Source organism: Pleurocapsa sp. PCC 7319 (assembly GCF_000332195.1).
GTDB lineage: Bacteria > Cyanobacteriota > Cyanobacteriia > Cyanobacteriales > Xenococcaceae > Waterburya.
The window spans coordinates 1,875,554-2,106,239 of the sequence record NZ_KB235922.1 but is presented as its reverse complement, the minus strand read 5'-3'; the positions used below and the strand labels follow the sequence as shown (position 1 = coordinate 2,106,239).

Sequence of the window (230,686 nt, the reverse complement as noted above, 5' to 3'; positions counted from 1 at the left end):
ATGGCAAAGTTTCGTTCAATCATCGATTGCAGAGATAAAGCTTGAACAACTTTAATTGCCCCAATTGCTTCGGCTGCTGTAGCTGCCATCACCCCTTCCCGTTGCCGTTGTTTTTTGGCAACCTGATGAATACGTTTACTCATGATGGTGGTGGTCATTAAAAACAAGGGAAAGATAATCACCGCAATTAAGGCTAACTGCAAATTTAGCCACATCATTACTGCCAACATCCCTGCCATAGTTAAGTTATTAATGAGCAAAGGTAACGCAGCTACGACAGTTACTTCTCTGAGTCTTTCAATATCGTAGGTGACGCGAGTGATTAAATCACCTGTTTTGGCTTTGTGATGGAAAGAAAGAGAAAGGCTTTGAATATGAGAGTACAAATTAGCTCGAACTTCACTCATTACTCTAGTTGCAGCTACTGCCATTCCTGCCGTACTGACATAAGCCATTGTGCCTCGTAACAGAGCAGTGACAATTAAAGCCAGAACCAAAAAAGTTAATAAGGTAATGACATTAAAGTTGTCTAAAAAAGGAACTTGTAAAGATTCAACTTGGAATTCTTTAAAGATAATTTCATCAAAAATAAATTTGAGCGGCCAAGGTTCGAGGATACGAAACCCCGTTTCTAGCAATAATGCAATGAAAGAAACAGTGATTAATCCTCCTTGTTGGCTAATCTGCGGAGAAAAATGCTTAAGTACACGCCTAACACTTGATAATTGTTGTTTGAGATCCTGAAGACGCTTTTTCTTCTTCATTATTAATTATTAATTATTAGTTCTTCTTTACCGAGGCGATTGAACTGTGTCGAGGCTGCGCTATTAATAGAAGCAACGCATAAAGCGCGATCAGTAATATGATGATTCAATTTCCTTTCGGCTGAGATCAATAATTTTTCCAGCCAGGTATAATAGCCACCAATAGAGACTTGACGCACTACAGGACGTAAGAAAGCCTGATGGCGGCGTTGTCCAAGACGCTTATAACGTTTTTTGAAATATTTATCCTGCTGGGGTAAATCCCACTTTTGACTGAAATGTTCTAAACTTGCAACTTCCCAAGCATCGCTCCAACGCAACATAAAATAGGTAAGATCTGACCATTCAAACCCAGAATCGGGTACATAGGTAACGACTGAATCTGGTTCACAATAAATTTTTCCTCCTGCAGCAGTAACAGACATGGAAAAATCAATATGTTCTCTGGTACTAAGTAATTTTTCATCTAGTACGCCGATTTGATTGAAAATATCAGTACGGACTAACACACCGTGGAACTCGGCAAATTCACATCGTCGCTGTTGGAGTTGATCTTTAACTTCGGCGACGAGACGATTAACAAAATAGTGTTTTTCGTGAACTTTGCGCTTCATTTTGTTATTTTTGACTTCCAACACTATTCGCGCTTCTCCCCCTGCCAAATGAATTTTGGAATGTAATTTTTGACCGATACAAACCAAGGGAGCAACTACGTCTGCGTCCCTTTCTTCGGCACATTTAATTAATTTTTTGAGCCAACCTGGTGAGACGTGAATATCATTGTCAAGAAAAACTAAATATTTTGTTTTAACATGCTTAAGACCAATATTTCTAGCTTGATTAGGAGAAAGATATTGCTCTGTTCTAATTAGCTTGAATTGATTTTCTACTGCTTTTTGCTCTAAATATTGTTTAATTTTTTCTGGGGAATTACCATCAATATATACTAGAGAAAATGGATGATCAGTACATTGATAAATACTTTCTAAGGATTCGCGACTATAGCTAAAACGTTCTCTGGGAACTACTACTAGAGTTACATCTACTTGATTCATGATTTCGATCTCCTTTGATTATTTATTACTCAATTTATCGTGTATTGAAGTCGTAATTAGAGTATTAAATTCATATTTAATCTTTGTTTTGAATTTAACAACCAATTCTTTATTATCAAATACTCTTTTATTTTGTCTTTTAACATCTGTTTGTTTAGCAATCTTCTCTGGAAATCTAAGTTACGATTTAGCCAGAGGTAAACGGACTTTTTTCTTTTTAAGATCCGCCTTACTTGTGAACCACTTAACTTAATTTGTGTTTTCTTCTCTAGATGTATAGCTAATTTTTGAGCTGACCACCTCTCAAATTTGTATCCTAATTCTTGTGGCTTTTCTTTGATTGTCTTTAACAATATTTCTATATATTCTTCTGTAGCTTTCTGGTGATTACCTTGCATTCTTTTATCTTTAAGACTCTCTAAATTATCAGGATCTCCATGTATACACCAGTAAGAGACTTTGTTTTTTGAGCAACCAATAAATTCAGCTATTTCTTGCTGTGTTTTACCATCATTTAGTAATAATAAGATTAAAATTCTTTCTCTAATATCTCCATTTTCTTCTCTTTTTAAAGATTTTTGCAGTTTTTTTTGTTGTTCTGATGTTAGGTAATCTTTGGCTGGCATTCTTTCTCGAACTTACTTATTTATTATTAGACTTATTATCATATTTAAGCTTTTAGGCTACTAAGCTTATTTTCTATTACTTTTAGACTGTGACTACTGCTCTTTGAAGCTGACTTTTACTTAACAAAACATTATGATAAATTTCATCCCAGTTAGCTTGTTCAACACTAGGATTTAATTCTTGAATGACTTTTTGTTTTGCTGATTTACCAAAAGTTTGTCTGAGCAAAGGCTGAGCAATTAATTTAGCGATCGCAGCTTGTAATTCTTGACTGCTATAGGGGTTAACCAATAGACCATTGATGCCATCTTCAATAATTTCTCCAATAGCATCAACGTTAGTTCCCACTATGGCTTTTTTAGCTAACATAGCCTCTAGTAAAGCATTAGGACATCCATCGTTAAGAGAAGGAAGGGCAAAGATATCCATGTGTGGTAAATAAGCTAGAGCTTCTTGGCGGCTAATTTTTCCGGTAATTATAATTTTGTCTTCTAAGCCACTATTTGCTAATTCTCTTAACCAATATTGTCTTTCTTTAGCCACAAAATCGCCGACAAATAAAAGAGTAAATTCGGCTTCTAATTTCTGACAAGCATCTAACAAGTATTCAATTCCTTTTTTGTCACGGAAATTACCTACTGTACCAATAACTGTACCTTGTAATTGATTTACTAATGATGGAGTAGGTAAATTGTCAAAATCTACAGGTGCGATCGAATTAAGAAAAGCAGACGACTTATAGGTAACAGCAGGAGTGAATAATCTAGCACGTTGCATCAAATCTTGACTGACGAAAGTAGTCCAAGATGAATTCTCCAAAATCCAAGCAATTTGCTTTTGTTGCTGACAATCAAAAATATGTTTGTGCAAATCTGCACCACGAACACTATTAATTACTGGCAGATTATTTTCTTTAGCTAACATAGTGGTTAAAAAACCAGTTTCGTTAATAAAAAAGGCGTGTAGCACGTCAAATTGATATTTTTTATGAAGAGCGGTTAACTGCCCATAAATATCCATTAAATAATCTTGATCGCGGGCTACAGTAGAACGAATAGCCGGTTGAAGACGATGAACAATAATACCATCTTGTTCGCTAGTCCGACAATAGGAACGTTGGAACTCTCCGGCGACTGCTAATTTTCTTTCTTTACGAAAAACTGCACGGAAAACTGCTATGTGAACTCGATAACCCAAGTCTTTTAATAATAGAGCAATACGTTTAGCAGACACACCTACACCACCAATATCGGGAGGGAATTCTTGGGCAGTTAAGCAAATTGTTTTAGTATTTTTCATTTTGATAAATTATTAATTATTAATCGATTTAAACTGTTACTAATGATTTACTACTTATCTGAGATAAATAGCTTGCAGTATTCTTGGCACCATCTAAATTCAAATTTAATTGAGCTGGTTTGTGCTGTAAATAATCAATAATATCTTGAGTAAACTTTTCTGGTTCTAAATCTTGATTTTGAATCATTTTCACCCGACCAAGACTAGCTAATTTTTTAACACGAGTTTCTTGTTCTTGATCTTTATTACCTTGAAATGCCATCATCATTGCTTTAACACCAGTACTTAATATATTCATCGTGGTATTGTAACCAGACATACTAATAGACAAATCAGCTTGCTGCATATAATTAAGTAAATTAGAACTATATAATTCCACAGAAATATTATCTTGATTATTAGTTTCTTTAAGCAGTCTTTGGAATAAGCTTAGTGGACAAAAAGGTCCAGTAAAGATCTTGATATCATGAGGAATACTCTCCTTTAATAAAGGTGCAGTTTGGGCAACACATTTTAATAAGCCATGTCCAAATCTACCTCCACCAACGCTCACTAAGATCAATGGTTTATCAGGAAAAAATTCTTTGTCTAAGACATTATTTTGTGATACTGGTTGAGATACATAACCCGTATAATACACAGGGCATTTAAGGGTATTAATTTTAGAAAAACTTTGCTCTAATTTTATAAAATTGGGATCGCCATGAACTAATACTAGATCAAAATATTGGTCTATTAAATTACATACTCTTAATTCATGCTCTTGTTGGTTTTGCTTAGTAACCAAAATATCTCTAACACTAGAAACAACTATAGTTTTTCTCGCTTTGGCTTTTTGTAGTAAAGGAATTAGCTCAAAATCAAAACGTTTTCTACCAAAAGGAAATAATTCAACAATTAAAATATCTGGCTTAAAGCGATCGCAGACACTTAATAATATTTCTTTTCTGGTAGTTTTTACCTGTTCTAAAGTTAAATCATTATCTACAGACTGGAGTTTATCAAACTCTGTATCAGTTTTTAATGCAGGGATATTAACAACTTCAATTTCTGGCGGAAACTCAAATTCTTCGATAATCTGACCACCATTAATAAAACAAACTTGAAAATAGGGGATTAATCCTCTTGCTACTTCAATACTACGAACTAGATGCCCCATGCCAAGGCTGTGTTGGCAGTAAAACATGACTTTTTTCATGAACTTCTCCTGTTATATAAACACTACTTAAGCCGTCTGAATTGCAAGATATTGAGAGCGGTTAATATTTAAAGAATGGAATAAAAGTATTGCTAAGTAATTAGTCAGGGTGGGAAGTCCTCCAAAGTTAAGATTAGTAATTGATCTGGCGTGAGGAACTTGATCTAAACTATTAAAGAGAGTTGTGATTAGCAAATTGGGTTCCAGTTCTTCGGGATGAATCATCTGGATTAATCCCGCTTTTGCCAGGCTCTGAGCACGAATCAACTGTTCTTGTCCTGGTTTAATCCGGGGAACTACAATCGCACGCTTTCCTTTTTGTAACACTTCCGTAATTGTGTTGTATCCACACATACAAATGACTGCATCTGCGGTGTTGACATAACTCATCAAATCATCTGTAAATTCTAAAACCGTAACGTGTGAATATTTTTCCGCTTGCTGATGAATCTTGTATTGCTGTTCAGGGGACATTTCAGCACCACAAAAAATCAAACTACGAATTTTTTCATTCTGGTATCGTTCTCTATTTTGTGCCAATCCAGTCAGATAGTTATTAATCAGGAAATAGCCATCTTCTCCACCACCGGGTGTAACTAAAACTAGTTTTTCATCAGGTTTAATACCCAATTCTTGACGAATGGTACGGCGATTTTTTAAGCCAGATTCCTTGCGCAGATAACCACAAAAACGTACTTTAGCTGTAATAGCTGAACCAAATTGATACTCACGACTAAGATCGAATATTTCTGGCATTCCGACGACAAAAACGCGATTATAGATTGACTCTACTTTTTCGTAATAACCTTCTTGCTGCCATTGTTGAATCGTGTTTTGTGGAGTATCTAGAATATCACGCAGCAATAAAACAAACTTTGTTGCTGGTAAATTGCTTTTGAGATAATTAATTGTCGAATCTAATTCTCCCTGAATACCTGATGGTTTCTTATCTACTAAAACTAGATCTGGTTGATAGTTCTTGGCAGTTGCTAAGATAATTTCTGAACGTAGCTTTAGAGTAGAATTAACATCTGTATTGAGATATTTAGCTGCTATTTCCCCTGATGTACTTCGATTAATACAGGGAAGTTTAATATAGTCCAATCCCTTTGGCAAACGAAAGCTTTGCAGCATTGGTGAGCCTGATACTAGTAAAATTGATACATTAGGGATTGATTTGAGTAAATACTGGCAAATAGCCAACATTCTACGAATATTTCCCAGACCATAAGAGTCGTGAGAATAAACCATTATTTTTTTGTATTCGCCTATCGTAATAGATGAATTAAAAACGTGAGCCATAATAGTTACGCTCTTACTGGTAGTGTGTGAGTTTGATGTCCGCAAGAAAAAACGATTGATGTCCTCAATTACTGGGGATGTTTTTCATTATTAATAGCTTTGCAATTCTCAATGAAGCGTTTGTGAAACTTGTATGAGAAGAATCTCATTAAGGCATCAATAAAATGAGACATGGACAGTTAAAATACCGATTTGTCAAATCTCAAAAGTTAGGAAAAAAAAGTGACCCAATTTGTAGAGAAAAGGGCAGGGTAAATTCATCTAATTTGGTATAAAATGTACTTGACAAAAATCCTCTGATCAAAGCTCCATTTCATGAAAGTAATTTATTCAATAAACTCTTTTAACAAGCGATCGCTTTTTGAATCGAGTGATTGGCTTCACCACTGCGCAGAGCACAATCGCCGTCAAGTAAGTTAAACAGCAGCCAAGATATACCAGATTGAAACAGAGAATAGAAAAAAGAAATTAGGGAGAATCTACTTTTACCAAGGTAAAATTTCACCATTAGAATGCCAAAAAGTTCCCGTATTTTCTAGATTTAATTCGTCAATCCGAGCTAGAAGTCCTTTAACTGATTGTTCTGGTGTAATGCCAGAGTCAGTAAAACCAGTCATACGAGTCTTTACTAACCCTGGATGGAGGATAGCAACAGCAATCTCTTTTGATCTCAAGTCATGAGCTAAAGATTTCCCCGCCATTGACAAAGCCACCTTTGACATTCGATAACCATAAGAGCCGCCACTCGTATTATCATCAATTGAACCCATACGGCTAGTCATCATGATAATTTTTGAGCCTTTTTTTAAATTGGGCAGCAAAGCTTGAGTAAGTCGTAGTGGACCGAGGGCGTTAACTTCAAATTGTCTGCGGATGCTATTAAAATCTAGACTTTCAAGACTAACCCGTTCGACAATACCAGCGTTGTTAATCAAAACGTCAATTAATTGACCATCAAGTCTTTTGACTAAGTGAGCAATCGATTCAGGGGAGGTAATATCTACATCCGTTTCTATCGAAATGCCTAAATTTTCTAATTCGTCTGAAGCCGAGCGACAAACAGCTATCACATTGTTTCCTCTCTCGGTAAGTTGACGACAATATTCTAAGCCAATACCTCGATTTGCCCCTGTTACTAAATAAGTATCCATTTTACTTTTCTAACTTCGACTCTGATAAAAATCAAACGACTCAATTGTCTTTCAACTCTTTTAACTTATCTCATACTGAGTTAGCTAAAGTTAAATCTACTTTAACTAATAGTGATAGCCAGTTAGAGCTGATTGCCAAAGAAGGTTTGGTACAGCGATCGCGATAGCCATTTAGATCAATTATTGGAATATACTCACAACTAAAAGTTTTACCATCGTTCTGGGTTTAAAGCCTCTTTCTTCTAGGAAGACTTCTTTTAGTAATTAGTAATTAGTAATTAGTAGTCAATTTGAACTAAAAACTAAAAACTAAAAACTAAAAACTAAAAACCAGAATCACCGACTCTTTAGGGCGGTGAGGAGTCAACTCTAAACCCCAAGATGAAATCGCCTCAATGCTTTTGCTTTGCCATAAAGAAAGAAGATGTCGATTTTTCCGACACGGGCGATGTAGACTAGCTTGAGTTTACTCTCTATCCTTCTCTGCTGCCTAGAGAAATTAGAGAGTAGTAGTAGCTCGTCCAACTATTGCCATTTATAACTTATAGCCAATCTGACGCAGCAAATTTTGACGTGCATCAATATCTTCTTGTTGTTCTACTCCCCGGGGTGAATATACTCCGAGCGGGTGAATAGTGGACTTTTTTGAGATGGGCTGAGGTGGGATAATGCGGCAGTATTCAACTGAAGAAGAGTGGCGAGATATGATCCAGATTGAGTTCAGCGAAGAAGAAATTCAACAGCTAAATTACGAACGCTATCATCATCCCCATCCCCGAGTACAAAAGAAGATGGAAGTGCTCTACCTGAAAAGTCGGAGGCTATCCCATCAAGAGATTCGTCGCTTATGCCAAATTAGTAAAACGACCTTAGTTAGCTATGTTCGACAGTATCAGCAAGGAGGAATAGAGCAACTGAAGCAATTGAACTACAAAGGGAAGCCCAGTCAGCTCAATGAGCAGGTCAAAACTATTGAGGTCTACTTCCAGGAGCATCCGCCGCGAAAGGTGGCTGAAGCCCAGGCCAAAATCGAAGAACTCACGGGAATCAAGCGCAATCCCACACAAATTAGGGCTTTTCTCTACCGTATCGGCATGGGCTGTCGAAAGGTGGGCTTTGTCCCTGGCAAAGGGTCAGACCCCGACAAGATTGAAGAGCAAGAAAACTTCCGTCAGCAAAAGCTGGAACCATTACTAGAAGAGGCCAAAGCAGGAAAGAAAGCCGTTTTCTTTGTTGATGCCGCTCACTTTGTCCATCGAGCCTATTTAGGATTCATCTGGTGTTTTACCCGCATATTTATGCGCTCCCCTTCGGGTCGCAAGCGCTTCAATGTCTTGGGAGCGATTAATGCCGTCACTAAAGAAGTGGTGAGCGTCACCAATGAGACCTATATCAATGCCGAAACAGTGTGCGAATTGTTGGTGCATTTGTCTGAGCTAGATTTGGACATTCCGATCACCCTCGTCCTGGATAATGCCCGCTATCAAAAGTGTCGCTTTGTCAAGGATGTAGCTGGCTTTTTGGGGATTGAGCTGTTGTACTTACCCTCCTACTCTCCCCATCTGAACTTAATTGAGAGATTATGGCGCTTTGTGCGCCATGAGTGCTTGTACTCCAAGTACTACGAAGATTTTGCTTCTTTCAAAAGCGCCATTGCCGACTGCATTGAGAACGCCAACACAGAACATCAGGAGAAATTGGAGAGCCTACTGAGTTGGAATTTTCAGTCCTTCAAAAAAGTCCAGATCTCAACCGTCTAGAGTATAACCATCTATCACCCCCAGAATACCTCGACCTTGTTGAGTTTCGGCGATGATTACTTCTACGGGGTTGGCTGTAGCACAATAAATGTTGCAGACTTCTGGGCATTGCTTAATAGCATTGAGAAAATTAATCGGATAAGCATCTTGGAGCAAGATGATAAAACTATGCCCCGCTCCCAGTGCCTGAGCATTAGCGATCGCCTGTTCTTGAAGACTGGAGTCATTGCCAACTGCACGAATTAAACATTCTCCTGAAGCTTCGCAGAAAGCAATTCCAAACTTCACCTGAGAGGATGTTCCTACCATAATTTCATAGAGATCTTCTACGGTTTTGATAAAGTGAGTCTGACCGAGAATTAAATTAGCTCCTTCAGAAATATCTATTGATATCGATTTTAATTCCACAAACTTATTACCTTATTTAATAAACAGTTAAATCTTCTAATTTGTACTTGCGGTTAACTACCAGTTAAGTAGGTGGGTGAAATTAAATAGAAAACGGTTTTTGCCGGGGTTAGGGGTTAGGGGATGGGTGATAGGGAAAAAATTAACTACCTGGGTTTTATAAATTATTATGTCTACCTACTTATTAGCTAACCGCAAAGTGGTTTTAACTTTGAACAAAGGTTACTTCTAGTGCGTCGCATCAACCGGTTCTTGTAGTTCGCGATGACGACCAAGAGTACGTTTGTGCTTTAGCCAACCATCTATTGACCAAAGATCCCAAGGGTGCAAGAGAAATAGAGCAATAAACCCTGCTAATACTGGTATACCAGCTAAAAACAGATGATTGCTAGATGCTCCCGAAGCCAAACCCCAAGGATCTAATAACTGTTGCCAGGTAGAAATAAAAGTTACTGCATTAATACCTAAAGCAATACCATAGACAATCGGACACAAAAATCCGACAATGAGAGCGATCGCTAAGATAGTTTGCAAAATCGCTAGAATAGTCACTACTGCCCCAGAGATAGGTATTTTATAAAAGCTAGACCAAATCTGCTCAGTAGTTTGAGGAAGAATAAAATTTTTGATGAGTTTTGCTCTGAAAAACTCTCAACTAACTACTAATTGAACTGATAGTAATCGGTTCACCACCAGCTAAAATTAATGGAAAGTGATGAGCATTGGGAGAATGCATAGCTTGGATGCCCAAGTTAGCTCGATTTAATAAATCTGCATGGCTATAGATGACTCGACCTTGACTATCCAAAATTGATTGATTGAAGTTAAAGCCATTGAGGTTAAATGCCATCGTACTTACCCCTACTGCTGCACACCAAATACCAATAGTGGGTAAGGCTACTAAGAAAAAATGAAAAGCTCGATGGTTGCTACTAGCAAACCAAGGAATAAGTAACCGACCCAAAAATCCATAGTGTCCTGCCAAATAGTTGTACGTAACCTCTTTCTGACCAAACTTGTAACCTTTATCGGCAGATTCAGTTTCAGTAGTTTCTCGAATCAAAGTTGAAGTTACTAAAGAGCCATGTAAAGCAGCTAATAATGCACCACCAAATACTCCAGTCACTCCTAACATATGAAACGGATTCATCAAAATATTATGGTCAGCCTGAAACGCCAACATGAAATGAAAAGTTCCAGCAATTCCTAAAGGTAAGCCTTCGGAAAAGCTTCCCTGACCAATAGGATAAACCAACAGTACCGCAGTTGCTGCTGCCACTGGAGCCGAAAAAGCGGTAGCAATCCAAGGACGTAAACCTTCACGATAGCTGAGTTCCCACTGTCTTCCCAGGTAGCACCAGATAGCAATCAGAAAATGAAAGACAATTAGCTGATAACAGCCACCGTTGTAAAGCCATTCATCTAGAGAACTAGCTTCCCAAATCGGATAGAAGTGCAGTCCGATCGCCGCCGAAGTAGGCACAATAGCGGCAGTAATTATATTGTTACCTCCCAGCAAAGAACCAATTACAGGTTCGCGAATTCCATCAACATCAACAGCAGGTGCAGCGATGAAAGCCAAGATAAAACAAATGGTGGCAACTAAAAGCGTGGGAATCATTAACACGCCAAACCAACCAATATAAATGCGGTTCTTAGTGCTGGTAATCCACTGACAAAAGTTCTCCCAAATATCAAGAAAATCTAGTTCCGAACGTCGTCTAACAAAAGCATTCATGATTTTTTTCCTCCGTATTAATTTTGCTCAAATACGGCTATGTTTGCGGTTAACTTTGAAGAAACATCATTTAACAGATAACTACTAGAAATTTACTAACTATCTTCTAAATTGACTTTGACCACTTTATTCTTTAAATGGTTGCCATTTACTAAGTGTCATTGTGACCTCCATTATGTAATTGTTTGATTCTTTTGAAGCTCCTAGCCTGATTATGAAAAAATATTTTGAGGATGCCGTGAAGATTTGTAGTACGTGAGGTTCAAACAAAAATCAAGCTCAACAGCAATTATCATTTTGTCTGTAACGAGAATTGCTGGGGTTAGATAAGATCAGAAGAGAATTTCTAATGTATGCGGTAAACCGTATTTTACTTGGATTTTTGACTGCTTTACAATAGGAAATATAAATCCAAAAATTAATATAATTTAGTTTTAGGCTGTTTAATAATCAAGTTTAAAAGTTTGAGGAAGTTAAGTAAGCATTATGGGATTTTTTGATTCTCAAGTAGTCCAAGAAGAAGCCAAAAAACTATTTGAAGACTATCAGTCTTTGATGCAATTGGGTGGCGAATACGGTAAATTTGATCGCGAAGGCAAGAAAATGTTCATCGAAAAGATGGAAGAGCTAATGGAACGCTATCGTATTTTTATGAAGCGTTTTGAGCTTTCCGAAGACTTCATGGCACAAATGACCGTACAACAGCTGAAAACCCAATTAAACCAATTTGGTATGACCCCTCAGCAGATGTTTGACCAGATGGAAGTAACTCTTAAAAGAATGAAAGCTGAAATTCAACCCTAAGTCAACAAGTTGAGATTGAGTAAATGGCTGGTTGTTATTCACTCTTTATCTCTCTAGTTAGGGACGAGTAAAATTAGAAGCTGCGGGAAAATATTTAACAGGCTCGTCTTCTAGTGCCTTGAGCATGAAAGAACGCCAAACAGGAGCAGCAAAATCACCTCCTGTGATTCCTTTACCCATACTTTGATAGTTATCATTACCGACCCAGACAGCCGTAGCTAATTGAGGTACATAGCCAACAAACCAAACATCTCGCTCTGAAGAAGTGGTTCCAGTTTTTCCTGCTGCAGGGCGACCTATATTAGCGTTTTTGCCAGTCCCTCCAGGTTGTAGCACCCCTTTTAACATCGTAGTCAAACTTGCAGTTGCCCAAGGATCTAGTACTCGTTTGGGTTCAGGAGTATTATCTAGCAAAATATTACCTTTGCTATCAGTAACTTGCAAAATAACCGTCGTATCAGATTGCCAACCGTTATTAGCAAAAGTAGCAAAAGCTCCCGCCATTTCTAAAGGGGTAACTCCGATCGAACCCAAAGGCAAAGAAATTACTGGTTGCATCGGACTCTCAATTCCCAGCTGACGACAGATTTCAATTACTTTCTCTAACCCTACTGCTTTTCCTAATTTAACAGCAGGAATATTGCGAGATTGAATTAAAGAGGTTGAAAGAGACATGATACCCGCAAAATCTTGTTTTCCACCGTAGTTTTGAGGGCGATAAATACCCCCAGGAATAGGGTAGCTGACTGGAGCATCATTAATAGTAGTGCCGGGAGTATATTTACCACTTGCCAAAGCAGCATAGTAAACAAAAGGTTTGAAAGAAGAACCTGGCTGTCTGCGAGATTGAACTGCACGATTAAATTGGCTAGATTTGAAGTCAACTCCTCCCACTAATGCTTTAACAAAATGAGTGCGAGGATCTACTGCGGCTAAAGCAATCTGATCTGCTCTTAACCCCCAGCGCTGAAGAATTTGGTGGTTCTCTTTCACAGATTCTTCTGCCATTTTTTGGAAGTTCATATCAATCGTTGTTTGGACTCTAATACCACCTTGAAGAACCTTATCTTTCCCAAATCGCTCTTCTAGTTCCTTGGTTACAGCTTCAGTAATAAAAGGTGACTTACTCCTGCGCCAAGCTGTTGGTTTGCCCACCATCAAAGGAGCTTTTCGAGCAGCTTCTTCCTCTTCTGGGGTGATCCAGTTTAAAGTACGCATTCTTGCCAAGACTGCTGCCTGTCTCTTTTTCGTATTTGCATAGTTCAAAAAAGGACTATACTGCTCTGGAGCTTGAATTAAACCAGCTAGCACTGCAGCTTCCGCTAAGTTAAGCTCGGAAGCACTCTTATTAAAGTAGCTTTCAGCAGCGGTTTGAATTCCGTAATTATTATGACCCCAATAAATATTATTGAGGTACATTTCTAGAATTTCGTTTTTAGAAAAAACCTGCTCTACTCGAATAGCCAAGATGGCTTCAGCCAACTTACGACTAAAGGTACGCTCACGAGTTAAAAATAGGTTTTTGACCAACTGCATAGTTAAAGTGGAAGCACCCTCAGATACTCCCCCTTTTTGATAGTTAACTAACGCTGCACGACCAATACTGTAAGGATTTAGACCATTATGACGATAAAAACTACTATCTTCGACTGCCACTACTGCTAATTTTAGTTCCGGGGCAATTTGATCTAAAGAAGCACTTTCTCGGTTAGCTTCACCGTGTAACCTGGTGAGAATTTTGCCATTAATATCATAGACATAGCTAGTTTCAGCAGGGACATAACTACGTAACACCCTAACATCAGGAAGGTTGCGAAAACTAAATGCTAAACCAACTAAACCTCCAGCAGCTACGGCACTAGTAATCATTGTAATGCCCAATACAGTTCCCCCTGCGGCTTTTGCTACCCCTGATAAAAATGACTTGGCGATCGCCTGAGTATTTTGAGGCTTAGGTTTCTGTAACATAATTTCAGAAGACACGGTGATTTAATTTCCTCCAGAGAGCATTACAACCAGTTGTTTGAATAGTAGGCTATCGTAATTGAACAGAATGCCAAGTAAGATTAAATAATAACGGTAGACTAGAACTAAATGTAAGTTTAGATTTTCAATGTTGCAGAGTTTAATTCCTATATAAGCTATCTCAACGCATTTCCTAATACTTTTTGTACGATTTAAATAGATCGACAATTGTAGCAATCTCTGACAGTTAAGTAACTACCAAAAAAATCCTCGGCTGACCAACCGAGGAACTAATAATTCAGGAGAAATCAATATTGACCAACTACAGGCTGCTTCTACTAAGACGGACTCAGCAAATGTCTAACACAAGTACAGCTAAATCTATATAATTTACATACTGTGAAGACAGCAGCTAACTAGTTTACATAAGAGACCAATTTTGTCTGCAGTCAAACTGACAATAAACAAACTTGGTCAAAAGAAATAAGCTAGTGTGTCTAAAACTTTAGACTGCTGGCATTATTAATTTATGTAAATTAATGTAACAAAGAAGTTATATATTTACAAGGTACAATCACATCTCACCGCGTAAGACACTCTTATAGGTAAACTACTACTACTAAATAAACTTATTTCTTTGGCAGCCGATGATTATTGCAATAACTGCTTTGAAGGGAGGAGTGGGTAAGACCACAACGGCGGTTCACTTAGCTGCTTATTTTCAAACCCTAGCACCAACATTACTAATTGACGCGGACAAAAATCGTTCTGCTTTGGTTTGGTCTAGAGAAGATAAGTTGCCCTTTTATGTGGCATCTCAAGCTGGTGCACCGGGTTTGATTAAGAAGTTTACTCACATTATTATTGATACTCAAGCTAGACCTGAACCTGAGGAATTAGAGGACTTGGCTGCTGGTAGTGATATGTTGATCTTGCCCACAACTCCTAATCACCTGGATTTAGACACCACTGTCAAGGCAGTAGAGTTGTTAAAAAACCTCGACGCCAACTATAAAGTACTGTTAACTAAGGTAGACTCTCGCACTAAAAATGGTAGAGAAGCTAAAAAGTTTCTGGAAGAAGCACAGCTTCCCATGTTTAAAGATGAAATTCCTCTTTTAGTAGCTTTTCAGCGATCGCCGAGTCGCGGGGTAATTGTCAAAGATTTCCCTGACCGCCGAGCCTATATTGGCTGGAATAAATATAAGGCTGTAGGAAAAGAGATTATGTCTTCATAGATAGCTATCAGCTATCAGCCCTTCGGGTACTCTTCGAGAAGGCTCTGCCAACGACACTTTCTTTAACGAGGAGAACCCTCGCAACGAAGTGTCTCACTATCAGCTATCAGCCATAAGTTTTTGAGTTACGGTCTTTTAGGTAAATCAGAACTCCGAATTCCGAATTCCAAATTCCGAACTCGCGCTAATTGCTTTTTTTACGGGCGATCGCAGCATAAAAGGGATCGCCTCCTGCCAGTCCTAGCATTTGCAGCACACCTGGCAAGGGTGATTGATGTACTACTACTTCTGGCTGACTAAAACCATCTACTGACTGAAAATATTTCCGAACCAAATTTACTCTGTCGGTATCTGTACCATCTCGCCAAGCCGCGATCGCCTTTTGATAAAACATGCGATTAGAAAAGCTAATAATTACTACACCATCAGGTTTCAGCACACGATAAATTTCTGACAAAACTGCTTCAGGATACTGTAAATACTGTATGGAAACGGTAACTAAAACAGCATCAAAATCAGCGTCCTCTAAAGGTAATTTAGGGTTGTGATTGAGATTTTGCAGAAAATAATGGTCTAACTGAGGATTTTTGGCTAACTCCTCCTCATTCATACCGTGACCCTCGACATGAGCAAACTGTATGTCATCAGGTAAATGAGATACCCAACTACTCATTAAATCCAAAATACGGGTGTTGGGCTTTAGTTGTTCTCGATAAAGATTAGTTAGGCGATCGATAAACCCTGAGTCAACATGAGTCACAAAACGAGGGTAGTCGTAAAAATCTAAATCGTTAGTATCGTCTAGTTTAGTTCTTTGCTCGGGACGCAGCATAAAAGTGAGATTTTTAATTCTTTATTACTTGATTTTGTTTTTTGGATCTTAGTAAACATTTGATAACGATTACAAGATCGGCGATTACGATCCAATTCGGATTGAGGGTTTTATTAAAGTAGTACGTCTCAAAAAAGATAGATTTTTTTTCTGAACTCGTAACTCGGTCAAAAGATTAAATAAAATTAAATCTCACACGCAAAAAAAATTATTGCTACAGAATTATTAATATAGTTCACATAAGTTCATAAGCTCATGATTGCTAATTCAATTTTGCTTAAATATCGGGATAAGTAGCAATGACTAAATCATTCTCAGACTCTAAAAATTTTTTTCTCGTAGCTATTGGTGCTTCAGCAGGGGGAGTACAAGCTTTAGAGTCATTTTTTGGCAACTTGCCTGACCATCCCAATGCTGCATTCATAGTTGTACAGCATCTTTCTCCCGATTTCAAAAGTATGATGACGGAGATCCTCCAGCGCAAAACGGTTATGCCTGTGCACTCGATTGAGGATGGGATGGAGATTGAACCAAGTCATGTTTATGTTCTACCTCCTAAAAAACATTTAGTAGTTAATGAGCATCGTTTATGTTTACTAAAGTCTCCCGATTCTTTTGATTATCCGATAGACAAATTTTTTCGCTCTTTAGTGGAAGGATGGGGAGAAAAAAAGATTGCCATCTTGCTGTCGGGAACGGGCAATGATGGTACAGAAGGAATACAGGCAATTGGCCGAGTTGGTGGTATTGGACTGGTACAGTCTCCAGAAACTGCTCAGTTTAATAGTATGCCCAGTAGTGCCATTCCGTCTGGTTTAGTAGATGAAATTCTCTCGCCTCAAGAATTAGCCCAAACTGTATTCGAGTTAATCCGCTTTTCCGATAATTTTCCCGACTCTTCATCAGAAGAAGCTGTACTAATTGACCCCGAACAGCTACAGACTATTTTAAATGTCTTAGCAGAACGGGAAGAAATCGACTTTTCTCACTATAAAATCAGTACCTTATCCCGTCGCATCCATCATCGCTGTGCCCTTACTCACTGTGAAAATCTCAAAGAATATATTAAGTTACTTGAAGATTCTGAGGAAGAGCAAAAATTACTACGTCGGGATTTATTAATCGGCGTAACTCAGTTTTTTCGCGATAAACCCGCCTGGGAATTTCTGGAATCTAAGGTTTTACCAGAAATCATTGAGCGATTACAACCTCATCAACAGATGAGAGTTTGGGTTTCAGCTTGTGCCAGCGGAGAAGAAGCCTATTCGATGGCAATGTTAGTAGATGAAGCAATTTCTCAGGCAAATAAAGAGATTCAGGTGAAAATTTTTGCCACCGATCTTGATACCAATGCTTTAGAAATAACTGCCAAAGGTATCTATCCTGAAAGTATCAGTAATAATATTGATCCTGAACGTTTAGAAAAATATTTTACTTTTACTGGAGAGCATTTTCAGGTCAAACGTTTTTTAAGAGAAATGTTAATTGTTGCTCCCCACGACTTAACCAAGAATGCGGGCTTTTCGAAAATGAACTTGGTGAGTTGCCGTAACGTGCTGATTTATATGCAGCCACAGCTTCAACAACAGGTTTTGCGGTTACTCCATTTTGCTCTCGCACCTCAAGGAATTTTGTTTTTGGGGGGGTCGGAAACTTTAGGAGATTTATCTGAAGAATTTTCGGTGGTACACACCAAATGGAAAATGTTTCGTAAGCGACGAGATATTACCCTCTCAATTGGACAAATTGCCAGGCAAACAATGGTAACCAAGTTACCAGGTTTAACTAGAGGTAAATCCAAAAGTAATCAGCAGTTAGATCGTCTGTTGCAGGAAGTATTCAAGTATTGTTTGAACGAGCGACAGTTGACTTGCTTATTGGTAGATCGAGATAATCTACTAATACGAGTTTTTTATAATGCAGCACAGTTATTGGAGTTTCCCGTAGGGGAGGCGATGCTAGACGTAATCGAAATCGTTAATCCAGAATTAAAACTGCCTTTATCTACTGCTCTTCATCGTGCCAGACGCGATCGCCAGCCTGTTTTATATACAGGAATTAAAATAAATCGTCAGGGAGAAGAATTAAACGTTACTCTGCGAGTCGGTTCAGAAGGCGATAATATTTCCTTGGGAGATTATATAATTGTGGTTCTAGAAGTTGAAGCACCCACTATTGTATCTCCTGTAGCAATGCGATTCGATCTGGATGAAGAAGCTGCACAGCAGATTACAGAATTAGAATACGAACTACAACAGACTCGTGAGAACTTGCAGGTAACGATTGAAGAACTAGAAACTACGAACGAAGAACAGCAGGCAACTAATGAAGAATTGCTGGCTTCCAATGAGGAATTACAAAGCATTAACGAAGAGCTACAGTCAGTTAATGAAGAGTTATATACAGTTAATGCCGAACATCAGTCTAAAATTGCCGAGTTAACTCAATTAAACAACGATATCGATAACCTACTTCGCAGTACTGATATTGGTGTTGTGTTTTTGGATTCCCACCTCAATATTCGTAAGTTTACTCCTGCCGCTACAGAGGTAATCAATATCAAGCCCAAGGATATGGGTCGTCCTTTAACTGATATTACTAACAATTTAGAATTGCATGATCTGCCTGATATTTTAAAGCAGGTAATTAATCGCGAACAACCCTTAGAGTTAGAAGTTAGTATCGCCAAAACAGGGGTACAGTTATTGATGCGAGCCAATCTTTATCTACGAGAAGATGGCAAAAGTGATGGGGTAGTGGTTACTTTTGTCAAAATTGAAGAACTCAAACGAACCCAAGTAAAACTCAGAGGCGCAAATTCCTTATTAGAAAATCTTTACAGTACTAGTCCTGCTGGTTTGAGTTTACATGACTCAGACTTAAAATATCTGCGGATCAATCAAGCCTTAGCCGATATCAATGGTTTGTCAGTAGCAGAACATATTGGTAAAACCGCCAGTGAAGTTATTCCCAATTTAGCAGATTCAATTGAGCCAGTTTTACGTCAAGTTATTGAAACAGAACGACCTGTTTGCAATGTAGAAATGAGTGGTAGCACTAATGCTAACCCAGACGTAATTCGCTACTGGACTGCCAGCTTTTATCCTGTAGATCTACTCAATGGGAATCGAGGTGTTGGTTCTGTAGTGATGGAAATTAGCGATCGCATTGAAGCAGAAGTAAATCTACGAGAAAGTGAAACTAAGCTACTCGAAGCTCAAAAGCTAGCCAACATTGGTAATTGGGAAATAAATATCCCCACTGAACAATTTAAGGTGGGTTCAGCTAGGGCTATTTGGTCGGCACAACTATATCGAATTTACGGTTTAGAGCCCCAGCAACCAGTTCCGACCTTTGACGAACTGATTCAACTTCATCCGACCGAAGACCAGAAGCTAATTAGAGATGCTTTTCAACAGTTAATCAATTACTCAATTCCTTTTAACCTAGATCTTCGCTGTGATTCTCCTGATGGTAAAGTTCGCTATCTTAACAGCATCGGTCGAGCTGCTTGTGACAGCAAAGAAAAGGTAATGAAGCTTTACGGTACAGTGATGGACATTACTGAACGCAAGCAAATTGAGGCAGAGCTGATGCGTCAAAATCGAGCCTTGGAAGAAGCGATCGCTGTTGCTCAAGCTGCTGACTCAGCTAATCAAGCTAAAAGCGATTTTCTGGCGAATATGAGTCACGAAATTCGTACTCCCATGAATGCAATTTTAGCGGTTGGTCAACTACTCGATTTAACTGAACTGAATGCCGAACAGCGTGGCTTGTTAAAAACTTTGAAATCAAACGGCACTAGGCTATTAACTCTGATTGATGACATTCTCGATCTGTCTAAAATTGAAGCTAGAGAGCTAAAACTAGATTTTGAGCCGTTTGACATGGCAAAAATGGCGCAAAATCTGCTTCAATCCTTTATGCCTCAAACTCAAGCCAAAGGATTGGAGTTAAGTTTAACTATTTCTGAAGAGCTACCACCATATTTTATCGGTGATGATTTTCGATTGAGGCAGGTTTTAAATAATTTAGTCGGTAATGCCCTCAAATTTACTGACCAAGGGCAAATTAAAATAGCGATCGCCCCTGAATCAAATATATTGGCCGATCTTTTGATCGTTCGTTTCACAATAGAAGATACGGGAATCGGTATACCCCAAAAACAGCAGGAAAAACTTTTTCGAGCCTTTACTCAAGCTGATAGTTCTACTACGCGCCAGTATGGAGGTACTGGTTTGGGATTGACTATTAGTCGTCGGATTGTGGAATTGATGGGAGGCGAACTTAAGGTTGAAAGTATCGTCGGTCAAGGCTCAACCTTTTGGTTTACTTTACCCTTAAAGGTAACTGATATCGCCAGAGACATTAGCCAGTCAGAAACTAGTCCCAATCTTCCCCTGAAAACTTCAACTGATTCTTCTCGAGCTAAACGCTTGTTAATTGTGGACGATAATCTCGATAATCGAGATTTGCTATTTATGATGTTGCAACCTCTAGGTTACGAATTAGACCGCGTGAATAATGGTCAAGAAGCATTGGAATCTTTAGCCAGCTGTGAATACGATCTGATTTTAATGGATTGCCAGATGCCTATATTAGACGGGTATCAGGCAACTCAGATCATCCGCCAGAGAGAAGCAAAACAGCGACATACGATAATTATCGGACTAACTGGAAATGCCATGACAGGCGATCGTCAAAAATGTCTAGATGCGGGAATGGATGATTATATTAGTAAACCTATAGATCTGAATAATTTGACCAATGTCATTAAGCAATGGCTCAAAAGGTGACTTTTTTATAGGTTAATTCCAAAATTATGATGCCTTAAGCTCATCCCACGAATAAATATGTCATGTTGCTCAAATTATTTGTTATCTTAAGTACATATATCTGTACTTAATTATATGTTGGCTCAACAAACAAACTATACCAATCTACGCCAAAATTTAGCTTCAATACTCGATCAAGCGATCGCTGAACGCAGTGTTATTGTTGTTACCCGACAAGGTAAAGAGGATGTGGCAATTTTAGCTGCCGATGAATTATCTAACATTCTAGAAACCTTACATCTTTTTAAATCTCCTGCTAATGCTCAAAAGCTGATAGCCGCTATGGAAAGGGCAGACGCGATCGAGAATGAACCCGATTTAAAATCACAAAGCCTAGCTGAACTTTGTCAGGAGTTTGGTATTGAGCGATAGGAGCGTTATTTTTGATTCTCAATTTCGGGATGATTTACGTTGGTGGGCAAAAAAAGATCGTAAAATTTGTGACCGTATTTTAGACTTGCTTGAGGCGACAATAGCAAACCCTACCACAGGAATTGGTAAACCCGAGAAATTAAAATACTTACCTGGAGATCGTTGGTCAAGGAGAATTACTCAAGAACATCGACTTGTATATCAAATAGGTAATGGTAAGTTAATTTTTCTTCAATGTCGTTATCATTACTGATTGCTGATCACTGATAGCCAACGGACAAACAGTGTAGCATTTGAAACTTGCCTCGATTGCCAAATCATCGAAAATTGCCAAGTCGTGAAATGAATCTTTGCTCGTGGCTTTTTACCTTACTATAAATTTAAGGTGAGCATTGCTCACCTTAATACCTTACTTAAAATTAATTAAAAGGTTTTGAGAAACTCGATTAAGGCTCGTTTATCTTCATCGGATAAATCTGATCCAAATTCATGTCCGTGATCTTCAATAAAATCAGGGGCTTGATTGTATTTCAACAGTAATGGAGTCAGTACATCATCAGGAACAAACCCAACCAGAGAACTTAAAACTCTCCCTCCCAACTCAGAGTTTAATTTCCGTTGCAGAGTTCTTGGTGTCTCGCGAGGATCTAAGTTAGCCAGAAGTTTAATCGGTGTTCCTTTAGGTACATCAGCCTGGAGTGAGCCTAATGCTAGATGGGTATCTCGGTCAGTTCGATTAATAATGCGATCGCGTTTTTCGGGCCATAACAGTTTTTCAATGGCATCATTAAATGCTTCCATCCGTCCTGCCACGGAAGGGTCAGCATTATATTTACCCAATAAGTTGTTATGTAGCAAAGGTGCACTAGACCAAACACTAATCAGAGAAGGAGTACGATAATAGCCCGTTCCTCCTGCGGGAACATCTAATTCTAGGGGTTTATCTTCATCGAAAGGATTTTCTAGAGTTAGCTTGCCAGGGGATGGTAATTCTTTATAGGTTTTGGAGGAGAATTGCTCCCATACATGACCTTTGGTGGCGTTAGTTGCTAATGCCCGAGCCGCATTAGTACCAATTTCCGTTACTGGTTTACGTTGATCATCTGATAAGAAGTTATGTTTCAGAAAATCAGAACTGAGGACAGATTCTCGATACCATTCTTTAGCCTGTTCGGGGTCAGCAGCAATTTCTGCTGGTGGCTGTTTGCTGGAGTGACACTTAGCACAAGTATCGGCAAATATTTTCTTACCTTGGGTTAGTACCTCTCGATCTTTAGTTAAATAAGCTTTCCCTCCTGGGGCATCTGCTAGATACATGGGCTTGATCGTGGTCAAAAATTCCTCAGCATCTGCCATACGAGCTTCTGTTTTGGGCCAAAATTCACAATCTTTTTCAGCAGTAGCAATATCAAAAGGCTTTTGAGCTTTTCTGCCTAATAAGGGATCGTGAAGAGTCAACCAATAATCAGAACAAGAACCGATATTAATATAAACTCGCTCAGAAGCTAAAGGAATACCAACTGAATCTGCACCATCTTTGAGAATGTGCGGTACTTTTTCTTTCGTGCCATCATTCATGACCTCTTCATATCTGGGACGATCAGCCAAGTTAAAGATGGCATTGATCGCATTGGGATTATCAATATGATCAGTGGCAATGCGAGATGTATCAGAAGTACCAGGGGGCTGACTATTAATTATTTGTTTACGAAAGTCTTCATCGGGGATAGTACTACCAAATAATTGTCCTTCCCTCAGATACTGATTACCCAGTGCCCCGACAATGTTTTCCCATTTAGGGTTTTCGGTGTCTTTGGGCGGTTTGAGAGGATCATAGGCAATATGACAGACTCCACAGGAGATACCAACGCGATAGGGAGGTTCAATTTGAGCTTTACTGTCTCCTAGTGCGTAATATTGGGCTACATCCCACTCTTCAGGGTCGAAATTAGGATTGGGAAACTTACGCGCACCCATAACACCAATGGAATTTGGGTCTTGAGTGCAATTATCTAGCCACAAACCATATTCGTCTGGCTTGGTGGCTGCCTTACAACCAGGATCGTTAATGATGCCAATTTCTTTAAAACGTTCATTGCGCTGGTAGTGAGGCGATGGATCCACTGTGTCGCTATCAGGGCGAGCATCTAACAAACTTAAAAAGTCGGCTTCTCCGTGAGTACTTTTGGCTAAGTTACGGAAATATTTCTCATTGCCAGCAGTCCAAAAATACCAAGTTTGTAACCCGCGTCGTTCTGCCTCAGTTAGCTTGCCATAAGATTTTTCGGGCAGGTAACCAAGATAATCTCGATCATATTCAGACTGTTCTGGTTGAGACTTTTCTGGATAACTTGGGCTAGTATTTTTTGCGGGTTGAGTGGCGACTTCTGGCGTGGACTTAGGTGTAGCAATCTCGACTGCGTTTCCATTAGCTTCCGCTTCGGCAATTAGTTCTCTTAAACGCTCGACAGACGTGGCTTGATATTCATAGGGAGAACAACCTTGCACCAATATTGCGATCGCCAGCACGCAGACTATTATGCCTATATGCAGCTTTTTCATGTACTTCTCCTAAAGACAATATAAGATTTTTAGGTTCTGATAAAAGTTTTTTCTCTAGAAAATCAATTTCAAGTTTTATCTTAGTTTTATTAAGAAAAATCACACTTTTTTGTAGTTAATCAATCTTTACTCAAAATTTAACTTCTTTATTGATTGATCTTAAAAAACCAAGTAAATCAAAAATTAACTAAACTCAAAGTAGCTCTGGTTTTCATAGATTAAACCTGACTTTCAGAGGTTTTTTAGTAAAAATGGCAAAACCACGATCAAGCTACTTTTTTAGTACATAGTTTCTAGCTTTTTACAAAGAAAAATTACAAAAAATTGATTTTAAATAAGACAAAATCTTGAATTGATAGTAATAAGTATAAGCTTAAATTAAATATTTAAAACAAAATTTTAATATCACCAAATAATCACCGTACTGAAGCTTGTTAGTCCCCTTAGTTCGATGAGTATCAAAGGAAAAAAAAATGATCTTTCAACCATTGAAATTTCGACACCTGACAGTTAAAAATCGTATTTTTCGCTCTAGTGTTACTGGACGTTGGGATAATTACGACGGTTCTGGAACTCAAGCTCGGATCAATTGGGAGAATAAGTTTGCCAAAGGAGGAGTTGGAGCAATTGTTTCCTCCTATGTACCTATTTCGATTGAAGGTCGCATTACCCCTAATGTTGTCACCATAGATTGTGATGCCAGAATTCCTTTTTGGCAGACTGTGGGGGAAGCAGTGCATCGATATAATTGCAAATATATCCTTCAGCTTAGTCATTCTGGTCGTCAGAGGGATATCGAAGGAATTGAAAATACCTTAACTCGATCGCATGGTATCGATCCCAAGCCAGCTCCTAGTTCGACGGATGAAGCCGATCAAATTAACGGTCTACCCGCGATCAAAATGCCAACCTGGAAAGTCAAAGATATAGTTCAAGACTTTGCCAAAGCAGCAGACAGAGCCAAAGAAGCTGGTCTTGATGGGGTTGAACTCCATAGCTCTCATGGATACTTAATTAATCAATTTCTTAGTTCGGCAATCAATCGACGAACAGATCAATATGGAGGCGAGCTTAAAAATCGCTATCGATTTTTGCAGGAAATTGTCAAAGAAATCCGTAAAGTCGTAGGAGAAGACTTTCATCTTCAAGCCAAAATTAGCGTAAGAGAATTCAACAATATTATTCCTCCCTGGCAAAAGTCGGGTAATACTTTTGAGGAGGCAATCCAAATTTGTCAGTGGTTAGAAGAAGATGGAGTTGATGCTCTGCACATTTCTCGTGGTAGTACTTTTCCGCACCCTCTATTACCCTCTGGACCTTTTCCTTTGAGAATGCTGCGTTATACCTACGATACGATGACATCAAGTGGGGGCAAAGCCAGCTTTCGTAACTTAATTCTGTTTCGCTATCGATTACTCCAGCCAATTTTCCAATTACTTTGGCGACGATTACCGAAAAAAATCGGCGATCGCTATCAACAGCCAGTCAAAGGTTCCGAGATTCAGGATGAATGGCTAGATGACTTTTTCAAAGAACACGTATCTACAGCAGAATTTCAACAACTAATAGAAAAACATCAAGGTACAGTTCTCAGGGATGCTCAAGAAATCAAGCAGAATTTAAAAGAAATTCCCATCATTACCACTGGAGGATTTCAACAGGCATCGTACATCAATAAAGCGATCGCCGAAGGCTATACAGATGCTGTAAGTATGGCTCGCACCTTAGTTGCCAATAACGATCTGGTCAACCAATTCCACGCAGGAAGGGATATTGCCCAAAAGCCTTGTACCTATTGTAATGAATGCTTGGGAGCATATTTAGAGCTACCTTTAGGCTGCTACAACTTAGAACGTTTTTATCAGCGATCGATTCAAAACCTAACTGCTGAAGAGCAAGATAAAGCAATGCAGGAAGCAGCAAAAGCGAGAACCAAGGAGGTGATGACAGTATTCGATCCTCCTCCTAAGCCATATGTTCCGCCGATGTAGTTGGAGTTCGGAATTCGGAATTCGGAATTCGGAGTTCGGAGTTCGGAGTTAGTAATTGGTAGTTTTGGGAGATGAGCAGTGACTACAGAAAGTCAGGAATCTAATTTAACAACAAATCAGGAATCTAATTTTAAGCAAATATGGTGGAAAATTTTCGGGATTATTGTGGCTATTTTGGTCGCGATCGTAATCTACTTAGTTTCACCATTATTGTTTGGTAACGGTACAACTAAGTATGCAGATATTAACGACCATTACAAATATGGTTCGATTGGGGGAGAAGCTGCTAATGGTATTCCCTATTGGGTTTGGAAGGCACTACCAGTTGTTTTTACAGATAAATTGCCTGGAGAGGGGTACACTTCACTAGGCTTTATTCAAGAACCAGAACATGACCTTCCTATTGGTTTTTCTCAAGCTAAAATAGGCTTTGATCGCGTGGCACAAAACTGTGCAACTTGTCATGCAGGTTCACTTAGAGATACTCCAGATAGTGAACCGCAGATTATTACCGCTATGCCTTCTAATACCGTTAATTTAGAGGGATATATCCGTTTTCTTTCAAATGTGGCGATCGATGAGCGGTTTACTGCGGATAAAATGATGCCGGCGATCGAGGCTATGGGTGCAAATCTGAATCCTCTGGAAAAGTTGATTTATCGCTATTTTGCTATTCCTCAAACCAGAGATGCTCTAATTACTCAAAGAAGTAAATTTGCTTTTTTAGATCGACAGTCAGCCTATGGTCCTGGGCGAGTGGATACTTTTAGCTCGTATAAAACCCGTCAGTTTAATACCCCTGCTGACGAGATACCCCAAGAAGAACTGAATGGTATTGCAGATTTTCCTAGCGTCTGGCAACAAAAACCTCGTGAGGGAATGCAATTGCACTGGGATGGAAATAATACCTCTGTCAACGAACGAAACAATAGTGCTGCTTTAGCCTTAGTCACCCCGACTACGATTGATTTTGGTGCCATTCATCGAGTTGCGGATTGGCTTTGGGAACTACCCGCACCAACCTATCCCTATGCAATTAATCCAGAATTAGCTGCTGCTGGAAAAAAAATCTATGCTAATAACTGTGCTAGCTGTCATGCTTTTGATGGTTCCAAGGTCGGCACAGTAATACCTATTACAGAAATCGGTACAGATCCAGGTCGTCTTGACTCCTATACAGAAGAACTAGCCCAGAACCAAAAAACGCTATTTGCGGGAATTAGTTATCAAGGAGTAGACCAGCAGTTTAAGCACTTCCAAAAAACAAATGGCTATGCCAATATGCCTCTTGATGGCGTATGGTTGCGCGCACCATACTTACACAATGGTTCAGTGCCAACCTTAAGAGACTTATTAGAACCTCCAGCCAAGCGACCCAAGGCATTCTATCGTGGTTATGACGTATTTGATCGCGACAACGTTGGTTTCGTTTCCAATATCCCCGAGGAAAATGGCAAACAGTACTTCAAGTTAGATACCACCCTACCAGGTAATAGTAATAGCGGTCATTTGTATGGTACTGACTTACCAGCTAAAGATAAAGATGCTCTGGTGGAATACATGAAGCAACTTTGACAATTAGCTATTAGCTATTAGCCATTAGCTTTTAGCTTTTAATCAAAACAAATTACAACTACAAAAATAAATCATGAATACGTATGCTGTTTGGTTTAAGCGCATTGTTTGGTTTGGTATTTTGGCTAATTTTACTTTTGCGATTTTAGCTTTTGTAATTCCCAATCAATTAGTTACTTGGTTACAATTAGGTTCTCTCGATTCTTCTGTTTGGTTATTTAATTACTCAGTTCTGTTAGTTTTTCTCAGTTGCTTCTACATACCTGCTGCAGATGAGCCTGAGGATTATATAGTCAATTCCTGGCTATTAGTTGCTGCTCGCATAATTCCTGCCACAACCTTCTTTGTTGGTGTATTGACTGCCTTTATGCCTAAGGGGTTCATAACTCTGGGAATCGGAGATTTCAGCATTGGTATTATCGAGATAATTCTTTTGATTCTGACACTCAAGAAATCAACAAGTCTCCAACAAGAAGATCAAAACTTAGCAACTACAATCCCTAAACCACTCGATCTACTAAATATGTCTCAAGCGGAAATAGATGAACTTTACAAACAGGGTTCAGTAGGGGAAATCCCTAACGGCAAGAGTAAAGGTATCGCTATTATTGCTGCGGGGACTATCTTAGCAAAAATATTGGCACTGCTGAGTAAGTTGTTTTTTTGGGAGGGAAAATATTTTGTTCGCGAAGAAAAGTTCTTTCTCAATATACTTCCTCCTTTTGAAATCAGAGCTTTCAAAGGCGAGATCTATAAAGGCAATGGTCGGTTCTGCGAAGGGGAAGCCATTATCTTAGATTATTCTCAAACTTCTCTCATTTTTAAAAAAGTTAAGGAAGAAATGCGAGAAATTGCTCCTGGCTTTTATCTTGCCCAGGTTTATATAGGAGACAAGCGAGTATCAAACTTCACTCTAGAGTTTTAAACAAACTGAGAAAAATGTTTAAAGCTTATACTTTCAAAACTTGGTTTCATGAAAAATAATTTCTTTTTGTGGCTGGCGATCGTAATAGTAGTTGTCACTGGATGGCTTTTAGTTCCCAATAACTTGTGGCAATATGCCTTTTTCCTGCGTATACCTCTGCTTATGGGTATACTGCTTATCGCTCTCCCTGCGATCGCTGAGTTTCTCTTCCCAGCAATGCTCAAGAATCTTTTTGTTCTGCGTGGTATCTGGCAAATTGCTTTTACAATTTTGGGGGCAATTATTGCAGGAATGTCTGTAATTTTCGTTTCGGCAATCATTATTGATAATGCAGAAGCTCGTTTTTCTGTTCTCTCACTAATAACAATTTCTCCGTCATGGTACTACGGATTGGCGATCGCTTTAGCTTTACCTACTGTTCTGGCTATTACTGATTTATCAAAAGAAGAAATTGGCAATAAAAGATGGCCAGGATTGTTTTTGGGGGTTTCATTGAGTGGTATCTTTTTATTCATCTTCAAGCTAACAAGACACTATCTCTCGATCGACAATGCTTCTAATCCAGTTTTAGTCAAGCTATTATCTGGACTAAATAACTTTTTAGTGAAAGTCATTTCCTTACTGGCGAATCACTCTACCGCAGGTTATATCGATCCTGTAACTGGTAATTTAACTACTGCTAATTTTAATGCTTTGGTTTTCTTTGTCGTTCTTCTGGGCATATATGTGGTCATTTTTGTCCTTTATAGACCAAAATCAGTCCCTTCAAAACAAAAAAATGAAGTAGCTGCACTCTTATACGTAATGTTGTTAATTTCCATAGCAACATTGTTTTTAGGAAATCTCACCTTTTTTTTCGATTACTCGCGGGTTTCTGTTTTCTTGTTTTGGTTAGTAATTGCTGGATTGATGTATTGGCTAATCAATGTCGATCACTTTTTCCATATTGAAAAAGTTAAAGAAAATCCCCAACAATTAGAACGAGCAAAAGACTTTAATAATATAATCCAACAACGTTTGGACAAACAAACTTTAGTTATCGTTTGTGCTAGTGGTGGTGGAATTCAGGCTGCTGGATGGACAACTCAAGTTTTAACTGGTTTACAGGCGAAAGATCTTTTAGGAATATCATTCCCGAAAGCAATTAACTTAATTAGTTCTGTTTCTGGTGGCTCAGTAGGAAGTATGTATTATCTTGATCGCTTTACGGATAAAGGGTTTCCACCAGATGACCAATTAAAACCTATCTTCGATGGTGCGACGGCAGATAGTTTAGATGCTGTAGGTTGGGGTTTAGCCTATCCTGACTTGTGGCGCATTATTGCCTTACCCATTCTCGCTCCTAGATTACTTGATCGAGGTACTGCTTTAGAAACAGACTGGCAAGGTGAAATGAAAGAACCCAATACAACTTTAGCCAATTGGCGGCAAAAAATCATTGAAGGCAAACTTCCTATCCCTGTATTTAATTCAACTTTAGTTGAAAATGGTTTTCGTTTGCTGATTACTCCCATGGATTTTGGTGAGTCTAGGAAGAAAAAATTCTTTGATTTTCATAGTCTTTATCCTGGCTACGATATTAATGTTGCTACTGCTGCCAGGCTTTCTGCGACCTTTCCCTATGTATCTCCCATTTGCCGAGATAGTGAAAATATTCAAAAAAATTATCATATAGCTGATGGTGGTTATTTCGACAATTCTGGTTTTGTGACAGCATTAGAATGGCTTCTAGATTTGTTTAAAAAAGACTCCCAAGAAAACAAAATCAAAAGAGTTCTAATATTGCAAATTAATGCTTTTCCCAAAAGTTCTCCGACAACTCGAGCTGAAGATAGCCAAGAAGCTGAAAACAACCAAAAAGCTCAAAAGAATCAAGGCTTATTTCTGGCAACCCTCGGTCCATTATTAACCCTATTCAAAGTGCGAGATCCCATTCTCAATGCTCGTAACTGTACTGAAGTAGACCTTTTGGAACAATGGCAAGAGGTAAGCCAAGCTTGCCAAGAACAAGAAATAGATATTCGATACTTTCCTATTTACTTTCCTTCTAAAGAAGAATTTCCTCCAGAAGTAGCTGACAAATTTTATAACGAACAAGGTGAATATCGACCACCTCTTTCTTGGAAGTTAACCCAAAAAGAAAAAGATGCCATTAAACATGGATGGAAGGCAATTAAAAACAAAGAACAAATCGAAAAAATTAAAATCCTTTGGAGGGATAAATGGAATATGTAATTAATTTTGTCTGAGTACTCAGCTAACAACTAACGACTAACAACTAACAACTAACTATGGCTACTGACTACATCTTATTTGTCCACGGTGTAAATACTCGCGATGAAAGAGAAACACCAAAATTTGCCGAAAGCCTAATTAAAGGTTTAAATCAAGAATTAGGTCAAGATAGAACAAGTAATATTGTTTACATCCCACTGTACTGGGGAGATGCCAATCTTAATGCAGAGAATAGGCTACGGAAACAATTACAAGCATCTCCTCTTTGGAAAGATATGTGGTTTAGAGATTTCCGGGAACAACAACTACTTCAATTTGCTGGCGATGCTGCTCTCTACATTAGTCGTCACCTTGGCTATAAAGTTGTAAAAAGACTAAAAGAAGATGCGATCGCCCGAATTCAAGATCCTCAACCTGGAGACTGTCTTCACTTAGTTACTCATAGTTGGGGAACAGTGATTCTTTTTGACGTGCTGTTTGCCGGTCGCTGGAACAATCCTGATGCACCAGGACACAAAGATGTAATGGCAATTCGTGACGCTATCTTTGGTTTGGCTGGAAACGATAAAAATCCTTTGCAAGGTATGCCTTTAGCGAGTCTGCATACTATGGGTTCGCCTGTGGCAATTTTTAGCTTAACTAACGTCAGTTCAGATGCTGATGATAGTGAAGAATTAGCCTCTACTGTTCCCAGTACTCACGACATTACTCCAAGATTAAAAGAGTTGCTGAAAAGTCTCTATGAAAGGCGAGGTCAGAAAAAACTACCTTGGAGAAATTATATCCATCCCGGAGATCCGATCGCCTATCCCCTCGATGAATTAATGAGTAGCTTAGTCGATCAAGATGAACAATATATAGACTTTGAAGATTTATTGAGTCACGACCGTAAACTATTAGATATTATCTCCATACCTTTGAGACAAACCGTTGTCGCTTTATTACAAGGGGGGAAAGCTCATGGTAGTTATTGGGAAAGCGATCGAGTAGTCAAAGAAATTGCTAGTTTCTTTAAGCCAGCAGTAGCAAGAGAGGTCGTGTCTAGCAAATGACCCCTAGATATACTCGAATTTATAATGGCTTGTTGTCTGTCGCGATCGCCAAGGGTACCCGAAGAGTAATCGCCAAGCATACACCCATTCGAGTGCAAGCCCGAAGGGTAATCGCCCGGTGCCAGCTGATATTGATCGTTGGATTAGTATTATTTGCTCCTCTAGAAGTTAAGGCACAAGAAAGCATTCAGCTTCAGGTTTATCCCAAGACTCTGAAAATAGCTGGAACTAGACAACAAAAAATTGAGCGAACTCTGACCATCACTGCCAATAAACCACTAAATCCTCAAGATTTACAGATTAGCTTTCGGGATTTATATCGAACAGATGAATTGGAAATTTTTCCGGTCATTGCTCAAAAAGCAAAGCAAAATATTGCTCAAAATTCCCAATTTGAGTATCAACTTCCTCTGGAATTCGATTTACAGCAAAGCTCTAGTATGGGAGAGTTTTCGGGAGAAATTGTACTACGGTATCAACCGCAGGGAGAGAATATTCCTCAAGAAATTTTACTGCCCATAACTACCAAAATCAAAAGTAACTGGTGGTTGCCCTTATTATGCATTGTACTGGGAACGGGAATTGGAACAGGATTGTCCTGGTATCGCTCTCAAGGCAGACCAAGGGATGAAATCTTGGTACGAGTCGGACGACTTCGCATCTGGATGCAAAAAGATCCTCAATTTGACCAGTCTAGAGGATTTAAAAACCAAATTGAATATCAGTTGAATAATGTTCGATCTGCCGTCCAAGAAGAACGTTGGCAAGACGCTGAATCGGCATTAACTTCTGCTAAAATTATTTGGCAAAAATGGAATAAAGGCAAAACTCTGTTACTACCGCAATTAGAGTACGCAACTGAACTCGAACAGAAAGTTGCTGACATTAATCCGCATCAACCTTTTAAACAGCAAATAAGCTATAAAATTGCTAAAGAAGTAGAAAATGCTCCTGACTTAGATGATATTGATCAGTTAAGAATAAATTTGAATCAAATTGCCTCACAAATCAATACTTATCATCAACTGCAAACCCAATTGGAACAAGTTGAAAATTTATGGCAGGAGTTAGCTCAGGTACTTCCTGATGAGGCTGATGAATGGCAACCTCAAATTGATAGCTGGAAACAACAATTTGCTAATTTAACCCTAGATGACGATATGGGAAATCTAGCGGCAGAGCTTAAAAATATGGCTCAAGAAATCAATGAAGCCATACCGAGAGGCAGAGGAGTGGCATCTGAAAAGAGTTTGGCAATGACTACTGAGCAACCAGTTATTGGGGATGCGCCGACTGGAATCAGTTTCAATATCCAGAAGAGTTTACAGAAAGCCAATCTAAATTTAAAAATATTTGCTTGGTCAAGTTACGCGATCGCCCTCTTGTTGTTAGTGGGAGCTGGCTTTAGTGAATTGTATATCGATAATGAAACTTTTGGCGATCGCCCTTTTAGAGATTATTTTTCGCTCTTAGCTTGGGGATTTGGTGCGGAAGCTAGTCGAGAGGCGATCGCCAAAGCGATCGAGGGTTGGGGTTTGGCAGGATTAGATAAGGAATAATAATTAGGATCCAAACATTACAAAATTTCAATAAAATTGAGTTTTATGCACCATTAAAAGCAATAATCACTATATTCAAGATTCAAATGGGAAAAATAAACATTTAAATCATCTCATCTTGATTTTTGATAATCTTGCTACTGTTATTGAATAGATAGCAATTATTCTAAATGGACAATAACAACTCAGAAACATTATCTGACATCAGGGTTATGCTCCTTGGGGATTCGATAACCCAAGCAAATACTGAACATGATAGCTATCGCCGCCCTCTATGGCAAAAATTAAACGAAGCAGGTTTTAACAATATCGATTTTGTTGGTAGCTTACAAGAAAATCAAGGCGGCTCCAACCCAAATCCCGATTTTGATCTAGATCATGAAGGTCATTGGGGTTGGAGAACTGACGAGATCTTAAATCAGCTAGATGGTTGGGTCGCCTCAGCTCAACCTGATGTAGCTTTTATTCATCTGGGAACTAATGACATTCTCCAGGGTCAATCAGCAGATAGTACGATCGATGAATTAGGAGAAGTTATTGATGTTTTTAGAGCCAATAATCCTAACATAGTTATTTTTCTCGCACAAATTATTCCAGCCAGAAGAAATGATGATGAGCGGGAAAAATTAAACCAACAGATTTCTATTTTGGCAGCAGAAAAAAGCCAAGTTGATTCACCTATTGTTGTTGTAGATCAATCTTCTGGATTTAACCTGCGCGATGATACATATGATTCTGTACACCCTAATAGCAGGGGCGAAAATAAATTTGCTGATCAATGGCTAGCGAGCTTTGATGAGATATTTGGTAGTACTTCTTCAACTACTACTGCCTCTGATTCCCTAGACAGTGAGGGGACTGCTACTGATGAAAACGCTCAGATGGGTTCTACTGTATTTCGCTTTGTCGATCCCATATCAGGTGTACCTCTTTACACTGCCGATCCCTTAGAATATGAATCACTGCTAAACGAACCAACTAATTACAATTTTGAGGGTGCATCTCACATTTCAGTAGACCCGTTAACAGGAGGAGAAGAAGTATTTCGTTTTCGTAATCAAGATACTGGAACATATTTTTATACCATTTCTCCAACAGAAAAAGATTTCGTACGCGATAATATAGATCGCTATGTTTTTGAAGATAGTCAATTCAATGCCTATCAAACTGAAGTAGAGGGAACAATTCCCATCTATCGTTTCTATAATCCAACTCTCGGCACACACTATTTTACTGAAAATATAGACGAGAGGGTTTTTGTCGACAATAATCCCTCATACGATTTTGAAGGCATTGCCTATTATGCTTATCCTGTATAGGTTTACTGAGTTTTTGGTTTGGGTATTTGTTGCAGAGGCTAGTCGAGAGGCGATCGCTTTGGCGATCGAGGGTTGGGGTTTGGCAGGACTGGATAAAGAATAATCACTTGAATCAGGTTAAAATACTTCTGTATTGCTTCAAATAATATTCTCTTAGATGAAAATTCTTTTTCTATCCTCAAATCCTCTGTCAACCAGTCAGTTGAGTTTAGAGGAAGAAGCAGAAGAAATAGAAGAAGGATTAAAAAGATCTAAATTAGCGGACAAGTTTAAATTTATCCAACGGTGGGCAGTACGTCCCAGAGATTTACGTCGGGCTTTACTAGAAGAAAATCCAGACATTGTTCACTTTTCGGGACATGGAAAAGGAAGTGCCGGTCTAGTTTTGGTCGATAAGGCAGGACAACCTAAACCAGCAACAGGAGAAGCATTAGTCGGTTTATTCATACAATTCCCCTGTATCAAGTGTGTGTTGCTCAATGCTTGTTATACAGAAGTTCAAGCTCAAGCCATTGTGCAACATGTTGATTATGTAATTGGCATGAAGAATACTATTTTAGATGATGCGGCGATCTCCTTTACTACTGGTTTTTATGATGGGTTGGGATATGGCAGAAATATTGAGGATGCCTTTGAATTAGGTTGTAACGCTATTTTGTGGGAACTTTCGAGTTTTTCTAATAAGACTCGCCAAATGATTCCAGTTGACTTTACCAATACTGAGAACAAATCAACTTTACCAGAGAACCTGAAACCAATTTTGCTGAAAAAATTAGTCAATTTTAATCCGCATATTTCGTTCTCTAACGAAGTGAAGATGGCAAATTCCCCTCAAACATCAAGCAAAAATTATATTCAACTATATCGCGATCGCATACAGAACTATCTATCAGGCAGAATCACCAAAGAAGCGGAAGTTTTTAGCGAAGATTTAGGTAAAGGTGTCACCTTAGAAATGGTTTCTATTCCTGGGGGAGAGTTTCTGATGGGAACAGATGATGAGGAAATAGCAAGACTCTGCAAAATTCATGATATAGAATGGTTTCACTGTGAAAGACCACAACACAAGGTTAATATTCCTAGTTTCTTAATGGGACGATACCCCGTCACTCAAAGCCAATGGCAAGTTGTTGCCAGTATGAATAAAGTATCGCGGGATTTAGAACCAAAACCTTCTCACTTTCAAGATGACAATTTACCTGTGGAAAAAGTGTGTTGGAATGATGCAGTGGAATTTTGCGCTCGTTTATCCAATAGAACTGGTCTAGATTATCGTTTACCTAGTGAAGCAGAGTGGGAATACACTTGTCGCGCCGGAACTAATACCCCGTTTTATTTTGGGGCAACAATCACAACGAACTTGGCGAATTATCGAGGAAGCGATTGGGATTATGGGGATAAAGTTTATTCAGGGAATTTTGCTAAGGAACCTAAAGGAGAATATCGAAAAGAAACCACAGAAGTAGGAATATTTCCACCGAATGCTTTTGGTCTATACGATATGCATGGGAATCTCTGGGAATGGTGTGCTGATGATTGGCACAAAAATTATGATGGCGCACCTCACGACGGCAGTGCTTGGTCATTAAAAACTAGTAACCATAAAATAATACGCGGTGGTTCATGGCTCAACGAGCCTCATGTCTGCCGTTCAGCGGTTCGCTTCAGCTTTCCCCGCGACCTCCGTAGCAACAATATCGGTTTTCGTATTGCATGCGTTGCTCTTAGAGCAACATAGTCTTTTACCCTGTTGCACTCTGCACTTCTTTTCTATTTAGCGGGCGATTGGGTTCCGCCCACTGCAGTCTTGCGATTGAGCGAAGCTCACCGCCATAGGCGATCGCTCTCCTGTTGTTAGTTGGAGCTGGCTTTAGTGAATAGTATATCGAGAATGAAACTTTTGGCGATCGCCCTTTTAGAGATTATTTTTCTCTCCTAGCTTGGGGATTTGGCGCAGAAGCTAGTCGAGATGCGATCGCCAAAGCGATCGCAGGTTGGGGTTTGGCAGGATTAGACAAGGAATAAATGTGAGTTCGGAGTTCGGAGTTTAGAATTCGGAGTTCGGAGTTCAGAGAAGATTCAACCTTACAGAATTTATTGATGTTCAAGTTATAGTAGTGACCGAAGTATAATCACTCAAATCGAGTTAGAATATTTCTGTATCTCTTCAGATAACCTTCTCCTAGATGAAGATTCTCTTTCTGGCATCCAATCCCCAGTCAACCAGTCGCTTAAATTTAGGGAAAGAAGCGAGAGAAATAAAAGAAGGATTAAAAAGATCGAGATTAGCCGATAAGTTTGAATTTGTTCAAAGGTGGGCAGTGCGTCCCCAAGATTTGCGCCGTGCTTTACTAGAAGAAAATCCAGATATTGTTCATTTTTCTGGACATGGAGAAGGAGATACAGGTTTAGTATTAGAAAATGAAGTGGGCGAAGCAAAACCAGCTACAGGAGAAGCTCTAGCTGATTTATTCTCTCTATTTCCTAGTATCAAATGTGTTTTATTAAACGCTTGTTATGCAGAAATACAAGCTAAATCGATTGTGAGACACATCGATTACGTCATTGGGATGAGGCATACAGTATTAGATGATTTAGCAATTTTTTTTGCAACTGGTTTTTACGATGGTTTGGGCTACGGTAGAACTATTGATGATGCCTTTAAATTCGGTCGTAGCGCTATTTTGTTCGAGTTGTCCAGTACTTCCGATCCAAATCGCAAGATGATCCCTGTTGATTTTGAAAAGGTTGAATCTCAAGCAACTTTATCAGAACATCTCAAGCCAATTTTACTCAAAAAGACCATAAATGTTCCTCAAAATATCACTCTAACCAATAATCAACCTATTCACAATAAGACCATTACAACAAACACAAATTCTATTCAAGAATATCAAGAACGAATCAAAGAGTATTTAGCAGACCGCAATTTAACACCTATTGCCAAGTTTCAATTAGCCACATTTGCTAAGGAGCAAGGAATATCAGAATCAGAAGCCAATAATATTTTGGAAGCAGAATTAGGGAAAATCGAGCAAGCAAAAAAAGATTATCAAACTGTATTACGACAAACTATTGAACAGGGATATTACCCCTTTAATGAGCAACTTGAGCAGCAACTAAAAGATTTGCAGACAAGCCTTAAATTAAGTGATTTAGAAGTAGAGGAAATTTCTAAAGCTATTCTGGAACAAGCAGAAATCCAAATCCGAACTAAAACAATTACCTTCGAGGTTACTACAGTTGATGATAGAGGAATAGAAAACAGCAGAATTAAGAAAGAAGCAGATGTTTTTAGGGAAGATTTAGGTAATGGCGTCACCTTGGAAATGGTTTCTATATCTGGGGGAGAGTTTCTGATGGGAACAGATGACGAGGAAATAGCTAGACTGTGTAAAAAATATAATTGGGAAGGCTATAAGAGGGAAAGACCTCGACACAAGGCTAATATCCCAAGTCTCCTGATGGGAAGATATCCCGTCACTCAAGCTCAATGGCGAGTTGTTGCTGAGATGGATAAAGTATTGCGAGATTTAGAATCAAACCCATCTCACTTTAAAGATGACAATTTACCTGTAGAACAAGTGTCTTGGGATGATGCAGTAGAATTTTGCGCTCGTTTATCCAATGAAACTGATCGAGATTATCGTTTACCTAGTGAAGCAGAGTGGGAATATGCTTGTCGCGCAGGAACGGATACGCCGTTTTATTTTGGCGCAACTATCACTACAGACTTAGCGAATTATCGAGGAACCGATTGGGAGTATAAGGGCAAAGTTTATCCAGGGAATTTTGCCAATGAGCCAAAAGGAAAATTTCGAGGAAAAACTACTTCGATACAAAGTTTTCCACCCAATGCTTTTGGTTTGTATGATATGCATGGTAATGTTTGGGAATGGTGTGCTGATGATTGGAACGAAAATTATAATGGCGTACCTCAGGATGGTGCTGCATGGTTGTCATGCAGTGGTACAAAAGTAATACGCGGTGGTTCATGGTCCTTCTATCCTGGCCTCTGCCGTTGTGCGTACCGCAACTACACTACGCGCGATAACCGTGACGACAATATCGGTTTCCGTGTTGTGTGTGTCGTCCCCAGGACTACATAGCCCTTTGCTCTCTTTCACTCTTGCCCTATGCACTTTTTTCTTTTTCCTTTTAAGCGAGCGAAGCGAGCTTTTTTTATTTTTTTGATCAAAGTAACCAAACTACGTCTTATGCGAATCAAACCCATCATTTCAAGTAAAAATTAACTAGCAAAATAGATATCTTGACTGAACTTCAGTTACGAAGGGGCTTGGGGAAGCCGTCACTTCCCCAACAGGGGGTCTCCTAAAGGATACCGCTTCGCATATGGGGGAAAGTTCCCCCAGTAGAAAAGTTTGGTTTTTAAGGATTATTATGATTCGGTTATGCTCTAAAAGATAAAATCCGTCTTAAGGACTAAAGTCATAAAATAAAAAAGGGGCGACAAATAGCTTTTATTATTATTGCTGCGGTTGTGAGGTGGTTTGCTAGAAGTGGTAAATTTTAACTGATTATGCAAAATGGCGATCGCCTGAAAATAGCTCAAACCACATTTTAATGAAAATTTGCCTAAGTTTGGAGTCTTTAAATTTGAATTGCCATGTCATGAAAAGTGGCAAATGAATAATGACCATATGTCTATACTTTTGGATACTTCTGTTAGGTGATTAGCTTGTAGATGAAGAGAAAGTCAATTAAATATCTTTTGTAATTGATTTCATACTAACAATTTCAATGTAGCAAATTTCTCTTATCATCTTAAATTCATCTTGGTTATGTTGAATTTTGTAGGGTAGATAAAATTTATATTCCACATGGAATCTAGAACTATTTTCATATAATTCTTTTTCTGGAAGCTCAAAATTTTCAACTGAATTAGCATCAAGAGTTATATCGATAGTTCCTTTATAATCAATAATATTTTTTAAATATAATAAGCTGATTAATTGCTTATAAGAAAACATTCCTAGATCGTAACTTAATAACCACAGATGATTTTGTTTGATAGATATTTTTTTATAAGTTACATCCTTAAAGATCTTTTTAAAACTATATTCTTTAGAATGATTTTTTGCTTTAAAATCTGATTCAAATTTGGCAAGCAGGTCAAGAAAAATATTCATTAGGGCGATCGCCTATTATGCTCTGGAAACAAAACCAAGGGTAGCAGAGTCTAAGCTAGCTTTTTGTTTTCTCTATGGCAATACTTCCCTAAAAATCGAATCTAACTTTTAAGACTGTGCGTGAGTGTTGTCTTAGCTAATTCTCTGTTTTGATTATTGCATTGGATTCGTTTCAAAATAGGCGATTGAACTACTTTCGGGCTAAGCGATTGGGCTCTGTCCAGGCTACGCAATCGCATCTATCTTTTCAGAAGGAACTTGTTGCAATTGTTTTTCCTGTGCTTGGAATTCTGCTAACTGGGCTTCAATTTCATCTCGCACAATTTGGCGATATTCTAAAAAATGTTCGTTGTGAGCGCACATAGTTAGGTAATGTTCCCAAACCCCAGGATTATGGCGCAAAATACCAAATAGATGATGCCAAAACTGCCAACGAGTACTACGTTTAAAACCCTGTCGCCAGATGACGATGCCTAAAGCTCTGATATCTACCCAATTGGGCATTGTAAAGGAGGATTCATGCTTGGGAACGCCCAATTTAAGGAAACAACGATATACACGATCTAAATACCTTTTGGGTTCATATAGTGTCCAAAATGCTTCGATGTATTCCTGAGCAATGTCTTCAATGGGACGAGTGGGAATAAAGTTCATCAAGGTAGTTTGATTGATATCTTTTCTGGTGCTGTCTCGTAAACGATTTTCTTTTTCCAAACGTTCCCACAAAGCAGTTAAGGGTAGAGCTTGCAACATCCCGAACATCGCTGTGGGGATAGCTGCTTCCTCTACAAAATCAATAATTCTCTGACCTGCACCTTTTTTCTCACCGTCAAAGCCAATGATAAATCCTGCCATAGGACGTAATCCTGCCTGAATCATTTTATCTACAGTATCGGCTAGAGAACTACGGGTATTTTGGAACTTTTTAGTTAGTTGCAAACTAGATTCGTCTGGGGTTTCGATGCCTAAAAAGACGGCGTTAAAATTACACTGCACCATTAATTCCATTAGTTCGGGATCGGCAGCTAAATCTACAGAAGCCTCAGTATTAAAATCAAAGGGATATTGATGTTCTTCTTGCCAAGTTTTTAATTCTTTCAGCAGCAATTTAACGTTGCGTTTATTGCCGATAAAGTTATCATCCACCATAAAGATTGATCTTCGCCAACCCAATTCATAAAGATAATCTAATTCTTGGAGAAGTTGTAATGGTTTTTTGGTGCGAGGTTTACGACCATAAAGGACAATAATATCGCAGAATTCACACTGAAAAGGACATCCCCGAGAAAATTGAACCGACATAGAATCATAGGCATCCAATTCTAATAAATCGTAGCGAGGGATAGGTGTTATAGTGACATCAGGCTTTTCTGTAGTACGAAAAATACCACTAGTTTTTCCTTGCGCGATCGCTTCAACAAACATCGGAAGGGTAATTTCGCCTTCATCTAAGATTAAAAAGTCTGCTCCCGCACCCTTTGGTTCATCTGGTAAAGAAGTAGAATAAGGACCACCCACGGCAACTAATTTATTCCGTCTTTTTGCTTCTTTGATTTGCTCTAATAAATCTTGTTTTTGCACAATCATGGCAGAAAAGATCACTAATTCTGCCCACCCCCATTCTGCTTCGGTAACGTCCCTAATGTTGCGGTCAACCAGTTTAAATTCCCAATCTTGAGGTAAGATTGCCGCCACAGTAAGCATCCCCAAAGGTGGTAGTAGTACTTTGCGGTCAACTAGTTCTAGAATTTTGTCATAAGACCAAAAGGTTTGAGGAAAGACTGGATAAATTAGTAAAGCTCGCATTGTATCTATAAACCCTCACACACCAAGTAATATCATTTCAGTTTTTAGGTAAGACAGATTATTTGTAGGGGCGAACGGCGGTTCGCCCTTACGACAATATTGTGTATCTCAAGTATTTTCCAAATTGACATAACATATTCAACTTGTATGAGGGTAACGCAATATTAGCTGGTTAGGAAAAATTTTCACCTGATGTGAATTGGCTTCTTTCTCATAATAAGTTCTGAGATCCCCTCATCCTTTAGGAGAGGTTGGGGTAAAGCTTCCTACCTTCAGGCGGGAGCGAGGTTACTTCCACTTAAGAATAGTTATTGATAGAAGTTTATGAGAAATTGTTCGACGGAATCTGGATCTAGTAATTGAGAAATTAGATGTCCTTGTCCACGATCGCATCCTAGATCTTTGAGTAAATTTAGCTGATAATTATTTTCTATTCCTGTAGCTGTAACCACCATATTCAGTTGATGGGCGATGGTAATAATCTGCTTAAGTAAAAGGGTAGCAGATGTTTCCAGTTCTAAATTTGGGGTTTTTTGACCAATATGAGCAAATAAAGAACGGTCTATTTTTAGTTCATCAAAAGGAAAGCGATGCAGACAGGTTAAGGAAGAATAACCAATCCCGAAATTATCTAAACTGAGTTTAACCTGACGTTTTTTTAACTCTTGTAAAATCTTGAGGGCAATTGTGGAATTCTCGATAATTGCCAATTCAGGAATATCAAATTTAAGGTGTTTTCCCTGTATTTTTGTTTTACGTAAGATTAAATCAACTTTAGAGATCAAGCCAGAATGAAAAAATTGTTTAGTCGATAAGTTGATACAAATACCCAAATTCTGTTGATTTTTATTACTTTGTTGCCAGTATTTAATATGTTTGCAAGCTTGTTTTAAAACTAAGTTGCCGATGGAATTCATCAATCCCATCTCTTCTGCTTCCATAATAAAATCATGTGGCGAAATCATGCCTTTTTGGGGATGATACCAACGAACTAAAGCTTCTAATTCAATTACATTATGCTTTCTTAAAGATGTAATGGGTAAATAATAATTAATAAATTCTTGACGTTTAATTGCTTGTATTAATGCGATTTCATGATTAGCAAACTCTCTATCTTCTTGGAGTTGAATATACATTTCTGGCTTAAATACCTGATAGCGATCGCCTTCAAGTTCTAGAGCTTGCTGCATAGCAATCTCGGCATCATTAAATAAACGATCTATATCTTGATAATCTTGATTACCGATCACTATACCAATATTGGCATTAATTAATATTTGGCGTCGTTTAATGTCAAAAGGTTTAGTTAGTTTATGTTGAATTTTCTCCACTATGACGATCGCATCATTTTCATCTTGAATCCGATCCAAAAAAATGGCAAACTCTTCACCTTCTAACCGACTCAATAAAGCTGATTCAGGCAAACAAGAATCTAGGGCATGAGCTATTGCCATTAATAGCTGATTACTATCAATATGACTCAGGGTACGTTTAATCTGCTTAAAGCGATCACATTCGAGTAGAATAACTGCAAAAAAATAATCAGGATGTTTTTCGCTAGTTTTTAAAGCTTGTTTGAGCCTACTACTAAAAGAATTGCGATTGGCAAAACCAGTTATAGGATCATTGAGAGCCATCTTTAACAATCTATCTTGAGCTTGTTGACGGCGATTGATTTCTTGTTGCAGGTGCTGATTACTCTCTTCTAATTCAGCGGTACGCTCTTTAACCTTTTGTTCTAGTTGGCTATTAAGTTCAATAATCTTACTCTTGCTAGACTGAATCGCCATTTGATTGGCAACTCTAACCACAACCTCTTTAATTTCAAAGGGTTTATTGATGTAGTCTACTCCCCCAACTTGAAAGGCTTTCTTCTTATCAGCAAAATCATCTAAAGCGCTAATGAATATAACTGGAATATCCTTAGTTTGATCTGCTGATTTAAGTTGTGTACATACCTGATAGCCATCGAGATCGGGCATCTGAATATCTAATAAAATTAGTTCAGCCCAACCAGATTGCGCAATTTTGATTGCTTCCACACCATTATCAACACAAATAGTCTGATAACCCCGTTTTTGAAGAATAGCAGCCAGCAAATCCAAATTATCTGGGGTATCATCAACGATAAGAATATTAGTAAGAGAATTTTGAGCTTGAGTTGTATTCAAGAAACCGAGCCAGGAATTAGTACTACATAGAGTTAGAGTTCCCTGAAATAACTCGAAGCTATCATCTTAAGGGAGAATTTTAATCGATGCCCAAAAGCGATCGCAAAATAGAACTAACTGATTGTTGTGCTTTGACTAAAGGCTGTTGCTGGTTTAAAAATACACGGGCACAGTTACGTCCAGGCATTCCTGAAATTGATCCTCCTGGATGAGTTCCTGCCCCTGTAAGATAAAGGTTTTTGATTGGTGTGGTGTAGTTAGCTATTTCAGGTAAAGGACGTAAAAAGATCATTTGATCTAAGGTCATATCCAGATGATAGTAGTTACCTTTATAGGAACCTAATCTCTCTCCTAATTCGGCAGGGCTTTCTACTCGGCGAGCAATAATTGAATCTTTAATATTAGGTGCATAGTCAGCTAGCTTATTAATTACGTTATCGGCAACCTGGTTTTTGAGTTCGTCTGTCCATCCCGTACCGTGTAGTCCTGTTCCTTCTTTCCCGGCGATTTGGTAGGGGGCAAAAAATTCAATCCAAAGGGTATGTTTTCCTTCTGGAGCCAGAGTAGGATCTAAAATCGAAGGAATATCAAGATACATTGAGGGATTAGCATCAGGAATTTGCCCCATAGTTGCTAAAGCATGAGCTTGTTCTACATGAGCCATAGAATCAGCAATTAATACTGTACCAATTAGATGCTCGTTATCATCGCGATCGTAAGCTGTAAAACGGGGTGCTTCCGATAAAGCACAGTCTATTTTGAGAATAGTTTCATTATTATTAGTAAGGCGACGATCAACTTTTTCTCTTAAGTTGGGATTAACCACATCAGGAGCAATTAACTGCAAAAACAACCTCCGCACATCAATATTAGAAATGACTGCTCGACTAGCCCGATATTCTTGACCCCCCGCAACTTTAACCCCAACGGCACGATTATCGTCCACTATTACTTCCTGAACCATTTGTTCGGTAAGAATCTTGCCCCCTTTGGCTGTGACAAGTTTGACCAAGGCTTGAGTTAATGCCCCTGTACCACCTTGGGGACGAGCCATTCCTGGATGATGACGCATCGCTAACATCATTAACCCTGCTGTAATACCTTTCTGGGAAGGGGGAGCACCAATTTCTGCAGCTAATCTCGCTAAGGGAGCTTTAACTAACTCAGTATCAAAGTATTCATGGAGTAAATCTTCGGGCGCGGTAATCATGGTACGAATAAAGTTCAACGCCTTGTCTTTAGAACCTGCGATCGCTAGAACGTCAGCTATATTTTTACCTTTGTAACCTTGAGCAATGCCTAAAATAGATTGGGGTGGTGCATTAAAAAAAGGTGCGATCGCACTCATTAATTTTGACCAATAATTAATAAATTCTCCGTATTTAGCAGCATCTCTTTTACTGTAGCGGGCGATCGAGGCTTGAGTTTTGGCTAAAGATTGATGAGCTAAAAAGTACTTGCCATCGGGATGGGGGCAAAATGTATGGGGGTCACAGGTAAGATATTTTAAACCGTACCGCTGAAGCTGTAGTTCTTCGATAATTGGACCAAGAAAGATAAATTCATGGTCAATGGCACAGAGATTAAACTTAAAGCCAGGCGCGCTTTCTGGTAGTGCTTCTTCTGTAGTGGCAGCACCACCAGGAACAGCTCGTTTTTCTAATAATAAGACGCTATAGCCAGCATTGAGCAAGTAGGCGGCACAAACAAGTCCGTTATGACCCGCACCAATAACGATCGCATCATATGCTTCCATTAAATTTATAATTCCTTGTTCTAACAATTGCGTAAGATTAGTCTAAGTTGAAAATAGCCTAATAAACTATAAATACTAAAAATAGTGAACCTATGGCATGAATGGGCAACGAAAATCTTCCTCCTTTTACCTCTCATTTAGGTGGTTAAAGATCGTTTAATCAGCACCTATTGTATTACCTTTGATAGTAATTAACTCTCGTTATATTTTGGTTCTTTTGTTATACTGGCTAATGCTTCCAATTATTAAATAACTTTTACTATATGAATTCTGTTGTTCAGATACTTGAACCTGAAGGGATTTTAGACGGAACTAAAACTGCTAAGTTTCAACGTCAAATAGAGCAACATATAGAAAGCGGCGTAAACTTTATTTTAGTTGATTTCAGCAATGTCACTTTTATGGACAGTTCTGGTCTAGGAGCTTTGGTTAAAGCCTTGAAAACAATGAACGCTGCTGGCGTTAAGCTGTTCTTATGTTCGATTAATGAGCAAATTAAAATGTTGTTTGAGCTGACTAGTATGGATAGCTACTTTTCTATCTGTGAGAACCGCGAAGAATTTACTAAGCATTTACAACAACAGTAAGTTCTTCAGATTCCTTCGAGTATAGCTGACCTACTTCCAATGTATCAAGAAAAATCTATTTGTAAGATGGATAAATCATCTTCAAATTGAAAATTGGGATGCCAGGTTCTTATGTACTGCAACAAACGCTTCAAATCTCGTTTTGGTGTAGTTTGATACTTATGAAGTAAATTAATTAATCGATCTAATCCCCAGTGACTACTAGCTTTTTGCTCAATATCATAAAGTCCATCACTGAACAAATATAAGCTAGAATTGGCTACGATTTGACAAGAAGCATTGACATATTTGATGTCAGGAAACATCCCCACTGGTACTCCTGGAGTTTTAAGACGTTGCTCTGAGCCCTTCTTTGTTGGCGGCAACAAAATCGCTGGAGGATGCCCTGCACTTGAATAAGTTAGGCTGCGACTAAATCGATCATAAACACCATACCAAATAGTAAAATACTTATCATTGCGATCGCTCATTTGGAAAGCTTGGTTTAACCCGCTTAAAACTGAATCTGGTTGATAGTAATCTACATTACTCAAACCTCGTGATCTCAGTAAATTAACCACAGCTAAAGATGGTAAAGAAGCTCTTAAACCATGTCCAGAAACATCTAATAAATAAAAGACAATATGGCGATCGTCTAACCAAAAATAATCAAAACTATCTCCTCCTAATTGTCGTGAAGGAATAAAGCAAACATCAATACTAAGAGAAGGATGTTGTAGCGGTTCAGGCAAAATAGTACTTACATACTCTGCTGCCTCAGCCAATTCTGCTTCTAGTAATTGTTTTTGAGTTTGCAGATCTCTACTTAACTGATGCAGTCTCAACCCAGCCCTAACTCTAGCTTTAAGCTCATTCATTTCAATAGGCTTACACAAAAAATCGTCTGCTCCAGCATCTAAACCTTTAACTCGATCTTCTATCGAATCTAAAGAAGTCAATAAAATAAAAAAAGTAGTCGATAATTCAGCAGTAGATTTGATTTGACGACATACTTCTAAGCCATTTTTACGAGGCATAATCCAATCACAAATAATCAATGCTGGGCAAATGGTCTTTGCTTTAATTAAACCTTCCTCTCCATCACTTGCCAAAGTAATATCATAGCCCTGCAGACTTAGAGTTCTCTCTAAAAGCAGTTGAGTTGTGGAGTCATCGTCAATAATCAGAATTTGAGCCATAGTAAAATCGTAGTTTTCCTGTCTTATGACCGAAGTTTATGGCAATTACTGCCTAATAACGACTGAATAATCTCTGAGCAAAAAGCCACTTAGCATTGTTAAACTGAGGATATTAATTCCAATTAATCATATCTTTGAGGATACTAAAAAAAAAGGGAAAACATAAGTCGGATGAAAATTACACTACCATGACGTAATCCAAAAATTAAGCAGACAATCATCATAAAACACATACTGTAGCAATATTTTTGCCTGTTTTTTTCATTGAAGTGAAGTACAAGTTGAAAGTACTACGAACAATTAGCATTGAAGTCTTAAGTGATTTGAAGGCATTAGACCGAGTATTGAGTCAATTTAATCAAATTTATCTTGATTTTATACCCGATCGCGATTGGCTACAGTGTAGGTTGACTTTAGCCGTAGGTTTTACCAATGCAGGCAAACACGCTTATCAGAATTTGCCTATCAATATACCAATTAGAATTGAAGCCTTACCAAGAAAGACAGATCTGGAAATTCAAATTTGGGACTATGGCTTTGCTTTCGCTCTACATAGCTTGATTGCCAAAAGTTTTCAAAAATATAATATTTGGCTCGGCAGCGGTTGGGAAATTACGATCTGAAATAAAATCTCAGCTTATCTGGACTGTTAGCATATCGAACAACCAAACTGCTTGGTAATATTAAACGATTTTCTGAATTACGAATCTAAAACTTTTCGCTAACTCTAATCAATAAATCAAAGATCAAGTCTTCAAATCGAGTTAATACTAATCTTTGACAATAGTGTCTTCAATAAACCCAGGATCATCTACAATGGCAGTTTCTTTATAAGATTTATCATTAGTGAAAATAGGATTATATTCTGCTTTTTCTTCATTGCAGTAATTTAAGAACTGGCTATTATCTGTACTATAAGCAATGTAACTATAAGAAATTTTGATATTGTTGCCAATATGAACAGTATCGCCAGAAGTTAAGCGGTGTAGAGATTTTTTTTTGCCATTAACAATAATACCATTACGGCTTCTCTTTCTTTTTCCTTTGCCATCAATAATCCAGTAAGAATAATCACTTTTAAGTCGATCATCCGTATATCTCATCCAAGCTACAGTGGCATGATGTCTAGAAGCAAGGGGATCGTTCAGGATAAGATCGTTATTTGGATGACGACCCATGGAAAATACATTGACATTAAGAGAGACTGCTCGCCGTGATTCAGGAGACTCGACAATTAAGACATGTCTACCTTTTGCTAAATCTGCTTTATTTAACTCGACTAAGGTTAGTTTGGATTTTTTATCAGCCATCTGGTTGAATTATATTTTTATATCTGAATATTGATATTCGAGTCTAGCAATATAAAATATTTGTGATAGTTTTTATTGCTTCGTCAAAAATACAAAAAAATGTTTAAAAAAAACGTGTTTAATTGATATTACATCTGTCTGCTAAAATTGACATTTATTCTTGGCAATGATTCTATCTATCTTCTACATTTTAATCTAAAATAATCGATCAGCAATGATATTCAATGTTTCAAAAAGAATCTAATTTTGATCCTTAATGACATCAGTAACACTAAACAACTATAAGATATTAAGTAAAATCAGTCAGAAATTAAAGATTCGCAATGCACTCTGAATCCTGCCTCTTGTAAAGATGCTATAGTTTGACTCTGATTTTGTACCCAGAACTTTTGTCCAAAGCGAATAAATTGTCTTTGTTTGCCAGTACCAATCGCCGCAATAACAGGAATTTTGAATTTATTTGTTTCTGCAGTTTGCTTCTCTAAAATTTGTTTAAGATAACTGCTTTTTGCTCGATCTAAAGCTTGCTCGGGCGTAATTTCCAACATAATCATTTTTACTTGTTCAATCGCTTCAGCATCATCAATAATTAACTGATATTTATCATTTCGCTGCTGGGCTTTCCCCCAAACGATTAGTTGTTTACCTTCTACCAATAGTGACTCCAACTCATTGTAGGTACTGGGAAATATAGTTCCTTCCGCTTCACCTGTAATGTCTTCCATCTGGACAAAAGCCATGGGATCACCTTTTTTGGTGATGATTTTCCTGACAGAGTTGAGCATGACCACGGCACTTACTTTTTGCTTAGCTTTTTGTTCCGACAATTCAGAGAGATTAATTGGGGATAGGATTTGTGCTGCTTGGTGAACCGCTTTGAGAGGATGATCGCTGATGTAAAAGCCAATATATTCTTTTTCTAAATGAAGCTTTTCTTGAAGAGGAAAATCTTCTACGGTGGGGGTGCTGGGTGCCTGCTCAAAGGTATCTTGGGTTTGGCTATCATCTTGACCACTGTTCATCATGTCAAACAGATTTAGTTGTCCGCTAGCTTTTTCTTTATTGCGTTTTTGCGCCCAAGAAATTACGACATCAATATCATTAATTAGCTGCCTGCGGTTGGCTTGAACTCGATCAAAGGCACCACAATAAATTAGTGTTTCCAATGCTCGACGGTTGACGGTACGTAGTTCTACCCGTTCACAAAAATCCGCTAGAGATTTAAATTTGCCATCTGCCTTTCTGGCTTGCAGTATATTTTCGATCGCCCCCTGTCCTAAATTTTTGACTGCCGATAAGCCAAACAGAATATTGTTATTGTCTAAGGGTGTAAACTCTTCTTCTGAGCAGTTGATATCAGGTGGTTGAATAGTAATGCCCATTTTTTGGGCGTTTTCCCGATATTTATCGACTTTATCCTGAGTGCCACTACTAGCTGTCAGTAAAGCTGACATATATTCTACGGGATAGTTAGCCTTAAGATAAGCAGTCTGATAAGTCACGTAGGCATAGGCAGTAGAATGGGACTTGTTAAAACAATTAGATGCTACCATTCCATTAGCCAAGAGAAAATTATGATCTTTAGCTACGCCGATGTCATAAACCGATTGTTTACCTAGCGATTGTCGACTAATAATTTTGACCATGACAAGAGCAAAGAATGTTAATTAACTAAGTTACAAGTTATGACTCAATATCTATCTATAGGGACGGGCAGCAGCTAAAATAGCTAAAATCATAGTATCTTTAAACACATCTATTGATATTAGGATTACGCCTATCGATACTATATACGGTAAATATAAAGGATTAAAATCCAGTCAGATCAAGCAGCTAAAAAAACTTTATCATCAAAAGTTGCCTGGGGATATTGTCGTTACACCTGAGTTTGCCCAACGATTAGCTGCTATTAGCACTGAGATCAATCAACCAGTCTGTACTTATATTAATCGACGCGGACAAGTAATTCGAGTAGGAGTAGGTAATGCTCGTCAGACCCAAATTCCGCCACTAGAATTGCCTCGTTACGGTGCTAAACGTCTCTCGGGAATTCGTTGTATTGCTACCAAGCTTAAAGCCGAACCCCCCAAGGAATCGAGCCTAACTGCTATGGTCTGTCAAAGACTGGATGCCTTAGCCCTATTGACTCTAACAGGTACAGGTAAATTAAAACGGGGTGGGGGAGCAACAGGCTATATTCACAATACTTATCTGGCTCATTTATTACCTCAGTTTGAAGCCAATTCTGAAAACCAAGAATATTGGTCAGTATCGGAACCGATTAGTCTCGATGTACTTAGTGAACAGGATTTTTTGGATCTGGTAGAAGGTCTCGAAGCTGAGTTTGAGCGAGAATATGTGGCTCAACAGGTAGATATTAGCCACGATCGCGTTATTTTAGTCGGTTTATGGGTTGAGCAGACCTCCGAACAGGAATTTGAAGATGGTTTAAATGAATTGATGGGGTTAGTAAACACCGCCGGAGGAGAAGTATTACAAACTATCCGCCAAAAGCGATCGCGTCCTCATCCTCAAACTCTTGTGGGAGAGGGAAAAGTTCAAGAAATCGCTCTAAGGGTACAAACAGTTGGAGCAAATTTAGTGGCGTTTGATCGTTCTCTTTCCCCAGCCCAAATACGTAACCTCGAAAGTCAGTTTGGGGTACGAGTCGTCGATCGCACGGAAATTATTCTCGATATCTTCGCCCAGCGCGCTCAATCTCGTGCCGGTAAGCTCCAAGTAGAACTAGCACAATTAGAATATATGTTGCCTCGTTTGGTGGGCAGAGGACAAGCAATGTCTCGTCTGGGGGGTGGTATTGGTACCAGAGGACCAGGTGAAACCAAGCTAGAGACAGAAAGAAGAAGTATTCAGAAGCGAATTGCTCGTTTACAGAGAGACGTGACTCAATTACAGGCACATCGCTCGCGAATGCGTCATCAACGTCAGAAAAAAGATGTTCCCAATGTAGCGATCGTCGGTTATACTAATGCTGGCAAATCAACTCTCATCAATGCTTTAACTAATTCTGAAGTATATGTAGCCAACCAGCTATTTGCTACTCTTGACCCCACAACTCGCCGATTATCAATTCCTCATGCTGATACCAGTGAACCAACTAATATTCTATTGACGGATACAGTAGGTTTTATTCAACAACTACCTCCTCCTCTGGTTGATGCCTTTAGAGCAACCTTGGAAGAAGTGACTGAGGCTGACGCTTTAATTCACGTCGTCGACTTATCCCATCCTGCTTGGGAACATCAAATCCGTTCGGTAATGGAAATTCTCGGTGAAATGCCCATTGCCCCAGGTCCTATATTATTGGTTTTCAACAAATTAGATCGGGTAGATAGCGAAACACTAGCCCAAGCAAAAGAAGAATTTCCTCTGGCTTTATTTATATCTGCCAGCGATCGCCTAGGACTAGAAACTTTACGCCAAAAGTTATCTTTATTGGTTGACTATGCGGGATTAGGTGATTGACTTCAAACCGCTTCGCGGTCAGCTATTAGCTATTAGCTATCAGCTATCAGCCTTTTAATCAACACTTCAATACTATTGAAAATTTGTGAAAATCTGTTCTATAAAACGCAAAAATGATCATTGTCTAGAGTTCTTCAATCTCGACAGTTCTCTTGAGGGGAACTGACATTGGTTGAGTATCAGCTTGAGGTAATTCTACTAGTTCTTTCTCTTTCTGTTTCACTTCTTTGGGTAGCAGAACAGGTAAAGGTTCTTGCTCATCCATCCAGTAACTTGCCACTGGCAGAGTATGTTCCAAATCTTCCAGCAGTCTGGGAATTATCATGACAGCGTGTAGTTCACCAATACGCTCCGCCTCTTGCATTCCTGCTTCAATCGCGATCGCTACATTAGCAATTGAACCTCGGATTATAGCTGTACATAAGCCATCGCCAATTTTTTCGTAAGAAGATAACTGCACATCGGCTGATTTTAACATGGCATCAGCACCACCAACCATAGCGGGAAAACCTCTAGTCTCTAATAAACCAATGGAGCGGTTGCTCAAGCGACTATAACCCCGTCTCTTTTGAGTTAATTCAACCAAATGACTACCAATCGGGAAAATAGCTTCTAAATTAGGCATAGGACGAGCAATTACTAGCTTAGAAGCCAACTGACCAAATTTCTCGGCAGTTTTCGCTCCTTCTTCCACGGCTAATCTAACATCGGCAATATTACCTCTAACCACAGCAGTGCAGTAACCACTACCTATTTTTTCGTAACCTACCATCGTTACTTCTGATGACTTTAACATCATGTCTGCCGTACCAACAATTGCCGGAAAACTGGTAGTAGATACTAAACCTAGCGCACTATCTTTGAAAGGGTGTTCACTATTGTAGCTTGAGGGGCTACTGTTGTAGCTCGGTTGTCTACTTACTTTACTTATTGGTGTCCTTCTTGGTTCTAAATTAGACATTAAGTACTTTTTTCCTTTACATGCGCCACTATAAGCAATATTTATTTTTCTATATTTAGTGTAGTCAGAAAAATGAATTATAGCGTCACTTATAGTTTAGCTGATTGTAATGGAGACAAATAAGAAACACACAATTGAATATATGATTTCTAACATTAACCAAAGTTATAATTGGCGATCGCTGTTGTTAATCCCTCTAAAGTATATTCCTTCGCTTCTAAATCGAATCTACCCAGTAATTCGTGACAAGTTTTTGATGTTTGTGGTCCAATAGAAGCAAGGCAAATATTTTCTAACAGAGATTGCACAGCCTCAGCAGATGATAATTGCTGTTGCAATAATTGGTAAAAGTTCCTGACTGTTTTAGAACTAGCAAAAGTTACCACGTCAATTTGCCGTTGTTGCAATGCCTTCCACGCAGTCTGTTCTATCTGTTCGGGACATTTAGATTGGTATGCTGCCACTTCAATCACTTCGCCCCCTTTACTGGTCAATTCTCTAACTAATACTTCTCGACCACCAGTTTCCACCCGGGGAAAGAGAATTTTTTTCGCAGTCAGCTCTTCGGGGAAATTAGCTGCTAGAGAATCCGCTACATAGTTTGGGGGAATGAAATCAGGATTGAGCTGTCTTTTTTGTAATACTGCGGCGGTTTTACGACCTACAACTGCGATTTTAACTCCTCCCAAAATACGGGCATCATAACCTAAATTTTCTAGACGCTCAAAAAAGTAATTCACACCATTAGCAGAAGTCAAAATCAACCATTGAAATTGAGCTATATTGGCGATCGCCTGATCTAACTCGTGCCAACTGGAAGGAGGGGTTATAGCTAAAGCGGGCATCTCTACTACCTTTGCTCCTTGTTGCTGTAGCAGCTTAGTAAATTTACTCGATTGCGACTCAGCACGAGTAACAAGAATTGTTTTGTTTGCAAGAGGGTGGAGAGAGGGGATGACTTTCTGGGCATCCTGATTACTAAGTTTCACGACTTCACCAATAACAATTACTGCGGGAGAAAGAGATACTCCTCGGGTTGTTTCTACTATATCGGTTAAAGTACCCTGAAAAACTTGTTGTTGTGATCGTCCACAGTTACGAATGATGGCAATTGGTTCTAGCCGCGATCGCCCATTGTCAATTAAAGACTGAATTATTGAGGGGAGAGAACGTCCACCCATAAGAATTACTAAAGTATCAATCTTTGCCAAGGCAGACCAGTTTAATTGTTCGGGCTGATGTCCACTAATGACTACAAAATAGCGACTTAACTCTTTATCAGTTAGGGGGATTCCAGCTAGTAAGGGCGCAGCTAATACAGAAGAAATACCTGGGACGATTTCATAGCTACAATTTGCTGTTTGTAGTGCTGCTATTTCCTCATTGGCACGTCCAAAAATGAAAGGATCGCCACTTTTTAACCTGACCACCTGTTTACCTTGGAGACAGTAAGCCACCAATAATTGATTGATTTTCTCTTGGGGAGTGCTAACTTGTCCCCCACGTTTACCGACACACAGTCGAAGACAGTTTTCAGAAGTTAAACTGAGCAACGCCTCGTCTACCAGGGCATCATAAATGAGAATTTCGGCTGTACTAATTAATTCTTGACCTCTGAAAGTTAAATAATCTTGGTTGCCTACTCCAGCACCAACTAAATAAACTTTTCCTTGCTCTGTCATACTCATTAAGTTCTTTCCAGTTGCTCAATGCTTTAATTAAGGATAGAACCAAGAACAAGAAATCAAAAATTAATAGCTAATAGCTAATAGCTTAGAACTATATTCCATTAAAAAATGTATTGACGTAAGCATTAATAATTGCGTCGCCGAAAAATAGACTCAAAGCACCACCTAAGGCTAAACAAGGACCAAAAGGCATTGGTTGTTTTTTGCCAATTATGCCCAGGGCGATCGCACTACCGCCAATAATTGAGCCAATGCCGCAGGCGATAAAGCTGGAGACTAAAACATATTTCCAGCCAATCCAAGCCCCAATAGTTGCCATAAGTTTGCCGTCACCATCTCCCATGGCTTGTTGTCCTAATGCAATTGAACCTACGAGCGCAATAATTTCTAATAACCAAATTCCTAAAACTGCACCACTAACACCAAACATTAATTGATTAGCGACTCCTGGTCCCTGGGCAATTTGCCAACCCACAAATCCTTGAAAAACTAGCCCTAAAACTAACCCCGACTTAGTTAAGGGAGCAGGCAAAGTCATAGTATCCAAATCAATTAGAGAAAGAGATAATAACCAGGAGAAAAAAACGCAATAACCGATAGTTTGGATTGAGTAACCAAATCGCCAGAAAACTGTCATGAAGATGCTTCCTGTAACTGCTTCGACGACCGGATAACGACTAGATATTTTAACTTGGCACCATCGGCAACGCCCTTTAAGCCACAACCAGCCAAACACTGGAACGTTCTCAGTTATACCTAATCTGTGGAGACAATTAGGACATCGGGAGGGAGGATAAATTAAAGATATATTTGCAGGTATGCGATAGACAACAACATTTAAGAAACTACCAATGCAGGCGCCGAAGGTAAATGCAGTAAAGAGGGTGATCGCCTTAGCCAGCGTTTCCATAATTTAGTGTTTGTTTAAATTAATATATTTCCGCTTCAATTTGTTTAATCGAAATAAAATACTCTCTGGGCAACAGTATGGGTTTGGCTCTGAAGGCTAATTGTCCTCGATGATTATCTCGATTAATAACTACTCCCATTGGTTGAATATCTGCTCTCATATTTAAACTACAGTAATTGCGGTAAATGTTTCTGGCTGCTTTGATTAATGTTGGATCAAAAAACATCATATCGGTATCTTTGGCTCTAGCTTTAGCTTTAGCTGAATTGTTGTTGCGTGTAGACGAGGTAGAATTCACAGAGTAACCCCAATTTAAGACAACTCTAAAGTAACTCAATTTTTGTCAGATACAAGATCGAAAAAATAAATTTTTATTACAGATATTGGTAATTGTTAATTTGTTTAAGCTAGCAGTTTATTTTTCAGCCTTAACTTAATACTTGATTATGAACAGTTGGGATTTTCAGCCACCTCCAGAATCAACATTGGGCGATCGCCAAGTTGCTTTAGAATCAACTCATCTTCAGCATCAACGAATTGCCTTATTGGTTACAGGTAGTATCGCCGCCATGAAGGCTCCGCTAATTGCCCGGACATTGCGTCGTCAGGGGGCAGATGTGGTGGCGTTCGTATCACAGGAAGCTTTAAGGTACACCACAATTGATGCTTTGGAGTGGAGTACTACAAATCCAGTAATTACTAAATTAACGGCGGCAGCAGAACATCTCAGCGACGATAATCCGTTTTCAGCTTATTTAGTTGCTCCTGCCACCTATAACACTATTAATAAGATAAGTAATGGCATAGCAGATGGAGTAGTCACTGCTGCTTTAGGTTCGGCTATTGGCAGAATGGAACAGGGAAAAACTCAAATTTTGCTGGCTCCTACCATGCACGGTAGCCTTCACAATTCCATTTTGACTGAATCTCTTCAAAAGTTACATCAGATGGGAGTTGGGATTATTCCGCCACAGATTGCTAATGGTAAAAACAATTTGCCCGCAGAAAAGGCGATCGCTTGTGCCGTCTGTCGCGCCGTAAGTTCATCTTCTCTGAAAAACATCCCTATTTTGGTGACAGGAGGTCCGACTCCCGTTCCAATAGATAATATCCGTCGTCTCACCAATCGTTTTACGGGTAAATTAGGCACTTGCATTGCCGAAGAATTATATCTTCGGGGAGCAAACGTAAAATTAATTCTGGGACAAGGAAGTTATTTGCCCCCTAGTTATCTTCCTCAGCAAATTGTGACAACCTATGATGAGTATCTTACGGAGGTAATGAAAGAATTACAGCAGCAACGATATCGTGTTGGTATTTTTTCGGCTGCCGTTGCTGACTATCAACCCGAGCAAGTATTTCCAGGTAAAATTCCCAGCGGAGGAGCTATACAAACAATCAATTTAGTTGCTACTCAAAAAGTAATTGCCTTAGTAAAAGCAAAATTCCCTGAGCTAGGAATGATTACGTTTAAATATCAAGAAAATATTAGCCACGAAGAATTAATCGCCATTGCCCAGCAACGATTACGACAAGGTTATCAAATGGTTGTAGCAAATCGAGGGGAAGAACAAGTAGAATTAGGAGCGCAAGTTGCCTATTTAGTAACTCAAGATCGTGAACTACAAAAAGTAATCGGCAAAGATCAAATTGCTAAGGCGATCGTCGACTATTTAGAGACAACAACCAGATCAATTGAATTTGATTGTTGAACAAAATTACGTTTGGCGATCTAAAATGCAGTTGACTATGGCATGTTTAATTTAATTATGCTTAACTAGAGCTGCTTTTTTCAGAGATTAAGATTTAGCACTATACTAAAGCAAAATATTCATTGCAATAATTTTTAGGGTAAAGATGTCAATAAACAATGACTTTTGAGAACAAAAGTGGACGAATCGAAAATTTTGCCTTACAAAACAGAGAGAACAGCGATGACAACCACCTATCTATCTTGCTATCTTGCATTGAGGTAATTATCTGGAAACGATGGGGGCAAAATGATTACCTACATAAATTCTCTGCCTTATTTTTGCCAATTTACCAAAGCTTATGATTGTCTCGGAACTGTGTGTTTATCCTCTTAAATCCTGTCAGGGAATTGCAACAAAACAAGCCGAAGTCGGAATTCAAGGTTTTCTTAAAGATCGTTACCTGATGCTAGTTTCTGGTAAGGGTAAATTTTTAACTCAAAGACAGTATCCTCAATTAGCCAAAGTAAAAGTAGAAATTGTTGAACAGAATATTATCCTTCGGCTTCAAGATGAAAGCCTTCCTCCTTTGACTTTTACTCCTACCTTAAGTGGAGCCATCAGAGAAGTAGAGCTTTGGCGAGACCGTCTCATAGCAATCGATCAGGGAGATGAAGTAGCACAGTGGTTTCATCAGCTCTTAGATATGGACAATGGCAAGTTCTGCCGTTTGGTAAGACAATCTCCCCAGCACGTTCGCCTATTAGACAAAAAATATTCTCTCGATCGTGAGCATTCAGTTAATTTCGCCGATAATTATCCAGTAATGCTTACTGCTACTGCCTCCTTAGAAGAATTAAATCATAGGATTGTCGAAATTCACCAACAACAGAAGCAAGCAATACCGATGAATCGCTTTCGCCCAAATATTGTCATTGAAACAACAGAACCTTTTATTGAAGACAAATGGAGCATAATTCAAATTGGCGATATTCAATTCACAGTAGTAAAACCCTGTAGTCGTTGCATTATTACTACCATTGACCAACAAGACGGTGCCAAAAATCAATTAAAAGAACCCCTAAATACACTGGGAACCTTTAGACAGTTAAGTGAACAAGGGGTTATGTTTGGAGTAAATATGGTTCCTCACGATAAAGGAATAATTCGCTTAGGCGATCGCCTCCAGGTGATTAAAACCAGATACTAATAGATGCTCAAAGAGTTAAACGTTCTCCGGTTCTTCTATTTCTTCTCCAGGTTCAGAAGATTCTACGTTAGCCACTGCAGCAACAGCTCGTTTTTTGAGTTTTAGACTTAGGTAACGAATTACATCTTCACTTAAACGCATCATCCTTTCCAGGGGAGCAATCTGAGTTCCATCAGCCTGGTAATTCATTTGCACGTAGATACCATCTTGATATCTACCAACTGGATAAGCTAGTCTCCTTTTTCCTCTAACTTGAATTTCAATCTGATCTGCACCGTGCTCACTGAGGTAGTTTTTATACTTGTTAATTGAATCTCCAACCTGATCTTCAGACGAATCAGGACGAAGAATATACATCATTTCGTAACTATTGCTCATAATTAATACTTTCCTTGTGGACAAGACGGCTTTCTATGAAAGACCAGATTTATTAGTAGCACTTGCCATAATCTGGTGATTTATATAGAAAGCAAGGACTTATAATCTTACTATTATTAGAGGCTCAATTGCCAGTATTTTAATTCTTGAAGTATGCAGATTAACTTAAAATTGAGCTATCTCAAAGCAGACGGACAGCTGAAATATTGGAGGTAATCTCCGACATTGCGTTTTCCACTGTTACCATTGTTAAACTTTTAGTTTAATCTTGTCCGATAATCAATTTTTGAGCATGATTTTGTTATGGCACAACGCTATGTCCGCATAAAAACCGATCGTGAACAAATTTATTATGGTGTACTCCAGCCCAATCGCAGTGTGGCCATTTACGATGCTCCACCTTGGTTAGGAGGGCAAGCAACAGATATGGAACAAGAGTTAGATACTTATCAACTACTAGCTCCCTGCGTACCTTCTAAAATAGTAGCGGTAGGCAAAAACTATCTCAAACACGCTGCCGAAATGGGAACACCAGTTCCCCAAGAACCTTTATTATTTCTTAAACCCCCGACGACTATTATTGCCAATGGTCAAGACATTTACTATCCTCTCCAGTCTCGACGAGTTGATTATGAAGGCGAATTGGCTTTGGTAATTGGCGATCGCTGCCATAATGTGAGTCCTGAACAAGCAGCCAAAAGCATTTGGGGTTATACAATTGCTAACGATGTTACAGCCAGAGATCTACAAAAAAAAGATGGACAGTGGACAAGAGCCAAAGGATTTGATACTTTTTGTCCTTTAGGACCTTGGATTGTCCGCGAATTAAGTGTTGAAGCCAAGATTCAGACTTTCCTCAATGACAGCGATCTTCCTTGTCAATCTGCTTCGATTGACAATATGGTGTTTGGTCCTGATATCTTAGTTTCTTATATTTCTCAGGTGATGACCCTAACTCCAGGAGACATTATTTTGACCGGAACTCCCGAGGGAATAGGAGCAATGAAACAGGGAGATTCTATTCGAGTAGAAATTGAAGGCATTGGCTGTTTATCAAATCAAGTTGCTATGACCAGCGATCAAATCTTCTAATCGATGATTTTCTCACTTATAGCTGTTTTCAATTGGATAGACTCCGCTGATAATTAATTAGTTTGTAGCTATCAGCTATCCTAAATTTTAGGTTTAGTCTACTCATGTAAAAAGCGCAGTAATATCTGGATTATCTGGGTAATTGACTGTAAACAACATCAGAAATCGAAGGAATTTCGGGATAGCGACCTAGAATACATTGCACCATACAAAAAATGCTAGCCGCAGTAGCTACAACAAAAACCGCACTGCCGATTATAGCCAGTGCGCCTAAAGTGCCGAAAACAATCTGAATTAAAGATATGGCAATGCCAAATAAGATAGATTGCAAGGTGTTAAAGCGAATGAAATAGGCAATTTTTTCATTTCTTACCACTGCTAAAAATAGAATAAAGAAAATTACTAAACTACCAAACCCTAATGGAATGATGGTGTTGAAAATACCGTAAATTAAACTTATGGGAAGTAATAGCAATTGTAACAGTTGGAATAAAGGCAGTAGAGCCGGAATCTGAAGTAAACCTCCTCCTAAAGCCATTGCATCATAGATAGCAAAGAGATAGACGGCTGCTCCGAAAAAGCGGTCTTTAAAATCTGTTGAACCACGCCATACCATATGAATTATCCCCTCAATTTAGAAGTACAATTTTGCAGCATCATAAACCAATAGGATAGCGTAGTTGCCTATTACTTTTAGTTCAATCGGTGTGACCATTTAATAAATGGGTTTACCATATGCGGAGCGGTGAAGCAGTTCGTTGGCGGGGTTCCTCCGCTTAAAGAAACTGCTGAACCCTTTAGGGTATCCTTTAGGACAAGGGCACAATGTAAAGCCCCGTCATTTATGACGACTGGGGAAAGGGTAAAGGTTAAAAGGTTAAGGGGGAAAGGATTAATTTTTTTCCCTTTTCCCTTTTCTCTTTAACCTACGAATCATCGTCCATTTATCATGGTGAGGAGTCAACAATTAATCAACTTGGGTGACATTAAATCCCATCTGGCACTTATAAACAGTTGCTTGCCTGGAGTTGGATTTCTGTAAAGCTTTGCCACAGCCCAGCTGATCTCCACGCCATCTAGGCAAGCCGCTATGATCTGCCATCAAACAATTTTGGCATACTTGTTTTGCTGACAAGATTTGTTCATCTGCAATCATAATTACCATTATGATGATCCTCCAGTGGCTATATTTCAATTCTAGTTTTTTCCTAGCTATTATTCCAATTTTTGCTATATAGCTTAACAGTTAAAATTACCAATTTTTAGTTGTCTTTTTAACCAAATAATAGATAATCAGCACAGTTTAATTATTTGGTATTTTAGTACTACTGAACAACGAGGGTAAGATAATGACGTTTAGTCAAAGTCCAAGAAAACGAATAGACAGATCGCTAATTTTAATTTGGCAATTACAAAGAAACAAAAACCAAATAAAATTGCATTTGTGATCTCCAAATGCTGCAAAATACAATAATTAAATTTAACTTGTTTTAATAACTTTTATTTTATTTCAAGGAATTATCAATTATGGGTTGCAATTTTGATTGCAAACAGTCAAGATATTCTGTTGTTTGATGTGCTTAGATCTAGACAACTATCTTCTAGATAATATTTTCAGTATTGACTGAATTAGATAGCATAGATAATACTCATTCACACCATTACAGAATCAGATTGTGACTCAAACTAATTTAGATTTTCTCGCTCAGACAGATTCAGAAATTTCTGAAATCATCGGTTTGGAATTGAAACGCCAAAGATCCCACTTGGAATTAATCGCCAGTGAAAACTTCACCTCTCCTGCTGTATTGGCTGCACAGGGTTCAGTCTTAACTAATAAGTATGCCGAAGGCTTGCCCGGTAAACGCTACTATGGAGGTTGCGAATTTATTGATCGGGCTGAACAGCTAGCGATCAATCGTGCCAAGGAACTCTTTGGTGCAGCTATGGCAAACGTTCAACCCCATTCTGGCGCACAGGCTAACTTTGCTGTATTTCTGACGTTACTAAACCCCGGTGACACCATTATGGGGATGGATTTATCCCATGGTGGGCATCTAACCCATGGCTCACCAGTCAATGTATCAGGTAAGTGGTTTAAAGTAGTTCAATATGGTGTCAATCAAGAGACAGAACAGCTGGACTTTGACCAGATTAGAGAACTAGCTCTTAAGGAACGTCCTAAACTTATTATTTGTGGTTATTCTGCCTATCCTCGTACAATTGATTTTATTAAATTTAGAGCGATCGCCGATGAAATTGGGGCTTATTTACTAGCGGATATTGCTCATATTGCTGGTTTAGTAGCAACTGGTCATCATCCTAATCCTGTCCCCCACTGTGATGTTGTAACTACTACCACCCACAAAACTCTTCGAGGTCCCAGAGGTGGACTAATTTTGACTCGCGATTCTGAACTAGGCAAAAAACTGAATAAAGCCGTATTCCCTGGTACCCAAGGTGGTCCTTTAGAACACGTCATTGCAGCTAAAGCAGTAGCTTTTGGCGAAGCCCTCAAACCAGAATTTAAAGAATATTCGGCTCAGGTAATTGCCAATGCTCAGGCAATGGCAGAAGGATTTAAAAACAGAGAGTTTAAGCTAGTATCTGATGGTACTGATAACCACTTAATCTTGGTTGACTTGCGTAGTATTAGCATGACTGGTAAAAAGGCAGATGCATTAGTTAGCCAAATCCAGATCACAGCCAATAAAAATACTGTTCCCTTCGATCCCGAATCTCCCTTTGTTACTAGCGGTCTACGTTTGGGTTCTCCCGCTATGACTACTAGAGGTATGGGAACGACAGAATTCCAAGAGATTGCTAATATTATTGCTGACAAACTACTTAACCCAGAAGATGAGACTATTCAAAAGGATTGTTTACGTCGGGTAGCAGCTTTATGCGATCGCTTCCCTCTTTATCCCTATTTACAAATTCCAGTACCAGCCAAAATCTAAGGTCAAATTAATAGCAAATTCTAGTCATCAACTATGACTAAATTTGTGCCAGACAAAGCTTATATTCTTACTAGCAGTTCGAGAACTCTTAAACTCAGATGCCTGTTGAACTATATCATCTGATCGCCTTTCTAACTTCTGTGACCTTTGTGCTGTGGACGATACCAGATGTCAAGACTCTTGGTCTCAAGTTAGGTATAGTTGATCGACCAAATGCCAGAAAGATACACAAAAACCCTGTTGTTCGTGTTGGCGGGGTGTCAATTTTTGCAGGAACAATTGCTGCCCTAGCCACTATTTGGCTAATAGGTGGATTTTCTAGCTTAGCGCCCCACAAAGTAACAGAACTCTGGGTGGTTATCATTGGCAGCATATTCTATTTTGGGATTGGTTTTGCTGATGACATATTTAATCTCACTCCTCTCTCACGATTACTAATGCAGATTGTGGTGGCAACTGGCTGTTGGTATATGGGAGTTCGCATAGATTTTATTTCTTTTCCCGTTTATTCCCTAATCAAAATTTATTGGCTTAGTTTACCCATTACCGTGATTTGGTTAGTAGGCATGGCTAATGCTATCAATTGGATGGATGGAGTTGATGGTTTAGCGGCTGGAGTATCCGGTATTGCTGCCTTTGTCATGTTGGTAGTAACTTTATTCATGGATCAACCTGCCGCGGCTTTAGTAGCTGCGGCTTTAGCAGGAGGTGCGTTAGGTTTTCTGCGCTATAACTTTAATCCTGCTCAAATTTTTATGGGGGATGGAGGAGCTTATTTTATGGGCTTCACCTTGGCAGCGGTAGGGATCATTGGCTTAGTTAAAACTACTGCAATTACAGCCGTTTTACTGCCCTATTTAATTTTGGCGGTCCCAATTATAGATATGTCGACAGTTATTTTCTCTCGTATCAGTAAGGGGAAATCTCCCTTCATTGCCGATAAAAGCCATCTACATCACTGGCTACTCAAGTCTGGCATCTCTCAACGTCAAACCGTTTTGTTTATTTATACCTTAACTTTCTGGGTTGGCAGCTTAGCTTTGGGTTTTTCCAATATTCCCAGTGGTTGGGGCTATGCGATCGGAGCAACTATGATTTTAGTTTGGCAAGTTTGGCAAGTCTGGCGAGATAGTCGAAATCGTAAGTAATTTAAAGATCAACTGTCAACAATGAGTAATTAACATTAGACAAAACTTAGAAAATTAATGAGTGCAGAGATTATTTGTATCGGTACAGAATTGCTCTTGGGAGATATTTTAAATACAAACTGCCAGTATTTAGCCCAAGAGCTAGCAAAATTAGGTATTCCCCATTACTATCAAACGGTTGTTGGGGATAATTTATCTCGTATTCACCAAGTTTTGCAGACAGCAATATCAAGATCTTCAATTTTAATTTTTACAGGTGGTTTAGGACCTACCCCCGATGATTTAACTACAGAAGCGATCGCCAGTTTTTTTAGTGTTTCTCTGATAGAAGATCCGGCAATTATCGAAGATATTAGTCGAAAATTTGCTTCTGTGGGACGAAAGATGACTCCCAGTAATCGTAAACAAGCACTTGTGCCTCAAGGGGCAATCACCCTACCTAATCCAACTGGAACCGCCCCAGGTATCATTTGGCAACCGCAAGACGGTATCTCAATTATGACTTTTCCTGGGGTTCCCTCAGAAATGCATCGAATGTGGCAAGAAACTGCTGTTCCCTTTTTGAAACAAGAGGGTTGGGGTAAAAATATCATTTATAGTGAAATGATGCGTTTTCGGGGTATTGGTGAGTCTGCTTTAGCTGAAAAAGTAGCTCATCTATTTGATTCAGATAATCCTACAGTTGCTCCCTACGCTGGTAAAGGAGAAGTTCGTCTTCGGGTTGCAGCAAAAGCTGCTTCAAAAACTCAAGCAGAGTCTCTAATTAAGCCTGTCACAACAGAAATTAAAAATATTGCGGGACTTAATTATTTTGGTAGCAATGATGATACCTTGGCTTCTGTAGTTGGAAAGTTACTACAAGATGCACAACAAACTTTAAGCGTAGCTGAATCCTGTACGGGGGGAGGTTTGGGCGCTATGCTAACAGAAATTCCTGGTAGTTCCAGCTATTTTTTAGGAGGAATAATTGCCTATGCCAACCAAGTTAAAACGGGGCAATTGAATGTTAATGAACCAGATCTAATGCAACACGGTGCAGTAAGTGAGATTATTGCCAAACAAATGGCATTGGGAGTAAAAAGGCTTATGCAGACTGACTGGGGTATTAGCATTACTGGAATAGCTGGTCCTACTGGAGATACGGAAAATAAACCCGTAGGCTTAGTTTACATTGGGTTGGCTACTCCTAATAATCAAACTATTATTAAAGAATATCGTTTTGGTAAAGGTCGGGGACGTAGTTTAATCCGTCATTTAAGTTCTTGTTCTGCACTCGATCTTCTACGCAGAAGCCTAATCAAGAAGGTAGAGCAAGAGTATTTTTGAGCAACCAGGATCGAAATTTAAAGATATCTTTGTCATGGTGAACTAGTATAATCAGTTATAACTAATTTGCATTGTCATCACTGTGTATCGTAAATGTAAGGGAATTCAGCTCCACTCTCAACTGTGAAGGGAAAAATACTAGCCTCTCGTTATAAAATTATTGATTATATTGCCAGTGGAGGATTTGGCAGAACTTACCTTGCGGAAGATATCCAACTACCAAGTAAAGTTAAATGTGTCGTTAAACAGCTTTATCCCAGTATCGAAGATCCAAAATTTTTGGCTGTAGCTCGACGGTTATTTAAGACAGAAGCCTCAACATTACATAATCTGGGGAATCACGACCAAATTCCTAAACTGTTAGCCTACTTTGAAGAAGAAGAGAAGTTTTATCTGGTACAACAATACATTGAGGGACAAACTCTAGGAAAAGAACTGAATCCGAGTCATGTTTGGTCTGAAGCTCAGATTATTGAATTATTGAACGATAGTCTGAATATTCTTAAATATATTCATGCTAAGGGAGTGATTCATCGCGATATTAAACCGGATAATCTGATTCGTCGTAACTCCGATCACAAACTTGTGTTGGTAGATTTTGGCACTGTAAAAAACGTGCTTAACGGGCAAACCAATATCGGTCAATTGACAGTGCCAGTAGGTACACAAGGCTATATGCCTACCGAACAAGCCAGGGGCAAACCCCGTCCTACCAGTGACTTATATGCTTTAGGTATAATTTGCATACAGGCATTAACAGGAGTTGAACCTCTAGATTTGGAAGAGGATGATGAAGGGGAGCTAATCTGGGAATCTTTAGCGGATATTAGTCCCCAATTGGCTGAAATCTTGACGAAAATAACTCGCTATCACTTTAAAGATCGTTACCAGTCTGCTGAAGAAGTATTGCAAGCTTTAACTCCCTTGTTAGACAAAACCATTAGTAAGTCTGATTCTGCGTCAGCTAATGAGCCTTCTTCCTCAAGTTCGACTGAATTTCATAATCTAACACCAGTTTCTGCTTCACCAACTATTGACAATGGACTACCACCCACATCGGTTATCGATGGTGGCACTTCACATTACATAATTGGGCAAACTTCGAACTTCCCCGCTCCCCAAAATTCTCAGGCTGTAGCCTCCAAAATTCGTCCTTTTCCCGATGCTAATTACGAAAATATTTCTGAACCTGCGCAACCTGCAGGAAAATCCAAGAACAGAAAAATTTTGGGGGTGGCGATCGCTTGTGGAGTAGCAATCATGGGTGGCATGTATTTATTTATTCGACAACCCATAACCGACAATCAACCAAATACCCCTGACTCCCCAAATGAACTACCTAGTTCTCCCACAGAAAGAATAAATCAGGGAGAAGGATTTAGAAAAGATCTTTAAGCTACCAGAAATTTTTAATTCTTAATTTCTAGAGATTCAATTATCTTTTCAGCTCTGGGTAAGAACTTATTAAACCTATCAGGTTCAGCAGTATAAATGATGCTATATATTTGATCATAATTTACTGTCCAAACCTCATGCCTCTTAACATCTATATTTTTATCTTTTCCCTGATAAATTACGTATTTCGCTTCACTACGTCCTAAGTTTGTTGGTCTGGGTGGTGCCAGAATAAAGTTAGATAAACTTTCTATTTGGGCTACTGCCTGGTTTGTATACTGAGTTAAAGATAAAGGTCTTGATGAATTTTTCATGACTACAGTTACTCTTTCTCGAAATCTATCTGAACTACTTTCATGAGGGGAAATAAAACTAACACTGGTATTCAAAAAATTGCTTTGATCTACTCTTGACCATCCTTGAGGATAGTCAACTTTAATAAATTTATTTTCGTAAGTAATAAATTTACCGAGTCGTGAATTACTAAGCAGTAAAAATAACGGAATAGCAATTAATACAAGTATTCCTGAACCAGATAAATATTTAATTAAATTTGAATTTTTGGAAAATTGAATTGGACTAAATGATGTTTCTTGTACCTGGATATCAGATACTGCTGATAATGTTGGCTGTTTGGTCGGTATTGCAGAAACAGAAATCTGAAGAAGATTCATTTTATTCAGATCTTCTAAAACGGAAATAGCAGATTGATAGCGTTGTTGCCATTTTTGCTTGACCATTCTCTCAATTACATCTAAAAAATGGGGATGATAATCAAGATGAAGTTGAAGGTGATCGCGCCACATTAAATCTAAGTTGATATTTCTTAGTAAGATGCGGGGATGCACTCCAGTTAAAGCCTGAATTGCAACCATTCCCAAAGCATAGATATCACTACAAAATTCTGGTCTACCATGTAATTGTTCATCGGGAGTATAACCTGGACTCAAGATACCCACAGTAAGAACAAGCTCTCCTTGAACACCAATATTTTGGGGATTTATTTTCTCTTTAACAGCACCAAAATCAATCACAAAAAATCGATTATCAAAACGATTTCTGATTAAATTAGAAGGTTTTATATCTCGATGGATATATCCTGCTTGATGAATAAATTTGAGAACTTCTAAAGTATCAGTTAATAACTTTATTGTTTGAGATTGATCAAAATATTTAACTTCAGCTAATTCTTGATCTAAGTTTTGACCTTCGATAAATTCTTGAATTAGAAAAAAATTATTATCTTCTTCAAAGAAGTCAATAATGTTAGGAATTTGAGAATGCTTACCTAACTTTTGTAAACTGGCAGCCTCTTGTCTAAACAAGCGCATTCCTGTAACTAACTGAGCTTCATTAGTATAGCTAGGTGAAAAATGCTTGACAACATACGTACCACCAATGGCAGTAGTTGTATCTTTAGCTAAATAGATAGTGCCAAAACCACCGCTACCAAGGTTTTTTTGAAGATCGTAGCGTTCTCTAAGCTTCTTGCCGACAAGGTTTTCAGACATCAAACCGACTTATCAAGAATTTAAATTTAAATGTCTGTCATTTTAATATTATTTTCTAACCTTCTCCGCAAAATACTATTAAGTCTTAAGTTGCTGATTTTGATTCTAACTAGCTCAAGATAAATAGAAATTATTTTGCAGTAGGTCTAATGACCTAGGTTATAACAGAGATGATCAATACGACCTTACATTAAATTATGGGAATTAAATAATAATGAATGATAATTACTCAATAGTTATTCAGTGGTCTGAAAAAGATGAATGTTTTGTTGCTAGTCTTCCAGAGTGGGGAAATTGTAATACCCAGGGAACGTCTTATGAACAGGCATTAGAAAACGCCCAGAAAGTTTTGGCATCATTGGTTGAATCATCTGTATCTCAAGGAGAATCTTTACCAGAACCTAATACTTTTACAATATCTTCACTAGTTACTTAGAGTAATTACAACTCTTTTTGGTTAAATAGGCGATTAGGGTTTTGCTAATCGCTTTTTAACTAAATAACTCTCTTGAATTTCACGAGTATACGAATAATAACTATTTTAGACTTTAGGATCAACTACCTTTTTTGCTACTTTTGGAATTCCAAAAGTTACAGAATTGTGGTGGGTTGAATAGATACTAATAGATACTAAATATTAACTTCATTTTCAGCTTTAACTCATTTATCAATCATATATTATTTTTGAGAAAAAAAACGTTTAAACATCAAGATTAGTCTACTGTACAAAGCTAATAGCTAAATGGTGATGGCGACTACTTCAAAATTAGTTTTGATGAAAAATATGGTGCAATTATAAATGACTACTAATAAAATCAAAACCCAAACTATTAAACCACAATTAGCTACTTTATTTTTGTTGGGAATTGTCTTGCTTGGAGGATTAATTGTTCTCTCTTGGGCAATTGGTTTCAGAGTAATTGAAGATATTTTTGCTTACTTAAATCTGCTGCAGGAACAGCCCCCTATGTGGGTAGAAGCACCAATGGTTATGAGTAGGTTTTTACTATTGCCATCAATTGTAATATTTATTTTAGTATTGGCAATTACCAAAGTTTCTCCTAAACCGCGAGCTTGGTCAAGATTTGTAGTTGTAGCAATTTTATTAATTTTAACTGTTCATTATATTCAATGGCGATCGCTTTCTACTTTGAATCTTAGTAATCCTTTAGATGGAACATTTAGTATTACTCTATTTGTTCTGGAAATGTTTGTTCTCTTTAGCAATAGTCTTCAGTTATTTCTAATGCTAAAAGTTAAAAATCGACAGCGAGAAGTAGATATCTTATCAACATCAGTACTTGACGGCACTTTTCAACCACAAGTAGATATTTTCATTCCTACTTATGATGAGCCAGAATTTATTTTACGTCGGACTGTTATTGGTTGTCAGGCAATTAACTATGAACCAAAAACAGTTTATCTACTTGACGATACGAGAAGACCTCAGATTGCTCAGTTAGCAGCTGAATTAGGTTGTAAATATCTGACTCGTCCTAATAATGATCATGCTAAGGCAGGTAATATTAATCATGCTATTCTTTTAACTGACGGTGAATTCATTGCTATTTTTGATGCTGACTTTATCCCCACTCAAAATTTTCTCCAACGTACTTTAGGCTTTTTCCAAGATGAAAATCTGGCTTTAGTCCAAACTCCCCAAAGTTTTTACAATACTGATCCTATTGCTCGAAATCTTGGTTTAGAGGATATTTTAACTCCCGAAGAAGAAGTATTTTATCGTCAACTACAGCCAATTAAAGATGGGGCAGGAAGTGTAGTTTGTTCTGGTACTTCATTTGTCGTGCGTCGCCAAGCCCTAGAATCTATTGGCGGTTTTGTGACCGATTCTTTAAGCGAAGATTACTTTACAGGAATACGTTTATCTGCCCAAGGTTATCGTCTTGCCTATATTGATGAAAAACTTAGTGCTGGTTTGGCAGCAGAGAATATTGCTGCTCATGCAACTCAGAGATTACGGTGGGCGAGGGGAACTTTACAAGCTTTTTTTATTAAATCTAATCCTTTAACTATTCCTGGTTTAAATCCCTTGCAAAGACTAGCTCATTTAGAAGGTCTGCTACATTGGTTTACCAGTATCGCTAGTGTATTTTTCCTCTTAATGCCTTTAGCTTATGCTTTTTTAAATATCATTCCGATTCGAGCCACTACTGATGAATTTCTCTTTTTCTTTTTACCTTATTATGTGACTCAGCTAACAGTCTTTTCTTGGCTTAATTATCGATCGCGCTCGGCTATTTTATCTGGAATCTATGGTTTGGTCTTGGCTTTTCCTCTGGCAGCAACGGTAATTCAAGTTATGCTTAATCCTTTTTCTACTGGGTTTAAGGTTACGCCCAAAGGTACCAAAAGCGATCGCTTTTCTTTTAATTGGAAATTAGCTTTTCCTTTACTAATTCTCTTTGTATTTACTGCCATTAGTTTATGGTCAAATTTATGTGCTTGTGCCTTAGCTGCAATGCACGACTCCCCTGAAATGGCTGAAAAAATGAGAGGGTTAAACTTAGGTTGGATTTGGAGTACTTATAATTTAGTATCTATTGGGGCGGCATTGCTCATTTTACTAGACGTTCCCAAGCCGGATCTTAATGAATGGTTTAATTTACGACGACTAGTTAAATTAGAGTTGAAACTAGTAAATGGCGAACCCAAAACCTTTTGGGGGGTAACTACTCGTATTTCGCAAACGGGAGCAGATATATCTTTAACCCAAACAGGAATAGACAAATTAATTCCAGGTGAAACTATACCGGTAAACATATCAATTTTAGAAGAGAATATTACTCTGTCAGGGGAAATTACTGCTGCGGAAATCAGTGAGGATTTCCATAATGTTCGGGTGAGTTTTACAACTCTAAATTTAGAACAAGAAAGAAAACTGGTTGCTCTTTTATTTTGCCGTCCTGGACAATGGAAAAGAAAAAATACTCCAGGAGAGTTGCATTCTCTTTGGTTACTATTCAAAATCCTGTTAAGACCTAAGGTATTATTTGAACGCAATCCTAAAATCAACGCCATTAATGTGGCTCAAATCTCTTTGTCGCTCTAAGCTTGAATGCAAACGCCAAAATTTAACTGGTAAAGCTACCTATAGCATGGACAATCAATTGTCTAAAAATTGGTTGCTGATAATTTGTATTTACCTTACCTATTTTTATGAATCAAGCTGTTGCAGAATATCTCAAGTTAGCACAAGAAAAGATAAATCAAAATAAATGGCAAGAAGCTCAAGTAAATTTTCAGAAAGCAATTCAAATACAACCTAATCGTTGGGATCTTTATTTTAATTTAGGAGCAGTTTTTCTAAAGCAGCAACAATATCAGGAAGCAGCAAAATACTTTCAGCAGGCTATTCTGATAAAACCAGAGCATGATAAATCTTATAATAATTTAGGTACAGCATTATTAAAATTAGAACAAACTGATAATGCGGTTAAAGCTTTTTCTCAAGCAGTAGCTCTTAATCAGCAGGAGCCACAGTTTTATTACAATTTGGGCGAGGCGTTAGTTCAACAAGGTTTAATTGATCGAGCTCTTATCTGTTTTCGGCAGGCAGTTAAATTAGACCCTCAAGATCATCAATTACAATTCCGTTTAGGTAAGTCTTTCAGAAATCAAGGTTTAAATCAAGAAGCAATCACTTGTTTTTGTCGAGCGATTGAACTTAATCCTACTTACTCTCCAGCTTATATATCTCTGAGATATGTAGATCTCAAATTAGAATTATGTAATCGCTTAATTAGTTTCTATCGACAAATATTAGTTAAGCATCCTAATTTATCTGATGCCTTGACTAATTTAGCTGAAGTTTTAACCTATCAAGGTAATTTGGCAGAAGCGATCTCCATCTCTCGTCGAGCAATTTATATTAAAACTGTTAACAATCACCCCGATCTTGCTCAAGCTAATTGGTCAGTTAAGAAAAAACAAGCCCCAGATTTTATAATTATTGGTGCCGGGAAATGTGGGACTACTTCTTTATATAACTATCTAGGCTATCATCCCCAAGTATTATTACCTAATAAAAAAGAGCTACGTTTTTTTGATAAAAACTTTGCTTACGGCTATGAATGGTATTTAGCTCAATTTCCTGCCATTAGCGATCGCCGCGATCTCATAACAGGAGAAGCTTCACCTAGCTATTTCTTTTTGCCTCACGTTGCGCAAAGAATTCGAGATTTTGCTCCAGATATTAAATTAATTGTGATGCTTCGCAATCCTGTAGAGCGATCTATCTCTGACTATTATCAAAATAAAAAAACAGGGCGTAATCACCAGTCATTACTGGAAGTAATCAAGAGAGAAACAGAAAGATTTAAGCAGAAAACTGAATTAGAATTGTCTTACCACGGAGGTCCTTTATTACAGAGCCTTTATTACTATAAATTAAAACGTTGGCTGAAGATATTTCCCAAAGAGCAGTTATTGATTATCAAAAGTGAGAATTTCTTCAATAATACAGCTCAATCAATGCAGCAAGTATTTGAGTTTTTGAATTTATCTAATATAGCCATAGATAATTATCAAACATATAATATTGGGTCATATTCTCAAGTTGGAGAAGATATTCAAGAGCAATTAAGTAACTTTTTTGAGCCCCACAATAAGCGATTAGAAGAGTATTTGGAAATAATTTTTAATTGGTAGCTTAAGGCAGCATTGATAATTAATTGCTTAATACACTACTTTTTCCGAACTTTTTTGACTAGATAGAAAAGTCGGGGATTTTTTGATGTTCATATACGAGCTACATATTTTCTGGGAAAACTTCTTAAATTCTTTAAATAATTTAGATTAACTCCTGCGTATAATTACATAATGATACTTTGACTCAAATAAGTATCCTGTACTTAAAGTGGGAAGTATGCGTCTTATTATGAAAAGCTCTCAAGATGATAAAAACATTATATTATTTTTGCTATTTAAAAATAGCATTGTACAGTTTATTGCAGGAATATTATCCTTATTAGTAATTATTAAATTATCAACTACTATCAGTTTTTCTCCCATCAAGCTATTATTTAAATCTTTTGGATATGGATTTTTTTGCTATTTGACAACACCTTTTATGATTTATTGGTTATCTTATGTGAGTCAAGGACAAGCTACTGATAGAAAGCTAATAATTACTGTTGCTTTGATGGGATTGTATAGCTATTGCATTTGGGATGCTTACTTCTTCTTTAGAGAAGCCTTCTCATCTTGGGTATCGGTAAATACTTAAGTATTTTTAACACCTGTGAGGGGAAAGTCCCACGCTATAGTGCCAAGGATGTCCCTAAAGGGATACCGCTTCGCATATAGCACTTAGCGTTGGGACGGAGCTTATAAACGCCTGGGAAACCACAGGCGACAGCCCCTCATGAAAGCGAACTGAGCGGCGCAGTGGGGCAGGTTTACCATTGCTAAGAGATAGTGGTAGAATAGTCAGATGATTCTCAACTATCGCTATCGCATCTATCCTGATAATGAACAAGTTGAGCTACTCGATGAGTGGCTGGAAACTTGCCGTGTCAGCTATAACTATGCTCTCAGAGAACTAAAAGATTGGATAGCCAGTCGAAAATGTTCTCTCGATAGGTGTAGTTTAGAATCAGAATATATGATGGCTGCGGATTATCCGTTCCCTAGCTACCACCAACAGCAAAACAACTTACCAAAAGCCAAGAAGAAATTTTCACGACTCCAAGCTGTACCGTCACAAGTATTGCAAACCAATATTAGACGATTGCATGATAGTTGGGATTCATTCCAAGCTAGAGGTTATGGCTTCCCACGCTTTAAGAAGTATGGACAAATGAAGTCAATGTTGTTTCCTCAGTTCAAAACCAACCCAGTGAGTGATTGGCAAATTCAACTACCTAAATTAGGAAAAGTACAAATCAACCTACATAGACCAATCCCTGAAGGTTTTGTTATCAAGCAAGTCAGAGTACTGAAAAAGGCAATAGGTTGGTTTGCAGTGGTAGCGATAGAATCAGATATTGAGCTTCCTAGTCCCGTACCTCATGGTCACGCAATCGGTGTTGATGTCGGCTTGTTGTCCTACGTGGCAACAAGCGATGGATATATAGAGAAGCGACCCAAGTTTTTCAAGACAGCCTATCGTCGGCTGAAAGTGCTACAAAAGCGTCTGTCAAGAAAAAAGAAACGAGGGAAAAACTATGAAAAAGCTCAACTAAAAGTAGCTAAACAACATAACTATATAGCATTCAGGCGATCTGACTATCAGTTCCAACTTGCCCATAAACTGTGTGATATGGCAGATACAATCTACGTTGAAGATTGTGACTTTCGTATTATGGCGAAAGGGATGTTAGGTAAGCATACGATAGACGCTGGTTGGGGAAAATTGCGAGACATATTAGAATATGTAGCCCAGAAACGAGATGTCTTTGTCGGTCGGGTTGATCATCGTGGCACTAGCCAGGTTTGCCCTAATTGTCGCTCTGAAGTCAGAAAGGATCTAAGGGTTCGACTAAGTGAGTGTCATGAATGTAATTATGTTGTCAACAGGGATATTGCCTCTGGTCAGGAAATCTGTAACCGAGGTAGAGAAACGTATCGGGGGACTCCCGAAAAGCAAGAAATTGGCTCTCAAGTCGTACTGTCGGGCAACTTGGTTGTAGATAAGTGGCGCAACCTATCTTTGGATAGTAGGGGAGCAAGATCCATTAGCGATAATGGAAGCCCACACTGTAATAATTTTAGAGCGAAAGCGATAAAATAATTCAGTGTTGGGAGGATGTCACTGGAGGGAACTGGGCTATCCAAATACTGTTTACTTACTAGACTTGGAAGCCGTGATAAAATTACAGTCAACTAAAACTTTAGCTCAAGCTGTAAATTTGGTAAGACATGGCAGAGGAAACAAATAAGGAACAAGAGAAAGCAAAACCAGCAGCACAAAAGGCTCCTGCTAAACCTGCTGCCAAGGCGGCAAAAGCTAAGAAACCTCCGAAATTAGAAGATAAGCCCTTCAGTGAATTTATTCAAGAGCATTATCTTCCTGCACTCAAGGAGGCAATGGCTAAGGAAGGGATTGAAGACGTAGAGTTGTCATTTGTAGAACAGGGAGTGCCAATTAAGGGAGCAAATCCTAACGAGCCTTGCTGGCAGGTGGTTGGAAAATGGCAGGGTGGAACTCGTCAATTTAATCTTTATTTCCCTGATGAAAGCATTAAGGGTCAGAAAGCTTTTTCCTATGCCACCTATGGTAATAGTCCCAGCACCATCGAATCTTTTATGATTGATGAGAGGAGAGTTACACTAGAATTGATAGTTATGTATACGGTGCAGCGTCTCAACGCCCAGAAGTGGTTAACTAGAAACTAAGCATTAGCAAACTTTAATAGATTTGATTTCCAGAGACGATATTTACTTTGTATCGTCTCTATTACTTTGTGCTGCTGACAGGTAAAATCTCAGTCTATTATTAATATTGGCAAACGTATTTATATTGAAAGTAAATTTATGGTGTAATTGGCATAAACCCATAAATTTAGTGTGAATTAATATGCTGGTGCACATTTTACTATTCAATGCGGGAACTGATAATGAGGGAATTCATACAGTCCAAATTGGTGAACGCAACACTATCTTAATGTTCCAAGCAAAAGATGATGCATTGCGTTATGCAGGTTTATTAGAAGCTCAAGATTTTCCTGAAGCAACAGTAGAAGCAATTGATTCAGAAGAAGTGGAGCAATTTTGCCGTCAGGCTGATTACGAATGGAAAATAGTTGAGTCCGGACAACTAGAAATCCCTCCCGAAAAAAATGTCGAAGAACTTGACTGGGAGCAAGAGTCAGAAAAATCTGTTTCTGAATCTGAAGATGTAGAGGCCGAATCGATGCCTAATGAAGAGCTTGATCGTATTCGTCGTCAGTTAGAAGGACTGTTATAAGTTACAAGAACAAGTAATCAGTAATCAATCATGGCAATGGATAATTTACAGTCCAGAGGACATCTGTTAACGGAACAGATTAATCCCCAGAGTAAGGATCTAGATAGTTTATCTACACTAGAAATAGTCGATTTATTTAATCAAGAAGACACCAAAACTATAGAGGCGATCGCTAAGGCTCGTATACCTCTAGCTCAGACTATAGACGCTGTTGCGGCTGCCCTCAAACAAAATGGGAGACTATTTTATGTTGGTGCTGGCACTAGTGGAAGATTAGGTGTTTTGGATGCAGCGGAATGTCCTCCCACCTTTTGTACGGCTCCAGAATTAGTCCAAGGAATTTTAGCAGGTGGTACAGCCGCTCTGATCAAAAGTTCCGAAGCTTTAGAAGATCTTGCCCCAGATGGTCAACAGGCGATCGCTGACAACCAAATAACCAATTTAGACGTAGTAATTGGGATTACTGCAGGGGGAACAACTCCCTTTGTTCATGGAGCATTACAAGAGGCTAAAGCTAGAGGAGCAACAACTGTCGCTATGAGTTGTGTCAGTGCTGAGCAAGTTCCCATTGATGCTGATATTGATATTCGTCTTCTGGTAGGTCCAGAGATTCTCGCTGGTTCAACTAGACTCAAAGCAGGTACTGCGACCAAAATGGCACTAAATATTATTTCGACTGGAGCAATGGTACGTTATGGCAAAGTGTATGGCAATCGGATGATCGATGTGGCAGTGACGAATGATAAATTGCACGATCGCGCTCTACGTATTATTGAAGACTTAACTGAACTGAATCGTCAAGAAGCCGGAGTTTTACTGGAAAAAAGTGCTAAAAAAGTTAAATTGGCTCTCCTGATGCACTGGACAGGTTTAGATGCCACTTCAGGCGCAGCTCTCTTAGATCAACATCAAGGAGATTTACGCTCGGTGCTGTCAGAGCAGTAAATACCTAGGTGGGTGGAAACAATTACGCACACACCTTATTTCTTATTTGCTTTCTCCTTCTTCAATGAGAAATTCCGAGATAATAAAATAATAAACAAAATAATTTAAACACTGTTTTTGAAGGTCAATTTAATTTACTCTACTAATAAATACTTAAATAACTAATGTTGAATGGATCAGAATCTATTGTCACTTTTATCATTGTTGCTGCTGCGATCGCCATCCTAACTTTAGGTTATAACAGAGCAAAAGGTTATGGTCGGTTAGGAATTCTCGCTTGGTTACAGTCAATTGTACTGATGAGTCCCTGGCTGTTATTCTTTGGTCTCTTTGCGGTGGGAATATATCTCAATTTAGTAGGCATATTATTTTTATTAATAGCTTCCATTGCCGTTTATATCTGGTTAGGCAGACAGCTTAGAGCGGCAGGACAAGAAGCTATATTGCAGCAAAAAGCGGCAGAAAGAATTGAAAAAGAAGCAGAAACTACGGAAGAGCCAGCTCAACCTCCAACCACTTCAGAATTGGACAATAATCCATCACAGGAAATATTACCGATTCCTGATGAGGATTTGGCGCAATTAAAAGCAATATTTGGCATTGATACCTTTTTTGCTACCGAAACCATACCCTATCAAGATGGAGCAATTTTTAAAGGTAATCTCCGAGGAGAACCAGATATAGCCCACTCCAAAATGAATCAAAAGCTAGAAGGAATTTTCCAAGATAAATATCGTTTATTTCTGGTAGAAAGTCCCGAAGAAAAGCCAGTAGTTGTAATTTTACCCAAGACAAATGACCCGGATACTACTACTCTGGCTCAGAAAAACTTAGCTTTAGTTTTGTTCGTGGGCACAATTCTTACTAGCCTTGAAGCAGCCAGCTTATTACAGGGTTTTGATTTATTTAGTGACTTTGGACGTTATAGTGAGGCTATTCCTCTGAGTCTCGGACTTTGGGCTGTATTAATAGCCCATGAAATTGGTCATCGAGTTGTAGCTAATCGTTACAATATTCGTCTCAGTATTCCCTTCTTTTTACCCACCTGGCAAATTGGCTCTTTTGGGGCAATTACTCGTTTTGAATCTTTGTTACCCAATCGTACAGCTTTATTTGATATTTCTTTTGCAGGACCAGCTACTGCTGGAATTATCTCTTTAGTACTACTGGTCTCTGGTTTGACTTTATCTCACCCCGGCAGTTTGTTTCAATTGCCCACCGAATTTTTTAGAGGCTCAATCTTAGTTGGTACTTTGGCTAAGGTCATTTTAGGTTCGTCTTTAGAAGCGGCGGTAGTCGATATTAATCCTTTGGTGGTAGTTGGATGGTTGGGCTTAGTAATTACGGCATTAAACCTTTTACCTGCAGGCAAATTAGATGGAGGCAGAATTGTTCATGGAATTTACGGTCGTAAAACTGCTCGACGTACTACTGTAGCTACTCTAATTATCTTAGGGTTGATTGCCTTATTTAATCCTAGTAATCCTATTCCACTGTATTGGGCGGTGTTAATTTTATTTCTGCAACGAGATTTAGAACGTCCTGTAAAAAATGAATTAACTGAACCTGATGATACTCGAGCGGCTTGGGGATTGCTGGCACTGTTTTTGATGTTGGCAACTTTGATTCCTCTTAGCTCTGGTTTAGCCAGTCGGATTGGTTTGGGCGGATAATTCGCTGGCATATCTATTCATATTCACTGATGAATAGATCCGCTAGGTTTAGAGAATTAAGTCTTAAGTTGAAAAGTAAAGTGTCGAACTTAAAAACTATTTTGGGCAGTGGAACTTTATTAATAGTTGTTGCGGGAGCCGGATATTATTATTGGCACTTGGAAAGTTCTCTTAATCAAGCACTAGATACTGATTACTACGAAACAGATCGGGCTCAATTCTCTTTACTCTATCGCCATTCTACTCATGGGGTTGAGATGAAATATCCTTCTAGTTGGGAACTTAATCAACCAAATCAAGATTGGGGAACCATAGCTAAATTTACGCCCCAAAAAAGTGAGTCCTTATTGGTTGTTCCAAAATTAACCATTAAGGTTGAGAAGTCTCCTCAATCCAAATCCTTAGATGAATATACGACTAATACTGTTTATTTAATTACCCAATTACCTCAAGCTAAAATTCTTGATTCTCGTCCGATTCAGTTTGACCACAAACCAGCTCATAAAGTAATTTACTTTGCTAGAAACCCAGATAATAATGAGGAATTAAAAAATCTGCAAATTTGGATATTCAATGGCGATCGCATCTATACCTTAACTTTTCAAGCGAGTATAGATCAGTATGATAATTATGCTGAATCTGTAGAAAATGAAATGTTTCCTTCTGTGAAGATTACTTCAGAGCAATAATTATACGCCTAAGGTAAATTAACCTGAATTCGAGATAAGCTGAAACACTTCTGGTGCAGTTGAGCGAAAAACCATGATTTACGTTAAATCATAACGAAGTTGGCGGAAAAATGAGCCCAAAAAGCTTAGAGCTTATGGCTTACAGCTTAGAATTTACTTATCTATAGTCAATTATCACTGCTTATTGCTATCTGATTGTAACAAGGATAGGATATTAGAGAAGCAACTTGCAAGTTGGGGATCAATTCTTGTTTTTGGGGATCAATACTCTGAAAAGCCTGAGGACAATCTCTTATTAATTAGTTTAAACATAATTAGAGGAACTCTGACATAATCTCATGGACACCATAAGCTGGCAAGAGATAGCAGTACGTCTATTATTTGCTTTTATTCTCGGCAGTGCCATTGCGATCGAAAAAAGATGGTATCTCACCAGAAAATTCATTAAATCTAACACTCAAATAGCAGTGGGAGCAGCTTTGTTTGCTATACTCGCCAGCTTGAACTCAGAAACTATATTTTCCTCTCAGTTGATTATTGGCATCAGTATTGTTAGTGCAGGTATTGTTTGGCAAAAACAAACTGATCCTCAAAGTATTAATCAAGTATTCAAATTATGGTGTGCAGGAGCGGTAGGTTCTCTAGTAGGTTTCGGTTATTTTCTCCCTGCTTATTGTGGTGGGCTAGCGTTAGTTTTCGCTAATTTGCTGTTTGAAACAGCCGAAAAAGAATTTATCCCCAACATAGAAGAAGACATAACAAAAGAAGAAATAAGCAAAAAAAACAATGATGCAGCAGCATCTAGCATAACGACCAAGCCCAAAATAGAGGTAATTGAACAATCAATACCAACTACTTACAATGAAGTTCGGTATTATTGCCAAGTAATTTGCCCCGCAGAAAAAGAAATTGAGGTATTGGCTATGTTAGTTCAATTACTCAAAGAAGAGAAATTAATCCCCACTGGTATCAGTAGTAAAAAGTTTGCCAATAATAACAAAATTTTTCCCGAAGTTGAAATTGAGGTTAATCTAGTCTCTGATAATAACAACACCGGTTCAATCAAAATACAACAAGTATTGGCTATTCTAAAGGCAAAAGTAGAAATAAGTGCGGCTAGTTGGGTATCTTCTCCCCTGGAGTCAAACTATAGAAATGGTCGTTCCTGATTTTAAGATCACTTAAATAACATGGAAAATCCCAATATTTACTAGTAAAATTAGAAACTGAGCTATACAAACTTGGCTAAGATGATGAGCGACTTTCAGGTACAATTCGATGAGCGACTAGCTCAAAGGCAAAATTCAATTCAAAATGTTCTGTACATAACATTGGGCTTGAATTTGCTGGTATTGGAAACAAAATTTAGCCTAGGTTTGGCAATGGGTTCTCTCAGCTTGTTGGCTGATGCCCTGCACTCACTTTCAGACAGTGCTAGCAATGTTTTGGGTTTAATTGCGATGCGTCTTGCCAACCCGAAACCAGATTGGGATCATCCCTACGGACATTCTAAGTTTGAGTCTTTGGGTGCATTGGGTGTTGCCGGCTTCTTGATTGTAGCTGGAACTGAAATCTTTGGTTCAGCTTTAAAACGTCTTTTTGTTCCCTTGGATCCAGAATCTCTGACAGTAAGCAATCTTAATTTAATGATGATGATTGGCGTGTTGATCATTAATATTATCGTTGCTTTGTACGAAGCTAAAAGAGGTAAAGATCTTGATAGTAGGCTATTGCAAGCTGATGCTAAACACACCTTGAGCGATGTTTGGATTACAGTTGTTCTCTTAATTGGGATGTTAGGAGTTCGTTTAGGTTTGCTATGGCTAGATGTTGTTTTAGCTTTTATGGTGGCAGGTTTGATATTCTGGAGTGCCTGGGAAGTAATCAGTGAAAATATTCCCTTTTTAAGCGATCGCGTCGCCATTCCCGCCAAGGAAATCATGGACATTGTGATGGATGTTTATGGGGTGCTTAACTGTCATTCCATCACGTCCAGAGGAGTTGTTGGTCAAGAAATATTTATTGAGATGCATCTCGTTGTTGCTCCGCGAGAAATTAAGGCAGCCTACGAAATTGTGGAAAAAGTCGAACATAAACTTCAGGAGAAGTACGGTTCGGTTCACGCTACTATTCAGCTAGAGCCATATGAAAATATCCAGCTCTTAGAATCTCATCTCAAGCAACCATTATAGGAAATTACTACTCAAACCAACTAAATTTAATTAACTAGCAAGGCAGATATCTTGACTGAACTTTAGTTACGAAGACGAGCGACCCCCTAAAGGGTTCAACAGTTCCTTCAAGCGGGACAAAGGCCAAGCGTATGGCCGCATCGTACCCCGCCAACGGACTGTCTCACAGCGCCACCGTCAGGCGTTTACCCAGGAGCGTTATCTGGGCAAGGGAATGCGCGAGGAGGGTCTGGGGGAAAGTTCCCCCAGAGACAAATATAGTTTTGAAGGATCAATTACCAACAAAGTACAGCGATGTTCAGATTTATTAATTACACCTAGTCTATTTGTTCATATTCCTCATCCCTCGTTTTATACTGCTTGAGGCTGTGGTTGAGGTTGGGGTTGGAATTGGAACAGAGAATAAACGACATTACGACGAATATCAATCATCATTTCCAAGAACATTTCATAACCCTCTTGCTTGTATTCGATTAACGGATCTTTCTGTCCATAACCCCGTAAACCTATTGACTCTCGCAGAGCATCCATCGCCTGTAAATGTTCGCGCCAGAGGGTATCAATTTGTTGCAGAATAAAGAACCTTTCTGCCTGACGCATCAACCCAGGCTGCATACTGTCGATTTGATTTTCCTTGATATCGTAAGCTTTACGGACTTCTTCGCAGAGGAAGTTTTTCATCTCATTGACAGTCATGTCTTCGAGATGAACAGGTTCAACGTCTTCTAGGAGATAGATAAATTCCTTCGCTTTATCCACCATCTTGTCTAGCTTCCACTCTTCAGGGGGTAATTCAGGGTTGACATAGGCATCAACAATCTCTCCCATAGTTTTTTCGGCATATTGAATTACCTGCTCTTTGAGGTCTAAACCCTCTAATACCCGACGACGTTCAGCATAGATAGCACGACGTTGGTTATTCATTACCTCGTCATATTCAAAGACTTGTTTACGAGTATCGTAGTAGAAAGTTTCCACTTTCTTTTGCGCCCCTTCCAGGGAGTTGGTGAGCATTTTCGACTCAATGGGCATATCGTCTTCAACCCGCATCATATTCATTAATTTTTCCACGCGATCGCCACCAAAGATTCGCAAAAGATTATCTTGTAAGCTGAGGAAAAATCTAGTCGATCCAGGGTCGCCCTGTCTACCTGCCCGACCTCGCAATTGATTATCTACCCGACGGGATTCGTGCCGTTCTGTACCAATAACGTGCAGTCCACCGTTAGCAATCACTTCTTCATGTTCAGCGTCCGTGAATTTATCGTACTCTTTACGAATTACTTTGTAAACTTCGCGCAATTTTTGTAGAACAGGATCGTCTACTGGCGCATTTTCGGCTGCCACGGCAATTTTTTCCTCGGCTTCTAGTTCAGGTAAACTTTGTTCTCCGTATTGCTGTACGGCAAATTTAACCGTTTCCTTGAGCATATTTTCTGCTTCAGACGATAGTTCTGTGGGAAAGATTTGAGGAGATGCTTTCCAGGTTTTAACTTTCTTGCCACTGCCATCGGGAGCAAAACCTTTAGCAGAGTTTTTGCTCATGTCAATTCCTGGGACATTTGCCATGAGACTATCATCCTCGGGGGCTACTATTTTAGGCATCAAATATTCACGCACTTTTAAACGTGCCATATAATCGGCATTACCACCCAAGATAATATCTGTTCCTCGCCCTGCCATGTTAGTGGCGATGGTGACAGCAGTTTTTCGACCAGCTTGAGCTACAATTTCTGATTCCCGTTCCACATTTTCGGGTTTAGCATTGAGTAGGTTATGTTCAATGCCTTTTTGCTGCAACAGTTGAGAGATTAACTCAGATTTTTCTACACTAGTTGTACCAACCAAAACAGGACGACCTTTTTCGTGCATATTAGAGCAATCTTCTGCTACAGCCTGCCATTTACCAATTTCCTTTTTATAAACCACATCAGAAAGATCGGCTCGTCTGGAAGGTAAATTAGTGGGAATAATGGTGACTTGCAGGTTATAAACCTTTTCAAATTCAGTTTCTTCAGTCTTAGCCGTACCAGTCATCCCGGCTAAGGTAGGATAAAGCAAAAAGAAGTTTTGATAGGTAATACTAGCCAAAGTTTGAGTCTCTTTTTGAATCGGCACTTCTTCTTTAGCTTCAATTGCCTGATGCAAGCCATCACTCCAGCGCCTTCCTGCCAGAACCCTACCCGTAAACTCATCGACGATTACAATCTCGTCATTACGTACCATATAGTTCACATCTTTGGTAAAGAGTTCTTTGGCTTTAATTGCGTTGGAGATATAGTGTGCCCAAGGATTTTCCGGATCGTATAAATCGCTTACTCCTAAAAGTTCTTCGGCACGAGCAAAGCCTTCATCAGTCATTAAAATATTGCGAGCTTTTTCATCTACTTCATAGTCGCCGATACCTTCATCACCGCTAACTTCTTCATCGTAGTCTTCATCTTGCCTTATTAACTGAGCGGCTATCTGTGCTGCCTGAAGATATTTCTCCGTAGGACGCTCTACCTGCCCGGAAATGATAAGGGGAGTCCTCGCTTCGTCAATTAATACCGAATCTACTTCATCAATTACGCAGTAGTTAAAAGGACGCTGCACTACTTCTTCCATAGACACAGCCATATTATCCCTTAAAAAATCAAAACCCAACTCACTGTTAGTGGTGTAAGTAATATCACAGGCATAATTTTTCTTTCTTTCAGCAGGACTCATCCCCGATTGGATTAGTCCTACAGTCAAACCCAAGAAACGATGGACTTGTCCCATCCACTCGGCATCTCTTCTTGCCAAATAGTCATTTACCGTGACAACGTGAACTCCTTTACCTGTCAAACCATTAAGATATGCTGGAAGAGTACACACCAGGGTTTTACCTTCACCCGTTTTCATCTCGGCGATTTGTCCTTTGTGTAGAACTATGCCTCCAAGCAACTGCACGTCGTAGTGACGCATCCCCAAAACACGAATAGCAGCTTCTCTAACTACAGCAAAAGCTTCAGGCAAAAGATCCTCAAGAATTTCTTTGATTTCTTCATCATTTCTCGCCTTAGCAATCTGCTCTCGAAATTCTAGCGTCTTGGCTTTTAAATCATCATCAGATAAGTCCTTGATCTCCTCTTCAATGAGGTTGATTTCTGCCACCAAGGGCTGGAATTTCTTTAGTTTGCGTGCATTAGGATCGCCCAGCAGTCTCTTTAGCATAGTAATTTTTATGATTTATCAGTATTTTATCTATTTAATAATTGTTCTCTAAGTTTTGATTGCCCAGTTAGAAAACTATCTTTAATAACTTGTAATAATTCTACCATTTGCTTAGTTAGTCGTAGTTTAGAGATATTTATTGATATTCTTAATTTGCTACTTTAACTTTTTCTTTTGCCTCTCTACGTCTGGGAACTTCATAGGAATAAAAATCATAAGCCAACTTGGTATTGGGAAAAATTGCTCGTGCTTCTCGTTTTAAATCATCTAACTGAATCGGATTGCCAAAGGCATAACGTGGGCTAAAGTGAGTCAAGATTAATTTTTTTACACCTGCTAGCAAAGCTACTTGTGCTGCCATCGTACTAGTGGAGTGCATTTTTTCAAACGCCATTTCTGCATCTTGGTGGGCAAAAGTTGCTTCATGAATCAAAACATCAGCATCCTGGGCTAATTCTACCGCAGCATCACAAAATACTGTATCAGTACAGTAAACTACTTTACGTCCTATTTCTGGCTTACCGCAAAGATCCTTACCGCTGATCTTACGACCATCATCTAGAGTAACTACTAAACCTTGTTTGAGTTGACCGTAAATAGGACCTGGGCGAATTCCCAAGGCTTTTGCTTTGTCTAGATTAAACATCCCAGGACGATTTTTCTCGACAATGCGATAGCCGTGAGCAGGTACACGGTGTTTTAGCAGCTGACAGCTAACACTAAATTCATTGTCTTCATAGACTAATCCTGGTTTAACTGTATGAATATTTAACCGAGAACCAAAATTGATATAGGAGTATTTGGCTGTAGTCTGGAGATACTCTTTTAAACCTTCAGGACCGTAGATATCGATTGGTTGACCACTACCAGCTAAACCACAGCTAGCTATTAACCCCATTAAGCCAAAAGTATGGTCGCCGTGCATATGGGTAACAAAAATGCGCCGAATTTGAGAACTTTTAATGTCGCTTCGCTGTAGTTGATGCTGTGTTCCCTCACCGCAATCCAATAGCCACACTTCAGCGCGTTGGGGAAGTCGGAGAGCTACACTAGATACATTACGCGATCGCGTTGGAACTCCAGAACTGGTACCTAAAAAAGTTATTTCCACAGGGCTTTATCGTCAATTTAATCTCAGTCTACGATCATAGCAACTTAGATGCATATCTAGCAGTTTTAAATAGCTCTAAGCTTTAAGCTCTAAGCTCTAAGTTATCAGCTTTGGATCAATATCTTTTTGACTCCTCACCGCCCTAAAGAGTCGGTGATTCTGGTTTTTAGTTTTTAGTTTTTAGTTTTTAGTTTTTAGTTCAAATTGACTACTAATTACTAATTACTAATTACTAAAAGAAGTCTTCCTAGAAGAAAGAGGCTTTAAACCCAGAACGATGGTAATAGTTGACAACGGATGTCTGAGGGCTAAGTTACGTGAGTTAGACAAAACTAAAAACTCAGAAATTCATCGGTTTTTAGATGTCTTAATCTCTGATTATCTCTTGGAAAAAATCATAACTCCGAACTCCGAATTCCGAACTCCGAATTCACTTTAATCCTAGTTTTTTACGCAATTCTGTCGCGCCCATGAATAATAATGGCGTAACAACTAAACCAGTAATTATAAAGTGTAAGGGAAAGTGAAAATAGAAATACCAAAGAAGCAACACTCCATAGGTTGAATCCATATGATCAATGAAATAAAAAATTTTGCTGCTTTCATCTCCAGGGGGAATATCTAAGCGACGTTTGACAAAGGAATTTGGTAATTCTGAGAGGTTAAAAATAAGTCCTACTAATAAGCCAAATTCTAAAAGATTAAAATTAGAAAATAAAATTACATCTTGAGATAATCTCGGCAGCAATTTTTCAAGCAACTGTAATAGGAAAACGCTGGCGACCATAGCTAAGGGTAAGCTAACTAATCCACGCCACTTTTTATTCGCTCCAAACCATTGAGTTTGAATGGGAATATTTAATAATTGAAAAACACTAGTTTTCCATAAAAAAGCTTCAATTACACCAGCTAAAAATAAACCTATTGCTAGCCAAAGTAAATTTAAAGTATCTGGGATAAAAAACTGTATCCAATCCATCAGTAGCTCAAAATATTAGTGATTATCGATCAAAGATTTACGAAATATAATCTTATCTTCTCCCGCTTGATAAAATTCGCGAATTCGCGCTTCCTCTTCATAACCGCATTTACGATAAAACTTGCGAGTATCCTCAAAACTGGCTAACCCAGAAGTTTCTACTAGCAAAACTCGCTCTCCTCGCTTTGCTAAAACCTCCTCAATATAATTCATCATGGCAGTGCCAACACCTTGTCCTTGGTAGTCAGGATGGACAGCAATCAAATATAAATTCCAAGTTCCCTCGGTCATTTTCTCTGGGGCGTAGTAGGCGATCGCCACAGGCTTCTCATTTTCGTAAGTCAACCAAAACTCATTGATATCTTCCTTATGAAAATAGCCCGCTATCATCTCATCCAGCATATCTGGAGGAAACAAGTCATTAGCTTTAATTACTGTTTTTAAAGCGGGTAGATCATTTTGCCTGACAGGTCGAATATTTGTCTCTTTTTGCATAGTCATTTTTCAGGTTTTAATTCAGCAATTATGTATAAAGCCGCTCTAACTAACAATTAATCTAATCGCCAAATTAATCACTAAAAAACTGTCCCGCCAAATCAGTAATATCAGTATCAGGGATTTCTGACTGTTGCCAGTGTGCCACTGTATTTAAACTGCCATCGAGGAACATACTCTGACAGGCGCGACGTTGGATTTTTCCGCTAGAAGTTTTGGGGATGCTACCAGTTTTAAGTAGCGCTACAGCAAAGACATTGGCAAGGTTTTGTTCACCAACAGCAAGACGAATTGCGCCAATCACTTCTTCAGCGTTAAGATTGCGGAGGTCAGTACGATTAATCTCGTGAGCAATTACAAGTTGTTCTTCTCCATTCACTTCTATACTGAAGGCAGCACCATGATTGGGACGTAAGGCAGGATGACAACTTTCGACAGTTTCTTCAATGTGTTGGGGATAATGATTACGTCCCCAGAGAATCATCATATCTTTGATGCGCCCCGTAATATAAAGTTCTCCATCTTTAATAAAGCCTAGATCCCCCGTGCGAAGATAAGTTTGGTCAGGATTATTAGCTAAAGTAGCTTGAAAAGTGTTTTTAGTCTGTTCATCCCTTTGCCAATAGCCTAGAGCAATACCTTTACCTACTGTCCAAATTTCCCCAACGCCATCGCAAAGAGTTTTAGTTTCTGGATCGACAATAATAATTTCGTCTCCCAACCAAGAATAGCCACAACTAACCACAGCTTTAGCGTTGGGATGGTCTGGAGTTACGCTGACAACTTGATCTTCAGTCAAGGCTGTTTTATCTATATGGGTAATGATAGGTTGTTTTCGGGCATTTCCTCCTGTAATAAATAATGTCGCCTCAGCCATGCCATAGCAGGGATAAAAAGCTTCTTTTCTAAACCCGCAGGGCTGATATAGTTCTACAAATTTGGCTAAAGTTTCTGCCCGTACTGGTTCAGCACCAGCAAAAGCTACCTCCCAATTGCTTAAATCCAGACTAGCTCTTTGTTCATCAGTAACTTTTTGACACAGCAAATCGTAGGCAAAGTTAGGTCCACCACTAGTGGTAATTTGGTAACGAGACATTGCTTGTAACCAAAGAAAAGGCTTTTGTGCTAGGGCGATCGGGGACATTAAAACTGCGGGTAAACCTGTATACAAAGGCTGCATGACCCCACCAACTAGCCCCATATCATGAAACATTGGCAACCACATCAAAATTTTCGTCCGATCGTGGTGTCCAAAAGATTGATAAATTACTTCTGAGTTGTGTAGTACATTGCCATGGGTTATCATCACTCCTTTGGGCTGTCCTGTAGAACCAGAAGTGTATTGTAAATAGGCTAAAGTATTACTCGTAATATTTGGCTGTTGCCACTTGGCAGCTAAATCTAGATCAACTCGATCACTGGCAATCCAAGGTAATGCTTTCAGTTTTAGAGCCATACTTGGGTTGGCAATAAACTGTCCCTTGACCCGATCCGCAAATTCTTGAGTGGTTAATGCGATCGCTGCTTGACAATCGATAATCCGATCTTGATATTGATTGAGAGATTTAATATGTTGTCGAGGGTAGTCGGTGACGGCAATAACTCCAGCATAAAGACAACCTAAAAAGCTAGCAATAAATTCTAATCCGGCAGTGTAGGGATAAACCAATAAAGCACGATCGCCTGGTTTGACTTTGGTTAATAGTTGAACCGCGATCGCCCGTGCCTGTAGATCCAATTCTTGATAAGTACAGCTACCCGATTCATTTTCGCCGTCGGCTAGAAAAGTATAGGCAGTTTGGTTTGGTTGGTTTACCGATCTCTTAAGTAGAACATTTACTATGGTGGAATTATTTACCATTCGTTTACCATTCTTTAAACAATGACTGTAAGATTTCCCTATAATGTAGTCCAATAATGGAGGTAAGGTTAAATCGTGGGGAGTATAAAAATTGCAATAGTAGGTGTGGGGAACTGTGCCAGTTCTCTCATACAGGGAATTGAATATTATAAAGGCAAACAAGCATCAGAGGCGATCGGCTTAATGCATTGGGATATTGGAGGCTATAAACCCTACGATCTTCAGATAGTTGCCGCTTTTGATATTGACCAACGTAAGGTAGGAAAAGATGTTGCTGAGGCAATTTTCGCTCCTCCCAACTGTACTAAGGTTTTTTGCGACCATGTCCCCCAGACAGGGGTTCAGGTAGAGATGGGAGCCGTACTAGACGGAGTGGCACCACATATGAATGGTGCTGATGCCAAATATACCTTTATTATCAGCGATCGCCCAGAACAATCGAAGACTGATATTGTCAGTAGTCTCCAGAAATCAGGTGCAGAAGTTCTGGTTAACTATCTTCCTGTAGGCTCCCAAGAAGCAGTAGAGTTTTATGCTGAGTGCGCTTTGGATGCGGGAGTAGCTTTTGTCAACTGCATCCCCGTATTTATCGCTAGCCAGCCTCTCTGGGCAGATAAATTTAAACATCATCAGATTCCGATTATCGGCGATGACATCAAGTCTCAGTTTGGAGCAACTATTAGTCACCGTACCTTAGTCGATCTTTGTAAAAAGCGCGGTGTTAAGGTTGAGAGAACCTACCAATTGAATACTGGTGGTAATACTGATTTTCGTAATATGCTTGACCGTTCTCGCTTAGATTCTAAAAAAGAATCAAAAACCGAAGCGGTACAAGGAGTTATTGCTAAACGCTTAGAAGACGAAGATATACATGTTGGACCAAGTGATTATGTCCCTTGGCAAAAAGATAATAAAGTTGCTTTTATACGTATTGAAGGTAAATTATTTGGCGATGTACCGATGAATTTAGAAATGAGACTCTCGGTAGAAGATTCTCCAAATTCAGCAGGAGTCGTAATTGATGCTATTCGTTGTTGCAAGTTGGGCTTAGATCGTGGTATCGGTGGTGTTCTGACCGCTCCTTCAGCTTACTTTATGAAGCACCCACCTCAACAGTTTACCGATGATGAAGCTTATCAAATGACCGAAGCATTTATTAGCGAATAATCCCAATAGGTTTTTGAATTTTGTTTGACGTTGGTGATTTTAATCAATCGTCAATTTTAGTAGAGAAGTTAGAATTCATTTTATTGATGAATCTAACTTCTTTTTGTTTTATATATTATTGATTAATTACAAGTAGCTATACTCAATCAATAGGCTTCTTATATGATTTAAGTTTTTGGCTAAGACACATCATTCATCCTTTTTAGCTATCAGCTATCAGTTTTTAAGTAGGTGAGTGTAATTAAATATAAAATGCCTACGGAAGAGAACAGGGAACAGCGCGAAGTTGCGGTGGCGGGGTTCCCCCGCTTGTCCCAAAGGGATACCGCAAGCATAAGCAAACTTCGTAAGAAGGGAACAGGGAACAGGGAACAGCTTAATAGTATGGTTTTATAAATTATTCTGCCTACCTACTTAAATATCTAACATCAAAGTTGATCGTAGTTATTTGTCTCAACTAAAAAGTAAAACGATATTAAACATATGATTGTTAACCAGTTTACCAACTGAGCACATAATTGTTAACTAGTTTACCAAAAGTTGAAAATGAGAAGGAAAACGATTAGAATTCATGTTATTAATGAATCTAACTTTTTTTGTTTTATACATCATTGATTATTTATAAGTAGCCATACAAAATTAATAGTCTGATTAAACATCTAATTGTCAACTAGATCACGAAATAAACAGATAATTGTTAACTAGTTTACCAAGAGTTAAAAATGTAAGGTAAAAAGAATTATTCTTTTATTCAGGTAATAATTTTCTTGACTTGATTATTAATTATTAATAGCTTGACTTTTAATCAATCACGCTTAAAAGCAGAAATTAACTAATGGATGTAGTTGATTTTTTAAATGTATCAATTCACAATATTACTATCCATGAATTATTAACAGACTTGAATTACAATGGTGGTTTTGTTGTTACGCCAAACGTCGATCACTTAGTTCAAATACAGAGCGATCGCGAATTATTAAAGGCTTATTATTACTCCAATTATCGAGTTTGTGACAGCAAAATTTTGCAATATATTTCTTTTCTTTTAGGAAATCCGATTAAAGAGAAGATTTCGGGTTCAGATTTGTTTCCTGCCTTTTATGAATACAACAAATATAACGAAGATATTCGAATCTTTCTCTTAGGTGCTAAAGAAGGCGTTGCTCAACAGGCATTAGTTAATATTAATCAGAAAGTGGGACGAGATATTATTGTGGGTGCTTATTCCCCTTCATTTGGGTTTGAACAGAATGAACCAGAATGCCAAGCAATTGTTGAGCGCATTAACCATTCTGAAGCGACAGTCTTGGCCGTAGGAGTTGGCGCACCTAAACAAGAAAAATGGATTGCAAAGTATCGGCAACGATTACACAAGATAAAAATTTTTTTAGCTATTGGTGCCACAATTGACTTTGAAGCGGGAACCACGAAACGAGCGCCCAAGATAATGAGCGAAATTGGTTTGGAGTGGCTATATCGACTTTTTACCGAACCCAATCGACTCTGGAAAAGATATTTAGTTGATAGCCTACCTTTGTTATGGCTAGTAAGCAAACAGAAAATCAATCAATATAGATTTCCTCATCATTTGCAAACAGAATATTTACCTTTAGGGGAAATTTTACAACAGGCAGGTTTACTTTCGCCTCAAGACATCAGACAAGCATTAAAAATTCAAGAGAAAGATAATAATTATCGATTTGGTGAAATTTTAATCAATCAAGGACGACTAAAGCCTGAAACAGTGAATTTCTTTGTAAATTATTTACCTCAGTTAGTTTATCAAGCTAATAAGCTGCGGCTGGGAGATTATTTAAATAGTGCTGGTTTACTTAACCTTGAACAAATATCAGAAACTATACAACAACAATCTCTGACTAAGCGTAAATTTGGTGAAATTGTTATACAGAAAGGTTGGGTTAATCCCAAAACTGTTAATTGGTTTGTTAATTTACAAAATGATTAAATTTAACTGCACTTCAATAGTATGGCTATAATATTAGATATTTTAAGTAACAGCTAGCTAAAATTTTGGCAAACTAGCTAGCTGCAGATTAGTTTCATCTCACTTTCAAACTATTAAACTTTTAAGGGACTAAAAGTTTAATAGTTTTTTTCATTGGCAAAATAAGCCCAAGTTCCAATACTGACAGCTAATAGATAGCCGAGTATAAGAACCGTAATCAAAGCGATCGCATCAGGTGATAAAGTCATAGTTAAACCTCCTTATGAACTTACATTCACAACCTAACAACTATGTCAACAATCATCAACAAATATTAATGATCCCTGCGGATTGTTACAAATAGCAATAGAAAATTCAGATTTGGTATCCAGTAAATCTTCCAGCCAAATATGCTACTAATGCCTTAATTACTTGTTTCTGTCTAGGTAATTGGGTAGAGAAAATATAGGTGATTATGAAAAAATAAAACCTAGTTGGGAAAATTATGAGAAAAAAATAAAGCTTTGACGGTTAGCTTTTGACTGACAAACAATAAATATGTCTTAATGTAGACTACAACAACATAAATCTGTATTCAAACTTAAAAATCGTCTTAAGTTATCAAATCCAGACAAGGCGACTACTGTTAATGGGGGCAAGAAACTATACAATTAATCGCTAGCAGTATAAGTTAGGCACAAGACAGAGTAATATGCCCCGTCGCGACGATCTCCGCAAAATCTTACTTCTTGGTTCGGGTCCCATTGTGATTGGACAAGCCTGTGAATTTGACTATTCTGGAACACAGGCTTGTAAAGCTTTACGAGAAGAAGGATATGAAGTTGTTTTGGTCAATTCCAATCCCGCTTCGATTATGACCGATCCTGAAATGGCAAATCGCACCTATATTGAACCCTTAACTCCTGAAATGGTTGAGAAGGTAATTATTCAGGAACAGCCCGACGCTTTGTTACCCACTATGGGGGGGCAAACTGCTTTAAATGTGGCAGTGTCTTTAGCTAAAAGTGGAGTATTGGCTAAATATGGCGTAGAACTGATTGGAGCAAAGTTACCCGCTATAGAAAAAGCGGAAGATCGTCTGCTATTCAAAGAGGCGATGGAGAAAATTGGAATTCCCATGTGTCCTTCGGGTATTGCAAATAACATAGAAGAAGCGAAAAAAATTGCTCTAGAAATTGGCAGTTATCCCTTAATTATTCGTCCTGCATTTACGCTGGGAGGAACAGGGGGAGGGATTGCCTACAATCAAGAAGAATATGAGCAGATTTCGGCAGCAGGTCTAGATGCTTCTCCTGTTAGTCAAATTCTAGTTGATAAATCTCTTTTGGGTTGGAAAGAATACGAACTAGAAGTTATGCGAGATCTAGCAGATAATGTCGTGATTATCTGTTCCATTGAAAATATTGATCCGATGGGGGTTCATACAGGAGACTCGATTACAGTTGCTCCTGCCCAAACTCTAACCGATAAAGAATATCAGCGTTTACGGGATTATTCTCTGGCAATTATCCGTGAGATTGGGGTCGAAACAGGGGGATCGAATATTCAGTTTGCTGTAAATCCGATTAATGGCGAAGTGATTGTGATTGAGATGAATCCTCGGGTCTCTCGTTCTTCGGCACTAGCTTCTAAAGCCACAGGTTTTCCCATTGCCAAGTTTGCTGCCAAATTAGCAGTGGGCTATACCCTAGATGAAATTCCTAACGACATTACCCAAAAGACCCCTGCTTCTTTTGAGCCCACGATTGATTACGTTGTGACCAAAATTCCCCGTTTTGCCTTTGAAAAATTTCCTGGTACCCAACCAATACTCACCACACAGATGAAGTCTGTTGGCGAAGCGATGGCAATTGGCAGAACTTTTAACGAATCTTTCCAGAAAGCTCTGAGATCTCTTGAGACTGGTCGCTATGGTTTTGGTTGCGATCGCCAGGAAACTTTGCCTTCGATCCCTCATGTACGTTCTAGTCTAAGGACTCCCAATCCTGAAAGGGTTTTCAGTATTTATCAAGGGTTAAAGCTAGGGATGACTCCAGAGGAAATCCATGAGCTAACGGCAATTGATATGTGGTTTTTAGATAAAATGCAAGAGCTACTGCTGACTGAGAAGTTTCTTAAAGGTACTGCCCTCAATAAAATTTCATCGTCACAGATGCGCTACGTTAAGCAACAGGGATATAGCGATCGCCAAATTGCCTTTGCCACCAGAACCACTGAAGACGAAGTAAGGGCTTATCGTCAAGAATTAGGTATTTTACCTGTCTATAAATTAGTAGATACTTGTGCAGCGGAATTTGAAGCCTTTACTCCCTATTACTACTCCACCTACGAAGCAGGAGAGTCCGAAATTACTCCTTCAGATAAACCTAAAGTGATGATTTTGGGAGGGGGTCCCAATCGTATTGGGCAAGGAATTGAATTTGACTATTGTTGCTGTCATGCTGCCTATGCTCTGTCTGATGCAGGATACGAAACGATTATGGTTAACTCTAATCCCGAAACTGTTTCTACGGATTACGATACCAGCGATCGCCTGTACTTTGAACCTCTGACGAAAGAAGATGTGCTTAATATCATTGAAGCGGAAAACCCCGCAGGGATTATCGTCCAGTTTGGCGGACAAACTCCTCTTAAATTAGCTGTGCCTCTGCAAACTTATTTAGAAGATGGGGAGAAAAGTAAATCTCCAGTTACTAAAATTTGGGGGACATCACCCGATTCTATTGATGCAGCAGAAGATCGGGAAAGATTTGAGCAAATACTACGAGAATTAGATATTAGACAGCCACCTAACGGTATTGCCCGTAGCTATGAAGAATCCCTAAAAATTGCCAATCGTATTTCCTATCCTGTAGTAGTACGTCCTTCTTATGTTTTAGGGGGACGAGCCATGGAAATCGTCTATTCTGATGCCGATTTAAAACACTATATGACCTATGCAGTTCAGGTAGAACCAGATCATCCCATTTTGATTGATAAATTTCTCGAAAATGCGATCGAAGTGGATGTAGATGCTTTATGCGATCGAGGTGGCAAGGTAGTCATTGGCGGCATTATGGAACATATTGAACAGGCGGGAATACATTCAGGAGATTCTGCTTGTTCTATTCCCTATAATTCTCTACCAGAATCAGCGATCGCTACAATCCGAGACTGGACGCAAAAACTAGCTAAAGCCCTCAAGGTAGTGGGATTAATGAATATTCAGTATGCTGTTCAGGGAGAACAGGTATTTATCATTGAAGCTAATCCTCGTGCGTCTCGAACCGTTCCCTATGTATCTAAAGCGACTGGAGTTCCCTTAGCTAAAGTAGCGTCTTTAGTCATGTCTGGTGAAAGCTTAGAGTCTCAAGGAGTAACTAGCGAAACTATTCCCAAACATATTGCGGTAAAAGAGGCGGTCTTACCCTTTAATAAATTCACCAACACGGACACGCTCTTAGGACCAGAAATGCGTTCTACAGGCGAAGTAATGGGAATTGATAACGATTTCGGGAAAGCCTTTGCTAAAGCTGAAATTGGTGCAGGGGTAAATTTAGCCTTGTCAGGTACAGTGTTTGTCTCGATGAATGAACGAGATAAGCAAGCAATCGTACCTGTAGTGCAAGACTTTATTGATTTAGGCTTCAAAATAATTGCTACTGCGGGAACGCAAAAAGCCTTACAAGCTAATGGCATTCAAGATGTAGATCTAATACTCAAACTCCATGAAGGTCGACCTCATGTAGTAGACTCTATCAAAAACAATGAAATTCAATTAATTATCAATACTCCCACTGGAGAAGAATCCCAAACAGATGCTCAATTAATTCGACGGATGGCACTAGATTATAAACTGCCGATTATTACGACGATCGCTGGAGCCAAAGCTACCGTAGCAGCAATTCGTTCATTGCAATCTGAACCTTTAGAAGTTAAAGCACTGCAAGAATATCTTCAATGATTTAATTAGAGTTCGGCGTTCGTAGGGGCGAAGGGCAGTTCGCCCGACTAGAGTTTGGACTAATCTTTTTGGAGCAGTTTCTTTTGTCCATATTCCCAAAGAATAGGAGTCAATACTACCGCAATTACTAGTAGCAAGGCACCTACTCCAACTTGAGCAACCCAACTAACAATTTGCTCTAAAGCAACAACTTTACCCAAGAAATAAGACAGGCTAACAATCGTAGTTGCCCAGACAGCTGCTCCACCAAAATTACATAGTAAAAACTGCTTATAGGGCATTCGGGTAATGCCAGCCAGAGGACCTGCAAAAATTCTTAAGATAGTAATAAAACGACCAAAAAACACTGCTTTGACCGCGTTCTCACTGTAGCGGTCTTTAGCCTGTTCTAACTGTTGCTCTTGAATCCGAAAAATCCGTCCAATTCTTACTAAAAGCTGCCAGCCTCCAGTTCTACCAATCCAGTAACCAAAACTATCGCCTAAAACGGCACCAGCGATCGCTGTAGCCAAAACTAGTCCGTAGTTTAATTCACCACTACCTGCTAAAAAACCACCAACTATCACAATGGTTTCTCCAGGTAAGGGAATCCCGGTATTTTCCAAGGCAATTCCTACGAAGACCGCCCAGTAACCGTAGAGGCGAGCGACTTCTTGCAAAGTATCTAAAGTAAACAGCTCAAGTGACATTCAATGGCTTAACAAACATTAATGTTCTCTCTTATCTTGACGTGAATTGGGCAGAGGTGTCAATTATTACACTAAAGATAAATCTGTAGTTATTGTATTAAGTTGGAACAGCTTCACCAGGGCGTAGTTTTGACCATCTACCCATTTCCTCGACAAAACTTTGACAGCCAACTACATCCCATTCCATTTCAATAGTCTCGCCTTGGGTGCGGATATTGACGTTAATTGTGGGTTCAACTGGTTCAAAAGTTGGATTTTCAGTTAAATGAGGTTGTTGATGCTGGGTTTCCACTGCATTGTATGTTTCGCAACGATCGACATAACTACAGTTAATGCAAATACACATAGTTTTTCTCGCTAGGCTTCATGCTTTAATTGTTAATCTAGCTTAGACGGCAACCTGATTGAAAAATTAATTTATATAAATTTAAATGGCTGTTGAAGAAATAAAATCATATTTGGCTGCTGTAGATTTTCCCTGCGATGTAAATAATTTGCCAACCTCAGCTTATTTAGTCGGTGGCTCGGTGCGCGATGCTTTATTGCAACGTTACAAAATTCCTGTAGATTTAGATTTTGTTTTACCCGAAAAAGCCATTGCAACAGCTCAAAAAATGGCTAAGCTCTATCAAGCTGGGTTTGTAATTTTAGATCGGGAGCGGGAGATTGCTAGGGTCGTTTTTCCCCAGGGAACTCTAGACCTGGCTCTCCAAGAAGGGGGAAGCCTGGAAACAGATCTTCAAAGAAGAGACTTTACAATCAATGCGATCGCCTATAATATCCAATCACAACAACTTGTAGATCCTTTGGGAGGATTAGCCGATCTCAAGCAGGGGATCTTACGCATGGTTTCTGCAGCCAACTTGGAAGAAGATCCTTTAAGATTACTCAGAGCATTTAGACAGGCAGCTCAACTAAATTTCACGATTGAAGATCAGACCAGAAAAGCCATTAGCGATCGCGCGTTTTTATTAAAAACAATTGCTGCTGAGAGAGTTCAAGCAGAGTTAAATTATATTTTTGCTGCACCGCAAAGTAATAAATGGCTAGTGGAAGCAATTGAGTGTGGTTTATTACAGTTTTGGCTGCCCCATATTAATCAAGAGAAAATTGAGCAGTTAGAAGCAGTAGAAGATGCTCTGGAATTTTGTCTCAATTCGGGTTTGAAACTGGCAAATTTATCCATCTTAGCCAAGTTAGCAACCTTAGTCGCTTCAGAACCTACTTTGGCAGAAACCGAGTTAACTCAACTCAAATACTCTCGCGCTCAAATTAAAGCAGTAACCAAAACAGTCAAACATCTACCGCAATTGCAAGCCATGAATAACATGATGAGTTTGCGATCGCAATATTTTTGGTTCTTAGAAGTTAAAGACGTTTTTCCATTATTAATCGTTAGAGCGATCGCAACAGGAGTAGCAGAAGATATTTTCAATCCCTTGATTGAACGTTATCTTGACCCTACAGATCAAGTTGCCCATCCTCAGCCTTTGGTTACAGGTCACGACTTAATTCATAAATTAAACCTAAAGCCATCTCCAGTGATTGGCACATTGCTCACCGAAATTCAAATTGCTCAGATCGAATCAAAGATCTCCACACCACAACAAGCAATAGACTTTGCTGTCTTTATACTTGAATCAAGATAATTATTGATTTCTTGACCAAATTATTTTGATCCCTTATTGGCTAAATTGCAGTTATAGTTGCCCTGGAAAAATCCCTTAGATTTACCAGTCAATTTCGTCTTGAACAAAAAATAAGTTGTACCAGCGTCACCTTGTGTATAAACTGCAAAAACAACTGTTTTACTAAAAATATCAACTGATCTAACATATCCGTCACTTCAGCCTGTAGATTTTGGCTGATAGCTATCTGTAAAACAGTTTAACTATTAATCGTTATTTTTCCAGAACATAGCATTTGCTCTGATTCAATAACTAATTGTTCAATAGCGACATCTGTTCCCAATTCAATTTCTAATTGTTCTCCTAATTCAGAACTAACTGATTCACTAGTAATTTTAAGAGGAGATAAATCAAGAGTATGGTCATTAGTCAACCCTATTCCTGTGGATAAATTGATTTCTCTGACTTTACCCGTTGTATCTTGATATGTTCCCCTTAGATTTAAAGTTTCAGAAGCGATCGCAATACTGTGCCACTCAATTACTGAATCAACTATTTTTTCCGTTCTAGCGTCTGTTAGCTGTGCAGCTAAAATAATTTGCCAAAGATCACTTAGTCCACTTTGAAGTAAAGGAGAATCCAAAGAAGCTTGTAAATCCGCCGCATCCAATCCTAATTTAATGTCTACAATAATAGGCTCTAAGAGTTTGAACGGTTTCTTTTTTAGTACTTCGGGTAAATTAAAATTAATATTAATACCGTGAATTTCAATTTGGCGTAAGAAAAGTCCTTGATAGACTGCACGATTACAACATAAAAGCACTTGAGGGATATAGCCCTGAAGAATTTGACGATTTTTGCCCACAATTTTTACTTGCAAATCTTCTGCTTTTGTTACCTGCGATCGCAAATAAAATTTGATTGCGGTTGATAGTAACTTATTAATCACCAGATATATTACAAATTACGCTGATGGAATATTGAGTTAGGAATAGATAACAATTTTCTCTGGTCGACTGATACTTTATCATTTTTTTTGGGCAGAATATGAATAAGCTAATAACTTTGGGAGATTTGCTAAGTCTTTTATGTAAGATTAGTATTTACATTGCTGGTAGGAAAATCTCTCGATGACGGAAAGAGTCCAAAAAGTTTTATCTCAATGGGGTATTGCTTCTCGACGAAAAGCGGAAAAAATGATTTTAGCAGGAAGAGTTCTGATTAACGGTCAAACAGCTAGTTTGGGAGACAAAGTCGATTTACGTGTAGATGTTCTGCATATAGATGATAAAGAAATTAAAGCATCTAATCGTCCTCAATCTATCTATTTACTGTTAAACAAGCCTCCAGAGGTGGTTTCTACCTGTTCCGATCCCCAAAATCGCTCTACTGTAATCGATCTATTACCTAAAAACCTCAGACAAGGAACAGGAATTCATCCTGTGGGTAGACTTGATTTTTCTTCTAGTGGTGCTTTAATTTTGACAAATGATGGTGACTTAACTCTTGGCTTAACTCATCCCCGTTACCATTTACCCAAAACATATTTGGTGGAATTAGATCGTCCACCATCTAAAAAAGATTTGACTGTGTGGCGCCAAGGAGTCATGTTAGACCAAAGAAAAACTTTACCTGCCAAAATTAGAAGAGTTCAGACTAATAAATCTACTAAATCTACGACGATAGAAATAGTTTTGACTGAAGGTAGAAATCGGCAAATACGTCGTGTGGCCCAAAGGCTGGGTTATCAAGTTCTGAAGCTGCATCGTACAGCAATTGGTTCGATAACTTTAAATTCTATGAACAAGTTGGAACTTCCCCAGGGCAACTATAGACATTTGGAGCAAAAGGAAATTAACTTTCTCAAAAACTCTTTTAATCTAAAACCCTTTAAATTAGCTGCACAACCTGGGGACGCAGTTTATGAATAATAAAAATTTAAATTCTGCTCAACAACAACAGCTCGTAGAAATAGGTCTTAAACTAAATCAGGTTCGTACTGCTAAAAATATTTCTCTGGATACAGTATCAGCTAATACCCGGATTACTAAACGTCTACTAAAAGCCATAGAATCGGGAAATAGCGAGGAATTACCAGAACCATTTTATATTCGAGCATTAGTAGCAAAATTTGCTCAAGAGATTGGTGCAACAGGAATCGAATTTATTTTCCAATCTTCTAAAGATACTGAAGCGACAGAAAAAACTACAAAATCCCACACTGAACGCCGATATTGGCTTAATTTTCAATTAAGATCGCTTCATCTTTACTTGCTATATATTTTGCTAATAGTTGTTTCAGTCAAGATCATTACCTCTCTAGTAGAATCTCCCGTAATTATCAATCAAGTACCCGAGGAAAATCCCACTGCTAATTCTGAGGTACAGGAATCTGAAGCTACTGCGCAAATAAAACAGCCAGAATCGGCTCCCCAATTTGTTTCTCAATCCAATAATTCTGAGTCAGTAATAGTAGGAATTAATTTACAAGAGCGTTGCTGGTTAAAAGTTATGGTTGACGGGAAACTGGCTTTTGAGGGGACTCTCCCCAAAGGTACTCAGCGTCAATGGACAGGTGAAAAACAGGTGACAATTCGGGCAGGAAACGCAGGAGGGGTAGTAATCAGTTTTAATAATGAACAGCAAAAGATTTTAGGCGCACCAGGCGAAGTTGAAGAAATTACCTATACGGTCAATTAGCTCTAAGCTCTAAGCTCTAAGCTAAAAAAATTGGGTATTTTTTATAAGTTGAGATACTACGCTGTTGGTCAATCGGTTTTTAGCTCTCAGCTTTCAGCTATCAGCCATCGAATTTTAGGGAATGTTTTCTAGGTTTGACTGGATGACAAATATTAAATTGCCCACTTAGTAGTGGAGTATTGCTGTATAACTGATTATCATTTACTTATTCTTGGGGAAAATAGGTAGGTAAAATAATTATGAATACAGCATCTCAAGCGATTACTTTTGACTATATTACTCTTGAGTCACTACCTGAAGTGTGGCAGATCGCTGCCGATAAGTTTGGTGATACCATTGCTTTAAAAGATCCCCACGCTAAACCAGAAGTAGTAATTACTTATCAAGATTTATTGACTCAAATTCAACAATTTGCTGCTGGATTACAAATTTTAGGGATCAAGCCCCAAGATAAAGTTGCTCTGTTTGCCGATAATAGTCCTCGTTGGTTTATTGCCGATCAAGGAATTATGACTGCTGGAGGGGTAGATGTGGTACGTTCTTCGGGAGCTGAGCAGCAAGAACTAGCCTACATTTTGGAGCATAGCGATAGTACCAGTCTTGTAGTTGAAAATTTAAAAACTTTAGCTAAATTAGATCCTCAATTAGCAGATTTGCCCATTCAACTGATTGTTCTCTTGAGTGATGAAGTACCTGCTGAAGAACAGTCTATTAAAACTATTAATTTTCCACAATTGATGGAATTAGGTGCTAATAATTCATTGCAGCCAGTTCAGCAGTATAAAGATACCCTGGCAACATTACTTTATACTTCTGGGACTACGGGGCGACCAAAAGGAGTGATGTTAAGTCATGGTAATCTCTTACATCAAGTAAATTACGTTAAAACTGTCTTTCAACCTGAGCCGGGGGATGTTTTACTTTCGATTCTCCCTAGTTGGCATTCCTACGAACGAGCTGCGGAATATTTTTTCTTAGCCCACGGTGGTACTCAAATTTATACTAATATTCGTTTTTTTAAACAGGATTTGAAAGAATTCCGACCTACTTACATGGTTGGTGTGCCTCGCCTCTGGGAATCTCTTTATGATGGAGTGCAAAAGCTGTTGGGTGAACAATCTGAGTCCCAACAAAAGTTAGTGAAGTTGTTTCTCAAGCAGTCAGAACGCTACATCATGGCAAAACGGATTGCTAATGATACTAGCCTAGAACATTTTGATGCTTCTTCGATACAGCGATCGCTAGCCGACTTAAAAGCAGGAAGTCTTTATCCTCTCCATGCCCTAGCAGATAAATTGGTATATCGTAAAATTCGTGAGGGAGTAGGCAATATCAAGGCAGTTTGCAGTGGCGGTGGTTCTCTAGCTAAGTATCTCGATGATTTTTATGAAACCATCGGCGTTGACGTCTTTGTTGGCTATGGACTAACTGAAACTTCACCCATCACTAATGCTCGCACACCTAAGCACAATATTCGAGGTTCGGCAGGTCAACCTTTACCAGAAACCGAAATTAAAATTGTCGATCCCCAAACCCGCCAAGAACTTCCCCAGGGACAACGAGGATTAGTCTTAATCCGAGGTACTCAGGTGATGCAGGGCTACTATAAAAATCCTGAAGCTACAGCCAAGGCAATTGATCCCGAAGGTTGGTTTGATAGTGGGGACTTGGGTTTTGTTACGCCTGAAAATGATTTAGTGCTGACAGGACGAGCTAAAGATACGATTGTGTTAACCAATGGGGAAAATATTGAACCTCAGCCCATTGAAGATGCTTGTGTCCGAAGTATATATATTGACCAAATGATGTTGGTAGGGCAAGATCAGCGATCTCTTGGGGCATTAATTGTTCCTAACTTAGAAACCTTGCAACTGTGGATTACAGAGCAAAATCTCGATCTTAAGCTACCCAGTCAAGATAGCTCTCCCGAAGAAATCGCCCAGAGTAGTCTTAATCATAAAGCGATTGCCGATTTATATCGTGATGAGTTAAATCGTGAAGTGAAAAACCGTCCTGGCTACCGTGCAGATGACCGTATTACTAACTTTCGTCTGATCCCGCAACCCTTCTCCCAGGCTAATGGTATGATGACCCAAACTTTCAAAATTAAGCGTCCGATAGTTAGAGAAAAGTATCAAAATCTAATTAAGGAAATGTTCGCTGACTGAAAGCTGGAGACTATTTAATTTTTTAAAGTCAAATATTTTTCTTCCAAAATCAGTTTTTTAAGCTAAAACTAAAAAGATTAAAAATTCAGGAAGTAATCTAGTCTGACTAGAAATAGCTTGTAATTTTTAAGCTGCAATTAGACCCTAGAATTAATGAAGGAGCCGAGATCATGGATTACTCAAACGCTAGCTTGCTTTTAAAACGTCCAGTAACTGTTAAGGCCATTGTTACGGCTCAATGGAAAGAAGAAGTGTCTCAACAACTTCAAAAACAGGTTGCTCAGATCGATAAGCAAATGCAGCAGCTAGAAATGCAAGGAAAAAGAACCATTGAAGAGATTACTAAACAGGCAAAAGACCCCGCTGGCCCACAGGTAAAAAAACAAACTGAAAATATCCAAGGGCAGGTAAGTCAAAAAAAAGCCGAAATGCTGGAAAAGAAAAATCAATTGTTACAGCAGCTGCAACAAATACAGTTATTAGAGCTAAATAATGAAGTTATTCAAGCTCAAATGGAAAGCTTCTTTCGATTGGAAAAAGGAGATAACTTAGTCAAAAAACTAAATGTAGAAGTTGTTTTGCGAGATGGAGTAGTCGAGGAAATTCGTGGGGAACTTTAGATTTAGCAGCAAAACGTTACTTTCCTCAATAAATATACAAGTGCAGACTGTAAAAAACTTAAACCTTTCTAAATACTATTGTTTTCAGGAAACGATAACCTGAAAAATAGCAAAGAAAGTTGGTATGGATTGAGGAAACAAATTGAATACTAAAGCGATCGCCCAACCCCCTGCCAGAGTTATTTGTTTGGGGGAGGTGTTGTTTGATTGTCTCGCTAATGAATTGGGAAAGTCTGCATCGGAAATTACATCTTGGACTCCCTATCCAGGAGGAGCACCTGCCAATGTTGCCTGTGCTTTAGTTAAGCTAGGAACTTCCTCGGCGTTTATTGGCTGTGTAGGCAAAGATGTTCGAGGTCATGAACTAGTTCAACTACTACAATCTGTCGGAGTCAATATTGCTGGCATACAATACAATAGCCAAGTTCCCACCAGGCAAGTATATGTCACCCGGAGCATCAGCGGAGATCGCACTTTCGCCGGTTTTGGCGATAAGAGAGCAGATCAATTTGCAGATGCTTATCTTCAAGCTCAACATCTACCTCCAGAATTATTTTTAGAAGCCGAGTATTTAGTTTTGGGAACTCTAGAGCTAGCCTATCCTCAAAGTAGAGCAGCCGTTTTTCGAGCTCTAGAGCTAGCTGACGAATATCATCTGAAGATAGTTCTGGATGTCAACTGGCGACCGATGTTTTGGCGCAATGAGGAGGAAGTCTTACCACTAATTAATCAGCTGTGGCAGTATGTAGATTTTCTCAAGTTAGCAGAGGAAGAAGCCCAGTGGCTGTTTGATACTACCGATGCAGGAGCAATTTCTTACCGTCTTGGTTCTGTTGAGGGAGTTATTGTCAGTAACGGTGATGCTCAAGTTAGCTACTGTCTGAGCGATAATGAAGGCACAGTTGAGCCGATGAAAGTGTCGGTAAAAGATACTACTGGTGCGGGGGATGCTTTTTTAGCTGGCTTGATTCACCAATTATGTCAGCATAGTACGCAAAAGCTGCAAGATCCTCAATTGGCTCAGGAGATTATTCGATATGCCTGTGCAGTCGGGGGACTAACTACTACTAAACCTGGTGCGATCGCTGCTCAACCTAGTTCTGCCGAAGTTGCATCTTTCCTACAACAAAATTTGTGTTAGAAAATCATCAAAATATTAAGAGAGTCAGAGACTTGCCGTGTTTCGTCCTGACTCTCTAATTTTGTTCTCTCCTCACACGCTAGCAATTCTAATCAAGGTATTTGGGTTTGTCAATTTTTGTTGACTAGTTGACTAATTATGATGTATAGCTAAGAGTTTTATAATTCTGCCGGTGCGGCAATATTCAATTTCTCAACTAGTATTCTCTGTAGCCAATATTGAGCTAAGGCAATTAACCCTAAACGGGCGATCGCTTTTTGTGGCATGGTACGTTTAATATCTCCTAAAAAGCGACATTCAGCCTCGAAAATAGTCATCGTTTCGCTTAAATTAAGAGCCAACTTATACCAGTTTGTTATTTCACCGGCAAAAGAGTCGGTGACTATCAGTAACTGACGTAACAAGTCATATTCTGCTGCATGAGTTAGCCATAAATTTTCTGCTTTATCTAACCAAGATATTGATTTGGGTTGCTCTAAATGCCAAACTACTTTGTGAAAATCATCATTTTGGAGAGTGATTAATTTTTCTCTGGCTCCCAAACACAATAAAGAACAATACCGAGCATGGATATACTGCAGAGGAAAATAATTTGGGGCGTTTTTGGGTAGTTTATTATCCATCGTCCAAGTTGCGGTACCACTGTAATCTTTTGCTGACAATGTTTCCAGTAAGCTCGGTAATTTCTCTAACCATTTAGCTATAGCAGTGGACTCCAAATAGAAATTGATCCAACCAGGTTCAGCTATCTCAATCAGCAATTGGAGATTAGATTCTGAAGTAGTATGATTCTCATTTAAAGCCAACAAACTTACCAAATTTTTAGCAATTATTTGTGATGATAAGGAAGAGTATCGAGTTAAAAAAAAAGCAATAGAACAACTATATATAATTGGTGCCAATTGTAATTTAGATAAAACTGGGTGACTCTTGTTTTTCGATGACAATTTCCTCCGAGAAGAATGTAAAAGAATGATTTTGCGCTCAAGGATAGTATAAATAAACTCAAGATCGAGATTGAGATTTTTTTGTTGTCGATATACATCAACAGATTGGAGTAAATCTCTTTTTAATAAATTCTTGATAGAAATAGTTGATTTTTCTTCAGTAAATCGAAGTTTAAAAAACTTATCGAAAAAAGTATTTTTTGATACATTGTTATCCATGTAAAATCAAATATGCATCGGTATCCTATTTTGCCTCTAAAATATGCAATTTTCTGATAACTCGTCCGAGGCATCTCGCTCTGGTTTGACCTGGCAAAATATTATTGACTGGGCACAAACACATTATCGCGATCGCATTTTTCGCAAAGACGAACAAATTCCCGCTCGTCCACAATTAATCTACCTCGTTAATCAGGGGTTAGTCCGTTTGGTTGGAGAAGCTCAAAATCACCCTGAAACCAAATTAATATCGGAACCAGATTCCCCCGAACAAATTGAAGAAGCTTTTTTGGGCTTCGTTGATGCTGGTAAACCATTTGAAATTGTGTCTCAGTCCTCTTTTGGTCTTCAAGCTTATGCCCATCTAGATCACACTCATGTAGTTTGGCTTTATTGGAATGACTTAGAGGATTGGCCTGATTTTCGCCTGGAAATCTATGAGGCTTTTCGCTATCAACATCAACGGAAGCTTCTGTGGCTTAGTGCTTTGGGTCAAAGAAGAACTATAGACCGCCTGACAAGTTTTTTGAGCTTACTGATTGAAGAGTTCGGCGACAGCGACAAGCAGGGTTACTGCTTACCTTACACCCTCACACATGCTCAAATCGGTAGTGCGATCGGCTCAACTAGAGTTACAGTAACCAGATTAATGGGTAAATTACGTCGTCAGGGGGTTATCTCGATTAAGGAAGACAATTCCATCTGCATTCAAGATATTCATCTGCTCAAGAATAATCAAAAGCTATGATTTTTCCCGAAACTTTATTTTTCTCAAAAATTCATTTTTGTCCTCAAAACTTATTAAAAAGCCCAATCATTATTAGAATATTAGACAGAAATAGCAAATTAATTGAGTCGAGATGTAAAAAATATCTTAAGATTGACAAGTAAGAAGTTTAACTTTCTTAAAAACTTACTATTTGACAAGACTATAAATCAAGGAGAATATATATGGCGCTCGTACCCATGCGTCTGCTTTTAGAGCACGCTGCCGAAAATGATTATGGTATCCCAGCATACAACGTTAACAATATGGAGCAAATTATCTCCATTATGGAAGCTGCTAATGAGGCAGATAGCCCCGTGATTCTTCAGGCTTCTCGCGGCGCACGTAAATATGCAGGAGAAAATTTTCTACGCCACCTAGTTTTAGCAGCAGCAGAAAGCTATCCTCATATTCCGATTGCTATGCACCAAGACCATGGTAATAGTCCTGCAACGTGCTATTCTGCCATACGCAATGGTTTTACTAGCGTTATGATGGATGGTTCTTTAGAAGCAGATGCCAAAACCCCTGCTAGTTTTGAATATAACGTTAATGTAACAGCTGAAGTAGTTAAAGTAGCTCATTCTGTTGGAGCTAGTGTTGAAGGTGAACTTGGTTGTTTAGGTTCTCTAGAGACTGGACAAGGTGAAGCAGAAGATGGGCATGGTTTTGAAGGTACGTTAAGTAAAGACCAACTACTAACCGATCCCGATGAAGCAGTCGAATTTGTAGAACGTACTCAAGTTGATGCTTTAGCAGTAGCTATTGGTACTAGCCACGGCGCTTATAAATTTACTCGCAAGCCTACAGGTGAAATTTTAGCCATCAGCAGAATTGAAGAGATTCACCGTCGTTTACCCAATGTTCACTTGGTAATGCACGGCTCTTCCTCTGTGCCTCAAGAATGGATTGATATCATTAATGCGAACGGTGGTAAAATTCCTGAAACTTATGGTGTACCAGTAGAAGAAATCCAAAAAGGTATCAAGAGTGGTGTTCGTAAAGTCAACATCGATACTGACAATCGCTTGGCAATCACTGCTGCTATTCGTGAGGCAGCGGCTAAAGATCCTTCTAACTTTGACCCCCGCCATTTCTTGAAGCCTTCTATCGCATACATGAAAACTGTATGTCTTAGACGCTATGAAGCTTTTGGTACTGCTGGCAATGCTGGTAAAATCAAGCAGGTTTCCTTGGATGATTTCGCTGCTAAATATGCTAAAGGTGAATTGTCTACTAGCTCGAAGAAAGCAGTTTCTGTCTAAAACCTTGAGCAGTTGATAATTTAAATATAATCTCAGATTAATAATCTCAGATTAAATGAGTGGTTGCTATAAACTACTCGTTTTTTTTAGGCTACCGAAATAGACTAAATTAATACCAAATTGAATAGCTTTGACTACACATTGATCGTAAGGGCGCATTGCCATGCGCCCCTACACAAACGATCTGTTGTCTTTTAAATTTAAAACGGTATAACTTCTCAAAACCTTCACGACTCCGAACTCCAGTTGTGAAGGTTTTTAGTTTATAGCAATACGAACTTTTATTAGGACACTCATTACTCGTTACTCATTACTTACGAGCAATCAAATAAACTTGTCTTAACGTAACTTTGTACGGCTATAGTAGCGATCGCTAAGTTGTTAGTTTCACTCTTTTCAGTTAACAGAAGATTTAATTCTAACTCCAGTTGATTTTTACAGTTAATAATACTGAAGACATCTGAATAATATAAAGCTATAAAATAATTAATTATTTTTTCTTCTCTAATCTAATATGGCAACTCCTGGTTAGAGGATTTAAACCCTAAACCCTGTACAAGTTATCTAATTGGTAATGGGCAACAGGGTTTTAATATTTTTACACGATTAATAATCTGTACCTCTAATCAAAAAGAACTCTTTCAAATGTTGCTTATAAAAAAATAATTTTATTGCCTTTAAATAGATAAATAAAGCTTCAGGATGAATATATTTGACGATTATAAAATCAGCGAAAAATTTTATGATGATTCTCACTATCATATTTATCGAGCAACTCGACAGTCAGATAGAATTGATGTACTACTCAAAACTATCCCTCCACAGCTTTCAAATTTAAAATCAGTAACTTGGTTGAAAAATGAGTACCAAATACTGCAAAACTTGAATTTAACAGGAATTATCAAACCTTATAGACTGCAAAAATACAACAACAGTTTGGCTCTGATTTTAGAAGACTTTGCTGGAGAATTTCTAGATCAGTTTCTGGAACTCAAAAAACCTTTACAGAGTGATTTTTTAACTATTGCCATTCAATTAGTAACAATTATCCAAGAGCTACATCAAAATCAGATAATTCACAAAAATCTCCAACCTTCTAGTATCCTGATTAATCCAGAAACTCTAGAAGTAAAAATTACTAATTTCGATATTGCCACTAATGTTGTCAAAGAAAATCCCAACTCTCAGCAATTAGAAGCTACAAACATTGCTTACATTTCTCCAGAGCAAACTGGGCGCATGAATCTCCCTCTGGACTACCGCACTGACTTATATTCCTTAGGGGTTATTTTCTATCAAATACTGACTGGGAAACTCCCTTGTCAGGCTGAAGATTCATTACAGTTAATGCACTGTCATCTTGCTCAAACACCAGATTCTCCTCATCAACTAAATCCAGACATAGACGAAACTATCTCATCTATCGTAATGAAACTCCTGGCGAAAAATCCCGAGGATAGATATCAGAGTGCCAACGGAATTAAAGCCGATTTAGAAATCTGTCAAATTCAGTATCAGCATCATGGCAAAATTAAACCATTTGACCTAGGAACAATAGACCGACGCAGCCAATTTGTAATTCCTCAGAAACTTTATGGTCGTTCATCTGCAATAGATACTCTCGTCTCATCCTTAGACAGAGTTTATTCTGGGGCAACAGAAATAATTTTGGTCAGTGGTAGTTCAGGGATGGGTAAGACTTCGGTGATTTGTGAAGTCACCAAACCAATCGTTAAACAGAAAGATTTTTTCCTTACTGGCAAGTTTGAGCAATTAAAAAGAAATATACCTTATGAAGCAATAATTCAGGCATTTCGGAGTTTAATCCGACAGTTATTAACTGAAAATACAGACAATATCAAAGTCTGGCAAGAAAAAATACTATCCGTAGTTGGCAAAAATGGCAAGGTGATTACGGATATAATACCTGAACTAGAGCTAATTATTGGTTCTCAACCAGATGTAATTAAATTACCCACCAAAGAAAATCAAAATCGCTTTAATACCGTATTTGAAAAGTTTGTTAGAATTTTCGCCCAGCAAGAACATCCTCTGGTTATGTTTCTGGACGATTTACAGTGGGCAGATTCAGCTTCTCTAAAACTAATTGAGCTTCTATTAAGCAATTCAAATAGCCAATATCTGCTCATAATTGGAGCATATCGGGATGATGAAGTTAACTCTACTCATCCCTTGATACAAACTATTGAGAAGATACAGCAAAATACTCGTATTAGTAATATTGCCCTGCAACCTCTGACTTGTGATGATATTAACCAGTTACTTGTAGATACTTTACATTGCCAACCAGAACAATCTTGCCCTTTGGCTGAGTTGCTTTTTGATCGCACCCGTGGCAATCCTTTTTTTCTGAATCAATTGCTGCAAACTCTCCACGCCGAAAAACTTTTAACTTTTAATTTTAGTAGTTGGAGTTGGCAATGGCAGCTTGAGGAAATTCAGTCTACTCCAATTAGTAATTTTAATGTACTGGAATTAGTCGTTAGAAATATCGAAAAACTGCCTCAAGCATCTCAAGAGGTATTAAAATTTGCTGCTTGCATTGGCAATCAATTTGATTTAGCAATTTTAGCGATCGCCTCTGGCGGTGGGCGGAGCGCAATCGCCCGAAACCACAGTCAAGCTGAAATAAATCAAGAATTGGCAAATCTCCTTCAAGCTGGAATTATTCTGCAAGTTCAAAAGCAACCAAACCCAACTTATAAATTTTTACACGATCGCGTTCAACAAGCTGCTTATTCACTACTTAACGAAGCAGAAAAAAAACGTATTCATCTTCAAATTGGTCAATTTTTGCTTGAGCAGACTAGTCCAACAGAGATCGAGGAAAAAATCTTTAATCTCGTGAATCATCTTAATATCGGGAGGGATTTAATCACCGAAGATTCGTTTACCAATCGTCTGGGAAAATTAAACTTACTTGCCGGAAAAAAAGCCAAGACTGCAAATGCCTATGAATTAGCAGCTAATTATTTGGATACTGCATTAGAATTACTTTCTCCATCTAGTTGGGAAGATAATTACGATTTAACGTTAAAAGTCTATTTACAAGCCTTAGAAGTGCAATATATGCAAACTAATTTTGAGCGTGCTGAACAGTTAGGAAATACTATTCTGATTCAAGCTAGATCGGTACTAGAAAAAGTCAGAGTTCATAAAATAAGGATTCATGCCTATATTGCTCAAAACCAGATGCAATTGGCTGTAGATACAGGGTGGCAAGTTCTGAGTCTACTAAAAATACCTCTACCAGATGATCCCAAACAAGCTCAAGATCTTCAAGCTCTCCTTAATTTTGAAAGCGATTACTCTCCGCGTACACTTCCTGAACGCATTGAATCCTTCAAAAATCTTCCTGAAATGGCTGATGACTATAGTAAGGCAGCGTTGGAAATCTTGGCGACTATTATTCCTCCTATTTATATTGTCAAGCCTCAATTGTTTCCCTTAGCAGCCTTAACAATGGTCGACCTTTGTCTACATTATGGCAACTCTCGACTCTCTCCTGTTGCCTATGCTCTTTATGGTTTGCTGTTATGTGCTAAGGGAAATATTGATGCTGGATATCAATTGGGCAAACTAGCCCTAAAGCTTCAAGAACAATTTGATGTTAGAGAAATTAAACCTAAAGTAGATTTTATTTTTAACAATATGATTCGCCATTGGCGAGAACCAGCGATTTCTACTTTAGACCCTTTTTTAAAGGGAATTCAAGAGGGAATAGAAGTAGGTGATGTCGAGCACGCTTGCTTTCATGCTACAAATTACTGTGCCTATCTTTTTTTTGCGGGAGAGCCTTTGCCCTCAGCTGATAAAAAATCCTTCAACCAAATCAGTATAATCCAAAATTTTAAACAGGATTTTCAGTTTAATTATGCTCGAATTTGGCGACAACTCAATCTCAATTTGCAAGGACTAGCGGAAGACAAGTTGCTATTAATTGGCGAAAGTTTTAATGAATCAAAAATGCTACCCTTGTGGCTAGAAGCTAATGATGCTATGTCACTGTTTGCTTTCTATCTCGCTAAAATGATTCTCTACTATTTCCTTAAGGATTTTCCACAGGCAATTGAACATGGTCGTAAAGGAAAACAATACTTAGAAGCCGCAGTAGGGAGAATGGGCTTTTCTGTATATCATTTTTATTGTTCTTTAGCTATGTTGGCAATACATCGTGATAAATTAAGCATTGAATTAACCGATTTGCAAGAAATAATATCTTATCAACAACTAATTCGCCAATGGGCTGTCCATGCTCCAGAGAATAATCTACACAAATACGAGCTAATAGCAGCCGAGATGGCTAGAGTCTTAGGTAAAAATGAGCAAGCAATCGAGCATTATGATAAGGCAATTACAGAAGCAGGCAAGTCAGGATATACTCACGAAGCTGCATTAGCAGAAGAATTAGCAGGAGAGTTTTATTTATCACAAGGTAAAACTAAAATAGCTGGGTATTATTTGACTGATGCCTATTATGGATATTGGCGTTGGGGAGCTCTAACTAAAGTAAGAGATTTGGAAGCAAAATATTCTGAATTATTAACTCGTATTCCCATAACGGATTACATCTCCGCAGCGCACTGGCTGGGAAAAACGGATCAAGACAGTTGGAGGTCGCCTCCAATCGAAGCTTTGGAGATGCTCTCTCTCTCGACATTGCCTCCTCCCCTGGAGAAAACCTCCAAAGACAATTCTTCGGCTTCTTCTGATTCGGTTCAAATCGATAGCCAGTCAGAAAGTCTGGCAACATTAGATTTATTTTCAGTAATTAAAGCCTCTCAGGCTATTTCTTCAGAAATCATTTTGGATAATTTGCTATCTAAAATGATGGAAATAGTTATGGAAAATGCGGGAGCGCAGAAAAGTATCTTATTTTTACAACAGAATTCATCCTGGATTGTAGCTGCTGCGGCAACGATGATTCCAGAAAAAAATGTCGATCTTCCTTATATTCCTGTAGCAGAATATCTAGACTTGCCACACACTATCTTTAACTATATTCAAAGTAGCCGCAGCACAGTTATTTTAGATCGGGCTAGCAAAGAAGGAATGTTTACTAATGATCCTTATATCATCGAATATCAACCAGAATCTATTCTAGGTTGCCCCATGATTTATAAAAATCAATTGCAGGGAATGATTTATCTAGAAAATAAGCTAATTAGTGGGGCTTTTACACCTGAGAAATTAGAAGTATTAAAAGTTTTACTGTCTCAAGTTTCAATTTCCATTGAGAATGCTCGTCTGTATAAAAATCTGGAAGACCATGCCTCGGTGAAAAAATCTTTAAAACAAAAAGAAATTTTACTCAAGGAAATACATCATCGAGTCAAAAATAATTTATTTGTAGTTTCTAGTCTTTTAGAATTTCAAAGTAGCTATGTTGAAGATCCAGAAATAATAAAACTACTGGAAAACTGTCAAAGCCGGATTACATCAATGGCATTAGTACACCAACATCTTTATGGTACTACTTCACTAGATAGAATAAATTTCGCTCAATACGTGAATTCCTTACTCGACAATCTTACTTATTCCCAAGGATGTAAAGAAAGAAACATTAATTTTGTGGTTGATATCGAGGATATGGAGCTAAACATTGAAACTGCCAACCCTTGTGGTTTGATTATAAATGAATTAGTTTCTAATGCCCTGGAACATGGGTTTTGCGATCGCGATAGTGGTAATATTTGGTTGAGTTTAAAACAAAATCTAGAAGGACAGAAAGTACTTACAATCCAGGATGATGGTGTGGGCTTTGCAGATGATAAAGATCTATATAATAGTGACTCTTTAGGACTAGAATTAGTTTGTACTCTAGTCGAACAACTTGAAGGTGAAATTAAACTTGATAAGACTAACGGTACTAAAATTGAAATTTTCTTTGATGAGTTAGATTATAAGAGTAGAATTTAAGGATCAAAACGACACATTGGTAAGAGTTGGAAGATACCCAACCCTTACTAGAAGACTGCTTACACTGTTTCTAGTATCTGTTCCCGATCTAGCTTTAGATCTAACGATTGCGATACTTGATCATCTTGAGCATAACTTAAAAGCTTATAAGCCCATTGAGTAAATAGTTCAAATACTTTTTCAACCAAATCAATACTTTTTTGTCGAGTTTCTGCCGAAAGATGTATATTTTCAATAAACGTTCTCACTTCATCGGAGCGAGTATTATGATTTTTCTCAGAATCATGATGATCACTACCAAAATACTGGTATTCTTGGTTGGTAATCAATTGCAATTCGTCAGTAATTTGTTCAGTAAAAGATAAAAAAGTATCAGCAGCAGCTTCCATTGCTTCCATAATTATTAACTTTTCTATGGCTTCGGATTGAACAATATATTTGTAAAGTTCATGAGTTAGAAATCGTGAAGCTTTAGTTTCTTCACTCCACAAAAATCTCAAAGAATCATTCAACTGTAAGGAATAATTAAAACCTAACTTCTCTAGATCTTCTAAAAACCATTGCCAATGAAAATCATCTTCATAAGTATGCTGATTTAATATTGTTTGAATTTTGTCGTTAGTCGGCTCCTGACGCAGAACATATTTACATAAATCGGAAAAACTCATGATAAACGGTGCAGCGTAGGGAGCAAAAGCCAATCTTTTTGCAGGATGTATACTTTTATCTTGCAAAAATTCAAACAAAGGTAACTGAGAATATATTTGTTGTTTTTCTTCGATTAGAGCCAAGATATCTTTCATTACTGTTAATTATTGGTATAAAGAGCTAAGTAAAAAGGAGACAAGTGGTTGATTTTGTTGTCTCAAGCTAATGTAATTTACATTACATTAGCTTGAGGTTAAAGTTTCAGGTATATTTAGTATTGGTTACAGAGCAAAAAAACAGTTGAATTAAGTAAAAATACTTGGTAACTACATTATCTTCTTTGAAAAAAAAAATAAGTGTTTTAACTTACATTTAAGCATAAAGAATTTCTTAAATAAGTAATAATACTGAAATTACTAATTTCAGTATATTTCTTTCTAAACAGCTATATAGTTCAACTAGGAGAAATTGGAATTCAGTTTGATTGCAGTGCGATCGCTCATGGATGATAGTTGAAGAGCGTGCGTTTGCAGTAACTTCAAATAACGAGTATTTTGACTGTTCTCAGAATCGCCGTCCAAAGCGTAGCAGGGTAGGGCAGTGAGTATGTCAAAATAAAGGATTGCAGCAATTATAGAAGAAATGGCAATGAGCGACTTTGATTACGATTTAATTATTATTGGTGCGGGTGTTGGTGGACATGGTGCAGCATTACACGCGGTTAAAAACGGTCTGAAAACGGCAATTATTGAAGCTGGAGATATGGGGGGAACTTGCGTTAATCGTGGCTGTATTCCCTCTAAAGCTTTATTGGCTGCTTCAGGTAGAGTAAGAGAGTTTAGTGATGCTCATCATTTACAAGACATGGGTATTCAACTAGGAGGAGTCCAATTTGATCGTATTGCGATCGCTGACCATGCAACTAATCTAGTAAATAAAATTCAAGGAGATTTAACCAACAGTCTCAAACGTCTTAAAGTAGATATTATTCGTGGCTGGGGTGAACTTGCTGGAACCCAAAAAGTTAAAGTCAGCAGTGATGATGGGGAAAAAACTATTACTGCCAAAGAGATCATGCTTTGTCCTGGTTCTGTTCCCTTTGTCCCCAGAGGCATAGAAATTGATGGCAAAACTGTTTTTACTAGCGATGATGCGGTTAAGTTAGAATCTCTCCCTGATTGGATCGCGATTATTGGTAGTGGTTACATTGGCTTAGAGTTTTCTGATGTCTATACTGCCTTGGGTTGCGAAGTAACTATGATCGAAGCCTTAGATACTTTGATGCCTGGCTTCGATCCCGACATTGCTAAAATCGCTAAAAAAGTTTTACTCGATAAACGTGATATTGAAACTTATAAGGGTGTCTTCGCTACAAAAATTACTCCTGGCTCCCCTGTAACGATTGAACTAACTGATGCCAAGACTAAAGAAGTGGTGGAAGTTTTAGAAGTAGATGCCTGTTTAGTAGCCACAGGACGTATTCCCGCTACCAAAAAACTTGGTCTAGAAACCTTAGCCATTGAACTAGATCGACGAGGTTTCATTCCTGTCAACGATAAGATGCAAGTATTGCGCGACGGTAAACCCGTGCCTCATCTCTGGGCAGTGGGAGATGCTACTGGTAAAATGATGCTGGCTCATGCTGCTTCTGGACAAGGTGTGGTAGCTGTCGAAAATATGTGTGGACAAGACAAGGAAGTCAATTATCGTTCTATTCCCGCTGCTGCTTTCACCCATCCCGAAATTAGCTATGTTGGTTTAACTGAAGCTCAAGCTAAGGAATTAGGCGAACAAGAAGGGTTTAAAGTATCTGCAGTTAAATCTTTTTATAAAGGTAATTCTAAAGCATTAGCAGAAGGTGAAACTGAAGGTATTGCTAAGGTAATTTATCGTCAGGATACGGGAGAATTATTGGGAGTACATATTATTGGTATCCATGCCTCCGATTTAATTCAAGAGGCGGCTAATGCGATCGCCAAAAAAGAATCTGTACAAAACCTCTCTTTTAATATCCATACTCATCCAACTCTGTCGGAAGTTCTCGACGAAGCCTATAAACGCGCTCAGGTAGTAGGTGTTTAATTAATTCAGGGAAGCGATCGCGAAGCCTGGACGGAGTCCAATCGCCCTGAGGGCGGTGAACTGAAGCCCTATCGAGCGATCGCCTCTGTTATTTCAAATATTTGAGATTAAAGTATCTGCGTAGAAATTATCCCCAACAACTTGAGATTAAAATTGTTAACCTGATTTAAAGCCTGGGTAAATAAAGATTTTTTAGTTTTGTTAATCGCTGCTGTCATTAAAATCCCATCTGTATGGGTAGCCAGAAAAACACTATCCATACTTTCCAAAATAGGTGATGTATTATAAATGATTAAATCAAATGATTGCCGAAATTCTTCAATTAGTTGTTGCATTTGATTTGATGATAATAGTTTTGAAGAATCTGCGGGTATTTGCCCAGAAGCCAAAATAAAAAGATTGTCTCTATGAGAAGAGGGCTGAATAACTTGGTTCAAATCAGTTTGATTAGTTAATAGCTCGCTCAATCCTACTTTATTAGCTGAGTAAGACTTAACTTGAAGTTGGGGATGAGAAAAAGTGGCATCTACCAATAGTACTTTTTGACCTGTAGCTGCTGCGGTATCAGCCAGATTCCAAGCAATTGTCGGTTGCTCATCATCCTCTATAGCAGAAGAAAGGACTAATGAACGTATCGGTGGTTCAGTAAAGCGAAACCGAAGATTAGTATAAAGGGTTCTGAAAGACTCAAAAATAGATTCAGGATTATGGTTACTATCTTCATACTTAACTAGGAGTCCAGAGTTGGTAGCGTTAGGCAACCGTTCGGGTGAATCATTCCAGGTAATATTGCCCAATAATGGTAGCTTCGTGGTTTCTTCAATATCTTCGGCAGTATAGAAAACATTGTGAGATTTTTCTAAAAATGCAGTTGCAACTATTCCCGCCAGTAAACCGCCTATTAGGGCGGCTAATAACTTTTTCTCTGAATTCATGGGAATTGGCTGAGGATTCCCTTTCTCATCCATCTTCAGTTGAGGTTTAGACACTATCTCCCAAGGAACCTGGCTTTGGGCTAATTCCACACTCAAAGTATCTTTCTGAGTCAGAAGTTGTTGAAGAGTTCGATTAGCGATTTCTAACTCTTGCTGAAGCTGGGTATATTGGCGAGCTATTTGGGGAATCTTCCTTGCTTCCCACTCAAACTCATTGATAGTCCTAGATAAAGAATTATTCTGCACCTCCAACTGCTTAATTTGATTGATTGTCTCAACTAGTTCCTGAGTCATTTTCGAGAGAATTGAATTTTGCGAGTTCAACAAAAGAGGAATACTACCTCCAGTTGGAGAACTCCCTAGCAAAATTCGCCTTCTTTCTTGAGCTAACAAGTCTAGTAAATTCTGACGTTTTACCTCTAGTCTTTGGATATTAGGGCTATTAACTTGATAAAGTACCGAATTAATGGCAATTTCACTTTCTACATTTTTATATTTTTCCAGTAGCGATTTATAGTTAGGATCTTCACTCAAAGTCGTGATGGCAATTGCTTCATCTGGGTTGACTTTTAATTGCCGTTGTAAGCTTTCTTTCAGGGTTTTGAGTTTATTCAGTTGGTTTTGAGTTTCAAATTTCTGTGTTTTGAGTTTACGAATTTGTTCTAATAAATTATTTCCCTTAGATTGAGGATCGATTAACTGATTTTGTTCCTGTAAATTTTGTAGATTTGCCTGTAATCTATTTACTCGATTGTATAAATCAGGCAATTGTTGTTCAATAAATTCAACTCCCTGACCAATACGAGTTTTCCGCTCCTCAAGGGAGTAACTTAAATATTTTTTAGCAGTTTCTTCTAAAATTAACTGTACTAGTTCTGGATCTGAATTTTGATAATTAACTTGAATAATTTTCGTTTGCTCAATCGGACTGGAACCGAGACGTTCAATTGCTAATTTATCTTTGAGTTTTTCCAAACTAAGTTTTGGATACTGAGTTTGAATTTCCTGAACAATAGAAGACAACATTCCTGGACTCTTGAGAAGAGCAATAATCGTCGAATAGTCCATTTCTAATTGTCTTAAATCTACTTGTTGACTAGAACCAGTTAGGGTACTAGGTGCAGTAAGTATACCTTCTGAACTTACAGGTTCGACCAACAGTTGAAAATTACCAGTATAGGTAGGTAGGCGATTACTGTACCAAGCTATGGCTGTAGCTAATGCTGTAATACCAGCAATTGGCACTACATTTCGCTTAATAGTTCTCAAGATAGAAATAATATTCAACTCTTGTTGAGCAGGAAGGAGTAAATTTTGTTCGGAATCGATTAGTGACTTTTGCATTTTCGATTTTTAGATTTTCTCTATATAATTTTCAAGATATTTAAAAATAGTTACCAGTTGATAAATTAAGTGTTCTTTGATTAGTACAAAAGACAAAGATCGAGATTTAATTATCAAAATGAATTAATACTATATTTTTTATAAGGCTTTTTTGATAAGCAATGTATAACAGATTTTTTATAAAAAAATCACAAAATGTTATTTATTTTAAACATATATTAGCTATGTAAAAAAGAGAGATAATTAGCTAGATTATTTTTCGAGCGCAATAGTTTTTCCACCTTTTCTCTATCGTAATTTTGAGATGTAATAATCTTATTGAGCTGATGATTTTCAGTAAAATCTTTTAATTCTTCAAGTTGAGGTGGAAAATATTTTTTCTTAACCGATTGCATATAATTCGTCTCCTTAAGCTATTTTAAAATTAAATTTTTAATATCATAAAAAACAGAAATATTTACAAATAAACTAAATGTTATTTTAAGTAGGCAATTCTCGTTAAATGATTTTGTATTTATTAGATAAATCAAGCAATAGACTCGTTACTAATTTCAATTAATTCCTTTTTAGCTAGCTGCTCTAAAATTGTTAATAGATCGCGCAAACATACTTCAGGAGTGACCGAGTATTCTTGGATAATAGTGTCACGAATATCTGTGATCGATTGCGGCTCTTGAATCAGCCTCCAGATAAATGTTCCTATTTCGTTCAAACTAAAATATGAACCAGATTGGGTGTGAAAAATAATTGCACCACTGGCAATTTCAGCGGAGATCTGTTCTGGGGCTGCTGATACTTGGGATGATAGAGAGAATATTGGCTCGGCAATTTCATCTCTTTCAGTTTTTACCCATTGCTGCTGACGGTTAAAAATAAAGGCTAGATATACTGGCAGTTGTTTTCTAAACAGATACCAAGGTATGGTGAGCAAGGTTTTAAGTGGTGCATCATTACGAGCAAACTTGATCCAAGCTCCGATAAGAGAAATAAATAAGAGAACTCCTGATATTGTCGATAAAATAGGAATTCTCCATTCTCCCTGCAGGATTCCTATCACTAGTCCTCCAGTCATGGCTATAAGCCAGATCATTACTAGTAAAGATAAAGGTAAGACAAATAAATCTAAAGCGATCGCCAGTAAATCCCAACGTCTTTGAACAACCGACTGTTTAAGCAATCTGGGGCATTGAGAAAAAATAGTTTTTAAATGCCCATGGGTCCATCTTTTTTTCTGACTATGAGCGGATTGCTCTTTTTGAGGCAAAATTCCCCTGACTTGAGCCTGGGGACAAAATCTTGGGGGTTTTCCTGCAAGAGCCAAGTCTATACTCAATTGCATATCTTCGACAAGGTTGCTACTATCTAAAGACACTTGAGAAATTACTGACCAGGGAAAAGCCATGCCTGTACCTGTTAATAAACAGGGCAAGTTAAGCTGGTATAAGCCTTGAGGACGAACTAAATTTTTAATTTTAAATGCCAGTGCAGAGAGCAAATTATGAGGATTTGATGTAGCTGGTTGCTCCATTAAATAAACAGCTTGAACTGGTTGCTTGGTTCTCATTACTTCCAAAGCAATTTGATCGATCGCATCTGGTTGAACAATACAGTCAGCATCAACGATTGCCACTATTTGCGGAGGATTTAACTGAATATAACGAAGACCATAATCCAAGGCATAACCTTTACCAAGATTTAGAGAATCGTTTCTTTCGATTACAGTTACCCCTAACTTTCGAGATAACTCTGCTGTTTTATCATTACAATTATCCGCAATTACTATTAACCGATCTTGATGAGTCAATTGTGGCAGCAATGCTTTCAAAGTTCTGACAATCACTGTTTCTTCATTATGAGCAGGCACCAAGATCGCCATCCTCGGTCTAATTAACTTATTTTGCTCTTTCAACTCATTATTATTAGGTAATAACGCCAAAAAACATTCAGTAAAAAGAATAATAATTTGACTTAGAGTAAAAATTGACATCAAAAAGATAACATCTCTAAAAATTGTTACCAATACATCTATAAACATTTTGGTCCTTGGTTCACTATCTTGCTAATTGAAGAAAACTTAATTTATATCCAATAAGTTATTCTCGTTGAATATAAATCGAATAAGTAATAACAAATAAACATAGTACTTTTGCTTATAATCGTACTCTAAAGCTTAAGTATAACCACGTCAATATCTGATATTTGCCCTTAATAATATCTTTAAATTATTTATTCTTAGATTGATGAAATATTTATATTTACATTCTGGTTGTTGTATTTTTAAGTGTTATAACTAAGTTAGATAATAAATAATATGTCTCTATTTTTTATAAAAAATATTTAATTTGAGACCAAAAAAAGTACTTTTATAAAGTGGTTTGTCTTTTTGTTCTTCTATAGTATTTATTCTCTTTCTTGAAGAATAAAATTTGAAATACAAAGCTTACTTTTATGAAAGATATTTATTTTTTACAATAAAAAAAAGTGTATTTAAATCGATCAAGAACTTTTTTAATTGGCTTGCTTTTGAAATAAGAGTACAGCCTATAATTCACATGATCAATTAATTTTGTAGTGTTTGAAAACCATGCGAACGACACGATGAATTTGAATAATAATCAAGAAAAATATTATGAAAATTGCTTATTTAATTAGTCAATACCCTAAGGTAAGTCATAGTTTTATCAGGCGAGAGATTGCCGCATTAGAAGCAGAAGGAATTCAAGTAGTTCGATATGCAATTCGTTCTTGTGCTGCCGAATTAGTTGATGAAGCGGATAAACGTGAACTGGAGAAAACTAGATTTATTTTAGAAGCTGGTGTAATTAACTTATTAGTTAATTTAATTCTAGTTGCCATTACTAGACCCATACGTTTTCTGGCTACTTTGTGGTTAACGATGAAGATTGGTTGGGGGCAAGATCGAGGTTTATTAATTCACCTGGCTTATCTAGCAGAAGCCTGTGTTTTATTGGGTTGGGTCAAAGCTTCAGCCATATCTCATATTCATGCTCACTTTGCTTTTAATCCCACGACAGTAGCGATGCTATGTCATGAATTAGGGGGTCCTACCTATAGTTTTACCGTTCATGGACCGGAAGAGATTGATCGGGCAATTATTTTATCTCTTGCAGAAAAAATTAAACGGGCAACTTTCGTCGCCGCAATTAGTTCATATTGTAAAAGTCAGCTTTACCGTTGGTGCGATCGCGCCTACTGGTCAAAAATTCATGTGGTTCATTGTGGTTTAGATGAACTGTTTTTAAAACACCAGCTCACTCCCATACCAGATAATTCCCAGTTAGTTTGTGTGGGGAGATTAAATGAGCAGAAAGGTCAGTTGATTTTATTAGAAGCAGCTAGTCAACTAGCTCGGGAAGGACTGGAGTTTAAGCTAACTTTCGTAGGAGATGGAGACTTTCGACCTCAAGTTGAACATGCCATAGCGGAGCTTGAATTAGAAAATCAGGTTGAAATCACTGGCTGGGTTACTAATTCTCAAGTTAGCCAATATATTCTCAATTCACGAGCAATGGTCTTAGCTAGTTTTGCCGAGGGATTACCAGTAGTCATGATGGAAGCCTTGGCTTTAGGTCGTCCAGTTATTGGTACTTATATAGCCGGCATTCCCGAATTAATCGAACACGAAAGTTGTGGATGGTTAGTATCAGCAGGTTCTGTAGAAGATTTAGCCTCGACGATGAGAACTGTTTTACGCCTGCCAGTCAATGAGCTAGAGCATATGAGTCAGCAGGGACGAGAGAAAATTATCCAGCAGCACAATATTTCTGTGGAAGCTAAAAAATTAATTGCTCTGTTTAGAGAATCGAAAAGTAAGACTAGTTCACAAATAGTAAATCTAGACAATAGGTTACTCAAAGAAGTTCACCCCAGCACTATTCAGTAATTTGTAACTGACAGTTAATAATCGCAAACTGAGCAGATCATAAACGGGTGAACGAAAAAAGGTGTGGGAGTTAAATAATAGAGACGCTTTGAGTAACGAGTAAAAAGTAACGAGTAACGACAATTAAAATTTTGGCTACCGTAAATTTCGCTCACCTATCATAAACATTCAATTTTTTTCGACCAAATATTTATGTCATCAGGTACTCTCAAAAAGAAAGCTATTCACGGAACGATTTGGACCATTGTTGGTCATGGAGCAAGTCAAAGTATACGATTGGGCGGTAATCTGATTTTAACTCGTCTGTTAGTACCTGAGCTTTTTGGGCTGATGGCTTTAGTTCATGTATTTATCACTGGCCTAGAATTGTTTTCAGATATCGGCATTGAACCCAGTATTGTTCGCCATCAGCGTGGAGACGATCCTGTTTTTCTGAATACTGCTTGGACAATACAAGTAATACGTGGTTTCGGCATTTGGCTGTGTTGTATTTTAATTGCTTTTCCAGTTGCTCAATTTTATGAAGACCCAAGACTTTTATGGCTGATTCCATTAGTTGGTTTTACTTCTGTTATTTGGGGCTTTACTTCTACCAGTCTGGCTAGCTTTAGCCGCCATATGGAAATTGGCAAGTTAACCCTGTTTGAGATGGGAACGCAGATTATCTCTTTAACAGTTATGCTGGTTTGGGCTTGGCTTAGTCCGACGATCTGGGCTTTAATAGGCGGCACTTTTGTGTCAGCCTTGAGCCAATTATTCTGGAGTCATCGCTTAAATTCAGGAAAACCCAATCGTTTTGCCTGGAATAAAGAGATTATCAGCGAAATAGCTACCTTTGGTAGATGGATATTTTTGTCCACTGCCATGACATTTTTAGCTTCACAAGCAGATCGACTGATTTTAGGGAAGCTTTTCTCCTTTAGTATGCTGGGGGTTTATTCCGTAGCGTTTACCTTTGCCAGTTTACCAGAGCAAGTGATTCAAAATGTTAGTAATAATGTCATCTTTCCAGTCATTGCTCAATACGCAGATTTACCACGTAAAAGTCTGAGAGCCAAAATTATCAAAAAACGAAAGTTTATTCTCATTGGGCAAGCCCTCTTCTTGACTCTCTTAGTTACCTTTGGAGATTTGCTAATTATTCAACTCTACGATGAGCGGTTTATTCAAGCTGCTTGGATGTTACCCATATTGGCGTTAGGACTTTGGCCTGTAATGTTATCCGTAACCATTGATCGAGCATTACTAGTGATTGGCAATCCCAGTTATTTGGCTTTTGGACATATTGTTAAATTCACATATATGTTAATCGGATTACCTTTAGCTTTCTCTCAAATTGGGGTTTTGGGAACGTTGATTGTCATCGCTTTAAACGATCTTCCTTTTTATGCAGTGGTTTCTTATGGTCTTTGGCGAGAAAAGCTGACAGTAATTTTACAGGATCTTCAGGCAACCCTATTACTGATTGGGTTACTAACTTTATTTTTAACAGGACGTTATTGGTTGGGCTTTGGATTACCGATTGACGGAATTTTATAACAACTTTAATCAACGCTAAAAACTAGCAACATTCATCAGAAAACCTCACCAATTTGATCTCTAGCTATGACACCTCAAGCACAACTTGTTACGATCGCCTGGACACCATTTGTAATCTATCTATTTCATCGTTTTTCCTCACAAAAAGCGGTGGTTATCAGCTTTATTGGGGGAGCGCTATTTTTGCCACAGTTGGTAGAATTTCCTCTACCCTTAATTCCCGACTATACGACTTTATCTGCTGCTTGCTACAGTGTTTTGTTAGCTACTTGCCTATGCGATCGACAACGCCTTCGACTGTATAAATTTGGCTGGTTAGATCTGCCAATGATAGTTTGGTGCCTTTGTCCTTTTGCTTCATCAATTACTAATGGTCTAGGTATTTACGACGGTTTATCGGCATCTTTAGGAACTTTAGTTATCTACGGAGTACCTTATTTTCTAGGTCGAATATATCTCAATAACCTTACTGGAATGCGCCAATTAGTAATTGGTATTTTTCTTGGTGGATTAATATATGTTCCTTTGTGTCTGCTCGAAGTTGCCATTAGCCCCCAACTGCACAACATAATTTATGGCTATCACGGTATTGAAGAGTTTACTCAATCAATTCGTTATGGCGGCTTTAGACCCAATGTCTTTATGGAACATGGTTTGAGTGTGGGGATGTGGATGATGGCTGCAACGTTAATTGGTATTTGGTTATGGCAAGCCAATATCATCAAGAAAACTGGCGGCTTCAATTATGTCTTTCATATAGCCTGGTGTGTACTAGTTTTGCTGATTACATTTTTGTTAGTCAAATCCACTGGTGCATATTTATATCTTTTATTGGGAGTAGTTATTTTGTTTGTTGCCAAGTGGTTCCGAACAGCTATACCTCTGTTAGTTTTGATAGTGATGATATCCTCCTATATATTTTTGGGAGCAACTGGGGCTTTAACTGGAGAGCGATCGGATCGAGTTGTCTCTATTGCTGGAAATATAGTGGGACCAAATAGAGCGCAGTCACTAGAGTTTAGATTAGATAATGAAGAGGTATTGGGAGAAAAGGCTCGCCAAAAAATGATATTTGGTTGGGGAGGATGGGATCGTAACCGTGTTTTTGAGTTTAACTACCAAGGAGAATTAAAAGATACTACTATTACAGATAGCTTGTGGATTCTCGCTTTTGGAATCAATGGTAGTGTAGGTCTGATTGCCATATTTAGCTCCTCATTATTACCTGCATTGAGTTTCTTTTGGTTGGGTTATCCAGCCAGTTCTTGGTTTAATCCTAAAGTTGCACCAGCAGCAATGCTAGCAACGATTACAACTTTATATATGCTTGACTGCACATTAAATAATCAGTTTAATCCAGTCTTTACCCTCGCATCTGGAGGAATAGCGGGATTAGTGTTAAGCAGGCAGAACTTTAATAGTTTAAGGGAAGTTGATCGTCTTTCTCCAACTTTGATTAGGGGTTATTCCGATTCAACATAATCATACTGAATTGATGTTTTATTGTTCTTAAAACAGATATACCTCTCCAGTTATCAAGCTTTCCTGAATTCCCGTGAGATGAAGAATTGATGAAACACAAAGATATGTTACTCGTTTTGCCTGTGCCTTTTCGAGTCCAAGGAAATAAACTATTTTTTGAATCCCAAGCTTGTAATGGCTTAGAGCAATGGGCCAATAATTTCGAGTCAGTTATTGTAGCTGCACCAGTCATTCCTGAGTCATTAGCGGCACAAGATGCAACGACGACTTGGCGAAATACATCTTCACTAGCTACTCCTAATCGATTTGAACTGCTTCCATTGCCTTGGGCTTACTCACCATTAAAATTTATTTCCTGCTACATTTCAGTGCGTGCTTCTCTAGCAGAGTTAATTTCTCGTTGTCGCTATCTTCAATTTGCAATTGGGGGCTTGTTTGGTGACTGGGCAGCGGTTGCAGCGCTGGAAGCTCATAAACAGTGCCGAGCCTATGCCATCCATACCGATCGTGTCGAACATGAAGTCATACTGAACCTAACCAGGAGGGCAAAACTACAAACACGAATTAAGACTGGGGTCATGGCGGCTTTAATGGCTAGATACCACAAGTGGATTATTCAAAATTGCTCTCTTGGTCTTTGGCATGGAGATGATTGTTTTTCTGCATATAGTCCTTTTTGCCAAAATAACTATCTAATTCACGACATCCATACCAAGGAATCCGACTGTATAAGCGATATAGAACTTGCTGAAAAAATCCAGTCTGTTACTAGCGGTCAGAAAATCCGCATCTGTTATGTAGGACGGATAGATCCAATGAAAGCTCCTCTGGACTGGGTTAGAGCAATAGGAAAAGCTAGGGATTTAGAAGCAGACTTCCACGCTACTTGGATTGGTTCAGGGATTTTGTTAGCACAAATGAAGGTAATGATTGCCAATTTAAATCTCAATTCTTATATTGAGCTGCTTGGATTTGAACAATACCGGGATAAGTTGCTTAAAAGAATAAAGGAATCTCATCTTATGCTCTTTTCTCACGTCACTCCAGAATCTCCACGCTGTTTAATCGAAGCTCTAGTTTGTGGAACACCTATTATTGGCTACCGAAGTAAATATGCTGAAGAGCTTATTCAAGACTTTGGTGGTGGTATGTTAGTGCCTACTAAAGACTGGAGGCAATTGGGAGAACTTATCGCTAGCTTGTCAAAAGATCGACTACGCTTATCTCAACTAATTAAGGAAGCTAGCAAAAACGGGAACAGATTTAATGATGAAACAGTTTTCCGTCAGCGAAGTAAATTGATTAAAGAACACCTACCTTAATTTTGAATTGTGAAAATTTTAGTCTCTAAAAAATAATTAGGATTCAATAATTTACTTATTTTACATGGTAATACCTTGATGTCTTATACAATGAAGCAGAATGATGCCAACTCTTTAATAATTGTTATTGTTAACTATCGGACACCTGAGCTAACTATCGATTGCTTGCGCTCCCTAGTAGATGAAGTGCGATCGCTAGCAGGTACAAGTGTCGTCGTTACCGACAATGCTTCTGGAGACGTCTCAGTTGCCAGAATTCAAGCTGCGATTGAAACTGAGGGATGGAACAACTGGGCATCAGTAATGCCGCTACAACATAACGGTGGCTTCGCCTTTGGTAATAATGCTGCGATCCGTTCAGTATTAAAGTCAAATAATCCTCCCTCATACTTTTTATTGCTCAATCCAGACACGATCGTTCGCCCTAATGCGATCGATATATTAGTAGACTTTATGAATCGACATCCACAGGTGGGAATTGCTGGCAGTCGTTTAGAAGATCCTGATGGTACGCCCCAGAGGTCAGCTTTTCGTTTTCCTAGCTTGCTAAGTGAGCTGGATTCTGGTTTGCATCTCGGCATAGTTACTAAGTTACTGTCAAAATGGGTAGTTGCACCGCCAGTACCCAAAGATAAATGTCAAACTAATTGGGTTGCGGGAGCTAGCATGATTATCCGTCGTGAAGTGTTTGAGCAGATAGGCTTAATGGATGAAGGTTATTTCATGTACTCTGAAGAAATGGACTTTTGCTTACAAGCAAAGAGAGCTGGCTGGAGCTGTTGGTATGTACCTCAAAGTCGAGTTGTTCATTTGGTTGGACAAAGTTCAGGTCTCAATAATACAAAATGTCCTTCTAAACGTTTGCCACAGTATTTGTTTGATTCAAGGCGGCGATATTTTCTCAAAAACTATGGTTGGCTATATACTGCTCTGGCCGATCACACTTGGGCTTCTAGTTATGTATTGTGGCAGTTACGTCGAGTAATTCAAAGAAAGCCATATGAAGATCCACCGAAGTTATTAATTGACTTTCTTCGCAATAGTTTTTTCATCAGAGGAGGTAAATTTAATCCTCCTAAAACCTCGTAATCTTATTGAGACGTGTGAAAAAGATTCAATGTCATCAAGAAATTGTCAAAAAAACTTGAACCAAGGATAGGGAGTTTTCCCAATTACAATGCTTCTTTACCTGTGTGTTCATCCTTTCCTTTTTAGGACTACCTAGTATTTGAACCTTGTACGGGTCAAGCTAGAGCGATCGCTAACCTGTTTCCTAACATTAGTCACAAGTTAAGGAAATTAGAAAAAAGTCAAGAGCAATTAGAAATTGTGTGAAACTCAAGATTAGCAGTCATTTGAGCGATTCAGTTGTTTAAATTTACCTCTTGAGCGTATTTCTTTAAAAATGACTTAACTTTTATATTCGATCAGATTGATTTTTCGCCCTAGTCTTCTATAGAGATGATACTTAATCTGACCTTGCACTTGAGGAAATTTACTTATTACACAAAAAGTAGCGTATGCAATAGAATCCTTTAGATTATATTTTCGTTGTTTCAGCGAGCAATAAATTTTGTATGTCATTAGTAAATAGCCAAATAGCAGCAAAAAACTCCAACCTTTGCTGGGTAAGATTGTTCCCAAGGTCAATATAGGTAAGATTAACCCCCAAAACCAGATACTTTTGCTTTCTTTAATCCAGTGTCGTTCTGGACTGCTACCATATAACCAAGAACCTTCAGCGTAGGCATAGCCAGCTCTTACAGATCTTTGCCACCATTGTCTAAACTTAGTTATGTTTGCATCATGTAAAGTCATCTCTGCATCTATGCGCAGGATTTTCCATCCTTGTTGACGCAATCGCACACATAATTCTGGTTCTTCTCCAGCTATCAAGGTAGGATTAAAGCCTTGTACTTGTTGAAAAGCTGTTACGCGAATCATGGAATCACCACCACAGGCTTTAACTTCTCCTGTAGGAGTATTCCATTCAATGTCGCATAATAAATTATAAATAGATTTTTCCGGAAACCTCTCCCGACGACGACCACAGACAACAGCAAGGTTTGATTGTGCGGCAAATTTTGCTTGGGCAGTTACTAACCATTTGGCTACTACTTCGCAATCTCCATCTACAAACTGAACTAGTTCGAGCTGTGGCTCTTTTTGCATTAGAGTAGAAAATCCGATATTCCTAGCACGAGCTGCTGTAAAAGGTTGGGACATATCAAGCTCAACTACATCTATTCCTAAAGACTGAGCTGTCTTTACACTGTTGTCTGTCGAACCAGAATCAACATAAACAATATTGGCTACTTTTCCCACAACGGAACGCAGACATTGGCGAAGTAATTCTCCTTCGTTTCGTCCAATGACAACTAATCCCAGCTGTTTAATGATTTTTGGCTCACTTTCCAATTCCAGCTTTGCTTTCATAAAATTGTTGTTCTAGTTAATTACCCTATACAAAATGGAAGATTATAAAAGCTATACATTTATGTTGCCCTGAAATCATATCAAACCAATCATTTACAATCACATTTACAATCAGTAGAGAGCAAAATTATTATCAGCGATCAGCTTCGCTGGTGCGTGGAGCACAATCGCGATCCTGAGGAAAACCAAGTTTTCTTTAATAACAAGTATGATGCAAATATTTTGGGGCTAATTCAGAGATTATTTTCAGGATTTTTACTGCTAATAACTCTAGCAGGTACACCAACTGCCGTTGCTCCTGCTGGCACGTCACATAAAACTACAGCATTAGCACCAACATTAGCACCATTACCAATCGTGACATTGCCAAAAATTTTTGCTCCCGCACCGATATTGATTTTCGTACCCAATTGTGGTGCATCATCTGAACGATCTAGGTGACGATTTCCTAAAGTTACTCCTTGACGGATAATACTATCGTCGCCAATCGAACAGTTACCATGAATAACAATGCCACTCTGATGTTCAAAGATCACACGGCGACCAAGCTTGACTGTATATGGCAATTCAATTCCATAGACATTGCGAACTCTGCGATATAAAGCCCGATAGAGCATACTAAATAGGGCTCGCAGCAGTTTAGGTTTAATCATCATTCTCCATACTCCGAAACGATGAATGGCGACAGCTTGAAAACCTGGCTTAGTCCAATCACGTCCGTGAGCAATCCAGTCTTCTTTGATTTGTTGCCAAAGTCCTAAGCTAACAAGATCTGCTTCATCGTAGCTTGTGGTTATTTCTAGTTTAACGATCATAATAAGCTAATAATATATTTATATTTATTAAAATTGCGATATTTGAGCTGAAGAGGGTAATAATGCACCATCATCCTTCATAGTAGAGAGCAATAAGGGTGAGAATTGAGTAAGATCGACATTGGTAGAAATTAGGGAAACTTGACTATGGTTAGGTCGAATGTTAGTTAGTTTCCAGCGAAAAGTATGAAGTACATCCCATGTAGCTTCTGGCTGCTGTACATCGTAATTTTTGACCCCAACTAAATTGGTAATAAATTCAATCGATTCTCCAGGTTGAAGACGGTAATCTGCTGGAGCATCGACAAAAACTAGCTCAAATTGTCCTAAATTATTAGGGTTTTGAAAATGATGACGTTGCTTGCAGCGATCGCAATCAACCAGATCCCAATAAAAGGGAAGATCATCTGCCGGATCGTAGTGATATCCACCCCTGGGAGGATCGTTGTAAGGTGTAGATAATTGCTGTCCTGCTTGATTAGTAATGCCGTAGGGGTCTTTTTCCACATAGCTCACCCAATTAAAATGATCGTAACCTAAACTAGACGCTAGCTGATTTAAGTCAATATTTTCACCTTGACTATTTTTGGGAGCAAACTGAGTGACTATCCTGGAGCCTAGAACTCGATGAGTGATAGCTTGAGCAAAAGCAAAATTCTGATTAACCTCAGACAATTTAGCCTGATTGATTTTTAGATTATCATTAGTTTCACTCTTTACAAGAGTGGTTTTTGTTGATAAACAGAATAAAACACTAATAACAAAAGTACTGAAAATTCTATTTTTAAAATTCATTTATAATCGATGCCAGAAATATATTACGTACATCCATGTTATTGCGTGATTTTACCTAAGTCATATTGCTGACAGCAAATTAACTAAATCTTGATATAAATAAGATTTGAATAGATATTTCCTTCACAAAAGTGATCAAATAGGTAATACCAACTGCTAAGAGCTTTGATCTGAATTTACGCAGAAAAACTTGAGCTAAATGAAACTGAAATCAATGAATTTACGTAAAATCGGACGATTGCTCCAAGAAACATTTAATGAGTGGCAAAAGGACAAGGCATCTCGTATCGCTGCTGCTTTAGCCTATTACACAGTCTTTTCTATTTCACCTTTACTAGTAATTGCGATCGCGATTGCGGGGAAATTTTTTGGACAAGAAGCGGCTCAAGAAGAAATTACCCAACAGTTAACTGCCTTAGTCGGAGAAGATGGGGTCAAACCAATTCTGCTGGCACTCAACAATATTAGCCAGCCTAAAATCAGAGGAATTGCTTCTTTAATTAGTATTGGAGTGCTGTTTATTGGGGCTTCAGGAATGTTTGCTCAACTGCAAGATGCTTTGAATACTGTCTGGAACGTTAAACCTCATCCAGGACAGGGAATTAAGCCATTTATTCGCAAACGTATATCTTCGTTTTTAATGGTACTGGTGATCGGATTTTTGGTAGTACTATCTTTAATTTTGAGTACAGTTGTCTCTGCTGTGAGTAAATACCAATTAGACTTTTTGCCAGGTTCAACACTTTTGTGGGAAAACTTAGATTTTATTTTGTCTTTGAGTCTGATGACTTTTGTTTTTGGTTTGATGTTTAAATATGTTCCAGATGTCAAAATTGCCTGGAAAGATGTCTTAGTAGGCTCAATAATTACAGCCTTATTATTTCTATTTGGTAAATTCCTATTAGGTCTTTATCTCAGTACAGGAAGTTTGGGTTCAGCTTATGGTGCAGCAGGCTCTTTGATTGTGTTTCTTGCCTGGGTATACTATTCAGCTCAAATTATTTTGTTAGGTGCGGAATTCACCCAAGTCTATACTCGGATGTATGGCTCAAAAATGCGACCAAGTAGACATTCTCGATTCGATTAAGTGTTTTTTGTGCAATTGCTGTTTCAAACTTGCATTGATGCTTGAATAGCGATCTCCCAATCTTCTTGAGTATGAATTACCAATACTTGTACTGAGGAATTTTTAGCCGCAATATTATCATCTACGGAGAAAGTATTATTTTTAGCTAAATCTAATTGCAATCCTAGATAAGTCAAACCAGCACAGGTTTTTTCGCGAACAATACTGGAATTTTCCCCTACTCCAGCCGTAAAAACCAAGACATCTAAACCATTAAGACTCGCAACCATGGCACCAATAGCATTTCTGAGACGATGAAGATAAATATTAAAAGCCAGTTGTGCTTGTTGATTACCACTGGCGATCGCCTTTAAAATGGCTCTGAGATCCGCAGAGATACCAGAAACTCCTTTAAAACCTGATTCTTGATTAAGTATTTGGCTTACTTTCTCTACATCCAAGTCATATTTTTGCATCAGATAAAGAGGAATTTGAGGATCGATTGAGCCGCAGCGAGTTCCCATCATTAAACCTTCTAAGGGTGTAAAACCCATAGTTGTAGCAATACAGATTCCATCTTTAATGGCAGCCAAAGAACAACCATTACCTAAGTGACAAGAAACAATTTTGAGGGATTTTAGGGGTTTTTGTAAAACTTGGGCAGTACGCTTGGCACAATATTGGTGACTAATACCGTGAAACCCATAACGCTGAACCCCTTGTTCATAGTATTCATAGGGTAAAGGATATACTTTTGCCTGTGGGGGAATTGTGGTATGAAAAGCCGTATCAAAAACTGCAACTTGGGGTACTTGGGGTAAGATTTCTTCGATAGTATTTATTCCCGCTAAATGGGCAGGGTTATGGTTAGGAGCGAGGGGAATTAGATCAGCGATCGCTTGCTTGACTTCAGGGGTAATTACAGTAGCTTGATTATATTTTGCTCCACCATGTACTACTCGATGACCAACCACATCGATCTGCTCAAGACTTTCTAATACCTTAGTTTCTTCTGTAATTAAAGTATTCAAGAGAACTTTTAAAGCAGTCTCCCTTTGTTTAACTTCTATTTGCTGTTTAATATCATTGCTTTTTACAGTCAGAATTCCCCCCTCTTGAGTCACTGTCCAATCTAGATGAGCCTCCCATAAAGGTTCTGGGGGAGTATCTGGAATGAAATCGTCTAAAATGTAAAGGCAGCTTTTCTGACTACTAGAACCAGCATTAAGTACTAAGACGATCATGATGATTATTATAGATTAGATAATCTTTACCTCTTAGATTAAACAATCTCGGTAAAGCCTAAGTTAAATATTATTTATTTGGCGATGACCTACTAATTTGCCAATTTTGAAATTATGGATGCTAAAAAGTTCGGAATTCAGAAAAAGACGATAATACTTATTGAAAATAAATTCTTGTCATTTTACATTTATGGCACGCTAAATTGATCTACTACTAGCTGGTAAAGACCATATTTGATTCGCACCATCAGTTACAACATAAGGACCAGAAATCATTGCTGAAGAACATTGAGAAATCTGAACATCAAAAATTTCATCAATGCCTTCTTGAAATTCCAAACAACTAATTATCTGTCGTGTCTGTAAGTCTACGATATAAATTCCACATTTTAATTCTTTAAAGCGATCGCAGATCGGTAAATTGCCAAAAATAGCTGTTTCTCGAATCTTGGATAAACCAACAAAAGCATACTGACCCAACAATGCTAGTCCACGAGTGTAGCCAGGTAAGGAGACAATTTTTTCCTGTTTGCCAGAAGCTAGATTTACTGTTGCAATTTCCCCATATCCCGAATTGAGTACCCACAAAAGATTTTGAAACACTCTAGGAGAATGGGGCATCGATAAACCGTCAGTAATTAGTTTGCTACTAGGAACTTCCAAAATACAACCGCCACTAGCTTTATTGTCTCGCCAACCTCCAGGACTATCAGTTTGACCCAAGACAGTAACGTATTTCGGCATTCCATTAACCATCGCTAAACCGTTAAGATGACAACGATCTTCTGGGGCGATCGCGCTAATAAAAGATGGTCGCCATTGCGGTAAAAAGTTATAGTTATTAGACAAAGTACAAAGACAGGAAAACCGCGTATTAACCATCCATAATTCTTGACTCCCCCAAGCTAAATCGTGAATTGAAATATCTCCCGTATATTGCGCGCCTCTAGTCAAAAAACAAGCATCATAACTACCAGGTGGTTCAATTTGAGGAGCTAAATTCGAGTCATTTTTCAGAAAATAAATCCAGTCTTTGCCCCCCACTGCCATTTGAGTAAGACTGATTGCCATACCCATCGCTCGCTCAAAGTTATGGAAACTAATATTGAGAGAAGTGTTTTTAACCGTTACGACTCCCAGTTTACCTGCTTGATATGTCGAGAAAAACAAGGAAATATTGAGGCGATTGAGAATGTTAACCAAATTATTACTGTACTCATAACGGACTTCCCGTATCCCCTCTTGTTGGGCATTAGTATCAGCTTTAGTTGCAGGTTGAATCATCATTCAAAAATTAAATCTATTGAAAGTTTAAAGACTGAAGTTGATTTAAAGCTACTCAAATTTTTAGAGGCCCAAAAAGTCATGAACCGTGAGGTCTTCAGTATTCAAACCATTCAGAGTTGCTAATAGTTCATCACCTGTTTGAATTGTATTTCCAGAAAAAGTCAGATCGTTAAATTCCAGATCTCCAGCTAAACCAAGGCGATCGCGTCCCAACTCAAAATCAACAATAGTATCTTCTCCATCACCAGGGCTAACAACAAAGATATCTTTTCCAGCCCCGCCAGTTAAAATATCATCGCCAGTACCACCAACTAGCTTATCTTTGCCATTGCCGCCAAGGAGAGTATCATTACCAGCACTACCATCAAGGGTATCTTGACCCTTTAAGCCTTCAATTTCGTCTGCACCATTCGTCCCCACAAGATTATCAGGGCGATTAGTACCACTAATAACAGTAGGTGAATCATCAACGGTTAACTTAAACAGCTCATCACCATTTTCACCATCATTCGCACTAAAAAATAATTCATCATCAGTAATGGTTAAATTGCTGGGATAAGAACTATAAGCATAACTGTTATCACTACTACCAGGGCGGATATCAGCAACTAATTGAGTCCCTTCGGTGGTGCCATCGCTGACCCAGAGTTCGTTACCATTTTCACCATCATTGGCCGTGAAATATAGCTTACCGTTGAACTCGGCAAAGCTACTAGCATAGGAGCCATAAGCATTGCCGTAACTACTACTACCTGGACGAATGTCGACCAGCAGTTGAGTGCCCTCGGTGGTGCCATCGCTGACCCAGAGTTCGTTACCATTTTCACCATCATCAGCTGTGAAATATAGCTGGCCGTTGAACTCTGTCAAATTATCAGGAGAAGAACTATAGTTATAACCGTAATCATTACTACCAGGGCGAATGTCGACCAGCAGTTGGGTCCCCTCGGTAGTGCCATCGCTGACCCAGAGTTCATTACCATGTTCACCATCATGGGCCGTGAAATATAGCTGGCCGTTGAACTCTGTCAAATTATCAGGAGAAGAACTATAGTTATAACCGTAATCACTACTACCTGGACGAATGTCGACCAGCAGTTGAGTGCCCTCGGTAGTGCCATCGCTGACCCAGAGTTCGTTACCATGTTCACCATCATCAGCTGTGAAATATAACTGCTCGTTGAACTCTGTCAAGTTACGGGCATAGGAACCATAATTATAACCGTAATCACTACTACCAGGATTAATATCGACCAGCAGTTGAGTGCCCTCAGAGGTGCCATCGCTAACCCAAAGTTCATTGCCATTGTCACCATCATTGGCCGTAAAATACAGCTGCTCGTTAAACTCTGTTAAGTTACGGGCATAGGAACCATAATTATAACCGTAATCACTACTACCAGGATTAATGTCGACCAGCAATTGAGTGCCCTCAGAGGTGCCATCGCTGACCCAGAGTTCTCTACCGTTTTCGCCATCATTAGCCGTGAAATATAGCTGATCGTTGAACTCCGTCAAATCATCGGGGACAGAACCATAATTATAACCGTAATCACTACTACCTGGACGAATGTCGACCAGCAATTGAGTGCCCTCAGAGGTGCCATCACTGACCCAGAGTTCTCTACCATTTTCACCATCATCAGCCGTGAAATATAACTGCTCGTTGAACTCAATAAAATCACTGGCATAGGAACCGTAGATATAACCATAATCACTACTACCTGGACGAATGTCGACCAGTAATTGAGTGCCCTCAGAGGTGCCATCACTGACCCAGAGCTCGTTGCCATTGTCACCATCATTGGCGGTGAAATATAGCTGGCCGTTGAACTCCGTCAAATTATTAGGAGAAGAACTATAAATATAGCTGTTATTACTGCTACCAGGGCGGATATCAGTAACTAATTGAGTGCCCTCGGTGGTGCCATCGCTGACCCAGAGTTCGTTGCCATTGTCACCATCATTAGCCGTGAAATATAATTTATCGTTGAACTCAATAAAATTACTGGCATAGGAACTATAAGCATAGCCGTAATTACTAGTTCCAGGATTAATGTCGACCAGCAATTGAGTGCCCTCGGTGGAGCCATCGGTTACCCAGAGTTCATTGCCATTGTCACCATCATTAGCCGTGAAATATAATTTATCGTTGAACTCAATAAAATTACTGGCATAGGAACTACTGCTACCAGGGCGGATATCAGTAACTAATTGAGTTTCTTCGGTGGAGCCATCGGTTACCCAGAGTTCATTGCCATTGTCACCATCATTAGCCGTGAAATATAGCTGATCGTTGAACTCGATAAAGTTACTGGCATAGGAACTATAAGCGTCACCGTAATCACTACTACCAGGATTGATATCAACCAGCAATTGAGTTCCTTCGGTGGAGCCATCGGTTACCCAGAGTTCATTACCATTTTCGCCATTATTGGCCGTGAAATATAATTTATCGTTGAACTCGGCAAAATTACTGGCATAGGAACCATAAGCATAATCATAATTACTACTACCAGGGTGAATATCGGCAACCAATTGAGTTCCCTCGGTGGTACCATCGCTGACCCAAAGTTCATCACCATTGTCACCATCATTGGCGGTAAAATATAGCTTGTCATTGAACTCGGTCAAGTAACTGATAAAGGAACTATAAGCATCACCGTAATCACTAGTTCCAGGGCGAATATCGGCAACTAATTGGGTACCACTAGTTGTACCGTCGGTTACCCAGAGTTCATTGCCATTTTCGCCGTCATTGGCAGTAAAATATAGCTTGTCATTGAACTCAGTGAAGCTACTCGGAAAAGAACCATAATAACCGTAGTTGCTAGTCCCAGTACGAATATCGACTAATAATTGAGTTCCCTCGGTGGTACCATCACTGACCCATAACTCAAAACCATTTTCGCCATCATTGGCGGTGAAATATAATTTATCGCTGAACTCAGTAAAATTACTGATATAAGAGCCATAAGCATTGCCGTAATCACTACTACCAGGGTGAATATCGGCAACCAATTGAGTTCCCTCGGTGGTACCATCGCTGACCCAAAGTTCATCACCATTGTCACCATCATTGGCGGTGAAATATAGCTGATCGTTGAACTCAGTTAGATTAGAGGGAGAAGAACTATAGACATAACCGTAATTATTAGCACCAGGACGAATATCTTTAACTAATACAACTTGACTTAAATTGTTTTCCATCAGCTTTAATTTGATTGCTAGCAATCAATTAATAAATTGTTGTTAATCTAATAATTCACACCAAATAAGGTCGTTTGTATTGTTTGTTTGAAAAACAACAACCTACACTCATTTAAACCGCTCAAAATCACTCTAATAAAATTTTACTATGCTACGGTATGTTCAATAGCAGAAATTAATGCTCTAACCAAGACAGGTAGAGTTTGTCTGATGCCTAGCTAAGTTAAGCATTATTTATTTTGCGATGACCTACTAGAAGAAGTTGTAATCGATGGAAAAGTAAATCCCATCTTCTTGAAGAGAATCACCCTCATTGTCGATATTTACTATAGGAATCCCCCAATCTAAACGAGCATTAAAATTAGTTCCCGTAGCGAAATTCAAGCCTACTCCTAAGGAAGGAAGAGTCGTATTGGCAATCTCAACCTCATCATTGTTCCAGACTGTGCCAATATCAATGAAAGGGGCAATTTGGACTAAGCCATCAATTTTTCTCAATCTGAGAATCGGGATTCGTAACTCTGCCGAGGCAAATAGTCCATTATCTCCCAAACTCAAATCCTGACGATAACCTCTAGCACTACTAACTCCGCCAATCCGGAACTGTTCTAAAGAGACTAAACTTCCACCTGATAATTGAGCATCTCCCCGTAAAAGCAATAAAAGATCTTCATCTAGCTCTCTTACCCATTGGCTTTGTCCTCGCCAAGCAAAAAAAGTACTGTCAGGCTGATCATCATTGATGGTTGCATTGAGAGCATCCACCCCAATACTGAATTGAGAACGAAATGCTAATACCTGTTTATCATTTCGATTAACAAATTCTTGAAATAACCTGATGGCACTAATTCTAGTTTCTCCATTTTCATCGGCACCACGAGATAAAGGAAATGTGTCATCAAGAAGAAAAGATTCGCTATCAGTATGGGAGAGACTCAAGCCGATAGAAAATTCTTGATTTGGTTTGAGTATTAGAGGCTGACGAAAACTTAACTCATAATAGCGTGATTTAGATTCAATATCGAGAGGGGTAAAGGGTTCTTCGATCACATCATTATCATTACTACTGTAAGCTGCTTTAATCGTGCCATTTTTGGTGTTTACAGGCAGAGCATAGGCAAAATCAAAACTATTGCTGCCTTCGGTATTGGTATAGTTAAAGCTAAATTGATCTCCAAACCCGAATAAATTACCGTGATTTAAACCGACAGAACGCTGATTACTGCCGACGCTAGGCGATCTATTGTTATTAAGACTAGTGGAAATATTAAAAACATCTGCCTCTTTAATTTCAATATCGAGTAAGCTTGTTCCAGGACGAATACCTGCCGATAATTCTGCCGAAATATTATCAATTAGAGGATTAAGCCGTAATAACTGTAGAGCAGACAATAAAGAGTCAACATTCAAGGGCTTTCCCGCAGCAGCCTCAAGACGAGAGGAGATATATTTTGGGGAGAGATGTTTGGTTCCTGAGACGTTAATTTCTTCTAATTGACCTTCCAAAACGGCGATCTTGACTGTACCATCATCAAGTTCCTGGGGAGGTATATATGCACCAGAATTGACATATCCTCGATCGGTGTAAAGTTTAGTGATCACACTTTTAACTTGAAATAGCTCTGGTAAAGTTAGAGGACGATTACGATAAGGTTTAATTTTTGCAACTAGCTCTTCTCTACTAAAAACACTACTGCCAACCACCTCAAAATTTTTAACCACAATTTCTTCAGGAATATCATCAGAGTTTTGAGCAATAATTGAGTCCTGATGAGCCGGAGTACTCAAAGATTTTTGCTGGTTATTGCCTCGTTCTTGAGTTTTTGTTTTAGGTATGGGTAGAGATTTAGTTAACAGCTCTGAGTAATGATGGGAACTATCTTTATGTTCAGCTGTTTTGATTAAACCTACTTCCTCAGCATTTAACGGCTGTACCCCTGTGAATACTAATGCTAAAGCTAGCCAAGAAATTGAGGGGGAAGATAGATATCTATGTATATCAACCTTTAAATCAACTTTGCTGAGTTGATTTAATTCTAACTGTTGCCAAAAAATATTTGGAGTCAACATACTCTATAACTATGCTTAGTGAGAGGCACACTTATAGAAAGCCCAAAAATGTTAAATGAATAACATTACTAGCAATAGTATTAATTATACTAAATATAATAATGTTTTTAATAATTTATTATTATCTTTCTACATCTGTAGGTGATTTAGAGCTACTAAACCCACCTCAAATTTTTAGAGGATTAAAAAGTCAGATCGTCAAATTCCAGATCTCCCGCTAAACCAAGGCGATCGCGTCCCAAATCAAAATCAACAATAGTATCTTCTCCGTCACCAGGGCTAACAATGAGGAGTATTAGTGGTCTGTCAACTTTTAGTTGATGGGTTGAAGTTGACACTGAGATGGGGAGACACGGAGAAATAATTTACCTATCATTAATCGATTATGAACCAATCTGTAGAGAGCGATCGCCAATGCTGAAGATTACTTACTCTGGAGCGTGTAAAAATAACTGATTGTCAAAATTATCTTTGATTTAATGAATATAGTTGGGTTTAACTGAGCTATTGGCAGTAAGAATGAGCTTGTAAAGAAAAAAAGCAAAAAAAAGACTTGACTTTTCTACTGAGAAAAATCGAGCCGTCAATAAATCTAAACTTAAATCAATTTGTTTAGTTTGTTTTAGAGCTAGTTGTTTACACGACCTAGCCACCACCGGAACGTCTTCCACCACCAGAAAGCTGCTGCTGCTCTTTTGCAGTTAAAGGAACAAAAAGAGGGTTGTTTTGGGTTTGTTTTTTGTCTTTTTTATTCATAATACTTACTTCCTCTAATATCTTAATTAAGCTTGACTATACGTAAGTATATACAAAGATTAGAGATTGCACCTACGTATTTTTGCTGAATTTACAAAATCTACATATTTTTTCGGCTCTTATTACTTAGGAGATAGCGAAAACTACGTAGAAGGCTGCATCATACTTGTATATTGCAAGTTTCTTATTAGTTTGGGGAACAATAGGCTTAATCCAGTTTTTAGAGACAATTTCACCAAAATGAATTCCTCACTAGCTAGCAATAATAAGTATTTCTTTTGCTTTACTTCCATCTTCTTCATAGCTTCATATTTGTTGTATGGTGAAGCTTTAGGGCAAATAGTTCCCGACAATACTTTGCCCCAAAACTCGATAGTTACAACTAATGAAGGCATTATGGAGATTACGGGGGGAACTAGCGTTGGCAGCAATTTATTTCATAGCTTTAGTGAATTCTCTTTAACTACTGGAAATACAGCGTTTTTTGATAATGCCATCAATATACAAAATATTCTCAGTAGAATTACGGGAGGGGGCATTTCTAATATTGATGGCTTAATTAAAGCTAATGGGACAGCAAATTTATTTTTGATTAATCCCAGTGGGATTGTTTTTGGGGAAAATGCGACCTTAGATCTAGGTGGATCTTTTATTGCTGGTACGGCAAATAGTATTAAGTTCACTGATGGAAGTGAGTTTAGTGCGATCAATCCTCAAGCTCCTCCTCTACTAACAGTTAATATCCCTATAGGTTTGCAATATGGTACTAATAGTGGCGATGTTACTGTCAAAGGCTCTGGTCACAACGCTTTTTTTGACTTTGATACTTTTACAGTAGATCGATTTGAACGCAACTCTGGGTTAGAGGTCGCACCAAATCAAACTCTGGGTTTAGCTGGCAAAAATATTTTGCTAGAAGGGGGGAATTTAACAGCACCAGAGGGCAATCTTGAATTAATTAGTATAGGTGAGGCAGGAACAGTTGAGCTTATTCCTGGCGACCTAGGATGGAATTTTGCCTATAGTGAATTAGGTGGCAACATTGATTTAACTAATTCCGCTTCTATTAATGTTAGTGGAAAAGGTAGTGGCAATATTCAAATTCAAGCTAGTGTGGTAAACCTAACTGATGGCTCAGCAATTTTCGCCGAAACTGAGGGCAATACCCCAGGTAGTTTAACTCATATTACTGCCAATGACGTCAATATAATTGGTACAGACCCGGACATCAATCTTCCAAGTTCAATATGGAGTAATGTCCTTTTCGATGCTACAGAGGATGGGGGCGATGTTCTAATTGAAGCTGGTAGTTTGTTACTGAAAGGCGGAGGACAAGTTAATGTCAATACTTTTGGACTGGGAAATGCTGGTCAGATGAACATTCGTGCTCAGGATATCAAGGTAATAGGTGAATCCGAATACGGCGACTTTTTTAGTGGTTTATTCGCTCAACCAGATATCTTTCTTACTGGCAAAGGAGGAAATATATTAATTGAAGCAGATAGCTTGCTAATTGCTGATGGAGCACAAGTTAACGCTACTACCTTTGGCGAGGGAAATGCAGGAAGTGTAATCATTAAGGCGAAAGAAATTGAATTAACTGGTACTTCAGAATTAGGTATCAGTGGATTGTTCACTTCTTCTGAGGCCGAAGGGAAAGGGGGAGATTTAACTATCGAGACCAATTCCTTAAAAATTCTTGATGGCGCACAAATATTTGTCGGTACTCGTGGTTCTGGTAATGCAGGTAACTTAAGAATTACAGCAGATCAGATTGAACTGTCTGGTGGAGATGAATTAGGGGCAAGCGGTATTTATGGCAGTGCCCTTCTCGGTACAGGAGCAGGGGGCAACCTTAACCTAGATATTAATAAGTTATCCATTCAAGATGGTGCAACCATTAGCGTTAGTAACTTTTTTAGTCGGGGAGATGGCGAACCAGGGCAGGGATCAGCGGGGAGTATCAATATCAAGGCAAATTCTCTTGAAATGAGCAGTACAAACTCTGAATTTCCTAGCAGTATTACTGCTTCCACTAACGATGGTGGTGGTGGCAACATTAATTTAAACATCGCCGGAGACATTGCTTTAAATAATAATAGCGAGATTATTGCCGATACCAGAGGTAATGCTGATGGGGGCAATATCAATATCACAGGCGATCAATTCAACCTCAATAATCAGAGTCAAGTTTCTGTTGATAGCGATGGCGCAGGGCAAGCGGGAAATATTGAGATTAGGGTCGATAGCCTTAATGCCAATCAAGGAAAAATCTCTGCTAATTCAACTCAAACAGGTGGAGGCGATATTACTTTGATTGCTAATTCTACTCTTCTGGACAACGATAGCGAACTCAGTACCAGCGTCTTTAATGGTAATGGCGGGGGTGGCGATGTGACAATTGATAGCAAATTTATTATCGTCAGAGATGACAGTGCAATTCGAGCTAACGCTATTCAAGGAGATGGCGGAAACATTAACATCGATACTGAGGTAATCTTGCAGTCTTTGGATAGTGAAATTACTGCTAGTTCGGAATTTGGCTTGGATGGTGTAGTGGAAATAAATAGCCCCGATACCGATAATCAAATTGGCTTGCTGGAATTACCTGAAAAGATTGTCGATCCTACTTCCCTCATTGCAGGACAGTGTTTAGGAAAGAGTAATGATACTTTTGCTGCAACAGGTAAGGGAGGATTAGCCGATAACCCCAGTCAAAGCCTGCGGGGAGAGTCGGTATGGGAAGATTTACGTAATTTTGCTAATGCCCCATCCCTAGCTAGAGAATCGGATGTTACGGCAAATGATAAGATTATTGAAGCTAAAGCCTGGAATATTAATAATAAAGGCAATGTAGAATTATTGAGCTATATCCCTCAATCCAATAATCGAGATTACGGGGAATTATTTAATCAGTGTCGAAGTTAGCTGACAATTCCGAAGGAAATATTAAATATCATCTTCATCCAGAGTATTTGCCTTCTTCTTTACCTAGCGATTTCCTCCCACCTATCAGTAGATGGCTAATTTTAGGTGGTTTATTTCTTGCTACCACTGTTGGCATAGTAATAGGTCTTGCTGCTACAACACCTTACCGAGCAATGGTCAAAGCTCCCAGTAGAATACGTCCTGTGGGAGAAATACGCATCGCTCAGTCAGCAATATCAGGCAAAGTTAAAAACATCCAAGTCACCAGCAATCAGATAGTAAAACAAGGAGAGATCATTGCTTCTCTGGACAATTCGGAGCTATTGATTCAAATAAAGCAGTTAAAAGGCAGTATTGATCGAGAAACTACCCAATTAGCCAGAATTAATGAGCAGATTAAGTCAGTAGAGCAAAAAGTTATTGCTGAAAAAGAGCAACTAAATCACCAAAAAGCAGAAATTACGAATAATCTCCACCACAACCGACAAGAATTAGAACAAATAGAAACTAAACTAAAAGATACTATTATTCGCAGTCCCATAGCAGGAACCATTCAAGAACTCCATCTTCGTAACGATAATCAAGTGGTGCAGGCAGGAGACATACTTGCTCACATAGCTCCGAGTAATACGTCCCTAAAAATAAAAGCTTGGGTTGCTCCTGAGGATATTAGCAAGCTAAAAGTGGGACAACAAGCTTTGACGAAAGTTTCTGCTTGTCCCCATCCCGATTATGGTGTTTTATCTGGAACTGTCAGTAGCGTTTCTCCAGATTCCATGAAGACTAAAGATGGAGTCAATAATAGCCATAATTTCAGTTATGAAGTGACCATCAAACCCAGTAATTTAGTTCTGAATTCGGCAACCAAGCAGTGTCAGATTCAGACAGGTATGGAAGGTAGAACAGAAATTATTACTCATGAAGAAACTGTCCTCACTTTTATGCTTCGCAAAGCCAGGATACTTACCGACTTATAATTCCGATAAGGCGATCGCTTTGTTGATTGTTATTGTTTTGATTACAGTCACTTTAGATCATTTTAGTTTTTAGGTAAGATGTCTTGTTGTTAGGGGCGAACAGCCGTTCGCCCTTACGAGAATTATCTGAACTATTTGGAATAATTTAGACTGTGTTAAGGATTTAAAAATTCCTGATGTTCTCCAGTAATCTTCCTCAGTTCTTCTGGAGTACCATCCAGTTCTAACTTTCCTTGCTCTAGCAACACAATCCAATCCGATTTGATAATTACGCGGGGACGATGGGAAATGATGATGGTAGTTTTTCCTTGTCGAAATTCTAAAATTTGCCTTAATACTTGAGCCTCTGTCATGGGATCTAGAGCAGAAGTAGATTCATCGAGAATCAGTACCGGAGGATCGTTCGCGATCGCTCTGGCTAGGGCTAATCTTTGTTTTTGCCCTCCAGAAATGTTCGCTCCAAACTCACCTAAGATCGAGTCGTATTTATTGGGCATTTGACTAATGAATTCGTCTGCCCCAGCAATACAACAAGCTTGAACGATCTGCTCAAAACTGACAAAAGGAACACTCCAACGAAAATTATCGACTATGCTACGACTCCAGAAATAAGCTTCTTGGGGAACCAATACCACCTGGGTTCGCAGACATTCTAAATCGAGGTCTTGCTGGTTATAGTTTCCATAGCGAATATTACCAGAATTAAAATTGTATAATCTGGCAATTAATTTAACTAAAGTACTCTTACCACAACCCGATCGCCCAATAATGGAAGTAACTTTACCACCAGGGATAGTAAGAAAAAAATCACTGAATAGATTGTCATTACCAGGATGATAAAAATTGAGGTTGGAGCAAATAATATCCTCATCTCCTGGAAGATCTACCCAGTGCTTACGCAGATTATCTTTGGTTTCTGGACTTGCATTAATTACCTCAGTCAATCGCTCGGCAGCAGTTTTAACCCTGGTAAACTCCTCCACCCAACTGACTACATAGATAATTAATATAATTAAATTACGGTTTAAACTATGAAACGCCACTAATTGACCAACACTCAATTTTGATGCAATCACTAGAGTACCGCCATACCAAAGCACTGCCACAGTTCCTAAATTGGCAAATAAACGGGAAGAGACGAGATTAATAATGCCAATTTGAATAGTACCAAAATTCAAACTAGAGAAGCGTACAAAACGATTTTGTAATTCTTCCCAAGCTTGAGGTGCCGCGTTGATCGCCTTGAAAGTCAATGCACCTTTGAAAGATTCTAATAACAGTCCTTGGTTTTCGGCATCAGTAACAATTAGAGAGCGGGTTTTTTGTCGCAGAATTGGCAAAAAAAGAATTGTCGAGATGGACATACAAAGTGCGATCGCCAGCACAACTATGGTGAGTCGACTACTATAAAGCAGCATTAACCCTAGAGACACAATTCCAGTAAAAAATAAAACAGGCAGCTCCAGTAATACTTGTGCCAAAAGTTGATTTAGATGCCGAATATCTCGCAGACGGCTAATTACTTCGTTACTGCGATGAGTTTCATAGTAATCCAATGGTAAACGCAAAATTTGACGACCAAATTCTAGGGCGATACCCAACTCCAAACGTTGACCAAAATGAGCAATCAGATTAGCCTGAACAAATTCCAAACCACTGGCAATTAGATTCATAACTGCTATGGCGATCGCCACTCTGACTAAAAGTTGATTATCTCCCCTAACCAAGACATCGTCAGTGAGAATTTGCATCAAAATTGGTGTCGCCAAAAATAGCAATCCTACTACCAAATTCAGCGATAATGCTTCTAGCAAAATCCAACGGTAGGGGCGTAATCTTGTAAAAAACTGCCACAATCCCTCTACTCGATCATCAGGTTGCTTAAAAAAGTCTTCCTGAGGCTCTAGTAACAGCATTACGCCATTACTCCAATCTTCTTTTAATTCAGTCAGAGTTAAATAACGAACACCTACTGCGGGATCTGCTACTACATATTTTTTGCCCTTTTGACCGTGTAAAATTACCCAATGATAGCCTTTCCAATGAATAATAGCTGGTAAAGGGGCTTGATCGAGTTGTTCTAATAATTCATCCGTAGCACGAACGGGATAGGCATTAAACTGAATTGCTTCTGCACCCCTTCGCAAGCCGAACATAGTTGTGCCTAACTGCCCAGTTCCCACTACCTGTCGCATATGACTGAGGCTAAAATTACGACCGTAGTGTTTGGCAATAGTGGCAAGACAAGCAGCCCCACAATCTTCTTCATTGTGTTGCAGCACGCATTTATAGGACATAGATTATCTAAAATATCGGCAGCTTTATCAACCTCATAATGAGCAACAAAGGGCATTTTGACAAGATGATTTTTTAACTTAAATTTTGGGAATAATAAATGTAATTCTGATTACGCTGGTTTCCTGATGCTCTTGGAGCCAAACTAATTTCTGTTGTCGCTCGAGGTTTCATTAATAATCTGAATACTATGTTGACTAACGTGAGAATTAAGAGAACATTTCAGTCGATTAGTCCGTATCTCTGCGGTTTATTACTTCCCCTCAGTGCGATTGGACTCCGTCCAGGCTTCGCGATCGCTTCTACGCCAATATTGATTGAGCCAACTTTAGCTTCAGCAGAAATTATAAAAGCAACGCAATCTGAAGGAAATTTACTTGTGCAAGGTCGCCTGGCATATCAAGCTGGAAGGTACACTGAAGCAAAAACCTTATGGCAAGAAGTATATAAAGAATCTCAAGCTCAAGAAAATAATCTCGCTCAAGCTCAAACTCTAAATTATCTGGCTTTAACAAGTCATAAGTTAGGAGAATGGCAGGTAGCAGAGAAATATCTTGCTCAAAGCTTGGAAATACTTCAAGAGCATGAATCAGATCCTGATAGCTTAAAGATCAAAGCTCAAACTCTCAATACCCTTGGCAGAATAAAGTTAGGGATGGGTCAACCGGAAGCAGCTTTGGCAAGTTGGCAACAGGCAACTAAGATTTATCAACAGGCTGGAGATGAAGTAGGTGCCTTTGGAGTTGAAATTAATCAAGCCCAAGCATGGCAGAGTTTAGGACTGTATCGTCGTGCTCAAAAATCACTGCAGCAAATTGCCAACAAATTCGACCAACTATCCGATCCGACTTTAAAGATTACAGGCTTGCGTAGTTTGGGAATTGCCTTACAAGTTACTGGAGATTTGCAAGCTGCTCAAGAGATCTTAAATCAAAGTTTACTTCTTTCCCAAAAGCTAAATCTATCGGAAGAAAGCAGTACAACTCTCTTTAGTTTGGGTAATACGGCTCTTGCTTTAGCAAATCCAACTCAGGCAACTACTTTTTATCAACAGGCTGCCTCTACTACTTCTCAACCTCTACTGAAGACTGAAGCTCAATTAAATCAATTAGGCTTATTAATCTCCACTGAGCAATGGCAACCGGCTAGTAATTTGCTGTCAGAAATTCAAACTAATCTGGTTGCTCTTTCTCCTACTTCTAGCCGAAGATTAATCTATGCTCGTGTTAATTTAGCCAAACATATAATTGAGCTAGCTAATCATACCACCGACAATAAATATTTGGCTCAAACTAAAGAGCTATTAAAAACCTCAATTGAGCAAGCACGTCAACTTGAAGATCCCCAAGCAGAATCCTATGCAGTGGGGATGCTAGGACATCTCTACGAAGAACAGCAGCAACTATCTTTAGGACGCAAATATACTCAACAAGCTGTTCAAGTTGCCCAGGTGATTAACAATTCCGATCTTACTTATCAGTGGCAATGGCAATTAGGACGATTACTCAAGAACCAAGGAAATCAACCAGGAGCGATCGCATCTTATACGGAAGCTGTAAACGCTTTAGAATCTCTGCGGGGTGATTTGGTTGTTACTAATACAGATGTACAGTTTTCTTTCCGCGAAAGTATTGAACCTGTTTATCGTGAGTTAGTTAGTCTATTACTAAGCCCAGAAAATAATCAACCAGTAAGTCAAGATAATTTATTGCAAGCCAGAAATACCATTGAATCTTTGCAACTGGCAGAACTGAATAACTTTTTTCGCGAGGCTTGTCTCGATGCGACCCCTAAGGCTATCGAGGAAATAGATCGCCAGGCTGCGGTAGTTTATCCGATTATTTTACGCGATCGCTTAGAAGTAATCATCAGTTTGCCTGATAAGTCCCTCCGCCATTATTCCCAAGCTATTCCTCAAGCAGAATTAGATCCTGTAATTGATGAACTACGTCAAACTCTACAGATTAGGAGTCGCCGTCAATTTTTCGCCCCAGCCCAAAAACTCTACAGTCTTTTAATTCGTCCTGCTTTATCAGAACTGGCACAATATAACATCAAAACCTTAGTATTTGTTCCTGATGGTGCTTTCCGCAACATTCCCTTTGCTACTCTTCATGATGGCGAACAATACTTGATTGAACAATATAATGTAGCACTGACTCCTGGTTTACAATTACTGGCTCCTCAACCCCTAGAAGAAGTGGAATTAAAGACTTTAGCAGCAGGTATTACTCAACAGCGACGAGGCTTTGCTTCCTTAGAGTATGTCAATCAAGAACTAATAGATATTCAAAATCAAACTGATAGCGTTGTCTTGCGAGACGATCAATTCACTAAAAAGAGTTTAGAAGCAAAAATTCAAACCGCCCAATATCCTATTGTACATATTGCTACCCATGGTCAATTTAGCTCCAATTTAGAAGATACTTTCCTGCTCACCTGGGATAGCGAGATTAATATTGGCGAATTAGAGGAGCTATTAGACAGTAGTGACTCCAATAATAGACAACAGGCGATCGAATTGTTGATTCTTAGTGCATGCGAAACTGCTAGGGGTGATAATCGTGCTGCTTTAGGATTGGCAGGTATGTCGGTTCGAGCGGGAGCGAGAACTACTTTGGCTACACTCTGGGCTGTATACGACGAATCTACCGCGTTGACTATGAATAATTTTTATCAGAATATTACCCAAACTCAGGATAAAAGAAATAAAGCAGAAGCATTACGTCAAGCTCAAATAAACTTAATCAACTCTCCTCAGTTTCGCCATCCCTACTATTGGTCTCCTTTTGTGATGCTAGGCAATTGGCTCTAGTATTTTGTCAATTAAAAATTGACGGGTAAAGGGAAAGGGGAAAAGGTTAAAGGATAGCTTTTAACTGTAAAAATATATCTATTATTAATTAACTTGAGTTCGACGAAGCGAAAAAAGCTTAAATATTTCGCAACTTTCTAATTTCTAGATCTCTAAAGTCCTGATTTTTTCGTCAAGAAAAACATAACTCCTAACTCCGAATTCCGAATTTCGAACTCACGTTAATTAGTTGACGCAGCACTAGATTGATTATTTCTCTCTCCTTGGAATTTACGCCTAAAAAATCTGTAGGGGCGAATGACCATTCGCCCCTACTATAATCATGTATTCTGACAAGAACTCTCAAAATTAGATTAACTTGCTCTAATTTTGAACCAGCTCACTTTCGATAAAAGGTTCAGAAGCCAGATCTGCCAGACCAACTGACTGCAACAATTCAGACCATTTGTCTTGAATCATAGGCTGTTCTTCATTAGAATTATGACCTTCAGCTAACACAGATACAGCGTCATACCAGAAGCCATGTTGATTATAGAGTTCAGCTTTTTCTAACGTGTCAGCAGAATCTAGTTCCTGTTTAGCATTCATATCAATAGCTTCCTGGCGCATCCAACCCTCAACTACAATATCGCGCGATCGCTGTTGAGGATTGCAAATCATGGATAAATACCAATGATAATTTTGCTCTGTTTCTAATTGTTGGGAATAAATGTCGGCAGGAACTTCAACACTCATGATTCCTTGACCTTCGGTAGTCAAAAAGGCTTCATATAGTAGCTCATCTTGTTCATTACGAAGTACAAATTCCAGAGTTTTCTGGTTGCTGACTGGTGGTACGTAAAAGAATAGTTTAGGTGAAGTAGAAGCATTGAAGCCTAAAGTCTTTTCGGGAATTAGAGCAACTAAACTGTCATTCTCCGCATCTGCTACACAGCTATTGCCATTTCTGCTTCCACCGTCTCGACGATGAGTGGGCAAACCATAATTAGGATTAGCTGCTTGACTTTCTTCTGTTGGTTTTTCGGCTGTAGCAGGATGAGCTAAACCTAAAAGCATACAGTTAAGAGCAATTAATGTGCCATAAAAACCAGTTCTTTTTGCCGATATAGATTTAATATTTTTCATAGCTTTATAGGTTATAAAATATTGAATAGTGTGTATTAAAAATGTATATAAATATCTTAGTTTAATCAAACAAGAAATGTCCATATATTTGTATATAAATTACAATTAGCTTAATACTTTATTTTGTCAAAAACACAAGTTTTGACTTCAAAATTATTACTTTTATACTAGTATTAGTACTTAGCTGATATTTTGTTTTTCTGTTATCATTCATTTGATTCTTAGAGATAGTACTGTCTAATGACACTTAAACTAATTAGAATAGTTGCTAAAATTTTAAATTCGAAAACAAGTAAAAAAAGTATCAGTACATATACTTTATCCTTGGTATTACTAACTATTTTTATTACATCTATTGTCATTACTGTTAGACGGTTTGGTGGTCTGCAATTTTTGGAGTTAATTGCTTATGATTGGATGGTTAATTTGCACAGTCAAGAGGAAAAAGATCCGAGATTACTAGTAGTAGAAATTACGGATAAAGATATCGAACAGCAAAATAGTTGGCCTATTACTGATGAAACAACTGCTCTGTTACTAGAAAAATTACAACAGCATCAGCCTAAAGTAATTGGTTTTGATCTTTATCGGGAAGTTCCTTATCCTCCCGGTACAGAAACTCTAAGACAAGAACTACAAAAAGATAATGTAGTTGTGATCCAATTGTTGGGAGATGGAGAGAATAGTGTCTCTGCACCTCCGGGAGTATCTCAAGAACAGATCGGTTTCAACGACATAGTTTTAGATATTGATGATGTGTTGCGCCGCAATCTAATGTACGTCAAGTTTGGTGAAGGAAAAGATCAAGAACTATATTCCTTTTCTCTGAGGTTAAGTTTGAAGTATTTGGAAGATCGTAATCTTCAATTTCAAGTAAATGATAATTCTCTGCAAATTGGAGAAGTAGTTTTTCCCGATCTTCAGGCAAATTCTGGCGGTTATCAAATAGAGACTTCTGAGACTGCTGGTTGGCAGATTTTGGTTAACTATCGCTCTCCTAATATTGCCCAAAGGGTAACTCTTACAGAAGTTTTAACAGGACAAGTCGCTCCCAACTTAATTAAAGACAAAATTGTTTTAATTGGCACTAGTGCACCAAGTATAAAGGATATATTACCCACTCCTTATCGAGGCTCCCAAACATTTATGCCCGGGGTAGTAGCTCAGGCTCAGATGGTCAGTCAAATTTTAAATGTGACTTTAGATGGCGCTCGATTATTCTGGTTTTGGCCTGAGTTGATTGAAGGTTTTTGGATTTGGAGTTGGTCATTATGGGGAGCGGCGATCGCCTGGAGATTGAGAGAGCCACTCTTAATTGTGACTGCGGGAATAGCTAGCATTGTAGGTCTAGGAGTAATTTGCTTTGCTACTTTCTCTTTCGGGGGCTGGATTCCATCTATCCCTGCTGCACTCACCCTTGCTGTTACAATGGCTAGTGTTTTGGGTTATAAATCTCTCTATAATCTCTTTTACGATTCTTTGACTGGGCTACCTAACCGTACCTTGTTCGCAAAACAACTTAAAGAATTAAAACAAAGAAATCGCTCTAAGTCTCGCGGTTTGATCGCTATTCTCTGTCTAGATTTAGATCGATTTAAGTTAATTAATGATGGTTTGGGATATCAAGCTGGCGATCGCATCTTAATAGCTACGGCTCAACGTTTACAAGCACATCTAGACTCCAAAGCGATTCTTGCCAGAGTCGGGGCAGATGAATTTGCGATCGCCTTTAAAACCACGGAAAATACCGCAGAAGCAATTATAGTAGCCGAAAAATTAGAGCGGGAATTAAAGATCCCTTTTAAGCTCAGGGAACAAGACGTTTTCACTTCTGCCAGTATTGGTTTGGCTCTTAACCGGGTAGGAGAAGATTTTCAACCAGAAGAACTATTACACTCTTCCCAAACGGCTATGTTTAAGGCTAAGGCATCGGGAAAAAGCCGACATGAAGTATTTGCTACTAAGATGCATGAACAGGCATTTAAACGGCTGCAATTAGAGGCAGATTTAAATCAAGCCATTATCAATCAAGAATTTGAACTCTATTATCAGCCAATCATTTCATTTACCACCGGAATGTTATCTGGTTTTGAGGCCTTGGTACGTTGGCAATCTCCTACTAGAGGATTTATCTCCCCTGGTGCTTTTATTCCCGTTGCGGAAGAAACAGGCTTGATTGTCCCGATGGGAAAATGGATTTTAGAAACTGCATGTGGTCAGATGCAGGAGTGGAAAACAGAATTCCCTCAAGCAGAATCAGTAATGATGAGTGTTAATCTCTCTAGCAGACAGTTTACTCAACCTGATTTGGTAGCACAAATTCAAGAGGCTTTGAACACTACAGGATTAGATCCAAGCAATTTGAAGTTAGAGATTACCGAAAGCATGGTAATGAACGATGTAGAAAGTACAATTGTTCTGCTAAATCAGTTAAAAGAATTAAATATCAAAATTAGCCTAGACGATTTTGGCACCGGATTTTCTTCTTTTAGCTATTTACATCGATTTCCGACTGATACTCTGAAAATAGACCGTTCTTTTGTAGTTAATATGAGTCAAGGAGTTAAAACTCGAGAGATTGTCAGCACCATAGTCATCTTGGCCCATAAGCTAGGTATGGATGTGATTGCGGAAGGGATTGAAACAGAATCTGAAAAAGAAATTTTACAAGGCTTTAACTGTGAATACGGTCAGGGTTATTTCTTTGCCAAACCTTTACCCAAAGAAGATGCTACTAAGTTGTTTGCTGAAAATACCAAGTGGTCAGCATGAGTTCGGAGTTGGGAATTCGGAGTTAGAAGTTAGGAATTAACTCCGAGTGCCACTTGTAAAACTTGTTTTGATGCATTGACTAGAGATTACGGTATATTGTTGATCTCTGAATACTGAACAGCTATCTTGTAAACGATTAATAACAGGTATTTTTCCTGCTTTTAAATCTAGAATTGCTTTTTGGGTTACTTGTTGATGATCGATAAGCCACCTATTTTGTTCTAAGTATTCGGGAGTAAAACTAGATTGTTCAATTAGCCAATAATCGACACCATAACGGTCTATTAGATCTTGAACAATTTTCAAATCTGTAGAGTATTGAGCCTCAATCAGATCGATGACGCGCTTCCTAAAAGCTTGATAGTAACCCCAATGATAAGGGATGGCATATTCTCTACTAACTAGAATAGAGCGTTGGGTAAAGCTGGGTAGAGAATCTGCTTCTGCTGTTAAAGAAGCAATTAAGGTATTTTTAGGTTGTTGTTGAAAAAATTTGTATAGTTCGGGATGTGTGCCAACTTGATACCCAGTATGAATAAAATTCTTGAGACTAGCTGGATAGCCAACTAATATAATTATGGCTAAGCAAGTAATCATTAGAGAAATTGCTGATTTAAATCGATAAAAACTTTGGCTGTTTTTTGCCCAACTTAACAAAGCCTCTATGATTAAAACTAGAGCGATACTTGCTGCAAGAATAATGATTATTTTTAGAGAATGCTGAGTATAGCGACTGGGGAGATGTAGCTTAAATAACAATGCATGAGCAATAAAAAAAAGTGTGAATGAAACTAATAGTAAATTTGCTAAATAAGTAATTTTAGGATTTACTTTTTGGCTGAGTGGAAATTGCCTGGGAAATTTTAATAACAACGGTAACAATAAACCCCCATAAGCCAAAGGCGGTATCAGTGCCGAAGGTAATTTTACTCCACTCCTACTAGCATTAAACCAAAACTCCCAAGGATCGTGATCGTAAAAAAAACTTACTCTTCCTCCCGCTGTAAATTCTGGTAAATTTCTAGCTTGTTCGAGGGTAATGGTGGGACCATATTCAGAGATTGCCACTACATAGGGCAGGAGTGCTATAAAAGCTACCACCAAACCAATGCAACTCAATAAATATATATTTTTGTTAACTTGAAGACGAAGAAAATATCCTTGAATACGCCACAGTTGCAGAAATAAAACTCCTGCACTAATTAATACTAAAGAAGGATAAAACCAAGATAAAAGCAGAATAGTTAAACAAACTCCTACCAGCGATCGCCGTAACCAATAATAGAGAAAAGCCAAAAAAATCGGATAGATAAACGCTTTAGCTGTTCCCGATATCAAACCATCCTGCATCCAAAGATTTTGATTCAACATTAGAGCCGCAATAAATCCAGCAAAGGGAATTGGTAAAAGTTCTAGAGTGACTGCAAAACAATAGCCCGTCATCACTAAACTAATGATCCCTGGTAAAATCCTGTTAAATACCAAGGGATCAAGACCGAAACTGGCAAAAATACGGTATAAATTCTTATATCCCCAGGGAGCGATCGACTGAAAGTAGTTGGCGATAAGATCGTCAGGAAATAGTTCTGAATCCATAAAACGGCTCATCCAAAAGACGTGCTGTCTAGCATCATCTTGAATGATATATTCGCCACTAAAAGCTTTTTGCAGTGCCAAAAAACTATAAATCACTGCAAAAATCAAACTCAGACCTAACCAAAAAAACGATTGACTTTGCCACATTCCTGTGGGCGATTGCACGAAGCGCAGCGGCAGGATCGATTGTGCTTCGTCCAGACTCCGCGATTGAGCTCCGCCCACCGCCAAAGGCGATTGGACTCCGTCCAGGCTCCGCAATCGCTGGTTATCAATCTTAGATTCAACAGTAAAGAGAAAGTTGTATATTTTCGTGAGCAGCATTCTGGGATGAATAGAATCAATAATGTCAAAATTGAAGCTCCGTACCTTGCTTCTTTCGTCGCTGAAAGTGCGGATTCATGTATCATCCCAACTTGTCTAGTCAAAAACACCAATGGTGAAAACACGACTCCGACAGAGGATAATATCGAAAATAATAACTTCTTTCAGCTTTAATTTTGGCAATCGATTACTATAGAGCTGTTTTATCTTTAATTAACCAATAAGTAGATCCACTTTATTAAATACGGAATGGTTAAGATCGGGGTTAGGTGATAGGGGTTAGGGATTAGGGAGAATCATTTTCAATTTTTTTACTGTTCTATTAAACGTTTTATTAGGTGGAGCTACTTAGCTATTAGCTCTTGTTAGAGAAGAGATACAAAATTTTTCGAACTCCAAACTTCGAACTCCGAACTCCGAACTCCGAACTTCGAACTCCGAACTCCGAACTCCAAACTTCGAATTCCGAACTCCGAACTAATCTTAACTAACTTACATCCTAACCAGTACGAGAAATCCTATAACCTTTACCCTCACAAAAGGAACAAGTTTCAGTGCGTTGTATCTCCCCCGCACAGTCTCTAATCTCTATATAGCCTTTACCCTCGCACTGATAACAAGATTTATGTTTAACTTTTTTCTCTGACTTATTTCCTGACATATTGAAAATTACTCATTACTCATTACTCATTACTTATTACCCATACCCATGTTCAGCTAAAAAAGACAAACTAATAGCTTCTGGTTGCGAGTTTGTTGGTAAACGATGAGCAATTAGCTGATCGACATACTTGCCTAAGATATCGCTTTCCAGATTAACCAAATGTCCTGCTTGAAGGTAACTAAGATTAGTTTCAGCATAGGTATGAGGAATTACAGCAGCAGTAAACCAACTACCATCAGCAGCGCAATCAGCAATGGTCAGACTAATACCGTTAACGGCAATACTCCCCTTAGATACTAAATATCGACCAACTCGATGCCACTGTTCGGACATTCCGGTTGGTATGCCAAAACGAATCTCCCAGGATGTAGCAGTAGAAATCGATTCCAGCAAACAGCCAACACCATCTATATGTCCTGTCACAAAGTGTCCCCCAATTTTACTTCCCATACGCAGTGAAGTTTCCAAGTTGACGTATTTAGCAGCGCGATCGCGGTCGCCCAAAGTTGTTTTCTCAAGAGTTTCAGGGGAAGCAGTAGCTACAAAACCTCTCTCTAAAATCGCTTCTACGGTTAAACATACTCCATCTACGGCAACGCTATCACCAATAGCCAAATCTGACATTACTACCGCAGACTGTTCTCTTATTAATGAAATTTGAAAGGAATTTTGAGTATAAGCCTCAATAGATCCTAAAGATTGTACTAAACCTGTAAACATTATTGTATTTTTGAAGGCTTAATAATTTAACTATTATTTTTTTCTGAATAGTAAAGGCAACAGTAAAAAAACTGAGGCATACTGTGATTAACAGTAACATTTAGAACAACTCCATTTTAGTTTTTCTGCCTAAACATGGTTGAAAGATATTCAAAACATATTTTAATTTAAGATAGATATATATAGATCTTAAAATTTATTGTTATCTATCGCTCTTTACTCCTGCCAATCTTATTTACTTCAGAGGCCAAACCCATGATTGAAATGAAAGTTGCAGGCATTGTCTTAAATGCAGCTAGTCGTAGTCCGATGATTTTACTCAAGGATAGTTCAGAACGTAGGGCGTTACCAATTTTTATTGGACAAGACCAAGCTGAAGCGATTATTAAAGCTCTGGAAGGACATCGTCCCTCGCGACCTCTGACTCATGACTTAATTGCCAATATTTTTGACGACTGCAATATTAAACTAGAGCGAATTATTATTCATGCTCTAACCAATGATATTTTCTATGCAGTGCTTTGTATTAATCATAAAGGAGTTAAGAAGGAAATCGATTGTCGTCCCAGTGATGCCGTGGCGATCGCTTTGCGTACCGACAGTCCTATTTGGGTACTAGAAGAAGTTGTTGCTGATGCTTCAATTCCTGTGGACACTGATGCTGATGATGCTGAAAGAAAAGCATTTAGAGAGTTTGTTTCTCGCCTAAGCCCTGAACAGCTAATTAAGAAAAGCGGCTATAAAGAGCAACATTAAGACAATTCCCAATAATTGAGTATCAGGGACAAATGCTTGGTAATTTTTGAGGTTATGAAATACTGATTTAAGTATCTAGTATCTAATTCTATAAACAGTAGTAATGCGCCAGCGACGATTTGGTAAAACCGATCTTAATTTATCAGTATTTTCCCTGGGGACAATGCGTTGCTTGGCTTCTCCCCAAACCAACCGCCAAACAATTGAGCAGGCGATCGCTTTGGGGATTAATCATCTGGAAACTGCCAGAGGATATGGTCAGAGTGAAAATTATTTGGGACAAGCATTACAAGACTTAGCCATACCTCGGCAGCAAATTCATCTCACTACAAAATTATCTCCCACTCCTGATCCGCAGCAAATGAGCCAGTGGATCGACCAGTCTCTAAGCAGACTGCAAGTAGAATACATTGACTGTTTGGCACTTCATGGCATTAATACCTGGGAACATTTAAATTGGGTTACAAATCCTGATGGTTGTTTATCGGCAATACAAACTGCGATTAAACAAGGGAAAATCAAACATTTAGGTTTTTCGACTCATGGTAGCCTCGATTTGATTTTGGCAGCAATTAAGACAGATTTATTTGAATTTGTTAACCTACATTATTATTATTTTTTTCAGCGCAACCATCCCGCGATCGCTCTAGCACAAGAGAAAGACTTAGGAATATTTATTATTTCTCCTGCTGATAAGGGAGGTAGATTATATACTCCTCCAGCAAAGCTAGTAGAACTGAGTTTTCCCTTTACCCCCTTAGAATTAAACTATCGTTTTTTATTAAGCGATCGCCGTATTACTACTCTCAGTATTGGTGCCGCAAATCCTGATGAATTAACTACTCCGCTCCAAGTAGCTGATGCTGATTACCCCCTCACCACATCGGAAAAAGAGGTCTGTAAACGGCTTAAACAGCATTTAGAGACTAGTTTGACTACGGATCTCTGTTCCCAGTGCTATCGGTGTCTGCCCTGTCCTGAATCAATTAATATCCCTGAAATCCTAAGACTACGTAACTTGACTGTGGCTTACGAAATGCAGGATTATGGTCAATACCGTTATGGAATGTTGGAAAACGCGGGACATTGGTTTCCAGGGAAAAAAGGTAATCGTTGTACTGACTGTGGTGATTGTTTGCCACGCTGTCCAGAACAATTAAATATCCCAACTTTGCTTAGAGATACTCATCAACGCTTAAAGGGTAAAAAACGCCGACGCTTGTGGTCAGAATGATCGGCTTGTCCAAAATTAAAGGCTGAGGTTGCGCGCTAGTATCTTTAGGAGCAAGTAATGGGTAATGAGTAATGAGTTTTTCAGAAGCGTGTGATACTTACCTTATTTACAGGAATGAACCTCATTAGCTAAAAGCTAAAAGCTATTAAGCGTATTATTCTATTTTTAATTAACCCATATTACTTCTGGGATATGTTATTTTTTGAAATTTGGCTTATCAGGCAAAGGAATATCTTTCAATTCTGAGGGCTTGCGATCGGGAAGTGGAATATTTTGTAACCGATCCCGTAATGATGGCAATGGTTCAGGTTCGGGACTGGGTTGCGGTGCCGGTTGTGGTGCCGGTTGTGGTGTAGGTGCTGGAGCAGCAGCTGGTTCCGGTGGGGGCTCAGGCTTGGGTTCGGGCTTGGGTTCGGGCTTGGGTTCCGATTCTGGCGGGGGCTCAGGTTTGGGTTCGGGTTTGGGTTTAGGTTGCGGTGCCGGTGTCGGTTGAGGTTTCTGCTCTGATTCGGTTGTCTGATTTTTTTGCTCTCTTCTGATAGAGGGAAGAGTTAAAGAAGGACATATTTCCGCATCATATTCATAGTTAACTAATACCTGATAAGGTTTGGGCTTTCCAGTATCATTATCTAAAACACTCTGACTAATTTCTTGACTAGCTTGCTCGTTAAAAATTGGATATTTTGCGCCCTTAATCAAATCTAAGGCAACAACTTGACCTTCAGCATCAACTACAACTCCGTAGACGCTAGTACCTTCAAGTCTTCTAATACAAGCATCTCGTGGATAAGTGCCTTGAACTTCGATTCTCTTGGGTTCTATCTCTTGGACTTTAGTTAGCCATGCAATGTAATTTTTCCTTGCATCTTCGTCAGTAGTACCAGCTTGCGTTTTTTTAAGACTTTGGCTAAGGTTACTGAGTCCCTTGGCTGAATCGGCAGCTTTTTTAGCAGCAATTTCCTCTGGCTTAGGCTTAACTTGAGGTTTTGTTTGAGGTTTTTTACCTGGCTTTTGTTCAGGTTTACCCGCTGTTTGTGTGTTTTTTTTGGGTTGCTGAGGTTTTGCGGTTTCTGAGGTTGGTTTATTAGTATCTGGGGGTGGGAACTCAGATGGATCGACTTTGAAATCCAGAGGATTAATTTCAGGCGGTTGAGGTAATTGTGATAAATCACCAATCGGAGGCAAAGTAATATCAGTTACCGGCGGTAAAGGAGGAAGATTAAAGTTTGGCGGAGGTGGAATAGCAACGGGAGGTAAATTAGATGGATCTCCTAAGCCTGGAATTAATGAACGGGGTATGGCAAATGGTGAGGCTGGCTGGCTATTATCAACTGGCGGCAGATCGCTAATATTAGGTACATTAGGATTTTCTATTTGGGGATATAAGTCGGGTAAACGCGACTGCTGCTCGGGACTCAATTCAATTACGGAAACTTCTCTTTGTCCCGAATCATTATTAAAATTTAAAGTTGGTAAACCAAATTTAAGCACCAGCAAATGTAAAGCGACCGACAGCAATAAGGATAATTTTGCTGGGTTAATCAGCTTGCCAGATTGATAATTTAATTCTGATTCGTAAGACATAACCAGCAACAATAAGAATAAAATTTAGTTTACAAAGCGATACTCAAAAATAAGATAATTACATACTAGATTATTTAGATTATGCGCAATTAGTCAGTATGACAATCTCTGAATGTACTAAATAATTAGTAACTATGACTTTTAGGTCTTATACTTAATAGCTAAACCAATTACTACCGAATACCTTTAGCCGATATTCTTTGTAGTATATATTTTACTTAGTTTCTGATTTGGACAGGCATCACTAAATAGGTCATATTTAATCCAGCAAGAGGAGTAAATATAACTGGTTGATTCCATTCATTGAGCTGCATTTTAATTTCTGTTGCCGAAAGTGCCTTCAGTCCATCCATCAGATATTTAATATTAAAGGCAATTTCGATATCCTCTCCCATGATTTCTGCAGGTAAAGATTGTTTGGCATTGCCTACATCTTGAGCATCCGCTGAGATGATTAATTCTCCTTTATCATTATCGAGACTAAACTTAACCAAATTATTTTTTTGCGCCAATACTGCTACTAATTCCAGACTAGCTAAAAGTCTTTTGCGATCTACGATCATCTCACGGGTAAAATTTTGAGGAATTAATTGTCCATAGGCAGGATAATCTCCTGGTATTTTGGCACTAGTTAACAGGCGATCGCCCAGGGTAAATGTCATTACTAATTCATCAAAATTTACCTTGACTAGATCCGTTGGCTGAGCATCACTGACAATTCTTTCTAATTCCCGTAAGGCCTTGGCAGGTATAGTTACTGCGAAATTGGGCAAGTGAATTTTTGAGTCTGTAGATTCGGGATTAAGGTCTGCTGCTACAACTGCTAGGCGGTGACTATCAGTAGCCGCAAACTCTAAAATATCTCCTAAATTATCTTTCCCCAGACTTTGGGCTTTGAGATGAACTCCTGTGAGAATCTGTTTCGATAATTCTGCTGAAGCTGCAAATAGACAGCCTCCTAACCCTTCGTTTAAAGCAGAAATTGGTAATTCTAAAGTTTGTTCTGCTTCAATTTTAGGTAATTCGGGGAATTCTGCTGGGTCGATACCTGTTAACTTAAATTCGCCAGATAAGGAACTAATGGTAGCGATAAAACTGTCTGATTCATCCTCAGGGACATCCAAAGTAATATCACTCTCTGGTAGACGAGTTACAATTTCGTTAAATAGTTTGGCAGGTAAAGTAATACTACCACCTTCGGTAACTTCAACGTTCATGCTAGTTTTGATACCTAAACTACCATCAAAAGCAGTTAAACTAACTTTCTGAGTGGTTTCTGTTGCTTCAATCAAAACGTTTCCCAATACCGGTGGTTCGGGACGAGAGGGAACAGCACGACTAACAAGAGAAAGGTTATTTTTAAGCTCGTTTTGACTGCAAACAATTTTCATCTCTGAATCAGATCAACAGATAATTTTCCCAATAATTGTACTGTTAAAAGCTATTAGCTGTTCGCTTTTAGCTATCAGCTTTAAATTAGGCTGGTTAAACTACGAACTACGAACTACGAACTACGAACTAACTAATATCTGTGGAAAACTTGTGGAAAACTTACAATTTTTCTCGTTAACCTGTGGAAAAAGCTAGGTTTGAGATTTTTGTCGACTCACAAAATTAATGCGATCGCTCAACAAAGAAATAGTTTGATTAAGTTGACGATCTTTTCTGAGCCGTTTGGCGATTTTCTCACAACTATACATGACTGTTGTATGGTCTTTGCCACCAAATTTTTCACCGATACGAGGTAAACTCAGGTCGGTATGTTGTCGCATCAAATACATAGCAATCTGTCTGGCATTGCTAATTTCTCGGCGACGAGAACTGCTAATTAAGTCTTCGGCAGAGACTTTTAAAATTTCTACAGCCACATCAATTATGGTTTCGGGGGAAGCGGTAATTTGTTCTACCTTGGGATTTAGAACTGCCGCAATATTTTCAACTGTCATTGATAAGCCAGAAAGAGAGATATAGGCGAGTGCTCTAATTAATGCTCCTTCTAACTCTCTAATGTTGGAAGTATACTGGCTAGCAATGTATTCAACTGCTTCTCTGGGAAGACGAACATTTTCATATTCGGCTTTTTTTTGGAGGATTGCCATCCGAGTTTCTAAGTCTGGTACTTGAACATCCGCTATCAACCCCATTGAAAAACGAGAACTCAGACGTTCTTGTAACTTCGGAATTTGATTGGGGGGGCGATCGCTTGCTAAGACGACTTGCTTTCCTGCCTCATGAAGAGTGTTAAAGGTGTGGAAAAACTCTTCTTGAGTATATTCTTTGCCCTCAATAAATTGAATGTCGTCTACCAATAAAATATCGGCGGAACGGTAGTGTTCACGAAAAGTTTGAATACTATCATTACGAATTGCGGCAATTAAATCGTTAGTAAATTGTTCTGTAGAAACATAAAAAACCCTAGCATCGGCATTAATTGCCAAATGATAATGTCCAATAGCCTGCATTAAATGAGTTTTCCCCAATCCTACGCCGCCACAGAGAAATAAAGGGTTAAAATCTCTCCCAGGAGACTCGGCAACAGCAAGAGAGGCAGCATGGACCATACGATTGGTGGGACCAACGACAAAACTATAAAAAGTATATTTAGGGTTTAATTTAGTCGGTTTGAGCTGGTTTTTAGTAGCAGTTGAGTATTGATGTTCGTCGGGTAAAGAAATAGCTGGTGCGGAAAAAAAAGCAGGCTTCTCTCCCTGTAGGGATTTAAGACGAATTTCCAGAGATTTACCAGTAATGTCCCTCACCAAATCACTGATAATATTTACGTAGTACTTTTGCAGGTGATTCATTACAAAGGCATTCGGCAACAGAATAGTCAAATGATCTGAAGTCAAATTCTCAACAGTGGCATGTTGTATCCAAGTCTCATAAGTAGGGCGACTTAGTTGTTCTTTGAGGCGATCTAATACTTGTTCCCATAACTGTTCCGAAGAAATTGCCACTCTAGTTACTTACCGATGATTGGTGATTAGAAGATCTTATCAGTTGAATTGTATTACGATCGAGAAAGTAAGTTACACGCTGCATTTTCTAGCCAGTGAACATGAAAAAACAGCCCACAATTGCTCAAATAGGAAGTTCGATCCTAAGAAGCAAAGCTCAACCCGTAAAGAATATTATAGACAGAAATATCTCGGAGTTAATTGATTCCTTAATTACTACAGCGATCGCCAATCAGGGAGTAGGAATTGCTGCTCCCCAAATCTCTCAATCCTATCGGCTTTTTATTGTAGCGTCCCATCCTAGCGATCGCTATCCCCAGGCACCAACCATGAAACCCACGGCGATGATTAACCCCAAAATTTTAAGTCATGGCGAAGCAATAGTTAAAGACTGGGAAGGATGTTTGAGTGTGCCTGGAATTCGAGGTTTAGTACCCAGATATCGCCAAATTGAAGTAGAATACACTACTCAATCAGGAGAAGTTAAACAGAAAGTATTGACTGATTTTATTGCCCGTATTTTTCAACATGAATTAGATCATCTTAATGGCATCTTATTTATAGATCAGATCAAAAATAAAGCAGATTTATACACAGAAGCAGAATATCGCCAAATTATTAATAGTGGAACATAATCTCGATCAAGTCATTGGAATTGATTTGGGGGGAACCGCCATCAAAATGGGACGGTTTCTCAAAAATGGCTCATGTTTAGAAACAGTTTCTTTAGCCACTCCTCAACCGGCGAATCCTCAACCAGTCATAGATGCGATCGCCCAGGGAGTAAAGCAGCTTAATCATGACCATACCTGCGGTGCGATCGGTTTTGGTGTCCCAGGACCAACAGATACTTCTAGACGCATTGCCAAAAAATCCATTAACTTACCAGGATGGGATGATGTGCCTGTTGCCGATTGGTTAGAAGCTCAAACTGGTCTGCCGACTATACTGGAAAATGATGCTAACTGTGCTGCAATCGGCGAAGCTTGGCTAGGGGCAGGGAGAAGGTTTCGTAATTTTATCTTGTTAACTTTAGGGACTGGGGTTGGAGGAGCGATTTTTCTTGATGGTAAATTGTTTACCGGTCATTGTGGGGCAGCAGGAGAACTAGGTTTAATTACGCTCAATCCTAATGGCCTTCCCTGTCGTAGTGGTAATCAGGGTTCATTAGAACAACATACTTCCATTGGTTCAATTCGTCGTCTTACGGGTAATGAACCAGCAGAAATGGGCAAGTTAGCCCAAGCAGGAGATCCAGCGGCTTTAGAATTTTGGCAGAGTTACGGCAAGTTATTGGGGGCAGGGTTAACCAGTCTAATTTATGTCCTGACCCCTGAAGCTGTAATAGTCGGTGGTGGCATTAGTGCTAGTTCCAAGTTTTTTTTACCTGCTACCCTGAAGGAAATTGAAAAACGGGTATTATCCACTTCCCGACCAGGTCTACAATTGCTAACTGCTGAATTAGGTAATACAGCCGGAATGTTGGGAGCAGCAAAGTTGGTTTGGAACCAGATTGAAGAAAACTCTTTACATTAAACAAATCAGCTCATCTGAATTAACTGTCCCAAGAATTAATATTGCGAAAATTAGCAGCGTTTTTAGCCATGTTGTTCTGACTAAAAGAATGCTCAGAGCCTTCTAGATTTACCTGCTTAACCGTGCCACGAATAATTTGGCGTACTTTAGTCTGATGTTGAGTTATGTAAGTTTGCTTGAGTTGATTATATTCTTTAGCATTAGTGGCATAGAGTGCCGGTACATATTCGTTATTTAAAACTAAAGCGCAGACATCGGAAAGATTAATGCGATCGCTATTGGAGTCATAGTCATTCTTGATATGACTATAGGAATCTTTAATTACTTCCTGTTCGACAAGATTAGTCAAACTAAGATTGGCTAATACGTCAAAAATATCGCTTTTTTCTCCCTTGGGTCGTCCCTTACCCTCAATTTCTCGCCAGGATTGAGCCAGTATTTTTCTCATCGAAGCATTCTCAGCAATTACCTCATCTTGGACTAAGGTACGAGGAATATTGAGTTGTAGTACTTGCTCGATCGCCCTGGGCAGTAAATTTTCTTGAATATTACTTTGATAGTGCTTACGGTATTCTGCCTTTTGTTTGTTATATCCCCGTGAAGTGGTGGCATAAAGGCTCGGAACCTGCTGATGATTTAATAATAAGGCACAGACCAATGCTGGTTCAAGATTTGCCTTTTTTTGGGCATATTTGATATCGATGGTAAAAATCACCTCTTGGAGAACTTCGATTTCGGTAACATTAAGCAGTTGAATTGAATTTAACAACTCAATTGATAATTGTTCACGACGATTTCTCCCTTCCACAAACTTGCCCATAGCTAGCCTCAAGTAACTAAATCGATTTTAGCCTCGATTTTTGGGATGCACTAGTAGTCTGCCAATTTTGAAATGATGGATGATAAAAAAGTTCGGAGTTTGGAATTCGGAGTTCGGAGTTCGGAATTCGGAGTTCGGAGTTTGGAATTCGGAGTTCGGAATTCGGAGTTCGGAGTTCGGAATTCGGAGTTCGGAGTTCGGAGTTCGGAATTCAGAGTTCGGAGTTTGGAGTTATAGGTTATAGGTTAATTCAATGTTGGTTAACTTACTTCGAGTTAGAAAAGGGCGTACATTCTCCACCTAAGCCATCAACGATCGTACAGGTATTGCTAACCATCATATCGATATAGCTATCAGTTTCACCTAGCCCATCAACATACAGTTTTTTTTCTGATAATTTTATATTGGCACCGCGAGCTACATTCTTCATAATGCGATCGCTAGCAGTTGATTCGACAAAAATTGTGGGTACACCTATTTCTCTGATTTCTGTGACTAATTCAGTTACTTCAGAGGCAGTGGGGGAGGCTTCAGAACTTATACCTTGCAAAGTAAGATAGTCATTTAAATAGTAAGCTTGGACATAATAATTTAGAGAGTTATGGGCAGTCACTAAAATTCTTTGTCCTTCAGGAATGGTGGCAATTTGTTCGTCAATCCAAGCATCAAGCTGCCAAAGTTGGTCAGTAAATGCTGTACTCCTTTGAAGATAAGACTCTGCTTCAAAAGGATTTACTTGTAATAGTATTGATTGAATTAGTTCCACCATGGCAACTGTATTTTCTATGTTATGCCAAACATGGGGATCTGGTTCTAATTCTCGTTTGTCACCTCTGGAGGGCTGAGCTTCTGGAGTTACTTCAGCAGAATGTTCTGAATGTTCTCCCTCTGAATGTTCTCCCTCTGAATGTTCTCCCTCTAAATGTTCTCCCTCTGAATGTTCTCCCTCTGAATGTTCTCCCTCTGAATGTTCTCCCTCTGAATGTTCTCCCTCTGAATGTTCTCCCTCTGAATGTTCTCCCTCTGAATGTTCTCCCTCTGAATGTTCTCCCTCTAAATGTTCTCCCTCTGAATGTTCTCCCTCTGAATGTTCTGGATGGTCGTGTTCTGCCAAAATAGGTTCAGTGACTGCCTGTTCGTAGATGGCTATTTTGGATGCAGGAGTTTCTGTGGCTTCGATTAACTGAATTAGTTTTGGTTCTAACTGATACCCACCATAGAGAATTAGTTGTGCTTCATCCAGTGCCTTGCGCTGAGAAGGGGTAGGACGGAAGGTATGGGGATCTTGGCTGGCATCAATTAAGCAAGTTAAATCTACAGTATCTTGGGCTAGAGTTGTCATTAAATCGCAGATGATGTTGTGAGATGCTACTATTCTTGCTTTTTCTTGAGCATGAGTCAGGTTGCCATTAGTTTTAAGACTACAACCACTCAAGCTTACTAAGATACCGAAAATAGTCAGACTAAAAATACCTGTTACCCCAGACCTCTCAAACATAAGTAAACTTTTTAATTGAATAAATATTATGAAGCATTATGATAATGATTCCAATTATTATAATGTAGAATGATAACAAGTCTCATTCCCAATTATTAATGCTTGAAGTTTGTCAGCTCAATATTAATTATCGCCACACTTCGGCAGTTAAAGAAGTTTCATTTTCTCTACATCCGGGACAGGTCACAGCTTTATTAGGACCGAATGGTGCCGGAAAAAGTACCTTGATCAAAGCTATTTTAGGTTTAGTTCCCATAGCTCAGGGAACAGTTACCTGGGAAGCCAAGCCGATCAAACAACAGTTAAAAAGAGTGGCTTATGTACCTCAGCGATCGCAAATTGATTGGGATTATCCCATAACTGTTGCCAAAGTTGTGATGATGGGAAGAACTGCGGCTACAGGATGGTTGCGCTCGCCTAGCAAGCAATCTCGATTAATAGTGCAAGATGCTCTGAAAAGGGTGGGAATGTGGCAATATCGCCAGCGTCAAATCCGAGAATTATCGGGCGGACAACAACAAAGGGTTTTTCTCGCCAGAGCGATCGCTCAATCAGCAGATTTGTTGTTATTTGACGAACCGTTTAATAATGTAGATCGACAAACAGAAGCAATTATTTTTGATATTTTCGCCGAACTCAAAGCGCAACACAAAACTTTATTGGTAATCAGTCACGATCTGAGTGAAACTCTCGAAAATTATGACCAACTATTGTTATTAAATAAGCAGTTGATAGCTGCGGGTTCTAAAACCGAAGTCTTAACTAACGAAAATATTAACCAGGCATACGATAGATATTCTACAATTAGTTTCCAACCATTAAGCAGTAGCTATCAACGCCCCAATGTTAAATTGGTTAGCTGAACCTTTAGAATTTGAATTCATGCGCCAGGCGATCGCCATTGGCTTTTCTTTAGGAATTCTCAGTGCAGTAGTTGGTAGCTATTTAATTCTGCAACAGATGGGCATGATGAGTGGTGTAATTTCTCATGCTGTGTTGCCTGGGATTGCGATCGCTTTTTTCTTAGAAATAAATTTAGCAATTGGTGCCTTTATTGCCGGGTTGATGAGTGCTTTGGTGGTAATGGGTATTCAACGGCGATCGCGAATTAAAGTTGATGCAGCAATGGCATTAACTTTAACGAGTTTTTTGGCATTAGGAGTAATTTTAATTACTTCTTTGGAAACTAATCAGATTCAACTGGATGAGATTCTTTTCGGTGATATTTTAGGGGTAACTAGTAGCGATGTTTGGCGGACAGTAATTATCACCAGCATCATTCTTTTATTAACCAAACTTTTTTACAAAGAACTAGAATTTTATACTTTCGATCCTCTGGGAGCAAAAGCCTGTGGTTTACCAGTAAATTTGCTTTATTTAGGTTTAATTTGTGCCATTACCTTAACCATAGTTGCTAGTATGCAAACTGTAGGGGTATTGCTAGTGATGTCATTATTAGTCGGTCCCGCTATTACAGCTTATTTACTGGTTAAAGAACTCTACCAAATGATGATCCTCGGCTCAATTATTGGTGCAGTTTCTAGCATTATCGGAATGTATGGTAGTTACTATTTTGATTTACCATCGGGAGCAGCAATTGTAATGGTAATTTTTGTTTTATTTCTGTTAGCATTTATATTTAGTCCAAGTCAAGGCATCATGACTGAACCAGAATTAAAAACTAAATTTCAGAGGTGGTTCAAGTTAATTCTGAAACAAATTTCATCTAGAGGGAAATAATAAAAAAGTTGTAAGGATTTATCGTTCATCTCTAGTGATTAAGCCACAATGAAAAATGAATAATCGAAAACTGGTGCTAGAACGCAATGAACGAACGTTGCATGATTCCCGTAATCAAAACCCTTAAGGATTATCAAGCTTATCGCATTAGTCCTGAAGATAATAACCGCCTAGCGATCATCTTCGATCCTAGTAATGCTAACGATTCACTAACCGTTTGTGTAGAAATTTTTGATGTTGGTAGTGCAACTCCTCCCCATCGCCATAACTTCGCAGTAGAAATGTTTTTTATCCTCAAGGGTGAAGGTATGGCAATATGTGATGGCAAAGAGGTGCCTTTACGTAGTGGTGACAGTGTATTGATGCCTAAAACAGGAACTCATTATCTCAAAAATACTGGCTCTGAGCGTTTATATGCATTATGTATTATGGTTCCCAATGAAGACTTTTCTGAGTTAATTCGCAGCGGTATACCGGCAACTTTAGATGAAACGGATATGAGAGTTTTGTCTCGTATAGATTCCCTAGCTCATATTAATTAGAATCGATTATTTGTTGATATTTAATTATTTGTTGATATTTAATTTTGCCACTTAAGCGAGCAAAATATACTTCTTAAGTCAGAAAATTATGAGCAAAATTTGGCTAATTTTCTTAAAAATACCTTTAGATTTTGTGCTGTTGATAGCTAGTCAATAACTCTACAATAGGTGAGTATCTTCTCATGATCTTAAAGGACACTAATAGTGATCGCAACTGCACCTCGAAATAATCTCGAAATATCAACTAATGGCTTACCCAACATCTGCGGTTGGGAATCAGAAATCGCGACCATAGTTAATCATAACCAACCAGTATTTTTACCCCAAAGTAATCTAGAGCTTAATCAAATTAGTGCTGGGTTTGCTTGCGCCCTCCATATGCACCAACCTACGATCCCCGCAGGAGCAAATGGAGAACCGATCTGCAACTTACAACATATGTTGGAAAATCCCCATGATGGGGATAATCACAATGCAGAAGTATTTGCCTGGTGCTATAGTCGCATGGGCGACTGGATTCCTGAATTAGTTGCCAATGGTTGCAATCCTCGCATCATGCTGGATTATTCTGGTAATCTGCTCTGGGGTTTTCAGCAGATGGGGCGTAACGATATTCTGGATAACTTGAAAAAAATCACTTGCGAACCTCAGTATCAGCCCTATGTAGAATGGTTGGGTACGATGTGGAGTCATGCAGTTGTTCCCTCAACACCGATTCCCGATATCAAGTTACAGATTCAAGCATGGCAACATTACTTTGCCGCCATCTTTGGTTTTGAGGCTCTTAAAAGGGTCAAAGGGTTTTCTCCCCCAGAAATGCACCTTCCCAACAATCCTGACACTCTGTATGAATATATTAAAGCTCTTAAAGAATGTGGTTATACTTGGCTACTAGTGCAGGAACACTCAGTTGAAAGGTTAGACGGTTCAGGGTTACACCACGATGACAAATATTTACCGAATCGTCTCGTTGCTCATAACTCCAAAGGAGAGACGATTAGTATTACTGCCCTAATTAAAACTCAAGGTTCAGATACTAAATTAGTGGCTCAGATGCAGCCCTATCACGAAGCAAAAGGCAGAGGCAAACAACAAATTGGAGATGTTTCTGTACCTAGTTGTGTTAGTCAAATTGCCGATGGCGAAAATGGCGGGGTGATGATGAATGAATTCGCTCGCGATTATCAACCTGTGTGGCATGAACTCAAAGATAACAATAATATTGTTGGCTTTAATGGCACTGAATATATCGAATTAATTGAAGCTACGGGAGTAAAACCCGAAGATTATCCTACTTGCCAAGCAGTGGGACAACACAAAATCTGGCAACAAGTCGATCCTAGCTCTGCTACTCCTGAGAAAGTAGCTCAAGCGATCGCCCATTTACAGGAGACAGATCATCAGTTTCACATGGATGGGGCATCATGGACAGACGATCTTAGTTGGGTAAAAGGTTACGAAAATGTTCTGGAACCCATGAATCAATTAAGTGCCATGTTCCACCAAAAATTCGATTCTTTAGTAGCTAAAGATGCTTCAGTAACAAAAACTAAGGAGTATCAGGAAGCTCTGCTATATGTATTGCTAGTTGAAACCAGTTGTTTCCGCTATTGGGGACAAGGTACCTGGACAGACTATGCACGGGAGTTATTTCGTAGAGGGGAAGCTTTACTGAAATAGTCTTAGTAAATGGATAAGGAAAGCTTGATTTAACCTCTTGGTATTAAAAGCTGTAATGCTCTTCGAACATATTCCGACCAAGATTCGGTTGTCGGTTGAAAGATTGTGGCATAGAGCATTATGCCACTCATAGCATCGAAGACTAAACCAGGATCTAAATCTGGTTCAACTTCATTTCTGGTGATAGCTCGCTCAATTACTACTGCAAAAGCTTTGCGTCGGGGTTGCAAATAGTTGGTCCAATAGATTTGGGCAAACTGAGAGTTACTTGCGGCACTGCTAATGATCATTGCTACAGCCTGTCTTCCTAAGGGACTAAGAGTAATTTGAGCGGCATTTTTAATTAGCTCATCAATATCACTGCTCAGATTCCCAGTATCAGGAATGATCACATCTTGACGGATACTTTCGATCGCATCGGCTACCAATTCTGCTTTACTTTTATAGCGTCGGTAAATCGTAGTTTTGCCTACTTTAGCCCGAGCTGCAATTGCTTCAATACTCATGGCGGCAAAACCCACTTCTCCTAGAAGTTCTAAAGTAGCTTTTAACATCGCTTGATGAGATTGAGCGCTACGAGGTCTTCCTGGCGTTTTTTTCTGAGGATTTTTCATAGTGTTATTATAAAGTTACGAAACAGTAGCGTATCGTAATCAATATTATGAGTCTTCGTCCCCGTCCTAATTATGTAAATAAATATAGTACTCAAACTTTACAACAGGGGCTAGAAGAGTATTATGCTGTTAATCCCAGAATTACCGATCCCAGAAAATTATCTCCAGAGTTTGCCCAAATCTTACTCGCTCACGATGTCTCTCATGTAATTTTGGGCTGTGACACCAATATGTATGACGAAATTAAATTATTACCGTTAAGCTTTGGGACAAGCGATTTTAAGTTGAGGGACTATATACGTACTAATCGAGATCCGCAAATTAAGCCAGCGATCAACATTATGTATGATGATTTAATTAAGCAACATGGTGTAGTGGGGCTTTATAGTTCTATATTATTTGTTTTACCGCGACTAATACCAGAATTAGTGATAATTTGGTTTAAAAACCGTGGCAGAAACAAATATTATCCTTTTCTTAACTACTATTCTTTGCTCGATCGCTCTCTTCTAGAAATACGTCAAGAATTCGACTTGCTGCCATTAATAAAATCTTGAGTTCAGAATCAATAATTTATCTTGAAAGACATTTAACTTTTCCATCTTGAATGTTGATAACTCGCTGACAAAAGTTAGCAACTTGGCGATCGTGAGTAACTATGACCACAGTTTTCCCACTACGATGTAGAGAATCAAAAACATCCATAATCTCTTGACTAGTTCGTGAATCTAAAGCACCAGTCGGTTCATCTGCCAAGAGAAGTAGGGGATGGTTAACGATCGCACGGGCAATTGCCACTCGTTGTTGTTGACCACCTGATAACTGATTGGGATACTTGTGTAACTGCAATTCCAAACCTACGTTTTGTAAAGCAATTGCTGCCCGATTAAAGCGTTTGATGTAGGGAATGCCAGCATATGCCATGGGCAGCATGACATTTTCTAAGGCAGTCATTTCGGGTAAGAGGTAAAACTGCTGGAAGACAAAACCAATTTGATGATTACGAATGAATGCTAACTGGTTATCGCTCAGTCCAGCAACTGCTTGACCGTTTAAGTAGTATTTGCCAGCACTGGGACGATCTAAACAACCAATAATATTCATTAAAGTAGACTTGCCAGAGCCAGAAGTTCCCATAATGGCACAGCTTTCTCCAGTAGAAATCTTTAAATCGATCGCTCGCAGTATCCTGGTAATCGTTCCACCAAACTGATAGTATTTCTCGATTTGCTGGAGATCGATAATGACCGAATTAGAGTTCATTGAATTTAACTCCTCAAAGCAATAATAGGATCTAGCTGTGCTGCATTACGGGCGGGAACAACGCCAAAAATTAGACCTATTGCCCCAGAAACAGTCATGGCGACAACAATCGCCTGAGAGCTAACAATTGCTTCCAAGGGAGAGAGAGCCGCTATAATCACTGTTCCTCCTACACCTAAGCCAATACCAATGAAACCGCCAATAGTAGCCAAAATAATTGCTTCAATAGTAAATTGAATTAAAATATCGTTACCAGTTGCACCCAAGGCTTTACGCAAGCCAATTTCTTGAGTGCGTTCCACTACCGAAACCAACATAATATTCATAATGCCGATGCCGCCGACTACTAGGGAGATACCTGCGGTTGCACCTAAGACGAGAACTAAAATATTTGTCACTCGATCGGCAGTTGCCATTAAATCTTGTTGACTACGGACGCTAAAATCATCTTCACCTTTAAGGATGTTGTGGCGTAATCGCAATAGATTAGTAATTTGATATTGTGCTGCACTAGAGTTGTCGGGATTTTTGGCTGCTACGGCAATAGACTGGAGAGTAGGACTAGATTGATTACTTTCTTGTCCTGAGATCTGGTTTGCCATCACGGTAATGGGAATAAATATCACCTCATCTTGATTTTGTCCTAGAGAGGCTCCTTTTTCTTCCATCACTCCAATCACTCTAAAACTGAGATTGCGAATCCGAATTTTTTGCTCCAAGGGATTTTGGGTACCAAATAGAGTTTGGGCAGTATCACTGCCTAATACAGCTACGCGATCGCCTGTTTTGACATCTAAGAAATTGAAAAACTCTCCCCTAGCAACTTGAGCATCTCTTACGCTGGGATATTCTGGGGTAGTGCCAGTAATATTTACCTGAGTTTCTCGATCATAATAAGTAACTAGTGTACGTTCACTTTTTTCTGGGGCTACTTCTGTTACTGCAGGAACTTCCAGAGCGATCGCTTCAGCATCAGCTAACACTAGACTATTTGCCTGTACTACTCCAGCTTGAGGTCCTCTTTGTTCCACACCGGGAAAGACAAATAAAACATTGGTACCTAATGACTCAAATTGCTGAGTAATATATTTTTGTCCCCCTTGTCCCACTGCAACCATAGCAATTACTGAAGCATTGCCAATAATCACCCCCAGCATAGTCAGACCGCTTCGCAGCTTATTAGCACTGAGGGTTTTACTTGCCATCTTGATGTTTTCTAAGAAATTTGTACTCATATATTAAGGAGGCTTGATGTGGATTGATAATGCTAAATACTGAACTATTTAGTAGGTAATTTATTCTTTAAAACTATATTTATCTCTGGGGGAACTTTCCCCCAGACCCCCTGTTGGGGAAGTGACGGCTTCCCCAAACCCCTTCGTAACTAAAGTTCGGTTAAGATATATGCTTTGCTAGCTAATTCTTATTTAAGTTGACGAGTTTAAATCTCTTGTTGCTGATTAACGTTAGTTCGACCAACGACATTTAAATTGAAATTCTAAAAAACATCCTCAAACTTTGATGTCAATAGGAACGGAAAATATAGCCTGTTGCCTTCTTACGAAGTTTACTTATGCTTGCGGTATCCCTTTGGGACAACGGGGTTTCCCCTTTCACTATTCCCTACTTCTTACAAATTAATTTTGTCCTCATCGAATTCACGTTGTTTAATATATTGCAACTGAGCGGGCGTAAGTACCTGTTGAATTTGCCTTTGAGCTAATTGAAGAGCAATTCTCAGTTTATTCTGTTGTTTACTTGTCAGAGAAAGAGTATTTAAAGCAGGATGTAAAGTTAAACCACGAGCGAGTGAAGTTCTAAATTGTTGTAATTGTCTTACTGTCAATATTTCATGAATTTTGTGGGTAAATTTTCGATTGATTTGGACAATACTTTTTTGTTGGCTTTCATTTAAAGCTAATTTACCTGGCAGGGAAGGTATGGAATGATCGACCCTAGGAGGAGCAGGACTCTGTCTTGATACAGTGGCAATAGTTGGCTGAACAATATAACCTGATGAAGCAATATGGGCTGTAACAAAAGTAGTGCCAAAAACTAACGCTATTAACGAAACTAATTTCAGCTGCATAGATACTTTCATAATTCTCAATATTGTCAATTTTTTCTGGGATCTTTTTGTGGAGGAGAATCAATAAAAACGCGATCGCCTGATGCTAAACCCTGAATAATTTGTGTTTGACCATCTTGACTAAAGCCAATCCTGACAGGTTTAAATTTTGCCTTTCCGCGATCGCTAGCTACCATAACGCCGATTTCTCCTTGGTTAGTGGTAATGGCTACGGTGGGGATAGTTAGGGCATCTGGGATTGTCTTGCCAAGAAATACGGCATCCACATTCATGCCCGAACGCAATTCTGATTGTCCTGTGATTAGTTCTACCTTGACTTCAAAGGAAGTAACGTTATTTTCAACGATCGCTTCGGGAGCAATTTGTTTGACTCTTCCTTGAAAAGTCTGATGGGGATAAGCATCGGCGACAATTTCTACGGTTTGATTAGGCTCGATGTTGGCAATTCTGGCTTCAGAGACATTGACCTCGACTTCTAATTCTGAGGTAATGGATAAGATAGAGCTGGATGTTGCCGAGGAAGTAGAAGAAGCGGAGACATCGGGAGTCACAATTGAACCCACTACCGCATATTTTTGACTAACAATACCGTCAAAAGGAGCGCGAATATTAGTATCTTCTAGTTTTGTTGCAATTAAAGTCACTTTAGCTTGGGCTGCGGTTACTTTAGCCTTAAATTGCTCGATATCCTCTAAACGAGAACCATTTTCTAATTCTCGTAATTGTTCTTCTGCTTCGACCAACTTAGCGCGGGCTGTTTGATCTTCACTAAGATACTCATCTAAAGTTAATTGCGCGATCGCACCTTCTTCAGTCAGAAAGCGATATTTCTCTAATCTTTTCGCACTCAGATCGGCTTGTGCCTGGGCGGATATTACCTGTGATTCGGCTCTGGCGATCGCTTCTTGACGACTACCATTAAGAGTTCTGGTATATTCTGCCTTTGCTTGGGCTAACTCTGCTTGCGTTTGGGCTAGTTCAGCTTTTAGGTTAGCTGAATCCATCTGAGCTAAAAGTTGCCCAGCTGTAACTGCGTCTCCTTGCTCTACATATAGTGCAGCCAATCTACCAGTAGTTTTGGGACTAATATTAACCGAGGAAATTGGCTCAATACTACCACTCGCCTCAATACTGATGTTCAGGGCTTTAGTTTGTACTGGTACGGTTAAAGATTTAATATCTGGCTGCACATCTTTACTACGACGAGAAGCAAAATAGATACCCGCGCCTAAAATAATTAAGATCATTAGGATAGGTATCTTGACCCAAGAGCGTTTTTTTTGAGTTGTGACAATCACGTCATTGGTGGGTTGATTGAGCAGAAAAGACGAATCTTGCTCGTCTCTAGTCACAGAGCTATCTTTTGATGGCTCGAAAATACTATTCATTTGAAATTTTGCAAAGAGTTCTGGTTAGTTAGTCCAAATTTGTAGTTGATTGAGAACTAAATCATCCTGGCTATTTTCACAAGCACCTTCCAAAGAATCTTTCCGTTCGGACATCGCCCCTCGATCTGGTGTAAAGATGAAATCTCCCTTTGTCTCAGCAGACCAGCCGCTATACCAAACCAGACTCATCATTTTTTCCATTCTGCCCAGATCTAAAAATTCTGCACAAGTTAACTGCGACATATCTATGGCTTTGTCTTCATCTCCAGCAATTACCGTCACGGGAGATAAAATGGAAAGGGTTGCGGTTAAAGCGATCGCTGTTCTGAAAGGCGATAATTTAAGTTGCATAAAAACTCTTGTAGCTAAAATGAAGAATAGTTTTATGCTAAGTAGTTCTTGCTCTAATAACTACGATCAAATGTACAGAAATCAATTGGACTTTAGTACATATCACAAAAGCCCAAAAATAGAACCATCGTACATATAATATATTTAATCTTTCGTATTACATTAAGAATATCAATAACGTAATACTTCTTGTTTGGTTATGATGTCATTTTATATTGGTATACCAATATAAATGGTATTGACTACAAATATATCGTAGGGGCATACTGCTGTTTGCCCCTACAAAAGATTATCTGCCAAGTCTTTAATTAAAATTGGTATTACTCTTTTTGATTATCGATAAATTTAATAATGAAATTTACCAATCGACTCAAAGCCCATCCTCTTCGTTTGTTGCTTTATTTAGAGTGGATTTTATTTATTATTAGTATCATGGGGCAATTTCGTCCTTCAAATATACCTTTGCCTCCTATAAAATTACCGCCTCTTTTTCCGGAAATTAATCCTGATGTTTCTCCTGTATCAATTTTGTTGGCGATCGCTTTTTTGATTCTTGGTTTATGGCAACCTAATGGTAAAAATTGGGTAAATATTGTTTACACAGGCTTGGGATTTACCTTTATTGGTTTAATTGAGATTACTGACGAAAACAATATTCGTCTTTTGTTACCTTTGCTGCTAATAATGGTAATTAGAGGCTGCCTAAGCTTTAAATTGCCTGGTTCTATTATTGTGGCAGGTGTCTCTGTTTCTTGGTTTTTAGTCTCCCTTTACCTGGCAGTCAAAGATAGTTTTAGTCGCCTAAATATTGAACAAGTTCCAGCAATTATCACTCCGGGATTAAAACCTGAAATTATCTATCAACTTTATTCAAATGAAGAACAATTAAGAGCTTTAATTATTAATATGGCAATGAGTATAACTATGTTATTTTGCCTAATTACGGTGTTTGTTTTTCTCTTGGTAAATGCATTAATGTCTGAATACCGTTCTCGCCAAGAATTAGGCTTGGTTAACCAACAATTAAGAGAATATGCTTTATTAATTGAAGATCGAGCTATGTTACAAGAGCGTAACCGAATTGCCCGGGAAATTCATGATTCCTTAGGACATTCTCTAACCGCTCAAAATATACAGTTAGCTAATGCCATATTATATCTGCGTTCTAATCTTGAGCGTGCTGAGATATTTTTAGCAGAATCTAAAAAACTTAGTTCTCATGCTCTCAGAGAAGTTCGACATTCTGTGGCTACTCTACGCTCCGATCCTCTACAGGGCAAATTGCTCAATGTGGCGATCGCGGAATTAGTTGAAGATTTAAGATATCGCACCGAGATTATTTTCCATTATCAGAGTGATATTACCTATCAACTTCCACAAGAGGTCATTACTACAGTTTATCGCATCGTCCAAGAAGCTTTAACTAATATGATTAAGCATTCTCAGGCAACAGAGGTCACTATATCATTACAACTAATAGCTAATTATTTGAAAGTAGAAGTACAAGATAACGGTGAAGGATTTGATCCTCAAGAAAATACCACTGGATTTGGCATTCAAGGGATGAGAGAAAGAGCGACTGCTTTGGGCGGAAAATTTAACTTATTCAGTCTACCAGAAAGAGGATGTCGAGTTACGGCGAAAATTCCTTTAATTGGTCAATTTTGAGTCTATTTTTTAGTTTCTGATTATGATTCGTATTTTACTAGTAGACGACCAAACCATTATTCGTCAAGGATTAAGAAGCTTACTAGAATCTCAACCAGACTTTCAGATAGTGGGTGAAGCAGAAAATGGCAAAAAAGCGATCGCTCTGGTAGAAGAACTGGATGACACCTCACAACAACCAGATTTGATTTTGATGGATGTGCGGATGCCTGTGATGGATGGTGTAGCGGCAATTAAAAAGCTAGCCCATCAGTTTAGTTACATCTCTGTTTTAGTTTTAAGCACTTTTGACGACGATGAATATATTACTAAAGCGATGGAATTTGGAGCCAAAGGCTATTTACTCAAGGATACACCGATAGAAGAAATAGCTGCCGCCATCCGCGCTGCTATTAAAGGATATACTCAACTGGGTCCTGGTTTATTCCAAAAATTTTTAACTCAATCAAATCAGCCCAATCCTCCCCAGAAATTACCCGCAGTGTTACAGACACTTAGCCCGAGAGAAAAAGAAGTATTATCCTTAATTGCTCAAGGGGCAAATAATAAAGAAATCGCTCAAGAATTATATATTTCAGAAAGAACAGTAAAAGCGCACATCACAAGTATTCTCAGTCAATTAAATTTACGCGATCGCACTCAAGCTGCAATCCTAGCTACTCAATACGGATTTCTCTACTACGTCTGATGTGAATTGGTATAAAGTTGCGTTGGGTTAAACTAACGCTAACCCAACCTGTGAATAATCTACCAATTTTTAATTGTCAACTATTTTTTGGTCCCTGTTAGACAATCATGAGTTCTGAGAGTGGCAGCAGCAGCATAATTTCTTTCTGCGGAAGTATCAGGGTTGAAAGCATTTCCTGTTTCTTGATCTGGTGAAGCCACTTTACAATATGCCGACATGGTTTGAATAGTTGCAGCTCCCCAGTGATTAGCAGTATCAGAAAAACTAGTCGGTTCTAAGTTGGTAGTTAATTCAGCAGGTTTACCTTGTCTGATATTGGCAAATTTAGCCATATTTTGCAGTACGGCAATTAACTCTGCTCTGGTAACGGGATCTCCTGGTTTGAAAGAACCATCGGGGTAGCCTTTGACAATTTCACTTTCTTTTGCCCATTGAATTTTAGAAGCACTCCATCGAGAAGAATCTACATCGGGATAAGGCTGGGTAGGAACTGATGTTGGAGGTTCGAGATTGACACTATCGATAGTTTCTAAAGCTCCATAAACCATAGAAACCAATTGTTCTCTGGTTAAAGAGTCGGTGGGACGGAAAGTTTTGTCTTTAAAACCAGCAATAAATCCTAGTGCTACAGCCTGCTCAATTTCATCTTTATAGATATCGCGGGCAGTATCAGTAAAGCTAGTCGCTTTAGGAGGAGTAGGCACAGTATCCCCTGCAGCAGCGATCGCCTGAGAATCGCCACTAAAGTAGAAGTGACCCAAAACTTTTCCATCAACAGTTTTCTTGGTAAACTTCCAACCAGGATTTAAAAAGATTTTGAGATAATCTCCATCTGCTCCTTGACCAAAAGTCTGACCGACTGTGATTTTAGAGCGGTCATTACGGTTCTGGGCAATTAGCTGAAATCCATCTCCTTTGGGAACTATATTGAGTAAATAATCGAGGCTGGTATCTTGTCCATCAAGACGAACTGAGTAACCATTACTATCAGTAGAACGACGACAACTACCTGTAAAGTCAAAAGTTGTCCATAGAGGGTCAATAATCGTCGGTTGAGAGCCACTCTCTGTCCAGCACTGCTGTTTACCAGGAATTTGTTCGACTACCGCTAGGTTATAGCCAATTGCCCCAGCGGGTACAGCAACCGCTATTAGCTGATCTTCAGGGACAGGTTCTTCGGTAACGTTAGCAAAGGTAGGTAGCAAGGGAGTTGTTAAGGCGATCGCCGTTGTAAAAATTGCAGCTAACTTTAACTTTTTTGATAATTTCATAGTTATTTTTTGAGTGCTGTAACGATATGATTAAAACTCAAAATTATGATTTCGTCCTCCTTACTAAGAAATTATTCGGTATTGGTAAGAAATAGTTAAATCCCCTTTAGTTTGAGCCAGAAAAATCTGTCACATCTGAAGAACCTGCCTCGTCTTATTTAATCAATAACGACTCCCTGACTTCCGATGTCGAATTGCCGTAATTCCATTTTTTTCAAGTATTTCACCACGTTCTACTACTGCATAAATTAAAACGTGATCGGCTCTGCCATTGCTCAGCGCGCGATCGCCTGATGGCAAATAACTTTGGACAGTACATTCTAAATACGCTAAAGCTTCTTCAATAATTAAACAGCCGTTATTAGCAGTTTTGGTGGTTAAGCTGTCAAAAGGAGCGTTATTTTGAGCAGAAAAGTTCTTTCTGACACTTCTCCCCTCATTGAGAATATTCAGCACAAATTTATCCCCTGGATTACTAATCAAGTACGCATTTTGTTCCTTAGCAACTGCAATCATCACCCCAGGAGGGTTAAAAGTTGCTTGGGATACCCAAGAAGTCAGCACACCACGATGACATTCATCATTACAAGTAGTTAGAACGCAAATAGAACCTATAATTCTCCCCACTGCTTGTGCGGTGCGATCAATCTGAGTTTCTGTTACGGCTTGGCGAGGGATACGTAGTTTTTTGGTTTTTTTCAGTTTTTGAGTGAATTCTCGACCTGCTTGTTTGCATTCCTCTAAAGTATTAGCCTGAGGACTAAAACGCACCCGAATTGGTTCAAACCCGAAGTTATAATGAGCATCTCTTAGTTTATTTTCTAATTGATCGATCGCTTCGCCACTCCAACCATAAGAACCAAACACTCCTGCTAGTTTTGTTTTGGTCGCGTTAGCTAGCACGATTCCTAATGCAGTTTGAATTTGAGTTGGTGCGTGACCACCTAATGTCGGTGAACCAATTATAAAACCATCACAGGTTTGAATTGCTTCGGTAATTTCTTCAGTGGAAGCAAGTTCGCAGTTAATTGATTCTACGGCGACTTCAGATTGCACTAATCCCTGGGCGATCGCATTAGCTATCGTTGCGGTGTTACCGTATGCCGAAGCGTAAAGCAGAACAACTTTAAATTCTTGACTAGTTTTTTGCTGACACCAAGAGTGATAATCGTAGTTAAAACGACTGAGACTATATTTAACTAACGGACCGTGAGCAGGAGCATATATTTTGCTAGGAAAGGCTTTAAATTTAGCTAAAGCTTTTCCTAACTGTTTGGTTTGAGTAGCGTGAAGACAATCAAAATAGAAACGGCGATCTCGATCCAATTCTTTCCAGTTATGATCGAATATAGATTCATCGCACAAATGCACCCCAAAAAACTTATCGGTATAAAGAATTTTGCTTTGAGGATCGTAAGTACATAAACCATCTACCCAACGGGGAGTAGTCGCTCTAATAAACCGTAGTTGATGCCCTTGTCCTAAGTCTAAACTCTCATTATCTCTAACTACTCGAACTCGCGACTTCCATTGAGGAAACATCAAAGCACCTTTTAGAGCTTTGGCTGCTAGTTTAGAACAAATTATTGTTGCATGGGGAGCGTATCCTGCCAATATCTTGATCGTTGCTAATCGATTGGGATTAACGTGCTGCAAGATGATATAGTCTAATCTTTTTAAATCAAGATGTACTAACGTCTCCAAGTAAATCCGAGTAAAAGACTGTCCTGGCGGATCGATTAATGCAGTTTTATCTGCTTGAATTAAATAGGAATTAGAAGTCGTACCTTTTTGACGAGAGTATTCAACCTCAAACTTCAGTCTATCCCAAGTACGCGATCGCAATACTTGGGTATTTGCACCAATTTCCGATATTTGAACGTCTCTTGGTTTAGTAGATGTTGGCTTAGTAGATGTTGGTTTAATAGTTGCTCGTACCATTTTTTTTGTGATTGTTAATTGTTAATGCCTGATTGTTAATTGCTACTTGCTACTTGCTAATTAACTAGCTGATAGCCGATAGTGAAAGCGAGTATTAATAATAATTTCCTACTTTGCGATGATGAACAGCCGTCAGGACGTTGAGTTTGGCTACTCTACCAGCTTGCGCGGTACTATATATAATCCAGTGATCGCTGCATTCCAAGCGACTGGTAACTTCACATTCAATGTAGGCTAAAGATTCGGCGATAATCGGTGAACCATTTGCTGCTGGTACAGTTTTGATTCCTGCAAAGCGGTCTGCGCCGGGGGCAAAACGTTTAAGAAAATGTTTGATTAAATGCTGATAGTTTCCTTCTTCTAATACATTCAACACAAAACGATCGCCGATGTTTAGGAATGATTCCATTGACCGATCTTTAGCCACTGCGATCGCAATCCCCAAGGGAGTTAAACTAGCTTGTATTACCCAAGAAGCAACCATCGCACTTTGAATTTCACCTTTGGTAGCAGTAATGATGTATAAACCGTTGCTAATTCTGCCTAAGGCTTTCTGTAAACTGTTATCAATTGCCTTGATTTGTTTAATAGTGCGATCGCGAGTTAACCACTGTCCTAGATCTATACCAGCTTCATCACATACTTGATGGATAAGTTGATTGGGAGGCTCTTTGACTAAAATTGGCGGAAAAACTTCAGTTAGTCCAATTTCCTGAAACTGGTTCCGCAAAGGATAAATTGGCTCATCTTCTCCACCGCCGGATTCAAATAAAGCGATCGCTTGTTTGCTGTGTGCTGCTGCCAGGACGGTATTAAGAACAGTATTCGCTTCCGAGTCTGATTGGGGTGGCATTCCTATAACTAAACCTGCTGCTTGTGCCACTAGTTCTCTGGCTTCTTGGGGTTCTGTGTTATTCCAATCAACTAATTCTATGGCAACTTCTGTTTTAGAAATTCCATGAGCGATCACTCTAGCAAGTTCTTCACTATAGCCATAATCCTCAGCATAAAACAAGGCGACAAATGTTTCAGTTTTGGTTTGTGCCTGACTCCATTGCTGATAGCGATCAACTAACTCGGCACGATGGTATTTTAGTAAAGGACCATGTCCTGTAGCGATCGTGTCCAATTCCAGTTTTCCCATTCGTTTAATGGCAGCTAAAACTGAACGGGCATTGGGTTTCATTAAACAGTCATAATAATACTCAAAGTCAGCCTCAATTAATTCTAAATTCTCATCAAAAGTAGGCTCATCGCAATAGTGCATTCCAAACGCATCGCAAGTATAGAGAATTTGCGTTTTGTAATCGTAAGTGAAAATTGTATCGGGCCAGTGTAAATTAGGAGCGGAAACAAACTCTAATTGATGTCCCTTACCCAAATCAAGGCGATCGCCATTTTTAACAATCTGATGCTGAAAAGGTTGATGCACCATGTCGGCTAAAAACTTAATCGCCACCTTAGCACCGACTACCGTGACCTGGGGGGCTAACTCTAAAATATCTCTAACTAGACCACTGTGATCTGGTTCAGTATGGCTAATAATTAAGTAATCCAGTTGCGATGGATCGATTGAACCTGTCAATAACTCTAGATAGAGCTGACGAAACTTAGCATGAGAAGTATCAACTAATGCTAATTTTTCACCCTGAATGATAAAGGAATTGTAGGTTGTACCGTTTTGTAAGCCAAATTCAATATCAAAGCGATGCCTTTGGCTAGCTTCGCAATCGCGATCCCAATCAAGACAACGAATAGCAATAGTTTCTGATTCAATTTCGACAATTTGTAGAGTTAGTCTATAATTGGGTTTAGTAGTTTGATTTGTATTTATGAATGCAACCATAAGTCGGATACTCCTGGTTAAGTATTTTTAAATTTTGGGCATTGCTGAAATAAGACCTGAACAGTTTGTATTTGTATTTTATTTGTGTCTTGGTCTATTTTCAAAAAGCTTATAGCTTATAGCCTATAGCTACGAGCTTTGCTCCTTTAACTCCAACGTTGATCGAGCGTTCGCATATATGACTGAAAAGCTGCATCTTGTATTGGAAGTATGAAAGCATCTAAGTCTGAGTCGTTATGATGAGAGTGCCAAAGTCCAGGAGGAGTTACAAAGACAGACCCCGACTTCCAGTAAACCCGCTCTCCATTGATAATATTACCGTCCTCATCCAAAGATTTGCCCACTAAGGTGTAACCCGACTCAGAACCAACAATCACTAGATCGAGTGCTACAGAGTTATGACGATGGGGTTTTTGTTCTGAACCTCCAGGCAAATAAACCATTAATGCCCAGAGAGTATGGGTCAAACTACGGGTCAATTGAGTGGCATTATTTCCCAAGATTACCCCGATTCGATTACGTTTCCTGGCTCCTGGCTCTTGGGCAATTTGCTTTAATTCCGCAAAAATGCGATCGCCTTGATATAAACAAGGCTGAAAACGTGGTTTTGTGGCTGTGACTCCTAGATAATTAACCAATGCTTCGTCAGTTACCCAATAAATAGCAGTATCTTCACTAGCAGCATGAATTGCTCCAGCACAACTGGGCAATGTAAACAAATCACCCTTAGACCATTCCATTGTGCCGTATTCGCTTTCAGTTTTTCCTCTACCTTTAATAACGTAGAACAGTTGTGCTGTGGCTGGAGAACTTGTTTTCAGACTGTTTTGGGGACAGATACTTAAAAAATAAGCACTGATTACAGGACTGGTAGCAGGAGCAATAGATTGCATTTGTGGGGACAAATCCAGAGGGATAATTTTAGTGACTCCTTGTTGATGAAGTTCAGCATCAAAAGTAGTGCAGGGAATTGCGGGTAATTTAGGGGCAACAGCAGCCGAAAATTCATAGTATAGAGAGTCAACATCCCATTGAATTGGGGAGTTCGATTGAAAATTGATATTCTGAATCATTGCACTAAATATTGCTCAGATGTAGTTGCCAGTTAATGTTATATTAGCATAGACAAATAAATATGATAATTAATTTACCATAGGTTTTTATCTATAAATAAGGCTGCCAACAAGAAGAGAAATCGCTATTTTTTAGTTTTGATTACACTAAGGAATAAGCATTTCAACTTAGATTGCTTCGTGTGTCAGCTATACTAAATGTTGTCTAGCTAAATAAAACACAAGTATATTAAGAGCGACAATTTTTTTACCAAGTATCTACTGTTATCTAAATTGATTAAGATGCTCTATCAAATCAAAAAATTGTTTTTTAATCTCTTTACTTTATAATTACGTGCAATCTGATAATTTGTAAAATATTTATTCTTTACAATATTGATTAGCTCGACTTATAGTTAGTGATGACGAAAAACTTTTGTAGTTTATAAAAATTGATAAAAATATTGTCATAATATAGATGAATATCAATATTTAAGAAATTTAACTTTATCTAATAAAGTTAATCAAAAAGAAAAAGTAGCTCAAATTCAGTCTAACAATATTAAAATTGATTTTATTTTCACTTTTATCGATTTAATATAAAATATTGTTTAAGTATAAATGCTTATGGTTGGTATTTTTAAAATTAGCTTGAATGAAGGCCAAATATTTACATATCTAAATATAGAAAGATAATTAGATAGAAAGATAATTATATAAATCAGCTCTTTGTACCATCTAAGTCCTATAAATAAGAAATTATTGACAATCAAATAAGTAATTCCTTTGATAAAAATTGTACTTTTTTAACACTTTAGAGTTACTATCTTTTTAGTGAAGGACTGATTACCAATGGGCAAAAAGTACCGATGTATGTCTTAGCGCAGTTAAACAGCCACGGCAATGGAGTGGCGGGTTGACTGGCTGCTCATCCGGATGCGTGGAGTCAGCCACCCAGGATTCGAGACCACGCTTGCCTGCCGTCCTGACCCCTAAGTTCTGATTAAGGAGAAATTACAACGTGGATTTTTTGTCCGATTTCTTGACGCTCTTCCTGGATAAGTTGCAGTCTCCGACACTCGGCTTTCTGATTGGTGGCATGGTCGTTGCTGCCGTCAATAGCCGACTGCAAATTCCAGATCCGATCTATAAGTTCATCGTCTTCATGCTGCTCATAAAAGTCGGCCTGAGCGGCGGCATTGCGATCCGCAATGCCAATCTAGTGGAAATGCTGTTGCCCGCATTGTTCGCCATGGTAGTGGGAATCCTTATCGTGTTCATCGGGCGCTACACATTGGCCAAGCTGCCGAAAGTCAAAACCGTGGATGCCATTGCGACCGCCGGCTTATTCGGGGCCGTGAGTGGTTCTACCCTCGCTGCCGGCCTGACGATACTGGAAACGGAAGGCATCCAATACGAACCCTGGGCCGCCGCACTTTATCCCTTCATGGATATCCCAGCGCTTGTGACTGCGATCGTTGTGGCCAGCGTTTATCTCAGCAAGCAGCGCGTTACCGCAGACGAGTCTCTCAGCAAGCAGGAGTATCTCAGCAAGCAGCGCGTTACCGCAGGCGGGTATCCCAGCAAGCAGGGCATTACCGCAAGCGGGTATCCCAAGCGCGATAGCGCAAGCAATCGGGTCAAGATATGGCCCATCATCCAGGAAAGCCTCCAGGGCTCTGCCCTATCGGCACTGCTGCTGGGCCTCGCTCTAGGCATACTAACCCGACCGGAAAGTGTCTATGAAAGCTTCTTCGATCCCCTCTTCCGCGGCCTGCTTTCGATACTGATGCTGGTAATGGGTATGGAGGCCACGGCAAGGATCGGCGAGCTGCGCAAGGTGGGCCAGTGGTACGCCCTATATGCCGCGGTGGCACCACTGCTGCATGGGTTCATAGCCTTCGGTTTCGGCATGATTGCCCACTTCACCACGGGATTCAGCCTTGGCGGCGTCGTGATCCTGGCCGTCATCGCCTCCTCCAGTTCAGACATCTCAGGGCCGCCCACTTTACGAGCCGGTATCCCTTCGGCCAATCCTTCCGCCTACATCGGCTCGTCCACAGCCGTCGGCACGCCGATTGCACTTGCCGTCGGAATACCGCTCTTCATCGGGCTCGCCCAGGCGCTGATGGGCAGCTAACCCCAGACGGGTCGCAACCTACCGGTGTTCCCCTAGCCCAGCGACCAACGTGGCGGCTAGATCGGAGCGATCGCGCGCGGTGCTGCCGTTTTCCTAAGTTTCTATAATAGTTCAATGAATACACACATCAGGAGGTAACCAACATGACCCAGCAAGCCTGCAAGCTCGTCATCGTCACGGAAAAGTTGCTGCTGAAAAAGATCGCCAAGATCATCGACGAAGCCGGAGCTAGCGGTTATACGGTGGTGGATACTGGTGGTAAAGGTAGTCGCAACGTGCGCTCGTCGGGACAACCTACCATTTCCGACACCTACTCGAATATAAAGTTCGAGGTGCTCACCCGGAATCGGGATATAGCCGTGAAGATTTCGGATGAGGTCGCAGCGCAGTTTTTCGACGATTATTCGGGCATCGCCTATCTCTGTGACGTGATGGAGGTACTGCACGCGCACAAGTTCTAACTCAAAACCCAGCCGATCAAACCAAAAAAGTCGGGGTCATGCTCCGGCCTTTTTGGTGGCCGTGTTTAGATTTTCAACTCATTAGCTATTTAGGTACGCAAATACTCGTTGATAACTGGTTTGTCTGGTGGACTAATATCTGAAGGTAAGTCCTTTAAATTAAAGAAGCACACTTCATACCCTTCTTCTTTATTTACTATAGGGCTACCTCTAAATTGCCGTGATATATAAGCAGCGACTACATTGACAATAATATCTCCATGAGGATATTGATAAATTAGTTTTTGTCCTGAAAACAAACCAAACCAATTTAGCTCATCTAACTCTAAGCCAGTTTCTTCAAATGCTTCACGTTTAGCAGTTTCCTCTAAAGATTCTCCAATCTCCATACTGCCACCTATTAACCCCCAAGATTGATTATCTTTTCGATGTTGAAGCAATAGACGATTTTGTTGGTCAAAAATTAACACGGCAGCACCAGGAACAATTAGGGGTCGATGTCCGACTAATGCCCGAAGTTCGCGAATATAACTCATGTATTAATTACCTGACAAATTTTATTCTGGACAATACTTAACTGTTCGGGACTTGCTGAAACTGAGCGTTCTGGATTTAGTTCGTTATTCGAATTAACTGGAACAAGATGAATATGAACATGGGGAACACTAAATCCTTCAACGGCAATACCTATACGCTTAGATTCCATAGCTTGCTGAATATGGGGGGCAAGCCATTTCACAGTTTGCCACATAGAATTATATAGCTCATCTGGCAAATCAAAAATATCATCTATTTGCTGTTTAGGAATTAGTAGTGTATGTCCTGGATTAATGGGATGAATATCAAGAATAGCAATAAATAAATCGTTTTCCCAAAGTCGAAAGGCTGGCGATTTGCCATTAATAATTTTGGTAAAAACTGAATCCATTATTTTTGAGGATCGATAAAGTTTGCCACGACTACCATTGGTATCATGGATAGCATTGGCAGCAAACAGATGAGCCCTTGATTTAAATTTAATGCTACTGTTTCAAATAAGACATTCATCTGAATCCCCGCAGTTTGACAGGCATGAACTGCAGCGATCGCTTTTTGTTGAGTTAATATCATCTCTACCAGTTCTTCTGTTGACAACTGGCTTAATTTTTCTCGGTTTTCTGGTGAAGTTTGCTTGCTCATTTCTACTTCCACATTACCGATACTTCTTTGTTTCTTCAACCCCCACCTGAATCCTTACCACCTAAGTCCTACGAATAAGAAATTATTGACAGTTAAATAAGTAATTTCTTTGATAAAAATTGTACTTTTTTTAAATTTTAGAGTTACCATCTTTATATAGGCATAAATCAATGTTTTTTCTTTTTTAATTTACTTTGGTCTATGGTCATAATGAAGAGTTTTTTATAACTAATACTTTTTCAATTGTTTTTTCAACAATGTATCTCTTTTTGAATCTATATATTTTAAAAATACAAGGACACCATCATGAATAAGACAAAGGCGAAACCATCCACAGGCGAAGGGTGGGCTGTCCATGTTTACGATAGCGATCGCTACCTGCGGTTTACTCTAGAGCCTTCACATATTTGGGCGTTCAGTTGGGGCATTGGGGTGGGTATTCTAGTGGCCATTGTGTGGTCTGCCCTTTATAGCGCGTCCCATAGCTTCTCAAGCAATAGCAAGCATTTAGTAAACCTTTCACCAACTCCTGAATCCAGCTATAGAGAGGGCTTAAGCACTGAGCCTACCAGTTCATTCCCCTTCGGGATAGATTGACTATTGGTCACATTTAGATATGACTCAAGCTTAAGTCATAACCCTAGATTATCAATCGGATAGAATAATACGTCTCAAATTCTTGGAATTTGGTCAGCTTTTACGCAGCTAATGGAATTAAAATGAACTACTCATCCCTGCTGACGTGAGGGATGAGTTTCTGGCTTCGCTGGGTGCTGCCTGACCTAAGATCGTATAGCCGTACAAAGTTACGTTAGGACAAGTTTATTTGATTGCTCGTAAGTAATGAGTAACGAGTAACGAGTAATGAGTGTCCTAATAAAAGTTCGTAGTGCTATATCTACTGACCATGTTTGAGCAAAGCGGCAAATAGTACGCCCAGGAATCCAGCAACGCCCAAAATTTGCTTGTTTTTGCTGTTGTCACCCTCAAGGAGGATCAATAAAGTTTGCCGAGACTGCCATCGGTATCATGGGTAGCATTGGCAGTAAACAGATGAGCCATTGATTTAAAGTTAGCGGTATTGATTCTCCACCATTGACAGGCATGAACTGCGGCGATCACTATTCTCTATGAATGAAAGAAACACTCGAAATCAAAAAGCTTGATTTTATAAAGGTTTCGGCTCGTGTTTTTTGAGAGTTTCACGTACAATCAAAACTGAACAAGGAGCATGATGGGTCACATAATTACTCACGCTGCCCAGAAACATTTCTTTGGCACCCGTGAGACCTCTACTACCCACTAAGATCGTTTCTACTGACCATGTTTGAGCAAAATCGCAAATAGTACGTCCAGGATTACCAAAATCTTGAGTAAATTCAGTATTGACTCCTGCTGTTGTTGCTTCTTGGACAAGCGATCGCAACGCTTCCAATCCTCTTTGTTTAAATTTCATCGAGACTCAGCGTCCCGATGATGAGTTGACTTCGTAAAAACAGACAGTTCTAACGAGCTAGATTGAGTAATTCTTTGGGAGATGCCAACAGATCGATCGCCACAAAGAAAATTTTGTTTTCCGAATTAAGCAAAAATCGCCAGGACATATTCATACCTACACCAGCACCAAACCAAGGAGTTTGGACTTTTCCTGTGACTTTGATTTGAGTATAACCATCCCCAGCAGGTTCAGAAACACCGCGCTCTGGAGCTAGTTTGAGATTGGGACACTCTTCTTTGAAAAATTTTAGTACCGCATCCTTACCGACAATTGGTCTTTTAAAAGGAGGTTGCAATGCACCATCGGCAGTAAATAATTTGATTAACTCGTCAAAATCATTAGCATTCAACAAGTTCATATAGCTCAATACAGTGGAATTGGTCACACCAGCAATAGCGACTTTAGTTCGCTTAGACATTTCTGTGGGAGGAGCAACAGGCTCGCTAACTCTGGTAAATTCACCCATTTTACTAGTATCGAATCCCATATTTACAATAGTTTTATGTAGTACCGTAATTTGTTGACCCGAATCTAGCCCGATTAGTGTTTGCAATACCGCATTGGCATTGGCGGAAAGTTTATATCCTTCAGGAATAGGAGCTACGATTCCCTGTTCCATCCATTCTCCTAGTTGATACCAGAAACCAAGCTTGATATTAGGAGTCCAAGTAGCATAAGTACGGCAAATTGTGGTATCTGCATGATTTGCTAAATCGCACATTACCTGAGATTGCTCTTGGAAACTCATTTTTTTGATTTCATTGAGAGTAGGCTCGGCAAATTCCATATTTACAGCTCCTGAAGCAGCAACGGTAATAGTTTTAGCTATTTCCAGGTAAGCAAACCAAATCCAGGCTAATCGGTCTTCTGCACTGAGTTGATTAAATCGAGCTATTAATGCTGGTACTGCATTAGCAGATAAGGTATGGGGAAATATGTTCCGTGGAGTGCTGAGAGTAAATGACATAGATGACCTTCCAAGAAGTTATCGTGCAATTAAATGAAAAACGTTGATGATTTGAAACGCTGGTTTTTTATGAATTTATTTTGATTATAGTAAACTTTAATTGCAGATTGCAAAACTATCCTTTACATAGAAAGCAATCTATGGTAAGACAACGGTATCAAAGATTGCTTGTTTTTGCTGACCGCGCCCTTAAGCTGGATCAATCGAATGTGCTAAGACTGCCATCGGTATCATCGGTAACATAGGCAGTAAACAAATTAGCCATTGATTGAAATTTAGTGGTGCTGTTTCAAATAGAGTATTCATTACACCCCACTGACTGAAGACAATTTGTAGGGCAACAGCAGCAATGATACCGACAATCAGGATCGGTGCTTTGATGATTGGCTCTGCCACCGCCCCTCGGGCGATCGTCGTCGTTCTCCCTCGTAGATAATTAGCTATACTTGTCCCCAATTGACTGATACTTAAAAGATAGATAATTCTGGCTGCTACGAGTGATTGGATTGCCATTGTGCGAGCAACCATAATATCTCCTGTAGTCGATTTAGCCCACTCAAACATCCCAAAAATCAAAATCCAGTTAAACAGTGACACGGCTAAGATTCGCCAAAATAATTTGCGGGTGAGCAAGGGTTGATTAGGATTGAGTGGAGGCTGTTCCATCATTCCTTGAGATTTAGGTTCAAATGCCAGGGGAACAGTCATAGTAATGGAGTTAATCATGTTAAGCCATAGTACTTGCAGGGAGAGAATAGGTAAATCTCTTGCTAACAAGGCACTGATCAGAATAGTCATTGATTCCCCACCGTTAACGGGTAAAAGAAAGGCGATCGCTTTTCGTAGATTTTGGTAGACGGTGCGTCCTTCTTCGACCGCAGCTTCAATCGAGGCAAAGTTATCATCTGTCAGCAGCATATCAGCAGACTCTCGTGCCACTTCTGTTCCTCCTTTTCCCATGGCAATCCCAATATCTGCTTGCTTGAGGGCAGGAGCATCATTGACCCCATCTCCAGTCATCGCGACAATTTCTCCTTTAGACTGGAGTGCTTCTACCAATCGGAGTTTTTGAGCGGGAGCAACCCTGGCAAATACAGAACCATCTTCAACTGCTTGAGAGAGTTCGCGATCGCTCATTTTCTCTAACTGTTTGCCTTCAAAAGCTAAAACCCATTTGGTCTTTTCGATGCCCATCTTGCGGGCGATCGCTTGTGCTGTAGTGATATGATCGCCAGTGATCATTTTTACCTGAATTCCCGCAGTCTGACAAGCATGAACCGCTGCGATCGCTTCTGGCCTGGGTGGATCGATCATTCCCTGTAATCCCAGAAAAATTAAGTCTGTGGCAATGTCATCATGATCTATTGAATGCTGATGAGAAGCCGTTTTCTTTTTGGCAAAGGCTAAAACTCGCAATCCTTTTCGTGCCATGATTGCTACTGCTTGCTCGATCTGCGGGCGTTCAAAAGCGATAATCTCACCATCGGTCGCGATCGCCTGAGAACAACGACTCATCAATGACTCGACCGATCCCTTTACGTAAATTACAGGGGCAATCCCATCATGTAAAGTTGCCATGTATTGATATTGAGATTCAAAGGGAATCGCGTCTAATCGCGGTTGTGAAATTGCTAGACTAGATTGGCTAAGACTAGCTTTTGCTGCTGCTGCGATCAATGCGCCTTCGGTAGGATCTCCGATAACGGACCAATCTTCTCCTGTTTGCTTTAACTGAGAATCATTACAGAGTATCCCCGCTACCAGACATTGTTCTAAACCTGGAGGTAATCCATCCTCAAAAGGACTTCCTCGCTTACCATCGATTGCCTGACTGATCTCTCCTTTCGGACTATAGCCACTGCCACTGACTGCATAATATTCGTCTCCCACATAAATACTTTGTACAGTCATCTGATTTTCTGTCAATGTTCCTGTTTTATCCGAACAAATAACAGTAGCACTCCCCAAAGCTTCAACAGCAGGTAGTTTACGAATAATGGCATGACGACGTGCCATGCGGTTAACTCCAATTGCTAAGGTAATGGTAACTACTGCGGGTAGCCCTTCAGGAATCGCACTAACTGCTAGAGCAACAGTAGCTTCAAACATATAAAGCCAAGATTCACCCTGTCCCAACCCGATCGCAAAAGTTAAGGTTGCCAAGGTTAAAACTGCGTAGAGTAAAGTACGGCTAAATTTGGCAAACTTTCGAGTGAGTGGAGTAGTCAGACTGACTCTCTGTTCCATCGATTGAGAGATTTGACCGACTTCGGTGTCATTTGCCGTGGCGACAACTATACCTTTGCCCTGTCCAAAAGTGATAAAACTCCCCGCATATGCCATGTTTGTCCTTTCTGCGAGGGGTGTATCTGATGGTAAGGGTTTTATTGATTTATTTACTGGAACAGATTCCCCTGTTAAAGCCGATTCATCCACCTGCAAACTACGCACCTTTAGCAGTCTCAAATCTGCGGGAACTTTATCCCCCGATGCCAACAAAACTATATCTCCTGGTACTAAATCCTGGGAGGGAATCCGTAGAATTTGTCGTTCTCGTAATACGTTGACTTCTGTGGTTACAGTTTTTGCCAGAGAAGCGATCGCTCCTTCTGCTTGGGCTTCTTGCACATAGCCTATTACGGCATTAATTACTGTAACGCCCCAGATCACGGCTGCATTTGTCCATGAACCTAAGATTGCTTTGATCGCTCCTGCTAGCAATAGAATATAAAGCAAAGGTTGATGAAATTGCAGCAGAAATCTTAGCCACGCTGGTTTACCTGGCTTGAATTGCAGTTCATTCCAGCCATACTTTTCGTAGCGACTAGCGACTTCTTCTGGGGATAAGCCCACTTCTAAATTGCTACTAAAGCATTTGATAACCTCCCGTTCGGAAAGTTGATAATAAGAGTTCGATCTTAGTTGTACTTGCACCATATTCTCCAATTAATTGGGTAAAACAGTTATACGGATTCTCTAAATGGTGAATCTAAAGTCATTAAATTAACTATTTAAATCAATTTCTTCAGGACGCTTGCCCGCTCTTTGGCTTGCGGTTGGTAAGTCATGGGGGTCGACAACGCCTTCGGGTAAATAGGCAAATTCTCGTAGTGGAGTTACCATCGGGTCTTGAGTAACTTTATAGGGCAATCTCCCTAGGGCAACATTATCGTAGTTCAACTCATGTCGGTCGTAGGAAGCTAGCTCGTATTCTTCAGTCATTGACAGACAGTTAGTTGGACAATACTCCACGCAATTACCACAAAAAATACAGACACCAAAGTCAATACTGTAGTGCTTGAGCTTTTTCTTTTTCACTTGGCGATCAAATTCCCAATCCACTACGGGAAGATTAATCGGGCATACTCGAACACAAACTTCACAAGAGATACATTTATCGAACTCAAAGTGAATTCGACCTCGATAGCGTTCCGAGGGAATTAGTTTTTCATAGGGATATTGAACTGTAACGGGGCGACGCTGCATATGGTCGAAAGTAACAGAAAGTCCTTGACCAATATTTTTTACTGCTTGAAAGGTTTCTTTGGCGTAATTACTAACTGGTTTGAGAATATTAAACATCGTTTTTTCATTACTGTTAAAAACAGTTAGCTACTAAAGTGAACAGGATGAATACTCGGCGCGTAAGCTTCAATCACACTGCCGTCGATAGTACGCATCTTCAGAAGATAATCACAGGTTGAACATTCAGTGTGGATAAGTTGCTGATTGAGATGAAAACCAGATTTCGATACCTCGCTATGGTTGTAATAATGGCGGGTGGCAACACTACCACAGTTAGGGCATCGAACTATTTGGGTCAAGGAAATTGTCTGCATTAGAGAATTCTGGGAATCAGTGATACATTGCCATCATGATTTGAGCGCCGCAACGGTTATTTGAGATGCGATCGCCCAAATGATTGTATTTAAAGCACTGGCAAATATTGATGAGAGTTCAGCTAAAACAATTGGCAAGCCGCGATCGCTATATTTAGGAACGGCGGGATCTAAAGGAATATAACCAAGATAAGGAACTCTTATTTTAGACGTATGTTTTTCACTGTCTCGAATTTCACACTTGCGCTTAAATGTATTAGGAGTAATTTTATCGCTCATATTTTCTACTAAACCGATAACAGGCTCGCTTTAAAATAGATATTCTTTCGAGTCCGAATTGCCATAGAGACGACGTAACTTATTCAATGCTCGTGCTCTAATTTGATTGATTTCTTCTCGACTCAAATTGAAAATCTGAGCAACTTCCGCTGGGGTCTTGATTTTTCCATCATCAAGACCATAACGAAGACGGAGAATATTTTGTTCTTGAGAATTAAGACAGCCTAAAATACTCTTTACTTCTTCACGCATTAATTCTTTTACCATCCACTCTTCTGGCGTGAGAATATCTGATTCAATACACTCTTCTAGTGAGCGAGAATCTTCTTCGCGAGCAACAGGAATTTCTAGAGAAAACGGCGTTTGGAATACTTCAAGCACAAATCTTAGTTGTTTTATATTCATGTCAAGACTTTCCGCTATCTCTGCTTCGCTGGGCTGACGTTGTAGTTTCTGAGACAATAGTTTGAACGTTTTCTTGATTTGTGAGAGTTTATCGTGGATATGAATGGGCAAGCGGATGGTTCGAGATTGTTCGGCAATAGCTCGCATGATCGCCTGACGAATCCACCAATAAGCATATGTAGAAAACTTACAACCCTTATCAGGATCGAATTTTTCAGTGGCTCGGATCAAACCCAAATTACCTTCTTGGATCAGATCCTGAAATGAAAGCCCGCATCTGAGATATTTTTTAGCTATAAACACTACTAATTTCAGATTAGACTTGACCATCTTGTTTTTAGCCTGACGACCTATCAGCAAACGACGACGAAAAGCAGTTAGAGACATATTTGCTGCTTGAGACCATTCTCGATCGCTTGGCTGCCGTCTTATTTTCTGACCTAGCTGCTGGCGAATCTTTTCCAATTGATGCAAATCAGATACTTGGCGACTGAGTATAATTACTTCTGCTCCACTCAGCGGTTGAGTTCGACCAATTTCTCGTAAATAATCTTTTACAGAATCTTGGGAATGATTTGGTTTCTGAGTTTTGGCTTGAGAATAGCCCGCTTTAATTTTGACTAATCGTTTTCCACGATCAGTAGTTTGTTGGTTAATAATTTTGTCTTGGTTTTCTCGAACAAACAAAAAATTGTCTTCATTTTTCCCGTGTTGAGTATTTTTGGGTAAGTCGTTAGCGCATATCATGATCCATTTATCAAATTGCCTACACGATTTGTGTGCATAAGTACGATTCAGATTGATTACAAACTCAGAGGATCATTAATATCTTGACTGCTTTCCTCACTCCAATTCTCTGAGTTGATCGACTGCCGAAAATTCTATAAAACCAATAATCTTTAATGCCTGAATAAGTTGTAGTTTAAAAATTTGGTTGTCTGAGATATTTAACGGCGATCGCCTTCAACGGATTTCGATGAAGTTTTTGTGCTGAGTCTTCATCCTAACATAGGTAAAAATAAACTTGTTTTTGAAAACCATTGATTTTTATCTATATATGATTAACTTCAGAAAAATATATCGCATCTAAGCTAATCCACATTTAACTTGCATATTTATTAATTAGGAAATAAACCGGACAATCCTCTCCCCATCCCCCTATTTTCCCATCTCCCCATCAGCCTCAACCAATAAATTTGATGTTGACCAGCTTACTAGCCTTCTTTCTGCTCGTTTACCTCCTCACTAATACCTAAAATAATTATCAAAACAATCATAATTTGAGCGATTGCGCGGAGCGCACCAGCAGAGCTGATCGCCTTGACTGGGCTCGTCTGAAATAGAAATGTATGAAGACAATATTTTAAAAAAATTATTGAAATAAATTATCAATAAACTGTATGATAGTTGAGAGGTCAAGTCCTCATATCTTAACCTGTTAGGAATTGGGTAGATAAAGAATCCTAGTTCCTAATTCTCTACTCGCAAAATCAAATCTAAATTGACGAAAAGTTGCGTCAGTTTATGCTAGTTTCAGCTATTCATAAAGTTATTTTTAATTTCGCAACTATATTACCTACTAAAGTTTTGCAATCTTTTAGCGACATGTCTGACTCTCGAACATTAGTCTCTACTAATACTCAGATAAAAAATAAAAAAACTCCTATTTGGAGTCGCCCAACATTTTCACCAGAACATGGAGTTATCTTAGTCTTATTTGGCTCATTCTTGACTGGCGCAGCTTTGGCACAAAGATGGACTTCTTCAACAACTTTAGCTCTAATTTGCGCTTTTTTTACTTTGCAAGTAGAGCATCCCTATGTAGTCCAAATTAAATTACGCAAAAACTGGAAACTTCGCTATTTGGTTTGGGGAGGAGTCTATAGCTCAATTGCTTTATCTTTAGCTATCTTTCTCTGGCTTCAATCTTCGGTATTATTATGGCTCTATATTTTAGTAATAATAGGATTTATTGTTGATGCGATCGCTGTAATCAAAGGCAAACATAAATCCAGGGTAAATGAAATCATTGGTTTTGCAACCATTTGTCTATCTGCCCCCTTAGCTTACGGAGCAACTACAGGAAGTCTTTCGATGGCAGCAATGGCGATTTGGATACTTAACACTTTGTTTTTTAGTAGTGCAGTGTACACGATTAAATTACGTCGCAAGAAAACCGCAGCTTTTAAACCAGGGGTGATTTATCATTGTACTGCGACTCTAATTGTGATTAGTCTTTATAGTCTCGACTATTTATCCTTAGTTACTGCCCTATCTTTTACACTAGCTTTAATCAAGCTAGTCGTAGTGTTTGGGTGTAAAGAATGGTATCGTCAAGCCAAATTTCACTCGATAGCCATCTTCGAGACCCGCTTCGCTCTACTCTATATTGCGATCGCATCTATTAGCCTTCTACCTGCTCATTTACCCCCTAACTAATAACCAAAAATAATTAAGTTGTTTGAGAACAGATGAGGAAGACACACCGCAATATTAAAAATTATTAGCATTAACTTAATTTTTTTCTTCTCATTAGTGGTATATTATTTTTGATATTGTTGAAAATTTTTCTTAAAAACTTCTTCATTTTTATGACACCATAAGTCAATCTGAGGAAATTTCTAATTCTCACTCATCTCAGTTTAAATGAATCAACAAGTAATACTCGAACTCAAAAACATAATCAAACTATTTCCTCAAAGTAAAGATATTGCAGTAGATGATGTGAGCCTGAGTTTACATCAAGGAGACTTACTTGGATTGGTAGGTCCTTCGGGTTGTGGTAAAACTACATTATTAAGAATAATTGCTGGTTTTGAGAATTTATCTCAAGGAAAAGTATCAATAGCAGGACAACTAGTTAGTGACAAATCCCACTGTCTTCCTCCTGAAAAACGGAATACAGGTATGGTTTTTCAAGACTATGCTTTATTTCCTCATCTAACAGTTAGAGAAAATATTGCTTATGGTTTAAAAAAACAAAAAACGGAAGGGAACCAAAGTATATTTGGTAGGAGTTCTTTGACTCAAAAACAAATTAAATTTAGAGTCAGAGAAATTTTAGAATTAGTAGGACTTGAGGGAGTAGAAAAACGTTATCCTCATCAACTATCTGGAGGTCAACAACAGCGGATATCTCTGGCTAGAGCTTTAGCCCCCCAACCTGCATTAATTTTATTAGATGAACCTTTAAGTAATCTTGACGCTCAAATTCGCCATAGATTAAGGGCTGAAATTCGTTCAATTTTAAAGGCTGCCAATACATCAGCGATTTTTGTAACTCATGATCGCGAGGAAGCACTGGCAATTTCCGATCAAATTGCTGTCATGCGTCAGGGTAAGTTAGAACAAATAGGAATGCCAGAAACCGTCTATTCTCAACCTAATTCTCCATTTGTGGCTGAATTTGTGACTCAGGCTAACTTCCTTCCTGCGAATAGAATCGGTCAAGTATGGGAAACAGAAATCGGCACAGTGCCTCTTTCCACTGCTAAAAAGACCCTCGATTGCGATCGCGCAAATTTAATGCTTCGTCAAGAGGATATTGAACTTGTTCCTGACGAATATTCGGGAATAGTAGTAACAGAAAGACAGTTCTTAGGTAGAGAATATTTCTATAGTTTGGCAACTCCCTCTGGGCAAAAAATTAATGCCCGTACTACCTTAAGTAACGTAATTGAGGTGGGAACTAAAGTAAGCGTATCCATTATTACTGCATCTAAAGTTTTTCCTTTTTCTTCTTGGTGACTTCTCCACACCCAAGTCAATGACTGAATCTTGGGTATGTTGTCTGATGCGATCAAACATAATAATATCTTGATCGCTCGCTATCAACCTAAGACCACTTCTTTTCTATCTAAAGTTTTAAAGTAACAGCTTGAGGCTTGTATCGTTGTGATTCGATATCTTCTTCAATTTCAATCTCAGGTGGAGTAACAATACGAAACAAGATTCTACTTAAGGCATAAGCCAAAAATATAGTTGCGATCGCCAAAACAAATCGAAAAATCAGGCTACTGGGACGTTTCATAAAATTTTATAAGTAACAAATGATCGCTCAAACGACTAAAGCGATCGCCAAAAATAGAAATAATTACTAGATAGCTATAACAAAGATTAAATAATTACCCTACTTGACTTCATCTGTTGCAAGTATGATTATATTTCTTAGTATTTTCCTCAGTTATTTGTCCCTTTTGATGGAGTCGAAAAGCAACAAGATCTTGCAATCTATAAAGTAAAACTTACTAGATATTTAAAATGCAAGATAAATTAAATTCTCCTAACCTACCTTCCAAACAAAAGTTTGCTGGCGTTTTTAGACTCTTGGGTCAAATTAGCTATTGGATTCATTTAATTTTGGGGGCGACATCAGCAATTATTTTGGGACTAATTGTATTTAGTCGCAGGTTAGGCGCACCTGATAACAATACCGCTATCAGTATTAGTATTATTTTTACGGTTGGTAGTTTAGTCGTATTAGGGATTAGAATTTTTTTAGCTTGGCGTTACAATCGTTTGGCAAAGAAATTACAAAGTGTTGTTCCTGAGGAACAACCAAACAGAACTGAAATAGTTAACGTATTGCGTATCGGATTAGCGGTTAGTTTATTGGGCTTAATATTAGCGTTCGTAGCTTCGGAGACTACGGTAGTTAGTATCATTGCTCAAGCGATCGCCCAACCTCAAAGTTCGCCAATATATGAACCTCAGCAGGCAATTGAAACAGCCGATCTGTTTTTGGATTTTGTCAATGTAACCATCTTAGGGGCACACGCTCTTGGAACAATCAATTCTTTGGGATTACTCAACTGGATTACAAAAGAATAAATAGAAAAGCACTTTGTATCCTGACAGAAATGGAGGTACGGTACTCTTTACTTCAACCGAACAGTAAGACAGATATCATCAAATGTTCAAGTATTTTTCATAATATTGTCACCATAAAGACACATCACCTGTCTAAATTAAAAATGTGAGTTGAAAGCCAAGCTTCAACAAAGCTCTTTCACCAACTTTCAAGCTAAAAAACAGTCACAGTTGACTTAGTTATGTCATGACCAAGTTATCTGTGACTTTTTTGAGCCAAAACTATTCAAACAACACCATATATATCGTTAATTTCAATCGTCAGCTATAGGTAAATATAAACAAATGACACAATCGAAAATCTGGAAAAAAGCAACTTCTTCTCTATCTTTGATTCTTCTAGGTAGCGGTATCGCTTTAGGTGGTAATTATTTAATTAACAGTCCTCAAAGCTTTGCTCAAAATTCTGACAATGACGCTCTTACTAATAAAAAAGAATTGGTAGAAGAAACAACTGAAATAGCAGTTAACTTGCCTCAAAACTATGTCAGCGAGGTGGTTAAGCAAGTAGGAGATTCAGTGGTGCGGATTGATGCTTCTCGTAAAGTATCTACTAACGCTCCTGCAATGTTTAATGACCCGTTTTTTCGTCAATTCTTCGGTTCTCAGATGCCCGATTTTCCCCAAGAACAAATTCAACGCGGCATGGGATCGGGTTTTGTAGTCAGTTCCGATGGTTTGATTATCACTAATGCTCACGTCGTCGAAGGAAGCGAAGAGGTGGAGATAACTCTCAAAGATGGACGTACCTTCAAAGGTGAAGTTATGGGTACAGATCCGATGACCGATGTGGGGGTAATCAAAATTGATGCCGAAAACTTACCTACGGTAAAAATTGCCGACTCCAATCAACTTCAGCCTGGAGAATATGCGATCGCGATCGGTAATCCGCTAGGATTAGACAATACCGTGACTACAGGCATCGTTAGTGCTACTGGTAGAAGCAGTGCCCAAGTCGGTGTAGGCGATAAAAGAGTCAACTTTATTCAAACCGATGCTGCCATCAATCCTGGTAATTCTGGAGGTCCTTTGCTCAATGCTAAAGGCGAAGTAATTGGAGTTAATACCGCTATCATTCAGGGCGCACAAGGATTGGGTTTTGCTATTCCTATAAATCAAGCCAGAGATGTTGCCGATCAGCTAGTGACAAAGGGTAAAGTCGACCATCCCTACTTAGGAATTCAAATGGTAGCAATTACCCCTGAGTTTCAAGAACAGCTTAAGGCCAGTGGCGAAAAGTCACAAATTACCGAGAAAGAGGGAGTGGTAATTATGGATGTAGTCGCTGATTCTCCTGCGGAGAAAGCTGGCTTGAAAATTGGCGATACAATCAAAAAAGTCGATGGTGAATCAGTATTGCAGCCTGATGAGATTCAAAAATTGGTGCAGAAAGCCAAGGTAGGAGATGAATTACCAATCCAACTAATACGAGATGGTCAAAAGGTAGATCTCGAAATTAAAGTTGGAATCTTACCTGCGCCTCAATCGACGCCAAGATAACCAAATATTCTAGTTATTTCCTCACCATATAAGCGGTAGACATTATACAAATTTACCGCTTTTTTTCTTATTAATGAATTTTATAAAGATCTACAGTTGAGTACCATTTTATATCATTTCAGTTTTTACTTAAGACAGATTATTTGTTGGGGCGAACCGCGGTTCGCCCTTACGAAATATTAGACCTCTTGCATGAATAGCAAGCTATTATTTTTTCCCTTTTACCTTTTCCCCTTTCCCTTTACCCGTCAATTTTTAATTGACAGAATACTAGATAGTGAGCCTCAAGAAGCAGATGGCTCAACAAATTCTACTTCTTCATAAACATCACTAATGTTGCCTGTAAAATCAATATTAGTTAGTTTAAATTGGCCATCTTCAAGTTCATAAAATTGTAACAGCCATAATCCTTCCTCTGTGCGCCGAAAACATTCGATTCTGGCTTTCTTAGTATTAATCAAGACGTATTCCTGTAAACTTGGCAAAGATTGATAATCGGCAAACTTATCACCACGGTCAAATGCTTCAGTAGAATCAGATAACACTTCAATGATTAAACGAGGAAACTGTTTATAAGTGCTATTTTCTCTGTCTTTTAGCTCACAAGTTACCATTACATCAGGGTAATAAAAACGATTTTTGGTTTCGATCCTGACTTTCATATCAGAAATAAATACTCTACATCCAGAACCTCTTAAATGGTTACGTAACATAACAGCTATATTCAATGCAATAGTCACATGAGTATCTGTCGCACCAGCCATGGCATAGATTTCACCATTAATATATTCGTGTTTAGAATCGCTAGCTGCTTCTAACTGAAGATATTCTTCTGGAGTTAAATAGGATTTGTCTGGAGAAGCAATCATGATTTTACCTAGATGCTCATTATCGATATTGTAATTGTATTTAAGCGATCGCTTTACCTAGAAAAAGATTCATCGAGGTATAGGTCTTGTTACCATAGAGGGTATGCAGCAAAGCCGAGCACTACATCCATCATCAAACCCTAAAAAACCGTCTAGCCAATTATCTTCAATACTCGATACATTATAAGAAAACGTATCTGCAATAACTGTATTATCAATCTTTTATGGTTTAATCTCTCTTATTTAGGGAGATCGAGTGAGACAATAAATTGTCCTGTAATAAATCTACATATAGAGAGGAGAACTTTTAGATGCTAGAAAAATATAGAAAACATGCTGCCGAAAGAGCCGCTTTAGGTATTCCACCTTTACCCTTAACTGCCCAACAAACCTCAGAATTATGTGAGCTGTTAAAAAATCCTCCCGAAGACGAGAAAGGAGAATTATTAAAATTACTTCGAGATAGAGTTCCTCCTGGTGTGGATGATGCAGCCTATGTCAAAGCAGGTTTCTTGACTGCTGTAGCTAAAGGTGAGATTACGTGTCCGATAATTTCGTCTCAAGGAGCAGTAGACTTATTAGGCACGATGATGGGCGGTTATAATGTCCAATCTTTAGTAGATTTGCTCAAATCTAACGATCCCAGTATTGCTTCGGAAGCAGCAGCAGCATTGAGTAAAACCCTATTAGTCTTTGATGCCTTCAATGACGTTTTAGAATTAGCTGATGTCAATCCCTATGCTAAACAGGTAATTGATTCTTGGGCAAATGCCGAATGGTTTATCAGCCGTCCCAAGTTGGCGAAAGCGATTACTGTTACGGTCTTTAAAGTACCTGGAGAAACCAACACCGATGACTTATCTCCCGCTCCCCATGCTACTACTCGTCCCGACATTCCCCTCCACGCTTTAGCAATGTTGGAGTCTAAAATGCCAGAAGGGCTAGAGACTATTGCTAAGTTGAAAGAAAAAGGACATCCCGTTGCTTATGTTGGGGACGTAGTGGGAACTGGTTCTTCTCGTAAATCTGCAATCAACTCCGTTTTATGGCATATTGGCGATGAAATTCCTTTTGTTCCCAATAAAAGAGCTGGTGGCTATATCTTAGGTAATAAAATTGCTCCTATATTCTTCAATACTGCTGAAGATTCAGGTGCATTACCAATTGAATGTGACGTTAGCCAGCTGGAAAGTGGTGATATTATCACCATACATCCCTACAAAGGTGAAATTACTAACGAGTCTGGTGAAGTTATCTCTAGCTTCAGTCTCAAACCAGATACTATCGCTGACGAAGTGCGTGCAGGGGGGCGTATTCCCTTATTAATTGGTCGAGCATTAACAGATAAAACTCGTGAAGCACTGGGGTTAGATGTCTCAGAAATCTTTACCCGTCCCTCCATGCCTGAAAATACTGGTAAAGGATTTACTTTAGCGCAAAAAATGGTGGGTAAAGCTTGCGGTTTACCTGGTGTTCGCCCTGGTACATCCTGCGAACCTATTATGACTACTGTTGGTTCTCAAGATACAACAGGACCGATGACACGGGACGAGTTAAAAGAATTAGCTTGTTTGGGGTTCAATGCTGATTTAACTTTGCAAACTTTTTGTCATACCGCAGCCTATCCTAAACCCGTAGATATTCAAACCCATAAAGATCTCCCAGACTTCTTCTCTACCCGTGGTGGAGTAGCATTACGCCCTGGAGACGGTATTATTCACTCTTGGATGAATAGAATGTTGTTGCCTGACACCGTTGGGACTGGTGGTGATTCTCATACCCGTTTCCCCTTAGGTATTTCATTTCCCGCTGGTTCGGGGTTGGTGGCTTTTGCCTCTGCTTTGGGTGTAATGCCTTTAGATATGCCTGAATCTGTTTTAGTCCGCTTTACAGGAGAATTACAGCCTGGAGTAACTCTCAGAGACATTGTTAACGCTATTCCTTGGGTAGCTATCCAAGAAGGAAAACTCACCGTTGCCAAAGCCAATAAGAAAAACGTCTTTAACGGACGGGTGATGGAAATGGAAGGTTTACCCGACCTCAAAGTTGAACAAGCGTTTGAACTGACTGATGCAACTGCCGAACGTTCTTGTTCTGGAAGTACCATCAAGCTAAGTGAAGAAACAGTAGCTGAATATTTACGCTCTAATGTTGCTTTGTTGAAAAACATGGTTGCCCGTGGTTATCAAGATGCCCGTACTATTATGCGTCGCGTCGCCAAAATGGAACAGTGGTTAGCTAACCCAGAATTAATGTCCGCCGATGAAGATGCTGAATATGCAGACATCATTGAAGTTAATCTTAATGAAATCAAAGAGCCTATAGTTGCAGCACCTAACGATCCTGATAACGTTAAATTAATGTCTGAATGTGCAGGAGACAAAGTAGATGAAGTATTTATTGGTTCTTGCATGACAAATATTGGTCACTATCGTGCTGCGGCAAAAATTCTCGAAGGTGCAGGAGTAGTTAAAGGACGTTTATGGATCTGTCCTCCCACTCGCATGGATGAAAAACAATTGCGTGAAGAAGGAGTCTATGGCATATTTGCTGCTGCTGGTGCACGTACTGAAATGCCTGGCTGTTCACTCTGCATGGGTAATCAAGCCCGTGTCGAAGATAACGCCACTGTGTTCTCTACTTCTACCCGTAACTTCAACAATCGTATGGGTAAAGGCGCGCAAGTATATCTTGGTTCAGCAGAATTGGCTGCTGTATGTGCTTTGTTGGGTAAAATACCGACTGTCGAGGAATATATGGCAGTTGTGAAAGAGAAAATTGCTCCCTTTGAAGGAGATTTATACCGTTATCTCAACTTTGACCAAATTGAGAATTTTGAAGATGAAGGGCGAGTAATTCCTTTGTCAGAAATGCCTAAGATTGAAGATATCTTGGGGATGCCTGTTTAACAATCCTCTTACCTCCCTCTTCTGCTACTAGGAGAGGGGGCTTATACTAAATCCTGTTGGTGTAGGTTACTTAAATAAACGAAGTAATGAGTAATGAGTAACAAGTAAGTACCTAGACAAAATTAATTGTATATTCCGTACCAAAGTTTTTGAGAATATTTTCGACAGCATCTACTAAAGCAGAATAACTTTCATAAGCATCACTTTCTAACCACTTATACTTAATAAAACGCCAGAGAATTTCTATGATATTCAAATGAGGGGAATAAGTTGGTAGAAAGAAAATCTCTAGTCCTTTTTCTGACCACTCTGCTTCCTTATTCCAGAGAAAGTTATTTTGATGGATTGAAGCATTATCCATGATTAGAATGGTCTTTTTGGTGATTTTTTCACAAAATTGGTCTATACAGGCTACAATGACGTCACTATTAATACTGCATTTAAAAGTGTATACTTCTAGTTCATTTTGTCTGCTTAAAAAGCCTAAGACATTTAATCTTTTACTTTGTTGACTAGGGACTTCGATTTTTTGTTTTCTTTCTTGCCAGGCATAAGGGCAGGGCTATTTCATTCTAAAAATTTCCAAAATGCGCTCAAGACCATACTTACATTTTCGTTCTGCTTGAGCCATATTAGAAAATCCAGCATCTCGATATAAATTTAGGGCTAAATTTCTCGCGATCGCCATGATTTGAGGTAATGGAGTGGTACGAATTCTCGATTTATCTTCACCTTGAGTTACATCTCTTACATAGTGAACTTTGTTCTCAACTCCCCAATAACCACGAATTCTTTGGTAAAACTGAAATGCTGTTTCTTTTAAGTCAGAAATATAATATCTGTTATTAAATTCTATTTTAGATTTCGTTTTACGTTCAGATTCAACCTTAATAATTGTTTTGACTGCTAACCAATCCGTCAGATGAAGACTGATTCGAGCGATACTTACTCTTCGTTTTTCAATCCGTCCATGTCCTGAATTGATCTGTTCAAACTGTCTTCTGGGATAAAATGCCATTGAATAGTTGGAAAAAGCTGAGGCTGATTACCTTTGACTGCTGCTAAGTAATGATTCCCACTCTTGACAATTGTTTTTACTGTTTTTTTGGGTGTTCATGGCATCAAATGCCACTACGACACCTTTTAGTGCTAAAGCTTCGATTAACTGCGGTACCGCCTTAATTTCGTTACTCTTATTCTCGACTTCCTGCGGTCTTAAAATTAATCCTCTTTCGACCAAGTAAGCACTAACCAACGTTATCGCTTGATGTGGCTCACAGTTAGGATTGTCTTCCGATAACAAGTATGAGCCTCTCAAGACTTTGCCATCGACAGCTAAAGTTTCCCCTTCTCTGGGAGTAATCTCCAAAAAACGAGCTAATCTAGATGAATACTCTTCATAATCTAGACCCAGCAAGGCTCTTCTAATGGTACTGTAGGATGGCAACCGCTCTACGCCAAACAGTTCCTTTAACTGTCTGCTATAAGACGAGAGCCAATCTCCTATCGCCAGAAACCCTTGATTTCCCGCAGCCACCGCCAAGGTAAACAAAGCTAAACACAATTTTAGTGAATGTCTTCTTCCTTGTTTTCTTCTACAGTCTGGCATTCCCTCAAAGACATCTAGAAGTGCGATTTGATTCATTTATTCAATTCGATTCTAACTTAACATGGTTATCCTACCATTTAGAATGAAATAGCCCTGGCACAAGTATAAGCAATTGCTATCAGTAAAATTAAAGATAATAAACGCTTATCGTTCCCTTGACATTGCTCTAAATTATACCCCCCAGATTTACAATCTTTGAACATTGCCTCGATTCCCATTCGCTTTTTGTAAGCTTTAATTGCTTGCTTTAAATTAGACAAATTATTAATTAAATACCAGCCCTCATTCTTCTTTTTTCCTTTAGTACTTTTATGCCAATATAAAGCAATATTTACTGGGAGCATCCCATTTTGGCAAATAGACTAAGCAGTAATTTGCCCGTTAAGATAAGCACAGCGTAATCGCAGCATTGGGCTAACAGAATTAGAATTCCATTGCGCTCCTGAAATTTTCAAACGGCGATCGAGTTGTTTAATAGCCGATTCAACCGCACCAGAGCCAATTGAAATATGATGCTCAGTTGGCAGCGACTCATAATTAACCAGACGATGGCGATGTTTTTCGACATAAGCTAGAAATTTTGGCGCTCGTTTAGGGCATTCTTGTTTCAATAAAGTGATCGCTTGCTCGATTTTTCCTTGCCATAAAAATGTTTCTACCTGTCTCAAACGTTTCAGTGAACCGCCAACCTTAAATAAGTTTTCCTTGAGATGAAACCAATCCAAAATTTCATGTCGTTGTGGTGTGCTAGCAATTTGACTAAAAAGATTCCATACTCCCGAATGACCATCTCCCAAACAGATTAGAGGATTTGTTAGTACTTGGGAATTAATCCATGCGGTTAACTCTTCCTTTCTTCGGAACGTTGCTCCGTAATAGACTGCTGATAAACGTGCTGCTTGATAATCCCGCCACTCACATTTGTCTCCACGGTTTGGAGTTCTCAATCTCACTTTGCCTCCATCAAGGCATACCTCGTTGATAGCTATTGGGCTATCAGGAAAATCTAAATGCTCTTTTTCTGTATAGACATGTCTCTGTAAGGTGCTATGTCCTACTTTTATCCCTGTCAGTAGAAACAAGTCTTGCTCTGCTTGAGAAAATGATTCATTAGCACTCAAACATAGACAACATTTTTGAAGCAAAGGACTAATACGGGTTCTTGCTTCTACACCTAGCTTTTCTAATTGTCGACGACGTAAACGTAATTTTCCGACCGAGCTTTTGATTATTCGCTCTTTTCCAATGTTTGTTTGAGTTTTTTGTTCGATAAAAAAAATGCCATCTTGGGTCCGACTGATTCCAAGAGATGTTCTCTAACTGATTTCTCTATATCCTCCAAGGTCTGGCATTTGTCTAATGGAGTATTACGATACAAAATCTCTGATAGTTCTTGGACACACTCTTGAACACGTACTTTCTCTGATGGAGTCATTAACCTTCCTTATAACTCAAGTCTTCTTTCAGTTTGACCTTCATTGTTCTTATTTCTCTACTTCTTCTGTTTTTCTTCCGAAATGGGATGCTCCCTATTTACTCGACTCATTCCTGGTTGTTTGGTAAATTTAACTTGCTTATAATAACTAGAGTTTCCTGGAGCTAATCCTAAAGACTTTAATTGTTGATAATCCTTTCCTTTTTCTTGGATGTATTTATTGTTTTTAGTTCTCAATACATACTTGCAATTTCGCTTAGAGAGCCAGTCTGCTAGATTAATATTGCCAAATTCTCTATCTCCAATTATGACTACTTGATATCCTTTTAATAATCTCAATGTGGATTTGAGTAACCTTTTTTGCTCGGCAATATTACTATTTCCTTTTTTATTTAGTAAGATCCAATGTAAAGGTATACCTCTTTTATTTTTGATTAGGCTGACTACAAATAAATTTCGCTCCTTCCATCTAGTTCTATCAATTGCTACATAGCAAATTCTCTTGTTAGTTTGGTTGATTTTTAACCATTTTTTGATGATGGGAAACCAAATACATTTAGGTGTTAACTTTGGTAACATCAAAAATCTTTGTAGATGACGACGACGGCTTTGATATTTGAGCGGAATCGGTAGGAGCGAAGCCAGTTTTTCAATCTGAATTGTTCTATAGTTTTGTAATAGTAGTACGACTATTCTTAGGGTTGCATATTGCCTTGGGGTCAATAACTTCTCCATACATTTGTGATAGAATCCTGGCAACATTTTTGTTTAGGGGTAATTCTCAATAATTTTTACCCCTTTTTTCTACCATCACACCGCTACATTTAACTGCTCGTCTTCCTTTTAACTCCTCTGTCACCCCGTGAGGTTCCCTGTAAAATAGTCCGTGTCTGTTGCAGCCCGTATTTATCGATTATCTGAGCCTCGGTTTGAGTACCTAAAATAGGACAACCTAAAAATCTACGGCTTTCACTCAGTAGTCGATGTAGACTGGGAAGTTGATTCAATGCACCCAATTCATCGATAATAATTGCCGTCTTTCTAGATCGATTTATATTGGATAGTAAACCTTTAAGCATCAATTCAAAAATCAAGCTATGGAGAGGTCTAAGCAATTCAGACTCGTCTTCTCTTAAGGTAACAAAGATCCAACTAGGACTATCGCTCCCACCCCATTCATAAAAACTAAGAGCTTTATTCTGAGGCTGAGTTGGGCAAGCGTAGAACTGACAGTAGTTAGAAGCAGTAGACAGTACAGAAGTTGCTGCTCTTTCTTCTCCCAAATATCTAGCAGCCAAAGTTCCTGAGATAAATGAGCTTAAAGTTTTGGTATCACTTTTTAATAACTCCCATAGTTCCTGATTGCTTTTAGTCTGGTGAAATAACTCTGCCATTACCGCTCTCCCTGCATTAGAGAAAAAAGGTTCTTTTTCAGACTCTTGTGGAATCAAAGCTGCTGCCATAGTTTCAGGTCTAGCTGCTTCATGAACATGACTACAGTGAGAGATTTACCAGAACCCGCAGCATAAATGCAGTGGTTAGCAGTTTTCCCTTGGCTGCTGTGAACTGTATCAACGTAGCGATAGTCAGAATAAAGAAGAGCATCAGGATTAACCGTCTGAGTTTTTCCTTTGGTTTGTATTTTTATTTGCCCACGCTCGTCAAAGCCCAAGACAGTAAACTGCTGCCCATTGATTTGCTTTTTTTGATGGTGACACTTTTTACTTTTAAAAACTACTATTTAAAAACTAGTTTACATATCTTATTATTAATATTTTAAAATATCCAAAAACACCTTATCTATATTTATTTAAAAAATAACGATAATTTATTTTATTCTTACCAAGGGTGCATCAGGTGTGGGATTTTAGCCAGTATAAAACCAGTCTTTTTAAACATAATCTGTCACACTGAAAGTGAATTTTTTTTAATTCGAGCTATTGTTTAATTGATAAAATATCTGACTGAATAATATCAGAGTTATTGCTACAAACAGAAAATGAATCAGTCTGAACTAAGTCCAATAGAAAAAGCGATCGCGAAAAGGATAGATAAGACCAAAGATAAGGCATCAAAACCAGGATATTTAAGAACGCTAGTTGCTAAGTTGCATTGAAGAATTGAAGCAGCCTTAGCTAGAGGATGTGAATATGATGACTTGGCGGAATCAATTACAGAATCAGGAGTCAAGATTAGTACAGCTACCCTAAAGCAATATCACACTGAGTATCGTCGCTCCTTAAATCAAGAAGCAGAAGAAATACCTAATACTGTTAATTCGATATTGCCTCCAAAACTGCCAGAAGAAATAAAGCAAGAAGTTCGTAATGAAACTGATAAACCAGATAGAAAGCGCTCGGCAGTAGATAAGTTATTTGCGAGTAAGTAATTAACCAAATATGAAAGTTCAAACTAAACCAGGACAATCAACATCTGAAATAATTCCCACCCGTCCAGGTATTCAAATCTCTAACTGTAAGAAAGGTGGTGTGGGGAAGACATTGCTATCTAAATTAAAGGCTGCATATTGCTTAGAATCAGAGTTAGATTTCTATGCTGTGGATGCTGATAGACAGGAAAGTTTTTTGAAAGCTCATCCTGAATTTGCCCTACCAACTCGCTTTAGTGAATTGGATAAGAATTTGAAGATACCAGACCGCATTTTGGACTTGGCTTTAGAGAAATTGGTCTTGGTAGACTTGCCAGGGAATGTGGAAGAAGCGTTTAATCATTGGCTGACAGCAAGCGATATTTTAGAAGCATCAAAAGATTTAGATGTTGAGATTCAGAATTGGTATGTTTTGGATGATTCAACTGAATGCTATGAGGGTTTTTTCAGAACGCTAGAATTTGTTGAGAATAATGCCAAACATATATTAGTCAGGAATTTAGGTCGATGTGAAGACTGGGATAGTTTTGACCAGTTTATTACGCCCAAGTTGATAGCTGAATATAAGCTGAAAGTAATTGATCTACCTAAGTTGAGATTAGATACTGCCACAACGGTTTATAAGAATGCTCTAAGTTTTACTGAAGCCAGAAGACATTCGGAGTTTAGTACAGCTCAATTGGCTGGATTACGTGGATATATGCGACGAGTCTACAAGGTATTTGATGATGCTGGTTTCAATATTGAAAGTTTGAGGTTGGATTAGTGACTTATTTGAAGAAGCCAACTTTATCTCAGCAGCAGAATGAACTTCAGCAATTGATCGATGATCGACTCAAGAATGAAGAGTCAAAAGTTCGCGAGCGAGTATATCAATGGCTGAATAACAATCGGTATTTTGTTGATAATGAGTTGTTTGATTTCTATTTCTGTGTGGCACAGAATATTGCTGCTGTTGAGGTGTTGGGTGGTTCTGGGGAGAAGATAGTCAAGGCAAAAACCGAGTTGGAAGAATCGGTAGAAGCTTATACAACCCAGATAGTTGATACTTCCAACTGGATTAATGAGCAGTTAAAAGATCAACTACAAAATATTCAGAAGAATCAACAGAATTTAGATACCAAACTGATTGAAGTTTTGTCAGGATTAGCCAGAGAACATCAGAATCTTCAAACTATCTCAACTGGTTTGGTCAACTCTACTTCGGTTTTGTTAACCAAGCAGAAACAATTAGTGATTCAGACCGAAACAGCCAGAAGATATGCCCATCAAACCGTTATGATTGCTTGGATTATTCCAGTTATAACATTGCTAGGGTGCATAGGTGTATTGCTCCTGTTCAATAAATAATCAAACCAAAACTCCGTCCAATGTCGCTGCGCTTAATTTAGACGGAGTATACGAATAGTTGAAACTAAAAATAAGTATTTATCGTTGAGACAGGTTAATTTCTCTTAACTTATTTGCACGCTTCATCACAAAAATACCTAATCTAGGTGATAATCAAATAGTCTTGTACCCAAAAAATACAAAAACGCCCTGCTCTGTGGAAAGAAAAGGCGCTTTTGCATTTACACAAGTTCAAGACAGACCATATTTGGTACTGATGTCTTAATATGGGATGAACAAAAAAACTTTTGCACTCCCATTTATATCATATCAATCTCTTAGCCGACAGTACAAACAATCAGGATAGAAATAAGATTTCTTAAAAACTGATATTTTACCTCGTTTGCCCTTAAATACCCTGAAAGTAAACCACTGTAATTGTTTAACGCAAATCTATCGGCTTATAAATTCGAGAGATAAACCTTAGAGTTTTACCAAAAAAATTAAATTATGTGTCTGTCCTGAGCTTGTTCCTTAAACCATTATTAAGTAGCAAAGCTAATGACTAATATAATTCAATCTCTCAGCGTTCAGCCAAAATTCAACGGTAAAGTTAATCGTCTCTACAAAAAACACGTTGAAGAGCTACTTATTAGACGAGCATTAAATCCAGACTGGGTTAAAGCTAACTGTCGTTCTGTAAATATTGCAGAAGCTACAGAGGTACTAAGACATTTAATCTTTTACTTTGTTGACTAGGGACTTCGATTTTTTGTTTTCTTTCTTGCCAGGCATAAGGGATATATGGAATTAAACAAAAACCACTTTCATCTACGTATCTAATTTCAATTTCTCCTGTTGACTCTTGTTCTTTTAATTTGTCTAATTCCTTGACTTTTCGGTCGTAAAATTCAGGGATAGGATTTCCTCCTACCCTTCTTTTGATTCTAGACCAACCCATATAAGCTGATTTGATTATTCTTTTTATAGTCTTTTTACTTACGGTGTTTCCCCATTCTCTTAAAATTTTTGATTGGACTTTTTCCAGATTTTTGGGCGTGTCTTTTACCCAATTTTTTATTTGTTGCTGTTGCTCAACAGTAAATAGCTTTTTTCTTCCCCGACCAGGACTATTATAAAGTCCCGAAAATTTAGATGATTCCCAAGCATTAAACCAATTGTAAATTGTATTGCGACTTACTTGAAATATTTCCCTTAATTCTGAGATTTTATAGCCTTGATAACTTAATTTAATACAATGGGCTCTCTGTCTTACTTGATAATATTTACTCTGCTGGTAAATTCTCTTTAAAAGTTTTAATGTATCTTTGTTTAAACCCTTAATATATCTCATCTTAATCTGGTTTCTTTTATTTAGGCGATCGCCGAGCACTTTGGGTTCTCCCGAACTTTCAGCGATTGCCTCAACTTCTCCTATAATGACCCCTTAATTTAACCTGAAAATAGTCACTTAAAACTTTATCTTAAAATATACAATTAATTCTGTCTTACTACTTATTGCGTTTATTTAAACAAAAAAAATTAAGAGATATAGATATAGTAGCTACCTCTCCCGAAAATAATTGTTTTGTAATTGAGTTAAAAAGCCATTTTGGAAACGTGAAATGGAATTCTAAATTTAAACAGCTTCGCCGCCAATTAGGAAAAAATCCTAAATATGCTCCTTTTAGAAAGAATCTTATTAATCAAGTAAAGACGCAGGCTGATAAATTAAAAAAACACCGTAATTTAACACAGATGCCAGACAAAATTTTATTGTTTTCGCAGGCTAGGATTAAACTTGATCGAGCTAGAGGTAAGCGTTTAAAAAGTAAGGTTATAATTTCTTATCCTTCGCAATTAGTAAATGATTTAAAAGGGCGTAACCAAGAGCTAATTGAGAAAAAAAATGCTAGGAATGCGAATAGTCGCAGACCATGAATTAATAATTAGCACTGTGTTGATCTAGGCTTATGAACTTTAGCTTGTTGAACAAAACTTTCGTGTAAATTTTCAATCACTTTGGTAAATACAAACCACTGCTGTCACTGGGACGGGCGTGGGCGTAACGAGTAAGGGTATGGAGAGATTGATGACCCAAAGTTTGTTGAACTAGTTGGGGTGGCGCACCGCGATCGAGACTGTGACTGGCATGAGAATGACGCAGCCAATGGGGAGAAACGCTACCATTTAGTCCTGCTTCTGCTGCGGTATCGTTAACAATTTTTCTAATCTGTCTGGCTTGAAGGGGTTTATGACCTTTGCGGGAGGCAAAAACTGCTGCTTCTGGGTCTTTACTAGTCCTGGTGCTAAATAAATCGCGATAGAGGGTTTCAGGCAGTAATACGGTTCGGGTTTTACCTCCTTTGCCAAACAGAGTCACCTGACCCAAACCATTGCGATTAGATTTTAGATCTCTCCAAGTTAATCTAGTGCAGCTAGGCGGAAATAATCCACCAGTTAATCATGATCTTTAAAACCCTCAAACTTCCACACAAACGGCTTGGCAAAATGCCAATTAAAGTAATCAATAAAATTCAGAATCTTTTGCTCCAGGTCTTCAGTCGAACAGAAACTACTTCTTTTGAGCAAACGCCTGACTAAAATAGAAAACCAACACTCAATTTGGTTCAGCCCTAATGTATGTTTCGGAATATATACAAAGCGAATCCGATGTGATTCATCTGATAAAAAAGCCTCACGGCTGGTCATGGATTTTAAAATTCCTTCTTTCCCTTTAACTCCTAAATCCGTAGTAATTCCACAGTTTGATGCTACTAAATTAACTAAACTTTCTGATTTATGAGTATTGAGTTGATCCACGATAAAAATCCATGACCCTTTTTCATCAGTCTGAATTGTTTTCTGGATATGTTCATAAAAATCTTGTTCAGTTCGAGTTGCACCGATAGAGGGAGTAAGTACTTTTCCTCTGGCTACATCCCAGTTAGCAATTAAGCTTAAGGTTCCGTGGCGTTCATACTCAAATTCGATTTTCTCTACTTGTTTAGGCTTGCCTGGTTTGGCTGGAAATAATCTTTCAAGAGCTTGAATACCTGTCATTTCATCGGTACTAACCAAATGAATACCTTGTTCTAATAACTTTAAGGCATTTTGATGCAGTTGACAGATATATTTGACTTGCTTTTTAAATTTTAGGGGGTCATCAATTTTGGGATTTAACCAGTAACGATGGAGATCTGGTTTTAGTGTGGCTTCTTGTTAAAAAACGTCCCGCACTTCGAGGGGAAATCTTTGACACTATTCCTCTTTTAACTGCTTCTGCTGCTAACTCTCTGGCTGTCCAATGACTTACTGGTCTTTCTGATTCTTCGGGAGATTCACAGGCTAGTGCCACTATTTGAACGACTTGTTCTACGCTAGAACTCTTGCAAAAATATTTTGTGATCTGATAAGGGGTTATTTTTGTTTGAATTTTTGTTGATTGAAATAGTAAGAATCGAGCTATTTTTTTCGATTAACTATTATTGGGCGATCGCTATATTAAAAATTGACAGCAAAATCTATTTCAGTAATTAATTGATTACTGAAAAAATTGGAATAGTTTAATTTTAAAACCGCGATTATTAGGCTAATTCATGATTATAAATACCAGCAATTAAATTCGCTCTTAAGCCAAACCTGCGATGCCGATTTCTATATCGATACGACAAAATTTTAAAGATTTTTAAACGACGATTAATATGCTCAACAGCAATTCTTAATCGATTTAATTGACGATTATATTTTTTCTGTTCCTTGGTTAATTTTCCGCCTCGGGGTTTTTTGATAGGGGTTTCACTATTCCCATGAATTTTAGTGATTCCTTGATATCCTTTATCCCCTATAACTTTAAGCAATTGATGAAATCTTACCTGACTACTTTTAAATAATCTAAAATCATGAGTTCTCCCTTTTTCATGATCTAGACATATTATCTTTCCTGTTTTTTCTCCAAAGACTACTTGGGTTTTTAAAGTATGCTCTCCTTGTTTTCCACGCATTAAATCTTTTTTGATGTTTTTTGGGTCTTTCAATTGGACTTTCCATGACATCCATTAAAATTAATTTTTCATTAAGAGCATTTTTCAATAACTTTTTCTTCCCTGGTAAACTGAATTTTCGAGATTGAATTAAAATATTTTCAACTTTTTTGACTATACGACATACTGTAGATTCGGCTAGTTTCCAATCTTTTGATATATGAAAGTAGGTTCGATATTCTCTCCAGTATTGAAGTGTTACTAAAACCCGATCTTCAATAATTAATTTGGCTCGACGCCCTGGTTTTTTCTTCTGTTTTTCTTCTGCTTTTACCAAGCGTACCATTAACCGAAAAGTTTGTCGTTTAACTCCAGTAAGCCGCTTAAATTCTCTTGACGGAAGTTTAATAGCTTGCCAATATTTCATGTTTGATTAATAAAAAAGTAAAACTTCTTAGCATACCACAAAATATTTTTGCAAGAGTTCTAACGATTTATAAGTTTGATGCCCCCTGTTGGTGCAGAGGGTTTTTAATTAGGTTCAATCTTACCGTTGTGGGGAGACAGAATGATAGGGGTTAAATCGCTGATAATGAACCTTCACGGTGATTCATGCTTCTGTTCGGGGTATTTTCTGCAATTACAGGAATAAGGAAAATCGTATTTACAGAAATACTTTTTTAAGATTAGGTAAATATTCATTTTGAGGCTTACGAGAAGCATAGGCTAAGGCTGCTTTCAAGTCATCCATTTCTAAGTCTGGCATCTCCTCTTTCTGTAATTACAGAAATATGCCTGATGGTTTACTTACAGTTTTTTAGATATTTACAGAGCCTAACGGTTCGAGTAAATCCACAAACAAAAAAGCTTATTCTAAACTTGTCCCAAGTGGAAACATTCAAAAATGTTAATCTACTTGAATATGAGGCTTATAAAAAATGCGGGTTATTAGCCGAAGAAAATTGAGAGAGTTTTGGTCAAAACATGGCGATGCTCAAACTAGCCTATTACTGTGGTATCAGCGCACTACTGATGCCAAATGGCAAAACTTGGCTGATGTGCGACGAGTCTTTCCCTCTGCCGACCCAGTAGGCAATTTGACCGTTTTCAACATAGGAGGCAATAAATATAGACTCATTACTTTTATCGATTATGAGTCTCAAATAGTTTTTACTCGCAATGTTCTTACTCACGCAGATTACGACAAGGAGAAATGGAAAAATGACGACTGGTTTAAAAACTCCTAGTAGCTACTATCTTCAATTAATTAATACTTTTCCACCGCGTCCTATAAATAATGAAGCTGAACTGTTGGCAACTCAAGACCAAATTGATGCGATTATTGATCGGCAAAATATTACTCAAGACGATAAGGACTACCTGGAGGTATTGGGTACTCTAGTCTATGACTACGAGCAAAAACACGAACCAATACCAGTTCTTGAGGGAATCGAACTACTTAAAGCTTTGATGAGTGAAGAAAATTTGCAACCGTGCGATCTTATTTCTATTTTTGAAGATGAATCTACCATCGCCGAAGTTTTAGAGAAAAAACAAGAAATGACCGCCAAACAAATACAAAAACTTGGCGACTTTTTTCAGATCTCTCCCATCAGGTTTTTAACTTCAGAATAGATAATAATGCAATACAAAATAGCTAAACTGATGAATGATGAAGCTTTTTTCTCGTCCAAGTGGCTACTCCCGTGCCAAAAAAGCTGCCATAAACTTTTCTAATTATCTCCTTGACGTAGTTGACAAAATTCCTCTACGAGTTCGTCTTCTGTGATTCCCTATACCAGCGATTGCTAAACCCTAAAACCTCCTCTCCACAGGGCATAATATCAATCAATAATTCCTCATATTTCCATCTGCACATGGGAGCATCTAGTTCGCTACATTCAGATAATCCTACTTCCCGCAAAGCAGTCGTCAATTGATAATATTCAGTGCGAGAAAAAATCTCTACTACGCAATCGACATCTTTTGTCGGGCGTAATTCATCTCTAATAATCTCGTCCACATAAAGGACAATCGTTCCACCTCCCGTAAAAACAAATCGTTCGGGAACGCGAGCTAAAATTCGGGCTACTTTTTCCAAATTCTCGATTTGCGGATTAGTCATAGAGCCTCTTTTTCAATTCTGCCGCAGCCAATTCCCGTTCTCTAACTTTTCCCACCCTCAAACCATCTACCAAGCACAGCATTTCATATAGCTGAGGATCTTCTGATACCGCTTCAGGCACGGAACGATATAGAGGTTTAATTTCTTGACCCTTAACCTTTCCCGAACAAAAAGCCCAAACATAAATATCGCGATCGCTTGTCACCAGCAAATCCTTTAACGGTTCGGCTGAATGAGCCGTGGGTATTCCTCGCACTAAAGCTCCTGGTTGAGTGGGAAAGACATACTTCAAACCATGAATTAAAAACTCTTCTAAAGCGGGTTTTAAAACCCTTCTTCTTTTGTCGCTATATAGACCACTTGTAGAACATCGTTTCAAAGCAGCATGAACCTCCGAAGAACTCATCTTCAAACTTTTTGCCAGTTCGCTATAAGTCCACTCATTCTTTAAGCCATAAACTTTGAGTAGAACTAAAATATCTTGGGGTTTGAGCATTCTGAAATTAATTTCACATTACTACTTCTATTCTATATTCGCGAATAGCAAATAAACCAGTTTTGTAGTTAGCGGGAACAATATTTAATTGTGGCATCACAAAAGAAAGCTGAAAGCGCGATCGCTTCTGGAAATACTGAAATAAAGAAAATCGTATTTACAGAAATACTCTTTTAAAGAACAAGCAAAACTTGATCGATCGCCACAGGCTATATTTCTAGTCTTTCCTTCAACTTTGTATATCGCTGCTGTTGTTTAACTTGCTTAACGGCGATCGCGATCGCTTTTTGAGAACCCACAATTAAAGCCAATTTCTTGGCTCTAGTAAGTCCCGTATAAAACAAATTCCTCGACAGCATGACGTAGTGCTGAGTATACAAAGGCAAAATAACTACAGGATATTCCGAACCCTGACTTTTATGAATACTGGTAGCCCAAGCGAGAGTAATTTCATTGAGATCGGCAAAATCATAAACTACCTCTCTCTCATCGAAATTAATAGTGACTTCCTTCTCAGTATGATCGATATTAATTACTATACCCAAGTCACCGTTAAAGACTTCCCTAGTGTAGTCATTCTTTAACTGCATCACGCGATCGCCAATCCGTAAAATACTATCTCCCCTAGCCAACTCCTCCTGGTGAAGATCAGGAGGATTAATCAGTTGTTGCAGTACCTTATTCAAATTACGAGTGCCTACCACGCCTCTAGTCATGGGAGATAACACTTGGACATCAGTAGCAGGATTAAAACCAGCATGGGGAATATAATGCTCAATCAGTTCGCAGATAGTTTGTACCCCATGTTCGGCTTCCGTACCTCCAGGATGCCAAAGACAATCAGCAGTAGACTTCATTGAAATCTTCTCTAGTTGAGGATAAGAACCGCGATTGATTTGATGGGCGGTAGTAATAATTGCACTTTCTGCTGCCTGACGAAATACTTGAGTTAAACGGACGACGGGAATCTTATCCGAACCAATTAAATCCTTGAGGACATTTCCAGGACCAACAGAAGGAAGTTGATCTATATCTCCCACCATCAAAAGTAAAGCATTTTTAGGTATAGCTTTGAGTAGAGAATGAGCCATAAACAAATCCACCATACTAGATTCATCTACCACGATCGCGCTGCAATCAAGTTGATGATCCCCATCTCGTTTAAAACCCATCTGACTGGGGTCAAATTCCAGCAATCGATGTAGAGTTTTCGCGCTTATTCCCGTCATTTCAGTTAATCTTTTGGCTGCTCTACCAGTGGGTGCAGCACAGGCAATGGATTTACCCATTGCCTTCCAGAGTTTAACGATAGTACGAGTGACAAAAGTTTTTCCTGTACCAGGGCCACCAGTGAGAATCATCACTTTTTCCCTCGCTGCCATTTCTACAGCCACATACTGCTGAGGTGATAATTTAATCTGTTTTGATGCAGTAAACTTACCAATCCAACTTTTTACTCTATTTCTATCTACATCTAAGTTAGTTTCTAATTTCTGCTGTAATAATTTCGCCAAATGCTGCTCACTATAAAAGAAGCTGGGTTGGTAATAAAGAGGACACGGGTGCTGAATCGAATTCAGCACCGTGAGATGTCCGTGCAGTTCATCATCATCTTTTTCTCTAATTAACTGTTCTTCAATAACCATCTGGGAGAGGATATCAACAATCACTCTAGATTCAGCTTCATACTCGTCTGTAGTTAATAGCTCTTTAGTAAAAGGAACAATCTGGCTTTCAGGCAGATAACAATGTCCATCTTCACTGGCTTTATTCAACACATGGAGAATCCCTGCACGGTAACGAAACAGGGAATCAGGAGCAACTCCAACATTACAGGCAATCTTATCGGCGGTTAAAAAACCAATGCCAAAAATATCGAGCGCTAATTGATAGGGATTAGTAGTGACAGTGGTAATAGCATCGTCGCCATACTGCTTGTAAATCTTAACTGCATAGGTAGTAGATACCCCATGTCCAGAAAGAAAGATCATTACTTCTTTAATCGACTTTTGCTCTGACCAGGTGCTTTGAATCATCGCAATTCGTTTGTTGGCAATTCCTGGTACTTCCGACAGGCGATCTATTTGATTTTCAATAATTTCTAACGTATCCAAACCGAAATGTTTGACTATGCGTTTGGCGGTTACTGGTCCTACTCCCTTAATCAAACCACTACCTAAATACTTTTCAATTCCCGTGAGGGTGGCGGGTTTAGTTTCTTGATATTGAACTACTTGAAACTGTGAACCATATTGGGGATGTTCTCGCCATAGTCCTTGTAGCTGTAGCGTCTGTCCTGCCTGAATATTGGCAAAACTTCCCACAATAGTAAGCAACTGTTTAACATTCCCCGTATTTAATCGCGCTACGGTATAACCAGACTCAGATGAATGAAAGGTAATTCGCTCAATAACCCCAGTCAGAGAGGATAGCGGTGCAGAAACAACAGTTGATGATGTCATAGAACGCTTGTTCTGTGTTGAATTCATCTGCAAGTTTAACAGCTTTAAAGAAAAGTGCAATTGCTGAAATACAGAAAAACGTAAATACTTAAATGTAAAAAATCGTATTTACAGAATTTTTTTTCTAAGACTATTCAGATATGAGGTTGGTAATCGCGATTTAGGAAAATAACTTCCAGCTTTTTTCCCGATGATTGAAATCAAATAATTGGGGATGGAAAATTTCGGCTAGGACTTCAGCAGAATCAACTAGCCGAGGGCCAGGACGATTGAAATAAGCATTGCCATCGACGATGAAAACTTTGTCATTTTTAACGGCTTTCAAACTGTTCCAGTTTGGGTTTTGGGTTAATACTTGTGATTCCTTTTCTGTACGTTCCAAATCAAAGCCACAGGGCATAATTACGATGACATCAGGGTTGGCTTCAACTAAACTTTCCCAAGATATGTAGGGAGAATGTTTTCCTTTGACGCTTAATAGAGATTTGCCTCCAGCAATTTCAATTAATTCGGGAATCCAGTTTGCTCCTACCATTAATGGTTCAGTCCATTCAATAGCGACGACAGTAGGTTTTTCACTGAGGTCTTTAACTTTGTCAGAGATTATATTAATCCGACTTTGTAATTTATTCAAAGCAGGTTTGGCTTCAACTCCCAGAGTGTTAGCAACTCGTTCGATATCTTCCCAGACTTCGTTTAATAGATCTGGCTGGAGAGAAATAATTTGAGGATGGGAATTAGTTAGTTTGGCGATCGCACGCTCCACTTCTGGTAAATTAACCGCGCAGACATCACACTGGTCTTGGGTGATGATGTGAGTTGGCTGAAGATCTTCTAAAACTTCGGTTTTTATTTTGTAAATACTTAGAGCTTTTTGCATCAAAGTTTGGACATCATTATCAATCTCACCACTATTTTTATGGCTATTGAGTCTGGCTTCGGTGCATACAGGTAAGTCTTTAACAGAAGGAGGATAATCGCATTCGTGAGAGCGTCCGACTAAAGCATCGGTTAAACCTAAACAGTCAATAATTTCTGTGGCAGAAGGAAGTAGGGAAACAATTTTGAGGTTGGCTGAATCGGTCATAGGTTATGGTTTGCCAGAATGAGATTTCTACTTACAATCTATATCTAAATTAATTTCTAAATCAGATATTGCTTTACGAATTGATTTGACTTCATAATCAAGATATTCGCGCCAAGAAGACTTAATTTTTTGCTTGTAGATTATTCCATTCTCCGTCTAAATAATCTGCATTATTGAGAATTTCTCGCTTATAAATAAGACTCCATTTTGTTGGTTTTAATTTACACCCAGTAACAAATCCTGGAATTTGCAATTTTTGTACAGCTTGAAAAATCATTTGTTTTATCTTTGACTCACCAGGACCAATAACTAAATGTAAGCCTAAATATTGAGGCTCATTAACAAATTCAAATAACAAAATGCGATTACTGCTAGTCCATTGCGTACAAGTCTTTTGGAAAGATAAATTGTCCCATTCTTGGGGAGCAAAGCGAATATATCTTTTATTGCGATCATCTGCTTTAATGTTGTCTTGTTTATTTCCTTCAATAATTTGTTGGACAAACTCCGAAATGTCTAACTGTAGATCTGGACGATGTTCATAAATCAAGTCCAGTGCTTGTCGGTGTTGTTTGTAGATTTTCTGACATAGCTTGGCGATTTCTGAGTTACTCACAATATGTCTTTCGATTAAACTAACGTAATGACCGATCAAAGTATAAACGTCATCACCCATTGTCGATTGATATTGATTACAGATAGATTTCATCAGCTTGGCTACTTCGTTATAACTAAGTGATAACCATTTTTCATCAGAAGCAGAGTCACCTTCCTTAGTTAGATATAGAAAAACTTTTTGGCATTTTAAGAACTCGATCGCAATTGTTTTTTCGTATCTTTTTAGTTGATTTGAGTGTTCTGAAGAATCAACTTTGTTTTCAATAACGCAAACTAGATTATTGTTCGGTGAATAAATCAAAATATCAATATTTCTCCACTCCCGCCGAATTTCTGCATTTTCTAGATCGGCGATATCAATTTCAATAGGACTAAGAGGGGGATTTTCCGAATTAAGTAAGGCGCAAATTAATAATTTCTTGAGAAATAAATCTCTTAATCTATGAGTCTCTAGTGGATTCAGTAAAAAAGCGAGAAAATTAGAATGTCTAATTTCTTGCCGAATTACTCCAACAGCTTCAAAAATATTAAACTCCGAGAGAATTGACTCTAATCGATCTAAATCTTGATTATCGATGATTAGTTTTCCTAAGATTTCCTGTTGATTTTTGTCAGACAGCATTAATAATTTGGGTTAAGTTGGATTATTTCCTGGTTAAATCTCCTTCAAGATAATGAGACAATCCTATAATTGGCGAGAAGATCGAGAAAAATATATTCAATTTTGGACTATTCGATCGGTAAGTGGGGTTGATTCTGTAAATCAGCAATTACAGAAAATCGTATTTACAGAAAAACTAAAATACTGCTCTAAAATTATTTGGCGTAAAAGGTGAGATCTATCAACAGAAATAAGCAAAAAGGGAATGCTAAAGATAAAGTCATTTATTTTTATTCCCACCAATGTCTCTTTCCAATTCCATCAACAAGTCGAAGGACGACAAACCAAGCCCGCCATCTCCAATCGACTTTAAAAGTATTCCCGAAGCTGGTCAATTAGTGACTCTAAGAGGTCGTCGTTTCTGTGTCACGGATGTTTACGCCTCAACCAGTTCCACTAATATGGTCAGAAGTAGGCAAACTGAGAATCATCATTTAGTCAAGGTGAAGTCGGTGGAAGATGACGATCTAGGTGCAGAACTAGAAGTTATCTGGGAATTAGAGATAGATGCTGCCACCTATGAAACAAGGGAACTACCTTATCCTGGAGGTTTTGATTTAGCCGATCGCCTGGATGCTTTTTTAGATGCAGTTCGTTGGGGTGCAGCTTCTTCGGCGGATGTGAGAAATATTCAATCTCCATTTCGCAGTGGTATCGATATTGAAGATTATCAGTTAGACCCCGTAGTTAGGGCGATTCAGATGCCCCGCGTAAGTCTTTTAATTGCTGATGACGTTGGGTTGGGTAAAACCATCGAAGCGGGGTTAGTGGCTCAAGAAATGATGCTTCGGCAGCGAGTACAGAAGATATTAGTTGTTTGTCCATCTTCGTTACAGGTGCAGTGGCAACAACAGATGCGGGATAAATTCGGTTTGGATTTTCGCATAGTTGGCAGCGATCTGATGAAGCAATTGAGAAGGACTAGAGGAATTCACGTTAATCCTTGGACTCACTATCCTCGTTTAATTACCTCCATTGATTTTCTTAAGCGCGATCGCCCGTTAAGGTTAATGAGGGAGGTTTTACCCAAGGAAGGAGAATCGATTTATCCCCGTCGCTTCGATCTGTTGATTGTGGATGAAGCCCATAACGTTGCCCCCTCGGGAAGTGGGAACTATGCTATAGACTCCCAACGGACGGCAGCTATTCGCTTGCTAGCTCCGCATTTTGAACATAAAATGTTTTTGACTGCCACTCCCCACAACGGTTATCCAGAGAGTTTTACCGCACTACTAGAGTTACTCGACTCTCAAAGATTTGCCAGGGGAGTAACACCAGATCGTTCTCAACTAGAAGTGGTGATGGTGCGCCGTCTCAAAAGAGAATTACCGCCAAAATGGGATGGCACTCCCCGTTTTCCTCAAAGAAAGTTAGAAGCGATCGCTGTTGACTATAGCCCAGAAGAAAAAGCGGTCAATGGGATGTTGGGAGAATACACCAACCTCAGACGTAAAAATGCTCAAGATAACGTTGAGTTGTATTCAACGGAATTTGTCTTGAAGCTCCTGAAAAAAAGGTTATTTTCTTCTCCTGCTGCTTTTCTTACCACTTTGGAAAAACATCACGAATCTATTGAATCCAAACTTAGAAAATCCCGAACCAGCCTACAAAAATCAAATCTAGGAATTTTGCGCCGTCAGCTTGCGGGTTTAGAAGAAGATTTTGCCGATGACGAAATGTACGAAGATACCACCAGCAGCGTTTTAGATATTACCTCTCGTTTGTTTTCTGAATTGAATACAGAGGAAAAACAGCTTGTAGAGCAAATGCTAGATTGGGCAGTTACCGCCGAGAGAAATCCTGATGCTAAAGCCCAGCATTTATTAGCCTGGTTAGAAGAGGTAATTAAACCTAATGGCAAGTGGTCAAATGAGAGGGTAATTATCTTTACCGAGTATCGCGCTACCCAAAAGTGGCTCTACGATCTTCTAGCTAACAGCGGTTTTGCGAAGGATAATCGTCTGATGACTATGTATGGGGGTATGAAACCTGATGAACGCGAGCAGGTTAAAGCAGCATTTCAAGCCAATCCTGAAGTATCGAACGTCCGTATTCTTTTGGCTACTGATGCAGCCTCAGAAGGTTTGGATTTACAGAACTATTGTTCTAATTTAATTCACTACGAAATTCCTTGGAATCCCAATCGGATGGAGCAACGTAACGGTAGAATCGATCGCCACGGACAAAAAGCTCAGGCAGTAAAAATCTATCATTTCGTCGGTAAAAACTACGCTCAAGCTAATAATCGGGGAGTCTCTCCAGGAGAATTAGAAGGGGATTTAGAATTTTTAATGCGGGCAGCTCTCAAGGTAAATAATATTCGCGAGGATCTTGGCAAAGTTGGCTCTGTAATTGCCAGCCAAGTTGAAGAAGCTATGTTGGGTAAGCGGACTAATTTTGATACCGAACAAGCTGAAGAACAGGGTGTAGCAGTGCGGAAGATGTTCAAGTTTGAGCGTCAGATAAACGATCGCATTGCCAAGCTCAAAGAGCATCTAGATGAAACTCGCAGCACTTTAAGACTCGAACCTGAAAATATTGAAACTGTAGTTAAAATTGGCTTGGAACTAGCCGAACAACAACCCCTTCAGCCCGTGACAAACCAAGAAGGTATTTATCATCTACCTGCTTTTAAAGGCAGTTGGGCGAACTGCACTCAAGGATTACCAGACCCCCATACAGGTGAGATTCGGGCGGTAACTTTTAATCCCGACTTGACCAGAGGGCGAGAAGATTTAGTGTTGATTCATCTTAATCATCCTTTAGTACAGATGTGTTTGCGCCTGTTGCGGGCAGAGGTTTGGTCGCGAGGCAGTCAGAAAAATCTCCACAGGGTTACGGCAAAAATTGTGCCGAATAGCGTTCTCGAATTTCCTACAGTTGTAGCTTATGGCAGACTGCTAATTTTGGGTAATGACAGTCAAAAACTCCATGAAGAGGTGATTACCGCAGGGGGAATTATCAAAGAGGGTCGTTTTAGTCGGCTCAATGTGCTGAAAATCCGCGAGGCTCTGGCTGCTTCTTATAGTGGTGAAATAAAAGATTCAACTAAGGAGAGTCTGGTTAAAATCTGGGACAGTTATGAAGAATCGTTGCTCAACAGTTTAGAAAAACGAGCAGAAGAACGGACTCAAGCTTCAGAAAAATCCTTACAAAAAAGATGTGACAAAGAAGTCAGTGACCTTACCGCTATCCTAACTGAATTACAGCGCAGTATCGAACAGGAATTGGCTGAGTTTGCCAAACCTCTCCAGTTAAAGCTGGATTTATTTAATGATGCTGAACAGGAGCAGTTAGAAAGCAATCGCAATAGTCTCAAAGCCAGATTAGAAGACATTCCCCAGGAAATCGAACAGGAAACCAAGTTAATTAAAGACCGTTTTGCTAATTTGAGTTCGCGCCTTTTTCCTCTGGCGATCGCGTTTTTAGTTCCGCAGAAGTATGCGTGAATTGTTAGTTGTTAGTTGTTAGTTGTTAGTTGTTAGTTGTTAGTTGTTAGTTGTTAGTTATTAGTTATTAGTTGTTAGTTATTAGTTATTAGTTGTTAGTTATTAGTTGTTAGTTATTAGTTATTAGTTGTTAGTTGTTAGTTGTTAGTTGTTAGTTGTTGGTTATTAGTTATTAGTTATTAGTTATTAGTTGTTAGTTGTTAGTTGTTAGTTGTTAGTTGTTAGTTGTTGGTTTTTGAGTTAGGCTGTTCAGCATTCGACTAATTTCGGTGATTTTTTGGTCAAAAAACTTGAATCTTTCTAACGAAATGTAATTTAAATCCCTGGCAAGAATTAACTGATATCTTACCTCGAAGGCACTACCTTGTGCTATGGCAATAAACCTTGCTAGTTCTTTATTTGTAGTTCTTCCACATCCTTCGGCAAGATTAGAACCAATAGAACAAGATGCTCTTCTCAACTGACTGACTAGACCAAACTTCTCATCGGCTGGAAAGTCTTTAGTAATTTTATAAATTCCTAATGTGAACTGATGAGCTTTCTGCCAGACTTGTAATTTCGTAAAATCTTGCACGATCGATAAGTTATTGGTTATTAGTTATTGGTTGTTAGTTATTAGTTATTGATTGTTATTTGTTAGTTATTAGTTACCAATAATAATTATAATAACCGATATGTTTTAAATACTAATCTGAAAAATTAGTGTTTAGCTGTCTCCGTAAAACTAAGGGTAAAGTAATTTATAAATAAGCTTTACTAGTGGTTATTACTTAACTCCCAAAACTAAAAACTAAAAACTAAAAACTAAAAACTAAAAACTCGATGATTGCTTAAGGAACTATTAAGGGAACTCTAAGAAGATAAAAAGTTCTTTAACAAAATATTTCTAAATATGTCTGTCCCTCGTCATCACGCTGAGTGGCTTTCTTTAGTAGAAGCCCAGGGTGCTTTTTTGAGCATCGAAGAGTTGTTAAAAGTTTTTCCTCAAGGGTTGGATGCCCATGAACCAGAACATTTTAATTTGCTCAAGATTGCTTATGATGAGTGGTCATATGAAAAATTTAATCCAGAGATTCATCGCGCTTGGATTGATTGGGTATTAGAGAATACTTTAGAATTTCCCGAAGAATTACTTCAGCAACGGCAACAGATTGCTCCTAGTCTGACGGTTAAAGTGGCGCAGCATGGCGAAAGTTTAACTCCCGATGTGGTTTTGGTCGAACCCGATACTGGGAAACCTCAATTACTGGTGAAAATTGTGCCTTTTGACCAGGGTTTAGAAAAGTCTTATAAGAAATCTCGTTGGACGGCTTCCCCTGCCACACGGATGCTGGAACTGTTGCGGGGGACAAATATTAACTTGGGTTTGGTGACAAATGGGGAACAATGGATGTTGGTTTATGCCCCCCAAGGACAAAGTAGTAGTTTTATTTCTTGGTATAGCAATCTCTGGGGAGAAGAAAAAGTTACTCTCAGGGCATTTCGTTCTTTATTGGGGGTAAGGCGGTTTTTTGCGGTAGAAGCAGAAGAGACTCTCACGGCGTTATTTCAAAACAGTAAGGATTCTCAAAAAGAGGTAACAGACCAGTTAGGGAAACAGGTTCTGAAAGCGGTTGAGGTTTTAGTCCAGAAGATCGATAAGTTAGACCAAGACAGGGGTTTGCTGAGAGATGTTTCGGAAGAGACTTTATATGAATCTGCATTGGTAGTGATGATGCGGTTGGTGTTTCTCTTTTGTGCGGAGGAAAAGGGTTTATTGCTTGCTGGTAATAGTCTTTACGATAAATCCTATGCAGTTTCTACTATTCGGGAAGAGTTGAGAACTCAAGCAGACAGTTATGGAGAAGAGATTTTAGAGCGTCGTTATGATGCTTGGTGTCGTTTGCTGGCTTTATTTCGCGGGGTACATGGTGGTATCGACCATCATTTAATCCAATTACCTGCCTATGG

General features: G+C 38.8%; 185 protein-coding genes and 5 pseudogenes (2 of these 190 cut by a window edge). 89 read left to right on the top strand and 101 right to left on the bottom strand.

Going from position 1 to position 230,686, the window contains the following annotated elements:
- The 7 genes and pseudogenes from PLEUR7319_RS0113380 to PLEUR7319_RS0113350 all read right to left on the bottom strand — a co-directional run.
- Positions 1 to 764: the beginning of an ABC transporter ATP-binding protein gene (locus tag PLEUR7319_RS0113380; protein WP_019505743.1), read on the bottom strand. 1,063 nt of this gene lie to the left of the window's left edge; 764 of the gene's 1,827 nt are visible here — the first part of the coding sequence; the start codon lies at positions 762 to 764; the stop codon falls past the left edge of the window.
- A gap of 2 nt (positions 765 to 766) precedes the next feature.
- Positions 767 to 1,819: a glycosyltransferase family 2 protein gene (locus PLEUR7319_RS35240; protein WP_019505742.1), complete on the bottom strand. Its 1,053-nt coding sequence runs from the start codon at positions 1,817 to 1,819 to the stop codon at positions 767 to 769.
- Positions 1,820 to 1,935: 116 nt separating this feature from the next.
- Positions 1,936 to 2,445: pseudogene (locus PLEUR7319_RS35235) on the bottom strand (IS630 family transposase); the annotation flags it as partial.
- Between the two features lie 82 nt (positions 2,446 to 2,527).
- A complete protein-coding gene (locus PLEUR7319_RS0113365) occupies positions 2,528 to 3,745 on the bottom strand; it encodes a glycosyltransferase (RefSeq protein ID WP_019505740.1) in 1,218 nt (405 codons plus the stop codon).
- A 28-nt stretch (positions 3,746 to 3,773) separates the two neighbouring features.
- A complete protein-coding gene (locus PLEUR7319_RS0113360) occupies positions 3,774 to 4,943 on the bottom strand; it encodes a glycosyltransferase family protein (RefSeq protein ID WP_026102502.1) in 1,170 nt (389 codons plus the stop codon).
- Positions 4,944 to 4,970: 27 nt separating this feature from the next.
- Complete coding sequence (locus tag PLEUR7319_RS0113355) at positions 4,971 to 6,245, bottom strand: glycosyltransferase family protein (protein WP_019505738.1); 1,275 nt, start codon at positions 6,243 to 6,245, stop codon at positions 4,971 to 4,973.
- Between the two features lie 485 nt (positions 6,246 to 6,730).
- Positions 6,731 to 7,396 carry an SDR family oxidoreductase gene (locus tag PLEUR7319_RS0113350; protein ID WP_019505737.1) on the bottom strand — a complete coding sequence of 222 codons (666 nt, stop codon included), beginning with the start codon at positions 7,394 to 7,396 and terminating at the stop codon, positions 6,731 to 6,733.
- A 44-nt stretch (positions 7,397 to 7,440) separates the two neighbouring features.
- On the opposite strand from PLEUR7319_RS0113350, the gene PLEUR7319_RS43120 reads away from it, so the two are divergent.
- The gene (locus tag PLEUR7319_RS43120) at positions 7,441 to 7,563 is read left to right on the top strand and encodes a hypothetical protein (protein ID WP_019505736.1); all 123 of its coding nucleotides are present in this window, start codon (positions 7,441 to 7,443) and stop codon (positions 7,561 to 7,563) included.
- Positions 7,564 to 8,100: 537 nt separating this feature from the next.
- The gene (locus PLEUR7319_RS0113340; protein WP_026102499.1) at positions 8,101 to 9,156 is read left to right on the top strand and encodes an IS630 family transposase; all 1,056 of its coding nucleotides are present in this window, start codon (positions 8,101 to 8,103) and stop codon (positions 9,154 to 9,156) included.
- Here PLEUR7319_RS0113340 and PLEUR7319_RS0113335 read toward each other — a convergent pair.
- From PLEUR7319_RS0113335 to psbA, 3 genes are all read right to left on the bottom strand, one after another.
- Positions 9,145 to 9,564: an adenosine-specific kinase gene (locus PLEUR7319_RS0113335; RefSeq protein ID WP_019505734.1), complete on the bottom strand. Its 420-nt coding sequence runs from the start codon at positions 9,562 to 9,564 to the stop codon at positions 9,145 to 9,147. The two genes, PLEUR7319_RS0113340 and PLEUR7319_RS0113335, sit on opposite strands and share 12 nt — an antisense overlap.
- A gap of 228 nt (positions 9,565 to 9,792) precedes the next feature.
- On the bottom strand, positions 9,793 to 10,116 hold the full coding sequence (locus PLEUR7319_RS35230) for a hypothetical protein (RefSeq protein WP_019505733.1): 324 nt from the start codon (positions 10,114 to 10,116) through the stop codon (positions 9,793 to 9,795).
- Positions 10,117 to 10,219: 103 nt separating this feature from the next.
- A complete protein-coding gene (gene psbA / locus PLEUR7319_RS0113325) occupies positions 10,220 to 11,302 on the bottom strand; it encodes a photosystem II q(b) protein (RefSeq protein WP_019505732.1) in 1,083 nt (360 codons plus the stop codon).
- A gap of 486 nt (positions 11,303 to 11,788) precedes the next feature.
- Here psbA and PLEUR7319_RS0113320 point away from each other — a divergent pair, with 486 nt between their 5' ends.
- Positions 11,789 to 12,106: a DUF1825 family protein gene (locus PLEUR7319_RS0113320; RefSeq protein WP_019505731.1), complete on the top strand. Its 318-nt coding sequence runs from the start codon at positions 11,789 to 11,791 to the stop codon at positions 12,104 to 12,106.
- 57 nt (positions 12,107 to 12,163) lie between these two features.
- Here the strand turns inward: PLEUR7319_RS0113320 and PLEUR7319_RS0113315 are convergent, their stop codons facing one another.
- Complete coding sequence (locus tag PLEUR7319_RS0113315; RefSeq protein WP_026102498.1) at positions 12,164 to 14,089, bottom strand: transglycosylase domain-containing protein; 1,926 nt, start codon at positions 14,087 to 14,089, stop codon at positions 12,164 to 12,166.
- Between the two features lie 629 nt (positions 14,090 to 14,718).
- Here PLEUR7319_RS0113315 and PLEUR7319_RS0113310 point away from each other — a divergent pair.
- Positions 14,719 to 15,309, top strand: a complete 591-nt coding sequence (locus PLEUR7319_RS0113310) for a ParA family protein (RefSeq protein WP_019505729.1) — start codon at positions 14,719 to 14,721, stop codon at positions 15,307 to 15,309.
- 184 nt (positions 15,310 to 15,493) lie between these two features.
- Here the strand turns inward: PLEUR7319_RS0113310 and PLEUR7319_RS0113305 are convergent, their stop codons facing one another.
- Positions 15,494 to 16,141, bottom strand: a complete 648-nt coding sequence (locus tag PLEUR7319_RS0113305; RefSeq protein WP_019505728.1) for a class I SAM-dependent methyltransferase — start codon at positions 16,139 to 16,141, stop codon at positions 15,494 to 15,496.
- A 299-nt stretch (positions 16,142 to 16,440) separates the two neighbouring features.
- Here PLEUR7319_RS0113305 and PLEUR7319_RS0113300 point away from each other — a divergent pair, with 299 nt between their 5' ends.
- The 3 genes from PLEUR7319_RS0113300 to PLEUR7319_RS0113290 all read left to right on the top strand — a co-directional run bounded on the left by PLEUR7319_RS0113300 (position 16,441) and on the right by PLEUR7319_RS0113290 (position 21,601).
- The gene (locus PLEUR7319_RS0113300) at positions 16,441 to 20,937 is read left to right on the top strand and encodes a chemotaxis protein CheB (RefSeq protein ID WP_019505727.1); all 4,497 of its coding nucleotides are present in this window, start codon (positions 16,441 to 16,443) and stop codon (positions 20,935 to 20,937) included.
- 114 nt (positions 20,938 to 21,051) lie between these two features.
- Positions 21,052 to 21,348 (top strand): type II toxin-antitoxin system Phd/YefM family antitoxin, encoded by a 297-nt coding sequence (locus tag PLEUR7319_RS0113295; protein WP_019505726.1) that lies wholly within the window; start codon positions 21,052 to 21,054, stop codon positions 21,346 to 21,348.
- Positions 21,338 to 21,601, top strand: a complete 264-nt coding sequence (locus PLEUR7319_RS0113290; RefSeq protein WP_019505725.1) for a Txe/YoeB family addiction module toxin — start codon at positions 21,338 to 21,340, stop codon at positions 21,599 to 21,601. Before PLEUR7319_RS0113295 ends, PLEUR7319_RS0113290 begins: the two co-directional genes overlap by 11 nt.
- Positions 21,602 to 21,771: 170 nt before the next feature.
- Here PLEUR7319_RS0113290 and PLEUR7319_RS0113285 read toward each other — a convergent pair whose 3' ends face one another.
- Complete coding sequence (locus PLEUR7319_RS0113285; RefSeq protein WP_026102496.1) at positions 21,772 to 23,910, bottom strand: hypothetical protein; 2,139 nt, start codon at positions 23,908 to 23,910, stop codon at positions 21,772 to 21,774.
- Between the two features lie 473 nt (positions 23,911 to 24,383).
- On the opposite strand from PLEUR7319_RS0113285, the gene PLEUR7319_RS0113280 reads away from it, so the two are divergent.
- The 9 genes from PLEUR7319_RS0113280 (at position 24,384) to PLEUR7319_RS0113235 (ending at position 38,675) form a co-directional block, all read left to right on the top strand.
- Entirely contained in the window at positions 24,384 to 25,901 is a 1,518-nt protein-coding gene (locus PLEUR7319_RS0113280; RefSeq protein ID WP_019505722.1) for an NADH:flavin oxidoreductase, read from the top strand.
- Between the two features lie 78 nt (positions 25,902 to 25,979).
- Positions 25,980 to 27,476, top strand: coding sequence for a c-type cytochrome (locus PLEUR7319_RS0113275; RefSeq protein ID WP_019505721.1), 1,497 nt, complete (start codon positions 25,980 to 25,982; stop codon positions 27,474 to 27,476).
- Positions 27,477 to 27,549: 73 nt separating this feature from the next.
- Complete coding sequence (locus PLEUR7319_RS42005) at positions 27,550 to 28,401, top strand: hypothetical protein (protein ID WP_019505720.1); 852 nt, start codon at positions 27,550 to 27,552, stop codon at positions 28,399 to 28,401.
- Between the two features lie 48 nt (positions 28,402 to 28,449).
- The gene (locus PLEUR7319_RS0113265; protein WP_063822248.1) at positions 28,450 to 30,636 is read left to right on the top strand and encodes a hypothetical protein; all 2,187 of its coding nucleotides are present in this window, start codon (positions 28,450 to 28,452) and stop codon (positions 30,634 to 30,636) included.
- Between the two features lie 56 nt (positions 30,637 to 30,692).
- On the top strand, positions 30,693 to 31,688 hold the full coding sequence (locus tag PLEUR7319_RS0113260; protein WP_019505718.1) for a hypothetical protein: 996 nt from the start codon (positions 30,693 to 30,695) through the stop codon (positions 31,686 to 31,688).
- Positions 31,685 to 33,247 carry a hypothetical protein gene (locus tag PLEUR7319_RS0113255; RefSeq protein WP_019505717.1) on the top strand — a complete coding sequence of 521 codons (1,563 nt, stop codon included), beginning with the start codon at positions 31,685 to 31,687 and terminating at the stop codon, positions 33,245 to 33,247. Before PLEUR7319_RS0113260 ends, PLEUR7319_RS0113255 begins: the two co-directional genes overlap by 4 nt.
- Positions 33,248 to 33,417: 170 nt before the next feature.
- Positions 33,418 to 34,566 carry a GDSL-type esterase/lipase family protein gene (locus PLEUR7319_RS38870; RefSeq protein ID WP_019505716.1) on the top strand — a complete coding sequence of 383 codons (1,149 nt, stop codon included), beginning with the start codon at positions 33,418 to 33,420 and terminating at the stop codon, positions 34,564 to 34,566.
- 157 nt (positions 34,567 to 34,723) lie between these two features.
- Positions 34,724 to 36,304: an SUMF1/EgtB/PvdO family nonheme iron enzyme gene (locus tag PLEUR7319_RS38865; protein ID WP_019505714.1), complete on the top strand. Its 1,581-nt coding sequence runs from the start codon at positions 34,724 to 34,726 to the stop codon at positions 36,302 to 36,304.
- 448 nt (positions 36,305 to 36,752) lie between these two features.
- A complete protein-coding gene (locus PLEUR7319_RS0113235) occupies positions 36,753 to 38,675 on the top strand; it encodes an SUMF1/EgtB/PvdO family nonheme iron enzyme (protein WP_019505713.1) in 1,923 nt (640 codons plus the stop codon).
- A gap of 612 nt (positions 38,676 to 39,287) precedes the next feature.
- Here PLEUR7319_RS0113235 and PLEUR7319_RS0113230 read toward each other — a convergent pair.
- From PLEUR7319_RS0113230 to crtO, 4 genes are all read right to left on the bottom strand, one after another.
- Positions 39,288 to 39,716, bottom strand: a complete 429-nt coding sequence (locus PLEUR7319_RS0113230; RefSeq protein WP_019505712.1) for a hypothetical protein — start codon at positions 39,714 to 39,716, stop codon at positions 39,288 to 39,290.
- A gap of 225 nt (positions 39,717 to 39,941) precedes the next feature.
- Positions 39,942 to 41,522: a B12-binding domain-containing radical SAM protein gene (locus PLEUR7319_RS0113225; protein ID WP_019505711.1), complete on the bottom strand. Its 1,581-nt coding sequence runs from the start codon at positions 41,520 to 41,522 to the stop codon at positions 39,942 to 39,944.
- 308 nt (positions 41,523 to 41,830) lie between these two features.
- A complete protein-coding gene (locus tag PLEUR7319_RS0113220) occupies positions 41,831 to 43,693 on the bottom strand; it encodes an EAL domain-containing response regulator (RefSeq protein ID WP_019505710.1) in 1,863 nt (620 codons plus the stop codon).
- 79 nt (positions 43,694 to 43,772) lie between these two features.
- The gene (crtO, locus tag PLEUR7319_RS0113215) at positions 43,773 to 45,449 is read right to left on the bottom strand and encodes a beta-carotene ketolase CrtO (protein WP_019505709.1); all 1,677 of its coding nucleotides are present in this window, start codon (positions 45,447 to 45,449) and stop codon (positions 43,773 to 43,775) included.
- 263 nt (positions 45,450 to 45,712) lie between these two features.
- Here crtO and PLEUR7319_RS0113210 point away from each other — a divergent pair, with 263 nt between their 5' ends.
- Positions 45,713 to 46,036, top strand: coding sequence for an STAS domain-containing protein (locus tag PLEUR7319_RS0113210; RefSeq protein ID WP_019505708.1), 324 nt, complete (start codon positions 45,713 to 45,715; stop codon positions 46,034 to 46,036).
- A 44-nt stretch (positions 46,037 to 46,080) separates the two neighbouring features.
- Here PLEUR7319_RS0113210 and PLEUR7319_RS0113205 read toward each other — a convergent pair whose 3' ends face one another.
- Positions 46,081 to 47,214: a PP2C family protein-serine/threonine phosphatase gene (locus PLEUR7319_RS0113205; RefSeq protein WP_019505707.1), complete on the bottom strand. Its 1,134-nt coding sequence runs from the start codon at positions 47,212 to 47,214 to the stop codon at positions 46,081 to 46,083.
- Positions 47,215 to 47,495: 281 nt separating this feature from the next.
- On the opposite strand from PLEUR7319_RS0113205, the gene PLEUR7319_RS35215 reads away from it, so the two are divergent.
- Positions 47,496 to 47,837, top strand: a complete 342-nt coding sequence (locus PLEUR7319_RS35215) for a hypothetical protein (protein ID WP_144054299.1) — start codon at positions 47,496 to 47,498, stop codon at positions 47,835 to 47,837.
- 147 nt (positions 47,838 to 47,984) lie between these two features.
- On the opposite strand, the gene PLEUR7319_RS0113195 is transcribed toward PLEUR7319_RS35215, so the two are convergent.
- The gene (locus PLEUR7319_RS0113195; protein ID WP_019505705.1) at positions 47,985 to 48,524 is read right to left on the bottom strand and encodes an FHA domain-containing protein; all 540 of its coding nucleotides are present in this window, start codon (positions 48,522 to 48,524) and stop codon (positions 47,985 to 47,987) included.
- Positions 48,525 to 48,823: 299 nt separating this feature from the next.
- Positions 48,824 to 50,170, bottom strand: coding sequence for an OB-fold nucleic acid binding domain-containing protein (locus tag PLEUR7319_RS0113190; protein ID WP_019505704.1), 1,347 nt, complete (start codon positions 50,168 to 50,170; stop codon positions 48,824 to 48,826).
- A gap of 133 nt (positions 50,171 to 50,303) precedes the next feature.
- On the opposite strand from PLEUR7319_RS0113190, the gene hflX reads away from it, so the two are divergent.
- A complete protein-coding gene (gene hflX / locus PLEUR7319_RS0113185; protein ID WP_026102492.1) occupies positions 50,304 to 52,010 on the top strand; it encodes a GTPase HflX in 1,707 nt (568 codons plus the stop codon).
- Between the two features lie 124 nt (positions 52,011 to 52,134).
- On the opposite strand, the gene PLEUR7319_RS0113180 is transcribed toward hflX, so the two are convergent.
- The 4 genes from PLEUR7319_RS0113180 to PLEUR7319_RS0113165 all read right to left on the bottom strand — a co-directional run bounded on the left by PLEUR7319_RS0113180 (position 52,135) and on the right by PLEUR7319_RS0113165 (position 55,867).
- Positions 52,135 to 52,971: a carbon dioxide-concentrating mechanism protein gene (locus tag PLEUR7319_RS0113180; RefSeq protein WP_019505702.1), complete on the bottom strand. Its 837-nt coding sequence runs from the start codon at positions 52,969 to 52,971 to the stop codon at positions 52,135 to 52,137.
- Between the two features lie 155 nt (positions 52,972 to 53,126).
- Positions 53,127 to 54,653: a uroporphyrinogen-III C-methyltransferase gene (cobA, locus tag PLEUR7319_RS0113175; protein WP_019505701.1), complete on the bottom strand. Its 1,527-nt coding sequence runs from the start codon at positions 54,651 to 54,653 to the stop codon at positions 53,127 to 53,129.
- Positions 54,654 to 54,750: 97 nt separating this feature from the next.
- Positions 54,751 to 55,569, bottom strand: coding sequence for an A24 family peptidase (locus tag PLEUR7319_RS0113170; protein ID WP_026102491.1), 819 nt, complete (start codon positions 55,567 to 55,569; stop codon positions 54,751 to 54,753).
- A gap of 19 nt (positions 55,570 to 55,588) precedes the next feature.
- Entirely contained in the window at positions 55,589 to 55,867 is a 279-nt protein-coding gene (locus PLEUR7319_RS0113165; protein WP_019505699.1) for a hypothetical protein, read from the bottom strand.
- 148 nt (positions 55,868 to 56,015) lie between these two features.
- Here PLEUR7319_RS0113165 and coaBC point away from each other — a divergent pair, with 148 nt between their 5' ends.
- Entirely contained in the window at positions 56,016 to 57,281 is a 1,266-nt protein-coding gene (gene coaBC, locus PLEUR7319_RS0113160) for a bifunctional phosphopantothenoylcysteine decarboxylase/phosphopantothenate--cysteine ligase CoaBC (protein WP_019505698.1), read from the top strand.
- Between the two features lie 340 nt (positions 57,282 to 57,621).
- Entirely contained in the window at positions 57,622 to 58,470 is an 849-nt protein-coding gene (locus PLEUR7319_RS0113155) for an MOSC domain-containing protein (protein ID WP_019505697.1), read from the top strand.
- A 15-nt stretch (positions 58,471 to 58,485) separates the two neighbouring features.
- Here PLEUR7319_RS0113155 and rpsF read toward each other — a convergent pair whose 3' ends face one another.
- Positions 58,486 to 58,848, bottom strand: coding sequence for a 30S ribosomal protein S6 (rpsF, locus tag PLEUR7319_RS0113150; RefSeq protein ID WP_026102490.1), 363 nt, complete (start codon positions 58,846 to 58,848; stop codon positions 58,486 to 58,488).
- A gap of 303 nt (positions 58,849 to 59,151) precedes the next feature.
- Between rpsF and PLEUR7319_RS0113145 the strand changes: the two genes are divergently transcribed.
- Positions 59,152 to 59,940, top strand: a complete 789-nt coding sequence (locus PLEUR7319_RS0113145; protein WP_019505695.1) for a fumarylacetoacetate hydrolase family protein — start codon at positions 59,152 to 59,154, stop codon at positions 59,938 to 59,940.
- Positions 59,941 to 60,070: 130 nt separating this feature from the next.
- On the opposite strand, the gene PLEUR7319_RS0113140 is transcribed toward PLEUR7319_RS0113145, so the two are convergent.
- Entirely contained in the window at positions 60,071 to 60,556 is a 486-nt protein-coding gene (locus PLEUR7319_RS0113140; protein WP_019505694.1) for a Tic20 family protein, read from the bottom strand.
- A gap of 351 nt (positions 60,557 to 60,907) precedes the next feature.
- On the bottom strand, positions 60,908 to 61,105 hold the full coding sequence (locus PLEUR7319_RS0113135) for a hypothetical protein (protein WP_019505693.1): 198 nt from the start codon (positions 61,103 to 61,105) through the stop codon (positions 60,908 to 60,910).
- A 511-nt stretch (positions 61,106 to 61,616) separates the two neighbouring features.
- Between PLEUR7319_RS0113135 and glyA the strand changes: the two genes are divergently transcribed.
- From glyA to PLEUR7319_RS35210, 4 genes are all read left to right on the top strand, one after another.
- Complete coding sequence (glyA, locus tag PLEUR7319_RS0113130; RefSeq protein WP_019505692.1) at positions 61,617 to 62,900, top strand: serine hydroxymethyltransferase; 1,284 nt, start codon at positions 61,617 to 61,619, stop codon at positions 62,898 to 62,900.
- 98 nt (positions 62,901 to 62,998) lie between these two features.
- A complete protein-coding gene (locus tag PLEUR7319_RS0113125; protein WP_019505691.1) occupies positions 62,999 to 64,048 on the top strand; it encodes a glycosyltransferase family 4 protein in 1,050 nt (349 codons plus the stop codon).
- 57 nt (positions 64,049 to 64,105) lie between these two features.
- A complete protein-coding gene (locus PLEUR7319_RS0113120; protein ID WP_019505690.1) occupies positions 64,106 to 65,374 on the top strand; it encodes a competence/damage-inducible protein A in 1,269 nt (422 codons plus the stop codon).
- A 123-nt stretch (positions 65,375 to 65,497) separates the two neighbouring features.
- Positions 65,498 to 66,769 carry a serine/threonine-protein kinase gene (locus tag PLEUR7319_RS35210; RefSeq protein ID WP_019505689.1) on the top strand — a complete coding sequence of 424 codons (1,272 nt, stop codon included), beginning with the start codon at positions 65,498 to 65,500 and terminating at the stop codon, positions 66,767 to 66,769.
- A 14-nt stretch (positions 66,770 to 66,783) separates the two neighbouring features.
- Here PLEUR7319_RS35210 and PLEUR7319_RS0113110 read toward each other — a convergent pair whose 3' ends face one another.
- The gene (locus PLEUR7319_RS0113110) at positions 66,784 to 68,280 is read right to left on the bottom strand and encodes a serine/threonine-protein kinase (protein WP_019505688.1); all 1,497 of its coding nucleotides are present in this window, start codon (positions 68,278 to 68,280) and stop codon (positions 66,784 to 66,786) included.
- Positions 68,281 to 68,494: 214 nt separating this feature from the next.
- Here PLEUR7319_RS0113110 and PLEUR7319_RS0113105 point away from each other — a divergent pair, with 214 nt between their 5' ends.
- The 12 genes from PLEUR7319_RS0113105 (at position 68,495) to PLEUR7319_RS0113050 (ending at position 81,706) form a co-directional block, all read left to right on the top strand.
- Positions 68,495 to 68,716 (top strand): type II toxin-antitoxin system HicB family antitoxin, encoded by a 222-nt coding sequence (locus PLEUR7319_RS0113105; protein WP_019505687.1) that lies wholly within the window; start codon positions 68,495 to 68,497, stop codon positions 68,714 to 68,716.
- A 363-nt stretch (positions 68,717 to 69,079) separates the two neighbouring features.
- The gene (locus PLEUR7319_RS0113100; RefSeq protein WP_019505686.1) at positions 69,080 to 71,350 is read left to right on the top strand and encodes a glycosyltransferase; all 2,271 of its coding nucleotides are present in this window, start codon (positions 69,080 to 69,082) and stop codon (positions 71,348 to 71,350) included.
- Positions 71,351 to 71,457: 107 nt separating this feature from the next.
- Complete coding sequence (locus tag PLEUR7319_RS0113095) at positions 71,458 to 72,948, top strand: tetratricopeptide repeat protein (RefSeq protein ID WP_019505685.1); 1,491 nt, start codon at positions 71,458 to 71,460, stop codon at positions 72,946 to 72,948.
- A 229-nt stretch (positions 72,949 to 73,177) separates the two neighbouring features.
- Positions 73,178 to 73,525: a hypothetical protein gene (locus tag PLEUR7319_RS0113090; protein ID WP_026102489.1), complete on the top strand. Its 348-nt coding sequence runs from the start codon at positions 73,178 to 73,180 to the stop codon at positions 73,523 to 73,525.
- 207 nt (positions 73,526 to 73,732) lie between these two features.
- Positions 73,733 to 75,031 (top strand): RNA-guided endonuclease TnpB family protein, encoded by a 1,299-nt coding sequence (locus tag PLEUR7319_RS0113085; protein ID WP_019505683.1) that lies wholly within the window; start codon positions 73,733 to 73,735, stop codon positions 75,029 to 75,031.
- Between the two features lie 128 nt (positions 75,032 to 75,159).
- Positions 75,160 to 75,636, top strand: a complete 477-nt coding sequence (locus tag PLEUR7319_RS0113080; RefSeq protein WP_019505682.1) for a DUF2996 domain-containing protein — start codon at positions 75,160 to 75,162, stop codon at positions 75,634 to 75,636.
- A 181-nt stretch (positions 75,637 to 75,817) separates the two neighbouring features.
- Complete coding sequence (locus PLEUR7319_RS0113075; protein ID WP_019505681.1) at positions 75,818 to 76,207, top strand: DUF3110 domain-containing protein; 390 nt, start codon at positions 75,818 to 75,820, stop codon at positions 76,205 to 76,207.
- 36 nt (positions 76,208 to 76,243) lie between these two features.
- Positions 76,244 to 77,152, top strand: coding sequence for an N-acetylmuramic acid 6-phosphate etherase (murQ, locus tag PLEUR7319_RS0113070; RefSeq protein ID WP_026102488.1), 909 nt, complete (start codon positions 76,244 to 76,246; stop codon positions 77,150 to 77,152).
- 164 nt (positions 77,153 to 77,316) lie between these two features.
- Positions 77,317 to 78,825, top strand: coding sequence for a site-2 protease family protein (locus tag PLEUR7319_RS0113065; RefSeq protein WP_019505679.1), 1,509 nt, complete (start codon positions 77,317 to 77,319; stop codon positions 78,823 to 78,825).
- Between the two features lie 80 nt (positions 78,826 to 78,905).
- On the top strand, positions 78,906 to 79,514 hold the full coding sequence (locus PLEUR7319_RS0113060) for a PsbP-related protein (protein WP_026102487.1): 609 nt from the start codon (positions 78,906 to 78,908) through the stop codon (positions 79,512 to 79,514).
- A 338-nt stretch (positions 79,515 to 79,852) separates the two neighbouring features.
- Complete coding sequence (locus PLEUR7319_RS38095; RefSeq protein ID WP_019505677.1) at positions 79,853 to 80,683, top strand: MgtC/SapB family protein; 831 nt, start codon at positions 79,853 to 79,855, stop codon at positions 80,681 to 80,683.
- 81 nt (positions 80,684 to 80,764) lie between these two features.
- Positions 80,765 to 81,706 carry a cation diffusion facilitator family transporter gene (locus tag PLEUR7319_RS0113050; RefSeq protein WP_237743569.1) on the top strand — a complete coding sequence of 314 codons (942 nt, stop codon included), beginning with the start codon at positions 80,765 to 80,767 and terminating at the stop codon, positions 81,704 to 81,706.
- Positions 81,707 to 82,057: 351 nt separating this feature from the next.
- On the opposite strand, the gene secA is transcribed toward PLEUR7319_RS0113050, so the two are convergent.
- The 5 genes from secA to PLEUR7319_RS0113020 form a co-directional block, all read right to left on the bottom strand.
- The gene (secA, locus tag PLEUR7319_RS0113040; RefSeq protein WP_019505674.1) at positions 82,058 to 84,904 is read right to left on the bottom strand and encodes a preprotein translocase subunit SecA; all 2,847 of its coding nucleotides are present in this window, start codon (positions 84,902 to 84,904) and stop codon (positions 82,058 to 82,060) included.
- Positions 84,905 to 85,052: 148 nt separating this feature from the next.
- Positions 85,053 to 86,015 (bottom strand): ribonuclease Z, encoded by a 963-nt coding sequence (locus PLEUR7319_RS0113035; protein WP_019505673.1) that lies wholly within the window; start codon positions 86,013 to 86,015, stop codon positions 85,053 to 85,055.
- A gap of 430 nt (positions 86,016 to 86,445) precedes the next feature.
- Complete coding sequence (locus PLEUR7319_RS0113030) at positions 86,446 to 86,994, bottom strand: CDP-archaeol synthase (RefSeq protein WP_019505672.1); 549 nt, start codon at positions 86,992 to 86,994, stop codon at positions 86,446 to 86,448.
- 15 nt (positions 86,995 to 87,009) lie between these two features.
- Positions 87,010 to 87,495 (bottom strand): GNAT family N-acetyltransferase, encoded by a 486-nt coding sequence (locus PLEUR7319_RS0113025; RefSeq protein WP_019505671.1) that lies wholly within the window; start codon positions 87,493 to 87,495, stop codon positions 87,010 to 87,012.
- A 67-nt stretch (positions 87,496 to 87,562) separates the two neighbouring features.
- Positions 87,563 to 89,350, bottom strand: coding sequence for a fatty acyl-AMP ligase (locus tag PLEUR7319_RS0113020; protein WP_019505670.1), 1,788 nt, complete (start codon positions 89,348 to 89,350; stop codon positions 87,563 to 87,565).
- Between the two features lie 75 nt (positions 89,351 to 89,425).
- Here PLEUR7319_RS0113020 and PLEUR7319_RS0113015 point away from each other — a divergent pair, with 75 nt between their 5' ends.
- From PLEUR7319_RS0113015 to PLEUR7319_RS0113010, 3 genes are all read left to right on the top strand, one after another.
- A complete protein-coding gene (locus PLEUR7319_RS0113015) occupies positions 89,426 to 90,517 on the top strand; it encodes an inositol-3-phosphate synthase (protein WP_019505669.1) in 1,092 nt (363 codons plus the stop codon).
- Positions 90,518 to 90,769: 252 nt separating this feature from the next.
- Complete coding sequence (locus PLEUR7319_RS42660; RefSeq protein ID WP_237743568.1) at positions 90,770 to 90,913, top strand: hypothetical protein; 144 nt, start codon at positions 90,770 to 90,772, stop codon at positions 90,911 to 90,913.
- A 439-nt stretch (positions 90,914 to 91,352) separates the two neighbouring features.
- Positions 91,353 to 92,483, top strand: coding sequence for a WecB/TagA/CpsF family glycosyltransferase (locus tag PLEUR7319_RS0113010; RefSeq protein WP_019505668.1), 1,131 nt, complete (start codon positions 91,353 to 91,355; stop codon positions 92,481 to 92,483).
- Positions 92,484 to 92,620: 137 nt separating this feature from the next.
- Here the strand turns inward: PLEUR7319_RS0113010 and PLEUR7319_RS43495 are convergent, their stop codons facing one another.
- Positions 92,621 to 92,731 (bottom strand): hypothetical protein, encoded by a 111-nt coding sequence (locus PLEUR7319_RS43495; RefSeq protein WP_019505667.1) that lies wholly within the window; start codon positions 92,729 to 92,731, stop codon positions 92,621 to 92,623.
- 443 nt (positions 92,732 to 93,174) lie between these two features.
- On the opposite strand from PLEUR7319_RS43495, the gene carB reads away from it, so the two are divergent.
- Positions 93,175 to 96,426, top strand: a complete 3,252-nt coding sequence (carB, locus tag PLEUR7319_RS0113000) for a carbamoyl-phosphate synthase large subunit (RefSeq protein ID WP_019505666.1) — start codon at positions 93,175 to 93,177, stop codon at positions 96,424 to 96,426.
- Between the two features lie 59 nt (positions 96,427 to 96,485).
- Here the strand turns inward: carB and PLEUR7319_RS0112995 are convergent, their stop codons facing one another.
- Both PLEUR7319_RS0112995 and PLEUR7319_RS0112990 read right to left on the bottom strand, forming a co-directional pair.
- Positions 96,486 to 97,115, bottom strand: a complete 630-nt coding sequence (locus tag PLEUR7319_RS0112995) for a DedA family protein (protein WP_019505665.1) — start codon at positions 97,113 to 97,115, stop codon at positions 96,486 to 96,488.
- Positions 97,116 to 97,212: 97 nt separating this feature from the next.
- Positions 97,213 to 97,461, bottom strand: coding sequence for a Ycf34 family protein (locus PLEUR7319_RS0112990; RefSeq protein WP_019505664.1), 249 nt, complete (start codon positions 97,459 to 97,461; stop codon positions 97,213 to 97,215).
- 85 nt (positions 97,462 to 97,546) lie between these two features.
- Here PLEUR7319_RS0112990 and PLEUR7319_RS0112985 point away from each other — a divergent pair, with 85 nt between their 5' ends.
- Complete coding sequence (locus PLEUR7319_RS0112985) at positions 97,547 to 98,764, top strand: CCA tRNA nucleotidyltransferase (RefSeq protein WP_019505663.1); 1,218 nt, start codon at positions 97,547 to 97,549, stop codon at positions 98,762 to 98,764.
- 238 nt (positions 98,765 to 99,002) lie between these two features.
- Here PLEUR7319_RS0112985 and PLEUR7319_RS0112980 read toward each other — a convergent pair whose 3' ends face one another.
- Positions 99,003 to 99,692: a DUF2993 domain-containing protein gene (locus PLEUR7319_RS0112980; RefSeq protein WP_019505662.1), complete on the bottom strand. Its 690-nt coding sequence runs from the start codon at positions 99,690 to 99,692 to the stop codon at positions 99,003 to 99,005.
- Positions 99,693 to 99,873: 181 nt separating this feature from the next.
- Here PLEUR7319_RS0112980 and PLEUR7319_RS0112975 point away from each other — a divergent pair, with 181 nt between their 5' ends.
- The 5 genes from PLEUR7319_RS0112975 to PLEUR7319_RS0112955 all read left to right on the top strand — a co-directional run bounded on the left by PLEUR7319_RS0112975 (position 99,874) and on the right by PLEUR7319_RS0112955 (position 105,372).
- Positions 99,874 to 100,674, top strand: a complete 801-nt coding sequence (locus PLEUR7319_RS0112975) for a pseudouridine synthase (RefSeq protein WP_019505661.1) — start codon at positions 99,874 to 99,876, stop codon at positions 100,672 to 100,674.
- Positions 100,667 to 101,443, top strand: coding sequence for a helix-turn-helix domain-containing protein (locus tag PLEUR7319_RS0112970; RefSeq protein WP_019505660.1), 777 nt, complete (start codon positions 100,667 to 100,669; stop codon positions 101,441 to 101,443). The genes PLEUR7319_RS0112975 and PLEUR7319_RS0112970 overlap by 8 nt, the downstream gene beginning before the upstream one ends.
- A gap of 239 nt (positions 101,444 to 101,682) precedes the next feature.
- The gene (locus PLEUR7319_RS0112965; protein WP_019505659.1) at positions 101,683 to 103,611 is read left to right on the top strand and encodes a long-chain fatty acid--CoA ligase; all 1,929 of its coding nucleotides are present in this window, start codon (positions 101,683 to 101,685) and stop codon (positions 103,609 to 103,611) included.
- A gap of 170 nt (positions 103,612 to 103,781) precedes the next feature.
- Positions 103,782 to 104,231, top strand: coding sequence for a YlqD family protein (locus tag PLEUR7319_RS0112960; RefSeq protein WP_019505658.1), 450 nt, complete (start codon positions 103,782 to 103,784; stop codon positions 104,229 to 104,231).
- A gap of 142 nt (positions 104,232 to 104,373) precedes the next feature.
- A complete protein-coding gene (locus tag PLEUR7319_RS0112955) occupies positions 104,374 to 105,372 on the top strand; it encodes a carbohydrate kinase (protein WP_019505657.1) in 999 nt (332 codons plus the stop codon).
- Between the two features lie 158 nt (positions 105,373 to 105,530).
- Here PLEUR7319_RS0112955 and PLEUR7319_RS42655 read toward each other — a convergent pair whose 3' ends face one another.
- Positions 105,531 to 106,178, bottom strand: a complete 648-nt coding sequence (locus tag PLEUR7319_RS42655; RefSeq protein WP_144054298.1) for a hypothetical protein — start codon at positions 106,176 to 106,178, stop codon at positions 105,531 to 105,533.
- Between the two features lie 403 nt (positions 106,179 to 106,581).
- Here PLEUR7319_RS42655 and PLEUR7319_RS0112945 point away from each other — a divergent pair, with 403 nt between their 5' ends.
- From PLEUR7319_RS0112945 to PLEUR7319_RS35200, 3 genes are all read left to right on the top strand, one after another.
- A complete protein-coding gene (locus PLEUR7319_RS0112945) occupies positions 106,582 to 107,286 on the top strand; it encodes a Crp/Fnr family transcriptional regulator (protein WP_019505655.1) in 705 nt (234 codons plus the stop codon).
- A 203-nt stretch (positions 107,287 to 107,489) separates the two neighbouring features.
- A complete protein-coding gene (gene fba / locus PLEUR7319_RS0112940; RefSeq protein ID WP_026102485.1) occupies positions 107,490 to 108,569 on the top strand; it encodes a class II fructose-bisphosphate aldolase in 1,080 nt (359 codons plus the stop codon).
- A gap of 702 nt (positions 108,570 to 109,271) precedes the next feature.
- On the top strand, positions 109,272 to 114,509 hold the full coding sequence (locus PLEUR7319_RS35200; protein ID WP_019505653.1) for an AAA family ATPase: 5,238 nt from the start codon (positions 109,272 to 109,274) through the stop codon (positions 114,507 to 114,509).
- A gap of 59 nt (positions 114,510 to 114,568) precedes the next feature.
- Here PLEUR7319_RS35200 and PLEUR7319_RS0112930 read toward each other — a convergent pair whose 3' ends face one another.
- On the bottom strand, positions 114,569 to 115,312 hold the full coding sequence (locus PLEUR7319_RS0112930; RefSeq protein WP_019505652.1) for a hypothetical protein: 744 nt from the start codon (positions 115,310 to 115,312) through the stop codon (positions 114,569 to 114,571).
- A gap of 493 nt (positions 115,313 to 115,805) precedes the next feature.
- Here PLEUR7319_RS0112930 and lpdA point away from each other — a divergent pair, with 493 nt between their 5' ends.
- Complete coding sequence (lpdA, locus tag PLEUR7319_RS0112925) at positions 115,806 to 117,239, top strand: dihydrolipoyl dehydrogenase (protein WP_026102484.1); 1,434 nt, start codon at positions 115,806 to 115,808, stop codon at positions 117,237 to 117,239.
- Positions 117,240 to 117,346: 107 nt separating this feature from the next.
- Here the strand turns inward: lpdA and PLEUR7319_RS35195 are convergent, their stop codons facing one another.
- The 3 genes from PLEUR7319_RS35195 to PLEUR7319_RS35190 form a co-directional block, all read right to left on the bottom strand.
- A complete protein-coding gene (locus PLEUR7319_RS35195; protein ID WP_019505650.1) occupies positions 117,347 to 119,518 on the bottom strand; it encodes a tyrosine-protein kinase domain-containing protein in 2,172 nt (723 codons plus the stop codon).
- A 218-nt stretch (positions 119,519 to 119,736) separates the two neighbouring features.
- Positions 119,737 to 119,913: a hypothetical protein gene (locus tag PLEUR7319_RS41285; protein WP_019505649.1), complete on the bottom strand. Its 177-nt coding sequence runs from the start codon at positions 119,911 to 119,913 to the stop codon at positions 119,737 to 119,739.
- A 131-nt stretch (positions 119,914 to 120,044) separates the two neighbouring features.
- A complete protein-coding gene (locus PLEUR7319_RS35190; RefSeq protein WP_019505648.1) occupies positions 120,045 to 121,553 on the bottom strand; it encodes a PqqD family peptide modification chaperone in 1,509 nt (502 codons plus the stop codon).
- Positions 121,554 to 122,147: 594 nt separating this feature from the next.
- Here PLEUR7319_RS35190 and PLEUR7319_RS0112905 point away from each other — a divergent pair.
- From PLEUR7319_RS0112905 to PLEUR7319_RS0112885, 5 genes are all read left to right on the top strand, one after another.
- Positions 122,148 to 123,422: a glycosyltransferase gene (locus PLEUR7319_RS0112905; RefSeq protein ID WP_019505647.1), complete on the top strand. Its 1,275-nt coding sequence runs from the start codon at positions 122,148 to 122,150 to the stop codon at positions 123,420 to 123,422.
- Between the two features lie 192 nt (positions 123,423 to 123,614).
- Positions 123,615 to 124,961, top strand: coding sequence for an oligosaccharide flippase family protein (locus PLEUR7319_RS0112900; protein WP_019505646.1), 1,347 nt, complete (start codon positions 123,615 to 123,617; stop codon positions 124,959 to 124,961).
- 66 nt (positions 124,962 to 125,027) lie between these two features.
- The gene (locus PLEUR7319_RS0112895) at positions 125,028 to 126,443 is read left to right on the top strand and encodes a hypothetical protein (protein ID WP_019505645.1); all 1,416 of its coding nucleotides are present in this window, start codon (positions 125,028 to 125,030) and stop codon (positions 126,441 to 126,443) included.
- Positions 126,444 to 126,532: 89 nt separating this feature from the next.
- The gene (locus PLEUR7319_RS0112890; protein WP_019505644.1) at positions 126,533 to 127,765 is read left to right on the top strand and encodes a glycosyltransferase; all 1,233 of its coding nucleotides are present in this window, start codon (positions 126,533 to 126,535) and stop codon (positions 127,763 to 127,765) included.
- A gap of 78 nt (positions 127,766 to 127,843) precedes the next feature.
- Positions 127,844 to 128,854: a glycosyltransferase family 2 protein gene (locus PLEUR7319_RS0112885; protein WP_036798896.1), complete on the top strand. Its 1,011-nt coding sequence runs from the start codon at positions 127,844 to 127,846 to the stop codon at positions 128,852 to 128,854.
- Between the two features lie 321 nt (positions 128,855 to 129,175).
- Here the strand turns inward: PLEUR7319_RS0112885 and PLEUR7319_RS0112880 are convergent, their stop codons facing one another.
- The 3 genes from PLEUR7319_RS0112880 to PLEUR7319_RS0112870 form a co-directional block, all read right to left on the bottom strand.
- Positions 129,176 to 130,201, bottom strand: a complete 1,026-nt coding sequence (locus PLEUR7319_RS0112880; RefSeq protein WP_019505642.1) for a glycosyltransferase family 2 protein — start codon at positions 130,199 to 130,201, stop codon at positions 129,176 to 129,178.
- A 233-nt stretch (positions 130,202 to 130,434) separates the two neighbouring features.
- Entirely contained in the window at positions 130,435 to 131,016 is a 582-nt protein-coding gene (locus PLEUR7319_RS43115; protein ID WP_019505641.1) for a serine O-acetyltransferase, read from the bottom strand.
- A gap of 27 nt (positions 131,017 to 131,043) precedes the next feature.
- Complete coding sequence (locus PLEUR7319_RS0112870) at positions 131,044 to 131,811, bottom strand: hypothetical protein (protein WP_019505640.1); 768 nt, start codon at positions 131,809 to 131,811, stop codon at positions 131,044 to 131,046.
- Positions 131,812 to 132,025: 214 nt separating this feature from the next.
- Between PLEUR7319_RS0112870 and PLEUR7319_RS0112865 the strand changes: the two genes are divergently transcribed.
- Positions 132,026 to 132,898, top strand: coding sequence for a YihY/virulence factor BrkB family protein (locus PLEUR7319_RS0112865; RefSeq protein ID WP_019505639.1), 873 nt, complete (start codon positions 132,026 to 132,028; stop codon positions 132,896 to 132,898).
- Between the two features lie 23 nt (positions 132,899 to 132,921).
- Here the strand turns inward: PLEUR7319_RS0112865 and PLEUR7319_RS0112860 are convergent, their stop codons facing one another.
- From PLEUR7319_RS0112860 to PLEUR7319_RS41280, 5 genes are all read right to left on the bottom strand, one after another.
- On the bottom strand, positions 132,922 to 134,121 hold the full coding sequence (locus tag PLEUR7319_RS0112860; RefSeq protein ID WP_019505638.1) for an acetate/propionate family kinase: 1,200 nt from the start codon (positions 134,119 to 134,121) through the stop codon (positions 132,922 to 132,924).
- Between the two features lie 198 nt (positions 134,122 to 134,319).
- Positions 134,320 to 135,408 carry a TIGR03032 family protein gene (locus tag PLEUR7319_RS0112855; RefSeq protein WP_019505637.1) on the bottom strand — a complete coding sequence of 363 codons (1,089 nt, stop codon included), beginning with the start codon at positions 135,406 to 135,408 and terminating at the stop codon, positions 134,320 to 134,322.
- Positions 135,409 to 135,468: 60 nt separating this feature from the next.
- Positions 135,469 to 138,618: an ELWxxDGT repeat protein gene (locus PLEUR7319_RS35185; protein WP_019505636.1), complete on the bottom strand. Its 3,150-nt coding sequence runs from the start codon at positions 138,616 to 138,618 to the stop codon at positions 135,469 to 135,471.
- Positions 138,619 to 138,870: 252 nt separating this feature from the next.
- Positions 138,871 to 140,688, bottom strand: coding sequence for a ShlB/FhaC/HecB family hemolysin secretion/activation protein (locus PLEUR7319_RS0112845; RefSeq protein ID WP_019505635.1), 1,818 nt, complete (start codon positions 140,686 to 140,688; stop codon positions 138,871 to 138,873).
- Positions 140,689 to 140,870: 182 nt separating this feature from the next.
- Positions 140,871 to 141,026 carry a hypothetical protein gene (locus PLEUR7319_RS41280; protein ID WP_019505634.1) on the bottom strand — a complete coding sequence of 52 codons (156 nt, stop codon included), beginning with the start codon at positions 141,024 to 141,026 and terminating at the stop codon, positions 140,871 to 140,873.
- Between the two features lie 658 nt (positions 141,027 to 141,684).
- Here PLEUR7319_RS41280 and PLEUR7319_RS35180 point away from each other — a divergent pair.
- Positions 141,685 to 144,372 (top strand): filamentous hemagglutinin N-terminal domain-containing protein, encoded by a 2,688-nt coding sequence (locus PLEUR7319_RS35180; protein WP_071592920.1) that lies wholly within the window; start codon positions 141,685 to 141,687, stop codon positions 144,370 to 144,372.
- Entirely contained in the window at positions 144,360 to 145,349 is a 990-nt protein-coding gene (locus PLEUR7319_RS0112815; protein WP_019505629.1) for an HlyD family secretion protein, read from the top strand. The genes PLEUR7319_RS35180 and PLEUR7319_RS0112815 overlap by 13 nt, the downstream gene beginning before the upstream one ends.
- Before the next feature lie 155 nt (positions 145,350 to 145,504).
- Here PLEUR7319_RS0112815 and PLEUR7319_RS0112810 read toward each other — a convergent pair whose 3' ends face one another.
- Entirely contained in the window at positions 145,505 to 147,646 is a 2,142-nt protein-coding gene (locus tag PLEUR7319_RS0112810) for a peptidase domain-containing ABC transporter (protein WP_026102481.1), read from the bottom strand.
- Between the two features lie 188 nt (positions 147,647 to 147,834).
- On the opposite strand from PLEUR7319_RS0112810, the gene PLEUR7319_RS0112805 reads away from it, so the two are divergent.
- Positions 147,835 to 150,459: a CHAT domain-containing protein gene (locus PLEUR7319_RS0112805; RefSeq protein WP_019505627.1), complete on the top strand. Its 2,625-nt coding sequence runs from the start codon at positions 147,835 to 147,837 to the stop codon at positions 150,457 to 150,459.
- A gap of 363 nt (positions 150,460 to 150,822) precedes the next feature.
- Here the strand turns inward: PLEUR7319_RS0112805 and PLEUR7319_RS35175 are convergent, their stop codons facing one another.
- A complete protein-coding gene (locus tag PLEUR7319_RS35175) occupies positions 150,823 to 151,584 on the bottom strand; it encodes a DUF928 domain-containing protein (protein WP_051044432.1) in 762 nt (253 codons plus the stop codon).
- 324 nt (positions 151,585 to 151,908) lie between these two features.
- On the opposite strand from PLEUR7319_RS35175, the gene PLEUR7319_RS0112795 reads away from it, so the two are divergent.
- Complete coding sequence (locus tag PLEUR7319_RS0112795; RefSeq protein ID WP_237743567.1) at positions 151,909 to 154,356, top strand: EAL domain-containing protein; 2,448 nt, start codon at positions 151,909 to 151,911, stop codon at positions 154,354 to 154,356.
- Between the two features lie 36 nt (positions 154,357 to 154,392).
- Here PLEUR7319_RS0112795 and PLEUR7319_RS0112790 read toward each other — a convergent pair whose 3' ends face one another.
- From PLEUR7319_RS0112790 to PLEUR7319_RS0112780, 3 genes are all read right to left on the bottom strand, one after another.
- Complete coding sequence (locus tag PLEUR7319_RS0112790) at positions 154,393 to 156,276, bottom strand: hypothetical protein (RefSeq protein WP_019505624.1); 1,884 nt, start codon at positions 156,274 to 156,276, stop codon at positions 154,393 to 154,395.
- A gap of 499 nt (positions 156,277 to 156,775) precedes the next feature.
- Positions 156,776 to 156,937: a hypothetical protein gene (locus PLEUR7319_RS42640; RefSeq protein WP_019505622.1), complete on the bottom strand. Its 162-nt coding sequence runs from the start codon at positions 156,935 to 156,937 to the stop codon at positions 156,776 to 156,778.
- A 36-nt stretch (positions 156,938 to 156,973) separates the two neighbouring features.
- Entirely contained in the window at positions 156,974 to 157,660 is a 687-nt protein-coding gene (locus tag PLEUR7319_RS0112780; protein WP_019505621.1) for a riboflavin synthase, read from the bottom strand.
- 255 nt (positions 157,661 to 157,915) lie between these two features.
- Between PLEUR7319_RS0112780 and PLEUR7319_RS0112775 the strand changes: the two genes are divergently transcribed.
- Both PLEUR7319_RS0112775 and PLEUR7319_RS0112770 read left to right on the top strand, forming a co-directional pair.
- Positions 157,916 to 158,416 (top strand): bifunctional nuclease family protein, encoded by a 501-nt coding sequence (locus tag PLEUR7319_RS0112775; protein ID WP_019505620.1) that lies wholly within the window; start codon positions 157,916 to 157,918, stop codon positions 158,414 to 158,416.
- Between the two features lie 103 nt (positions 158,417 to 158,519).
- Entirely contained in the window at positions 158,520 to 159,650 is a 1,131-nt protein-coding gene (locus tag PLEUR7319_RS0112770) for an aldo/keto reductase (protein ID WP_019505619.1), read from the top strand.
- Between the two features lie 195 nt (positions 159,651 to 159,845).
- Here the strand turns inward: PLEUR7319_RS0112770 and PLEUR7319_RS0112765 are convergent, their stop codons facing one another.
- From PLEUR7319_RS0112765 to dnaA, 3 genes are all read right to left on the bottom strand, one after another.
- Entirely contained in the window at positions 159,846 to 161,234 is a 1,389-nt protein-coding gene (locus tag PLEUR7319_RS0112765) for an energy transducer TonB (protein WP_019505618.1), read from the bottom strand.
- A 218-nt stretch (positions 161,235 to 161,452) separates the two neighbouring features.
- Positions 161,453 to 162,625: a DNA polymerase III subunit beta gene (dnaN, locus tag PLEUR7319_RS0112760; RefSeq protein WP_019505617.1), complete on the bottom strand. Its 1,173-nt coding sequence runs from the start codon at positions 162,623 to 162,625 to the stop codon at positions 161,453 to 161,455.
- A 192-nt stretch (positions 162,626 to 162,817) separates the two neighbouring features.
- Positions 162,818 to 164,191, bottom strand: a complete 1,374-nt coding sequence (gene dnaA, locus PLEUR7319_RS0112755; RefSeq protein ID WP_019505616.1) for a chromosomal replication initiator protein DnaA — start codon at positions 164,189 to 164,191, stop codon at positions 162,818 to 162,820.
- A gap of 101 nt (positions 164,192 to 164,292) precedes the next feature.
- Between dnaA and def the strand changes: the two genes are divergently transcribed.
- Both def and PLEUR7319_RS0112745 read left to right on the top strand, forming a co-directional pair.
- Positions 164,293 to 164,826 carry a peptide deformylase gene (def, locus tag PLEUR7319_RS0112750; RefSeq protein WP_019505615.1) on the top strand — a complete coding sequence of 178 codons (534 nt, stop codon included), beginning with the start codon at positions 164,293 to 164,295 and terminating at the stop codon, positions 164,824 to 164,826.
- Positions 164,816 to 165,727, top strand: coding sequence for an ROK family protein (locus PLEUR7319_RS0112745; RefSeq protein WP_019505614.1), 912 nt, complete (start codon positions 164,816 to 164,818; stop codon positions 165,725 to 165,727). Before def ends, PLEUR7319_RS0112745 begins: the two co-directional genes overlap by 11 nt.
- A 19-nt stretch (positions 165,728 to 165,746) precedes the next feature.
- Here the strand turns inward: PLEUR7319_RS0112745 and PLEUR7319_RS0112740 are convergent, their stop codons facing one another.
- Together PLEUR7319_RS0112740 and PLEUR7319_RS0112735 are read right to left on the bottom strand one after the other, a co-directional pair.
- Entirely contained in the window at positions 165,747 to 166,547 is an 801-nt protein-coding gene (locus PLEUR7319_RS0112740; RefSeq protein ID WP_019505613.1) for a hypothetical protein, read from the bottom strand.
- 265 nt (positions 166,548 to 166,812) lie between these two features.
- The gene (locus tag PLEUR7319_RS0112735; RefSeq protein WP_019505612.1) at positions 166,813 to 168,045 is read right to left on the bottom strand and encodes a metal ABC transporter solute-binding protein, Zn/Mn family; all 1,233 of its coding nucleotides are present in this window, start codon (positions 168,043 to 168,045) and stop codon (positions 166,813 to 166,815) included.
- Positions 168,046 to 168,143: 98 nt separating this feature from the next.
- On the opposite strand from PLEUR7319_RS0112735, the gene PLEUR7319_RS0112730 reads away from it, so the two are divergent.
- The 4 genes from PLEUR7319_RS0112730 (at position 168,144) to PLEUR7319_RS0112715 (ending at position 172,007) form a co-directional block, all read left to right on the top strand.
- Positions 168,144 to 168,908, top strand: a complete 765-nt coding sequence (locus PLEUR7319_RS0112730; RefSeq protein WP_019505611.1) for a metal ABC transporter ATP-binding protein — start codon at positions 168,144 to 168,146, stop codon at positions 168,906 to 168,908.
- Entirely contained in the window at positions 168,889 to 169,785 is an 897-nt protein-coding gene (locus PLEUR7319_RS0112725) for a metal ABC transporter permease (RefSeq protein ID WP_019505610.1), read from the top strand. The genes PLEUR7319_RS0112730 and PLEUR7319_RS0112725 overlap by 20 nt, the downstream gene beginning before the upstream one ends.
- Before the next feature lie 86 nt (positions 169,786 to 169,871).
- Complete coding sequence (locus tag PLEUR7319_RS0112720) at positions 169,872 to 170,327, top strand: cupin domain-containing protein (protein WP_026102479.1); 456 nt, start codon at positions 169,872 to 169,874, stop codon at positions 170,325 to 170,327.
- 204 nt (positions 170,328 to 170,531) lie between these two features.
- Positions 170,532 to 172,007: a hypothetical protein gene (locus PLEUR7319_RS0112715; protein WP_019505608.1), complete on the top strand. Its 1,476-nt coding sequence runs from the start codon at positions 170,532 to 170,534 to the stop codon at positions 172,005 to 172,007.
- Between the two features lie 29 nt (positions 172,008 to 172,036).
- On the opposite strand, the gene PLEUR7319_RS0112710 is transcribed toward PLEUR7319_RS0112715, so the two are convergent.
- Entirely contained in the window at positions 172,037 to 172,621 is a 585-nt protein-coding gene (locus tag PLEUR7319_RS0112710) for a TetR/AcrR family transcriptional regulator (protein WP_019505607.1), read from the bottom strand.
- 47 nt (positions 172,622 to 172,668) lie between these two features.
- Between PLEUR7319_RS0112710 and PLEUR7319_RS0112705 the strand changes: the two genes are divergently transcribed.
- Positions 172,669 to 173,178: a hypothetical protein gene (locus PLEUR7319_RS0112705; protein ID WP_019505606.1), complete on the top strand. Its 510-nt coding sequence runs from the start codon at positions 172,669 to 172,671 to the stop codon at positions 173,176 to 173,178.
- A gap of 16 nt (positions 173,179 to 173,194) precedes the next feature.
- Here the strand turns inward: PLEUR7319_RS0112705 and PLEUR7319_RS0112700 are convergent, their stop codons facing one another.
- The 5 genes from PLEUR7319_RS0112700 to PLEUR7319_RS0112680 form a co-directional block, all read right to left on the bottom strand.
- The gene (locus PLEUR7319_RS0112700; RefSeq protein WP_019505605.1) at positions 173,195 to 173,884 is read right to left on the bottom strand and encodes an ABC transporter ATP-binding protein; all 690 of its coding nucleotides are present in this window, start codon (positions 173,882 to 173,884) and stop codon (positions 173,195 to 173,197) included.
- A 5-nt stretch (positions 173,885 to 173,889) separates the two neighbouring features.
- On the bottom strand, positions 173,890 to 175,119 hold the full coding sequence (locus PLEUR7319_RS0112695) for an ABC transporter permease (RefSeq protein ID WP_019505604.1): 1,230 nt from the start codon (positions 175,117 to 175,119) through the stop codon (positions 173,890 to 173,892).
- A gap of 395 nt (positions 175,120 to 175,514) precedes the next feature.
- The gene (locus PLEUR7319_RS0112690; RefSeq protein WP_019505603.1) at positions 175,515 to 175,973 is read right to left on the bottom strand and encodes a hypothetical protein; all 459 of its coding nucleotides are present in this window, start codon (positions 175,971 to 175,973) and stop codon (positions 175,515 to 175,517) included.
- A 26-nt stretch (positions 175,974 to 175,999) separates the two neighbouring features.
- The gene (locus PLEUR7319_RS0112685; protein ID WP_019505602.1) at positions 176,000 to 177,361 is read right to left on the bottom strand and encodes an efflux RND transporter periplasmic adaptor subunit; all 1,362 of its coding nucleotides are present in this window, start codon (positions 177,359 to 177,361) and stop codon (positions 176,000 to 176,002) included.
- A gap of 24 nt (positions 177,362 to 177,385) precedes the next feature.
- On the bottom strand, positions 177,386 to 177,712 hold the full coding sequence (locus PLEUR7319_RS0112680; protein WP_019505601.1) for an HdeA/HdeB family chaperone: 327 nt from the start codon (positions 177,710 to 177,712) through the stop codon (positions 177,386 to 177,388).
- A 351-nt stretch (positions 177,713 to 178,063) separates the two neighbouring features.
- Between PLEUR7319_RS0112680 and PLEUR7319_RS0112675 the strand changes: the two genes are divergently transcribed.
- Both PLEUR7319_RS0112675 and PLEUR7319_RS0112670 read left to right on the top strand, forming a co-directional pair.
- Positions 178,064 to 179,380 (top strand): sensor histidine kinase, encoded by a 1,317-nt coding sequence (locus PLEUR7319_RS0112675; RefSeq protein WP_019505600.1) that lies wholly within the window; start codon positions 178,064 to 178,066, stop codon positions 179,378 to 179,380.
- 22 nt (positions 179,381 to 179,402) lie between these two features.
- Entirely contained in the window at positions 179,403 to 180,068 is a 666-nt protein-coding gene (locus PLEUR7319_RS0112670; protein ID WP_019505599.1) for a response regulator transcription factor, read from the top strand.
- Between the two features lie 80 nt (positions 180,069 to 180,148).
- Here the strand turns inward: PLEUR7319_RS0112670 and PLEUR7319_RS0112665 are convergent, their stop codons facing one another.
- From PLEUR7319_RS0112665 to PLEUR7319_RS0112650, 4 genes are all read right to left on the bottom strand, one after another.
- A complete protein-coding gene (locus PLEUR7319_RS0112665; RefSeq protein WP_019505598.1) occupies positions 180,149 to 181,339 on the bottom strand; it encodes a DUF3747 domain-containing protein in 1,191 nt (396 codons plus the stop codon).
- 162 nt (positions 181,340 to 181,501) lie between these two features.
- Positions 181,502 to 183,280 carry a diflavin flavoprotein gene (locus PLEUR7319_RS0112660; protein WP_019505597.1) on the bottom strand — a complete coding sequence of 593 codons (1,779 nt, stop codon included), beginning with the start codon at positions 183,278 to 183,280 and terminating at the stop codon, positions 181,502 to 181,504.
- Positions 183,281 to 183,374: 94 nt separating this feature from the next.
- Entirely contained in the window at positions 183,375 to 185,126 is a 1,752-nt protein-coding gene (locus PLEUR7319_RS0112655) for a diflavin flavoprotein (protein ID WP_019505596.1), read from the bottom strand.
- Between the two features lie 146 nt (positions 185,127 to 185,272).
- A complete protein-coding gene (locus PLEUR7319_RS0112650; protein ID WP_019505595.1) occupies positions 185,273 to 186,199 on the bottom strand; it encodes a hypothetical protein in 927 nt (308 codons plus the stop codon).
- 1,000 nt (positions 186,200 to 187,199) lie between these two features.
- On the opposite strand from PLEUR7319_RS0112650, the gene PLEUR7319_RS0112645 reads away from it, so the two are divergent.
- Together PLEUR7319_RS0112645 and PLEUR7319_RS0112640 are read left to right on the top strand one after the other, a co-directional pair.
- Positions 187,200 to 188,318 (top strand): sodium-dependent bicarbonate transport family permease, encoded by a 1,119-nt coding sequence (locus PLEUR7319_RS0112645; protein ID WP_019505594.1) that lies wholly within the window; start codon positions 187,200 to 187,202, stop codon positions 188,316 to 188,318.
- Between the two features lie 143 nt (positions 188,319 to 188,461).
- The gene (locus PLEUR7319_RS0112640) at positions 188,462 to 188,779 is read left to right on the top strand and encodes a P-II family nitrogen regulator (protein ID WP_019505593.1); all 318 of its coding nucleotides are present in this window, start codon (positions 188,462 to 188,464) and stop codon (positions 188,777 to 188,779) included.
- A gap of 89 nt (positions 188,780 to 188,868) precedes the next feature.
- On the opposite strand, the gene PLEUR7319_RS0112635 is transcribed toward PLEUR7319_RS0112640, so the two are convergent.
- The 11 genes from PLEUR7319_RS0112635 to PLEUR7319_RS0112595 form a co-directional block, all read right to left on the bottom strand.
- Positions 188,869 to 189,315, bottom strand: a complete 447-nt coding sequence (locus PLEUR7319_RS0112635; RefSeq protein ID WP_019505592.1) for an NUDIX hydrolase — start codon at positions 189,313 to 189,315, stop codon at positions 188,869 to 188,871.
- A complete protein-coding gene (locus PLEUR7319_RS0112630; RefSeq protein WP_019505591.1) occupies positions 189,312 to 189,707 on the bottom strand; it encodes an HIT family protein in 396 nt (131 codons plus the stop codon). Before PLEUR7319_RS0112630 ends, PLEUR7319_RS0112635 begins: the two co-directional genes overlap by 4 nt.
- Positions 189,707 to 189,997 (bottom strand): hypothetical protein, encoded by a 291-nt coding sequence (locus tag PLEUR7319_RS0112625; RefSeq protein WP_144054297.1) that lies wholly within the window; start codon positions 189,995 to 189,997, stop codon positions 189,707 to 189,709. The genes PLEUR7319_RS0112630 and PLEUR7319_RS0112625 overlap by 1 nt, the downstream gene beginning before the upstream one ends.
- A 957-nt stretch (positions 189,998 to 190,954) precedes the next feature.
- Positions 190,955 to 191,080: a hypothetical protein gene (locus PLEUR7319_RS43110; RefSeq protein WP_256380633.1), complete on the bottom strand. Its 126-nt coding sequence runs from the start codon at positions 191,078 to 191,080 to the stop codon at positions 190,955 to 190,957.
- A 46-nt stretch (positions 191,081 to 191,126) separates the two neighbouring features.
- On the bottom strand, positions 191,127 to 191,414 hold the full coding sequence (locus PLEUR7319_RS35170) for a universal stress protein (RefSeq protein ID WP_019505589.1): 288 nt from the start codon (positions 191,412 to 191,414) through the stop codon (positions 191,127 to 191,129).
- Between the two features lie 49 nt (positions 191,415 to 191,463).
- Positions 191,464 to 192,423, bottom strand: coding sequence for an orange carotenoid-binding protein (locus PLEUR7319_RS0112615; RefSeq protein WP_019505588.1), 960 nt, complete (start codon positions 192,421 to 192,423; stop codon positions 191,464 to 191,466).
- Between the two features lie 189 nt (positions 192,424 to 192,612).
- Positions 192,613 to 195,360 carry a cation-transporting P-type ATPase gene (locus tag PLEUR7319_RS0112610; protein ID WP_019505587.1) on the bottom strand — a complete coding sequence of 916 codons (2,748 nt, stop codon included), beginning with the start codon at positions 195,358 to 195,360 and terminating at the stop codon, positions 192,613 to 192,615.
- Positions 195,361 to 195,426: 66 nt separating this feature from the next.
- Entirely contained in the window at positions 195,427 to 196,005 is a 579-nt protein-coding gene (ndhI, locus tag PLEUR7319_RS0112605; RefSeq protein ID WP_019505586.1) for an NAD(P)H-quinone oxidoreductase subunit I, read from the bottom strand.
- 26 nt (positions 196,006 to 196,031) lie between these two features.
- Positions 196,032 to 196,262 carry a hypothetical protein gene (locus PLEUR7319_RS39355; RefSeq protein ID WP_237743566.1) on the bottom strand — a complete coding sequence of 77 codons (231 nt, stop codon included), beginning with the start codon at positions 196,260 to 196,262 and terminating at the stop codon, positions 196,032 to 196,034.
- Between the two features lie 33 nt (positions 196,263 to 196,295).
- Positions 196,296 to 196,559 carry a P-loop NTPase gene (locus PLEUR7319_RS0112600; RefSeq protein WP_256380660.1) on the bottom strand — a complete coding sequence of 88 codons (264 nt, stop codon included), beginning with the start codon at positions 196,557 to 196,559 and terminating at the stop codon, positions 196,296 to 196,298.
- 12 nt (positions 196,560 to 196,571) lie between these two features.
- Positions 196,572 to 197,693, bottom strand: coding sequence for a sigma-70 family RNA polymerase sigma factor (locus PLEUR7319_RS0112595; RefSeq protein ID WP_019505584.1), 1,122 nt, complete (start codon positions 197,691 to 197,693; stop codon positions 196,572 to 196,574).
- 858 nt (positions 197,694 to 198,551) lie between these two features.
- Between PLEUR7319_RS0112595 and PLEUR7319_RS0112590 the strand changes: the two genes are divergently transcribed.
- Both PLEUR7319_RS0112590 and PLEUR7319_RS0112585 read left to right on the top strand, forming a co-directional pair.
- Positions 198,552 to 199,385 (top strand): YwiC-like family protein, encoded by an 834-nt coding sequence (locus PLEUR7319_RS0112590; protein WP_026102477.1) that lies wholly within the window; start codon positions 198,552 to 198,554, stop codon positions 199,383 to 199,385.
- Between the two features lie 207 nt (positions 199,386 to 199,592).
- Positions 199,593 to 200,693, top strand: a complete 1,101-nt coding sequence (locus tag PLEUR7319_RS0112585) for an ABC transporter ATP-binding protein (protein ID WP_019505582.1) — start codon at positions 199,593 to 199,595, stop codon at positions 200,691 to 200,693.
- 109 nt (positions 200,694 to 200,802) lie between these two features.
- Here the strand turns inward: PLEUR7319_RS0112585 and PLEUR7319_RS41275 are convergent, their stop codons facing one another.
- Positions 200,803 to 200,976: a hypothetical protein gene (locus tag PLEUR7319_RS41275; protein ID WP_019505581.1), complete on the bottom strand. Its 174-nt coding sequence runs from the start codon at positions 200,974 to 200,976 to the stop codon at positions 200,803 to 200,805.
- A gap of 230 nt (positions 200,977 to 201,206) precedes the next feature.
- Between PLEUR7319_RS41275 and PLEUR7319_RS0112575 the strand changes: the two genes are divergently transcribed.
- Both PLEUR7319_RS0112575 and PLEUR7319_RS0112570 read left to right on the top strand, forming a co-directional pair.
- Positions 201,207 to 201,776: a DUF3611 family protein gene (locus PLEUR7319_RS0112575; RefSeq protein ID WP_019505580.1), complete on the top strand. Its 570-nt coding sequence runs from the start codon at positions 201,207 to 201,209 to the stop codon at positions 201,774 to 201,776.
- Between the two features lie 324 nt (positions 201,777 to 202,100).
- Entirely contained in the window at positions 202,101 to 203,315 is a 1,215-nt protein-coding gene (locus PLEUR7319_RS0112570; protein WP_019505579.1) for an HhoA/HhoB/HtrA family serine endopeptidase, read from the top strand.
- Positions 203,316 to 203,599: 284 nt separating this feature from the next.
- On the opposite strand, the gene PLEUR7319_RS0112565 is transcribed toward PLEUR7319_RS0112570, so the two are convergent.
- Positions 203,600 to 204,184, bottom strand: coding sequence for a Uma2 family endonuclease (locus PLEUR7319_RS0112565; RefSeq protein WP_019505578.1), 585 nt, complete (start codon positions 204,182 to 204,184; stop codon positions 203,600 to 203,602).
- A gap of 311 nt (positions 204,185 to 204,495) precedes the next feature.
- Between PLEUR7319_RS0112565 and acnB the strand changes: the two genes are divergently transcribed.
- Entirely contained in the window at positions 204,496 to 207,093 is a 2,598-nt protein-coding gene (gene acnB / locus PLEUR7319_RS0112560; protein ID WP_019505577.1) for a bifunctional aconitate hydratase 2/2-methylisocitrate dehydratase, read from the top strand.
- A 112-nt stretch (positions 207,094 to 207,205) separates the two neighbouring features.
- Here acnB and PLEUR7319_RS35165 read toward each other — a convergent pair.
- The 7 genes and pseudogenes from PLEUR7319_RS35165 to PLEUR7319_RS0112515 form a co-directional block, all read right to left on the bottom strand.
- Positions 207,206 to 207,637, bottom strand: a pseudogene (locus PLEUR7319_RS35165) (IS630 family transposase); the annotation flags it as partial.
- Between the two features lie 18 nt (positions 207,638 to 207,655).
- Positions 207,656 to 208,738, bottom strand: a pseudogene (locus tag PLEUR7319_RS42635) (ISAs1 family transposase).
- 41 nt (positions 208,739 to 208,779) lie between these two features.
- Positions 208,780 to 209,046 (bottom strand): transposase, encoded by a 267-nt coding sequence (locus PLEUR7319_RS0112540; RefSeq protein ID WP_019505573.1) that lies wholly within the window; start codon positions 209,044 to 209,046, stop codon positions 208,780 to 208,782.
- An 18-nt stretch (positions 209,047 to 209,064) separates the two neighbouring features.
- A protein-coding gene (locus PLEUR7319_RS0112535; protein WP_144054296.1) for an ISKra4 family transposase occupies positions 209,065 to 210,137 on the bottom strand; the annotation gives its coding sequence in 2 pieces (ribosomal slippage) (positions 209,065 to 209,981 and positions 209,981 to 210,137; 1,074 coding nt in all).
- A 57-nt stretch (positions 210,138 to 210,194) separates the two neighbouring features.
- Positions 210,195 to 210,899 carry a transposase gene (locus PLEUR7319_RS35155; RefSeq protein WP_144054295.1) on the bottom strand — a complete coding sequence of 235 codons (705 nt, stop codon included), beginning with the start codon at positions 210,897 to 210,899 and terminating at the stop codon, positions 210,195 to 210,197.
- Between the two features lie 62 nt (positions 210,900 to 210,961).
- The gene (locus PLEUR7319_RS0112520) at positions 210,962 to 211,600 is read right to left on the bottom strand and encodes a type IV secretion system DNA-binding domain-containing protein (RefSeq protein WP_019505569.1); all 639 of its coding nucleotides are present in this window, start codon (positions 211,598 to 211,600) and stop codon (positions 210,962 to 210,964) included.
- Positions 211,585 to 211,809: a hypothetical protein gene (locus PLEUR7319_RS0112515; RefSeq protein WP_019505568.1), complete on the bottom strand. Its 225-nt coding sequence runs from the start codon at positions 211,807 to 211,809 to the stop codon at positions 211,585 to 211,587. Before PLEUR7319_RS0112515 ends, PLEUR7319_RS0112520 begins: the two co-directional genes overlap by 16 nt.
- 486 nt (positions 211,810 to 212,295) lie before the next feature.
- Here PLEUR7319_RS0112515 and PLEUR7319_RS42630 point away from each other — a divergent pair, with 486 nt between their 5' ends.
- From PLEUR7319_RS42630 to PLEUR7319_RS40680, 4 genes are all read left to right on the top strand, one after another.
- Positions 212,296 to 212,526 carry a hypothetical protein gene (locus tag PLEUR7319_RS42630; RefSeq protein WP_019505566.1) on the top strand — a complete coding sequence of 77 codons (231 nt, stop codon included), beginning with the start codon at positions 212,296 to 212,298 and terminating at the stop codon, positions 212,524 to 212,526.
- Positions 212,527 to 212,536: 10 nt separating this feature from the next.
- On the top strand, positions 212,537 to 213,292 hold the full coding sequence (locus tag PLEUR7319_RS0112500) for a hypothetical protein (RefSeq protein WP_019505565.1): 756 nt from the start codon (positions 212,537 to 212,539) through the stop codon (positions 213,290 to 213,292).
- Positions 213,292 to 213,876 (top strand): hypothetical protein, encoded by a 585-nt coding sequence (locus PLEUR7319_RS0112495; RefSeq protein WP_019505564.1) that lies wholly within the window; start codon positions 213,292 to 213,294, stop codon positions 213,874 to 213,876. The genes PLEUR7319_RS0112500 and PLEUR7319_RS0112495 overlap by 1 nt, the downstream gene beginning before the upstream one ends.
- Positions 213,877 to 214,416: 540 nt before the next feature.
- Positions 214,417 to 214,614 (top strand): hypothetical protein, encoded by a 198-nt coding sequence (locus PLEUR7319_RS40680; protein ID WP_026102474.1) that lies wholly within the window; start codon positions 214,417 to 214,419, stop codon positions 214,612 to 214,614.
- Here PLEUR7319_RS40680 and PLEUR7319_RS35150 read toward each other — a convergent pair.
- Positions 214,571 to 215,209 carry an IS630 family transposase gene (locus PLEUR7319_RS35150; protein ID WP_019505563.1) on the bottom strand — a complete coding sequence of 213 codons (639 nt, stop codon included), beginning with the start codon at positions 215,207 to 215,209 and terminating at the stop codon, positions 214,571 to 214,573. The genes PLEUR7319_RS40680 and PLEUR7319_RS35150 overlap by 44 nt on opposite strands.
- Before the next feature lie 164 nt (positions 215,210 to 215,373).
- On the opposite strand from PLEUR7319_RS35150, the gene PLEUR7319_RS0112480 reads away from it, so the two are divergent.
- A complete protein-coding gene (locus tag PLEUR7319_RS0112480; RefSeq protein ID WP_019505562.1) occupies positions 215,374 to 215,796 on the top strand; it encodes a nuclease-related domain-containing protein in 423 nt (140 codons plus the stop codon).
- Positions 215,797 to 215,872: 76 nt separating this feature from the next.
- On the opposite strand, the pseudogene PLEUR7319_RS35145 reads toward PLEUR7319_RS0112480, so the two are convergent.
- The 4 genes and pseudogenes from PLEUR7319_RS35145 to PLEUR7319_RS35135 all read right to left on the bottom strand — a co-directional run.
- A pseudogene (locus tag PLEUR7319_RS35145) lies at positions 215,873 to 216,277 on the bottom strand (tyrosine-type recombinase/integrase); the annotation flags it as partial.
- Positions 216,278 to 216,315: 38 nt separating this feature from the next.
- On the bottom strand, positions 216,316 to 216,918 hold the full coding sequence (locus PLEUR7319_RS0112470) for a transposase (protein ID WP_019504247.1): 603 nt from the start codon (positions 216,916 to 216,918) through the stop codon (positions 216,316 to 216,318).
- A gap of 103 nt (positions 216,919 to 217,021) precedes the next feature.
- Positions 217,022 to 217,246: pseudogene (locus PLEUR7319_RS35140) on the bottom strand (helix-turn-helix domain-containing protein); the annotation flags it as partial.
- A gap of 196 nt (positions 217,247 to 217,442) precedes the next feature.
- Positions 217,443 to 218,265, bottom strand: a protein-coding gene (locus PLEUR7319_RS35135; RefSeq protein WP_144054247.1) for an IS5 family transposase whose coding sequence is annotated in 2 segments (ribosomal slippage) — positions 217,443 to 217,853 and positions 217,855 to 218,265 — 822 coding nt in all. Because the reading frame shifts where the segments join, the coding sequence is not laid out codon by codon here.
- 511 nt (positions 218,266 to 218,776) lie between these two features.
- Between PLEUR7319_RS35135 and PLEUR7319_RS0112450 the strand changes: the two genes are divergently transcribed.
- Both PLEUR7319_RS0112450 and PLEUR7319_RS0112445 read left to right on the top strand, forming a co-directional pair.
- On the top strand, positions 218,777 to 219,085 hold the full coding sequence (locus PLEUR7319_RS0112450; protein ID WP_019505558.1) for a type II toxin-antitoxin system HigB family toxin: 309 nt from the start codon (positions 218,777 to 218,779) through the stop codon (positions 219,083 to 219,085).
- Positions 219,060 to 219,473 (top strand): type II toxin-antitoxin system HigA family antitoxin, encoded by a 414-nt coding sequence (locus PLEUR7319_RS0112445; RefSeq protein ID WP_019505557.1) that lies wholly within the window; start codon positions 219,060 to 219,062, stop codon positions 219,471 to 219,473. Before PLEUR7319_RS0112450 ends, PLEUR7319_RS0112445 begins: the two co-directional genes overlap by 26 nt.
- A 133-nt stretch (positions 219,474 to 219,606) precedes the next feature.
- Here the strand turns inward: PLEUR7319_RS0112445 and PLEUR7319_RS35130 are convergent, their stop codons facing one another.
- From PLEUR7319_RS35130 to PLEUR7319_RS0112420, 5 genes are all read right to left on the bottom strand, one after another.
- The gene (locus PLEUR7319_RS35130; protein WP_019505556.1) at positions 219,607 to 219,963 is read right to left on the bottom strand and encodes a nucleotidyl transferase AbiEii/AbiGii toxin family protein; all 357 of its coding nucleotides are present in this window, start codon (positions 219,961 to 219,963) and stop codon (positions 219,607 to 219,609) included.
- Positions 219,956 to 220,459 (bottom strand): hypothetical protein, encoded by a 504-nt coding sequence (locus tag PLEUR7319_RS0112435; protein ID WP_019505555.1) that lies wholly within the window; start codon positions 220,457 to 220,459, stop codon positions 219,956 to 219,958. Before PLEUR7319_RS0112435 ends, PLEUR7319_RS35130 begins: the two co-directional genes overlap by 8 nt.
- 209 nt (positions 220,460 to 220,668) lie before the next feature.
- Positions 220,669 to 222,921, bottom strand: a complete 2,253-nt coding sequence (locus PLEUR7319_RS0112430) for an ATP-dependent RecD-like DNA helicase (protein ID WP_019505554.1) — start codon at positions 222,919 to 222,921, stop codon at positions 220,669 to 220,671.
- 160 nt (positions 222,922 to 223,081) lie between these two features.
- Positions 223,082 to 224,008 (bottom strand): cobalamin-binding protein, encoded by a 927-nt coding sequence (locus tag PLEUR7319_RS0112425; RefSeq protein ID WP_019505553.1) that lies wholly within the window; start codon positions 224,006 to 224,008, stop codon positions 223,082 to 223,084.
- A 121-nt stretch (positions 224,009 to 224,129) separates the two neighbouring features.
- Positions 224,130 to 225,248, bottom strand: a complete 1,119-nt coding sequence (locus PLEUR7319_RS0112420; protein WP_019505552.1) for a PD-(D/E)XK nuclease family protein — start codon at positions 225,246 to 225,248, stop codon at positions 224,130 to 224,132.
- Between the two features lie 281 nt (positions 225,249 to 225,529).
- Between PLEUR7319_RS0112420 and drmD the strand changes: the two genes are divergently transcribed.
- The gene (gene drmD / locus PLEUR7319_RS0112410) at positions 225,530 to 228,736 is read left to right on the top strand and encodes a DISARM system SNF2-like helicase DrmD (RefSeq protein ID WP_019505550.1); all 3,207 of its coding nucleotides are present in this window, start codon (positions 225,530 to 225,532) and stop codon (positions 228,734 to 228,736) included.
- A gap of 214 nt (positions 228,737 to 228,950) precedes the next feature.
- On the opposite strand, the gene PLEUR7319_RS0112405 is transcribed toward drmD, so the two are convergent.
- A complete protein-coding gene (locus PLEUR7319_RS0112405; protein ID WP_019505549.1) occupies positions 228,951 to 229,310 on the bottom strand; it encodes a four helix bundle protein in 360 nt (119 codons plus the stop codon).
- 318 nt (positions 229,311 to 229,628) lie between these two features.
- Between PLEUR7319_RS0112405 and PLEUR7319_RS0112400 the strand changes: the two genes are divergently transcribed.
- Positions 229,629 to 230,686: the 5' portion of an Eco57I restriction-modification methylase domain-containing protein gene (locus PLEUR7319_RS0112400; protein ID WP_019505548.1), read on the top strand. It continues 3,082 nt past the right edge of the window; 1,058 of the gene's 4,140 nt are visible here — the first part of the coding sequence; it begins with the start codon at positions 229,629 to 229,631; its stop codon lies beyond the right edge, outside the window.

Excerpts from the sequence above, each read along its gene's own strand:
- PLEUR7319_RS0113225 (WP_019505711.1), bottom strand. The coding sequence starts at position 41,522 with ATGCGAGCTTTACTAATTTATCCAGTCTTTCCTCAAACCTTTTGGTCT.
- PLEUR7319_RS42660 (WP_237743568.1), top strand. The coding sequence starts at position 90,770 with ATGCCTACGGAAGAGAACAGGGAACAGCGCGAAGTTGCGGTGGCGGGG.
- PLEUR7319_RS0112500 (WP_019505565.1), top strand. The coding sequence starts at position 212,537 with ATGAAAGTTCAAACTAAACCAGGACAATCAACATCTGAAATAATTCCC.
- rpsF (WP_026102490.1), bottom strand. The coding sequence starts at position 58,848 with ATGAGCAATAGTTACGAAATGATGTATATTCTTCGTCCTGATTCGTCT.
- PLEUR7319_RS0112945 (WP_019505655.1), top strand. The coding sequence starts at position 106,582 with ATGCAATTTTCTGATAACTCGTCCGAGGCATCTCGCTCTGGTTTGACC.
- PLEUR7319_RS0112630 (WP_019505591.1), bottom strand. The coding sequence starts at position 189,707 with ATGGATTCAGTTTTTACCAAAATTATTAATGGCAAATCGCCAGCCTTT.
- PLEUR7319_RS0112730 (WP_019505611.1), top strand. The coding sequence starts at position 168,144 with ATGCTTGAAGTTTGTCAGCTCAATATTAATTATCGCCACACTTCGGCA.
- PLEUR7319_RS0113265 (WP_063822248.1), top strand. The coding sequence starts at position 28,450 with ATGAAAAATAATTTCTTTTTGTGGCTGGCGATCGTAATAGTAGTTGTC.
- carB (WP_019505666.1), top strand. The coding sequence starts at position 93,175 with ATGCCCCGTCGCGACGATCTCCGCAAAATCTTACTTCTTGGTTCGGGT.
- PLEUR7319_RS41275 (WP_019505581.1), bottom strand. The coding sequence starts at position 200,976 with ATGAAACGTCCCAGTAGCCTGATTTTTCGATTTGTTTTGGCGATCGCA.
- PLEUR7319_RS0112650 (WP_019505595.1), bottom strand. The coding sequence starts at position 186,199 with ATGATTCAGAATATCAATTTTCAATCGAACTCCCCAATTCAATGGGAT.
- PLEUR7319_RS0113230 (WP_019505712.1), bottom strand. The coding sequence starts at position 39,716 with ATGAATATTTTTCTTGACCTGCTTGCCAAATTTGAATCAGATTTTAAA.
- cobA (WP_019505701.1), bottom strand. The coding sequence starts at position 54,653 with ATGACAGAGCAAGGAAAAGTTTATTTAGTTGGTGCTGGAGTAGGCAAC.
- PLEUR7319_RS35240 (WP_019505742.1), bottom strand. The coding sequence starts at position 1,819 with ATGAATCAAGTAGATGTAACTCTAGTAGTAGTTCCCAGAGAACGTTTT.
- PLEUR7319_RS43495 (WP_019505667.1), bottom strand. The coding sequence starts at position 92,731 with ATGACTTTATCACCTGATGCGATCGCTTTGATTACGGTTCTTATACTC.
- PLEUR7319_RS0112655 (WP_019505596.1), bottom strand. The coding sequence starts at position 185,126 with ATGGTTGCATTCATAAATACAAATCAAACTACTAAACCCAATTATAGA.
- PLEUR7319_RS0113355 (WP_019505738.1), bottom strand. The coding sequence starts at position 6,245 with ATGGCTCACGTTTTTAATTCATCTATTACGATAGGCGAATACAAAAAA.
- PLEUR7319_RS0112675 (WP_019505600.1), top strand. The coding sequence starts at position 178,064 with ATGAAATTTACCAATCGACTCAAAGCCCATCCTCTTCGTTTGTTGCTT.
- PLEUR7319_RS39355 (WP_237743566.1), bottom strand. The coding sequence starts at position 196,262 with ATGCAGACAATTTCCTTGACCCAAATAGTTCGATGCCCTAACTGTGGT.
- PLEUR7319_RS0112895 (WP_019505645.1), top strand. The coding sequence starts at position 125,028 with ATGACACCTCAAGCACAACTTGTTACGATCGCCTGGACACCATTTGTA.
- PLEUR7319_RS0112540 (WP_019505573.1), bottom strand. The coding sequence starts at position 209,046 with ATGCTCCCAGTAAATATTGCTTTATATTGGCATAAAAGTACTAAAGGA.
- PLEUR7319_RS42640 (WP_019505622.1), bottom strand. The coding sequence starts at position 156,937 with ATGTCAGGAAATAAGTCAGAGAAAAAAGTTAAACATAAATCTTGTTAT.
- PLEUR7319_RS0112995 (WP_019505665.1), bottom strand. The coding sequence starts at position 97,115 with ATGTCACTTGAGCTGTTTACTTTAGATACTTTGCAAGAAGTCGCTCGC.
- PLEUR7319_RS0112885 (WP_036798896.1), top strand. The coding sequence starts at position 127,844 with ATGTCTTATACAATGAAGCAGAATGATGCCAACTCTTTAATAATTGTT.
- PLEUR7319_RS0113190 (WP_019505704.1), bottom strand. The coding sequence starts at position 50,170 with ATGGTCAAAATTATTAGTCGACAATCGCTAGGTAAACAATCGGTTTAT.
- PLEUR7319_RS0113065 (WP_019505679.1), top strand. The coding sequence starts at position 77,317 with ATGTTGAATGGATCAGAATCTATTGTCACTTTTATCATTGTTGCTGCT.
- PLEUR7319_RS0112845 (WP_019505635.1), bottom strand. The coding sequence starts at position 140,688 with ATGTTGACTCCAAATATTTTTTGGCAACAGTTAGAATTAAATCAACTC.
- PLEUR7319_RS42005 (WP_019505720.1), top strand. The coding sequence starts at position 27,550 with ATGAATACGTATGCTGTTTGGTTTAAGCGCATTGTTTGGTTTGGTATT.
- PLEUR7319_RS0113195 (WP_019505705.1), bottom strand. The coding sequence starts at position 48,524 with ATGGCTGATAAAAAATCCAAACTAACCTTAGTCGAGTTAAATAAAGCA.
- PLEUR7319_RS0112810 (WP_026102481.1), bottom strand. The coding sequence starts at position 147,646 with ATGTCCTATAAATGCGTGCTGCAACACAATGAAGAAGATTGTGGGGCT.
- coaBC (WP_019505698.1), top strand. The coding sequence starts at position 56,016 with ATGAACAGTTGGGATTTTCAGCCACCTCCAGAATCAACATTGGGCGAT.
- PLEUR7319_RS0113235 (WP_019505713.1), top strand. The coding sequence starts at position 36,753 with ATGAAGATTCTCTTTCTGGCATCCAATCCCCAGTCAACCAGTCGCTTA.
- PLEUR7319_RS0113145 (WP_019505695.1), top strand. The coding sequence starts at position 59,152 with ATGGCACAACGCTATGTCCGCATAAAAACCGATCGTGAACAAATTTAT.
- PLEUR7319_RS0113050 (WP_237743569.1), top strand. The coding sequence starts at position 80,765 with ATGATGAGCGACTTTCAGGTACAATTCGATGAGCGACTAGCTCAAAGG.
- PLEUR7319_RS0113095 (WP_019505685.1), top strand. The coding sequence starts at position 71,458 with ATGAATCAAGCTGTTGCAGAATATCTCAAGTTAGCACAAGAAAAGATA.
- PLEUR7319_RS0113305 (WP_019505728.1), bottom strand. The coding sequence starts at position 16,141 with ATGCTGCGTCCCGAGCAAAGAACTAAACTAGACGATACTAACGATTTA.
- PLEUR7319_RS0113310 (WP_019505729.1), top strand. The coding sequence starts at position 14,719 with ATGATTATTGCAATAACTGCTTTGAAGGGAGGAGTGGGTAAGACCACA.
- PLEUR7319_RS35175 (WP_051044432.1), bottom strand. The coding sequence starts at position 151,584 with ATGAAAAATATTAAATCTATATCGGCAAAAAGAACTGGTTTTTATGGC.
- PLEUR7319_RS0112680 (WP_019505601.1), bottom strand. The coding sequence starts at position 177,712 with ATGCAACTTAAATTATCGCCTTTCAGAACAGCGATCGCTTTAACCGCA.
- PLEUR7319_RS0112880 (WP_019505642.1), bottom strand. The coding sequence starts at position 130,201 with ATGAAAGCAAAGCTGGAATTGGAAAGTGAGCCAAAAATCATTAAACAG.
- PLEUR7319_RS0112740 (WP_019505613.1), bottom strand. The coding sequence starts at position 166,547 with ATGGGCAAGTTTGTGGAAGGGAGAAATCGTCGTGAACAATTATCAATT.
- crtO (WP_019505709.1), bottom strand. The coding sequence starts at position 45,449 with ATGGAAGCATATGATGCGATCGTTATTGGTGCGGGTCATAACGGACTT.
- PLEUR7319_RS0112905 (WP_019505647.1), top strand. The coding sequence starts at position 122,148 with ATGAAAATTGCTTATTTAATTAGTCAATACCCTAAGGTAAGTCATAGT.
- PLEUR7319_RS35180 (WP_071592920.1), top strand. The coding sequence starts at position 141,685 with ATGAATTCCTCACTAGCTAGCAATAATAAGTATTTCTTTTGCTTTACT.
- PLEUR7319_RS0113285 (WP_026102496.1), bottom strand. The coding sequence starts at position 23,910 with ATGAAAAAGCTGCATATAGGCATAATAGTCTGCGTGCTGGCGATCGCA.
- ndhI (WP_019505586.1), bottom strand. The coding sequence starts at position 196,005 with ATGTTTAATATTCTCAAACCAGTTAGTAATTACGCCAAAGAAACCTTT.
- PLEUR7319_RS0112860 (WP_019505638.1), bottom strand. The coding sequence starts at position 134,121 with ATGATCGTCTTAGTACTTAATGCTGGTTCTAGTAGTCAGAAAAGCTGC.
- psbA (WP_019505732.1), bottom strand. The coding sequence starts at position 11,302 with ATGAATGCTTTTGTTAGACGACGTTCGGAACTAGATTTTCTTGATATT.
- PLEUR7319_RS0112710 (WP_019505607.1), bottom strand. The coding sequence starts at position 172,621 with ATGAAAAATCCTCAGAAAAAAACGCCAGGAAGACCTCGTAGCGCTCAA.
- PLEUR7319_RS0113090 (WP_026102489.1), top strand. The coding sequence starts at position 73,178 with ATGAAAAGCTCTCAAGATGATAAAAACATTATATTATTTTTGCTATTT.
- PLEUR7319_RS0112595 (WP_019505584.1), bottom strand. The coding sequence starts at position 197,693 with ATGATATGCGCTAACGACTTACCCAAAAATACTCAACACGGGAAAAAT.
- PLEUR7319_RS0112520 (WP_019505569.1), bottom strand. The coding sequence starts at position 211,600 with ATGGCAGCAGCTTTGATTCCACAAGAGTCTGAAAAAGAACCTTTTTTC.
- PLEUR7319_RS0112635 (WP_019505592.1), bottom strand. The coding sequence starts at position 189,315 with ATGAGTTATATTCGCGAACTTCGGGCATTAGTCGGACATCGACCCCTA.
- secA (WP_019505674.1), bottom strand. The coding sequence starts at position 84,904 with ATGCTAAAGAGACTGCTGGGCGATCCTAATGCACGCAAACTAAAGAAA.
- PLEUR7319_RS0112970 (WP_019505660.1), top strand. The coding sequence starts at position 100,667 with ATGAATAATAAAAATTTAAATTCTGCTCAACAACAACAGCTCGTAGAA.
- PLEUR7319_RS0113295 (WP_019505726.1), top strand. The coding sequence starts at position 21,052 with ATGTTGGCTCAACAAACAAACTATACCAATCTACGCCAAAATTTAGCT.
- PLEUR7319_RS0113255 (WP_019505717.1), top strand. The coding sequence starts at position 31,685 with ATGACCCCTAGATATACTCGAATTTATAATGGCTTGTTGTCTGTCGCG.
- PLEUR7319_RS35170 (WP_019505589.1), bottom strand. The coding sequence starts at position 191,414 with ATGAAATTTAAACAAAGAGGATTGGAAGCGTTGCGATCGCTTGTCCAA.
- PLEUR7319_RS0112615 (WP_019505588.1), bottom strand. The coding sequence starts at position 192,423 with ATGTCATTTACTCTCAGCACTCCACGGAACATATTTCCCCATACCTTA.
- PLEUR7319_RS0113125 (WP_019505691.1), top strand. The coding sequence starts at position 62,999 with ATGCCTGTTGAACTATATCATCTGATCGCCTTTCTAACTTCTGTGACC.
- PLEUR7319_RS0112770 (WP_019505619.1), top strand. The coding sequence starts at position 158,520 with ATGCGCCAGCGACGATTTGGTAAAACCGATCTTAATTTATCAGTATTT.
- PLEUR7319_RS0112735 (WP_019505612.1), bottom strand. The coding sequence starts at position 168,045 with ATGTTTGAGAGGTCTGGGGTAACAGGTATTTTTAGTCTGACTATTTTC.
- PLEUR7319_RS41285 (WP_019505649.1), bottom strand. The coding sequence starts at position 119,913 with ATGCAATCGGTTAAGAAAAAATATTTTCCACCTCAACTTGAAGAATTA.
- PLEUR7319_RS0112725 (WP_019505610.1), top strand. The coding sequence starts at position 168,889 with ATGTTAAATTGGTTAGCTGAACCTTTAGAATTTGAATTCATGCGCCAG.
- PLEUR7319_RS0113030 (WP_019505672.1), bottom strand. The coding sequence starts at position 86,994 with ATGGATTGGATACAGTTTTTTATCCCAGATACTTTAAATTTACTTTGG.
- PLEUR7319_RS35185 (WP_019505636.1), bottom strand. The coding sequence starts at position 138,618 with ATGGAAAACAATTTAAGTCAAGTTGTATTAGTTAAAGATATTCGTCCT.
- PLEUR7319_RS0112985 (WP_019505663.1), top strand. The coding sequence starts at position 97,547 with ATGGCTGTTGAAGAAATAAAATCATATTTGGCTGCTGTAGATTTTCCC.
- PLEUR7319_RS0113170 (WP_026102491.1), bottom strand. The coding sequence starts at position 55,569 with ATGGAAACGCTGGCTAAGGCGATCACCCTCTTTACTGCATTTACCTTC.
- PLEUR7319_RS0113210 (WP_019505708.1), top strand. The coding sequence starts at position 45,713 with ATGAATTCTGTTGTTCAGATACTTGAACCTGAAGGGATTTTAGACGGA.
- PLEUR7319_RS0113120 (WP_019505690.1), top strand. The coding sequence starts at position 64,106 with ATGAGTGCAGAGATTATTTGTATCGGTACAGAATTGCTCTTGGGAGAT.
- PLEUR7319_RS35130 (WP_019505556.1), bottom strand. The coding sequence starts at position 219,963 with ATGACTAATCCGCAAATCGAGAATTTGGAAAAAGTAGCCCGAATTTTA.
- PLEUR7319_RS0112960 (WP_019505658.1), top strand. The coding sequence starts at position 103,782 with ATGGATTACTCAAACGCTAGCTTGCTTTTAAAACGTCCAGTAACTGTT.
- PLEUR7319_RS0113010 (WP_019505668.1), top strand. The coding sequence starts at position 91,353 with ATGGATGTAGTTGATTTTTTAAATGTATCAATTCACAATATTACTATC.
- PLEUR7319_RS0112565 (WP_019505578.1), bottom strand. The coding sequence starts at position 204,184 with ATGATTGCTTCTCCAGACAAATCCTATTTAACTCCAGAAGAATATCTT.
- murQ (WP_026102488.1), top strand. The coding sequence starts at position 76,244 with ATGGATAATTTACAGTCCAGAGGACATCTGTTAACGGAACAGATTAAT.
- PLEUR7319_RS0112425 (WP_019505553.1), bottom strand. The coding sequence starts at position 224,008 with ATGACCGATTCAGCCAACCTCAAAATTGTTTCCCTACTTCCTTCTGCC.
- PLEUR7319_RS0113260 (WP_019505718.1), top strand. The coding sequence starts at position 30,693 with ATGGCTACTGACTACATCTTATTTGTCCACGGTGTAAATACTCGCGAT.
- PLEUR7319_RS0112610 (WP_019505587.1), bottom strand. The coding sequence starts at position 195,360 with ATGGTGCAAGTACAACTAAGATCGAACTCTTATTATCAACTTTCCGAA.
- PLEUR7319_RS38870 (WP_019505716.1), top strand. The coding sequence starts at position 33,418 with ATGGACAATAACAACTCAGAAACATTATCTGACATCAGGGTTATGCTC.
- PLEUR7319_RS0112585 (WP_019505582.1), top strand. The coding sequence starts at position 199,593 with ATGAATCAACAAGTAATACTCGAACTCAAAAACATAATCAAACTATTT.
- PLEUR7319_RS0112470 (WP_019504247.1), bottom strand. The coding sequence starts at position 216,918 with ATGACAGGTATTCAAGCTCTTGAAAGATTATTTCCAGCCAAACCAGGC.
- PLEUR7319_RS0112790 (WP_019505624.1), bottom strand. The coding sequence starts at position 156,276 with ATGCTGCTCACGAAAATATACAACTTTCTCTTTACTGTTGAATCTAAG.
- PLEUR7319_RS0112430 (WP_019505554.1), bottom strand. The coding sequence starts at position 222,921 with ATGACATCATCAACTGTTGTTTCTGCACCGCTATCCTCTCTGACTGGG.
- PLEUR7319_RS0113180 (WP_019505702.1), bottom strand. The coding sequence starts at position 52,971 with ATGTCTAATTTAGAACCAAGAAGGACACCAATAAGTAAAGTAAGTAGA.
- PLEUR7319_RS0112445 (WP_019505557.1), top strand. The coding sequence starts at position 219,060 with ATGACGACTGGTTTAAAAACTCCTAGTAGCTACTATCTTCAATTAATT.
- PLEUR7319_RS35200 (WP_019505653.1), top strand. The coding sequence starts at position 109,272 with ATGAATATATTTGACGATTATAAAATCAGCGAAAAATTTTATGATGAT.
- PLEUR7319_RS38095 (WP_019505677.1), top strand. The coding sequence starts at position 79,853 with ATGGACACCATAAGCTGGCAAGAGATAGCAGTACGTCTATTATTTGCT.
- PLEUR7319_RS0112890 (WP_019505644.1), top strand. The coding sequence starts at position 126,533 with ATGAAACACAAAGATATGTTACTCGTTTTGCCTGTGCCTTTTCGAGTC.
- PLEUR7319_RS0113155 (WP_019505697.1), top strand. The coding sequence starts at position 57,622 with ATGATTGTCTCGGAACTGTGTGTTTATCCTCTTAAATCCTGTCAGGGA.
- PLEUR7319_RS35155 (WP_144054295.1), bottom strand. The coding sequence starts at position 210,899 with ATGTTGCCAGGATTCTATCACAAATGTATGGAGAAGTTATTGACCCCA.
- PLEUR7319_RS0112805 (WP_019505627.1), top strand. The coding sequence starts at position 147,835 with ATGTTGACTAACGTGAGAATTAAGAGAACATTTCAGTCGATTAGTCCG.
- PLEUR7319_RS35195 (WP_019505650.1), bottom strand. The coding sequence starts at position 119,518 with ATGCAAAAGTCACTAATCGATTCCGAACAAAATTTACTCCTTCCTGCT.
- PLEUR7319_RS0112690 (WP_019505603.1), bottom strand. The coding sequence starts at position 175,973 with ATGCAGCTGAAATTAGTTTCGTTAATAGCGTTAGTTTTTGGCACTACT.
- PLEUR7319_RS0113105 (WP_019505687.1), top strand. The coding sequence starts at position 68,495 with ATGAATGATAATTACTCAATAGTTATTCAGTGGTCTGAAAAAGATGAA.
- PLEUR7319_RS0113100 (WP_019505686.1), top strand. The coding sequence starts at position 69,080 with ATGACTACTAATAAAATCAAAACCCAAACTATTAAACCACAATTAGCT.
- PLEUR7319_RS38865 (WP_019505714.1), top strand. The coding sequence starts at position 34,724 with ATGAAAATTCTTTTTCTATCCTCAAATCCTCTGTCAACCAGTCAGTTG.
- PLEUR7319_RS0113300 (WP_019505727.1), top strand. The coding sequence starts at position 16,441 with ATGACTAAATCATTCTCAGACTCTAAAAATTTTTTTCTCGTAGCTATT.
- PLEUR7319_RS0113135 (WP_019505693.1), bottom strand. The coding sequence starts at position 61,105 with ATGGTAATTATGATTGCAGATGAACAAATCTTGTCAGCAAAACAAGTA.
- drmD (WP_019505550.1), top strand. The coding sequence starts at position 225,530 with ATGTCTCTTTCCAATTCCATCAACAAGTCGAAGGACGACAAACCAAGC.
- PLEUR7319_RS0112780 (WP_019505621.1), bottom strand. The coding sequence starts at position 157,660 with ATGTTTACAGGTTTAGTACAATCTTTAGGATCTATTGAGGCTTATACT.
- PLEUR7319_RS0112450 (WP_019505558.1), top strand. The coding sequence starts at position 218,777 with ATGCGGGTTATTAGCCGAAGAAAATTGAGAGAGTTTTGGTCAAAACAT.
- PLEUR7319_RS0113360 (WP_026102502.1), bottom strand. The coding sequence starts at position 4,943 with ATGAAAAAAGTCATGTTTTACTGCCAACACAGCCTTGGCATGGGGCAT.
- PLEUR7319_RS0112765 (WP_019505618.1), bottom strand. The coding sequence starts at position 161,234 with ATGTCTTACGAATCAGAATTAAATTATCAATCTGGCAAGCTGATTAAC.
- acnB (WP_019505577.1), top strand. The coding sequence starts at position 204,496 with ATGCTAGAAAAATATAGAAAACATGCTGCCGAAAGAGCCGCTTTAGGT.
- PLEUR7319_RS0113340 (WP_026102499.1), top strand. The coding sequence starts at position 8,101 with ATGATCCAGATTGAGTTCAGCGAAGAAGAAATTCAACAGCTAAATTAC.
- PLEUR7319_RS35190 (WP_019505648.1), bottom strand. The coding sequence starts at position 121,553 with ATGTTTATAGATGTATTGGTAACAATTTTTAGAGATGTTATCTTTTTG.
- PLEUR7319_RS0112685 (WP_019505602.1), bottom strand. The coding sequence starts at position 177,361 with ATGAATAGTATTTTCGAGCCATCAAAAGATAGCTCTGTGACTAGAGAC.
- PLEUR7319_RS0112420 (WP_019505552.1), bottom strand. The coding sequence starts at position 225,248 with ATGCTGTCTGACAAAAATCAACAGGAAATCTTAGGAAAACTAATCATC.
- PLEUR7319_RS0113320 (WP_019505731.1), top strand. The coding sequence starts at position 11,789 with ATGGGATTTTTTGATTCTCAAGTAGTCCAAGAAGAAGCCAAAAAACTA.
- PLEUR7319_RS0112640 (WP_019505593.1), top strand. The coding sequence starts at position 188,462 with ATGACCCAGCAAGCCTGCAAGCTCGTCATCGTCACGGAAAAGTTGCTG.
- PLEUR7319_RS0112665 (WP_019505598.1), bottom strand. The coding sequence starts at position 181,339 with ATGAAATTATCAAAAAAGTTAAAGTTAGCTGCAATTTTTACAACGGCG.
- lpdA (WP_026102484.1), top strand. The coding sequence starts at position 115,806 with ATGAGCGACTTTGATTACGATTTAATTATTATTGGTGCGGGTGTTGGT.
- PLEUR7319_RS0112590 (WP_026102477.1), top strand. The coding sequence starts at position 198,552 with ATGTCTGACTCTCGAACATTAGTCTCTACTAATACTCAGATAAAAAAT.
- PLEUR7319_RS0112775 (WP_019505620.1), top strand. The coding sequence starts at position 157,916 with ATGATTGAAATGAAAGTTGCAGGCATTGTCTTAAATGCAGCTAGTCGT.
- PLEUR7319_RS0112705 (WP_019505606.1), top strand. The coding sequence starts at position 172,669 with ATGAGTCTTCGTCCCCGTCCTAATTATGTAAATAAATATAGTACTCAA.
- PLEUR7319_RS0112660 (WP_019505597.1), bottom strand. The coding sequence starts at position 183,280 with ATGGTACGAGCAACTATTAAACCAACATCTACTAAGCCAACATCTACT.
- PLEUR7319_RS0113080 (WP_019505682.1), top strand. The coding sequence starts at position 75,160 with ATGGCAGAGGAAACAAATAAGGAACAAGAGAAAGCAAAACCAGCAGCA.
- PLEUR7319_RS0112975 (WP_019505661.1), top strand. The coding sequence starts at position 99,874 with ATGACGGAAAGAGTCCAAAAAGTTTTATCTCAATGGGGTATTGCTTCT.
- PLEUR7319_RS0112720 (WP_026102479.1), top strand. The coding sequence starts at position 169,872 with ATGAACGAACGTTGCATGATTCCCGTAATCAAAACCCTTAAGGATTAT.
- PLEUR7319_RS0113205 (WP_019505707.1), bottom strand. The coding sequence starts at position 47,214 with ATGGCTCAAATTCTGATTATTGACGATGACTCCACAACTCAACTGCTT.
- PLEUR7319_RS0112865 (WP_019505639.1), top strand. The coding sequence starts at position 132,026 with ATGAATTTACGTAAAATCGGACGATTGCTCCAAGAAACATTTAATGAG.
- PLEUR7319_RS0112575 (WP_019505580.1), top strand. The coding sequence starts at position 201,207 with ATGCAAGATAAATTAAATTCTCCTAACCTACCTTCCAAACAAAAGTTT.
- PLEUR7319_RS0112855 (WP_019505637.1), bottom strand. The coding sequence starts at position 135,408 with ATGATGATTCAACCTGCAACTAAAGCTGATACTAATGCCCAACAAGAG.
- PLEUR7319_RS0113075 (WP_019505681.1), top strand. The coding sequence starts at position 75,818 with ATGCTGGTGCACATTTTACTATTCAATGCGGGAACTGATAATGAGGGA.
- PLEUR7319_RS0113140 (WP_019505694.1), bottom strand. The coding sequence starts at position 60,556 with ATGGTATGGCGTGGTTCAACAGATTTTAAAGACCGCTTTTTCGGAGCA.
- PLEUR7319_RS0113025 (WP_019505671.1), bottom strand. The coding sequence starts at position 87,495 with ATGACTATGCAAAAAGAGACAAATATTCGACCTGTCAGGCAAAATGAT.
- PLEUR7319_RS0113110 (WP_019505688.1), bottom strand. The coding sequence starts at position 68,280 with ATGTCTGAAAACCTTGTCGGCAAGAAGCTTAGAGAACGCTACGATCTT.
- PLEUR7319_RS0113085 (WP_019505683.1), top strand. The coding sequence starts at position 73,733 with ATGATTCTCAACTATCGCTATCGCATCTATCCTGATAATGAACAAGTT.
- PLEUR7319_RS0112930 (WP_019505652.1), bottom strand. The coding sequence starts at position 115,312 with ATGAAAGATATCTTGGCTCTAATCGAAGAAAAACAACAAATATATTCT.
- PLEUR7319_RS0112700 (WP_019505605.1), bottom strand. The coding sequence starts at position 173,884 with ATGAACTCTAATTCGGTCATTATCGATCTCCAGCAAATCGAGAAATAC.
- PLEUR7319_RS0113365 (WP_019505740.1), bottom strand. The coding sequence starts at position 3,745 with ATGAAAAATACTAAAACAATTTGCTTAACTGCCCAAGAATTCCCTCCC.
- PLEUR7319_RS0112900 (WP_019505646.1), top strand. The coding sequence starts at position 123,615 with ATGTCATCAGGTACTCTCAAAAAGAAAGCTATTCACGGAACGATTTGG.
- PLEUR7319_RS43115 (WP_019505641.1), bottom strand. The coding sequence starts at position 131,016 with ATGATCGTTAAACTAGAAATAACCACAAGCTACGATGAAGCAGATCTT.
- def (WP_019505615.1), top strand. The coding sequence starts at position 164,293 with ATGAAAAAACAGCCCACAATTGCTCAAATAGGAAGTTCGATCCTAAGA.
- PLEUR7319_RS0112965 (WP_019505659.1), top strand. The coding sequence starts at position 101,683 with ATGAATACAGCATCTCAAGCGATTACTTTTGACTATATTACTCTTGAG.
- fba (WP_026102485.1), top strand. The coding sequence starts at position 107,490 with ATGGCGCTCGTACCCATGCGTCTGCTTTTAGAGCACGCTGCCGAAAAT.
- PLEUR7319_RS0112695 (WP_019505604.1), bottom strand. The coding sequence starts at position 175,119 with ATGAGTACAAATTTCTTAGAAAACATCAAGATGGCAAGTAAAACCCTC.
- PLEUR7319_RS40680 (WP_026102474.1), top strand. The coding sequence starts at position 214,417 with ATGACTAATATAATTCAATCTCTCAGCGTTCAGCCAAAATTCAACGGT.
- PLEUR7319_RS35150 (WP_019505563.1), bottom strand. The coding sequence starts at position 215,209 with ATGAGATATATTAAGGGTTTAAACAAAGATACATTAAAACTTTTAAAG.
- PLEUR7319_RS0112870 (WP_019505640.1), bottom strand. The coding sequence starts at position 131,811 with ATGAATTTTAAAAATAGAATTTTCAGTACTTTTGTTATTAGTGTTTTA.
- PLEUR7319_RS0113280 (WP_019505722.1), top strand. The coding sequence starts at position 24,384 with ATGATCTTTCAACCATTGAAATTTCGACACCTGACAGTTAAAAATCGT.
- PLEUR7319_RS0113020 (WP_019505670.1), bottom strand. The coding sequence starts at position 89,350 with ATGGTAAATAATTCCACCATAGTAAATGTTCTACTTAAGAGATCGGTA.
- PLEUR7319_RS0112570 (WP_019505579.1), top strand. The coding sequence starts at position 202,101 with ATGACACAATCGAAAATCTGGAAAAAAGCAACTTCTTCTCTATCTTTG.
- PLEUR7319_RS0112670 (WP_019505599.1), top strand. The coding sequence starts at position 179,403 with ATGATTCGTATTTTACTAGTAGACGACCAAACCATTATTCGTCAAGGA.
- PLEUR7319_RS0112990 (WP_019505664.1), bottom strand. The coding sequence starts at position 97,461 with ATGTGTATTTGCATTAACTGTAGTTATGTCGATCGTTGCGAAACATAC.
- PLEUR7319_RS0112435 (WP_019505555.1), bottom strand. The coding sequence starts at position 220,459 with ATGCTCAAACCCCAAGATATTTTAGTTCTACTCAAAGTTTATGGCTTA.
- dnaN (WP_019505617.1), bottom strand. The coding sequence starts at position 162,625 with ATGAAAATTGTTTGCAGTCAAAACGAGCTTAAAAATAACCTTTCTCTT.
- PLEUR7319_RS0113350 (WP_019505737.1), bottom strand. The coding sequence starts at position 7,396 with ATGGATACTTATTTAGTAACAGGGGCAAATCGAGGTATTGGCTTAGAA.